This is a genomic window from Enterococcus sp. LJL90 (assembly GCF_056924355.1).
In genome coordinates, this window is sequence record NZ_JBXPBQ010000007.1 from 1 (window position 1) to 198459 (window position 198459).

General features: G+C 40.4%; 159 protein-coding genes, 2 pseudogenes and 1 other annotated feature. Of the genes and pseudogenes, 39 read left to right on the forward strand and 122 right to left on the reverse strand.

Annotated elements, in window-relative coordinates; all coding sequences use genetic code 11:
• Positions 1 to 143: 143 nt before the first annotated feature.
• Together AC1Z3S_RS14440 and AC1Z3S_RS14445 are read right to left on the reverse strand one after the other, a co-directional pair.
• Positions 144 to 548, reverse strand: coding sequence for an acetyl-CoA carboxylase biotin carboxyl carrier protein subunit (locus tag AC1Z3S_RS14440; RefSeq protein ID WP_461740942.1), 405 nt, complete (start codon positions 546 to 548; stop codon positions 144 to 146).
• Positions 549 to 564: 16 nt separating this feature from the next.
• Positions 565 to 921: a hypothetical protein gene (locus AC1Z3S_RS14445; RefSeq protein ID WP_461736743.1), complete on the reverse strand. Its 357-nt coding sequence runs from the start codon at positions 919 to 921 to the stop codon at positions 565 to 567.
• A 385-nt stretch (positions 922 to 1306) separates the two neighbouring features.
• Here AC1Z3S_RS14445 and AC1Z3S_RS14450 point away from each other — a divergent pair, with 385 nt between their 5' ends.
• The 3 genes from AC1Z3S_RS14450 (at position 1307) to citG (ending at position 4424) form a co-directional block, all read left to right on the forward strand.
• Positions 1307 to 2653: a CitMHS family transporter gene (locus tag AC1Z3S_RS14450; protein ID WP_461736744.1), complete on the forward strand. Its 1347-nt coding sequence runs from the start codon at positions 1307 to 1309 to the stop codon at positions 2651 to 2653.
• Positions 2654 to 2878: 225 nt separating this feature from the next.
• Positions 2879 to 3574 (forward strand): GntR family transcriptional regulator, encoded by a 696-nt coding sequence (locus AC1Z3S_RS14455; RefSeq protein ID WP_461740943.1) that lies wholly within the window; start codon positions 2879 to 2881, stop codon positions 3572 to 3574.
• The gene (citG, locus tag AC1Z3S_RS14460; protein WP_461740944.1) at positions 3567 to 4424 is read left to right on the forward strand and encodes a triphosphoribosyl-dephospho-CoA synthase CitG; all 858 of its coding nucleotides are present in this window, start codon (positions 3567 to 3569) and stop codon (positions 4422 to 4424) included. The genes AC1Z3S_RS14455 and citG overlap by 8 nt, the downstream gene beginning before the upstream one ends.
• Here citG and AC1Z3S_RS14465 read toward each other — a convergent pair.
• Entirely contained in the window at positions 4421 to 5125 is a 705-nt protein-coding gene (locus tag AC1Z3S_RS14465; RefSeq protein ID WP_461736747.1) for a response regulator transcription factor, read from the reverse strand. The genes citG and AC1Z3S_RS14465 overlap by 4 nt on opposite strands.
• Positions 5126 to 5171: 46 nt before the next feature.
• Between AC1Z3S_RS14465 and AC1Z3S_RS14470 the strand changes: the two genes are divergently transcribed.
• Together AC1Z3S_RS14470 and AC1Z3S_RS14475 are read left to right on the forward strand one after the other, a co-directional pair.
• Positions 5172 to 6962 (forward strand): sensor histidine kinase, encoded by a 1791-nt coding sequence (locus AC1Z3S_RS14470; protein ID WP_461740945.1) that lies wholly within the window; start codon positions 5172 to 5174, stop codon positions 6960 to 6962.
• Between the two features lie 57 nt (positions 6963 to 7019).
• Positions 7020 to 7895: a helix-turn-helix domain-containing protein gene (locus AC1Z3S_RS14475; protein ID WP_461740946.1), complete on the forward strand. Its 876-nt coding sequence runs from the start codon at positions 7020 to 7022 to the stop codon at positions 7893 to 7895.
• A 186-nt stretch (positions 7896 to 8081) separates the two neighbouring features.
• On the opposite strand, the gene AC1Z3S_RS14480 is transcribed toward AC1Z3S_RS14475, so the two are convergent.
• Together AC1Z3S_RS14480 and AC1Z3S_RS14485 are read right to left on the reverse strand one after the other, a co-directional pair.
• Positions 8082 to 9560 (reverse strand): alpha-amylase, encoded by a 1479-nt coding sequence (locus AC1Z3S_RS14480; protein WP_461740947.1) that lies wholly within the window; start codon positions 9558 to 9560, stop codon positions 8082 to 8084.
• Positions 9561 to 9661: 101 nt separating this feature from the next.
• Positions 9662 to 10210: a GNAT family N-acetyltransferase gene (locus AC1Z3S_RS14485; protein ID WP_461740948.1), complete on the reverse strand. Its 549-nt coding sequence runs from the start codon at positions 10208 to 10210 to the stop codon at positions 9662 to 9664.
• A 165-nt stretch (positions 10211 to 10375) separates the two neighbouring features.
• Here AC1Z3S_RS14485 and AC1Z3S_RS14490 point away from each other — a divergent pair, with 165 nt between their 5' ends.
• The 3 genes from AC1Z3S_RS14490 to AC1Z3S_RS14500 are packed head-to-tail and all read left to right on the forward strand — an operon-like array spanning position 10376 to position 13995.
• Entirely contained in the window at positions 10376 to 11128 is a 753-nt protein-coding gene (locus AC1Z3S_RS14490; protein WP_461740949.1) for a DeoR/GlpR family DNA-binding transcription regulator, read from the forward strand.
• Positions 11125 to 12042: a 1-phosphofructokinase gene (gene pfkB, locus AC1Z3S_RS14495; RefSeq protein WP_461736753.1), complete on the forward strand. Its 918-nt coding sequence runs from the start codon at positions 11125 to 11127 to the stop codon at positions 12040 to 12042. The genes AC1Z3S_RS14490 and pfkB overlap by 4 nt, the downstream gene beginning before the upstream one ends.
• A gap of 12 nt (positions 12043 to 12054) precedes the next feature.
• Entirely contained in the window at positions 12055 to 13995 is a 1941-nt protein-coding gene (locus AC1Z3S_RS14500; protein ID WP_461740950.1) for a PTS fructose transporter subunit IIABC, read from the forward strand.
• A 47-nt stretch (positions 13996 to 14042) separates the two neighbouring features.
• On the opposite strand, the gene AC1Z3S_RS14505 is transcribed toward AC1Z3S_RS14500, so the two are convergent.
• Together AC1Z3S_RS14505 and AC1Z3S_RS14510 are read right to left on the reverse strand one after the other, a co-directional pair.
• A complete protein-coding gene (locus AC1Z3S_RS14505) occupies positions 14043 to 14459 on the reverse strand; it encodes a hypothetical protein (RefSeq protein WP_461740951.1) in 417 nt (138 codons plus the stop codon).
• Positions 14460 to 14473: 14 nt separating this feature from the next.
• A complete protein-coding gene (locus AC1Z3S_RS14510) occupies positions 14474 to 15805 on the reverse strand; it encodes a hypothetical protein (RefSeq protein ID WP_461740952.1) in 1332 nt (443 codons plus the stop codon).
• A gap of 161 nt (positions 15806 to 15966) precedes the next feature.
• Between AC1Z3S_RS14510 and AC1Z3S_RS14515 the strand changes: the two genes are divergently transcribed.
• On the forward strand, positions 15967 to 16119 hold the full coding sequence (locus AC1Z3S_RS14515; protein ID WP_461736757.1) for an SPJ_0845 family protein: 153 nt from the start codon (positions 15967 to 15969) through the stop codon (positions 16117 to 16119).
• Between the two features lie 87 nt (positions 16120 to 16206).
• Here the strand turns inward: AC1Z3S_RS14515 and yihA are convergent, their stop codons facing one another.
• The 5 genes from yihA to AC1Z3S_RS14540 all read right to left on the reverse strand — a co-directional run bounded on the left by yihA (position 16207) and on the right by AC1Z3S_RS14540 (position 21262).
• On the reverse strand, positions 16207 to 16797 hold the full coding sequence (gene yihA, locus AC1Z3S_RS14520; RefSeq protein ID WP_265459209.1) for a ribosome biogenesis GTP-binding protein YihA/YsxC: 591 nt from the start codon (positions 16795 to 16797) through the stop codon (positions 16207 to 16209).
• Positions 16798 to 16925: 128 nt separating this feature from the next.
• On the reverse strand, positions 16926 to 18173 hold the full coding sequence (gene clpX / locus AC1Z3S_RS14525) for an ATP-dependent Clp protease ATP-binding subunit ClpX (RefSeq protein ID WP_461740953.1): 1248 nt from the start codon (positions 18171 to 18173) through the stop codon (positions 16926 to 16928).
• A gap of 205 nt (positions 18174 to 18378) precedes the next feature.
• Complete coding sequence (gene tig, locus AC1Z3S_RS14530) at positions 18379 to 19665, reverse strand: trigger factor (protein ID WP_265459207.1); 1287 nt, start codon at positions 19663 to 19665, stop codon at positions 18379 to 18381.
• Between the two features lie 269 nt (positions 19666 to 19934).
• Positions 19935 to 20897 carry a hypothetical protein gene (locus AC1Z3S_RS14535; RefSeq protein WP_461740954.1) on the reverse strand — a complete coding sequence of 321 codons (963 nt, stop codon included), beginning with the start codon at positions 20895 to 20897 and terminating at the stop codon, positions 19935 to 19937.
• A 71-nt stretch (positions 20898 to 20968) separates the two neighbouring features.
• Complete coding sequence (locus AC1Z3S_RS14540; protein WP_461740955.1) at positions 20969 to 21262, reverse strand: hypothetical protein; 294 nt, start codon at positions 21260 to 21262, stop codon at positions 20969 to 20971.
• A 449-nt stretch (positions 21263 to 21711) separates the two neighbouring features.
• Between AC1Z3S_RS14540 and glmS the strand changes: the two genes are divergently transcribed.
• From glmS to AC1Z3S_RS14570, 6 genes are all read left to right on the forward strand, one after another.
• Complete coding sequence (gene glmS, locus AC1Z3S_RS14545) at positions 21712 to 23520, forward strand: glutamine--fructose-6-phosphate transaminase (isomerizing) (protein WP_461740956.1); 1809 nt, start codon at positions 21712 to 21714, stop codon at positions 23518 to 23520.
• Between the two features lie 137 nt (positions 23521 to 23657).
• A complete protein-coding gene (locus AC1Z3S_RS14550; RefSeq protein WP_461740957.1) occupies positions 23658 to 24413 on the forward strand; it encodes an IclR family transcriptional regulator in 756 nt (251 codons plus the stop codon).
• Between the two features lie 99 nt (positions 24414 to 24512).
• Positions 24513 to 25163, forward strand: coding sequence for a bifunctional 4-hydroxy-2-oxoglutarate aldolase/2-dehydro-3-deoxy-phosphogluconate aldolase (locus AC1Z3S_RS14555; RefSeq protein WP_461740958.1), 651 nt, complete (start codon positions 24513 to 24515; stop codon positions 25161 to 25163).
• The gene (locus tag AC1Z3S_RS14560; protein WP_461740959.1) at positions 25163 to 26170 is read left to right on the forward strand and encodes a PfkB family carbohydrate kinase; all 1008 of its coding nucleotides are present in this window, start codon (positions 25163 to 25165) and stop codon (positions 26168 to 26170) included. The genes AC1Z3S_RS14555 and AC1Z3S_RS14560 overlap by 1 nt, the downstream gene beginning before the upstream one ends.
• A gap of 25 nt (positions 26171 to 26195) precedes the next feature.
• Positions 26196 to 27038 carry a 5-dehydro-4-deoxy-D-glucuronate isomerase gene (gene kduI, locus AC1Z3S_RS14565; RefSeq protein ID WP_461740960.1) on the forward strand — a complete coding sequence of 281 codons (843 nt, stop codon included), beginning with the start codon at positions 26196 to 26198 and terminating at the stop codon, positions 27036 to 27038.
• Positions 27039 to 27065: 27 nt separating this feature from the next.
• Positions 27066 to 27869, forward strand: coding sequence for a gluconate 5-dehydrogenase (locus tag AC1Z3S_RS14570; RefSeq protein ID WP_461740961.1), 804 nt, complete (start codon positions 27066 to 27068; stop codon positions 27867 to 27869).
• 45 nt (positions 27870 to 27914) lie between these two features.
• On the opposite strand, the gene AC1Z3S_RS14575 is transcribed toward AC1Z3S_RS14570, so the two are convergent.
• The 9 genes from AC1Z3S_RS14575 to AC1Z3S_RS14615 form a co-directional block, all read right to left on the reverse strand.
• Positions 27915 to 29717, reverse strand: a complete 1803-nt coding sequence (locus tag AC1Z3S_RS14575) for a DUF2264 domain-containing protein (protein WP_461740962.1) — start codon at positions 29715 to 29717, stop codon at positions 27915 to 27917.
• Entirely contained in the window at positions 29711 to 30850 is a 1140-nt protein-coding gene (locus AC1Z3S_RS14580; RefSeq protein WP_461740963.1) for a glycoside hydrolase family 88 protein, read from the reverse strand. Before AC1Z3S_RS14580 ends, AC1Z3S_RS14575 begins: the two co-directional genes overlap by 7 nt.
• 109 nt (positions 30851 to 30959) lie before the next feature.
• On the reverse strand, positions 30960 to 31637 hold the full coding sequence (locus tag AC1Z3S_RS14585) for a DUF624 domain-containing protein (protein WP_461740964.1): 678 nt from the start codon (positions 31635 to 31637) through the stop codon (positions 30960 to 30962).
• 24 nt (positions 31638 to 31661) lie between these two features.
• Positions 31662 to 32402, reverse strand: a complete 741-nt coding sequence (locus AC1Z3S_RS14590) for a carbohydrate ABC transporter permease (RefSeq protein ID WP_461741066.1) — start codon at positions 32400 to 32402, stop codon at positions 31662 to 31664.
• Positions 32403 to 32541: 139 nt separating this feature from the next.
• Positions 32542 to 33438 carry a carbohydrate ABC transporter permease gene (locus tag AC1Z3S_RS14595; protein WP_461740965.1) on the reverse strand — a complete coding sequence of 299 codons (897 nt, stop codon included), beginning with the start codon at positions 33436 to 33438 and terminating at the stop codon, positions 32542 to 32544.
• A 172-nt stretch (positions 33439 to 33610) separates the two neighbouring features.
• A complete protein-coding gene (locus AC1Z3S_RS14600) occupies positions 33611 to 34900 on the reverse strand; it encodes an ABC transporter substrate-binding protein (RefSeq protein ID WP_461740966.1) in 1290 nt (429 codons plus the stop codon).
• Positions 34901 to 34951: 51 nt separating this feature from the next.
• Positions 34952 to 36103: a glycoside hydrolase family 88 protein gene (locus AC1Z3S_RS14605; RefSeq protein ID WP_461740967.1), complete on the reverse strand. Its 1152-nt coding sequence runs from the start codon at positions 36101 to 36103 to the stop codon at positions 34952 to 34954.
• Positions 36104 to 36119: 16 nt separating this feature from the next.
• The gene (locus tag AC1Z3S_RS14610; protein WP_461740968.1) at positions 36120 to 37922 is read right to left on the reverse strand and encodes a DUF2264 domain-containing protein; all 1803 of its coding nucleotides are present in this window, start codon (positions 37920 to 37922) and stop codon (positions 36120 to 36122) included.
• A 3-nt stretch (positions 37923 to 37925) separates the two neighbouring features.
• Positions 37926 to 38324 carry a hypothetical protein gene (locus AC1Z3S_RS14615; protein WP_461740969.1) on the reverse strand — a complete coding sequence of 133 codons (399 nt, stop codon included), beginning with the start codon at positions 38322 to 38324 and terminating at the stop codon, positions 37926 to 37928.
• A 209-nt stretch (positions 38325 to 38533) separates the two neighbouring features.
• Between AC1Z3S_RS14615 and AC1Z3S_RS14620 the strand changes: the two genes are divergently transcribed.
• Positions 38534 to 39601, forward strand: coding sequence for a LacI family DNA-binding transcriptional regulator (locus tag AC1Z3S_RS14620; RefSeq protein WP_461740970.1), 1068 nt, complete (start codon positions 38534 to 38536; stop codon positions 39599 to 39601).
• 120 nt (positions 39602 to 39721) lie between these two features.
• Here AC1Z3S_RS14620 and AC1Z3S_RS14625 read toward each other — a convergent pair whose 3' ends face one another.
• From AC1Z3S_RS14625 to nifJ, 6 genes and pseudogenes are all read right to left on the reverse strand, one after another.
• Complete coding sequence (locus tag AC1Z3S_RS14625; RefSeq protein ID WP_461740971.1) at positions 39722 to 41383, reverse strand: hypothetical protein; 1662 nt, start codon at positions 41381 to 41383, stop codon at positions 39722 to 39724.
• Between the two features lie 3 nt (positions 41384 to 41386).
• Entirely contained in the window at positions 41387 to 42238 is an 852-nt protein-coding gene (locus AC1Z3S_RS14630; RefSeq protein WP_461740972.1) for a hypothetical protein, read from the reverse strand.
• Between the two features lie 196 nt (positions 42239 to 42434).
• Positions 42435 to 43793 (reverse strand): phosphoglucosamine mutase, encoded by a 1359-nt coding sequence (glmM, locus tag AC1Z3S_RS14635; protein WP_461740973.1) that lies wholly within the window; start codon positions 43791 to 43793, stop codon positions 42435 to 42437.
• 30 nt (positions 43794 to 43823) lie between these two features.
• Positions 43824 to 44957: a CdaR family protein gene (locus AC1Z3S_RS14640; protein WP_461740974.1), complete on the reverse strand. Its 1134-nt coding sequence runs from the start codon at positions 44955 to 44957 to the stop codon at positions 43824 to 43826.
• On the reverse strand, positions 44954 to 45841 hold the full coding sequence (gene cdaA, locus AC1Z3S_RS14645) for a diadenylate cyclase CdaA (protein ID WP_461736767.1): 888 nt from the start codon (positions 45839 to 45841) through the stop codon (positions 44954 to 44956). Before cdaA ends, AC1Z3S_RS14640 begins: the two co-directional genes overlap by 4 nt.
• A 390-nt stretch (positions 45842 to 46231) precedes the next feature.
• Positions 46232 to 49771 (reverse strand): annotated as a pseudogene (gene nifJ, locus AC1Z3S_RS14650) (pyruvate:ferredoxin (flavodoxin) oxidoreductase); the annotation flags it as partial.
• 267 nt (positions 49772 to 50038) lie between these two features.
• On the opposite strand from nifJ, the gene AC1Z3S_RS14655 reads away from it, so the two are divergent.
• Positions 50039 to 50560 carry a thioredoxin domain-containing protein gene (locus AC1Z3S_RS14655; RefSeq protein ID WP_461740975.1) on the forward strand — a complete coding sequence of 174 codons (522 nt, stop codon included), beginning with the start codon at positions 50039 to 50041 and terminating at the stop codon, positions 50558 to 50560.
• Between the two features lie 85 nt (positions 50561 to 50645).
• On the opposite strand, the gene whiA is transcribed toward AC1Z3S_RS14655, so the two are convergent.
• From whiA to rapZ, 3 genes are read right to left on the reverse strand one after another with little or no spacing between them, the layout of a single operon-like run.
• Positions 50646 to 51578: a DNA-binding protein WhiA gene (gene whiA, locus AC1Z3S_RS14660; RefSeq protein ID WP_461740976.1), complete on the reverse strand. Its 933-nt coding sequence runs from the start codon at positions 51576 to 51578 to the stop codon at positions 50646 to 50648.
• 13 nt (positions 51579 to 51591) lie between these two features.
• On the reverse strand, positions 51592 to 52602 hold the full coding sequence (locus AC1Z3S_RS14665) for a gluconeogenesis factor YvcK family protein (RefSeq protein ID WP_461740977.1): 1011 nt from the start codon (positions 52600 to 52602) through the stop codon (positions 51592 to 51594).
• Positions 52599 to 53483: an RNase adapter RapZ gene (rapZ, locus tag AC1Z3S_RS14670; protein WP_461740978.1), complete on the reverse strand. Its 885-nt coding sequence runs from the start codon at positions 53481 to 53483 to the stop codon at positions 52599 to 52601. Before rapZ ends, AC1Z3S_RS14665 begins: the two co-directional genes overlap by 4 nt.
• A 905-nt stretch (positions 53484 to 54388) precedes the next feature.
• Here rapZ and AC1Z3S_RS14675 point away from each other — a divergent pair.
• Positions 54389 to 55906 (forward strand): AcpB/EbpR/MafR family transcriptional regulator, encoded by a 1518-nt coding sequence (locus AC1Z3S_RS14675; RefSeq protein WP_461740979.1) that lies wholly within the window; start codon positions 54389 to 54391, stop codon positions 55904 to 55906.
• Positions 55907 to 55997: 91 nt separating this feature from the next.
• Here AC1Z3S_RS14675 and uvrA read toward each other — a convergent pair whose 3' ends face one another.
• Together uvrA and uvrB are read right to left on the reverse strand one after the other, a co-directional pair.
• Entirely contained in the window at positions 55998 to 58820 is a 2823-nt protein-coding gene (gene uvrA / locus AC1Z3S_RS14680; protein ID WP_461740980.1) for an excinuclease ABC subunit UvrA, read from the reverse strand.
• A gap of 171 nt (positions 58821 to 58991) precedes the next feature.
• Positions 58992 to 60986 carry an excinuclease ABC subunit UvrB gene (gene uvrB, locus AC1Z3S_RS14685; RefSeq protein WP_461740981.1) on the reverse strand — a complete coding sequence of 665 codons (1995 nt, stop codon included), beginning with the start codon at positions 60984 to 60986 and terminating at the stop codon, positions 58992 to 58994.
• Between the two features lie 208 nt (positions 60987 to 61194).
• Between uvrB and AC1Z3S_RS14690 the strand changes: the two genes are divergently transcribed.
• Positions 61195 to 62637 (forward strand): amino acid ABC transporter substrate-binding protein/permease, encoded by a 1443-nt coding sequence (locus AC1Z3S_RS14690; RefSeq protein WP_461740982.1) that lies wholly within the window; start codon positions 61195 to 61197, stop codon positions 62635 to 62637.
• A 3-nt stretch (positions 62638 to 62640) separates the two neighbouring features.
• Positions 62641 to 63378: an amino acid ABC transporter ATP-binding protein gene (locus tag AC1Z3S_RS14695; RefSeq protein ID WP_461740983.1), complete on the forward strand. Its 738-nt coding sequence runs from the start codon at positions 62641 to 62643 to the stop codon at positions 63376 to 63378.
• 128 nt (positions 63379 to 63506) lie between these two features.
• Here AC1Z3S_RS14695 and AC1Z3S_RS14700 read toward each other — a convergent pair whose 3' ends face one another.
• The 5 genes from AC1Z3S_RS14700 to hrcA all read right to left on the reverse strand — a co-directional run bounded on the left by AC1Z3S_RS14700 (position 63507) and on the right by hrcA (position 71521).
• A complete protein-coding gene (locus tag AC1Z3S_RS14700; protein WP_461740984.1) occupies positions 63507 to 66185 on the reverse strand; it encodes a cation-translocating P-type ATPase in 2679 nt (892 codons plus the stop codon).
• Positions 66186 to 66591: 406 nt separating this feature from the next.
• Complete coding sequence (gene dnaJ / locus AC1Z3S_RS14705) at positions 66592 to 67779, reverse strand: molecular chaperone DnaJ (RefSeq protein WP_461740985.1); 1188 nt, start codon at positions 67777 to 67779, stop codon at positions 66592 to 66594.
• A gap of 253 nt (positions 67780 to 68032) precedes the next feature.
• A complete protein-coding gene (dnaK, locus tag AC1Z3S_RS14710; RefSeq protein ID WP_461736783.1) occupies positions 68033 to 69862 on the reverse strand; it encodes a molecular chaperone DnaK in 1830 nt (609 codons plus the stop codon).
• Positions 69863 to 69916: 54 nt separating this feature from the next.
• The gene (gene grpE, locus AC1Z3S_RS14715) at positions 69917 to 70459 is read right to left on the reverse strand and encodes a nucleotide exchange factor GrpE (RefSeq protein ID WP_265459239.1); all 543 of its coding nucleotides are present in this window, start codon (positions 70457 to 70459) and stop codon (positions 69917 to 69919) included.
• Positions 70460 to 70486: 27 nt separating this feature from the next.
• Positions 70487 to 71521, reverse strand: coding sequence for a heat-inducible transcriptional repressor HrcA (gene hrcA / locus AC1Z3S_RS14720; RefSeq protein ID WP_461736787.1), 1035 nt, complete (start codon positions 71519 to 71521; stop codon positions 70487 to 70489).
• 237 nt (positions 71522 to 71758) lie between these two features.
• On the opposite strand from hrcA, the gene hemW reads away from it, so the two are divergent.
• A complete protein-coding gene (gene hemW / locus AC1Z3S_RS14725) occupies positions 71759 to 72922 on the forward strand; it encodes a radical SAM family heme chaperone HemW (RefSeq protein WP_461740986.1) in 1164 nt (387 codons plus the stop codon).
• Between the two features lie 80 nt (positions 72923 to 73002).
• Positions 73003 to 73818: an aldo/keto reductase family protein gene (locus AC1Z3S_RS14730; RefSeq protein WP_461740987.1), complete on the forward strand. Its 816-nt coding sequence runs from the start codon at positions 73003 to 73005 to the stop codon at positions 73816 to 73818.
• Positions 73819 to 73968: 150 nt separating this feature from the next.
• Here AC1Z3S_RS14730 and AC1Z3S_RS14735 read toward each other — a convergent pair whose 3' ends face one another.
• From AC1Z3S_RS14735 to AC1Z3S_RS14780, 10 genes are all read right to left on the reverse strand, one after another.
• A complete protein-coding gene (locus tag AC1Z3S_RS14735; RefSeq protein ID WP_461740988.1) occupies positions 73969 to 75738 on the reverse strand; it encodes an ABC transporter ATP-binding protein in 1770 nt (589 codons plus the stop codon).
• A 241-nt stretch (positions 75739 to 75979) separates the two neighbouring features.
• A complete protein-coding gene (locus AC1Z3S_RS14740; RefSeq protein ID WP_461740989.1) occupies positions 75980 to 76723 on the reverse strand; it encodes a MarR family winged helix-turn-helix transcriptional regulator in 744 nt (247 codons plus the stop codon).
• An 81-nt stretch (positions 76724 to 76804) separates the two neighbouring features.
• Positions 76805 to 78508, reverse strand: a complete 1704-nt coding sequence (locus tag AC1Z3S_RS14745; protein ID WP_461740990.1) for a hypothetical protein — start codon at positions 78506 to 78508, stop codon at positions 76805 to 76807.
• 267 nt (positions 78509 to 78775) lie between these two features.
• Entirely contained in the window at positions 78776 to 79090 is a 315-nt protein-coding gene (locus AC1Z3S_RS14750; RefSeq protein ID WP_461740991.1) for a carboxymuconolactone decarboxylase family protein, read from the reverse strand.
• A gap of 33 nt (positions 79091 to 79123) precedes the next feature.
• Entirely contained in the window at positions 79124 to 79528 is a 405-nt protein-coding gene (locus tag AC1Z3S_RS14755; RefSeq protein ID WP_461740992.1) for a cupin domain-containing protein, read from the reverse strand.
• Between the two features lie 21 nt (positions 79529 to 79549).
• On the reverse strand, positions 79550 to 80035 hold the full coding sequence (locus tag AC1Z3S_RS14760; RefSeq protein ID WP_461740993.1) for a flavodoxin: 486 nt from the start codon (positions 80033 to 80035) through the stop codon (positions 79550 to 79552).
• An 84-nt stretch (positions 80036 to 80119) separates the two neighbouring features.
• The gene (locus tag AC1Z3S_RS14765; RefSeq protein ID WP_461740994.1) at positions 80120 to 81004 is read right to left on the reverse strand and encodes a LysR family transcriptional regulator; all 885 of its coding nucleotides are present in this window, start codon (positions 81002 to 81004) and stop codon (positions 80120 to 80122) included.
• A gap of 13 nt (positions 81005 to 81017) precedes the next feature.
• Positions 81018 to 83189: a DUF4129 domain-containing transglutaminase family protein gene (locus AC1Z3S_RS14770; protein ID WP_461740995.1), complete on the reverse strand. Its 2172-nt coding sequence runs from the start codon at positions 83187 to 83189 to the stop codon at positions 81018 to 81020.
• Complete coding sequence (locus AC1Z3S_RS14775; protein ID WP_461740996.1) at positions 83182 to 84228, reverse strand: DUF58 domain-containing protein; 1047 nt, start codon at positions 84226 to 84228, stop codon at positions 83182 to 83184. The genes AC1Z3S_RS14770 and AC1Z3S_RS14775 overlap by 8 nt, the downstream gene beginning before the upstream one ends.
• Position 84229: 1 nt before the next feature.
• Complete coding sequence (locus AC1Z3S_RS14780; protein ID WP_461740997.1) at positions 84230 to 85171, reverse strand: AAA family ATPase; 942 nt, start codon at positions 85169 to 85171, stop codon at positions 84230 to 84232.
• Positions 85172 to 85414: 243 nt separating this feature from the next.
• Between AC1Z3S_RS14780 and AC1Z3S_RS14785 the strand changes: the two genes are divergently transcribed.
• A complete protein-coding gene (locus AC1Z3S_RS14785) occupies positions 85415 to 85735 on the forward strand; it encodes a hypothetical protein (protein ID WP_461740998.1) in 321 nt (106 codons plus the stop codon).
• A 211-nt stretch (positions 85736 to 85946) separates the two neighbouring features.
• Here AC1Z3S_RS14785 and AC1Z3S_RS14790 read toward each other — a convergent pair whose 3' ends face one another.
• The 18 genes from AC1Z3S_RS14790 to rseP all read right to left on the reverse strand — a co-directional run bounded on the left by AC1Z3S_RS14790 (position 85947) and on the right by rseP (position 109409).
• Positions 85947 to 87146, reverse strand: coding sequence for an ABC transporter permease (locus tag AC1Z3S_RS14790; protein WP_461740999.1), 1200 nt, complete (start codon positions 87144 to 87146; stop codon positions 85947 to 85949).
• On the reverse strand, positions 87143 to 87826 hold the full coding sequence (locus tag AC1Z3S_RS14795; RefSeq protein ID WP_461741000.1) for an ABC transporter ATP-binding protein: 684 nt from the start codon (positions 87824 to 87826) through the stop codon (positions 87143 to 87145). The genes AC1Z3S_RS14790 and AC1Z3S_RS14795 overlap by 4 nt, the downstream gene beginning before the upstream one ends.
• Positions 87827 to 89779, reverse strand: a complete 1953-nt coding sequence (locus tag AC1Z3S_RS14800) for an efflux RND transporter periplasmic adaptor subunit (RefSeq protein WP_461741001.1) — start codon at positions 89777 to 89779, stop codon at positions 87827 to 87829.
• A gap of 307 nt (positions 89780 to 90086) precedes the next feature.
• On the reverse strand, positions 90087 to 90959 hold the full coding sequence (locus tag AC1Z3S_RS14805; protein ID WP_461741002.1) for a cation diffusion facilitator family transporter: 873 nt from the start codon (positions 90957 to 90959) through the stop codon (positions 90087 to 90089).
• A gap of 141 nt (positions 90960 to 91100) precedes the next feature.
• Positions 91101 to 92159 (reverse strand): S66 family peptidase, encoded by a 1059-nt coding sequence (locus tag AC1Z3S_RS14810; protein ID WP_461741003.1) that lies wholly within the window; start codon positions 92157 to 92159, stop codon positions 91101 to 91103.
• Entirely contained in the window at positions 92146 to 92703 is a 558-nt protein-coding gene (locus AC1Z3S_RS14815) for a GNAT family N-acetyltransferase (RefSeq protein ID WP_461741004.1), read from the reverse strand. The genes AC1Z3S_RS14810 and AC1Z3S_RS14815 overlap by 14 nt, the downstream gene beginning before the upstream one ends.
• Before the next feature lie 151 nt (positions 92704 to 92854).
• Positions 92855 to 93790: a riboflavin biosynthesis protein RibF gene (ribF, locus tag AC1Z3S_RS14820; RefSeq protein ID WP_461741005.1), complete on the reverse strand. Its 936-nt coding sequence runs from the start codon at positions 93788 to 93790 to the stop codon at positions 92855 to 92857.
• 13 nt (positions 93791 to 93803) lie between these two features.
• Positions 93804 to 94742, reverse strand: a complete 939-nt coding sequence (gene truB, locus AC1Z3S_RS14825; protein WP_461741006.1) for a tRNA pseudouridine(55) synthase TruB — start codon at positions 94740 to 94742, stop codon at positions 93804 to 93806.
• Positions 94743 to 94863: 121 nt separating this feature from the next.
• Positions 94864 to 95814 carry a cation diffusion facilitator family transporter gene (locus tag AC1Z3S_RS14830; RefSeq protein WP_461741007.1) on the reverse strand — a complete coding sequence of 317 codons (951 nt, stop codon included), beginning with the start codon at positions 95812 to 95814 and terminating at the stop codon, positions 94864 to 94866.
• A 106-nt stretch (positions 95815 to 95920) separates the two neighbouring features.
• Positions 95921 to 96271, reverse strand: coding sequence for a 30S ribosome-binding factor RbfA (rbfA, locus tag AC1Z3S_RS14835; protein WP_461741008.1), 351 nt, complete (start codon positions 96269 to 96271; stop codon positions 95921 to 95923).
• 28 nt (positions 96272 to 96299) lie between these two features.
• Positions 96300 to 99200, reverse strand: a complete 2901-nt coding sequence (infB, locus tag AC1Z3S_RS14840) for a translation initiation factor IF-2 (RefSeq protein WP_461741009.1) — start codon at positions 99198 to 99200, stop codon at positions 96300 to 96302.
• 13 nt (positions 99201 to 99213) lie between these two features.
• The gene (locus AC1Z3S_RS14845; RefSeq protein WP_461736822.1) at positions 99214 to 99522 is read right to left on the reverse strand and encodes a YlxQ-related RNA-binding protein; all 309 of its coding nucleotides are present in this window, start codon (positions 99520 to 99522) and stop codon (positions 99214 to 99216) included.
• Positions 99512 to 99805, reverse strand: coding sequence for an RNase P modulator RnpM (rnpM, locus tag AC1Z3S_RS14850; RefSeq protein ID WP_265459161.1), 294 nt, complete (start codon positions 99803 to 99805; stop codon positions 99512 to 99514). Before rnpM ends, AC1Z3S_RS14845 begins: the two co-directional genes overlap by 11 nt.
• A gap of 27 nt (positions 99806 to 99832) precedes the next feature.
• Positions 99833 to 101062 carry a transcription termination factor NusA gene (gene nusA, locus AC1Z3S_RS14855; RefSeq protein WP_461741010.1) on the reverse strand — a complete coding sequence of 410 codons (1230 nt, stop codon included), beginning with the start codon at positions 101060 to 101062 and terminating at the stop codon, positions 99833 to 99835.
• Between the two features lie 20 nt (positions 101063 to 101082).
• Positions 101083 to 101556, reverse strand: coding sequence for a ribosome maturation factor RimP (gene rimP / locus AC1Z3S_RS14860; protein ID WP_461741011.1), 474 nt, complete (start codon positions 101554 to 101556; stop codon positions 101083 to 101085).
• Positions 101557 to 101903: 347 nt separating this feature from the next.
• Positions 101904 to 106256 (reverse strand): PolC-type DNA polymerase III, encoded by a 4353-nt coding sequence (locus AC1Z3S_RS14865; RefSeq protein ID WP_461741012.1) that lies wholly within the window; start codon positions 106254 to 106256, stop codon positions 101904 to 101906.
• A 132-nt stretch (positions 106257 to 106388) separates the two neighbouring features.
• A complete protein-coding gene (locus tag AC1Z3S_RS14870; protein WP_461741013.1) occupies positions 106389 to 108098 on the reverse strand; it encodes a proline--tRNA ligase in 1710 nt (569 codons plus the stop codon).
• A 39-nt stretch (positions 108099 to 108137) separates the two neighbouring features.
• Positions 108138 to 109409: an RIP metalloprotease RseP gene (rseP, locus tag AC1Z3S_RS14875; RefSeq protein ID WP_461741014.1), complete on the reverse strand. Its 1272-nt coding sequence runs from the start codon at positions 109407 to 109409 to the stop codon at positions 108138 to 108140.
• A 697-nt stretch (positions 109410 to 110106) separates the two neighbouring features.
• Between rseP and AC1Z3S_RS14880 the strand changes: the two genes are divergently transcribed.
• The gene (locus tag AC1Z3S_RS14880) at positions 110107 to 111840 is read left to right on the forward strand and encodes an adenine deaminase C-terminal domain-containing protein (protein ID WP_461741015.1); all 1734 of its coding nucleotides are present in this window, start codon (positions 110107 to 110109) and stop codon (positions 111838 to 111840) included.
• 60 nt (positions 111841 to 111900) lie between these two features.
• Here AC1Z3S_RS14880 and AC1Z3S_RS14885 read toward each other — a convergent pair whose 3' ends face one another.
• From AC1Z3S_RS14885 to AC1Z3S_RS14950, 14 genes are all read right to left on the reverse strand, one after another.
• On the reverse strand, positions 111901 to 112701 hold the full coding sequence (locus AC1Z3S_RS14885; RefSeq protein ID WP_265459154.1) for a phosphatidate cytidylyltransferase: 801 nt from the start codon (positions 112699 to 112701) through the stop codon (positions 111901 to 111903).
• Positions 112698 to 113507: an isoprenyl transferase gene (locus AC1Z3S_RS14890; RefSeq protein ID WP_461741016.1), complete on the reverse strand. Its 810-nt coding sequence runs from the start codon at positions 113505 to 113507 to the stop codon at positions 112698 to 112700. The genes AC1Z3S_RS14885 and AC1Z3S_RS14890 overlap by 4 nt, the downstream gene beginning before the upstream one ends.
• A 1163-nt stretch (positions 113508 to 114670) precedes the next feature.
• Positions 114671 to 115228, reverse strand: coding sequence for a ribosome recycling factor (frr, locus tag AC1Z3S_RS14895; RefSeq protein ID WP_265459152.1), 558 nt, complete (start codon positions 115226 to 115228; stop codon positions 114671 to 114673).
• A 2-nt stretch (positions 115229 to 115230) separates the two neighbouring features.
• Positions 115231 to 115950 carry a UMP kinase gene (pyrH, locus tag AC1Z3S_RS14900; RefSeq protein WP_265459151.1) on the reverse strand — a complete coding sequence of 240 codons (720 nt, stop codon included), beginning with the start codon at positions 115948 to 115950 and terminating at the stop codon, positions 115231 to 115233.
• 201 nt (positions 115951 to 116151) lie between these two features.
• A complete protein-coding gene (gene tsf, locus AC1Z3S_RS14905) occupies positions 116152 to 117033 on the reverse strand; it encodes a translation elongation factor Ts (RefSeq protein WP_461741017.1) in 882 nt (293 codons plus the stop codon).
• A gap of 117 nt (positions 117034 to 117150) precedes the next feature.
• Entirely contained in the window at positions 117151 to 117948 is a 798-nt protein-coding gene (gene rpsB, locus AC1Z3S_RS14910) for a 30S ribosomal protein S2 (protein WP_265459149.1), read from the reverse strand.
• Between the two features lie 363 nt (positions 117949 to 118311).
• Positions 118312 to 119826, reverse strand: a complete 1515-nt coding sequence (gene abc-f, locus AC1Z3S_RS14915) for a ribosomal protection-like ABC-F family protein (RefSeq protein ID WP_461741018.1) — start codon at positions 119824 to 119826, stop codon at positions 118312 to 118314.
• Positions 119827 to 120417: 591 nt separating this feature from the next.
• Positions 120418 to 121251 (reverse strand): alpha/beta fold hydrolase, encoded by an 834-nt coding sequence (locus AC1Z3S_RS14920; protein ID WP_461736836.1) that lies wholly within the window; start codon positions 121249 to 121251, stop codon positions 120418 to 120420.
• A gap of 139 nt (positions 121252 to 121390) precedes the next feature.
• Positions 121391 to 122389: a VOC family protein gene (locus AC1Z3S_RS14925; RefSeq protein WP_461736838.1), complete on the reverse strand. Its 999-nt coding sequence runs from the start codon at positions 122387 to 122389 to the stop codon at positions 121391 to 121393.
• Between the two features lie 17 nt (positions 122390 to 122406).
• Positions 122407 to 122598: a 4-oxalocrotonate tautomerase gene (locus tag AC1Z3S_RS14930; protein WP_461741019.1), complete on the reverse strand. Its 192-nt coding sequence runs from the start codon at positions 122596 to 122598 to the stop codon at positions 122407 to 122409.
• Positions 122599 to 122607: 9 nt separating this feature from the next.
• Complete coding sequence (locus AC1Z3S_RS14935; RefSeq protein ID WP_461741020.1) at positions 122608 to 123396, reverse strand: 2-keto-4-pentenoate hydratase; 789 nt, start codon at positions 123394 to 123396, stop codon at positions 122608 to 122610.
• Entirely contained in the window at positions 123393 to 124418 is a 1026-nt protein-coding gene (gene dmpG / locus AC1Z3S_RS14940; RefSeq protein ID WP_461741021.1) for a 4-hydroxy-2-oxovalerate aldolase, read from the reverse strand. Before dmpG ends, AC1Z3S_RS14935 begins: the two co-directional genes overlap by 4 nt.
• Positions 124418 to 125299, reverse strand: coding sequence for an acetaldehyde dehydrogenase (acetylating) (locus AC1Z3S_RS14945; RefSeq protein WP_461736843.1), 882 nt, complete (start codon positions 125297 to 125299; stop codon positions 124418 to 124420). Before AC1Z3S_RS14945 ends, dmpG begins: the two co-directional genes overlap by 1 nt.
• 15 nt (positions 125300 to 125314) lie before the next feature.
• Entirely contained in the window at positions 125315 to 126088 is a 774-nt protein-coding gene (locus tag AC1Z3S_RS14950; RefSeq protein ID WP_461741022.1) for a 2-keto-4-pentenoate hydratase, read from the reverse strand.
• 213 nt (positions 126089 to 126301) lie between these two features.
• Between AC1Z3S_RS14950 and AC1Z3S_RS14955 the strand changes: the two genes are divergently transcribed.
• A complete protein-coding gene (locus AC1Z3S_RS14955) occupies positions 126302 to 127060 on the forward strand; it encodes an IclR family transcriptional regulator (RefSeq protein WP_461736846.1) in 759 nt (252 codons plus the stop codon).
• A 106-nt stretch (positions 127061 to 127166) separates the two neighbouring features.
• Here AC1Z3S_RS14955 and argS read toward each other — a convergent pair whose 3' ends face one another.
• From argS to tsaB, 5 genes are all read right to left on the reverse strand, one after another.
• Positions 127167 to 128858: an arginine--tRNA ligase gene (gene argS, locus AC1Z3S_RS14960; protein ID WP_461741023.1), complete on the reverse strand. Its 1692-nt coding sequence runs from the start codon at positions 128856 to 128858 to the stop codon at positions 127167 to 127169.
• Positions 128859 to 128933: 75 nt separating this feature from the next.
• Positions 128934 to 129130, reverse strand: a binding site (T-box leader).
• A gap of 61 nt (positions 129131 to 129191) precedes the next feature.
• Positions 129192 to 130208: a tRNA (adenosine(37)-N6)-threonylcarbamoyltransferase complex transferase subunit TsaD gene (gene tsaD / locus AC1Z3S_RS14965; protein ID WP_461741024.1), complete on the reverse strand. Its 1017-nt coding sequence runs from the start codon at positions 130206 to 130208 to the stop codon at positions 129192 to 129194.
• Positions 130187 to 130666 carry a ribosomal protein S18-alanine N-acetyltransferase gene (gene rimI / locus AC1Z3S_RS14970; protein ID WP_461736850.1) on the reverse strand — a complete coding sequence of 160 codons (480 nt, stop codon included), beginning with the start codon at positions 130664 to 130666 and terminating at the stop codon, positions 130187 to 130189. The genes tsaD and rimI (AC1Z3S_RS14970) overlap by 22 nt, the downstream gene beginning before the upstream one ends.
• 14 nt (positions 130667 to 130680) lie before the next feature.
• Positions 130681 to 131220 (reverse strand): ribosomal protein S18-alanine N-acetyltransferase, encoded by a 540-nt coding sequence (gene rimI / locus AC1Z3S_RS14975; RefSeq protein WP_461741025.1) that lies wholly within the window; start codon positions 131218 to 131220, stop codon positions 130681 to 130683.
• On the reverse strand, positions 131204 to 131920 hold the full coding sequence (gene tsaB, locus AC1Z3S_RS14980; protein ID WP_461741026.1) for a tRNA (adenosine(37)-N6)-threonylcarbamoyltransferase complex dimerization subunit type 1 TsaB: 717 nt from the start codon (positions 131918 to 131920) through the stop codon (positions 131204 to 131206). The genes rimI (AC1Z3S_RS14975) and tsaB overlap by 17 nt, the downstream gene beginning before the upstream one ends.
• Before the next feature lie 158 nt (positions 131921 to 132078).
• Here tsaB and AC1Z3S_RS14985 point away from each other — a divergent pair, with 158 nt between their 5' ends.
• Positions 132079 to 132246: a DUF3042 family protein gene (locus AC1Z3S_RS14985; protein ID WP_461736854.1), complete on the forward strand. Its 168-nt coding sequence runs from the start codon at positions 132079 to 132081 to the stop codon at positions 132244 to 132246.
• A 59-nt stretch (positions 132247 to 132305) separates the two neighbouring features.
• Here the strand turns inward: AC1Z3S_RS14985 and asnS are convergent, their stop codons facing one another.
• The 4 genes from asnS to AC1Z3S_RS15005 form a co-directional block, all read right to left on the reverse strand.
• Entirely contained in the window at positions 132306 to 133604 is a 1299-nt protein-coding gene (gene asnS, locus AC1Z3S_RS14990) for an asparagine--tRNA ligase (protein ID WP_461736855.1), read from the reverse strand.
• A gap of 88 nt (positions 133605 to 133692) precedes the next feature.
• Positions 133693 to 134877, reverse strand: a complete 1185-nt coding sequence (locus AC1Z3S_RS14995) for a pyridoxal phosphate-dependent aminotransferase (protein WP_461741027.1) — start codon at positions 134875 to 134877, stop codon at positions 133693 to 133695.
• Positions 134878 to 134909: 32 nt separating this feature from the next.
• Entirely contained in the window at positions 134910 to 135413 is a 504-nt protein-coding gene (locus AC1Z3S_RS15000) for a cell wall elongation regulator TseB-like domain-containing protein (RefSeq protein ID WP_265459139.1), read from the reverse strand.
• Between the two features lie 64 nt (positions 135414 to 135477).
• A complete protein-coding gene (locus AC1Z3S_RS15005) occupies positions 135478 to 138273 on the reverse strand; it encodes a helicase C-terminal domain-containing protein (protein WP_461741028.1) in 2796 nt (931 codons plus the stop codon).
• Between the two features lie 227 nt (positions 138274 to 138500).
• On the opposite strand from AC1Z3S_RS15005, the gene AC1Z3S_RS15010 reads away from it, so the two are divergent.
• Positions 138501 to 139532 (forward strand): hypothetical protein, encoded by a 1032-nt coding sequence (locus tag AC1Z3S_RS15010; protein WP_461741029.1) that lies wholly within the window; start codon positions 138501 to 138503, stop codon positions 139530 to 139532.
• A 230-nt stretch (positions 139533 to 139762) separates the two neighbouring features.
• Here the strand turns inward: AC1Z3S_RS15010 and AC1Z3S_RS15015 are convergent, their stop codons facing one another.
• Positions 139763 to 139963 carry a cold-shock protein gene (locus tag AC1Z3S_RS15015; RefSeq protein ID WP_265459133.1) on the reverse strand — a complete coding sequence of 67 codons (201 nt, stop codon included), beginning with the start codon at positions 139961 to 139963 and terminating at the stop codon, positions 139763 to 139765.
• A 246-nt stretch (positions 139964 to 140209) separates the two neighbouring features.
• Positions 140210 to 141304: a baeRF6 domain-containing protein gene (locus AC1Z3S_RS15020; protein WP_461741030.1), complete on the reverse strand. Its 1095-nt coding sequence runs from the start codon at positions 141302 to 141304 to the stop codon at positions 140210 to 140212.
• A gap of 734 nt (positions 141305 to 142038) precedes the next feature.
• Here AC1Z3S_RS15020 and AC1Z3S_RS15025 point away from each other — a divergent pair.
• Positions 142039 to 142218 carry a hypothetical protein gene (locus AC1Z3S_RS15025; protein WP_461736863.1) on the forward strand — a complete coding sequence of 60 codons (180 nt, stop codon included), beginning with the start codon at positions 142039 to 142041 and terminating at the stop codon, positions 142216 to 142218.
• A 103-nt stretch (positions 142219 to 142321) separates the two neighbouring features.
• Here the strand turns inward: AC1Z3S_RS15025 and AC1Z3S_RS15030 are convergent, their stop codons facing one another.
• From AC1Z3S_RS15030 to AC1Z3S_RS15050, 5 genes are all read right to left on the reverse strand, one after another.
• Positions 142322 to 144445 carry a heavy metal translocating P-type ATPase gene (locus AC1Z3S_RS15030; RefSeq protein ID WP_461741067.1) on the reverse strand — a complete coding sequence of 708 codons (2124 nt, stop codon included), beginning with the start codon at positions 144443 to 144445 and terminating at the stop codon, positions 142322 to 142324.
• Between the two features lie 428 nt (positions 144446 to 144873).
• Positions 144874 to 145614 carry a 2-dehydro-3-deoxy-phosphogluconate aldolase gene (gene dagF, locus AC1Z3S_RS15035; RefSeq protein WP_461741031.1) on the reverse strand — a complete coding sequence of 247 codons (741 nt, stop codon included), beginning with the start codon at positions 145612 to 145614 and terminating at the stop codon, positions 144874 to 144876.
• 40 nt (positions 145615 to 145654) lie between these two features.
• Complete coding sequence (locus tag AC1Z3S_RS15040) at positions 145655 to 146749, reverse strand: DgaE family pyridoxal phosphate-dependent ammonia lyase (RefSeq protein WP_461741032.1); 1095 nt, start codon at positions 146747 to 146749, stop codon at positions 145655 to 145657.
• Positions 146724 to 147845, reverse strand: a complete 1122-nt coding sequence (locus AC1Z3S_RS15045) for an amidohydrolase/deacetylase family metallohydrolase (protein ID WP_461741033.1) — start codon at positions 147843 to 147845, stop codon at positions 146724 to 146726. Before AC1Z3S_RS15045 ends, AC1Z3S_RS15040 begins: the two co-directional genes overlap by 26 nt.
• A gap of 197 nt (positions 147846 to 148042) precedes the next feature.
• Positions 148043 to 148744, reverse strand: coding sequence for a GntR family transcriptional regulator (locus AC1Z3S_RS15050; protein ID WP_461741034.1), 702 nt, complete (start codon positions 148742 to 148744; stop codon positions 148043 to 148045).
• A 175-nt stretch (positions 148745 to 148919) separates the two neighbouring features.
• On the opposite strand from AC1Z3S_RS15050, the gene AC1Z3S_RS15055 reads away from it, so the two are divergent.
• Both AC1Z3S_RS15055 and glpO read left to right on the forward strand, forming a co-directional pair.
• Complete coding sequence (locus tag AC1Z3S_RS15055; protein ID WP_461741068.1) at positions 148920 to 150635, forward strand: oleate hydratase; 1716 nt, start codon at positions 148920 to 148922, stop codon at positions 150633 to 150635.
• 335 nt (positions 150636 to 150970) lie between these two features.
• Positions 150971 to 152803, forward strand: coding sequence for a type 1 glycerol-3-phosphate oxidase (gene glpO, locus AC1Z3S_RS15060; RefSeq protein ID WP_461741035.1), 1833 nt, complete (start codon positions 150971 to 150973; stop codon positions 152801 to 152803).
• Between the two features lie 121 nt (positions 152804 to 152924).
• Here the strand turns inward: glpO and AC1Z3S_RS15065 are convergent, their stop codons facing one another.
• The 6 genes from AC1Z3S_RS15065 to AC1Z3S_RS15090 form a co-directional block, all read right to left on the reverse strand.
• On the reverse strand, positions 152925 to 154940 hold the full coding sequence (locus AC1Z3S_RS15065; protein WP_461741036.1) for a class C sortase: 2016 nt from the start codon (positions 154938 to 154940) through the stop codon (positions 152925 to 152927).
• A 210-nt stretch (positions 154941 to 155150) separates the two neighbouring features.
• The gene (locus AC1Z3S_RS15070; RefSeq protein WP_461741037.1) at positions 155151 to 156902 is read right to left on the reverse strand and encodes a SpaH/EbpB family LPXTG-anchored major pilin; all 1752 of its coding nucleotides are present in this window, start codon (positions 156900 to 156902) and stop codon (positions 155151 to 155153) included.
• A gap of 33 nt (positions 156903 to 156935) precedes the next feature.
• Positions 156936 to 158177 (reverse strand): pilin N-terminal domain-containing protein, encoded by a 1242-nt coding sequence (locus AC1Z3S_RS15075; protein WP_461741038.1) that lies wholly within the window; start codon positions 158175 to 158177, stop codon positions 156936 to 156938.
• A complete protein-coding gene (locus AC1Z3S_RS15080; RefSeq protein WP_461741039.1) occupies positions 158174 to 162673 on the reverse strand; it encodes a SpaA isopeptide-forming pilin-related protein in 4500 nt (1499 codons plus the stop codon). Before AC1Z3S_RS15080 ends, AC1Z3S_RS15075 begins: the two co-directional genes overlap by 4 nt.
• A 989-nt stretch (positions 162674 to 163662) precedes the next feature.
• Positions 163663 to 164772: an ABC transporter ATP-binding protein gene (locus AC1Z3S_RS15085; RefSeq protein WP_265459121.1), complete on the reverse strand. Its 1110-nt coding sequence runs from the start codon at positions 164770 to 164772 to the stop codon at positions 163663 to 163665.
• A gap of 186 nt (positions 164773 to 164958) precedes the next feature.
• Positions 164959 to 165837 (reverse strand): helix-turn-helix domain-containing protein, encoded by an 879-nt coding sequence (locus tag AC1Z3S_RS15090; protein ID WP_461741040.1) that lies wholly within the window; start codon positions 165835 to 165837, stop codon positions 164959 to 164961.
• 175 nt (positions 165838 to 166012) lie between these two features.
• Here AC1Z3S_RS15090 and AC1Z3S_RS15095 point away from each other — a divergent pair, with 175 nt between their 5' ends.
• Entirely contained in the window at positions 166013 to 167536 is a 1524-nt protein-coding gene (locus AC1Z3S_RS15095; protein ID WP_461741041.1) for an AMP-binding protein, read from the forward strand.
• Positions 167537 to 167612: 76 nt separating this feature from the next.
• On the opposite strand, the gene menC is transcribed toward AC1Z3S_RS15095, so the two are convergent.
• From menC to menB, 6 genes are read right to left on the reverse strand one after another with little or no spacing between them, the layout of a single operon-like run.
• Positions 167613 to 168725 carry an o-succinylbenzoate synthase gene (gene menC / locus AC1Z3S_RS15100; protein WP_461741042.1) on the reverse strand — a complete coding sequence of 371 codons (1113 nt, stop codon included), beginning with the start codon at positions 168723 to 168725 and terminating at the stop codon, positions 167613 to 167615.
• A gap of 10 nt (positions 168726 to 168735) precedes the next feature.
• The gene (gene menH, locus AC1Z3S_RS15105) at positions 168736 to 169560 is read right to left on the reverse strand and encodes a 2-succinyl-6-hydroxy-2,4-cyclohexadiene-1-carboxylate synthase (RefSeq protein ID WP_461741043.1); all 825 of its coding nucleotides are present in this window, start codon (positions 169558 to 169560) and stop codon (positions 168736 to 168738) included.
• Positions 169544 to 171268 (reverse strand): 2-succinyl-5-enolpyruvyl-6-hydroxy-3-cyclohexene-1-carboxylic-acid synthase, encoded by a 1725-nt coding sequence (menD, locus tag AC1Z3S_RS15110; RefSeq protein WP_461741044.1) that lies wholly within the window; start codon positions 171266 to 171268, stop codon positions 169544 to 169546. The genes menH and menD overlap by 17 nt, the downstream gene beginning before the upstream one ends.
• Positions 171265 to 172611: an isochorismate synthase gene (locus tag AC1Z3S_RS15115; RefSeq protein ID WP_461741045.1), complete on the reverse strand. Its 1347-nt coding sequence runs from the start codon at positions 172609 to 172611 to the stop codon at positions 171265 to 171267. The genes menD and AC1Z3S_RS15115 overlap by 4 nt, the downstream gene beginning before the upstream one ends.
• Complete coding sequence (gene menE, locus AC1Z3S_RS15120; protein WP_461741046.1) at positions 172589 to 174064, reverse strand: o-succinylbenzoate--CoA ligase; 1476 nt, start codon at positions 174062 to 174064, stop codon at positions 172589 to 172591. The genes AC1Z3S_RS15115 and menE overlap by 23 nt, the downstream gene beginning before the upstream one ends.
• Entirely contained in the window at positions 174064 to 174879 is an 816-nt protein-coding gene (gene menB, locus AC1Z3S_RS15125; protein ID WP_461741047.1) for a 1,4-dihydroxy-2-naphthoyl-CoA synthase, read from the reverse strand. Before menB ends, menE begins: the two co-directional genes overlap by 1 nt.
• A gap of 217 nt (positions 174880 to 175096) precedes the next feature.
• Here menB and AC1Z3S_RS15130 point away from each other — a divergent pair, with 217 nt between their 5' ends.
• Positions 175097 to 175453 carry a PaaI family thioesterase gene (locus AC1Z3S_RS15130; RefSeq protein WP_461741048.1) on the forward strand — a complete coding sequence of 119 codons (357 nt, stop codon included), beginning with the start codon at positions 175097 to 175099 and terminating at the stop codon, positions 175451 to 175453.
• 19 nt (positions 175454 to 175472) lie between these two features.
• Positions 175473 to 176189 (forward strand): DUF554 domain-containing protein, encoded by a 717-nt coding sequence (locus AC1Z3S_RS15135; RefSeq protein WP_461741049.1) that lies wholly within the window; start codon positions 175473 to 175475, stop codon positions 176187 to 176189.
• A 71-nt stretch (positions 176190 to 176260) separates the two neighbouring features.
• On the opposite strand, the gene AC1Z3S_RS15140 is transcribed toward AC1Z3S_RS15135, so the two are convergent.
• Positions 176261 to 176614, reverse strand: a complete 354-nt coding sequence (locus AC1Z3S_RS15140) for a Spx/MgsR family RNA polymerase-binding regulatory protein (protein WP_461741050.1) — start codon at positions 176612 to 176614, stop codon at positions 176261 to 176263.
• 245 nt (positions 176615 to 176859) lie between these two features.
• Between AC1Z3S_RS15140 and AC1Z3S_RS15145 the strand changes: the two genes are divergently transcribed.
• Positions 176860 to 177228, forward strand: a complete 369-nt coding sequence (locus AC1Z3S_RS15145; RefSeq protein WP_461741051.1) for a YxeA family protein — start codon at positions 176860 to 176862, stop codon at positions 177226 to 177228.
• 59 nt (positions 177229 to 177287) lie between these two features.
• Here AC1Z3S_RS15145 and AC1Z3S_RS15150 read toward each other — a convergent pair whose 3' ends face one another.
• The 10 genes from AC1Z3S_RS15150 to AC1Z3S_RS15195 all read right to left on the reverse strand — a co-directional run bounded on the left by AC1Z3S_RS15150 (position 177288) and on the right by AC1Z3S_RS15195 (position 191089).
• A complete protein-coding gene (locus AC1Z3S_RS15150; RefSeq protein WP_461741052.1) occupies positions 177288 to 178493 on the reverse strand; it encodes a class C sortase in 1206 nt (401 codons plus the stop codon).
• 222 nt (positions 178494 to 178715) lie between these two features.
• Entirely contained in the window at positions 178716 to 180284 is a 1569-nt protein-coding gene (locus AC1Z3S_RS15155) for a SpaH/EbpB family LPXTG-anchored major pilin (protein ID WP_461741053.1), read from the reverse strand.
• A 5-nt stretch (positions 180285 to 180289) separates the two neighbouring features.
• Positions 180290 to 181801, reverse strand: coding sequence for a SpaH/EbpB family LPXTG-anchored major pilin (locus AC1Z3S_RS15160; protein ID WP_461741054.1), 1512 nt, complete (start codon positions 181799 to 181801; stop codon positions 180290 to 180292).
• Complete coding sequence (locus AC1Z3S_RS15165; RefSeq protein ID WP_461741055.1) at positions 181785 to 185195, reverse strand: SpaA isopeptide-forming pilin-related protein; 3411 nt, start codon at positions 185193 to 185195, stop codon at positions 181785 to 181787. Before AC1Z3S_RS15165 ends, AC1Z3S_RS15160 begins: the two co-directional genes overlap by 17 nt.
• A 926-nt stretch (positions 185196 to 186121) precedes the next feature.
• Positions 186122 to 187480, reverse strand: coding sequence for a C40 family peptidase (locus tag AC1Z3S_RS15170; protein ID WP_461741056.1), 1359 nt, complete (start codon positions 187478 to 187480; stop codon positions 186122 to 186124).
• Between the two features lie 310 nt (positions 187481 to 187790).
• Complete coding sequence (locus AC1Z3S_RS15175) at positions 187791 to 188621, reverse strand: RnfABCDGE type electron transport complex subunit B (protein ID WP_461741057.1); 831 nt, start codon at positions 188619 to 188621, stop codon at positions 187791 to 187793.
• 13 nt (positions 188622 to 188634) lie between these two features.
• Positions 188635 to 189225, reverse strand: a complete 591-nt coding sequence (locus AC1Z3S_RS15180) for an electron transport complex protein RnfA (RefSeq protein ID WP_461736907.1) — start codon at positions 189223 to 189225, stop codon at positions 188635 to 188637.
• Positions 189210 to 189911 carry an electron transport complex subunit RsxE gene (gene rsxE, locus AC1Z3S_RS15185; protein ID WP_461741058.1) on the reverse strand — a complete coding sequence of 234 codons (702 nt, stop codon included), beginning with the start codon at positions 189909 to 189911 and terminating at the stop codon, positions 189210 to 189212. Before rsxE ends, AC1Z3S_RS15180 begins: the two co-directional genes overlap by 16 nt.
• The gene (locus tag AC1Z3S_RS15190; RefSeq protein WP_461741059.1) at positions 189880 to 190479 is read right to left on the reverse strand and encodes an RnfABCDGE type electron transport complex subunit G; all 600 of its coding nucleotides are present in this window, start codon (positions 190477 to 190479) and stop codon (positions 189880 to 189882) included. The genes rsxE and AC1Z3S_RS15190 overlap by 32 nt, the downstream gene beginning before the upstream one ends.
• Entirely contained in the window at positions 190469 to 191089 is a 621-nt protein-coding gene (locus AC1Z3S_RS15195) for an RnfABCDGE type electron transport complex subunit D (protein ID WP_461741069.1), read from the reverse strand. Before AC1Z3S_RS15195 ends, AC1Z3S_RS15190 begins: the two co-directional genes overlap by 11 nt.
• Before the next feature lie 346 nt (positions 191090 to 191435).
• Between AC1Z3S_RS15195 and AC1Z3S_RS15200 the strand changes: the two genes are divergently transcribed.
• From AC1Z3S_RS15200 to AC1Z3S_RS15220, 5 genes are read left to right on the forward strand one after another with little or no spacing between them, the layout of a single operon-like run.
• Complete coding sequence (locus AC1Z3S_RS15200) at positions 191436 to 191747, forward strand: hypothetical protein (protein ID WP_461741060.1); 312 nt, start codon at positions 191436 to 191438, stop codon at positions 191745 to 191747.
• A gap of 15 nt (positions 191748 to 191762) precedes the next feature.
• Complete coding sequence (locus tag AC1Z3S_RS15205) at positions 191763 to 193139, forward strand: Y-family DNA polymerase (RefSeq protein WP_461741061.1); 1377 nt, start codon at positions 191763 to 191765, stop codon at positions 193137 to 193139.
• The gene (locus tag AC1Z3S_RS15210) at positions 193114 to 193650 is read left to right on the forward strand and encodes a hypothetical protein (RefSeq protein ID WP_461741070.1); all 537 of its coding nucleotides are present in this window, start codon (positions 193114 to 193116) and stop codon (positions 193648 to 193650) included. The genes AC1Z3S_RS15205 and AC1Z3S_RS15210 overlap by 26 nt, the downstream gene beginning before the upstream one ends.
• Complete coding sequence (locus tag AC1Z3S_RS15215) at positions 193637 to 193894, forward strand: hypothetical protein (protein WP_461741062.1); 258 nt, start codon at positions 193637 to 193639, stop codon at positions 193892 to 193894. Before AC1Z3S_RS15210 ends, AC1Z3S_RS15215 begins: the two co-directional genes overlap by 14 nt.
• The gene (locus tag AC1Z3S_RS15220) at positions 193815 to 194075 is read left to right on the forward strand and encodes a hypothetical protein (RefSeq protein WP_461741063.1); all 261 of its coding nucleotides are present in this window, start codon (positions 193815 to 193817) and stop codon (positions 194073 to 194075) included. The genes AC1Z3S_RS15215 and AC1Z3S_RS15220 overlap by 80 nt, the downstream gene beginning before the upstream one ends.
• A 194-nt stretch (positions 194076 to 194269) precedes the next feature.
• On the opposite strand, the gene AC1Z3S_RS15225 is transcribed toward AC1Z3S_RS15220, so the two are convergent.
• The 4 genes and pseudogenes from AC1Z3S_RS15225 to AC1Z3S_RS15240 form a co-directional block, all read right to left on the reverse strand.
• Positions 194270 to 195196 carry a LysM peptidoglycan-binding domain-containing protein gene (locus tag AC1Z3S_RS15225; RefSeq protein ID WP_461741064.1) on the reverse strand — a complete coding sequence of 309 codons (927 nt, stop codon included), beginning with the start codon at positions 195194 to 195196 and terminating at the stop codon, positions 194270 to 194272.
• Positions 195197 to 195291: 95 nt separating this feature from the next.
• Entirely contained in the window at positions 195292 to 195612 is a 321-nt protein-coding gene (locus AC1Z3S_RS15230; RefSeq protein ID WP_461741065.1) for a phage holin, read from the reverse strand.
• Positions 195613 to 195626: 14 nt separating this feature from the next.
• The gene (locus tag AC1Z3S_RS15235; RefSeq protein WP_461741071.1) at positions 195627 to 196016 is read right to left on the reverse strand and encodes a phage holin family protein; all 390 of its coding nucleotides are present in this window, start codon (positions 196014 to 196016) and stop codon (positions 195627 to 195629) included.
• Between the two features lie 83 nt (positions 196017 to 196099).
• A pseudogene (locus AC1Z3S_RS15240) lies at positions 196100 to 198459 on the reverse strand (hypothetical protein); the annotation flags it as partial.

The window sequence follows — 198459 nt, forward strand, 5'->3', positions numbered from 1 at the left end:
ATGACAATCCGGCCGGGCTCTTGTCCCATGCCGATAAACCCTTCAATCAATGTTTCCACAAATTTCACTTCCTCAACTTAATTTCACTTCTACATAGCTTCACTTTTAAATTTCTATATAAATAGAATTTTTTTCAAATTTATTTAGGCAATGGTAATCAATGGATCACCAGGATTCACATTGTCACCAGGTGCTGCATGAATACCCATAACGGTGCCTGCATGTTGTGCCACAATTTCATTTTCCATCTTCATCGCTTCTAAAATCATGACTGGTTGGTTTTCTGCAACCGTATCGCCAACGTTTACTAAGACCTTTAAGATAGCGCCAGGCATCGGGGCGGTAATCGCATCGGCACCGGCTGGAGTTGAAGCAACTGGTGTTGGTGCTGGCGCAGCTGCAGCAGGTGCGGCCTCTGGAGCAGGAGCTGCGGGCGCAACAGGTGCAGCCGGAGCAACAGGTGCGGCTGGTTGTGGCACGCCACCGATTTCTTCCATTTCTACTAAGTATTCTTGGCCATCGATTGAAATTTTAAATTTACGTAACATTGTGTAACCCTCCGTTTTATTTTTTCTTTTGAATGGACGTGACGACAAGCTGACTGTCTTCTGCGGTGCCTGCGGCAAGACTGGCGGCAACTAAAGCGACCGTGCGAGCTTCTGGATTGCGTTTTAAAATCGTTTTAACCACAAATTGACTGTCGCTGTTTTCGCCAGCCGCAATTGCGGTGGCAATCACACTCACCAACTGATATTCTTTGGGACTTGTTGGAATAAAAGCTGGCAAGCTTTCATAACCGTCATCTAATGAGGCAACTTTTTTTTCAGTTGCCGGGACAACTGTTTGAGAGGCTGCCGGTTCTTCCTTCTTAAATAATCGACTAAAAATGCCCAAGGCGATTCTCCTTTCTCCGTATTTCATGCTTCCCTTTTATTATAGAGGCAATCGAAAAACGAAAACACTGAAATCTTAAGATAAATTGTTTTTTCAATGTTTTTAAAATGCTGATTTCTGCTGTTTTTTTGAAAAACCTTGATAAATCAACGTTTTCAGGCGTTAAGAATTTATTAATATCTTGTTAAGCATTTAATAAGTACGCTTACATAAATTGTTTTTTTGGTGTCCTTTTTCCCTCCAAGGTCTACCCAAATTTTTGAAAATTGCTTATTCTAGGGTTACAGAAACGACGGACATTTTAATTTATAGGTTTTGTGAAAAATTATTCATAAAATGTTCAGCGTTTTATTTCGGGAAAGTCTTGGTAACGCTTTCTTAGAAAAGAAATACAAAATTAGGAGGGAAATTGATGTTACTAACTATCTTATCTTACGGTATGATCATCGTCTTCATGTTTGTAATCATGAAAAAGAAACTGTCTCCGCTAACTGCGTTGATTATGATTCCTTTACTGTTTACACTCGTGGCTATGATCGCTGGCGTAGCAGCAGACGGAAATATTGGGGACTTCGTGACAGAGGGGATTGCAACAACCGCTAATACCGGGATCATGCTATTATTCGCTATCCTATACTTCTCTATCATGTTGGATGCTGGTTTGTTCGATCCAATTACTAGAAAAATGATTCACTTTGCAAAGGGAGACCCAATGCGCGTACTGATCGCAACTGCAGTTGTTGCAGCGGCGGTATCACTAAATGGTGATGGTACAACGACAACTTTGATTTGTTGTTCAGCTTTTATTCCTATCTATAAAAAATTGGATATGAAAATGATGAACTTAGGTGTTTTGATTATTTTGCAAAACACTATCATGAACTTGCTTCCTTGGGGCGGACCGACTGCTCGGGCAATGTCAGTTTTAGATGTTGGTGGTGAAATTTTATCTTACTTAGCACCTGGTATGGTTCTTTCATTAGCATTTGTTATTTTCTTCGTAGCACCACGGATGGGTCGTCAAGAACGGGCTCGTTTAGGTGTCAAGGAATTATCCGACGCTGAAATTGATGAAATGACTACCGTAACGGATCCAGAAACTTTAGCGATTCGTCGTCCAAATCGTTGGGCCTTTAACGGTATCTTGACAATCATCTTAATTGCTTGGTTGGTTGCTGGCTCATTCTACTCACCAATTGAAGTACCAGCTTTACTCTTATTCGCTGTTGGTACATGTATCGCTTTAATCGTTAACTACCCTGTCTTAAAAGATCAATCAGCACGGATTGGTGCAAACGGCGGTGACGCAGTTCAAGTAGTTATCTTAGTCTTTGCTGCTGGAGTCTTCATGGGATTATTCCAAGGTTCAGGAATGGCCGAAGCATTAGCAAACAGCTTCACACAAATTATTCCTAGACAATTGGCTGGTTTCTGGGGCTTAGTAATTGCCTTGATTTCTGCACCAGGTACTTTCTTCATCAGTAATGATGGTTTCTACTTTGGTGTCTTGCCAGTCTTAGCTGAAGCTGGTCGTCAATACGGCTTTACAAACATGCAGATGGCATTAGCTTCATTAATGGGACAAGCGTTCCACTTATTGAGTCCATTAGTTGCCTTTATCTACCTACTATTACGTTTAACTGGTTTGGATATGGGCCAATGGCAAAGAGCCGCTGGTAAATATGCATTAGGTATTTTCGTTATCTTTGTAATTACAATTATCGCATTCGGCCATATGCCACTTTACATTCCACAATAATTTTTTCAAAAGAGACTGTCTAAACAGCTGACTCTGCAAATCAAATCCCTAATGGCAACATCCTGTTGACCAGTAATCATTTCGGGATAAATTTGTTGACAATCCGCTGAAGGACAGTCTCTTTTTTTATTAAAAAGATAACTAATAATCCTTTTTGCTTTTTGCCGCAGATTTGTTTAGAATTGGTTTCAACAAGACAATTTAAATATAGGAAGGAACATGACTGTGAATCCGATTATTGAAGCCGTTCGAAAAAATTTGGATTTTTCTCAAAATAAGACATTGAAAATTTTACTTTACGAGGCCTTCCGCAAAACCATTATTTTAAGTGATATTCCGGCTGGCTCAAGAATCAATGAAAAAGAATTTTCTGAGGTTCTCAATATTTCCCGCACGCCGATTCGTTACGCCATGCAGCGTTTAGTGGAAGAACGTTTGGTCGAACATGTCCCCCGTGTGGGTATTGTCGTCAAAGGTATCAGCATTCAAGATGCTTATGAAATTTATGATATTCGGAAAGCCTTGGATACCTTGGCAACCATCAAGGCGATGGAATTAATGAATGAAGCCGATTTTGAAGAGCTGCGGCTTCTTTTAGAACATAGTAACCAACTTAATGATGAGGATCGGGTCGACGATCTCCTTGTGAGTTTTTCGGATTTCAATGCTTTCATCTATGAAAAAAGCCGCATGCTGCGTTTGAAATCAATTGTGACCAACCTGCAGGCCTATCTCGTTTATTTTCGTGATATCGCCATCCGTTCTTCGGACCGCCGAGATAAAGCTTTGGAGGAACACTGGCTGATTTATCGTGGCATGAAAACTAAAAATCGCGAACAAATTCAAATGATTACCCATGAGCATTTAGATCGCTCACTCAACTTTATTCTAGTGGAAATGGAGCGAAGAAAAATTGGATAATTCCCTTTCAACTGTGGCTGACTTTGCGGAAAAAGCTTTATTCTACGAAGTTTCTTTAACACCAAAACCAGGTTTGGTGGACCGTTTTTCCAACGGGGCCCATCAAGATATGGATTTTTTTACCTTTGTTGATAGTATCATCAGTCTGCGCCCTTTCTTTTCAGATTATCTGGAAGCTGGTTTTCAGCACGAGGGCTCCTTTTCTGAACTCTTTCAAAAATTGCGGCTGATTGGCATTGACGCAGAAAAAGCGATGCTCAAGGCGACTAAGGGCATCAATACTCACAAAGGTGCAAATTTTTCTTTTGCGTTATTACTGGGTGCCACCGGTTTTTATTTACAAAAAAAAACTGACCTCCCCTTTACTGCAGAAGATACCAATGAAGTGTTGGCAATTGTTGCAGCCATCGCTGAAATAGTGCAAGAGGACTTTACTGATTTAGCTACCAAAACTGATCTTTCTTACGGGGAAAAGCTTTATTTAGAAAAAGGCTTGATGGGAATTCGTGGTGAAGCGATTGCTGGTTATCCGATTTTAAACAATCAGCTGCTGCCCTTTCTTCGCAGTCAAAAAGGCGAAGACACTGAAATTATTTTACTAAGAGCTTTAGTTTTCTTAATGAGTTTTGTTGAAGATGGCAACTTGTTACACCGGGGAGGCTTGACTGCTTGGGAGCAGGTTAAAGGGGAAAATTTAAGCCTCCATCAAGCTAACCTGCCTGCTGAGGACTTGATTTTAAGCCTAAAAAAATACGACCAACAGATGATTGATCGTAATTTAAGCCCTGGCGGCTCCGCCGATTTAATTGCATTAGGTATTTATTTGGCGTTTTTAGAAGATTTATTTTAGTCTACCGGATTAAACGTATAGCCAATACCCCAGACAGTCCTCAAGAACTTGGCTTCTTTAGGATTGTCTTCTATTTTGTTGCGAAGATGATTGATAAAGACCATAATTGTATTAGCATCATAATTGCCATCTTCCCAGACATTGTGATAAATCTGTTCTTTGGAAAAAACCTGATCCGGATTTTCCATAAAAAATTGCATCAGCTTAATCTCTTTTGAAGACATTTTTATCGGCTCGGCCCCTTTGAACAGCTCATAACGGGCTTTGTCAAACCGGAAAGGCCCTTGAATGATTTCATTGGTTACCCTTTGTTCTTGATTTTTAATAATTTTTCGCCGCTCCAATGTCGCCAGCACCTGGGCTTTTAAAATATTGGGCAAGAAGGGTTTGGTTAAATAAAAATCAGCACCGTTTTCTAAAGCAGTCACAATATCTTCTTCGTTGGTCTTGCCGCTTAAAAAGACAATCGGCACAAATGGATCTGCCTCGCGAATTACTTGAGCGAGATGATAGCCGTCATTTTCATGTTCCAAGCCGACGTCTAAGATAAATAAGTCAAACTTAATTCGTGAAACGATGTCAATCGTCGCCTCTACTGAATCACTTTGATAGACTAAAATACCAGTAGATTGCAGCGATTTCCAGATTAGTCTGCGGATTGCTGGGTCATCGTCAACAATAAGTATTTTTTCGTTACGCATGTTTTTCCCCCTGTACTATTTAGATGTTCATTTGAAAGGACAAACTATGAGAAAACCATCAAACAAGTGGATTTACGTTGGCTTTATCAGCGTTTTAATCATTACGGCCGTTGGCTTAGCCCTGTCGATATTCACCTATTCATCGGTCCAGCGCCATAGCATGAAGCTTGCCGAAGAGCATCTAACTACTATAAACAATGATGCCATTAAAATTTTAACATTGCAAATAGAAAATTACCGAGAGGATCTGGAAAATCTTTCCCGCAGTGATGAACTGACAGCCTCTTTTGATAATTTGACAGCCGATTTACTCAATCAAGAGCTCTCTCATGCCGTCACCAGCATGGCTACCCTCAGCTTAGTCACAGATAACGGCCTTTTAATTAAAGGCTGGCAGACAAAAGGCCAGCAGTTGGAAGCTCTAGAAACTTTTCCCCGTTATGTGATGACTGATCCTAATTATCCGACTGGTGTTAAAACCAGTGGGCAGGAAAACGGTCAAGTTTTTTATGATTACACTAGCTCTTATTTGAATTTTTATCAAAAAGTTACTGATAGTAATCAAAATCAGGCAATTTTAATTTTAACAATTGATTTGGAAAAATTTTATCAAGAAAACTTTGACCCGCTACAAAATGGTTTTCAAGGCTATACGATGATTAAAGACCAAGACATGAAGGTTGTCATGCATCCCTCCACTGAACAAGTCGGGCTGACGATTGTCGAAGATCGTCAGCGGGAATTTCCCGATTTAGATTACACAGATTTACAACGCCTTGAAGAAGAACAGCTGGCCAATCAAAAGGGTACCCTCAGTTATTATTCTTATTGGTGGACGGAGGAAAACCCGACCCGCGTGTTAAAAATCGGCGCCTATCAATGGATTACGATTGGCGCTACCCGTCTGGTGGTTGCGAGTAACTCAGATTTTAATGAGTGGAATGGCCTAGTGATTGAGGGTAGTATGATGAGTCTAGGCTTATTGATTATTCTCTTTGTCGTGTTAGTTTTATTGGGTTTTATCTATATTAATAACACCCGCAAAAATCGCAATTATCAAGAAAATCTACGCTTAAAGGAACGCCAGCGCTCTCTAGAAGAAAAACATGCGATGGAAAAAACCATTTTCCAAGAATCAAAATTGGAGACAATTGGCCTGTTAACCACAACAATTGTCCATGACATGAATAATTTTTTGACTCCGATGATTGGTAATCTGCAGCTTTTAATTGAAGAACACCAGGAAGATGAATTATTGGTGGATGATTTAAAAGAAGTCTATCATGCAGCTGAAAAAGGTCAGCAGCTTTCCAGCAATGTGTTGCGTTTTTCGCGTGTTAGCCACGGTCAGAAAAAAAATCAACAGATAAAGGAAGTTGTGAAAGAAGCTTTGGATACCCTCAAGCTGCTGATTCCCAAAACAGTTAGCTTCACCTATGAGCTAGAGACAGACCAAAGCGCTTATTTTGAAAAAGATGATGTCCAAGTGATTTTATACAATCTGATTACCAATGCTTATCAGGCGATTGATGGGACCGGAACAATCAGCGTAAAACTCAGTCTCGCCGATGCTGCCCAAAATGCGGCCTACCAAGAGACCGGACACGTCTTTGAGAAAAAAAGTTTTGCCCTGTTGGAAATAAGCGATGACGGTCCTGGTATTCCAAAAGACATTGAAGAACATATCTTCACACCTTTTTTTACAACGAAATCTACAGATGGTGGTACGGGCCTTGGACTGTTTACAGTCTCTTCAATCGTGAAAAAAAATGACTGGTTTTTAAAGGTTGAAAGCAGTCCAGCCGGCACCACATTTATCTTAGCAATCCCTTTTTAAAGGACATAAGCAAACAGTAGCAGACTAAGATTTGCTGCTGTTACTCAGGAGGACAATATGAATCAATTTGGAGCACTCTTTCGCAAATTTCGCCTGCAAAAAGGCTATCAGTTAAATCAGACTGCCGCAGATATTGTCAGTCCGCAGTTTTTAAGACGCTTTGAAAAGGATCAAAATGATATCACGATTACCAAACTCTTTGCCCTTTTACAGCGAATCAATGTTTCAGTGGAAGAATTTATGTTTGAGTACAACGAAGCTGTCCAGTTAGTTTCGGTTCGCCGCTTAGAGGAAATTATCGATGAAATTATTATAAAAAAAGATGAAGAGAGCTGGCAGAATTGGCTGACACAAACTCAAAGTGCGGCTGGCATTTTAGGTGATGCCCGAAAAGAAGCCAATCACTTTATTGCCTTAATTTTGATGGATTATGGCAACCGTTTGTTTCATAAAAATTTCGACTTCGATATGACACCTCTTTGGCAGTATTTGGAAAGTGTCGAAACTTGGGGAGAATTTGAGTTTCTCTTGGCAACTTACAGCTGCCACTCCATGTCAAAAGAAGTTCGCTCTTTTTTGTGGCAACAGTCGGCGAAGAAAAAAATCAAATCTTTGACAACTAGACGCTACAGTCAGGACTTTTACCTACATATTTGTCTCCATGCCCTTTTAGATCACGAGGTTCAGCAGGCTAAAGAAATCATTGCTACCTACGAAAATTATCAACAGCCAGAAAAAATTATGCAAAATCTCAGTCATGCGACAATGAATCGGATTATTAACGGCTTAGTTATGGCCCTTGAAAATAATGCTGAAGGCGAAGAAATCTGCCGTGAAATGGTTTATTTTTTTAGGCATCAGCTGGGCTATGAACAATATGCCCAAGGAACAGAAAGATATATAAACCTAATTTTGGAAACTAGTCGCCAATAAGTTTTTGTCAAAATCAGGTTTTGAGAGCTATTTTTCTTCACGCAAAAAAAGATGCCAATTCAGTATTTGAACAACTGAATTGGCACCTTTTTTATTGCTGTCTAAAATTGTGGTTTAATAGATTTAATGATTCTTATTTTAAGTACAGTGGTAGAAATTTTTCAATATTTAACCGCTGAAAAAGACTTAATTTTCCAGCATAGCCCAGATTTTTTCTGCAACTTCTTCATTTACGTACACTGAAATGCTGCCGTCATTTACCGGGAATATACCTTTACCGTTATCATCTAACTGGATTTTAGCCTGATTATTTTTCAAAAGATCCACGAAAACTTTTTCTCCATGGGTGGCACTGACCGTCATTTCTAATTCGCCGCCGGTGTGATTCGTTAGCACCACCGCCAAACCAGAATTTTCGTGCTCATAGTCACCGGTTCTCACCCAGCCGACGACATCTGGACCGTTGAAATAATCGACTTGACTGCCGTGGGCCAATTGCTCTCTAATTTTCAAGAGAGCTGTTAAATCTTCGCCGACTGGATCGACATTTTGTGAAGGAATTCCATATAAATCTCCCCAAAAAACAACTGGTGTGCCCGCCTCCCGTAATAATATTAACGCATAGGCTTGAGCTTTGAACCAGCCTTCGACCCATGACTCAAGACTTTGACCTTTTTGAGTATCATGATTGTCGACAAATGTAACTGCCCAATCGCCTCTTTCTTCTGCCAACGTACCTTTAAAAATATCCCGCATATCATAAGCTCCCATTGAATTAGAAGCCTGCTGCAAATTAAAATGCAGCGGCACATCGAAGAGATTGATTAAATTTCCCGAAGAGTCAATGTAATCGACTAATTTATCTAACTCATCACTCCAATATTCACCAACGACAAACATATCCGCCTGTTTTTCCTCTTGGCGGTGTAAAAGCCAATCGACAAAATAATCAAATTGAATATGTTTGACGGCGTCTAAACGAAAGCCATCGACATCAGTTGTTTCTTGATACCATTTACCCCACTTGTCAAGCTGCTCAACGGTCTGTTGATTTTCCATGTCTAAATTACAGCCCATCAAATAATCGTAATTTCCGTTTTCATCATCGACTTCAGGATCCCAGCCCTTGTCAGCAAAATTAAAAATGGCATGGTCATGGCGTCGGGCATCGTAATCGACACCGGAAAAATTTTGCCATGTCCAAACGTAATCGTTATAAGTACCACCTCGTCCAGGAAAGGTAAATTTAGTCCATGCCGAAATTTCCTGTTCGTCACTGATGGGTTGATTGCGGTTATCTCCGCTGTATTTGACAGCAGACACCGTTTCTTCTTCGTCAGCTCCCATAAAATGGTCGACAACAATATCAGCATAGACTTCAATTTCTTGGGCATGTAAGTCTCTAATCGCCTGTAGATATTCTTCTTTTGTTCCGTATTTTGTCGGCACTGTATCTTTTTGGTCGAACTCCCCTAAGTCGTAAAGGTCGTAGGTGCCATAGCCGACATCATTGACTCCTTGCGCTGCTTTATAAGCTGGCGGCAGCCAAACACCTGAGAATCCGAATCTTTTTAGTTCCTCCGCTTTTTGACTGATAGTTTTCCAATGGGTACTATCAGCCGGTAAATACCATTCAAAACCTTGTAAAATTGTTGGATTTGTCATAAGCTTGCTCCTTTTTATCTCCGTTTTTTAAAATATGAAAGAATTACTATGAAAAATTTCGATATAATTATTTTACTCTTTAACTTAGGAAAACTCTGATTTTAAAGCTTTTGAAACTCTTCTTTTAATAAACGATATTGCAAACGATCTTTAAAAGCTTCTTGATGCCATTGAAACTTTTTAAAGTCCCCTTCTTTTATTAGTCCGCATTTTTGCATAACTTTTTCAGAGGCAATATTCTCCTTTAAACACCCGCAAAAAATTCGATAGACATCGTCTTCAAAAAAAGCAAACCGTAAAACTTCCTTGAAGGCCTCCGTCATATAGCCAAAGCCTTCAAACTCTTTTAGTAAAAAATAACCGACCTCAACATGTTTTCCTACCGGCGAATCTGCTATCAGACTGTAGCCAATTTCACCGACTCGTTCTTTAGCATGGGTAAAGATACCAAAGAAATAATTTTTTCGCGGTTCTTTTTTACTCTCTTCGATGGCCTGCTGCAAATTTGCTTGTGATGCAGCGAAAGAAAATGTTTGTATTTCCGGCAAATAATACATCACCTGCGGATTGCTCAATAATTGATGATGGGAAGCTAAATCCTCTGGCCGATGGTCTCTAATGATTAACCTTTTTGTCTGCAACTCAATCATTTTCGTAACCTCCTTGAGACTGCTTTCATTTATTTTAAAACAAGTTGTCTAAATAGTAAAAAATTTTCAATAAAAAGAAGTGAATGTTTTTGATTGTTTATGACGGTTTTTGATTGAACTGTTAAAAAGATTGTGTTACACTACATGTTGAAGAGAGGGATGAAAATGCTTACAGATGAACGCCGACAAAAAATTCTCGAAGCATTAGACCGTCAACAGCTAATCAAATCACAGGACTTAATGGATCAGCTAAACGCTTCTGAATCAACTATTCGCCGAGATTTACAAGAATTAGAAGACGCTGGCTTATTAACCAGAATTCACGGCGGCGCAAAAATAATTGAACCATTAGGCTTAGAACCAAATCTGAATGAAAAAACATTCAAGAACCTTCACGAAAAACAAGCAATCGTTCAAATGGCGCTTGCAGAAATCCGTGAAAACGATATCATTTACTTGGATGCTGGCTCCACCACACTAGAATTTATTCCCTTTTTAAAAGATAAACGAATTGTGGTGGTGACAAATTCAGTCCGCCATGCAAATGAGCTTGTGGATTTAAACATTGAAACGATTATTCTCGGTGGCAGTATTAAACTGACCACCAATGCGGTTTTGGGAAATTTTGCAATTGCTCAGCTGCAACAAATGCGTTTCAACTGTGCTTTTATGGGGATGAATGGCATTCATGAAACATTTGGGTTGACTACACCTGATCCAGAAGAAGGCGCTCTAAAGCAGATGGCGATGGCTCAAGCAGAAAAAGTCTTCGTACTGGCAGACGATTCCAAATTTAATAAAACGTCCTTCTTTAAAGTGGCGGACGTCAGCAGTGCCACTATTATAACCAACTACTGCCCTGCTGAATATTTACCAGCCTTAAAAAAGCAGACTACCATCAAGGAGGCAATAAAATGATTTATACGGTAACGCTAAATCCTTCCATTGATTACATTGTTCATGTGGATCAATTGAAATTGGGGGATTTAAATCGAATTTCTCAAGATTTCAAACTTCCCGGCGGCAAAGGCATTAATGTCTCAAGAATTTTGAAACGGATTGACAGTCACTCCACTGCACTTGGCTTTCTCGGTGGTTTCACTGGCGGTTTTATCAATGACTGGCTTAAAGAAGAAGGCATCACCAGTCATTTTACAAAGATTGCCGATGACACCCGGATCAATATTAAACTGAAATCCGATTCTGAAACTGAAATTAACGGAGCGGGACCAGCTTTAACTAATGAAGAAATTCAAGAATTGAAACAAGCCTTGAGTCAAGTTGAAAAAAATGATGTCGTGGTCCTTTCCGGCAGTGCACCAGCCAGCCTGCGTAAAGGCTTTTATCAAGAGTTGATTCAAATAGTCAATGATAAAGAGGCTGAATTTGTGATTGATACGACTGGAGAAGATTTATTGGATGCCTTAGCTCATCAACCTTTGTTGGTGAAGCCAAACAATCATGAGCTTGCTGAACTTTATCATACTAGCTTTGATTCTGTCGCCGCAATTTTACCTTACGGAAAAAAATTGCTAACAGCCGGAGCCAAAAATGTGATTATCTCAATGGCTGGCGATGGTGCCTTGCTCTTTAGTGGCGATAAGGTCTATCAATCAAATGTCTTAAAACGGCCATTAAAAAATTCTGTTGGTGCTGGCGACTCGATGATTGCCGGCTTTGTTGGAACCTTTGCCAAAACTCAAGATGCTGTAGAAGCCTTCCGTTGGGGCGTGGCTTGTGGCAGTGCCACCGCCTTCTCTGACGACTTGGCTTCTCAAGAATTTATTGAATTGTTGCTACCGGAAGTAAAAATTACAGAAGTGGAAAAATAGGGGGATTTTTTTATGAATATCAAAGACTTGTTAATCAAAGATGCAATGATTATGGATTTACAAGCTACCGATAAAAAAGGTGCCATTGATGAAATGGTGGCAAAGATGTATGTAGCCGGCCGTATTTCGGATATTGATACCTATAAAGAAGGTATTTTAGCGCGGGAAGCACAAACTTCCACTGGCCTTGGGGACGGCATTGCAATGCCCCATGCCAAAAACAAAGCAGTCAAAGAAGCGACTGTTTTATTTGCGAAAAGTAACAAAGGTGTCGATTACGAAGCTTTAGATGGTCAGCCTACTTATTTATTCTTTATGATTGCTGCTCCAGAAGGCGCCAACGATACGCATTTACAAGCCTTGGCTGCTTTGTCTCGCTTGTTAATTGACCCAGATTTCGTCGCAAAATTAAAAACAGCTCAAACGCCTGACGATGTTCAAAATCTTTTCCAAGCGGCCGAAGATGCTAAAGAAGCGGAAGAAAAAGCCGAACAAGCGGAAGCTGCCAACAAAGAGGAGTTAAAAGATTTTAATCGCCGTTATATTGTTGCAGTCACCGCCTGCCCAACTGGGATTGCCCATACTTATATGGCAGAAGATGCTTTAAAGAAAAAAGCTAAAGAAATGGGCGTTGAGATTAAAGTTGAAACAAACGGTTCAGAAGGTATAAAAAATAAATTGACTGCTGAAGATATTGCCCGGGCGGATGCCGTTATCGTAGCGGCTGATAAAAAAGTTGAAATGAATCGTTTCAGCGGCAAAGAATTAGTCAATCGTCCTGTAAGTGATGGGATTCGTAAAACAGAAGAATTAATTAATATCGCATTAAGTGGTGACGCACCCGTGTTCCACGGAAATAGCAGCGAAGCAAAAAGTGATGAAGCTTCTGCCGATGGTTCAATCGGCCAAAGAATTTATAAAGATTTAATGAATGGTGTCTCCCACATGCTACCATTTGTTATCGGCGGCGGCATTGCGATTGCCCTTTCCTTTATGATTGACCAATTTATCGGCGTGCCAACAGATCAACTTGCTAGTCTGGGTAATTATAATGAAGTAGCTAGCTGGTTCAACCAAATTGGTAGTGCTGCTTTTGGCTTTATGTTACCAGTTTTAGCTGGGTTCATCGCTTCTAGTATTAGTGATCGTCCTGGTTTGGTGGCTGGTTTTGCAGCCGGTGCTCTAGCAAATGCCGGAGGTGCTGGATTCTTAGGCGCTTTAGTGGGTGGTTTCATCGCTGGTTATGTGATTGTTGCTCTGAGAAAAATTTTCGCCGGTCTGCCAAAATCGTTGGAGGGAATTAAAGCCATTTTATTCTATCCAGTCTTTGGTGTTTTAATCACTGGTTTCTTAATGCTCTTAGTCAACGTGCCAATGAGTGCCATTAACACTGCTTTGAATAATTTTCTAACTAGTCTTGATGGAACAAATGCTCTTCTATTAGGTGCATTATTGGCCGGCATGATGGCGGTTGACTTAGGCGGACCTGTTAATAAAGCGGCCTATGTCTTTGGGACTGCTACCTTGGCTACCACATTAACTGAAGGTGGCTCTGTCGTAATGGCTTCTGTTATGGCCGGTGGTATGGTACCGCCATTAGCAATTTTTATTGCGACTCGTTTATTTAAAAATAAATTTACCAAAGAAGAAAGAGATTCAGGCTTAACTAATATCGTGATGGGCTTGTCCTTCGTAACAGAAGGTGCCATTCCTTTTGCAGCTGCTGACCCATTGAGAGCTATTCCAAGTTTTGTTGTCGGCTCAGCAATCACCGGCGCTTTAGTTGGTGAATTCGGTATTCGTTTAATGGCTCCTCATGGCGGCATCTTCGTTGTGATGCTATTGAACCGTCCAGTGCTTTACTTATTATTTATCGCTTTAGGTGCGGTAATCTCTGGAGTGCTCTTCGGAATCATGAAAAAAAGCAAAGTTGAAACAGCAGAATTAGCTTAAATTAAAAAGAATCACCAGCCTTGTCAATAAAAAGGTTGGTGATTCTTTTATTTTGTTTCTGAACTTGTCTCTTCTTTTGAATGAACTTGCGTCTCGTCTTCCGGCTGCTCTTTTTCCTTTTGCACTTCTGTTGATTCAGCAGCTCGAGCATCAATCTCGTTGTCTGCAACCGTCACCTCTACTGCATTTTTTTCGGCTGACTCAGTGGCAGCTGTCGTCTCTTTTTCAGGAGTCCCACTCGCTTCGTCTGATTCCTCAGTTGGAGACTGTTGTTGGGGCTGTTCTTTCCGCCCCTTTCCTTCAAAATAATTTAAGACAAACAGGCTGACTAAGCTGACCCCCACGATAAAGAATGCAAATTGCGCTTTATACTCAAAGCCCGGTGACAAAAAAGCCACAATAATCACCAAGACAGCCGGAATAATAATTAAGTAATATGTTTTTAAATCAACGGAATCCTTCATTGAATCAAACCCTTCTAAGACAACGCTCTATTTGATTTTTGTTCCTCTAACTTTTGTTGGCTAGCAAAGACCACCCGCAAATGATTGGTCCCTTTTTTTAAGTCCACTCTAAGGTCCCCTTTATTTTTGCGGACACGGCCAATTTTTATGTCCTTCATCTGATGACGCAGCTCAGCCACGGGAACGTGCTGCAGCGCCTCATTGGGAATATAAAATTTTAAGACTGCCAAATAATTTTGGTAATTCTCATCCTTGACATTGATTTCCAAGTAATTGCGAATATAAAATTCATAAGCCGCCAGACCTTCATCCATCGTCAATAACGGATTTAAAATTTTATAATTCATCATCGTCGACTTCATTTCATCCGTCAGGGGAAAATAAGCCTGAGAATTTAAGAGTCCTCTGACCCGCCGCTCTTTATAGGTTTGCTTCAGTAAATCATAATAGCGGGTGACGAAATGAGTGGCCCGCTTCTTTTCTGTTGGCTGCAGCCGATTATTCTGGTACTGCACCGTTTGAATCGTGTGCTTGTAATAGGAATATTCGATAAACGGGTCCTTCAACACCCCGACTCCATTTGTCCAAACCAATTGATCAACTCCCAGCTGGTCGCGAAAAAGCTGTTGGTAATTAAGATTAGCCGGCAAATCCCAATTCAGGGGCTTTTTGAAAAGCGTGATCTCAATCAAGTCATTGGCATGCTCTTGAATTGCCTCCACCTGCTGAATATCTAATAGGATTTGCTTTAGGATAATCCGAAAATAATATTTTGAAAAAAACATGCGCCAACAGGCAGTTAAACAGAGCCCGTCATAAAATAAATCACAGCCGGGTAATTGATTAGTATCAATTTGGGTAACTCCTTGGTCATTTAACATTTTCGGAAGTTGCTGAATTTCTTCTGTTGTCTCAAAGAGTTTGCGCTTTTCGATATTTTCAGTATTGTTATATAAATATTCATCATAGGAGCGGGCATACCCGTAAATGCCCCATTCCTCCAAACGTCGCACCTGATAATCATCAATCACCTGCTGATGATTTTGATAAATATCTTTATCAATAATAATTTTTTCCAAAAGGTTGGCTTTCGAGCGTTGCAGCATCAAAACATTATTGGGATTACCGACTGTTAAGGTAAAATATTGATTGTCTGCTACATCGGCAAAGAATTCTTGAATAATATCCGGATGATAATCCATCATATCTTTAAAGTCAATTTGGATAAAAGTCGCGTCAATCAGTAAGCGACTGAGAAGTGCCCAGTCGTTAACCACCGCCGCAAAATCCTGCTGATCGGTTATCCGTAATTGATTGACCAAATAAATCTGCTCTTCTTTTTGCATATTCTCAAGCCTCCCTATTGTTTTTTTATCTGCTTTTTCTTCGTATTTTTCTATCTATAATTATTATAACGAATAATTTACAATTCAGCCAACCTCAAACACAAGTATTTTATTTTGCCGCTAATCATGCTAAAATAATCATGAAGCTGGAGGTGTTCACAATGGGACTTAAATTTGAAAAAACCGACGATTTAGATACTTTGTTTGAAAATTTCGCAATTGATCCTGAAAAGAAGGTTGCGCCTAAAGAAGATATTGACCGTTTTTTGAAACCAAAAAACGAAAAAGAAGACGAAAAGAAAACTAAAAAATAAGTTTTAGACTGGTTAGCTTGTCAGTCGGCTTTTAACAAAAAAATTTGCACCAGCAAGTCTAGCGCTAGACCTGCTGGTGCAAATTTTTTATTTTCCTTTTAAATAACTTTCAATCGCATTCCAGGCTTGCTGCTTTCCTTCTTTCGTAACAGAAGAGAACAAGACAAAGTCATCATTCTTGTCAAAGTCCAGCGCCTTTTTAATCATGCTTTCGTGTTTGTTCCACTTGCCTCGAGGGATTTTATCAATTTTTGTCGCCACCACAATCACTGGAAGCTCATAATATTTTAAAAATTGATACATCTGCACATCCTCTTTTGAAGGCTCATGACGGGCATCAACTAACGAGACCACAGCCCGCAAATTATCGCGATTTGTCAGATAAGTTTCAATCATCTGACCCCACTTGGCCCGCTCGGTTTTAGAAACCTTCGCATAACCATAGCCAGGCACATCCACAAAGTGGAGAGCATTTTCAATCAAATAAAAATTTAGCGTTTGAGTTTTTCCGGGCTTGCCAGAGGTCCGGGCCAAATTTTTCCGATTGATTAACGTATTAATAAACGAAGATTTCCCAACGTTAGACCGCCCTGCCAGTGCAATTTCCGGCAGACCGCCTTCTGGATATTGCTTGGGCTCTACCGCACTAATGACAATCTCTGCATTATGTACATCCATTCTTTTTCTCCTTTATTTCTATTGTGTAAATTTTTCTTTTCAAATTTTTCAAGTGCTACATTTCAAAAAAACGGAAGTTTAGGGATTCAGGCTTGTCTCCGCAAACTTCCGTTTTATTTCAATTGATATTAGCCAGCTTTTTTAGAATCACTACTGTAAATCACAATTGGTTCTGCTTCACCGTTAGCTGCAGCTTTGGTAATCACAACTTTTTCAATCGATTCATCTGAGGGAATATCAAACATAATGTCCATCATAATGTCTTCAATGATTGAGCGTAAGCCACGGGCACCAGTGTTTCGTTCAATCGCTTTATTAGCAATGGAACGCAGCGCTTCCGGTTCAAATTCTAAATCAGTATCATCTAGCGCCAATAATTTTTGATATTGTTTTACTAGAGCATTTTTCGGCTCGGTCAAAATGTGCACCAGGTCCTCGGTGGATAATTTTTCCAAGGCAGCTGTCACAGGCAAGCGGCCGATAAATTCAGGAATCAAACCAAATTTCAACAAATCTTCTGGGATGATGTGCTGCATCACACTTTCATTTTCTCCAAGACGTTTGTTGTCTGCGCCAAAGCCGATTGTTTTTTCACCGAGACGATTGCGGACAATCGTTTCAATGCCATCGAAGGCACCACCTACGATGAATAGAATATTGGTGGTATCAATTTGGATAAATTCTTGATGAGGATGCTTACGACCGCCTTGCGGTGGTACACTGGCAACGGTCCCTTCAAGAATTTTCAAGAGGGCTTGTTGAACCCCTTCGCCGGAAACATCCCGAGTAATTGAGACATTTTCGCTCTTGCGGGCAATTTTATCGATTTCATCGATATAAATAATCCCTTTTTCTGCCCGTTCGACATTGTAATCAGCAGATTGTAATAGTTTTAATAAGATGTTTTCAACATCTTCACCGACATAACCAGCTTCTGTTAAGCTGGTCGCATCCGCAATCGCAAAAGGTACATTTAACGTACGCGCTAAGGTCTGCGCTAAGAAAGTTTTCCCAGAGCCGGTTGGTCCGATTAAGCAAATATTACTTTTTTGTAATTCAACTTCATCAGCGTTTTCAACGCCGTGATTAATCCGTTTATAATGGTTATATACAGCGACGGACAGGGCGCGTTTCGCCCGTTCTTGGCCAATTACATATTCGTCTAAAACATTTAAGATTTCACGAGGTTTTGGCACGTCAAGAACATCACGAATAGCTTCATCATAAAACTCTTCATCAATAATTTCTTTGCACAACTCGATACACTCGTTACAAATATAAACACCTGGGCCAGCTACGATTTTGCGTACTTCTTCTTGGGTCTTCCCGCAAAAAGAACAACGAACTGTATCTGTACTATCTGTGTTATCGTACATCTTTTCACCTCATTTATTTCTCGTACATACTTTTAGTTAGAGGTTTCCCCAAACTAAAGGTATCATATCACAAATATCCTAAATTAAAAAGAGTGGCAAGCTAAACTAAAACTTATCTTCATCATTCTGCAATCATAACGAAATAAAAACGTGGCACATCCGTAAAGAATGCCCCACGTTCATCTTTTATGATGTGAATAAAAAATTATGCTTCTTCTTTAGCTGTGCCAGTGATTAAATCAACAGCTTTTTTCATCACGATATCATGTTTTAGCATGTCTTCAGACAACAAGTTTTTAACTTGGTCTAGCGGCATTTGATAAGTATCTGCTAAGTCTTGCAATTCTTTTTCAATTTCTTCGTCAGTCGCTTCAAATTTTTCAGCTTCTGCAATTGCTTCAATAACTAGATTTGTTTTAGTCCGGGTTTCAGCTTCGCCTTCAAATTGAGTGTGCAAGTCAGCTTCAGTTGAACCCGTCAATTGGTAGTACATTTCAGGTGAGATGCCTTGGCGTTGCATATTGCCTAAGAATTCATCCATCGCCCGATGTACTTCATCATGAACCATTACATGGGGTAAATCTAGGATTTCTGCATTGTCGACAGCTTTTTTAATTGCTGCTTCTTCTTTAGCATCCACTGCTGCTTGTTCTTTGGTTTCAGTTAATTCTTTGCGATATTTTTCTTTTAATTCTGCCAACGTTTCAACTTCTTCGTCAACATCTTTAGCAAATTCATCATCTAATTCTGGTAATTCTTTCGCTTTCACTTCATGGATTTTCACTTTGAAGATTGCTTCTTTACCAGCTAAATCTTCCGCTTGATAATCTTCAGGGAAAGTTACGTTAACATCTAATTCTTCCTCTGCTTTATGACCAACTAATTGATCTTCAAAGCCTGGAATAAATGAGTTTGAACCTAATTCAAGCGAATAGTTTTCGCCTTTACCGCCTTCAAACGCAACATCGTCAACAAAGCCTTCAAAGTCGATGACAACTGTGTCGCCATTTTCAGCAGCAGCGTCTTCTTTAACGACTAATTCTGCTTGTGCTTCTTGTTCCCGTTGAATCCGTGCATCAACGTCTTCTTCACTAACTTCCCGGTCTTGTTTTTCCACAACTAAATCTTTGTATTCACCTAATTTAACTTCTGGTTTCACTGTTACTTCAGCTGTGATTACCCAGTCTTGGCCTTCTTCCATGCTTTCAACATCAATTTTAGGTTGTGACACTGGGTCGATTGCCGCTTCTTTTACAGCAGCTTCATATGCTTCTGGTAAAACTGCGTTCAAAGCATCTTCATACAAAGCTGCTTCGCCGTACATGCGGTTAAATACTTGGCGTGATACTTTTCCTTTACGGAAGCCAGGAACATTTAAATTACCTTTCACTTTATTAAAAGCGATGGTTAAGCCTTTTTCGATTTGAGCACGTTCAATAGAGAAGGTTAACACACCATCATTGGTGCCTTTTTTTTCCCATTTTGCTGTCATTTGATTCCCTCCGAAATATCTATTATTACTGGGTTTGCAGTCTAAGAAACGGCAATGAAATAGCCGAATTACAGCTGCGGTTTTCTCCTGAGATCGCATAAATTAGCGCCTCAAACAAAAACTTTTTTAGCAATAATTCGGGTAGTTCCTACAAGCCTTTTCCAGCTATCTACTGCCCCACATACCTTTTAAATATTACACTAAGCACCAAGGATTGTAAACATATTCGCAAAAGAAGATAGCCGAATTTTACAACTTTTGTCTAAATATTAACTTCCCTCCATCAATTGCCAAATAAACTGCCGCAGATTTTGCTTTAATTCTTGAATACGGCTGAATTCTGGAGACTCGTCAAACTGTTCTGAGTAGCCTTCGCTGTATTCTGCTAAATAGCTTTCAGCAAACAGTTGCACGCCCCCCAACGCTGTAATAGTCTCCGTTTCAAATGGAAATAAAATCGTCAGATGCAGCTGAACCTCTTCTAAAAGGGCCTGTAAAAGATCCGGCTGTTGATGTTCCAATTGTTGGGTTAAAAATAATTCTACTTTGGCTAAATCAGCTGAATTTTCTACCAATTCCAGCTGACTGGGAATAACCTGTCGTTCTTTTTCGTTAAACCAACGGAAAGTGAAGGATTCTTTTCTCTTGAGCTTGATTAATTCCTCCAAAACTTTTAAACGGCTGAAATAATTTACCTGAACATCAGTTAAAATAGTAGCCGCCATTTCTAAAAAGAAATTTAGCGGGGTGGCTATCAGTGTTTCAATAAAGCGAGCCTGCTGTTGCATTGTTAGCTGATTGATGGTCGTCAAGCCTTTGCGTAAATCCGCAAGTTTTTGCTGCTCTAATTGACTCAGATAGTCCTCTAATTGAATTAGCTGTTGCTGCAATAAATCTAGCCAGGCTTGATCTTGGTGGCCAGCAAATTGTGCTAAATACTCGTGAGCTTTTAGAAATTGTTGATTTAAAAGCAACAATTGGAAAAACAAATCAAAGTATTGCCGCTCCTGCAAATAATCCGACAAGTAATCTTGCGCCAAGCGCAATGCTTGGTGATGTTCACCAGTTTCCATCATTAAATGAACAAGCAAAAGATTTAAAGAAAAATCAGTCTCAATTTCATAGGCCTCTTGAAATAATTTTAATCCCTTTTGCTGTTCTCCCTGCTCGATGGCCTCTTTTCCCAGGCGGATAAAGTCTTCTCGGGAATTTGGAAAATTAAAAATTGCCATTGTCTTCTCTCCAGACGTTGTTTTCTTATGAAAAAAACTTGAGACAACTAAAAATAGCTGCTACTCAAGTTTTAGTAAATATTATTGATAATAATCGCCGTTTCAATTTTACCCTGGGCCTTCATTGCTTCCGCTTTATTTAAAAGCGAATGTCCACCAAACTCTTCTCCAGATAAGGGATCTTCAACAGTAAAAGCTTGGATCTTGGCAACTTTTAAGGCGTCTGGTGCAATTTCCTGCACGCTGTCCCAGCCAGTATTCAAAAAAACTTTGGTATCTTCTGCAAGCTGATGCTCTTTTTCCAAGTGAGCAATCGCTGCCTTTAATTCTTTTAATGTAATTACCGGTACTTCCTGCACCTGCATCCCCTCGACTTTCTACAGCTAGTATACCTAAAAATAACTGAGAAAAAAATATTTAAATAAGATTTTTCTCGCTTTTTTTATTTTTTCTTCTATAAAAGTATCTTCCATCTTGTTGATTAATAAAAAGGAGAAGAAATATTTCAGTATGTTAAACTTTTGTTACAAGTAGACCATTTATAAAAAAATAATTGACAATGATTTAACAAACCTATAGAATCATTAGTGTTTCCGAAAATAATAACAAGGAGGATTGGTTAGACCAATTATGGATAGCGCCAGACCTGTTATCAGGTGACGAGGAAAGAGCTTATCGAAGTTTTCGGCGGGTGGCTCTAGGGACTGCACTCTACAGATAAAGATCAAAACCTTTTCGTGAGAAAAAAACAAAGACTTTATCCGCAGCGGAAACCAAATACAATGAATAGAACAGTCGAAAGTAGGATTTGATTATGTGTGGAATCGTAGGAATTGTTGGCAACCCCAACACAACTGAAATTTTATTAAAAGGTTTGGAGAAATTAGAATACCGCGGTTATGATTCAGCCGGTATTTTTGTCGCAGATACAAACAGCAACCAATTAGTTAAAACTAAAGGCCGCATCAAAGATTTAAGAGAAAAAGTTGGAACTGAGTTAACAGGAACCCTCGGGATTGGCCATACTCGCTGGGCAACTCACGGACCCGCTACTGAAATTAACGCTCACCCTCATACCTCTAGTAATCAAGAATTTGTTTTAGTGCATAACGGTGTGATTGAAAATTATCAAGAATTAAAAGATACCTATTTAGCTGGTATTGCTTTAGAAAGTGAAACAGATACAGAAATTGTTGTGCAATTAATTGCCCGCTTCGCTGAAGACGGTTTGTCAGTTAAAGAAGCCTTCAAAAAGGCTTTGGCTGTCATCGAAGGCTCTTATGCCTTTGCTTTAGTCGATAAAGCTGATTCAGAAACCTTGTATGTAGCAAAAAATAAAAGTCCTTTACTGATTGGTTTAGGGACGGATTTCAATGTGATTTGTAGCGATGCAATGGCGATGATTGACCAAACGAAACAATTTTTAGAAATTGCAGATGGCGAACTAGTAACCCTAACAGCTGACAGTGTTGGCATTGAAAAAGCCACTGGCGAAAAAGTGGAACGCAGCGCCTTTACTGCTGAAATCGATTTGGCTGATATCGAAAAAGGAACTTATCCTTTTTATATGCTGAAAGAAATTGACGAACAACCTGCTGTTATGCGCCGTATTGCAAAAGAATACGTCACTGATTCTGGTGAATTTGTTATTGATGCTGACTTACTGGCAACAATGCAAGCAAGCGATCGAATTTACATCGTCGCTTGTGGTACCAGCGCCAACGCCGGTTGGGTCAGCAAACAAATTTTTGAAAGCTTAGCCAAAGTGCCAACGGAAATTCATTTATCCAGTGAATTTGGCTACAATCTGCCGTTACTTTCAGAAAAACCATTTTTCATCTTTTTGAGTCAAAGTGGTGAAACTGCTGATAGTCGCCAAGTTTTAGTAAAGATTAATGAACTAGGCTATCCAAGCCTGACAATTACCAATGTAGCGGGCTCTACTCTCTCCAGAGAAGCACAATATACTTTATTGCTCCACGCTGGTCCTGAGATTGCTGTAGCCTCAACTAAGGCTTACACAGCTCAAATTGCTGTGATGACAGTTTTAGCTAAAGCCCTTGGCGAGAAAAAAGAAATTCCTGAAGCCTTTGCTTTCAATTTATTACACGAACTGAGTTTAGTGGCAACTGGCATGGAAACGATGATTTCTGAAAAACATTTAATCGATGAGCTAGCTCAAGTTTATTTGAAAGAAACCCGCAACGCCTTTTACATTGGTCGCAGTGTGGATTATTACGTGTCTATGGAAGCCGCTTTGAAATTAAAAGAAATTTCTTACGTCCAGACTGAAGGCTTTGCAGCTGGTGAATTAAAACATGGCACAATTGCTTTGATTGAAGAAGGTACTCCTGTGATGGCGATTATCACCGATGCTGCGACAGCGGCCCATACAAGAGGAAATGTTCGGGAAGTTGAAAGCCGCGGTGCAAACGTCTTAGTGATTGCCAGTGAATCTGTCAGCAAAGTTGACGACCAAATTATTTTACCAAACGTTCATCCGTTATTGACACCATTGGTCAGCGTTGTACCGGCACAATTAATTGCTTACTATGCAACCTTGCAAAGAGGTTATGATGTTGATAAACCAAGAAATTTGGCAAAATCTGTAACAGTTGAATAGTATTAATAAGTCTGAGGAGTAAATTCTCTCTTCAGGCTTTTTTATTTGAGCTTTTTTAGATCTTTGTCCTTGCTCACTCTTTTCTTTTTTACCAAAATCAGCTATTATTTTCTCATAAAGAAAACGGAGTGATTAATATGGAAAACAATAAACCTTATGGCACAGTCTTAATCAAAGCTTCTTTTATATTAGATTTCTTAGTAGACAATAGTGACGCAAACTTACAAGAAATTGCTAAAGGAACAACCTTAACTAATTCCACAGCCCTTAAAATTTTAGAAACTTTAGGGAAAATTGGTTACGTTCAGAAAACCCCCGATAAAACTTATCGTTTGGGTACAAAATTAGCCCGTTATGCGAACAAAAGTTTAGAGCAGACTAATTTGATTGAACTGACACAACCTTTTTTAGAGGCCTTACAAGAACAAATTGACGAAACCATCCACTTGGGTATCCTTAGCAATCAAGAAATTGTTTACATTAATAAGTTGGAACCAAAAAATCAAGCCATCACAATGTCTTCCAGAGTCGGGATAGCACGACCTCTTTATAGTTCAGCGATGGGCAAAGCAGTCTTAGCAGAATTTTCTCACGAACAATACGAAGACTATTTGGCTAGCCACCCCTTAGTGCCTTTTACTGAAAATACCATTACCAATTCTATCAAGTTGGCCAATGAAATTGCCGAAGCTCATCATTTAAAAATTGCTTTTGATAACGAAGAAATGGAGAAAGAAATTTTTTGCATTGGAGCTTCAATAGTTCAAGATCAAAAAGTTATTGGGGCCTTTAGTGTTAGCATGCCTAAGTATCGTACTACCCCAAAACTAATTGATAAATTAATCAAAGATGTGAAGCAAACAAAAGAACAAATTGAGAATATTATGCAATAAAAGCCTTTTCACTCTTGATATTTTTTGAAAATATCGTATAATCAATTTATAGTTTCCTATAAATAAATATGAATTTCCAAATAAGAAAAGAGGGATTAGATGAAACGGGTTACTATTTTGTCGAATTTAGCGGCGGCTGGAGTTATTGCAGTTGTCCGAGAGAAAAGTCAGGATGAAGCTCTTCAAGCCAGCCGGGCGATTATTGATGGTGGCATTAAAGGCATTGAACTGACTTATACGGTCCCACAAGCTGACCAAGCGATTTCTGATTTAGTTTCCTCATATGGCGATAATCCAGAGATTGTGATTGGTGCTGGAACAGTTTTGGATGCGATTACCGCACGTCAAGCTATTTTAGCGGGCGCGCAATATATTGTTAGTCCGGCTTTTGATCAAGCAACTGCAGAAATTTGTAACTTGTATCAAATTCCTTACTTACCAGGTTGCATGACAATTACCGAAATGCAAGCTGCCTTGAAGTCAGGAGCCGATATTGTAAAACTTTTCCCAGGCAGTGCTTATGGACCAAGCATTATTTCAGCTTTCAAAGCGCCTATGCCGCAATTAAATATCATGCCGACTGGCGGAGTTAGTTTAGAAAATATGGCCGATTGGTTTAAAGCGGGTGTTGTAGCCGTTGGTGTTGGCGGTAATTTATTGGCACCTGCAGCCCTTGGAAACTTTGAAAAGGTCACAGAAATTGCTAAACAGTATGCTGCAAAACTAGCAGAAATCAGGGGAGCAAATTAATGGCAAAAATTGTTACCCTAGGTGAAATTATGTTGCGCTTGTCTTCCACAGAAGGAATTCGTTTAACAGACAGCAAACAGCTAGCAGCCCATTATGGTGGTGGTGAAGCAAATGTGGCGATTTCTTTAGCGAATTATGGGCACCAAGTGGCTTATGCCAGTAAAGTTCCAGACAATAGTTTAGGTACAGCCGTGAGTCAGCATTTGCGAAAATTTGGCGTCAATACCGCCTTTTTACTAAAAGGCGGCCCACGTTTGGGCACTTATTATATGGAGACCGGCATCGGTGAACGAGCTGCTGCGGTCATTTATGATCGAGTTGGTTCAAGTTTTGCTGAAATGAAAGCGATTGAGTGGGATACTGATGCTTTGTTCGATGGAGTAGAAATTTTTCACATTTCCGGCATTACACCTGCGCTTTCCCCTACCTGGCAATTGTTGACGCTATCACTAATTAAGGAGGCCCGAGAAAAAGGTTGTAAAATCAGCTTTGATATTAATTACCGGGGGAAATTGTGGACACAAGCTCAAGCTAGCATTGTCCTTCAGCAAATTTTACCTTATGTCGATTATTTATCAGCCGGTAAACTAGACGCATTGCATCTGCTTGGAATTCCTGCCAGCCCTGAAAACACAGAAAACGATTTATTGTATTATTACCAAGAAATCAAAAAAATGTACCCGAATATTCACCTAATATATTCAACAAAAAGAACTGTCCAATCGGCAAGTACCAATTTATTGATTGGGACCCTCTTTATTGAAAATAAATATTATGAATCACAACTCCATGAAATAAGTCCAATTGTTGACCGGGTCGGTGGTGGTGATGCCTTTGCCGGTGGTGTGATTCACGGTCTATTAAGTAACTGGCAACCGCAAAATATTATCAGTTTTGCAACCGCAGCATCAGCTTTAAAGCACACAATTCATGGAGACTGCAATCAATTTACTGAAACAGAAGTCAGCAACTTCCTAGCCGCTGGTTCCGGAAAAATAGTCCGCTGACAAAAAAAGAATGGAGAGATTACACATGCAAAACATGGAAACCCGCTACACCCACAGCCCCTCTGATATTCGTCACTTTTCGACTGAGCAATTAAGAGATGAATTTTTAGTTGAGAGAGTTTTTGTGCCAGGAGAAATCAGCTTAACCTATACCCACAATGATCGAATGATTTTTGGTGGTGTTGTCCCTACCGAAACACCTCTTGAAATTGTTTTGGATAAAGAATTAGGTGTTGATTATTTCTTAGAGCGTCGCGAATTGGGTGTTATCAATATTGGTGGCCCTGGATTTATTGAAATTGATGGCAACAAAGAACCGATGAAAAAACAAGATGGTTACTATATCGGTAAAGAAAGTCGACATGTCATTTTTTCATCAGAAAATCCTGCAAATCCAGCCAAATTTTACATTAGCAGCACACCTGCTCATCACAAATATCCAAATGTAAAAATTTCGATTGATCAAGTGGTCCCAATGGAAACTGGCGAAGGTAAGACCTTGAATGAAAGAAAAATTTATCAATACATTCATCCAAATGTTTGTGACAGCTGTCAACTGCAAATGGGTTACACGATTTTAGCAGAAGGTAGTTCATGGAACACCATGCCTTGCCATACTCATGAACGTCGGATGGAAGCTTATGTTTATTTTGATTTTAATAATGAAGATACCCGGATTTTCCACATGATGGGTAAGCCAGATGAAACTAAGCATTTAGTGGTGGATGAAGGACAAGCCATCATTTCACCTAGCTGGTCAATTCACACAGGTGTCGGCACAAGTAATTATAGCTTTATCTGGGCAATGTGTGGTGAAAACATCACCTATACCGATATGGATATGGTACCGATGGCCGAATTAAAATAAATAATCGAAAAGAAATGAGGAGAAAAAATGGATTTTAATATGGATATGTTCCGTTTAGACGGGAAAGTAGCGTTAATTACTGGTGCAGTCTACGGTATTGGCTTTGAAATTGCTCGCTCGTTAGCGGCAGCCGGCGCAACAATTGTCTTTAACAATTTAACTCAAGAATCTGTGGATCAAGGTTTAGCAGCTTATCAAGAAATTGGAATTGACGCTAAAGGTTATGTTTGTGATGTAACAGATGAACCTGCTGTTCAAGAGATGGTTTTACAAATCAAAGAAGAAGTCGGTTCGATTGATATTTTAGTTAATAACGCCGGCATCATCAAGCGCATCCCGATGACTGAGATGTCTGCAGAAGATTTTCGACAAGTTATTGACGTTGACTTAAATGCACCTTTCATCATGTCAAAAGCAGTTATTCCTGATATGATTGAAAAAGGCGGCGGTAAAATCATCAATATTTGCTCTATGATGAGTGAGTTAGGACGCGAAACTGTCAGTGCCTATGCAGCAGCAAAAGGCGGTTTGAAGATGCTAACTAAAAATATTGCATCTGAATACGGCCAATACAATATCCAATGTAATGGCATTGGACCTGGTTATATTGCCACACCGCAAACTGCTCCTTTAAGAGAAAAACAAGCTAATGGTGATCGCCACCCCTTTGATCAATTTATCATTGGGCGGACACCGGCTGCTCGCTGGGGTGAACCTGTTGACTTGGCCGGGCCAGCTGTCTTCTTAGCCTCAGCTGCCTCTGATTTTGTGAATGGACATATTTTATATGTTGACGGTGGGATTTTAGCCTACATCGGAAAACAGCCTTAGACAAACAATAAAAAGTGATGCGCCAGTTCAAAGCGCATCACTTTTTTATATTGGCAAAAATATTTTCTGGTTTTGATACTGAATCATTAGCTCACGACTTGACTCTACTGCTGATACTTGCGGCACATCAGTAATTGGAGTTAAGCCCCCGTAATGACCGCTTAGTAAAGAGTGCGTCCCCTCTGATACTTCTCCTTGGCAACTGAAGAAAAAGCTATTGGGAAATAAAACATTGGTATTTGGTTCTGGAAATACAGCAACAATTTTTTCGTACCCAAAATAAAATAGACTGGCTGTCCAACCGATTTCTGATTGGAAAGCTAACCCTTTGTCGAAAGTTTCAAAATGATAGTCCGCTGGATGTCCATTATGAATTTTATTACTAAAGCCGTTATCGGCAACTTTGAGCTTTCGCTCCGTTGTAATCTTATGATAACGAAGGTGCCAATCACTTAACGGAATCACAAAAGTGTCGATCTTAACTCCAGGCAGCGGCTGCCAGCTCTGTTGAAGAAACTTTTCATTAACTTGATAACTTTCTGTTCGCTGTTTGCTGACAAAAAAATCTGTTCCGGCTTCGGCTACCGCTAAGCAGCTATCACTAGCCGTTTGTTCGAGCCCAACACTTCCCTTTCCAACACTAAATCCAAAAAGGCTGCTGTAGGCTAGCTTACTATATTTATCACTTCCGTGAGTTTGTTTGGAAAACTGGTCAACAGGAAATAGCTGTAAGTTTTGCCCTTGTTGATTTGTCAGAACCATTTTAGCTGGCGAAATCAAGATTTTTTTTGCCAACTCCGGTTTTTTTGCTCTCGTCTGCCAAAAAGGATGCGTGTCAGGAACTGCTAAAAGCAGAAACGCTTTGAAGGACCAAAAGGGTGATCCGGGGCTATTGTAACGTTCTGCCATATAAAAATTTTCATAGGTATAACCAATGCTTAAAATTCCATCTTTTTTTTGAATTGTTTGCTCCTGCCAGAAGGAAAAATGCTCAAGAAGTATTTTCCTGATTTGATTCCATGGCAAGACCTCCGTGTTTGTATAAACGCAAGCTGACCAAAAGGCACCTTGAGCAAAACGATAAATCAAGCTGCGGCCAAAGGGAATAGCTGAGCCATCTTCGGAAAACCAGTACTTAAAGGTTTGCGCAAAGAGAGTAGCCCGCTGACGGTATTTTTGACTGAACTCAGGGTCCTCCTCCTTCATATAATGGGCGTACAACAGGCCATAATAATGAAAAGCCCAAGGAATGTAATAGTCCATTTGCTGTGGTGTACCGTCAAAATACCAACCTTCAGACAAGTAAAATTCGTCTAAAAGCTCCTTGTCTTCCCTTACCCATTCTTTAGAAAACGGTTGATCCAACTTAAAAAAGGCGACATTGACTAACAGCCGAAAAAAACGCCAATTATTAGGATGGACTTGGACTTGGTTCACTTGATTAAGCCAATTGTAAAGTTGCTGTTGTTCCGTTGAGGTTAGCGTGTCCCAAAAGATATTTTTGGTTTCAATCAGAGTAACTGCTAGTGCGGCCATCTCAACAATCAGTTGATCATAATCTTGAACTTCTCCCCAATAAGCAGGATTTTTTGGATCAACGCTATGCAAAATAGCCTCTCGATAATAGGCAAAGTCCCCCTCAGATAGAACACCTGCACCAGCAAGTGGCCCCACACCCCAAAGCAGTCTTAAAAAGCCTTCCGCCTCAATCTGGTTTTGGTCATAGTGAGTTCCTGAACTACCAAAATTCAAACGGCCGTTTCCCGGCTGCCGATATTGATGGGTTGGTTTCTCTAAACTATGAAAAAAATCTAGCAGTGTGGTGTGGGAAAAAATTTTCGCTACCATAAAAGTGCCTCTCTCTTTAAAAGACGTAATATTCCTTCAACAAAAAAATAATCTCCATAAATAATAGGTACTTGCGTTTCAGCAACTTGATGAAACGAATGGCTTGTTCCTGTGATGATGCCATCAGTCTCCGGTTGAAAGTCCGCCCATTTTTCAGTAGTAGCAAGTAAGATTTTTTCTGCCGCTTGTTGATAAAGCCTACCTTCATATTCCGGCAGCCAATTTACAAGCTCTAACATTCCACAAGCAGCGCAGAGTCCTGCACTAGCATCATACTTTAATTTTTCATAAGGTGCTTTGAAGTCGACCAGAGTCAAATAGTTACTTTGGCTCACATTGGCAATAAAGAAGTTGGCAATTTTTTTGGCAGCGGCTAAGTATCTGATTTCTTTTGTGTGATGATAACTCAAGGCATAGCCATAGAGGGCCCACGCTTGTCCACGACTCCATGCGGAATCGGCGGCAAAGCCTTGACCACCGATTTGTTCGATGAAGGCACCCGTTTCAGGATCAAAACTGGCAATATGCCCTACGGAACCATCTGCTCGGACTAGATTTTCCAATAAATTATCTCCATGAGCCATGGCAATCTGACAAAAACGAGGGTCTCCTGTTTCCTCAGAAGCCCAGTAAAGAATTGGGATATTCATTAGACTATCGATAATCGCCCAGCCGTAACTCTCCCCATTCCAAGCCCTTAAAAATTTGCCATTTAAATTGAAGCGTGCCATTAAAAGACTGGCAGCATGCAGACCACGCCGCCAAGCTACTGGATTGCCGGTCATCTTATAATTTGCTACGGCGGTATGCAACCACATAAAGCCAACATCATGGTGCAGCCCATCAAATTCAACAAAAGCCCGATCTAACAGCAGCTCACTCTCCTCAGCTGCTTCCTTGTAAGAGGGATTTTTTGTAGCTTGAAACAGCTGCCACAATTCTCCGGCATAAAACCCATTGGTCCACCAGGCAATATTTTTTTTGTTCATATCATCATACTGACCATCTTCTGCAACATAAGGAATTTTTCCCGCATTCCGCTGAAGAGCCGCTGATAATTTTAAATCAATTTTCGCAAGAGTAGCTTCAGCCCACTCTTGAATTGGTTTAGGTCGGAGAAATTCTTCCGTCATTCTATTTTCCTCATTTCCGACTTTCATATTTTACAAAAAAAGATGGTAGAATGATCGCCACTCTTCCATCTTTCAATTTCCATCCCATTTCTATGTCAGTCTAAATGCTTTAATTATTTGATGTAGCATTCTTAACTTTGTGAAGCTGTGTTGCATTCAGATAGATAATTCCCATAAAAAGAGCGGGAGTCAAAATAAAACCAAATTGCGGCTTTAACAACATTAAAACAAAAATCAGCGCAAACAAAATGACATTGACGATACTGACGTACCATTTTCTCAGAGCAAAATAGCTGGCCATCCGTAATACATCTTTAAAGGGGGAGTTGGGATTGCGAACTTGAAAATACCAGCTGTTAATCGTGATGGCTAATGCCACTGTCACCAAAAGGATGAAAAAAGGTATCAACCATTGCCCCTGAGGAATTTCAGCAAAGAAAATCATATCCGTCACGCCGATAATTATCCCAAACCAACCAATTAGCCAAAAGATTAAGCCCTTTATTCCCAATTTGCGAAAACCTTTAAAAAATTCTTTGACTGGTTCAACGTCCTTCTCTTCTTTAAAGCGATCAATCAGATGCAACAAAGCAATGGTAGCCGGACCAACAAACAAAAGACTCAAAGCAAAGAGAGGAATATTGCGAACATCTAAGGCTAGACAAACGGCAGCAAAGAAGAACGGAATATTCACCAGTGAAAACAAGAGATTGCCAATCAGCAGGATGTACACCCAGCGAAAGATTTTCATATAGATATTATTTTCAAAGGATTGCTTTTTAAACATTCCAATTCCTCCTTTAAGTTAAAGCTAATTTTTCATACCTGAAGTGGCAATACCTTCAACAAAGTATTTTTGCATCGCTAAAAAGACGATGGCAACTGGCAATATTGAGATTACAGAAGCCGCCATAATCAAAGCGTATTCTGTATCAAAGAGCCCAACAAACATTTTTAACCCTAACTGAATGGTTTTATTTTCCGTTTTGCTTAAATAGATAAACGGCCCCATATAATCATTCCAGGTATTAACAAAAGTGATAATCGTTAGAGAGGCCAAGGCTGGCTTAGTCAATGGTAAGATAATCTTACGATATATTCCCCACTCGCTCAGACCGTCAATACGGGCACTTTCACTAAGTGAATCTGGAATGCTTGAATAATATTGTTTTAATAAGAAAACACCAAAAGCATTAAAGGCTTGCAATAAGACAAGCGCCCACAGCGTGTCCGTTAAATGTAGCTGCCGCATCATAATAAATTGCGGAATCATATAAGACTGCCAAGGTACTGCAATTGTGGCAATATATGCTAAGAATAACGTATCACGGCCTTTAAAATTCATTTTCGAAAAGCCGTATGCTGCAAAACTTGAGGTGAATAACTGAATCAAGGTAATCACTATACTCAAAAATGCAGTATTTTTAAAAAAGGTTAAAAGCGGAATACGCTCCCAAATGGCCAAGTAGTTCTCCGGATGCCACTCCTTTGGAATCCATTCCATCGGCACTGAAAAAACGGCAGCATTGGTTTTAAAGGATGCTGACAACATCCAAATAAATGGAATTAGCGTAATCAAGGCCAACAAGGTCAGCAGAACTATAAGAAGGATGCTTTTAACTGTTAATTTTTCTTTTTTCTTTTTGGTCTTGCTTTTTTTATCGTGAATCGAAGCTTCCATGTCATCCCTCCTATACTCTTTCTTGACGTTGGTTCCACTTAAACTGAATTACCGTAATCGACAATACAATGACAAAAAGAATCATTGCAATAGCTGATGCATAACCAAAATTATATTTCACAAAGGCTTCGTTATAAATCTCATAAACTAAAACGTTGGTTGCACGCCCTGGGCCACCTTCTGTCATTACTTGAACTAAGTCAAAGACTTTGAAACAGTTGATGACTAACATGATAGTGACAAAGAAGGTCGTTGGTCGTAAAGATGGTAGTGTAACATTTAAAAATTGCTTCCATTTGCTTGCACCATCGATGGAGGCAGCTTCGTATAATTCCCGCGGTACACTTTGCAGCCCAGCTAAATAAAGTATCATATAATACCCCATAAAGCGCCATACACTCACAATCACGATGGAGAAGAGTGCCCAGTCAGAACTGGATGTCCAGCCGGGAGGGTTTTCAATGAACAATCTTAAAAATTGATTGATTGGTCCCATCGTCGGATGAAAGAGCATGTTCCAAACAACCGCAATAGCAACTAATGAAGTGACATAAGGAAAGAAGAAGGCAGTTCTAAAAATCTTCATTCCCCGCACTTTCTTATTCAATAAAAGTGCTAACCCCAACGAACAGACTAGGGTCAACGGTACTACACCAATCGTGTATAAAAAAGTATTTTTAAGGGAAATCCAAAAGGTATCATCGCCAACCATCTTGACAAAGTTATCAATACCGTTAAATTCCGGTGTAGAAAATGAATCCCATTCAGTAAACGCTAAAATTAAAGAAAAAATAACTGGAATCAAATTAAATATAAAAAATCCAATGAAGTTCGGTCCGATGAAAGACCAGGCAGTCAACGTTTGCTTTATTTGCAGTTTGTTTGCCTTCTTTTTTTTAATCTCCATAATTCCCAGACTGTGATTAAAAAGTTCTTGACTGAGTTTCCAATCACAACCTGCCCCCTTCCTCTATGTACAGTTCGATGACAAAAAGAACCGCAACGAAGCTAAACTATTTAGTTCATTGCGGCTCTTTATTGTCTGTCATCGTTCCGACAATTTTTACCTCTGATTGTACCTATTCCAATTCGTTGCTAACACGACTTTCCATATTGCCGATACCATCTTCAACAGATTCATCGCCAACCATGATTAATTCATGTTCTTCAGTCAAGATTTTATCTACGGCAGCACCATCTTCAGCCACTGGAAATTCAATGCCGATTGTTCCTGGATTGTAAGCCTTTTGTGCTTCGTCATCCGTTGGCATGCCATCAAGACCAAAATAAATGTCATTGATTGCATCTGTCCGGTAAGAAGGAACGACTCCGATACCAGCTAAGACTTTCGCACCTTCTTCTCCAGTTGCAAAGTCGATAAATTTTTGGGCAGCATCGGCATGATCGGCATTTTTATTGATAGCAAAGGCCGTTGGTGAACCGAAAGTAGTAGTATCATCGCCTTTTTCTAATTGAGGCATTTGGGCAATTCCCCATTGAACATCTGTTTCACCTGAAGCTACTCGGCTTAATAAACCAGCGGTATACCAAGTTCCCATATACATCATTGCTGCTTTACTTTCTTCAAATTGAGAAGAGTAAGTAACCTTTGTCGTTTTAGCAGTACCATAGTCCATTTGTGAACCAGCTTCTTGCATTGCTAACGCCCGATCATAATAAGGCGCCATATAGCTGTAATCAGATGGATCCATCAAGTCACCGTCATTTTGCACTTGAGCAATCGCTTGAATTGTTGAACGCCAAGTATGTTGATACGCTCCGTAAACACCTGCATCGCTATTGGTTAATTGTGCCGCTAAATCTTGGTATTCATCCCAGGTAATGTTTTCTGGATAATCAATACCAGCCTCATCAAACAAAGTTTTATTGTAATACAATACCCAGAAGTCAGTCCGGTAAGGTTGAGCGTAAGTTTTACCATTCACTTCATACATGTCATAGGATTCTTGAGCAGGCTCTATATCTAAAGAAGAAATATGATCTGTCAAGTCCATCAATTGGTCTCGGTAAGCATAATTTCCATAAGACAACAGATTTTTCATAGTCAAAATATCTGTGGTGTCACCAGATGAAAGCATTGTGGTTAATTTTGTATCATAATCGCTTGAGGCAATATCGACTGGTTCAATCGTAATATCTGGATTTTCTGCTTCAAAAGCTTCAAATAAAGCTTTAAATTCAGGCGTCGTTTCATAATCCCAAGTTGTAATCTTTAATGTAGTCTGTCCATCCCCACCAGAACTGTCAGAGCTGCTACTACCAGAATCTCCTGAATTACCGCAGGCCGTCATTATTGCTGCAGCAGCGACAATACTAGCTGCCGTCAAACCTAATTTCCACAATTTCATTTGTAATACCTCCAAAATTTTATTTTATTTTTTAAGGGTTGACTCCCTTAATTACCAATAAGAATACCAGCTTTGATTCAAACGCATCAGGGCTTCTAAATAGTAGTAGTCCCCCCAAATCATGCATTCATCTACACCATAATCTGTTTTTTTATCATACACTCCATGCAATAAAATCCCATTAGACTGGGGAGTAGCTGCTGTTGTATAATGCTCGGCTAAGGAAGCTAGAATTTCCAAGGCCACCATTTCGTACTCGCTATGTTTTTCGTCACTTAACGGCAATTGCCGCGATAACTCTAATAGTCCGCAGGCTGCAATTGCTGCTGCCGAGCTATCTCGTTCCTCACCACTGCCATCATTAAAAATCAAATCCCAGTAGCTGATTTTATCGGCCGGTAGCTCCTTGATAAAGTAATCTGCCACATCCTTCGCCGTCTCAAGAAAACTAGTATCACCGGTATGTATAAAACTTAAGGTGAAACCATAAATCCCCCAAGCTTGCCCGCGAGCCCAGCAAGAATCATCTGAATAGCCCTGCTGTGTTTTGCCACCAATCGGCTGACCTGTTTCAACATCAAAATAATAAGTATGAAAGGTTGTATGATTTGGCCTAACGATATACTTTTGCGTCTGCTTGGCATGAGCATAGGCGGCTTGTCGATAGCGATCATCACCAGTCATATTCGAAGCAAAATAGAGTAAAGGTAAATTCATTAAGCAGTCAATAATCATCCTCCCCCGCTGCTGAGGATCATCTAAATCACCCCAGGCTTGGATAATTTGAGCCTTAGGTGAATAGCGTTTCATCAGTAAATCAGCCGCTTGAATCGCCATTTCTTTAGATTGTTGATTCCCGTTCACTCGGTAATCCGCAACCGCCGTCAAAGAATATAGAAAACCGATATCATGTGTTTCTAAACCAATTTGTTTTTCTAAACGGTTGGCGAAGGAGGCCATCTGACTGAAAATCACCTCATCAAAATCATTTGAAGCGGTTAGCTCCTTACTTAAAAAAAGCATCCCTGGCCAGAAACTTGCTGTCCAATCAGTGTTTTCCTCAGGCTGATAAATTAAATTCTGACTGGCGGCAGGCGGTACCAGCTCTTTAAAATCCAATAAATTCTTTCTAACTTTTCCCAAAACAAACGCCGTCTGCTCCGGAAGCCAAGTTAATTGTTGTAGTTCCTTGATGACTTCCATATTATTCAAAATCCCCCTATATTTTTACTGTTAGTTCAGTCTCTCCTTGAGAAACTTGAATAGTTGTTTGATTTACAGTAACGCTTGTTTCTGGAATTTCTTCCCCAGATAATCTACCAGAAACCAATGAAACTAAAAGATGTGTTCCGGGAGCCAATTGAGTTTTTAAATATGGCAAAACTGTTAATGGATAAAGAAGATTCGTGTTTGGTTCACATCTAACTACAGCTGCTTCTTCAAAGCCATAAATACTTTCAATTTCAGAAGTGCCAATAGAGTTTTCAACTATAATTTTTTTAGCTGTTCCTTGAGGTAGCTCAGGGTCTTCCATCGGCGTTGAAAAACCTCCTTCGTAAGCGTATAACTTGCGAGCATTCTCGATTTCATGAATTCTGAGATGGCAATTTTCCAATGGAATAATGGTCGACTTTATCTGAACATCCTCCCAGGGTTGCCACTGATGAATAATCCGATCAGATAAAATTTCATAAGAGACATCCAAACTTTTCGTTCTGAAATAGTGATCATCTTCTGCGAGGGCCAAAATACTATCAAAGCCACCTTCGTAATACCAATAATTGCTTTTCGGCGTGCTGAATCCAAATTTGCTTGAATAGACAAACTTGCTATATTTCGCTTGTGGATGTACTTGATAATTGACGAATTGACCAGCCGGAAAGGCTAAAAGATGATTTCCTGCTTGATTATGTTGGTAAAAATTACGGCTTTCCTCAACAGCCAATTGACGGTCTTGAAGATTTAATGGTAAAACCTCCACCTGCCAATAAGGATGGCTTTGCGGCACCGCCAGTATAAGAAAAGTTTTAAACGCCCAGTAGGGTGAACCTGGCCCATTATATCCTTCGGCAAAGACTAAATTTTGATAATGATAACCAACAGATAATAGACCTTCCGGGGTAAATATTTCCTTAGTCAGCCAATTGTGCATATGCCGACTAATCAGCCCTTTGATTTCTCCCCATGGTAGCGCCTCAACATTCGCGAAAACTAAAGCGCTGAAAAACGAAACTTGCGAGAAACGATAGGTGAGGCTTCGGCCAAAGGGTAAGGCCTCACCATCAGAATCAAACCAGTGTTTAAAGGATTGAGCAAACTCGATAGCCCGTTCCTTGAAAATTTCATTGCGAGAATCTTCTGGTTCATACACGGTATACAATAAACTGTAATAATGAATCGCAAAGGAGATATAGTAGTCATATTGGGTATTTACCCCGTCATAATACCAACCCTTGCCCACATAAAAGGAATCGCAATAGGCTAAATCCGCTTCAATCTGTTGTTGCGAAAAACTCATACCGAATTTTTTCATTGCAACATTGACTAAAACACGGAAAAAATACCAATTATTTTTAGGAATTGAGTGGTCGTTGACTTGAATCAGCCAAGCATGTAAATTATTTTGTTGCTGTTGCGTTAGGCAGTCCCAAGTTTTAGCCTTATTTAATAGTAGAAAACTGCTTAAAGAGGCCATCTCAACAATAAGTTGATCATAGTCACGAATCTGGCCCCAGTAATTCGGATTATCGGGATCAGTACCGGCCGCAATCCCTGTCATAAATTTCGCTAAATACGGACTGTCATTTTGCGTCAAATAAGGTCCTAGCCCCCACAATGGCCTTAGAAAAGCCTCCGCATTTCGCGTCTTTTCAAAATAGACTGTGCCATGACTGCCAAGTGGCAACTGGCCAGCCAGATTATCATCAAAAAAAGTATCAAGTGGTTGCATCAAATCTTTAAAGCCTTCTGCAACATTTTGATAAGTTTCAAAAGGATTATTTCTTATTCGAGGGTTAATCATGCTTTATTCTCCTTCAATTTCGATTAAAGTACCTTTAATGAAGCCGTAATATTCACCGTATACTGTAATGGTATCGCCAATTTTTAATGGTGTCGCCTGCTGGTTAAATACTTGATATTGAACGCCATCATTTTCAATCATCAACCGATCACCATTTTGAATCTCGTCAGGATTCCCATCCGTCTTTGTGATGACGCCATTCATTTTTATATACTCGTTCAAAGGGACGTCCCCTGCTTGATAGTCTTCATTAGAAAAAAATTTAGCGGTTTCTTTCAGACCTGATACCGCATTATTACTAAAATTCTCAATAGTTTCAGATTCGGCTGCGTTCCCAGCTTGACAGGCAGCTAAGAAAAACACACCAGATAAAAAAAGTAAAAATAACAATTTATTTTTCATTTTAACCAGCCCTCCTCAACGAGTAACCGCTTTCTATGACACTATGATATATTTTTTTAGGAAAAAAATCAATAGTTTTTTGGTAAAAAAATAAAAATTTTTCTCAATCACGTTTAATCTTGATTTTTTTACTAAAAAGAAGCTATACTAGTAGCTAAGATGATGCTGACGAATCACTATCAGCAAAAACTGGATGAGGAGGGATTATTTTGGCTACAATTACTGATATTGCCAAAGCAGCTGATGTTTCAATTTCAACAGTCTCAAGGGTTCTGAACTATGATACGACTTTATCTGTTACAGAAGAAACCAAACGCAAAATTTTTGAAGCGGCTGAGAATCTGAATTATACAAAATACAAAAACAAACAAAAAATGAAAATTAAACCGCCGACACCTAAGGTTTCTGTAGCTGTTAAAATTCCTGAAAAAAAAGAGCAGTCGCTTGCGATTATCCAATGGCGAGCTGATCATGAAGAGTTAGATGATATCTACTATATGGCGATTCGTTTTGGAGTTGAAAAACGCGCCGCAGAATTAGGTTATAATGTTGTCAAAGTTTCTAACCTAGAAGAACAGAGCCTCCAGGGGATTGATGGGCTTTTAGCAATTGGCAAATTCACTCAGGAATCTGTCAAAAAGATTAATGCACTCCATGCTAATCTATGTGTTATTGGTAGCAATTTCCCTCTCGAGGACTATGATTCAATTAATACTGACTTTGCTCAAGCAACTGAGTTGGCATTGAATCATCTGTTTTCGTTGGGCCATCAGGAGATTGCTTTTATCGGGGCGGAAGAAAGCAAAAATCTTTACGGCTATCGACCTTATAAAACCCCGACGACAAACACTTATTTAGACATGATGCATCATTACAGCTTATATAAAGAGAAATATTTTATTATTGAAGAAGAAAGTGTATTAGATGTGAAAACGGGGGAAGCTTTAACGGAAGAAGCTTTACAACGATGGCAAGCTGATTTACCAACTGCTATTTTGGCAGCGAATGACGCCTTTGCTATCGGAGTCATCCATACTTTAAACCGGCACAATATCAAAGTGCCAGAAGACATCAGCGTAATGGGAATTAACGATTTATCCATCTCCCAATACGTTAGTCCACCACTTTCAACAGTTCATGCCTTCACAGAGGAGATGGGGGCTGCTGGAGTCGACTTGTTAAATCAGCGAATAACGAATCCAACTGTGGCTCAAAGGGTCTTTTTAAGTACTGAATTAGTTGTCCGTCAATCAACGAGCTATCCTAGAAAAAAATGAAATTTAGTAAAATTTATAGAATTACCTTAAAAGTTCAGTCAGACTAAAAAAAGAGCTTGTAATAAAGGAAGGTTAAACTACTTCCTTAATTACAAGCTTTTTACTTTCAAAAAAATTTTTTCATGGTCTTTTAATCGTTACAAAATGTTTGAGTGAAACCTTTGCGGGCAACTGCTGATAATTAACAGAGATTCGGTAAAATATTGATGCTTCCCCATTATGATTGAGAAAGCTTTCTTCATGGATAGTGATGTCATCAGATTCAACTTCAATTAAACAGTAAGTCTGCTCGCCGCAAAGTTGAATTTTTCGCCCTGAGACATGTGGATAATACAGCGTAATAAAATTTTCTTTGACAGTATTTTTGTTAGACTCATTGGCAAACACAAAGGAATCTGACAGCAATAATTGTCGACCTTTTTGTGAATACTGTCGCTGAAAACTGACTAGCTCAGGGTCTTGATACGTCTCTGCTAGTTCAAAGCAAAGATCCTCTGAGTTTTCAATAAGTTCAGCCGTAAACTTCCCAGCCTTTTGAACCTCGCCGTTAATTATCGGCAACGAATGGGATAAAGCATCATTAGGTTTGATTTGATAGCGAGTTGCCTCATCGAAGTAGGCCTGGGTATACTCACCGGCCCCTAAATCCGTTAAGAACATTTCAGCCACGGACCCAAAAACAAAGTGACCAATATCTAGTTGATTATGACTTTCATCATTTCTGCCACCTTTTACAGCAAAAAAAACAGCTTCTTCCAAATTTTTACTAATAAACCATTGGGAATCTGAAAAATAACACGTAAAACTTTTTTCCTCCATCAGTTCAGAGCCCCTTTTCCAGGACAAGCTTCGGGAAAGATGAGCGTAACGGTAGCAGTGGTCATCGTCTAAATGATTCCTTTGGCTTAACTTAGGAATCGCTACTTTAAAATAGTTTTGGCAAAAAGCCAATAAACCATCAGGCAAGAATGACGTGGTGTAATCGGAAAAAGGAATAAAATTATTTTCATTTACGTGGGTGAAATAAGGAAACTCAGCAATCCTTCTGACTTTCTTTGGCGTCAGTAAATGTTGATCCCCTAGTTGTTCTGCCAGTTGCACTGCATAATAAAGATAGTAGCCAAAACCATAGCCCCAGTAGCCGACACCTTCTTGACAGACCCCATCTTCTCCAAAGCCAGCTAAATAGCTAAGCATCGACTGTTCCAAGCGGCTGACTATTCGCTTGAGCTGGGGAGAATCAGGTGGCAGCATACTTAAAGCTGCCATTCCAATAGAACCACCAACTACACTACTCCAATTGTTTTCCTTAACTTCCCATTCCCATGGACGAGCCAAAAAGGGCTGAAAAATTCGGCGTTGCATTTCAGACTCGATGCGTTTTTTTATCATTGGAGATAAGACCGAATAATTTCTTTCGTAGATTTCTGCCAATGCCTGGCCAGTCTTTGCAGCGAATAAATCAAGACATTGCGGCGCATCTTCAGTAAACTGCTGATTGGCAATCGAAAGATGCGCCGGTAATGCCCAAGAATACTCGTTGCATACTTCCCAAATGATTTGCTCCAAAAAATTCAAAGCTTCTGCTTGTGGCGCAAGAGTACAGGCTAGACCCATCACAGCGAGTTGGCGTCTGCGGGCAAAATAAAGCTTCTCAAAATTTAGACGATTCCCCTTCTCTAAATAAGCTTGATATCCTGAAAATGGTAAAAAAGGAATCTCTTTGATTGCCAAATATTCTTGAGCAGCCTGTAGGATTTCCTCAGCTAAATAATTTTTCATAGCTTATTCCTCAAAATTCACTTCGGAATTTTGACCAAAGACTTCAATTTGTGTTAGTGCAGGAAATGGTGACGGATCTGTATCTTGAATCATATTCTCCATCACAATTTTATCGACAATTCTTTTAGATATCGTAAAATTTTGTGGTCTAGCAGTCTTCTTCAGCTGAATAATTTCCTTCGAGCCATCAGAAAAAGCTAAAGTAACCTGTTGCCAATAACTATCGTGGGGAAAATCAGCTCTCAAAGTCAAGGTGATTTGGTCGATTTCAACTGGACGGCCAAAATCAATCGTCAGAGCGGCATCCAGTTGTTGGTTAATTCCCCATGATTGATATGGATACGAGCCATGGGAATGATTCGCAAACACGCCATCAATTGCATTGCAAGCAAAAAAAGTTGCATCATTTCGAGTTTCAACATTTGCTGAGGCGTGAGGAAAGGATCCGTTAAACTGATGCTGATCATGAGTATTTAAAGCCCAATTTCGATAGCTGGCAATCTCAGCTGGTGTAGCCTTACGAACGCTTAAATAATGGCGTTTGTTTAAAAAGCGGGCCTCGCTCCGTGACTCGATTGCATTTTCAGTCAAATGAATCGGATAAACAATTTTTTTATCCTTCACAAATACCAGCGAAGATTCTAATGTCTCATCAAATTTTATTACTAGAAAAGTATTTGCTTGGTCAACAGTTACCTCCAAGTAATCCCCGTCATGATAGATAAAATCACTGGAGGCTAGGTACACAAAATCCTGATTGCTTACTAATAAATCAGTAAAATCCCTTGTTGGATCCAACCTGCCCTGTTTTAAACTGCCGTCTTTTTGATGAATGGATAAACTAATTTGCGTCATTTCCAATTCCCCTTTACTTTTTAAGTTACCCTTATTATAACGAGAAATAAAAAAAACGAAAGCCCTTCCGCGTTTTTTTACTAAAAAATTTTTTTCTGTTCACAAAAAAAGCCCACTTTTTCAGATTGAATTCAGCCGTTTTCATTATAAAATGAAAAGCTGCAAGTCAACCCGATAAAGCGAGCCACCGATATTTTTAGTTTTCTAAGCCAATCTCTTCTCTGACAACTTTAGCAATTTTTTCAACATAATAGTCAACTTGCTCATGGGTCGGAGCCTCAGCCATCACTCTTAGTAATGGTTCGGTTCCTGAAGGCCGAACTAGGATACGTCCTTCGCCATTCATCTCAGCTTCTGCTTCTTCAATCACAGCTTTAATAGCTGGTACTTCCATAGCGCCGTCTTTATTCGAGACGCGAATATTTACTAATTCCTGCGGATAGATGGTGACCTCACTAGCCAACTCGGATAATTTTTTGCCGGTTTCCTTCATCACATTTAACAATTGAATGCCTGAAAGCATACCATCACCGGTGGTATTATAATCTAAGAAAATCATATGGCCGGATTGTTCGCCACCAAAATTATAATCATTTTTGCGCATTTCTTCGACAACATAACGGTCACCGACTTGCGTGATAACATCATGCATTCCAGCAGCTTCCACTGCTTTATGGAAACCTAAGTTGCTCATGACTGTTGTAACAATCGTATCTTTTTTCAAGGCATTGTTGGCTTTTAGATACTTGGCACAGATATACATAATTTTATCGCCATCAACGATATTCCCTAACTCGTCAACAGCAATAATCCGGTCGCCATCGCCATCAAAGGCTAACCCGACATCGGCTTTTTTCTCTAGAACAAAGGCTGCTAAAGCCTCTGGATGAGTTGAGCCAACGCCGTCGTTAATATTTAATCCGTCAGGCTTGGTACCCATCGTATAAAAATCAGTTTCCAAGTCAGCAAAGACCCGATTAACTGCTGAATAAGTGGCGCCGTTCGCTGCGTCAATACAAATCCGCATAGCTTCTAAATCACCAGGAATACTTTGCACTAAAAATTGTGAATACTTCAATAAGCCCTCTGGAAATTCATCAACGGTACCTAAACCAGCAGCTGATGGTCGAGGCAAGGTGTCTTCCTTTGCGTCAAGCAATGCTTCAATTTCCAATTCTTGTTCATCTACTAATTTGAAGCCATCAGCTCCAAAAAATTTAATGCCATTGTCTTCAGCAGGATTGTGGGAAGCTGAAATCATAACGCCTGCAGAAGCTTTTTGAACTCTTGTTAAATAAGCTACCCCTGGTGTCGAAATAACGCCTAATTGGAAAACTTCGATTCCCACAGACAGTAAACCTGCGACTAAAGCCTGCTCTAACATTTGACCAGAAATTCTTGTGTCACGACCAACTAGTACCCGCGGACGTTTTTCAGAATCTTCGTGCTGACTTAAAACATAACCGCCAAAGCGACCTAATTTAAATGCTAATTCAGGGGTTAACTCCTTGTTGGCAATCCCTCTAACTCCATCTGTACCAAAATATTTACCCATTTAATTTGAATCTCCTTACTTGTCTTCTTTTTACGAACCAACGCTGTCTAATGTTGCAACTTCATCACTACTAGTTTCCGCTGAGCTGAGTGTACTGCTAGTTTGCGTACTGCTGGAGCTGGATGAACTAGATGAAGAACTGCTGGAGGAACCATTGCTCGTTCCTCCATTATTTGTTGCTCCACTAGAACTTGAACTAGAAGTTGTGGTACTAAAATTTGGTGTGATTGTTACCCGGACATTTTCTGGATTAGATGTGTAATCATCCGTTCCAAGGGCAACCGTCTGTACTGTTTCAGAGGTAATATTGGAAATGTCAATCGGCAAGGAAATGACATCAATATTATTGATTACTGATTGGGGTCCACTAATAGTCGCCGTCTCAGTTGAAAGACTAATTGTATAACTTTCAACATTATCTGGCAAATCCCCCTCTTGAGTGGCTTCAATGGTCACGTCCTTGGTTGGTGCTGTGACTTCGATTGCAATGGAAACCGTGTCAGGATTAGCTGAAATACTTAACGTTTCTCCTGAACTATCCAAGGCTGTCACAACCGCATCTTGAGAAAAATTCTCCATTTGGGCTGTCGTCGGGCTCACTAAAGCAATCACTCGATCAATTCTGGCAAGAGTATCCGCTCCTGTCGTAATTTCAACGGAGCTCGGTGAAGCGGTTTGTGTTGACGTGTACCCTTCTGCTAAGGCCGAACTGGAAAGTGTTGGCGTGACATCAAAGGTTTGAGTGACTTTTTCTTCAATGGTCACGGTAATACTAGTGGTCTCTAAAGTTGCCGACACCGCACTGCTGAGATTTTGAGTCCGCAGATTGACCTCATGGGTCCCTACGCCTAAATCAGATAAATCAGCGACGACTTGAAAGTTCCGAGTATCTTCGTTGTATTCGGCATCTAATTGGACTCGATTGAAACTGGATAAGGTAACACTCACAGTATTTTGATAGCCATAAACATAATACTCATCACTATCATAAATCAGTTCCACCGGCACACTGCTAGCCGTTTCGGTATAGGTATCGGTTTGAGAATAAAAAATACTTTGTAGAGAATCATTGTTTGCATTAACAAATAAAATCAGGGCAAAAACTAAGGCCAACAAACGATAGGTTAAGTTTTTATCCTGCCAGAAATTCACTAATCTTTTCATTTGCGCTTCCCTCCTGACTTAAAGAAGTCATTGAAGAAGCCCCGCAAGCCTTGAATATTTGTCGTTTCCTCTTCAGTAGTCAAATACTGATGTAACACGACCAGATATTCCTCTTGGCTTAAATCGGTTAAAAATTCATTGTTAACCGCCATGCTGACATGGCCGGTTTCTTCTGAAACAATGATCGTCAATGCATCGCTGACCTCACTCAAGCCAATTGCAGCTCGATGTCGTGTGCCATACTCTTTTGGAATTAGCATACTTTCAGAGAGCGGCAAATAGGCTGAGGCGACTGCGATTTTATTCTTTTTAACAATGACAGCCCCGTCATGCAAAGGAGTGTTCGGAATAAAAATATTAATCAACAGCTCACCGCTAATATCGGCATCTAAGGGAATGCCGGTTTCGATGTATTCATCTAAGCCGGTATTGCGCTCAATACTAATTAAGGCCCCGATTTTTCGTCGACCCATATATTGAATAGCTTTATCATAGGCCGATATAACTCGTTCTTCTTCCCGCTCACTTTTTTTAGTTTGCGTGAAAAATGTTTGCCGGCCTAAATGCTCTAAGCCTCGGCGAACTTCCGGTTGGAAAATCACGACAGCCGCAATCACTCCATATGTGATGACATGGTTCATCAGCCATGACAAAGTATGCAGACCAATAAACTCCGCAAGAATTCTGATTAAAATAAAAAGGGCTACTCCGCGAATCAACTGTACCGCTTTTGTCCCTCGTACTAGCTCAATTAATTTGTAAGCTAGAAACCAGACAACTAAAATATCTAATATATTTATCCAAAAGCTTAACGTAAGGATATTGCCACTAAAAAGATCCTGCCAATAAGTTAAGCTGAGAAGGTCACTGATTTGAAATGACATTACACGCCTCTTCTCCATTTCATTTTGAGATTTCTTTGTGATTATAACATAATTTTAAAGCTTCATGGAAAACTTAGGGAAGTTTAAAAAGTTCTGAATAAAATTTTGCAGAGTTCTAAAGTAAAAAAGAGACTCTGACATTAGTCTTTTAACAGATGTAAACCCGAACTAGATTATATCTGCGACTGTAATCCAGCAGGCCCTCGCCGCAAATTGACAATATTTAGTGTTTCCCACAAGATATTGTCCGTTAAGTTCATCTCTGTTTTAACTAATGTCAGAACCTCTTCAAAATTTTTTTAATCTAAACAACTAAAATGTTGCAAATTATTTCAGTTTTTTTTAATTATAGAAGTTAGCTAAGAACTGGCTATCAATCTTCGGCTAGTCTTCCAGTTTTGCGCGAATTTTTTCTTCCTGACCGGCAAGCCGAGCATAGCTGTAAAACCGATTTTTAGCGTCTGTAACAGTTTTAGCAAATAATTTTTCTGCTACCTCCGGCTGCCCCTGTTTTAAAGAAGCAAAGCGAACTTGTTTTCCCATGAAAGCTGGCATTGCGGCAAAATCCGGCTTTTTATAATCTAAGCTCAGGGGATTTTTATTTTTTTCCCGCTGTTCTGGATTATAGCGATATAAGCTCCAATAACCGGAGGCAACTGCCTCTTTGGCTTCTTTCAGGGTTTGACTCATGCCACCCAATAAGCCGTGGGTGATGCACGGCGTATACGCGATAATTAGAGAGGGTCCTGGAAACCGTTCTGCTTCTTCAAAAGCTTTAATCGTCTGCATTTGATTGGCACCAGAGGCGATTTGCGCCACGTAAACATTGCCATAGGTCATCGCCATCATACCCAAATCTTTTTTCGAAACATATTTACCACTAGCAGAAAATTTAGCGATTGCTGACGCTGGGGTGGCCTTTGAGGTTTGGCCGCCGGTATTGGAATAGACTTCATTATCCATAACCAAAATATTTACATCCGCTCCGCTAGCCAAAATGTGATCAATGCCGCCAAAGCCGATATCATACGCCCAGCCGTCGCCGCCAATCATCCATTGGCTGCGTTTAACAAATAAATCTTTGTCTGCATAAAGCTTTTTCAAACTTTCTTGACTATCCATTTCTGCAGCCAGAGCCGCTGTTAGTTTTGCCGCTCTTTGCTGCGTGCCTTCGCCCTCATTTAAATGATTCAACCAGTCCTCCATTAAAGCTCTCAGCTCTGGGGAAACACTGGACAAAGTTTCCGCCATTTTTAAAGCTAAACGCTCACGGCGGGTTTGATTGGCTAAAAACATGCCGTAGCCAAATTCCGCATTATCTTCAAATAAAGAATTCGACCAAGCGGGCCCTTGTCCTTGTTCGTTCGTGGTAAAAGGCGAGACCGGAGCCGCTCCGCCCCAAATAGAAGAACAGCCGGTTGCATTGGCAATCATCATCCGGTCCCCGAACATTTGCGTCAATAATTTTACATAAGGAGTTTCGCCACAGCCAGAGCAAGCGCCGGAAAATTCTAATAACGGCTGATTAAATTGCGAGCCAATCACGGTATTACTTTTGGCAGGATTTGCCTTTTGTTTCAACGTCATAGCAAAGGCCCAATTAAGCGCCTGCTCTTTTTGACTTTGATAGGGCTGCATCACCAATGCCTTTTCTTTCGCGGGACAAACATCCACGCACAATCCGCAGCCGGTACAATCTTCAACAGAAACTTGAATGCGATACATTTGGCCATCAGCTCCCCGCATCTCCCGCACAATAAAGCCAGCCGGTGCTTCAGCCAATTCTTTTTCATCGGCTAAGAAAGGTCGAATTGCGGCATGGGGACAGACGAAGGCGCACTGATTGCACATGGTACAATGGTCACTTAACCACTCTGGAACCTCTAACGCAATACCGCGTTTTTCAATCGCGGTAGTTCCCACCGGCATCGTGCCATCGGTCATCCCATTTGCTACTAAGGTTCCGACTGATAACTCATTGCCGGCTTGTGCATTGACAGGTTCAACGATTTCTCTAATATATTTTGTGGCTGCTGTTGATGGCTGACTTTTTACCTCAAGCTTTTTCCATTCCTTCGGTACTGTTACCTTATGCAGTAGCTCAGCCGTTTTATCAATAGCTGCCAGATTTTTTTCGACAATTTTCATAGATTTTTTACCATAACTTTTAACAGCTTCTTCTTTTAAAATGGGTAAAACCTCTTCAAAGGGCATCACCTTAGCCAATTTAAAGAAAGCCGTTTCCATCGCGGTGTTAATCCGCCTTCCCAAACCAACCTCTTGAGCCAGCTGCATCGCATTAAGGGTATAAAACTGAATATTATTTTCAGCCAGATATTTTTTTATTCGTGTCGGCAGATGGCTCTCCAGTTGACTGTCAGTCCAAATAGTATTAAGCAAAAAGGTGCCACCGGGTTTTAGCCCCTTCAACAAATCATAATTGTGGAGATAAGCCGGTGTATGACAGGCGATAAAATCAGCATTTTCCACGAGATAGGTCGATTGAATCGGCTCGCCGCCAAAACGCAGATGAGAAATGGTCAGGCCGCCAGATTTTTTGGAATCATAATAAAAATATCCTTGCACAAATTTGTCAGTGTGATCACCGATGATTTTGATAGCCGATTTATTGGCTCCTACTGTGCCGTCAGAGCCAAAGCCCCAAAATTTTGCCTGAAAGGTTTGCGAATTGGTGAGGTCCAGCAGCTCACCGCTGTCCAATGATAAATTAGTTACCTCATCAACAATTCCGATTGTAAAACGAGTCTTCATCTCTTGGCGAGGTTTTTGCAATTCATTGTAGATGGCTAAAATCTGATCTGGCGTAACATCTTTTGAACCTAAGCCGTAACGACCGCCGATAACGACTGGTCTTATTTCTGAATCATATAGTGCACTTTGGACATCTAGCAATAACGATTCGCCACCAGAGCCGGCTTCTTTACTTCGATCGAGTACAGCAACACTTTTAACTGTCGCAGGCAATTTTTCCAATAAATTTTCTACAGGAAAAGGCCGGTACAAATGAATATTTAAAAAGCCGACTTTGCGCCCCTGTTGATTCAAATAATCAACAGTTTGTTGAATCGTGCCTGCAACTGAGCCCATTGAAATAATAAGCTCTTCAGCATCCAGAGCTCCATAATAATTCACTAAATCGTAATCAGTACCCCGCAGGCGATTAATTTTTTGCATATATTTTTGAACAAGGGCCGGCAGCTTTTGATAATAAGCATTGACAGTTTCCCGCTGTTGAAAATGCAAATCGGGATTTTGATTGGTCCCGCTAATGGTAGGATGATTAGGAGACATCGCCTTTCCTCTAAACTTGGCTAATTTTTCCTGATTAATCAACGGCGCTAGCTCTTGATACTCTAATACTTCAACTTTTTGAATTTCGTGGCTGGTTCTAAAGCCATCAAAAAAGTTTAAAAAAGGCAATTCCCCTTCAATCGCCGCCAGATGAGCAACTGGCGCTAAATCCATCACTTCTTGGACGCTGCTTTCAGCCAACATAGCAAAACCCGTTTGGCGAGCGGCCATAACATCACTGTGGTCGCCAAAAATATTGAGGGCATTAGTGGTTACCGCCCTTGAAGCGACATGAAAGACTCCCGGCAATAATTCACCGGCAATTTTATACATATTGGGAATCATTAACAGTAAGCCTTGAGAAGCTGTGTAGGTACTGGTGAGGGCGCCGGTTTTTAAAGAGCCGTGGACCACACCGGCTGCCCCTGCTTCTGATTGCATTTCAACAACTTTAACTGGTTGCCCAAAAAGATTTTTCTTGCCATCGGCTGACCATTGATCCACCAGTTCAGCCATTGTTGAACTGGGGGTGATTGGATAAATCGCAGCTAATTCGGTAAAGGCATAGGAAATATAAGCTGCGGCGGTATTCCCGTCCATCGTTTTCATTTTCCGCATAAAAATTCTTCCTTCTTTCAAATTTTGCACCTCATGATTATACCGGATTGCCGCTGCTTTTGAAATAAAGAATAAGAAATTTTTCACAGACTTTTCTGAGGAATTTTATTATTCTAAGCTACTTTGTGAAAAAAACTCGTTATGCCTAGCGAGACTTTTAAAGTGAGCAAACAAATCAATGTGAAATTTTTTCAAAATACGCTATCATGAGGATAATCAAGCAAATTTTGTCGCTAATTCGCTGCGGCAAAAAAATTGGAGGCTATTATGGATATTTCAGTTATTGATGCAAAAAAAGTGACCACTGAGAACGGGATTAAAATCGGTTTAGACAGTGCACCAAAAAAAATTGTGGAATTTATGAATCTACGCTGTCCCTATTCTAAACAATGGTTTGAAGAATCAAAGGAACTGTTAGTCGAAGCTGTCGCTCAAGGTAAAGTTCAACGAATTATTAAACTATTTGACAAGGAAAAAGAAAGTTTGCAACGGGGCAATGTGATGCACCATTATGTCAGCTGGAGCGAACCGGAAAAAGCGCTAGGAGAAATTCAAAAGATTTATGATACCCAAGAAGATTGGGGCCATTTATCCTTAGCTGAGGTTGCGGTTTTTGCCGAAGAAAAATTAGGCTTAAAGGAACAATTAAACCAAGTTTTAGTCGACCAAATTATTACTGAAGCTAACAGTGCCAATATTAAGTTCGTACCGACTTGTGTCGTAGAAAAGGCCATCTTCGATGAAAATATTCAGCCTGAAGAATTAAGAGACGTTTTAGATTTGATGTAAACAAAAAAATCCGCTAGCTATTTTTGACAAAAAGCTGGGCAGTACTGCCCAACTGGTCAAGATAACTAACGGATTTTTTATTTGATTAGCCGCTTTTACGGAGATGGTCCGCAAACTCATTAATTTTGCGGATGCGGTGGTTAATTCCCGATTTAGAAATAACACCAGAGGGAATCATCTCGCCTAATTCTTTTAAGCTGACTTCTGGGTGTTCTAAGCGCAGCTCAGCAATTTCCTGCAATTTTTCTGGTAGAGATTGCAGGCCCACGGTATTTTCAATAAAATGGATATTTTCGATTTGCTTAGAGGCGGCGTCAATTGTTTTATTCATATTCGCCGTTTCGCAATTGACCAGCCGATTAACAGAATTACGCATATCCCGCACGATGCGGACGTCCTCAAATTTTAACATTGAATTGGTCGCCCCGATTAAAATCAAAAAATCAGCAATTTTTTCAGCCCCTTTTAAGTAGCAGATATAGCTGTTTTTTCGCTCTAAGGTGCGGGCATTCAAATCAAAATAATTAATCATCTTGCAGACGTCTTCATTGTGTTCTTCGTAGGTCGAAGAAATTTCCAGATGATAGCGGCTGGTTTCTGGATTATTAACAGAACCGGAAGCTAGAAAAGCCCCCCGTAAATAAGAGCGCATCTTCTGGGAATTTCCCATAATTTCATCAGAGACATGACCATTAAACATCATGCCGTCCATAATATCTAAATCAATTAAAATCGCTTTGGTTTGTTCTTTTAAGCGTACGATATAAACATTATTTTTTTTCAATTTCATTTTTTTGCGAACTAACAGCTCACTTTTGACTTGATAGTGATCTTTTAACAGGCTGAAAATCCGGCGTGCGATAGCGGCATTTTCGGTTTGAACATTTAAAACAAACTGCTGATTTGTCAAACTCAAAGAGCCGTTCATGCGAATCAGGGCAGCCAATTCTGCTTTGGCGTGTTCCCGATGGACCTCAAGGCCGGTCAGTTCTTTTTTTACATCTGCTGCAAAGGACATTGAATTCCCTCCTTTACATTTTTACGCCATATAATAGGCGCATCAATTCCTCCACGACCTTATCGCCGTCGTGAAAAACGCCGCCATTCCGTAATTTTAAAAAGTCTGCTGAAATAACTCGGCAGCCCTCTTCCCGCAGTCCTTTAAAATCATGGGTCACTTGAACCAGATACTCATCGTACAATTCAAAATCCATGTATCCCTCTGGCACGGATTCAACATTTACTAAAACGGTGTCGACAAATTTTTGCTGCAAATGATTGTGGAGCACACGGATATGATCAGCATCACTGAAATGTTCCGTCTCACCCTTTTGCGTCATAATATTACAAATATAGACAGTTTCTGCTTTGGTTTTTAAAAGGGCATCGCCAATTTCTTGAATCACTAAATTTGGCAAAATACTAGTGAATAAACTTCCGGGACCTAAGACCACCATATCCGCCGCTAAAATACTATTGACCACTTTGCGGGCAGCTTTGGGCACCTCATCGTTATCGACATTAGTCACGTAGACGTGATCAATTGTTTTGCGGTCTAAAGCGATTTTAGATTCGCCGGCCTGCGACGAGCCATCTTTATAGACCGCATGCAAGACCAGCGGCTGCTCTGATGAGGGATAAATATGCCCGTCAACGTGAAGCATCTTCGATAATAATTGAATGGCTTCATAGGTGCTGCCCCGCATTTCTGAAACGGCGGCAATAATTAAATTGCCGATGGAATGATTCGCTAAAAATTTATCATCTTTTTTAAAACGATATTGAAAAATATCTTCATATAGCTGTGGCATATCCGATAAGGAGACCAAAATATTGCGCATGTCCCCCGGTGGCACCATCGCCACCGAATTGCGAATTTCACCGCTGGAACCGCCATCATCAGCAACAGTTACCACTGCGGTGATATCGGCCCCTTGATTTCGCAAACTTTTCAGAATTACCGGTAGGCCGGTACCACCACCAATCACGACAATTTTAGGCTTGCGGATGCGGTAGGTTTTCATTTGATTATCATTACTCATGAGCGATTCACCGTCTCTTTGCGTTTATCTTTGTCCCGGTGAGTGATGTTAACTTTATAATCAGCTTTCAATGCGCGGCCGATCCGCTCAGTCAAAGCGACTGAACGATGTTGTCCGCCGGTACAGCCGATGGCAACCGTTAAGCTGCTTTTGCCCTCTTTGATATATCCCGGCATAATGGTCGCCAACAAATCATAAAACTTTTCATAAAAAGTTTCTGTTTCAGGAAACGACATTACATAATCATAAACCGGCTTGTCCATGCCGGTTAACGGCCGCAATTCTGGAATATAATGGGGATTTGGTAAAAAGCGCACGTCCATCACAATATCAGCATCAATTGGCAGACCATATTTAAAACCAAAGGAAATCATTTCCACCCGAAAACCGCTTGTTTCCGACGTTTTAAACTCTTGGATAATTTTTTCCCGCAGTTGCCGTGGCGTTAAGGTAGTCGTATCAATCACAATATTTGCTTTAGGTTTTAAATCTTCTAAAATGGCCCGCTCTTTGCGAATGCCCTCAGTCACCAAGCCATCCATTGCTAAAGGATGGGCCCGACGTGTTTCTTTATAGCGGGAAACTAGCTCCTCATCAGAAGCATCTAAAAATAAGACTTTTGTTTCAATAAAATCAGTATTTTCTATTTCAACCAGCATGCTTTGAATTTCATCAAAGAAACTGCGGGAGCGCAAGTCAACAACTAACGCAATTTTATGAACCTTGCCGCTTTCCTTGAGGAGTTCCCAAAATTTAGGAATCAAACTTGGCGGCATATTATCGACACAAAAATAACCCATGTCTTCAAAACTTTGAATTGCTACTGTTTTACCGGCACCGCTCATTCCTGTAATTATTACTAATTGTAAATTTTCTGCCATAATGGAGACCCCTTTCTCTTCAACTTTCCTATTATATCATTCCTGGCGTGTCACTACCATCTTTTTACTTCAAGAATTTTTTGCAGCCTGACTTTCTTATCAAGCGAAATAAATTAGTTTTTAGCTCCCCTCGGTCAATTACATCTTTTAAAAAACTAATATTGATAATTATAATTTTATCATGTAACACGCAGGACAATTTAAGTGATTCTTCGACAAATTATAATTATAGTTTTATTTTCAAACTTGAATTTATCTTATAAATCAATCAATTTCCTTGATAAATAAAGCTTCCCTTTTCCAAGGTTTTCCCACAATTTTTAGTTACATTTACTCGGCAAAATTATCTGCTAGATAAATTTTATTGGATATGTCAAAAAATACGCTTGTCATGTTTTAATAATTTGACGGAAGCTATTTCCTCGTTTATCCTCCAAAAAAAAGTTATTTTTTTGATTTATTGAATTTTTGAAAAGTTAGCAGGTAATTTCAGTTTGAACTGTAAAAAAAGAAGTGTTTATTATCAATAAAAGCGAAAAAATCAAACATTCGTATTCCCTTTAATTTTTATTTTTTCGGCAAGGGTTTTTACCTACTCCACATGGTCTATGTACCAATAGACCACTTTCTCACAAATACTCAGCAGAGTCAAAGCCACTCGAGCGAACCATAAAGCCCAAAAATCAATCTGACAAAATAGCCAAAAAAATTTTGCAGATTTGTATTTTATAAAAGCTATTACTTAAGAAAAATTACATATTATTTTCGTACTATAGCTATTGAAAATCAAGGAGGCAGGTAAAAAATAAATTGCAGTTGTCGGTATAAAATTAAACAGTTGAATTTTTTCAGCAGCTTAATTTGGTAAATGTTGTTGCCCTTGGTTAGGGAAAGGAATTTTTCATATGAAAGAAATGTTAAGCAGTACGACAAGACGGCGGATTACGCTGTTAAATCTTCTATTTGTTATGTTAGATAAAATTGACTTAGAAAGTTTGGCTCAACGGTTGAAGACCTCAAAAAAAACCGTCCTGACAGATATTGAATACTTTCAGGAAAACTGGCCAGAAATTGTGTCAATTGATTACAATACCACCACAGGAATCAGTTTAACAGAGGCTAAAAATCAAACAGTCCAGACTATCTACACAGATTTTCTACAGGAGTCTCTAGAGTTTCAACTACTGGAGGGGATTTTTTTCAATCCAAATCAAAGCGGCAAATATTGGGAGGAGCAGCTCTTTATCAGCACCTCCAGTTTATACCGCATGAGTCTACGGATGGAAAAAGTTTTAAAAGCCCATGGGATTCGCTTGCAAAAAAATCCCTATACCCTAGTTGCCACCGATGAAAGTCAGTTTCGTAATTTTTTTAAAGTTTATTTTTCAGAAGCCTATGGTGTCAAAAAATGGCCCTTTGAATTTATGCAAAGTCAGCTTCTCAAGCTCGTCCGCCAAATCTCCGCAGATTTTGGTGTCGAGGTCAATGAAATTCAAGTTTATGATTATAGTTTTCGCTTAGCTATTCTGTTGGTGAGATCCCAACAAGGTCACACAGCTACCCATAAGTACACGCCTGAGAATCTCGGTTTAACCGACTATCAAAAACTTTTCGACTTTTATATTCAACAGTTACCTAGCGATTATCGGCAATTTTTTGCTAGAGATACTTTTGGAAGAAACGATTTTATTCAAACCATTTTGTGGTGGAAATTTGCTTGGGATAATCAAGAAGAAGCGAATCGGATGCGGCGAGCTGCTAATCAGTTAATCGATCAAGTTTCATTGGAAAATGATATTCCGATTGATGACTACAGTCGCAATCGCGTGAAAAATAGTTTTCTCAGTGCCTACCTCAGTCATAAAATTTATCAAGGGCCAAAATTTATGCTCTACAACCGAGCGTACTTTTCAAGATTATCAATTGAGTCCGCTTATCCGTTTTTCTCTTCTGTTTTTAAAAATTGTTTGCAGGAGCTACAGCGAAGTCATCGAATTTCTTGGATTTCAGATTATCATGATGAGATTTTAGCGAAGATGATGATTCAATGGGAGAATTTGCCGATGCTGATTGAAGGGCAGCGGGATACTGTCAAAATCGGGATTTTTAGCGATCTTGGAAAAGTCCACGCCCATTCTTTAGCAAATTTCTTGGGCCGCCTCTTTCTCAATCGAGCCAATTTGGAGGTCATGAACAGCGATTATTTTTCGGCGAAAGCCTGTGATGTGCCGGCCTGTGATATTTATGCCGCCAATTATCAAATGTCTAACGTTCCTCCTGAAAAGTTGATTATCTTAGAAGACATTCCCACCTATCGCAGCATTGCTAGTTTGCGGATTGAAATTGAAAAACAGCGAAAGGCCAATGTTCAAGAATTGCTACTGAATTATACGACTAATCAAAACACCCGCTACTCGGCTTAAAAAAATCCGAACTGTAATCAGCAAAAGGCTTGCCTTTATAGGAAAGCCTCCGCTAAAAAGCAGTTCGGTTTTTTTTATTTAAAAGCAACAGCTATTTTTCCATCACTTTTTTTAAATAGTAGCCGGTGTAGCTATCTTTCGACTTGGCGATTTTTTCTGGAGTGCCGGTGGCTAAAATTGTGCCGCCGCCATCGCCGCCTTCTGGACCTAAGTCAATGATGTAATCGGCTGATTTGATAACATCAAGATTATGTTCAATCACTAAGACTGTATTGCCAGCATCCACTAGTCTTTGTAAAACCTGTAGCAGGCGGGCAATATCGTCGGTATGCAAGCCAGTGGTCGGTTCGTCTAGAATATAAAAGTTCTTGCCGTTTGAAATTCGGTGTAGCTCACTGGCCAATTTCATCCGTTGGGCTTCCCCGCCGGATAAAGTTGTGGCCGGCTGTCCCAATGTCACATAGCCTAGACCGACATCCAAAATGGTTTGCAGCTTCCGGTGAATTTTAGGAATATGTTGGAAGAATTCAACCGCCTCTTCAACAGTCATCTCTAAAATTTCAGCAATATTTTTTCCCTTGTAATGCACTTCTAACGTTTCAGAATTATAACGTTTGCCATGGCAGACTTCACAAGGGACGTAAACATCTGGTAGAAAATGCATTTCAATTTTAATAATTCCATCGCCACGACAAGCTTCACAGCGGCCACCTTTGACATTAAAGGAGAAGCGGCCCTTTTTATAACCCCGGACTTTGGCTTCATTGGTTTTCGCAAATAAATCCCGGATATCATCAAAGACACTGGTATAAGTCGCCGGATTACTCCGAGGCGTGCGACCAATTGGACTTTGGTCGATGTCGACAATTTTTTCAATCGTTTCATAGCCGGAAATCGTTTTGTATTTTCCGGGTTTATTAGTATTGCGGTTAATTTTTTGGGCCAAGGCCTTTTTCAAAATTTGATTGACTAAGGTCGATTTGCCTGAGCCTGAAACCCCAGTCACTGCTGTAAATGTTGCTAGTGGAAAGTCCACGCTTAAGTTCTTCAAATTATTTTCAGCGGCACCGGTAATCCGGATTTTGCCGCCGTTACCTTTACGGCGATTCTTCGGTACGGCAATTTCTTTGTCGCCGGATAAATACTGTCCAGTGATAGACTCATGATTTTTAGCAACCTCCGCCGGTGTACCCGCGGCGACAATTTGCCCACCTTGTTCCCCAGCTCCGGGACCGACATCAATTAAATAGTCGGCTGCCATCATCGTATCTTCATCATGTTCAACGACAATTAAGGTATTGCCTAAATCTCGCATTTTTTTAAGAGAATCAATCAGGCGATTGTTGTCCCGCTGATGCAAGCCGATGGAAGGCTCATCTAAAATATAAAGCACTCCGGACAAATTGGAGCCGATTTGCGTCGCCAAACGAATCCGTTGCGCTTCCCCACCGGATAAGGTGCCGGCAGCCCGACTTAAGGTTAAATAATCCAAGCCGACATTTTTTAAGAAGGTCAGCCGATCGTCGACTTCCTTTAAAATCGGTTTGGCAATCATCACCTCTTGCTCACTGAGGGTTAAGCTTTGAGCAAAATCTAAAATTTTTGTCACCGACAGTTCACTGATTTCACCAATATTTTTTTGATTAACCTTCACCGAAAGCGCCTGTGGATTTAAGCGATAGCCTTTACAAGATTGACAAGCTAATTCTGTCATATACAGACGCATTTGATTGCGGGTGAAATCACTGGCAGTTTGTTCATAACGTCGAGAAATATTCCGCAGAATGCCTTCAAAAGGCATTTCTACATCCCGCACGCCGCCAAACTCATTTTCATAATGAAAATGGAACATGTCATCACCAGAGCCGTTTAAAATAATATCCCGGTGTTCCTCTGGTAAATCTTTGTAGGGCATGTCTAAGTCAATGCCAAAGCCCTCTGCTGCTTGGGCTAGCATTTCCGGATAGTACTGCGAGCTGATTGGATTCCACGGTAAAATGGCCCCCTCCCGTAAAGTCTTGTCTTGGTCAGGAATCACTAAGTCAATATCGACTTCCAATTTCATTCCTAGTCCGTCACATTCAGGGCAGGCTCCAAAAGGCGCATTAAATGAAAACAAGCGAGGTTCCAATTCGCCAACTGTAAAGCCACAGTAAGGACAAGAATAATGTTCGCTGAAGAGAATTTCTTTTTCGCCAATCACATCCACCACCGCGTAGCCATCTGCTAAACGCAACGCTGCTTCAAAGGAATCAAACAGCCGGGAACGAATCCCTTCTTTGATGACAATCCGGTCAATTACGATTTCAATATTGTGTTTCTTATTTTTTTCTAATTCGGGAACTTCGCTGACATCATAGTTTTCGCCGTTAACACGAACCCGCACATAGCCTTCTCTTTGAATCATTTCGAAAACTTTTTTATGCTGGCCTTTTTTGCCATGCACAACTGGCGCCAAAATTTGAATCCGCGACCGTTCCGGCAGTTCCAACACTTGATCAACCATCTGTTCAACTGATTGGCTGGTGATTTCCGTTCCATCATTAGGACAAATCGGATGACCAATTCGGGCATATAAGAGCCGTAAATAGTCATTAATTTCTGTGACCGTGCCGACTGTTGAACGAGGATTCTTGCTGGTGGTTTTTTGGTCAATCGAAATTGAAGGACTCAAGCCATCAATGCTATCGACATCCGGTTTATCCATCTGACCTAAAAACTGCCGTGCGTAAGAAGATAGACTTTCGACATAGCGGCGCTGCCCCTCAGCATAAAGAGTATCAAAGGCTAAGGAACTCTTCCCTGAACCAGAAAGACCGGTGACCACCACCAATTTATCTCGGGGAATCGTTACGTCGATATTTTTTAAATTATGGGCGCGGGCGCCGTGGATGACAATTTTATCATTTGCCATAGTATCACTTCTCCATTTCCAAAAATTCCTGCAAAGCATCTCATCATTGTAGCACTCATCAGAAAAAAATTTTAATTTCTGAACTTAACTAGTTGCGACTGTTTGACACGCAAAAAACGATCCGACACAGAAGGCAGGTGCAACGTTTTCTCCTATGTCGGCGGCGCGTATTTATTCGCCAGCTTTAATCTCCAGAATCGTATCCCGCAGATTGGCGGCTGTTTCAAAATCAAGGGCCTTAGCAGCATCCTTCATTTCTTTTTCGAGTTTCAATAAGAACATTTCCCGTTCTTCTTTATTCATATCTGCTAGAGAAACTGACGTATCATAACCCGTCACCTCTTCAGCGACCTTCGTGATAGCAATTAAATCACGAATTTCTTTGATAATTGTTTTTGGTTCAATTCCGTGCTCGACATTATAAGCCTCTTGAATACTACGACGGCGAGCCGTTTCATCAATCGCCCGCTGCATGGAATCTGTCATCTTATCGGCGTACATAATCACTTTACCTTCAGAGTTACGGGCAGCTCGGCCAATCGTTTGCACCAATGACCGCTCACTCCGCAGGAAGCCTTCCTTATCCGCATCTAAAATGGCAACTAAGGAGACCTCTGGGACATCCAGTCCTTCTCTTAGTAAGTTGATTCCCACCAGCACGTCAAACTCTCCTAAGCGCAAATCACGAATGATCTCTGTTCGTTCCAATGTTTTAATATCGCTGTGAAGATATTTCACCTTGATACCCATTTCTTTTAAGTAGTCGGTTAAGTCCTCAGACATTTTTTTCGTCAGTGTCGTGACAAAGACCCGTTCGTTTTTCTCAACTCGTTCATTGATTTCACCCACTAAGTCATCAATCTGCCCCATAATCGGCCGCACTTCAATTACTGGATCTAATAAACCAGTTGGCCGAATAATTTGCTGGATTACTGTATCGGTTTGTTCCGCTTCATAAGGTCCCGGCGTCGCCGAAACATAAACGATTTGATTGACATGTTCTTCAAATTCTTCTAAACGTAACGGCCGATTATCTAAAGCTGAAGGTAAACGGAAGCCGTAGTCCACTAACATTTGTTTGCGGGCCCGGTCGCCGTTGTACATACCGCGAATCTGCGGCATCGTCACATGAGACTCGTCAATCACGATTAGAAAATCATCCGGAAAGAAGTCGATTAAAGTATAAGGCGGTTCTCCTTTTTTACGACCGTCCATATGGCGGGAATAATTTTCAATTCCCGAAGTGTAGCCCATCTCCAACATCATTTCGATATCATAATTAGTTCGCTGTTCTAAGCGTTGGGCTTCTAATAACTTATTTTCACTCCGTAAAATCGCTAAGCGGTCCGCCAATTCATCTTTAATTTGGTTGACTGCTACCTGCATATGTTCTTCATTGGTAACGAAGTGAGTTGCTGGGAAGATTGCCACGTGTTCTGTATCAGCTAAAATTTCGCCGGTTAATGCATCGACTTCGCGAATCCGTTCAATCTCATCACCGAAAAATTCAATCCGTAACGCTCGTTCATCTCTTGAGGCTGGGAAAATTTCCACAACATCTCCTCTAACTCGAAAACGACCCCGCTGAAAATCAATATCGTTGCGTTCAAATTGAATATCCACCAAGTTCGTCAAAAGCTGATTGCGCTCCAGCTCCATTCCAACTCTTAAAGAAACAACCTGTTGGCTATATTCAATCGGTGAACCTAAACCAAAAATACAAGAAACTGACGCAACAACAATCACATCATTTCTTTCCAGTAAAGAGCTGGTGGCCGAATGCCGCAACTTATCTATTTCATCATTGATGCTGGCATCTTTTTCAATATAAGTGTCACTTGAGGGCACATAGGCTTCCGGTTGATAATAATCATAGTAGCTGACAAAATATTCCACGGCATTGTCAGGGAAAAACTCTTTAAACTCGCCGTATAATTGGCCCGCCAAAGTTTTATTGTGGGCAATAATTAAGGTGGGCTTATTGGTTTCCTTGATTAAATTAGAAATTGTGTAGGTCTTGCCGGTCCCGGTCGCCCCTAAAAGAACTTGGGCTTTCTTTCCATCAATAATGCCTTCAGTTAATTGGCTAATCGCTTCAGGCTGATCGCCAGCCGGTTGATATTTTGACACCAAATTAAACTGACGGGAGGTATCTCGCTCCAACATTTTTCTGCCTCCTCAAAATAGAAATTTTCACTGGAAATAGTATATCATAGCGAACATACTTTCGCCATTTTTAAGCTATGATTTTTAAGAAAAAAACCTCAGTCTTACGAAAAAATTTCAAGTTTGAAAATTTTCTGGAATCAGCGACTTTTTTTTTTGTTAAAAATAGCATATAATTTTTCAGATGTAGAAATTTTGGAGGTTAGACATGAAAAGAAAAAAATATTTATTGAGTTTCGTTATGTTGCTGTTGGCGTTGGGAGCTTTTTTTGGCGGAACAACGGCTAAAGCTGCCAGCAATCATTATCAAATCGGCACAGATATCACCTTCCCGCCCTTTGAATTTCAAAATGACTCAGGCGATTATGTCGGTATTGATATTGAACTACTGGCAGCCATTGCCGAAGAAGAAGATTTCACTTATGACTTGAGACCGATGGGGTTTGACCCTTCTGTTCAAGGTGTGCAAGCCGGTCAGTTGGATGGCATGATCGCTGGTATGAGCGTTACCGAAGAACGTCAGCAGGTTTTTGATTTTTCCGATACATATTTTGACAGTGGTATTCAAATGGCCGTTTTAGGGGATGATGACGAGATTACCGGTTACGAAGATTTAAACGGGAAAGTCGTCGGTGCTAAAATTGGAACTCAAAGCGCAACTTTCTTGGAAAATAATGCCGATGAATATGGCTATTCAATCAAGCTCTATGATGCCTCTGATGCTTTATACGGAGCAATCAACAATGGCACGCTACAGGCAATTTTTGATGATTATCCAGTGTTAGGCTATGCTATTGCAAACGGGCAAGATTTTAAACTTGTCGGTGATCGTCAAGAAAGTAATTCCTACGCTTTCGCCGTGAAAAAAGGCGAAAATCAAGAATTGCTAACAATGTTCAATGAAGGCTTAGCAAAATTAAAAGCTAGCGGAGAATACGATGACATTGTTGCCAACTATATCTCAACTGGTGAAGATGGCGAAGTAAATGTTGCAACCTCAGGTACAACGGCGGATGAGTCTACTTTATGGGGTTTAATTCAAAATAATTATCCGGCCCTTTTAAAGGGCTTGGGACAAACAATTTGGTTAGCAATTGTTTCCTTCGCCTTAGCGATGATTGTCGGCATTATTATCGGCTTGTTCAGTGTTTCGCCGGTTAAACCTTTAAGAATGTTTGCCGGGGTCTATGTTGATATTATTCGCGGTATTCCAATGATGGTTTTGGCTTACTTTATTTTCTTCGGCCTACCCTTCACCATTCCAGATTTTATCGCCGGCATTATCACCCTGACTTTAAATGCCAGTGCTTATATAGCGGAAATTGTTCGGGGCGGAATTAATGCGGTGCCGATTGGTCAAATGGAGGCCTCTCGCAGTCTAGGTTTACCTTATACGCGAACCATGCAAAAAATTATTTTACCGCAGGCGATTCGGATTATGATTCCTTCCTTCGTCAATCAGTTTGTCATCTCATTAAAGGATACGACGATTATTTCTGTTATCGGCGTCATCGAATTGCTACAAACTGGTAAAATTATCGTGGCCCGCAACGGTCAAGGTGGTCCAGTTTACTTTATCATCGCTGTGATGTACTTGATTGTGATTACCGCCTTAACCAAATTGGCAAAACGTCTAGAAAAGAAGGTGTAAACAATGGCAGAAAAAATTCTAGTAAAAAATTTAATCAAAAAATACGGTGAAAATACTGTTCTTAATGATATTAATGTTGCGATTGCAGAAGGCGACGTGGTCTGCGTCATCGGTCCTTCAGGCTCAGGAAAGAGTACCTTCCTCCGCTGCTTGAATCGCCTTGAAGAAGCAACGAGTGGCGATATCGTGATTGACGGCACCCATCTGTTGGATAAGGATACCAATATCAATTTAGTGCGCCAGCATATCGGTATGGTTTTTCAGCATTTTAATTTATTTCCCCATTTGACGGTGCTGCAAAATATTATTTTAGCTCCAACTGATGTCAAAAAAGAAACCAAAGCAGAGGCAGAAAAACGGGCCTTAAAATTATTGGAAACAGTCGGCTTGTCTGATAAAAAAGACGTGTATCCCGACAGTCTGTCCGGTGGTCAAAAACAACGGGTGGCGATTGCCCGGGCCTTAGCCATGAAGCCAGACATTATGCTCTTCGATGAACCGACCTCAGCACTTGATCCGGAAATGGTCGGTGATGTTTTAAATGTTATGAAGAAATTAGCCAAGCAGGGAATGACTATGGTGATTGTTACCCACGAAATGGGCTTTGCCAAAGAGGTAGCGAATCGCGTGATGTTTATCGACGACGGCAACTTTTTAGAAGACGGTACACCGCAACAAATCTTCGAAAATCCGCAAAATGAACGGACTAAAGATTTCTTGGATAAAGTTTTAAATATTTAATTTATAAGGGTGAGCTTTTGTAAAAAAGTTACGCACCGAACAACAGTAAAAAGCGCCTGAGGTCCTGTCGGTCCTCGGGCGCTTTTTTTTATAAAACAATTTATACGATAGTCTTACTTTGCAATCTGTTAAGCTTTTGAATATTTCTTGACGCCAGCTTCTTGACGGCGGTTAAGATAGCCCAACACCAGCTTGGTAATCTCCATTGAAAAGGTAGCAACGACTGCTAACGCAATACAGAAACCAACCTGTAGCAAACTGAAATCAGTTGGAATATCAAAAACTTCCCGAATTCCTGGCAATAAAGTTACGCTATATAAAACAGCACAGAGGCTCATCGCCAGTACGACCATTTTATTGGTGAAGAAGCCAACCTGCCAAGAGGTTTGAATATTGGAACGGGCCGCTAAAGTTTGGAAAGTCCGGCTCCAGATTAGCGTTGAAAAGGCCATTGCCACACCGACCCCTTCAGAATATTGCATTCCGATATATTGAGCAATAATCACAGCCAATCCAATTAAAATCCCTCGATAGGCCACTGAGACAAAAGTCTTGCCGCTTAAAATGCCGGCATTAGGATCTCTGGGTGCCCGCTGCATAACATCCGGCTCCGCTTTTTCCGTTCCTAATGCAATCGCCGGCAGAGAATCATTAATTAAGTTAATAAAAAGCAGCTGAATAGCTGTAAAAGGATTACTCCAATCCATAATCAAAGCAAAGAGAATGGCAATAATTGCCCCCAAATTGCCGGCAAACAGATAAGCAATCGCCTTTTTTAAATTGTCAAAGACGTTGCGCCCAACTTTGACCGCTTTAATAATGGAGGCAAAATTATCATCCGCTAAAACCATGGCTGCTGCATCTTTTGCAACATCTGTGCCAGTTCCCATGGCAATACCAATGTCCGCCTGCTTTAAAGCCGGTGCATCATTGACACCGTCACCGGTCATCGCCGAAATATTTCCTTTAGACTGCCACGCTTTGATAATTCGAATTTTATTTTCTGGTGACACCCGGCCATAAACAGTCACCGTATCTAAAATTTCCATCAAAGCATCCTCGGATAACTCATCCAATTCAGTCCCCGTTAAGGCAGTGTCATTCTCTGAGAAAATGCCGATTTCTTTAGCAATTGCCACGGCTGTCGTCTTGTGGTCGCCAGTAATCATAATTGTTTTCAAACCAGCAGACTTGGCGTCTTTGACCGCTTGATAGACTTCCTTTCGTGGTGGATCAATCATCGCCAGCAGTCCCACCAAAATCAATTCATTTTCATCTTCTAAGGTGATTTCGGTATGAGTAATTGGTTTATAGGCGAAGGCTAACACCCGCAATGCTCGTTTAGAAAATTTTTCGTTTTGCTGCTGTAATTGTTTTTGCAAATCAGCAGTTAAAGGCTGCACCTGACCGTTCAATAAAATTTTACTTGAGCGGCCGAAAACAATATCTGGTCCACCCTTGACTAAAAGTAAATCCTGACCGTCAATCTGATGGAGTGTCGACATTAATTTTCTTGCAGAATCAAAAGGTATTTCACCTTTGCGGGGATATTTTTTTCGCAAATCAGCAGCCGGTAATGCTAGCTTCTGACTAAAATCTACTAGTGCAATCTCTGTTGGATCACCTAATTTTTGGCCAGCCTCGGTAATAATGGCATCATTGGTCAAAGTAGAAATTTGCAATAAGCGTTCTTCATCGTCTGTCCAGTTTTGCGAATCCTTGGTAAATTCACCAGTTTTGCCGACGGGTAAATAAAAATCGACCACTGTCATTTTGTTTTGGGTTAAGGTTCCGGTTTTATCCGTGGCAATAATACTTGTGGAACCTAATGTTTCTACGGCTGCCAGCTTGCGGATAATTGCATTTTCCTTGGCCATCTTTTTTGTGCCCAAAGACAAGACAATCGTGACAATCGATTGTAACGCCTCGGGAATGGCGGCTACTGCCACCGCCACCGCGAACATAAAAGCATTGACAATATCTTCTGTGGCAACCCCAGCGTTATCGCCGAAAAATAACCGAGCTAATTGAATTCCTAAAATTGTCAGCGATAAAACTAAAATCCAGATACTTAATTTTTTACTGAAGCGATCTAAGCCTCGTTGTAAAGGCGTCTTACTTTCCGTCGTATTTTCCAATAGGGCTGCTACTTGACCAATCTCAGTGGCCCCAGCGGTCGCTGTTACTAAAAATTTTCCTCGACCATTCGTGATAATTGTGCCACTGAAAACCATATTATCTTGATCGCCGATAGCAACTTTATCAGCTAAAGTTCCCACCATTTTTTCGGCTGGCACGGATTCTCCCGTTAGCATCCCTTCGTCGACTTTTAAACTGTTTTCCTCAATCAAACGGCCGTCCGCCGGAATATAATCACCGGCCTCTAGATTAACAATGTCACCGACAACAATTTTATTGGCGGGAACTTGTTCTTCTTTACCATCTCGTAACACACTGGCCACTGGTGCTGAAAGTTTTTTCAGAGCCTCCAGTGAACCTTCCGCTTTTTTTGCTTGAATGACACTGACTAAAGAATTCAGCATTAAGACAGCGAAGATAACAATCGCTTCGATATGGGCGCCCATCAAGACCTGCACGAAGGAAACAATCAGTAAAACAATCACCATCGCATCTTTAAAGGTTTCTAAAAATAACTTGATAACCGATTTTTTCGGCGCCTCCGGTAGTTGGTTCAAGCCATCTTTGGCGAGCCGTTCTGCCGCCTCTTGATTGGTTAAGCCAGTGGGATTCGTCGCTAATGTCTCATATAAATTTGTTATTTCCTCTTGATAAGCTGTTTTTTTCAATTGTTTCCTCCAAATTTTTTATTGAAATAGCTCCTTAGAGACAAAAAGAGACTTAAGACAAACCAAATAGGTTTATCTTAAGTCTCATCGTTTCAGGTTAATACCAGCCAAAAAATTTTGACTAACTGTTGATATTACCGCGGCCTTTACCGACCACCGATTACTCCCCTAAGGACGTATTTCTATATTCGTTATCATAACGAAGTTAGTGGCCAAAAGCAACAGATGCAACCTGTCAACTTTTTTTCAAACACAGAATTTTTGAAGGAATTGCTTCAAAAGCTGTTGTGCCGCCAGTTTAATAACGATTCGTGCAAATCAACAGAAATTTCAGCTAGAGAAAACAATTTTAAACTTTCTCTCTAACAAAACTTCTTTAAACATTTACTAGAAATTCTCAACAAAATTATTTTTTCTTTTTGCCGCCGCCAAAAGCGTCCTTCATTTTATCGAAGAAGCCCTCTTCCTGCTGTTCGCTGACTTGGGAATCGCCACCAGCATCTGCAAATGCTCGTAACGCTTCTTTTTGCTTGTCATTTAAGTTTTTCGGCGTAATAATCCGCACTGTCACATGTTGATCACCATTGGCATTGCCCCGTAATCTCGGCGCGCCTTTGCCTCTTAAACGAAATTCTTTACCAGTTTGAGTGCCGGCCGGAATTTTCATTTTTACATCTCCGTGAACAGTCGGTACTTGGACTTCATCTCCTAGGGCTGCTTGAACAAAGCTCAAAGGCAAATCATAGAAAATTTCGCCGCCGTCTCGATCGAAAATATCACTTTCTTCGACACGGAAGACCACATATAAATCACCATAAGGTCCGCCATTGCTACCGGCTTCCCCTTGGTTTTGCAGGCGCATTTGTTGTCCGTCTTCTACACCGGCAGGTACGTTCACTTTAACGGAATGGGCTTGTTTTTCATGACCGGAACCATGACAAGTTGGGCATGGTTCTTTAATTTCTTTACCAGTTCCGTGGCAGACATCACAGGTTTGACGACTCATGACCCGGCCTAGTGGTGTTTGGCGTTCAACATTAATTGAACCGGAACCATGACACTTATGACAAGTCACAGGTTGCGTACCTGGCTTAGCACCATTTCCGTTACAGGTGTGACACACTTCTTCACGATTGTATTTGATTTCTTTTTCAGTCCCAAAAATCGCATCTTCAAAAGCTAAATCAACCGTGTATTGTAAATCCGCTCCTTGTCTTGGGGCATTGGGATCAACGCTGCGACCACCGCCGCCAAAGAATGAATCAAAAATATCTTCAAAACCGCCGAAGCCGCCACTGCTGTAGCTGCCGCCACCGCCGCCGAAACCGCCAAAGCCACCGAAACCGCCAGCGCCGCCGCCATAATTTGGATCAGTTCCTGCGTGACCGTATTGATCATAGGCTGCTTTTTTCTGAGGATCGCTTAAAATTTCATAGGCTTCAGAAATTTCTTTAAATTTGTCTTCAGCATCCGCTTCTTTATTAATGTCGGGATGGTATTGTTTAGAAAGTTTTCGGTAGGCTTTTTTGATCTCATCATCTGTTGCCCCTTTGGTCAGTCCGAGCACTTCATAATAATCTCTTTTCGTTGCCATCGGCTTCCTCCTTGACGTAAATCTGCTTACAAATCCTTGATTTACGCTTCACTCATTATTTTTCCTGATTGTCTCAATTAAATCCGTCTTACGAATCCAAATTATCATACCATATTTATTAGAGAATCTGAACAGTTTCACAGCATTCTCCTAAAAATATTGGTGGCTCTTAAATAGACGAATACCAATCAAAAAGCCAAAGCAGAAGCTTTGGCTTTTCAAACAACTTAGCAGACTAGCTGCTGGTTAAACATTATTTATTGTCACCGTCAACTTCTTCAAAATCTGCATCGACAACATCATCAGCGCCGCCTTGAGCTGCTTCTGGGTCAGCTTCTGCTTGTTGTTGTGCTGCTTGTTCATAAAGTTTTACTGATAGGTTTTGCACGATTTCGTTTAGCGCGTCCCGTTTAGTCTTCATTTCTTCAATGTTGTTCGCTTCAACGGCTGCTTTCAATTCATCACGGGCATCTTCCGCTTTTTTGACTTCGTCAGCATCGACTTTGCCTTCAAGCTCCTTCAATGTTTTATCGACTGTGAATAACAAAGCATCGACATCGTTACGTAAATCAACTTCTTCTTTACGGGCTTTATCAGCATCAGCATTTGCTTCAGCATCTTTAACCATCCGTTCGATTTCATCATCAGATAAGCCCGAAGAAGATTTAATCGTGATTGTTTGTTCTTTTTGCGTGCCTAAGTCCTTCGCAGAAACATTTACGATACCATTTTTATCGATATCAAATGAAACTTCGATTTGTGGAATACCACGAGGTGCTGGTGGAATATCCGTTAATTGGAAGCGTCCTAAAGTTTTGTTGTCTGCTGCCATTGGCCGTTCACCTTGCAGGACATGAATATCAACTGCTGGTTGGTTGTCAGCCGCTGTTGAGAAGACTTGTGATTTACTTGTTGGAATCGTTGTATTTCTGTCAATTAATTTTGTGAAGACGCCACCCATAGTTTCAATACCTAATGATAATGGGGTTACGTCTAGTAAAACGACATCTTTCACATCACCAGTGATGACACCACCTTGAATGGCAGCCCCCATTGCAACTACTTCATCAGGGTTCACTGATTTATTTGGTTCTTTATTCGTTTCTTTGCGAACTGCTTCAACCACTGCTGGAATCCGAGTTGAACCACCGACTAAAATTACTTCATCAATTTCAGATTGAGACAAGCCAGCATCTTTTAAAGCTTGGCGTACTGGAACTTTGGTTCTTTCAACTAAATCTAAAGTTAGTTCATCAAATTTTGCGCGGGTTAACGTCATTTCCAAGTGCAAAGGTCCAGCGTCGCCAGCTGTGATAAATGGCAAGCTGATTTGTGTGCTAGTCACACCAGATAAATCTTTTTTAGCTTTTTCAGCAGCGTCTTTTAACCGTTGTAAAGCCATTTTATCTTTGCCTAAGTCAATACCGTTTTCTTTTTTGAATTCTGCAACCATGTGGTCGATAATTTTGTTATCAAAGTCATCCCCACCAAGATGGTTATCGCCGGCAGTTGATAATACATCAAAGACGCCATCGCCTAATTCAAGGATGGAAACGTCAAAGGTACCGCCACCAAGGTCAAAGACTAAGATTTTTTCATCTTTATCTGTTTTATCTAAACCATAAGCTAAAGCAGCTGCTGTTGGTTCATTGACAATCCGTTCAACTTCTAAACCGGCAATTTTACCAGCATCTTTCGTTGCTTGACGTTGGGCATCGTTGAAGTATGCAGGAACTGTAATAACAGCTTTTTCTACTTTTTCCCCTAAGTAATCTTCAGCAAAACCTTTGATATATTGTAAAATCATTGCTGAAATTTCTTGTGGTGTATAAGATTTGCCTTCTGCTTCGACCTTGTAGCCAGCTTCGCCCATATGGCGTTTGATAGAAGCAATTGTGTTGGGATTAGTCACTGCTTGACGTTTTGCTACTTCACCCACTTGAATTTCACCATTTTTAAATGAAACAACAGATGGTGTTGTACGGTTGCCTTCTGGGTTGGCGATAATTTTTGCTTCGCCGCCTTCAAGAACTGCAACTGCTGAGTTTGTTGTACCTAAGTCAATACCGATAATTTTACTCATAATTAATTTCTCCTCACTGTAACTTTTTTATCTTTTATTTTTAGAATAGCTTTTTTATTGAGCCACGATAACCATCGCTGGTCTTAATACGCGGTCATGTAATTTATAGCCCTTTTGCAAAACTTCAACAACCGTTTCGCTTGGAGCGTCATCATTGGCTGGAATCGTTTGGACAGCTTGATGTAAATTAGGATCAAAGGTTTCTCCCATTGCAGAAATTTCTTCGATGCCTTCTTCTTTCAACGCAACTTGTAAACTTTCCAAAACCATCATAATGCCTTTTTTCAAACTGGCACCCTGTTCATCATCCACTTCAATTGCCAAAGCCCGCTCTAAATTATCTAGAGATGGCAAGACTTTTTTAGCTAAGTCTTGGGAACGATATTTTTGCATCGTTTCTCTTTCGCTGCGATTGCGGTTGGTGATATTGGCGATTTCCGCCCGAGCTCTTAAAAACTTATCCTCCATATCAGAAAGATCAGCATTTAATTTTTCCAGCTCTGTTAAAACTTCGACTTCTTCGACTAATTCTTGATTGGCATCCGCTTCTTCAAGATTTTCAGGTTGCTCTTTTAATTCTTCGTCTTTTTCTGCCATCGTATAAACTTCCCTTCTATTCATTGGTTAACCGTCTAACTCCCGGTAGTAATCCTCCAAACGATCGGCAAGTTCTTGGCGGAAGACATCCACTAAGCCGAACATTTTCGAATAAGGCATGCTCGTCGGTCCTAATAATGCAATCATGCCCCGACCGTGACCTTGAATATCATAGGTCGCTTGAATCAGACTTAGATTGTCTAATAAATTATTCCCGATTTCAGAACCAATTTTTATTGAAATCCCACCCTCTGCTGGTACAAAGAGCTGACTCAATTCATCCGAATCCTTCATAAATGAATAGGCTGATTTAAATTCTGTCAAATCTTGACTAGGATTAAAATCTAACAAATTCATTCGACCGCTCACGTAAACTTTTTCTTCAAAGGCTTGGCCCAGCATACTATTAAATAAACTGACCAATCCGTCCGTCGTTTGGAAATACTTGTGAAGAATCATCGGAATTTCTGTCCGCAACCGATGGTAAACTGTCAACAAAGGTTCGCCGACTAATTTATCATTGATAATTCGAACAATTTTTTCTAAATCCTCACCGGTAACTCCTTCAGGAATTTTGAAAATTTGGTTTTCGACATTGCCTTTGTCCGTCACAATCAAAGCAATGACTTGGCGATCATTTAAAGGGACAATCCGAAAACCGGTCAATTTCCTTTCCTTGACTTCAGGACCTAAAGAAAATGCCGTGTAGCTGGTCAATTGGGCTAGAACCTCAGCAGAGCCTTCAATGATTTCATTGATTTCGTGAAATTCCTTTTTAAAGGATTGACGAATTTTCAAGACATCATTGTTGGCAATTTGAGTCGGTTCCAACAAATAATCCACATAATAACGATAACCAGCTAAGGAAGGAATTCTTCCTGAAGATGAATGGGTCTTTTGTAATAACCCATGTTCCTCCAACGCCTTCATATCATTGCGAATTGTTGCAGAACTGGCTGAGATGCCCTCCTCCATCAACTTTTTCGAGCCAACGGGTAATCCAGTTTCGGTATAATTCTGAATGATGAGCCGTAAGATATTTTTTTGTCTGTCTGTTAACATCTCAATCACCTTCATCATTTGTTTTAGCACTCTTAACTATCAAGTGCTAACACAAGTATTAATATACCATATTCTCCAGAGAAGTCAAGGAAAACGATGCAAAAATTAGCACTTGTTTTATCCGAGTGCTAATTACTTTTTTTCGGATAATTTCTATCATTGGAAAAGTTTCTTCTATATTAAGTCTAAATAAAGTATGATACTATTTACAAAGAAATTGAACCACGAGGAGTCCAAATGATGGAAACAAAAAAAATTTTACAACCGGTCTCGGCTTATTTACACATTCCTTTTTGCGAGCATATTTGCTATTACTGTGACTTTAATAAAGTTTTTCTAGAAGGCCAGCCAGTTGATGAATATATTGAAGCATTACTAAAAGAAATTCAATTGACGAAAGCGCGCTTTCCGGTTGAAGAAATGGCTACGCTCTATATTGGTGGTGGAACGCCTACCTCCCTCTCTGCAAAACAATTGGATCGTTTATTAGCCGGCGTGCGGGAGCTGCTGCCCTTCAATGATCAAAATGAATTTACTGTTGAAGCTAATCCCGGTGATTTAACTCAAGAAAAATTACAGGTGATGAAAAATTACGGAGTAAACCGTTTATCAATGGGTGTGCAAACCTTTGATGATAAATTACTGAAAAAAATTGGGCGCAAACACACTGCTGCTGATGTCTATGAAACGATGGCCTTTTTAGAAAAGGAAAATTTTGAAAATGTCAGCATCGATTTGATTTATGCGCTGCCGGGACAAACCTTGGCAAGTTTTCGTGATACCTTACAGCGGGCAATTGAATTGGATTTGCCCCATTACTCGTTGTATTCTTTAATTTTAGAAAATAAAACCATGTTTATGAATTGGGTGCGGCAAGGTCGGTTGGAATTACCAGATCAAGATATTGAAAGTCAGATGTTTGCTGAAACGATTGAACTGATGGCAAGTGGCAATCGGCAACAATACGAGGTCAGTAATTTTGCAATTCCCGGCAAGGAAAGCCAGCATAACTTAGTTTATTGGAACAACGAACATTATTTCGGTCTGGGGGCAGGTGCTAGTGGTTATCTCGGCAATATCCGCTATAAAAATCACGGCCCGATTCAGCATTATTTAGCGCCTTTACGAGACAATCAGCTACCGATTCGTGAGGAAGAAAAATTGAGCCACAATAACCAAATGGAAGAAGAAATGTTTTTAGGTTTGCGAAAACGCCAAGGTATTTCGCCTGATCATTTTGCTGAAAAATTTCAAGTGTCTTTAGATTCAGTTTATGGACTGGTGATTGAAGAATTAATTCAAGAAAATCTATTAGTGCAACAAGAGGATTATCTGGCTTTAACCGAGGAAGGCTTGTTTTTGGGAAATGATGTCTTTGAGCGGTTCCTATTAGATGATTAAATACAATCAAAACAATTGACTTATAGCCCACTCTAAGTTTTATACTTAATTTGTAACTAAAATTGAAAGTAGGGATTTATATGACAGTCTTAACAGAAAATTTTCGTTTAGCCAATGGAAACCTAATTCCGAAACTGGCTTTAGGCACTTGGCAATCCAGTGTAGCGGAAGCCTATGAAGCTTCTAAAATTGCCTTAGCAAACGGTTATCGCCACATTGATACAGCGGCGGCTTACCACAATGAAGCTAGCGTTGGCAAAGCAGTGAAAGAATCCGGCCTACCAAGAGAAGAAGTTTACATCACTACTAAAGTACCAGCTGAATTAAAAACCTATCAAGAAGCTGTGAAAAGCATTGATAATTCTTTGAAGGAATTGGACCTTGGTTATATTGACTTGATTTTGATTCATGCCCCTCGCCCTTGGTCCTTGATGCGGGACAGCGGCGGCAATGATTTTAAAAAAGAAAATTTGGAGGTCTGGCGGGCTTTAGAAGAAGCTTACACAGATGGTAAAGTCAAAGCAATCGGCGTTTCTAACTTTAGCATTGATGATTTGCAAAATATTTTTGACCACGGCACGATGAAGCCAATGGCCAATCAATTTATCTATCACATTGGTCGAACCGATGACGAGCTGGTCGCTTTTTGCCAAGACAATGATGTCTTAGTTGAAGGCTACTCACCGATTGGCACTGGCCGTTTGTTAGGCAATACAGAATTACAAGCTATTGCTGATAAGTATGACAAGAGTATTCCTCAGTTAGCGATCCGTTACCTACTGGAAAAAAATATCTTACCATTACCAAAATCAGTCCACGAAAAATATATTATCGACAATGCCAAAGTCGATTTTGAAATCACCTCTGAAGATATGGCAACATTAGATAAATTTTAAAAAAAGGTTACAACATAATTAGTTTGACAAAAATTTTTCGACTTCGCTTATAAATTTGCGGTTAGCAATTCTTTACCGCAAATTTACGAGTGAAGCAGCCTTGACTGGACTACCTCGAAAAATTCTTGCTTACTTTATGTTGTAACCTTTTTATGCATTAACAATTTGTTCTTGTACGTATGTGCTATATAGGGGATGGCTAGCTATTAATTCTGCATGAGTGCCATGTCCCGTGACTTGGCCTTTTTCAATGAAATAAATTTGGTCAGCATCCACAATGGTAGACAAGCGATGGGCAATTACTAAAGTGGTGCGCCCTTCCATCAAGGAATCTAAAGCGCGTTGAACTTTTTCTTCAGACTGAGAATCTAAACTGGCAGTTGCTTCATCCAACATCAATATTTTGGGATTTCGCAAAAAGGCTCGGGCGATGGCAATCCGTTGTTTTTGACCACCGGATAATTTAACGCCCCGTTCGCCAATTTCTGTTTCCAATTGGTCAGGAAAATCTTTGACAAATTGATCGGCATAGGCTAACTCTAAGCCCCGCCATAATTCCTCTTCTGGCAATTCCTTGTCTAAGCCATATTGTAAATTATCGCGAATACTGCCGGCAAAAACCGCACTGTCTTGAGAAACATAGCCAATTTGCGAGCGCCAATCCGCTAAGTCTAGGGTCGCCACATTTTCATTACCGATTAAGATTGCACCACTGGTGGGTTGATAAAAACGTTCCAATAAAGCAAAAATCGTCGACTTACCACCGCCACTCGGTCCTGCAAAAGCTACCACTGTATTGGGCTTGGCTTCAAAGGAAATATTTTCTAAAACCGGATGCAGTGCATCATATGAAAAGGATAAATCTTTAACTTGTAATTTTTGACCAACCACATCAAAATCTTCACCCGCGCCGACTGGTTCTAAAGGTGTGTGTAAAATTTGTTCAATTCTTTGCGTAGCCCCCATAGCTTTTTGCAATTGCGAAAAGAATAAGGCAAAACTAGTGGCTGGCGCGATAATATTAAAGAGATACAGTAAAAATGCCACCAGTTCACCACTGGTTAATGTGCCGGCCTGTACTCTGACCGCTCCATAACCAAGAATTCCGACAAATAGCCCCAACATCACAGTCATCATAATCGGTTGCAAAACGGCTTCTATCTTGGCATCTTTAATTCCTAATTTAAAAATTTTATCAATAAAACGACGACCACTATGTTCTTCATAAGTTTCGCCGTTACTGGATTTAATTAGACGAATTTCCGATAATTTTTCACTGGCCTCGCCATTAAACTCAGCTGTGGCTGCCTGTAATTGCCGGCCGATTTTTGACATCATCCGGCCAATCGGCAACATAATTAAAGCAATTAGTGGAACTGCGGTAAAAATTAAAGCCGCCATTTTCCAATCCATCCAGACTAAAATAATTAACGAGCCCACCAATTGAATGCTTCCGGTGATAAAATTGGGAAATTGGGAGGTCACTAAATCTTTGATCACGGAAGTGTCATTAACTAAGCGAGAGCTACTCTCACCGGATTTATTTTCATCGAAATAACCTACGGGTAAGCGCAACAGGTGGTCCCACAAATTTTCCCGCAATTTTTTGACGGATTCTTCCCCGACATAACGGAGGAAAAAGCCACCTAAAGTCCCAAAGCCCAATTGAGCAACAAAGGCCAGCAAAAGTGTCACCAACATTTTCGTATCAATTCTGGTTAAGACACTGGTATCGACCAAACCTTTTGTTAGCTGGGGTACGATTAGACTGGCACCGGAAGTCACCAAACTCAAGAGCATCCCCAGCAGAAATAAAGATTTTCGTGGGTTGACACTGTTAATAAATTTTAAAAAATCACCAATTTTAATGACTTTTTCCTTTGGTATTTCTTCATTTACGACGGTTCCTCTGTCTGCCATTTTACTTATCCTCCTAGTCAGTCAAGCGGATAGCCGCTTGACTTGAAACTGCACATTAAAGCCTAAAAATAATTTTTCAATCGTGAGATATTCATACCAAAATGAATTTTGAATCAGCTGATAGACTTCCTAATTTCAATCATCGAAGTAATTTCCGTTACAACAATTACCCAGTCTTAAACTAATCTCCAATAGCCGAAAATTTTTCTTAAGGATTCAATCACAGTTTTAGTTCAAATTCTTAAAAATCTTGCCACTCGTCTTCGGAATCTTTTTCCGCAGGTTTCTTTTTATCAGACAAATCGGCATATTCTTGCCAATCCTCTGGGTTGCCCCAGAAATTACCTGGGAATTGACGACCAAAGTTGCGGCCGAAGTCTTTCATTTCCCGACGATGCTGGAAGGCCTGTTGCTTCATCTCCCGGCGCATATTTTTTCGTAATTTTCGAAATTCCTCTGGGCTCAGCTGGTCCCAATCTTGTCCCCACTGATCTTCAAACTGCTGACGGAAATTTTGCATCATCTGCAAACGATCCAGCGGGTCCATAAAACGAGGTGCATCCCTTTGAAATTCTTCTTCCCAGCCTTCTGGAATTTTTTCCAGCAGCTCTTGAAATTCCAACTGTTCCGCTTCGTTCAAGCCTTTGAAAAAAGCTTCACTACGATTTTTTCCATTGGTCAAGGCGGTTGCTTTTTTGCGACCCACCTCAGATAAATAGACCCGCTTGATTCGCTTATCCTGTTCATCTTCTTGGCGGTAAATATCGCCGGCGGTTTCCATTTTCTTTAAGACCTCGGCTAAAGAACTCGGACGAATATCTAAAATCTCGGCTAACTGGCTTTGAACTAAACCATCTTCTTCGGATAGTATCTGCAGCACCCGTTTTTGTCCGGAAAGATTTTCTTCCTTTAGACTGACAAATTGATTACTAGCTAAGCCAACAAAGCGCAGCTGTTTCATTAGTTGATTGGTTAATTTACTCATCAAAAATTCCTTCTTTCAATTTAAATAAGTTCGGTACCTAACTTAAATCTAAAATGATTATAGTTAGGTGCCGAACTTTTGTCAAGAATTTTCTTTTGGCCTTTTTCGTACAAGATAAAAACTGTAGCCAACTAAAGTAAAAGCTGTGATGGCTTCACTTGCTTTATGAAGCCAAGGCTTTTGATAGCTGACTTGCAGCTGATATTGTCCAGCTGGTAAATCAAAGCTAATTGTTTTTCCGTCAGAGACAACCGTCTTGACCTTCTGCTGATGCTGGTCAATAACTACTAAGCCGCTGTAGGCAATCACCGGTGTAACCACCCGATTTTCAGAAGCAGTCAAAGTTAAATCTAATTCAATTCCGCTTGCGTTCCCTTGATAATCCATCACGGTTTCCTGCTGATTAATAAAACCAACTTTATTTAAAATATTCTTTTTTTCGGTTTGATTTAAACCCTTCGGCAGATAATCACGATTTTGATATTCTTGATAATGCTGCGACTCCTCGACTTGCTTTTGTGACAGCATTAAATTAGCCGGATCGCGAATTTGAATCAAATTTTCGACACTGACAATCGCCAGCACCGCTAAAAGCGTCGCCAGTAAAACTGGCAGGCGTCGCTTTGCAGAGTGTCGTTTTACTAGCCAATCTGACAATAAAACCGCTCCTAAATAATAACTAAAAATTCCTAAAAATGGCATCAGACGGAACGGAAACTGCATTAAAATCATTGGCGTATTTTGAAAAAACTGCCACGGAAATAAGGTCGTCAAACTGATAAGAAAAACTAGCGACCAACCAAAACAGTTTTTAAGAAAACTGGATTGCCGCAAAATATTAGTCGGGCTCTTAAAATAACTCCATAGGCAGCCGCCTAGAATTACGGAAATCACTAGACCAAAACTCATATAACCAAGATAATTATCCAAAGAATTGGCTAGTATTGTCCATATATTATAGGCTTGCTGCTGCAAATCATAAGTCTTAACGGAATTAATTCCAATGGTCAGCATTTGATAAACCATCGGAACTAGACTGGCTAAAGATAATAATCCCGCCAGCAATGCCGCTTGGATAAAATTGCTGATGATTTTTTTATTGACTTGTTTTTTACATCCGTAAAAAATTAACATTAAGCCTAAGACTAACGAAACCAAAATTAACGATAGGATGTGGGTATATGCCAAGAGCGCCATCCCTAGCACGAGCCAATGCTTTTTACGACCGTTATCTTTTAAAATACTATAAAAACCAGCAAAGATCAGCGGATAAAAACTAAGCGCCACAAATTCACCCAGCGCCATCCTTTCATAAAAACAAATCAAACGATAATGGGAAAAACCATATAGCAATGAGAATATATAGGGCACAAAAAGTCTAGCCTGCCGATTCAAATTGGGTAATGCCTGCTTGGTCAAATAGCAGGCGGTGTAATAGGCGATTAAAAAAGTGATAAAAGTCAAAAGAATGACATACAGGTATAACCCCGTGACAACTGAATGAAATAAGGCTGATAAAATTGCAATCGGCACAACTGAAGTCAGCGGTGGGTAAAAAAGATTCACACCATAAAAAAGCTGACTATGGCCAAAAACCGCCACTTCCTGCTGCCAGCCACTCGCTTTTAATTGCTCCAGCAAACTAAAAATCCGCCCGAAATGAAAAGCGTAATCATCTCCCCGCAAAATCACCAGTTGAAGATGCTGCCAGTCAAAAGCCGGTAAAACATACAATACTGAAAAAATGAAAAAAACTAAGAAAATTTTTCGCCGTCCCTTTTGCATTTGCCCACCTCTTTTTACCAAGCTATGGAATACTACAGCTTAACTGATAGTCCATTATTAGTCTAACAAGAGAGGTTAAATAAAAAGATGGGGAAAAGTAAACAATTGATAAACTATTTTCCGAAAAAAAGAAGCCGACTGATAGCCGGCTTCTAATAGTTTTAAAAAGTCTACTGGCGCCATAAAACTGCCAGTGTCTGTAAATTTATTTTTTTTACAGACGACTCTTCAATTCTGTTTATTGTATCTTGTTGCGGAAATTTTAATCTAGTCTTGATAAATTTCTTTTGCCAAATTGAAGGCAGACCAAGCTTTAGGCCAGCCAGTATAAAAGGCTAAATGGGTAATCAATTCGATGATTTCTTCTTTGGTTACACCATTTTTCTTCGCAATATTTAAATGGGCTTCTAATTGGGGGACACCTTGGGTCATCAAGCTAGCCACGGTAATTAAACTGCGGTCATGGGGGGACATTTGACTTTCCCTTGCCCAGACTTCACCAAATAGTACATCGTCGTTTAAGGCTGCAAATTGCGGTGCGAATTCACCTAAATTATCTCTACCTGCTGTTTGTTTTTCCATAATCAATCATCCTCTCTTAATTGAACTATCTACTTAAAGTGCGTCGTAAATTTGATCTGTAACTGGTTCTAACCATTCTGCTTGACCAGCAGTGATAGCTAAGTGTTCAAACCAACTATCCTTAGCGGCGCCATGCCAATGTTTAACCCCATCATGGGTAACGACAACATCCCCCGGCACTAATTTTCTCGCCGGCTGGCCATCTTCTTGGTACCAGCCTTCGCCACCAGTCACTAATAAAATTTGAAAACCATTTTTATGAATATGCCAATTATTGCGGCAGCCGGGTTCAAACGTAACATTGCCGGCGCCGACACTAACATCGGGATCTGTAACTAAATTATTTAAATAACTTTGGCCAATAAAATATTGGGCATAAGCATCATTGGGTTCTCCTGCTGAAAAAATAATACCGTCTTTGACTTCTTCGTTTTTCATTACTATAACCTCCGAAATTTTTTATTTCTTAAAACAATCTGAATGATACTGCTGTAGCCAATTGGCAATTGCTCGATCTGAGCGACTGACATTACTGCCGCGAATAGCGAGACCCGTTTTGATTTGACTGGCGGCAAGCAATTGCTGCAGATTTTCAATGCTGGCACCTAAACCACTGCCCTCATGAGTGGCAAAGGGATAAATAATCTGATTAGCGGAAACCATTTTTTCTAAAAAAGTCGTCACCACCATCGGAAAGGTGCCCCACCAAATGGGGTAACCGAGAAAAATTTCCTGATGCTCGGCTAAATCAATCGGCAAAGGTTGAAATGCCGGCCGTAAATTTTGCTTCTTTTCGGCTTCAGCGATTGTCGTTGTCGCTGAATAACTTTCAGGATAAGGCTTAACCGGTTTCAATTCGGCAATTTCGGCTGACAATTGCTGGCTAATCTTTTCGGCCAACTCAGCTGTATGGCCGCTCTTAGAAAAATAAATGACCACACTCATGACAACATCACCTCCCACTGTCCTTGCTACTCCTTTATGATAGTCTCCTATCTTCATTTGGTCTAATACTTCATAAAAAAAGAACTATGCTTTGAAAGCATAGTTCATCCGTTGAATAAATTCTTTGACGACTGGCGCCTGCACCTTATGCTTGCGCCAGACGAAGACACATTCCGTTTCAATTTTTGGTGACAAGGGAATAAATTTCACCTCATTGGAATGGTGATAGCTAGTGGCACCTTTAATCACCAACGCAGAGGCCACTCGGTTTTCAACAAGGGCAATCACATTAAAAATTAAATTGTAGACACCTTTAATGTTTAATTGATCAATCTTAGTATGTGCCCAATTGGCTAACATTTCCTGAACTTCGCTGCGGCGACTGATTAGCAGCGGCACCCCGATTAAATCTTCTGGGGTGATTGTCTCTTTGCTAGCTAGAAAACTTGTTCCTTCCACCAATAGTCCCCAAACTTCTTTTCTAGGTAAAGGGGTGCTGTGATATTTTTCCGTTGCAATCGGGTTGATTAAGATGGCGACATCCAGTAAACCTAAATCCAACTTCTCGATAATTTCTTCACTGGTACTGCTAAAGATTTCAAAGCTGACTTGCGGATAATCTTCCACAAATTCCTCCAACATCAACGCCAAGGTATCGGAGTTATCCGCCTCAACACAGCCAATGGAAATTTTACCACTAAAGAGGGTTTGCCGCTGGTCCAAAAATTCCTGTTGCGTTTTATCCGCCAACTGGATAATTTCTTGAGCCCGTTCCCGTAAAAAAATCCCCGCTTCAGTCAATACAAGCTGCTTATGCTCCCTTTGAAACAATTCAACACCTAGTTCCTCCTCCAGCTCTTTTAGCTGGCGGCTCAAGGTCGGTTGGGTAATATTTAAATTTTTTGCCGCTTTAGAGATATTCCCCTGCTCAGCGATGGCTAAAAAATACCGATAACTTCTCAACTCCATTATACTTTACCTGCTATTCTTTATTTTTTCTTGGGGAGGTTAACTTCTTGGCAACTTGCCATAATAATTGCCGCACCTCTGGCGAAGTTTTTTCTACCCCGCTACCATATAAGGCTGCTTCGTATGCTTCAGTTACAACGGCGAAGTCTGCTAATTGCGTTTCTTCAGCAAAACGCTGTGCATAAGCCATTAGTGTTTCTGATGGCTCACGGGGAACTTTTTTCTCAGCCTTTTTCAAAATTAATGGATACCCTTCAAGTAGCGCCTGCGGTTTACTCAAAACAAAACGCAGTCGAATTAACAACCAATTAAAACTGATAATCAAAGCTGCAAGTGACGCCAAAAGTAAAGCTGCTGCCAGATAAACCAAATCAGTATAATTTCTTTGGCTTGCCGCTGCTGTCTCTTCCGTTGACTCTTCTGAACTGACTTGACTACTTGTTGAAGAAGTTGTTGCTTGCGTGCTACTAGAACTAGCTGAAGGTGTTGCTTCAGCGGAACTTTCTGGTGTCTCTGCTTCTTCTGTTATTGTTGGCCGATCCGGATTACTAAAACTCGGCGTCGGTTCAAAAGGCAGCCAACCAAAACCGGAAAAATAAACCTCCACCCAAGAATGGGCATTATTATTCGTTACCGTATAAAGATAATCTTCACCATCACGACTGCGGCTGCCGGGAGCAAAGCCCTTGGTCCAACGGGCGGGAATCCCTAATGTCCGCAGCATTACAACCATCGAACTGGAAAAATTATCACAGTAGCCCACCTGTGTTTCAAAAAGAAATTGGTCGACATAATCCTGACCTTCTTCAATGACTGCCGCATCGACCTTTGAATAGCGGAAGGTGGAGGAATTTTTTAAATAATCCTCCACAGCAAGCACTTGATTGTATAAACCATAGACATCAGTCGTCACTTGAGTGGCTAACTCGCCAACACGACTCGGCAAATTTTCCGGTAACTGCAGATAATCAACTGCAGTATCTGTTGGCGTTTGAATATAAACATTTTCTAAATCACTGGCATCATAAGAAAAATCTTGCCAGTTGATTGTTGCGGCAATCGGTGCTGCTAAATTTTGAACATCCACCCGCCGAATTTCTTCTTGAACATAAGCCGCCGCCCCTGGATTAGATATTGCAATAGTATTGGCACCATAGGGTAGAGCAAGATAACTGGCTTGGCTTGTATACGAAAGCTCGATCGTTTCCGCTTCAGCATATGTCTGCTGGTACTCATAATCGAATACCGATAAATTGGTGGGATCAACATATGTCGCATTTTCAGCCTCGGTGGCAAACCAACCGGCTCCTGAGTAGAAATCTTTGCTTTCCACCCGCCAATAATGACTGCTAGCTTGGCGAGCTTTAAAAATTTCTGCATTGTCATCTAATAACGGCCCACCCAGTGAGCTGTCATCTTCACTAAAGCCCATGCGGGAGATACTGGCAGTTCCTTGGCTGCCGACAAAATCATAAAAGCCCGTAGCATTCAGCTGCGTCCGAAAATTTGCAGTCGTCAGCATTAATGAATTGCGGATGCCCGTTGAAGGCAGGTACTCAGCAACCGCAAAGATAACCAAAGTCAGACCAATGCCGGTCAACAGCAGCGTTAATTTGTATTTCCCTTGCCAATAATTATTCTTTAAAAAAACGGAAAGAATGCCGCAGCTGGCAATAATCAAAGCCTGGAGTGTAAAATTCAAGCCGGGATGATAGAGACTGGTCATTAAAAGATACCCAATCATCAGACTGTAGCCAAAGAAAAAGATTTTAAAATGAATGAACAATACTAAAAGTAAAATAGAAAGCAATAACAATAACAGCATCGCTAAAATTTCACCAATGTAAGCTCCAGAGTTTATCAGCTGTTCAACGCCTTGGTCAAGGCCATCTTTAAAACGAATCAGCCAAGTAATGCCAAGGGGCAGATTATAGGGAAAAAAATGATGATAGCCAAACAAAAGGGCTGCCAACACCAGTAAAGATTTCAACCAGACTTTATTCAGCAGCAATAGCATGGCGGCAACTACTGCAAAAAAAGTAAAGGCGAAAAAATTATCTGATAAGGAATAAGCCTGCAAAAAAACCGTGAAGGCAGTAGCGACACTTAAATAGGCTAAAAATGCCAAGAAGCCATCTGCTTTTAGTTTTTCGCCGTTGACAAAGATGGAACGGGATTTAACCACGGGCCTCGCCCCCTTTTTCTGGTAATTCTGCGGTCATTTGCTGAATTTGCTTAATATCTAAAACTTGGATTTTTTTCCGCCGTTGATTCTCCTGAAGAAACGCATTTAATTCAGGCGTCTGAACCGACGTGATGACTAAGACCTGGCTACCTTTAAATTTTGGCAGCACTGGTGTTTCAGTGAAGGGCTTGATAGTCGCAAATGTTTCCGTCTCAATTAAGGTACCAGTTTTTAATTGCTGACCGACGATAATCTGATAGAAATTGGTATTTTGCGCTAATAATTTTTGCAACGAATAATACCAGCTGAGGCTTTCTTCAAAGTCAGCGGCTGCTTGGCCCCAAAAAACTAAGACCACCTCACTGGGTCGCTCCATTTCCTGTTCCCGATAAATCAAGGTCCGTTCTTTACTGGAAAGTTTCCAATCAATATTTTTTAAAGGATCCCCGGGACGATAATCCCGATAACTTTTTATGGAAAAATTATTTTCACCAATCAGACTTAGCTTCTGGCTAGTTTTAAAATTGCGTAATAATAAGTACGCCTCTGCTTTGACCTCCGGCAGTACAATCAACTCTTGCTTCATTTGAATACGTCGTGTTTTGCTGAACAATTCAACTAAATCGGTCGCTGTTACTTTCACGGGTAGCTCATGATAAACTCCCCGTTCTTTGGCTTGAATGGTGACTTCAATCTGTTGTCTTTTGCCTCGATAGCCGATTATCCGCCAGGTTTGATTACTCCACTCAGGAAAATTGATAAACAATTTTCCAAAAGGTAGCAAACTACTGCCCGTCTTTTCGACGAGCACTTCCATTTTTAAAGGCTGAAGTCGGTAACTGTAAACTGAATCATGGCTAGTCAAAGTAATTTTTCTGAGTAAGGGTAAAATCGTCGAAAGGTTAATCAAAAACAATAGCCCAAAGAAAAAGAGCAGGCTCCAGCCGATTTGAGTATTGAAGGCGGCTGCGTAAAAAATCAAGAAAACAAAAAGCAGCAGCGTCAAAATCAGTTTGAAGAAAAACCTGAGCCACTTCATACTAGCGCCTCACTGGAACGGCTGTCTGCTGTAAAATTTGCTCCATCACCTCAGCATTTTTTTCAGAGCTGGCTGCTAGCCCGCCTTTTAGTAAAAGGCGATGACCGAAGACCGCTGGCATAATTTTTTGCAAATCTGCTGGTGTCACAAACATTCTACTTTGGGTCAGGGCAAAGGCTTTGGCACCTTGAATAAAAGCAATTGCCCCACGGGGACTAATCCCGAGTTCCACTGCATTGTGGCGCCGACTATTGCGAACTAAATCAAGAGCATAACGAGCAACCTGCTCATCAATATAGACTTGCTTAACGGTTTCTTTTAATTGTGACAACGCTCGATTAGATAAAATCGGGCGGATATCCTCGACAGACTGCTGCTTTTCCCCTAACAATAGCTGCAGCTCATTCTCATAATCAGGATAGCCAATATGTAAACGAAATAAAAAGCGATCCAATTGCGCTTCTGGCAAAGGAAAGGTGCCTTCATATTCAATTGGATTTTGCGTTGCTAAAACAAAAAAGTGGGGACTTAACGGATAGGTTTGATTGTCAATTGTGACATGGCCTTCAGACATGGCTTCTAAGAGAGCCGCCTGTGTCCGAGGAGTGGTGCGGTTGATTTCATCGGCTAATAAAATCGAAGTAAAAATGGCGCCTTTACGAAATTCAAACTGATGGGTTTCTGAATTAAAAATCGAAACCCCTAAAATATCATTCGGCAATAAATCCGGAGTAAACTGAATTCTGGCATAATCACTTTCAACGGCCTTGGCCAACGCCTTCACCAACTGCGTTTTCCCAACACCAGGTATATCTTCAAATAGTACATGGCCGCCAGCTAGCAAGGCCGCTACCGTCATTTGAATAATTTCCCGCTTGCCAAAGACCACCTTCTCTACTTCGTTCATCAATTGCTGAATTTTATCAAAAATCTGTTCATCCATTTGATTGCCCCCTATTTTCCCAGAATTAATTCTTCTCTTCTATTTTACTTGATGAACCTCACTCTAAGTCAACTAATAAACTAAAAATCGGCGATAATTTTTGATTAAATTAGCGATAACGGTTTAATTTTAAAAAAACTTAAGGCAGCTTCATAGAAAAAACCAGGCGGACCATTATTTTCTTCATGGAAGTTCTGTATTATTTTTTTAAGCTACAAACCAACTTAGCGAGGAGGAATGCAAATGATTACCGCCCTTCAATGTCAGCCCCATAGTCAAGAATTTTTTGCCGCTATTGCTTTAAGAAAGCAGCTCCTCCACCAGCCGATAAACTTTTATCGGGAAGCTAAGTATCAGACCTTTGCCCTTATAGAAGAGCAAAAGGTGATTGCAGCGGTGACACTTCAGCTCTATGCCGGTAATTTTGTCCATATCCGCCAAGTGGTTTTTCTGCCGGAATATCAGAATGCGGCGAACGAGCGCCTGTTGAAAAATTTTATTTACAGCTATTTTCAAAACCATCCAGGCAGCATCAGCGTCAAAACTTTAGCTAAGATAAATTAAAAAACTATAACAAAGGACAAACAAACGGCTAGACAACGAAGCTGCCTAGCCGTTTGCATGATTCTATTGATTTTATACCTCAATAATTTTTTGACAGAGAGCTCTTAAGTCAGCTCTGCTAGCATGGTTTTGTAATGATTTTCATTACTAACAAAAATTATTATCCGGCGCGTGTCAAAGTTTGTTTAAATTGTTTGTTATAGTTTTTGAATTAACGCAAGATATCAATCAAATCTTTGCGGGCCGCTTCTGATGCCGGCATCACAGAGAAAATTAAACCGATGGCACTGGAGACGCCCACTGCTAAAGTGACGGTAAATAAATCAACCGAAACCGAAACCCCCACCAATGAGCCGATTAGATAAGCTAAAAGAATTCCGATAATATAACCGATAATCCCGCCGACTAAGGTTAGCGACATCCCCTCCAGTAAAAATTGCATCCGGATGGATTTTTTGGTGGCCCCTAAAGCCCGGCGAATCCCAATTTCTTTGGTCCGTTCTGAGACGGAAATATACATCATATTCATCACACCGACACCGGCGATAAACAGAGAAATACCAGCGACAGCCGAAATAAATAATGTGATTGTGCCTAAGACTTGGCCAACGCCATCGGTCAATAAGGCGGTGTCAAAAACTTGATAGTCGCCGTATTGTCGCATCGTGCCGCTGTCTTCCAAACGCTTGATAACATCTGTCGTGACAGTCCCCGGAGTTGCCCCGTCTTCTAAGATGACATTTACCGCATAAGCATCAGTATTTTCTGGAAAATAATACAAATAGCTGCTTTGGGGAATTTCTAAATTGGTTTCCATCATTGAAAACATGCTTTCAGTTTCCGCCGCTTGAAAGACCCCGACAATTGTAAAGACTTGTCCGTTAATCGTAACCCCACCTTTTACGGCATTTTCAGCACTGCCGTATAAATCCTCAGCCGTTTGCGAATCAACAACCAACACCTTATTACGAATCTGATTATCTTCGCTTGTTAAGCTGCGGCCAAATTCGACTGGCCGGCTGTTGTCTTCCGTTAAAGAAATCATTTTATATTGGCTTTCATTTTGAATCATTAAATTTTGCTGCATCATTGAATAATCCGGCTCAGGAAATTTTGCCGACGCGACCCCCTCCACACTATCAATCAAAGAGAGATCTTGGTCGTTAAAAAAGCTCAGATTGCTGTTGTAAATACTTTCATCCGTCGCAGTAAAATTGACTTGAATCATCACCTGATCGGAATCATTCCCTTGCAAGCTGCGAATCGTGTCCCGTTCAAAGCCCCGACCAATTGCTAAAATAGCAATAACGGCTGCAATCCCGATAATAATTCCGAACATCGTCAAAATACTGCGTTTGCGATTTTTAAAAATCGCTTTGGTGGCAGTCCGCCAATTCACGTAAAATTTCATCGAATCAGCTCCTTATCCTCGATAATCGCACCATCACGAATGCTGATTAATCGATTGCAATAAGGCACCAGTTCCGGATCGTGGGTAACTAAAATAATCGTGGAACCTTCTTGTTTATTTAATTCTACAAATAAATTCATAATATCCGCTGAGGTGTGGGTATCTAAAGCCCCCGTCGGTTCATCGGCAATAATAAACTTCGGCTGATTAATCAGCGCCCGCGCAATTGCTACCCGCTGTTGTTGCCCACCAGAAAGTTGTTTGGGATGCTTGTCGGCTTTATTTTTTAAGCCGACTTTATCTAAAGCCGCCAAAACTTTTTCCTTTGTCTGATGCAACCCGTAGCCGTTGTATAAAAGCGGCAACTCGACATTTTCAAAAACGGTATTATTTTCAATTAAGCTAAAATTTTGGAAAACAAAGCCGACTGTCTGATTACGAACTTTTGACAAAACATCATCAGAAGATGAGAGCAACGATTGCCCTTCAAACAAATATTCCCCTTCAAATTTCCGGTCAATAAAACCTAATAAATTAATTAGCGTCGATTTTCCAGAACCAGAAGGCCCCATAATCGCCATCATCTCACCGGCGTTAACATGTAGATTAATATCTTTTAAAACGTGGAGCGTTTCCTCGTCAGTTTTATAATATTTATTTACATTGATCAAATCAATCATTTAATTCACCATCACTTCCAGACCATCCGTTAGCTGGTCATCTGGATTGGTGATAATTTCGGCACCCTGCTCTAGTCCTTCCCGAACCACAGTCACACCAGATTGATCTTCTGCCGTGATGGCTGTTTTGACTGCCTGACCGTCTACAACTTGATAAGCAAATTGCATTTCGCCTTCTGTGACAACTGCTGAAGCGGGAATGCGTAATTCTTCTAACGGTAACGTCACTTGACAGCTGTAGCCATATTGTAAATCACTTTCTGGTTTCACGGTGAAAGTATAATTGGCTGTCGTCGTAGTTGTTCCCGTCGCTGCGGCTACCGCTGCTGCATCCGGTAATAAATTAACTTGGGTAATTGTGCCATTAACCGATTGGTCGCTGCTGACAGCGCGAGCAGTCACTGTTCTGCCGACAACAATTCGATGATAATCATATTCTGAAACGGTTGTCTTAATCACCGTTGCTTTGCTGACAACTTGAATCACGGGCACGGTGGCACTGATTTGGCCTTCTTCATTGACAATCGCAATGCCGTCAATATCAGCAGTGACTTGTGTTGCTACACGACTGCGCAAATCTTCGACGTTACTGTTAGCATTGCTGACTTCTAAATTGGCAGCGTCAACTGCTTGTTGCGCTTGTTGAATAACATCATCTTGAGCGGTTATCGATTGTGTGTATTGATCGATCAAAGCCTGTTGTTCTTGGCGAGTCGCCTGACCTTCAAGGGAATTTGCATCAGCCCCATTGAAACGATTGCGGGCTGTTGTTAAATCAGCTTGGATTTCATTTTTTCGTGTTTGGGCACTCTGCAGACTAGCAGAAGCATTTGTTGCTTGTAAATTTAAAGTGCTTAATTGCTGTTCAGCCGTTTTTACTTGCTCTGCCACTTCGTCACTTTGATAAGAAAGGATTGGTGTTCCCGCAGCAACTTCTTGACCATTCGCCACTAAAATTTCACTGATCCGGCCTTTCGTTGCATCTAAATAAACATCGCTAGTTTGCTCAGCTTCGACAGTTCCATTAAAGGTTAACGGGTCCGCCATTGTCACCTCGGCCGTAGTATAACTTGGTAATGCTGAAGCTTCGTTATTTTGGGAGGCCAGAAAAGCCATCATTCCGCCGACAAGTAACACAACAGCAGCTACTCCCCCCAAAACACCAAAAATTATTTTTTGCTTTTTCGAAAAACGGGGCTCTTTTTTGCGAGTTCCGCTAGTTTCAGTTAAAGAGTTCACGCCTTCAGCCTTGGCTGCTAGTTCTGGCGCTTTCTCGTCAGCTTTAACATCAGCCTTTGCCTCTGCTACAATTTCTGTTTCATTGGCGTCTGCTTTCAATTCTCCATTTATTTTTTCTGCTGTGACAGCTGCCGCTGGTTCCTCTACAATTTTTTCAGCCTCCAGCTCAGCTCGAGAGATATCTGCTTCTAAAATTGCCCCTTTGACTTTGCGCAAATTTAATAAGGCCATCAAGGCAGGGACAATCACAAATAAAGACCCAATGACAACACCGATTGCTGAAAAAACACTCAACACACTGCTGACTCCACTCAAGCTAGGATCTCCCAAATCAATTTGCGGAGTTAAAACCAATGTATAGATGACATTTACCACTACCAACGCAAACTGCAAATAATAAGGAATGGTATTTGGCAGTTTTTCTTGATTTAAATTACGATTATTTTTAAACAGCAGCACAACAACTGCAATATCGATTAATAAAGTTATGATGGCATAAGCTTTCACCACAAGACTATCTTGAAAAGCAAATAATTGCTCACTAATAGCTATAGTTTCCTCCGGCAGATTGCTTATATCTGCCATTTGGGGATTTAAAGTTGTTGGTATATTGGCAATTCCCATGATTACACCAAGGCCAACAATAATTAACAGCACCATATTCCAAGTTTTAGTCTTCTTAAAAAATCTTTCTACCTTTTCTGAATGATTCATTTTTCTCCTCCAATAAACGCTTTTTCCAAACCCTCTCCTATAGCCTATCATTTTATTCTAAAAAAACAATCTTTCCTGAAAAATTTCAACAAAATAAAGCAGCCACAAACATTTTTTTGAAAGAATGCCGGCTGCTTTTTATAAAAAATTTATCTTCATAAAATAAATTCAATTTCTTCTTTGCTTCATTTGATCGTTGCTAGACTTTTTCAAAAAAACTTGCAAGAGCAGTGGGCTGTCAAGAAAAATCAAAGCCAATTTCTAATAGTCTCCCCGCAATCCAGCATGTTCAACGATACATATTTTTTTATTCTGAAGGCTCCACATGAATGTCCGTATCAAAAACACCACAGTTTAGCCGCAGCATCTCTTCAATTTCATCCGTGATTTGATGACTGCAGGCCACTGTCATCTGCGGGTCCATCGCCACGACAATATCTAAGAAAATATTGGCTCCATAAGACCGGCCACGAATATTTAAAACTTCTTCAATCCCAGGAATATTTTCAATTCGCTCGGTATAATCGGTCAGCAATGTTTGATCAAAACCATCAGATAAGGAAAAGACACTATCTTTAAAGATATCAAAGGCTGTTTTTAAAATTAAGACAGCTACCCCAACGGCCGCTAAGCTATCAATCCAGCCTAAATTAAACGTTGCGGCTAACACGGCCACAGCTGTTGCAATACTTGTCCAAGCATCACTGCGATTATCCTTAGCCGCTGCCAAAAGTGCTGAGCTATTAACTTTTTGCGAGAGCTTTTTATTGTAAAAATAAACTCCGTACATAAAGGCAGCCGAGACGACGCCGACAATTGCCGCCACCAAGTCTGGCGCTTGCGTGTTTCCAGAAATTAAATTAGTGATGGAAGAATAAAAAACCTCAAGACCGACCATCAGCATAATGAACGAGGTGACTAGACTAGCAACATTTTCCGCCTTCCAATGACCATAGCGATGTTCCTCATCCGCTGGTTTTTGGGCTAAGCGCAAACCGATTAAAACCGCCACCGAGGCAATAATATCCGTCACATTGTTTAAACCATCAGCTCGTAAGGCCTCCGAATTTGCTAAATTTCCAACTGCCAGTTTGACAATCGAGACCAAAATATAAGCGATAATACTGATAATCGCACCCTTCTCAGCTTGTCTCAATTCCCGTGAGCGTTCTTCAATCATCTAATCCCTCCAAAAAAGTAACTTTCACGAGTGTATTACTTTTTTGGAAACAAATGTTGAAAATTTGAAAAATATAATCATTTTGGCTTTCAGAAAAATTTTTTTGGGCATCCTAAAATTAAAGTTTTGGGAAACCTGTTTTTATTGAAACATCTCTTCTAAAAAACTAATTTTCTGCGTTTCTGTGTCGACAGTTACCGCTAATCCGTACGGCAAAACACATCGCGGTGCGCAATGACCAAAGTTGACATTGGTCACAATCGGTAGCTTCGGATTTGCGACAATTTTTTTCAAACTTGCGTGATACTCTTCGTAAAAAATTTCATTTGCCGGCTTACCGACAATCACCCCCGCAATTACTTGAAACAGACCGTAATCCTTAAGTACCTGCAATTTCTCGGCAAACATTTGGGGATTCGGCTGACCCGCAGCAGTCTCGATAAATAAAATTTTCCCCTGCCACTCACTCAACTTTGGAAAAAGCTGATAAGTTTGATTAACAGCCGCTTCTTCGGCATGATTGGCGCCTGTGATTAAATCGGCTAAGCTGTCCAAACAGCCGCCTAACAGCTCACCAGAAAAACTTTTTGCCCCTTGTAACAACTCAAAGCCTTTTGCGTCAGCTTGCTCTATCAATTGAGAATCGGTCTCCTGATACCAGACTGGGCTTGGCTCAATCATTTTGATTTCAGGAAAATCGGCTAAAAAGTTTTTAAAATACCTTTTTGTATAAGACAACATTTCATTCGTCTCTTCGCCTAAGTCATTTAGAAAACTCGGACCATAAAACGTCTGTAGACCTAATTTGTAAAACATCAAATGATTAATTGTAGTATCTGAATAGCCGCAAAAAATCTTAGGTTGCTTGGCAACAAACTCTTTAAATTCAGAATCCGCCAGCAGATAAGGAATCGTTCGAAAGGTATCTTCACCCCCGATGGCACAAATTATCCCTTTAATAGAAGAATCTGCAAAGGCTGCCTTTAAATCGGCAGCCCGCTTTTCAGGATGAGCTTGAATAAAGTCAATTCCTTTGAGGGCATACTCCATAAAAACCGGTTTTAAACCAAATTGTTTTAAACGCTCAGTCGCAATCGCAACCCGCTGAGCTGCTTCTGGTTCACCCAAAATACCAAAGGACAAGCTGACAATCGCAACTTTGTCTCCTTGCTTTAAGCGCTGAGATTTAAGCATCCGCATCTACCATCACTGCTAAAGAATTTATTTTTGAAAACAATTGAGCATCGACAAAGCCTGTTTCGTTTTTTATAAATCCTCTCAGAGTTCCTTCCAATTCAAAGCCATTTTTTTCAGCGACCCTTTGACTTTTCAAATTGCCAGCTTCTGTGATAAGCCCTAAACGATGTAACTGCAACTCTGTAAAAGCAATCTCGCAGACCTTATTTAAAGCTCGGCTGACGATGCCGCGATTTTGCTCTTTTTGACTAAGCCAGTAGCCAATTTCCCCTTGGCGATTGACCAAATCAATTCCGTGGATATCAATAGTCCCCACTGGTTGATTATTCACTAAAATAATCGCCAGCCACAGTTCGCCATCAATCATTTTTTTTGCAGACATTTTCAAATAATCTTCCTCATCGGCTGCTGTTTTAGTTTCAGCAACCCATGGCATCCAGCGGCCCAACTCTTGCCGGTCTTCTTCAACCACGGCAAACAAAGCGGCAGCGTCACTTTTATCAGGAAACTTTAAAGCAAGTTCGTTATCAATTTTTATCGTAAACATGGGGGTTCTCCTTTTTTCTATTAAGCGTACCATTCCCGGCCTCAAAAACAAACAAAAAATCAGCAGAAGGAGGTAATTGACAAAGCTGTTTTGCAGGTAAGCCAAGGCTAAATTGCAAAACAACCCCCATCACCTCGGCTCTGCTGATTGTCTATTTAAAATAATTGGCAGTGGTTAATTCGTCCTGCTTTAATTGTGTGATTAAAGCGTCAGCTCCATTAAAAGCCACTTGGTCGCGAATAAAATGATTCCAACGGACGGAAACTTGTTCGCCGTAAATATCTTGATGGAAATCTAAAATATAAATTTCCACTGTCAAGCCCCGGCCAGCGCCAAAGGTATCGTTATGGCCGATTGAACCCATAGCTGGATACCAGGTATCACCGATCCGTAGCTCGCAGACATAAACACCTTCTTTAGGTAAACGGACCGAACTGCGCAATTTAATATTGGCAGTTGGAAAGCCCAGCTCACGGCCACGAGCATCCCCGTGCATCACAGTGCCATCAATTTCATAGATATATCCTAAGAGGCGAGTAACTTCCTCCATATCCCCTTGGTCCAGCATTTCCCGAATCCGAGTTGAGCTGACTTTCGCACCATCTTTTTCCTGCTTGCCGATAGTCACAACTTCAAAGCGACCTTTTGCATACAGCGGCAAATGTTGCACATCGGCAATATCTTTTGGCCCATAGGTATAATCAAAGCCGGAAACCGCATATTTTGCGTGGAGGCCAACAATATATTGATCGATAAAGTCTTGTGGCTTCAAGCTGGCAAAGGCTGAAGTAAATTCAATTTCATAAAGATAATCGACGCCTAAGTCCTCCATCAATCTTTCTTTTTGTTCGCTACTGGTCAAGTATTTCATTGACTCGGCTTCAATTTTTTGAAAAACAATTGACGGATGCTGATTGAATGTCATGAGAGCCAATTTCAATTTGTGTTGATCAGCCAATCTGCGGCCTTCATTGATAACAGCTTGGTGCCCTAGATGGACACCGTCAAAAAAACCTAAGACTAAGACAACATCAGCTTGAGGAATTTGTTCCGGCTGATAGGGGTGACGAATTTTAATAATTTCCATGATTGACAGTCCTTTATTCAATAATTTCGCTGAGTTGATTGCGAATCACTTTACTTGGTTTTAATAAAAATGCTTTGCTGGGATGCTCTTTATAAATACTGACTAATTTTTCTCGATAGAAAATAGCGACTTCCTCATGGTACTCTGATGGAATGTGAAAGTCTCTTTTTGTTTGCGGGACACCATTTTTTACTTGTTCCCACAATTCATCCGATAAATCGACACGGGGAAACTGGCTGACTGCAGCTTCGATTGGTAAAAAAATCGCTGCAAGCTGATTTTCGCTGACTAACTCTTGCACCTGTGCTAAAGTTAAAGCTTGCTCCTTCGTAAAGCCGCCGCTAGCTGTACGGGTTAAATCTGACATGTGGGCGGGTACACCTATTTTTTTTCCCGTATCAACAGCTAAAGTTCTAATATAAGTGCCTTTACCGCAAACCACTTTAAAGCGCCAAGTTTGCGTCCCAGCAACCTCATCAAACAAAGGTTCGCTAGTTCGCTCAAAGCTTTCAATCAGTGCTTTGCGTTCAGGTCGTTCGACAGTTTCTCCACTGCGGGCATACTCATATAAGCGTTTGCCATTGACTTTGACTGCCGAATACATTGGCGGAATTTGGGTAATTTCACCTACAAAGGCTGCCATTGCTTGATCAATTTCTGTTTCAGAAAAAGGTTGACCTAATTTTTCAACGGCCACCATTTCACCACTAGCATCTTCAGTCGTCGTCGAAAAACCTAACGTGATGGCTCCTTCATAGGTTTTGCCGGAATCTGTCAGGTATTCAATAACCTTAGTACCTTTCCCAACACAAATCGGCAGAACACCATCTACATCAGGATCTAAGGTGCCACCGTGACCGACTTTTTTTGTCTGTAAAATTTTGCGCAATTTAAAAACGCAGTCATGACTCGTCATGCCCCGTTCCTTCCACAAAGGTAAAATCCCTTCCATGAAGTTCCTCCGCTATTTAAAAATTTCTCATTTTTTAGATTGTTTATTGTAAACCAACCTAAACATTATAACACAAAATCCATTGGTCCGGCAGTTTCTGCTGTCGAATCAATGGATGCTTTTAATGCTTTTGATAATTCGGATCAAACTCATCAGTTTCAATATAGATATAGCATTTTTTATCTGGTAAGGCTTCCCGGATGGTTCTTTCAATCTCATTGATAATTAAGTAGCCTTCTCCCTCTAAATCGTGAATAATATCAATTTTAGCAGCAATCATAATTTCATCTGCACTCAGGTGAACGGTTTTAATATCCAAAAGATGAGCAATTTCCGGCCGTTGAAAGGCTTGCCGGATTTTGGCTAAATCCTGTTCTGTAACACTTTCGCCAATTAATAAACTATAAAATTCTTTAGCTAAGAAAATTGCCGCACCCATCAACAATAAGCCAATCAATAATCCGCTAACTGCATCAAAAATTGCATTGCCGGTGATTGCCGTTAACACGGTGCCGACAAAAGCTAAGCAGAGACCGATTATCGCACAAAAATCTTCAGTGAAAATAATTAAAACTTCACTGTGGCGGGATTCGTGCAGGTACTTAAACAATGGCAACTTTTCAGTGTTTAACTCATTAATTTCTTTAATAGCGACCCGCAGTGAACTGCCCTCAACTAACATCCCAAAGATTAAAATTCCCATCACTAGCCAAAGACTCTCAACTTCATGACTGGGATGAAAAATCTTTTCCAGAGCCTCCATCACACCGAGAGCACCACCACCAAAAAAGAGCATCGTCGCAACTAAGGTGCTGAAAAAATATTTTGCGCGACCTTCTCCAAATTGGTGCAAGGTGCTTTGACCTCGCTTGGCTATTTTGTCGCCAAAGAGCAATAAAATTTGATTGGCGCAGTCCACCACACTGTGAATACTTTCGTTTAACATCGCAGCACTGCCACTGAAAATATAGCCGACAAATTTACTGATGGCCACTAAAATATTAGCAGCTAAAGCGGCTAAGACCGCCGTCATCCCCTGTGATTTTGCTTCCAAATAGATTCCTTCTTTCATCAACAATTTATTATAGAAAAGTTTGCTGGGAAAAGCAAAGCTGAGCCTCCTTTATAAAAGAAAAAGCCGGCTGGAAATTAATTTCCCAGCCGGCTTTGTATCAATCTTAATCTTCTTTATTCAAGTTGCGTAATAATTCATCAATGTGGTTGCCGTATTTTACCGACTGATCCACTTCGAAAATTAATTCGGGCGTTTTATACAAACTTAAGGCATGGCCAAGCTCCCGGCGAATTAAGCCCTTCGCTTTTTCCAAGCCTTCAGCAGCTTTTTCTTGGTCTGAAGCTAAGTCAGACAAGACGCTGTAAAAAATTGTCGCCTGCTGTAAATCACCGGTAACGTGAACATCTGTAATGTTCACGTCTTGCACCCGGGGATCACGCACTTTTTTGCGTAAAATTTGATTGACTTCTTTTAAAATTTCTTGACCGACTCTGCGATCACGATAGTTAGCCATCAGAACGGCCTCCTTTAAATTTTTTCATTTAGTCTTTTTTGATTTCTTCCATAACAAAGCCTTCGATGATGTCATCAACTTTCAAGTCGTTGAAGCTTTCAATCATCGCACCGCATTCATAACCCATGCGGACTTCTTTAACGTCATCTTTAAAGCGTTTCAAGCTGGCTAACTTACCTTCTAGAATAACGATACCGTCACGGATTACCCGGACACCACTATCCCGTTGAATCAAGCCTTCTGTTACGTAACAGCCGGCAATCGTTCCAACTTTTGAAACTTTGTATAATTCTCGGACAATCATTTGACCGGTAATTTTTTCTTCAAATTCAGGGTCTAACATACCCTTCATCGCTGTTTCAATTTCTTCGATTGCTTTATAGATAATCCGATGTAAACGAATATCCACTTCTTCTGCTTCCGCTTGTTGACGAGCTTGCGGTGTCGGCCGGACATTAAAGCCGATAATAATCGCATTACTTGCTGCAGCTAACGTAACATCACTTTCGTTGATGGCACCAACTGCCGAGTGAACGATTTTAACACGAACGCCTTCGACATCAATTTTTTGTAATGAAGCCGCTAAAGCTTCTGCAGAACCTTGCACGTCAGCTTTGATGATGACGTTCACTTCTTTCAGTTCGCCTTCCTTCAAGCTTTCAAACAAGTTATCTAAAGTAACCCGGGAAGTAATCGCCCGTTGTTCTAGCAATGCTCGTTTGGCTCTTTCTTCACCGGCTGCTCTGGCAGATTTTTCGTCTTCAAAGACTACGAAGCGATCGCCGGCCTGCGGTACATCACTAAGACCAGTGATTTCAACTGGTGTTGCTGGTCCCGCTGTTTTATCGCGGCGGCCTAAATCATTGGCCATCACCCGCACACGACCAAAGGTATTGCCGACAACGATTGGGTCGCCGACGTTTAAAGTTCCGTTTTGCACTAATAATGTTGCAACCGGCCCTTTACCTTTATCTAAACGAGCTTCAATAACTGTTCCGATTGCTCTTTGTGTTGGATCAGCTTTCAAATCTTCAACTTCAGCAACTAGTAAAATCATTTCTAACAATTCTTCAATGTTTTGGCCAAACTTCGCTGAAATTTCAACAAAGATAGTGTCGCCACCCCAAGCTTCTGGAATTAATTCATGTTCACTTAATTCCTGCATTACATGTTGTGGGTTCGCTCCTGGTTTATCAATTTTATTGACAGCAACGATAATTGGCACCTTAGCAGCTTTGGCATGGTTGATTGCTTCAACAGTTTGCGGCATCACACCGTCATCAGCCGCGACAACTAAAATCGTAATGTCGGTGATGCTGGCACCACGAGCCCGCATGCTAGTGAAGGCCGCGTGTCCTGGTGTATCCAAGAAAGTGATTGGTTTGCCGTCAATTTCAATTTGATAGGCCCCGATATGTTGGGTAATCCCGCCGGCTTCACCACTAGTTACTCGAGAATGACGCAAGGTATCTAGTAACGTTGTTTTACCATGGTCAACGTGACCCATGATTGTGACAACTGGTGGTCGTGGCACTAATTTTTCTTCGTTGACTTCTTCTGGTTCAAAGAATTTATCAATGTCAGCGATATCGACAGTAATTTTTTCTTCTGATTCCATACCGTAATCAGTCGCTAATAATTCAATCGTATCTTTATCTAAGCTTTGGTTTTGATTGACCATCACACCCAGCAGGAATAATTTTTTGATAATTTCCGCTGGCTCCCGATGGATTTTCTTAGCGATGTCGGCTACATTCATGCCTTCAGTGTATTCCAACACTTCTGGTAATTCTCTGAACTTACGTTGTGGCATTGGTGCTTTAGGCGTCGTATTTTGTTGCTGTCTGCCCTTCTTGCCCTTTTTATTGCGATTGCGATTTTGGTTGTTGCCAAAGCCGCCGTCACGATAATTATTGCCTTTGCCGCGATTTCTTTGATTAGCCGGAGCCGCATCAGCCTTAGTAAACACTTTGGTCCGTTCCGGTTTTTTATTTTCTTGCCGTGTTGCATCAGCAGCTGGTTGTTGCGCAGCCGGACGAGTATTGGTCGGGCGGTTTTGATTGCTGTTTTGATTTTGTGGACGTTGTTGCGTTTGTCCTCCTTGGGCATTGCCGGTTGGGCGATTGCCACCAGTATTATTACCAGCTGGCCGATTAGGATTAGTAGGCCGGTTGCCGCCTTGTTGATTACGGTTTTGACTTTGATTGCGATTTTGATTATTTTGACGCATTTGTGGTTTTTCATTGGCGATTTCATTCATCGCTGCTTTGGTTGCCGCTAATTTATCTTGACCAATTCTTGAGGCACTTGCGCCGCCGCCATGCAATACTTTAGGATTGCGATCTTGTTGGCGGGGATTATTACCTTGGCCACGATTTTGGTTGTTGCGGTTTTGATTTGGATTTTGACCGCGGTTTTGGTTGTTGCGATTTTGATTCGCATCCGTCCGGTTTTGATTATTTTGCGGGCGTTGTCCTTGATTTTGACGCTGACCGCCTTGATTATTATTGGTATTGCCTTGACCAGAGCGTTGATCATTGCCGCGGTTGCCTTGATTGCGGTTTTGATTGCCTTGTTGTCCAGCTGCTCCTGGTTTTGGTTGGTTGCGATTAACAAAATTTGGATTATTCAGAGAACTACGACCTCTCATTTTTTTCTTTTCGCCTTGACTTTGCGGGTTTGTGGGATTCGCTGGTTTTGCATCTTGATTAGTAGTTGCTTGGGCTGGTGCTTTTGGTGCGGTTGCTGCTTTCGGTGCAGCTGGCGCTTTTGTTGTGCTCAAAGCTGATTTCAGTTTTCCTTCATCACCTTCTGAGATTGAACTCATGTGGTTTTGCACATCCATCCCTAAGCTCTTGGCCTTATCAACTATTTCCTTACTGCTTTTGTCTATTTCTTTTGCAAGTTCATAAATTCTTTTTTTCCCCATGCAATCACCTTCCCTAACCTTTGATTAGCTCTGTAAATTTTTTGGCAAACCCCTCGTCAGCCACGACAATTACTGACCGCTTACGGCCAATTGCGCTGCTGAGAGTCAGCATGTCAAATGTATCATTCACAAGAACTTGGTAGTATAGACTTTTGTCTTTAATTTTCTTCATGGTATTTTGACTGGCATCGGCCGCTACAAAAACAAATTTTGCTTGGCCTTTTTGAATGGCTTTGACCGCCAATTCTTCACCTGTCACCAGTTTTCCCGCACGCATCGCAATGCCCAGGAGGTTTAAAATCGCTTGTTGATTAGTTGCCAAACAATTCTCTCCTTGCTTTTTGATGACTCACATAATCTAATAGTTCTTGATAAAAGGCATCGTCGAGAGTCGTCTCTAAGACGCGATCAAGAATATGTTTATCCCAAGCCTGTTGAACTTCTGCGGGCTCAATCGCCACATAAGCGCCACGGCCGGGTAATTTTCCACTAGGATCAATTGAAACTTGTCCTTCTTTGGAACGGGTAATGCGAATCAGTTCCTTCTTCGGTTTCATTTCACCGGAGACGACTGATTTTCTTAAAGGAATTTTCCGTTGTTTCATCTGGCTCGCCTCCTTTTTTAAGTAAAGCTATTCGTCTTCTTCGTTAATAATTTCTTCAACAACTTCGACTGCATCATCCTCAGTTGCCGCTTCTGTTTCCACAAAGGTTTCTTCTGAATCAATTTCTAATTGATCCGCGCCAGAAAGAACTTCATCGTCATAAATTTCTTCAGCAACAGCTTCATCGGCATATTCTTCTGCATCTAGTTCTGCATAGAAATCTGCCATATCCGTTTCAGATTTAATATCAATTTTGTGGCTTGTCAATTTAGCAGCTAAACGAGCATTTTGGCCCCGTTTACCAATTGCCAAAGACAATTGATGGTCCGGCACAACAACTGTACAAGCTTTCGGATTTTCTTCATCGAAAATCACGTCAATGACTTGCGCTGGATTTAAAGAGTTGGCAATAAAGACTGCCGCATCCTCGTCCCACTCAACAATATCCATGTTTTCGCCTTTTAACTCGTTGACAATCGCTTGAACCCGTTGACCTTTTGGCCCTACACAGGTACCAACCGGATCGATGTTGGGATCATTTGAGCGCACCGCAATTTTTGAACGGTCGCCGGCTTCTCTAGCAATGCTGACAATTTCGACAGTTCCATCATAAACCTCTGGTACTTCTTGTTCAAACAAGCGACGCAATAAATCTGGATGACTGCGGCTGACAAAGACTTGCGGGCCTTTTGAAGTATTTTCCACTTTAGAAACGTAGACTTTAATCCGATCATGGGCTTGATAAAATTCATTCGGCATTTGATCTTGCTTAGACAAAACAGCTTCAATCTTACCTAAATTGACATAGATATAACGATGGTCTTGCCGTTCAACAATCCCCTGCATAATATCTTTTTCATAGGCACTGAATTCATTATAAATAATCGTCCGTTCTGCTTCTCTCACCCGTTGCAAAATAACTTGCTTTGCCGTTTGAGCAGCAATCCGACCGAAATCCTTTGGCGTGACTTCAAAACGGATTTTATCGCCTAATTCATAAGCGGCGTTAATCTTGATGGCTTCTTCTAAAGAAACTTCTAATTGCGAGTCCATCACTTCTTCTGTCACTTCTTTAACAGAATAAACATGAATATCGCCTTTTTTCATGTTGAATTCGACTTCAACATTTTGCGATTGACCGTAGTGGCGTTTGTAGGCAGAAACTAACGCTGCTTCCAAGGCTTCCACGACAATCTCTTTGCTGATTCCTTTTTCTGCTTCTAAAGCATCTAAGGCATTTAACATTTCTTTGCTCATTTTATTTTTCCTCCACCGATCTAAAATTGAATTGCTAAACGAGCTTTGGCAATATTCTTTCGATCAATTGTCAATTCTTTTTTGCGGGTTTTAATTGGCACACTCAAAATCAGCTGGCCTTCATCAAGGGACACTAAAGTTCCTTCTATTTGTTTGTTGCCATCGATTGCTTGATAGAGATTCACATGGATAAAATTCCCAACAGCTTTTTGATAGTCAGCTTCTTTTTTCAATGGACGTTCCGCACCGGGAGATGATACTTCTAAATAATAGGCTTGGGGGATTGGATCGGGATCCAAGGCGTCTAATTTTTCACTTAACTGCTCACTGACAAAGACACATTCCTCGATATCAATGCCGCCTTCTTTGTCAATATAGACCCTTAAAAACCAATTTTTTCCTTCTTTTACAAATTCAACTTCAACTAATTCAAAATGTTGTTCGTCAACAATTGGTAACACTAAATCAGTTACTGTTTCCACAACGCTACTCAACTGCACAGCCTCCTTCAACTTGGGTTACTCAATCCATTAAAAAGAGTGAGGGAAAAAATCCCTCACTCGACTAAGTATCATTACCACGAATAATATAACATGGTTTTCATGTATTTTCAAGTTTTTACCGTAATTACACCCTTTTTCATTAGAAAAACCTCAAAATTAATGAAAGCTGCTTTGCTAAGTGCTTGCAGGATTAAAAAAATCTGCCATTAAATAAGGTAAAAATGGTGCAGAGCTTCATAATAAGTAGCCTCAAATCAGTAGCCTCAAGACTTAGACTAAGCAGCTAAAGCTTGAGGCCACAGTTAAACATTTTATTTCACATTTTTCAAAAACCAGACTTACAACATATCAAACAAGGACAATTGATTTTCATCCGGTAAATCTTTTAAAACTCCATTATCGTTCATGTACTCGATTAAAGTTTTGGAAACTTTTCCGCGATTGGCCAAATCTTCTTTAGATAAGAAGGCTTGCTCCTCACGAGCGGCAACAATTTGCTTCGCCACGTTGGCGCCTAAACTTGGCACAGCTCTAAATGGCGCAATCAAGGTATCACCATCAATTACAAAATTTTCAGCGTCTGATTTATACAAATCAATCATACCGAACTGATAGCCCCGCTCCAGCATTTCATTACAGATTTCTAAAACCGTTAACAGATTTTTTTCTTTTGTGGAGGCATCTAAACCTTTTTCGTTAATTTCCTTCATGCGGGCCTTAACAGCCTCTTTGCCTTTAGCCATCGCTACTAAATCAAAATCATCTGCCCGCACAGAAAAATACGCACAATAATAAAGAATTGGGAAATAAACTTTGTAATACGCCACCCGCAACGCCATCAATACATAAGCCGCCGCATGGGCTTTCGGGAACATGTATTTAATTTTTGAACAAGAATCAATGTACCATTCCGGAACATTATTTTCCCGCATTGCTTTAAGATAAGTGTCACGCACGTCATCATCAATTTTATTCCAGAGACCTTTACGCACGGTTTCCATAATTTTGAAGGCCATGCCGTCATCCAAACCAGCGTGAATCAAATAGACCATAATATCATCCCGACAGCCAATCACTTCGGCCAGTGTGGCATCTCCTCGGCGAATTAATTCTTCTGCATTCCCCAACCAAACATCGGTACCGTGGGAAAGTCCAGAAATTTGTAACAGCTCAGCAAATGTTGACGGATGGGTTTCCTCTAACATGCCACGAACAAAACGGGTCCCGAATTCAGGAATTCCCAACGTACCAGTTTTTGAAAAAATCTGTTCACTGGCTACATTCAAAACATCCGGTCCAGCAAAAATCCGCATAACCTCAGGATCGTCGGTTGGAATAGTTTTCGGATCGATGCCGGATAAATCTTGGAGCATCCGAATCACTGTCGGATCATCGTGTCCGAGAATATCCAACTTCAAAACATTATCGTGAATTGAATGGAAATCAAAATGGGTCGTTTTCCATTCGGCATTTTGGTCATCGGCTGGAAATTGAATCGGCGTAAAATCGTAGACATCCATATAATCGGGGATAACAATAATCCCCCCTGGATGCTGCCCAGTTGTCCGCTTGACTCCGGTTGCGCCTTTTGATAAGCGGTCAATCTCAGCATTGCGCAAATGTAAATTATTGTCCCGCTCATAACCTCGGACAAATCCGTAAGCTGTTTTATCCGCAACCGTGCCGATGGTTCCTGCCCGGAAAACATATTCTTCACCAAACAAAACCTTCGTATAGTTATGAGCCTCAGCTTGATATTCACCAGAAAAGTTCAAATCGATATCGGGAACTTTATCCCCGTGGAAACCTAAAAATGTTTCAAAGGGAATATCGTGACCGTCTTTAAAGAGACGGTGTCCGCAATTCGGACAATTTTTCTCTGGCATATCAAAACCGGAACCGTATGTTCCATCTTCAAAAAATTCTGAATACTGACAATTTGGACAATGATAGTGAGGGGCTAATGGATTAACCTCTGTAATTCCAGTCATCGTTGCCACAAAACTTGACCCAACTGAGCCCCGAGACCCAACTAAGTAACCATCCTCCATACTTTTGTGCACCAATTTTTGCGAAATTAGATAAATTACCGAAAAGCCATTGCCGATAATTGAATCCAATTCTTTTTTCAAACGCTTTTCAACAATCTCCGGCAGGGGATCGCCATAAAGTTCCTTCGCTCGGTTATAACTTAAATTCGTAATTTCCTCTTCTGAGCCGGGAATTTTCGGTGTATACAAATCATCTTTAACCGGAATTACTTCGTCACACATCTCAGCAATCTGATTTGGAGTCTCCACGACAACTTTTTTCGCTAATTCAGCTCCTAAAAATTGAAATTCGGACAACATCTCATCCGTCGTTCTAAAATGAACTTGCGGTAGACTGTGGCGATTCAATGGATTGGCGCCCCCCATTGAATTTATTAAGACCTTGCGATAAATGGCATCCTCTGGATCGAGATAATGGACATTCCCGGTAGCCACCACGGGTTTATCCAGCTCATCAGCAATTCTAATCAGATTGCTGAGAATTTCTTCTAAATCTTTTTCCGACTTAATCATTTCTTGTTCTAGTAATGGTGCGTAGACCGGCTTTGGCATAATTTCAATATAATCATAAAATTTTGCCCGGCTCTTGGCCTCTTCAATCCCTTTTTGCATCATCGCTTCAAAAATTTCACCTTTGTCACAGGCGGAGCCAACTAATAAACCTTCTCGTAATTTATTTAATTGGGAGCGGGGAATCCGGGGGACCCGTTCAAAATAATTGACGTTTGACATCGAAATCAATTTAAAAAGATTTTTTAAACCATCTTGTGTTTGAGCGAGAATTGTCGCATGGAAAGGTCGCGCCCGTTTATAAGAATCACCTTCGCCGATATGTTCGTTTAATTGGTCGTGGAAAAACATTTCATGATTTTCCATCGCTTCTTTAACAAAAATCCACGCTAGATGTCCGGTTGCCTCCGCATCATAGACAGCACGGTGATGCTGTTCTAAATTAACCCCGAATTTTTTTGATAGGACGCCAAGGCCAAAACGTTTAAAATCAGGATACAAATAGCGGGCCAGTTCCAGCGTATCAATAACCGGATTTTCAGCTTCAGCGATCTCGTATTTGCCATAGCTCGTATTTAAAAAGCCCATATCAAAGGAGGCGTTGTGGGCCACTAAAATCGTATCCTTGGAAAATTCCATAAAGAGCCGCAGCACTTCTTCTTCTGATTTTGACCCTCTTACCATTTCATCGGTGATTCCGGTTAGATTAATCGTCGTTTGGGAAAGAGGATGACCGGGATCAATAAATTGCTCAAAGGTTTCTAAAACATTACCCTTGTGCATTTTTACTGCGGCTAGCTCAATAATCGTATCATAAACCGCAGAAAGTCCCGTGGTTTCCACGTCAAAGACAACATAAGTAGCATCGCTTAAATTTACATGAGCATCGTTGTAGGCAATTGGCACACCGTCATCAACAACATTGGCTTCCACTCCATATAAAATTTTAACGCCCGCTTTTTTACCAGCGGCGTGGGCATCAGGAAAAGCCTGTGCTCCAGCATGGTCAGTGATGGCAATTGCTTTATGACCCCATTTTCCAGCCTGCGCAACTAAGTCCTTGACACTATTGGTAGCATCCATCGTACTCATGTTACTGTGTAAATGCAGCTCCACTCTTTTTTCGCCTTCAGGGGCATAATCTTTTCGAGGAGCGTGTTTGACTTCAATTAAATCTTGGCCGTTCATCACCAAGTCCTTCATAAAGCTATCTTCTTGAATACTCCCCCGCACTTTGACCCAACTGCCGACACTGATAGCGTCAAAAACTTGTTCATCTTTTTCGTTGTTGGAAAACTTTTTAATACTAAAGGAAGAAGTATAATCGGTCACTTTAATTAACAGCATTTTCCGTTTTGACCGCAGCTCGCGAACTTCTTTATTGAAGATTAAGCCTTCGACAGTCACTCGTCGTTCTTCTTCTTGGATATTCACCATCGGCGTCACAACTTCATCACTTGGAATATTACGACCCAATTGGATTGGTCCAGACAACTCGGAAACCTTAGATTTTTGTTCTTTACGTTTTTCTTCGTGATTAGCTAAGCTCTCAGCTGCTTGCTGTTGGAAAATTTCCTGTTGTTCCCGTTGGCGTTCTTCAAATAAACTCTGCACTCTTTGAGCTTGTTCCTCGTCAATCTGAGGAATGATTTGGAATTTCTGAAAGCCGAAATTCTCATATTGTTGTTGAACTTTAGGGAAATATTGCTGTTTCAAATAATCAACAACCGCCACAGCTTCAATCGGCAAAATAATTTTTTTGTCTTGAATGACCGGCAGCTGATTACAGACAACTTTTTTGGCCAGTTGGCTGTCAATTTCTTGGGCCGCCAATGCCAAAGGCCAATAAGCCTGCAGTAGTTCTTCTGTATAATTGGCATCATCAGCAACAATTGTAAAAGTTGTTGCTGCAATATCTTGAAAAGCTAAAGCTAAATTGGTTTGCAGGTTTTGATAGAGGGCCACCGGCAAAATGGCAGGAAAGCGGAGGGTAAATTCCCACAGGCGGGATTTTTTATGGACAACAACACTTTCAATTTCACCAGCAGCGATTAGTGGCTCCGCTAACGTTGCAGCATCCAATTGCATTTGTCCTAATAATTTTTCAAATAATTCACGTTTTTCTGACAAAATAATCCCTCTCTCATCTGAAATTCAGTACTTATCAGTATACCCTTTTTAGTTGTTTTTTTCATTAAAAACTCTTGGGGATTTTTGAGACAAGAGAAAAACACCAGCCGGCAGCTGATGTTCTCTCAAAACTTATTCGCTAGGATTTAATAAAATATTTAAAGTTGAAGCCAACTCATCTTTTCTGACTTCAATCATTTCCCCAGTTTTTTGAATTTTTACTTCAACGACACCGTCGACTGCTTTTTTACCAACAGTAATTCGAATCGGGCAACCGATTAAATCAGAGTCGGTGAATTTCACGCCAGCCCGTTCATTGCGATCATCCACTAAAACTTCATAGCCGACTTGCTTCATCGCTTCTTCGACTTCAGCGGTTAGACGTGTTTGATACTCATCTTTGACATTCATTTGAATGATATGCACATCAAACGGTGCGATTCCCGCCGGCCAGTGGATACTTTTTTCATCGGCGTTTTGCTCGACGATGGCCGCCAATAACCGGCTGACACCAATGCCATAGCAACCCATTGTCACGGTTTTTTCCCGACCATTTTCATCTAAAACTTTTGCATCCATCGCTTCACTATAGCGGGTGCCAAGTTTAAAAATATGGCCGATTTCAATTCCTTTGGTAAAGGCTAATACACCAGAACCATCTGGTGAAGGATCGCCTTCTTTTACGTACCGCAAATCAGCATACTCACTGACAGAAAAATCTCGACCAGAATTAACATTCTTGTAATGGAAATCTGTCTCATTGGCGCCAGCAATCCCATTGGAGATATCCTGTACAAATAAATCAGCGTAGACTTTCACGTTCTCAGCAATACCCACTGGCCCAATCGAACCAAAGTCAGCGTTAAAGTTTTCTTTGACGTCTGCTTCTGCAGCTTCTTCTAAGTAATCGACCTTTAAAAAGTTTTTTAATTTAACTTCGTTAACTTCGTGATCTCCCCGGACTAAAACTAAGACTGGTTGACCATCTGCCATAAACAAAACAGATTTGATAATTTTCTTTGGCGAAATTTCAAAAAAGTCTGTAACTTCTTGAATCGTCTTAACATTTGGTGTCGCAATTTTTTCAAGTTCGCCTAAAGACTCTCTTGAGATACTTGGCGAGTATTCACTGGTAGCCATTTCTAAATTGGCTGCGTAATCACTCTCCGTAGAATAGCAAATGGTATCTTCACCGATGTCAGCAATCGCCATAAATTCCTTGGAGTCTTTACCCCCCATCGCTCCGCCATCGCCGATAATCGCTCGAAACTCTAAGCCGCAGCGCTCAAAAATTTTATGATAGGCAGCCTCATAACTTTTGTAGCCTTCGTTTAAACTTTCCTCAGAATCGTGAAAAGAATAACCGTCTTTCATAATGAATTCCCGTCCCCGCAATAATCCAAAACGTGGTCGCTTTTCATCCCGAAACTTTGTTTGGATTTGATACAGGGAAAGAGGCAAACGTTTATAGGAATTGATTTCATTCCTGATTAATTCCGTAAAGGCTTCCTCATGGGTGGGACCTAAAATCATATCCCGCTGATTGCGATCGCTTAATCGATATAAACTTGGCCCGTAGGTTTCATAACGGCCTGATTCCTTCCACAACTCTGCCGGTAATAAAGCCGGCATCAGCATTTCAATCGCATCGATTTTCGCAAATTCTTCCCGCATAATGCCCTTTAATTTCTCCAAGACCCGATTGGCTAAAGGCAAGTAGGAATAAATCCCCGCTGACACTTGGCGAATAAAACCACCCCGCAAGAGCATTTGATGACTCAGTGCTTCAGCATCTGCTGGAACTTCCCGCAGGGTTGGAATCAACATTTTTGACTGTTTCATTTTTAAATCTCCTCGTCTTACGATTGGTTCATCAACTAGCTAAAATAAAAAGCGTTGAATATCGTTCCAGGTTACAAAAATCATTAAAAGCATTAAGCAACCAAAACCAATCAAAGTTAAAATTCCTTCTTTTTCAGGACTAATTGGCTTGCCTCGTATTCCTTCAATTAGATTTAAGACAATTTTCCCGCCATCCAAAGCCGGAATCGGCAATAGATTCATGATGCCCAGATTAACTGACAGCATCGCCATAAAGCTAATGACTGTGATTAAACCAGAGCTGGCTGCCTCAGAAGACATTTGGAAAATGGCCACTGGTCCGCCTAATTGATTTAAACTAAAGTTGGTTACCAGACGACCCAGTGCTTGAAAGATACCTAGCGAGTTGGCAATTGTCGCAGAAAAACCACTAGCAATTTTATCGAAGACACTAGTCTCAATTAAAGCTGGACTCACCCCAATCATGCCGTAAGTTTCATCGCCAGAGACTGTCGCTGCTGGTGTTAAATCAATTGTCAGCTCTTCACCAGCACGTTCAACTTCAAGCGTTATTTCTTCATCTGGACTAGCTTGAATATCGGTCTGCATTTCTGTCCAAGTCGTTACAGCTTCTCCGTCTACTGATAAAACCGTATCGCCGGATTGCAAACCGGCACTGGCGGCAACACTATCAGCTTGAATGTCTCCAAGGGTTGTCGAATTAGAATCATAGACACCACCCCGCATAAAAGCAACCACAATAAATAAAATTACCGCTAAAATAAAATTATTCATCGGACCGGCAAAGTTTGTTAATAAACGCTGCCATAATTTTGCAGATTGAAATTGCACATCCCGCGGAGCAATCCGAATTTCAATGCCGTCAGGTTCAATAATTGTGGCGTCGTGGTCGACATTGTAAGTCACCACTTCAGACTCATCACCATTGACATAACCAGAAATCGTTAAAGCATCCACTAAATCATGTTCAGTCAATTCTAAAGGAATGCCGTGGGTTAATTGAACTTTTTTACTGGTGTTGATTTTGACAACTTTATTGTGTTGATCTAGCTCAACTGAAATCGGCATGCCGGGAGTCATCTCAACTTCCTCTTCGCCGTTGCCAGCCATCCGCACATAACCACCAATTGGTAGCAAGCGCAATGTATAGGTAGTTCCGGTTTTATCCCGGTACCCCCAAATCTTTGGTCCCATGCCAATCGCAAATTCTCTGACTAAAATTCCCGAGCGCTTTGCGAAAAAGAAATGACCAAACTCATGAACTAAGACGATTACGCCAAAGACAATAATAAAGGTTATAACTGTTCTCATTTGAAATCCTTCCTTTGTTTTCATTTTCTAACAAAGTTTTCTCAACCTTGTAAGGAGTTTACACTAAGTTTGTTCTATAAAACAAGCTTAATTTTAGCATACTAGCGGGCTTCTGACCATTTTCTCTCAAAAATCAACAGTTTTTTATTGATCTATCAGTCTTTTAAATTTTTTGTGAAATTTTAAAATTTTTAAAAAAACTGCCAGGTTTACCTAGAGTCATTTACCAAGGCTTAGTATCAGCCTTGCCCCTATGCAAAAACCCTGCAGCTAGCACCTGCATTTTACAAAAAGACTAAAAGTTTTCCAGTCTCCAGTAAAAGAAGTTTAAAAGACTTAATCTGGGAGCTGAATCTAAAAACTTTTTTGGAAAAATCTTTTTGACTGCTTGAGTTATCATTGCAGAATGGAATAGTTTTATTGATTTAAATCGGATTAATTTCTTCTCTACAACTCTGAACTCATTTTTTTAGCTTGTTAATCTGAGCAACAATTTTTTAGTTGCCTCTAACAATACAGAATTAATTCAAATAAGCATTTTAGTTTAAAACGATTTTTTCAACATCCGCCTCTAACAAATTCTGATAGTAGCCATAATAGGAACTGATAAACAGAATGAATCCGCTATGACTTGTTCCATAAGGAAATATGCTAAAATAAAATTAATGAAAGCGCTATTTCAAAAGGAGGCAATACTGTGAAAAATCGTTGGTCAATTGATGAATTAAGGCAGCAAGTTGCGCTATTAGATGGGCAAGGCTCACCAAATTTGGTGTTGAAAAATGCGACTTACTTAAATGTTTACTTGAGACGGTGGAACCAAGGTAATCTCTGGATTTATCAGGATAGAATTATTTATGTCGGTGAGGAAATGCCAGAGGAATTAACGGATGTCGAAATCATGGACTGTACAGAGCTTTTTTTAGTCCCAGGCTATATTGAACCGCATATCCACCCAAGTCAATTTTATAACCCCGTTTCGCTAGCAGAATATGCAGCCAAGCTTGGGACCACAATGCTGATTAATGACAATTTATTTTTCTTGATGACACAGCCAACAAAAAACTTGTTTGCGATGATGGAGGCGATTAGTCAGCTACCAACGACTACCTTTTGGTGGGCCCGTCTAGACAGCCAGACCGAATTTTTACCAAGCGACAATTTGTTTAACACTGAAATGATTCTAGATTGGTTGGATAATGAACACGTTATTCAAGCAGGAGAATTAACTGCTTGGCCCCGCCTATTAAAAGGCGACGATGAATTACTTAGTTGGATGTTGGAAACCAAAAAGCGAAACAAAAAAATTGAAGGCCATTTCCCCGGCTCCTCTGCAAAAACTTTAGCCAAACTTAAATTGCTGGGAGCTGATGCTGACCATGAGGCGATGACGGGAGCTGAAGTCATGGCGAGAATTCAAAATGGCTATATGGTGACTTTGCGGGATTCTTCGATTCGTCCGGATTTAGATGTGCTATTAGACGATTTACTGGCAGCGGGCGTCAACGAATTTAGCCGCTTTATGCTGACAACAGACGGTGGTCATCCATATTTTTATGAAAATGGCATCACTGATCGTTTAATCAAAATGGTTTTGGCTAAAGGCATTCCTGAAACACATGCTTATAACATGGCGGCGTTTAACGTAGCCAGCTATTATGATATCGAAGATCAATACGGCTCACTGGCAACTGGCCGGATTGCCAATATCAATTTCTTGCAGGATAAAAAAAATCCTACACCTGTCCATGTCTTAGCAAAAGGCCAGTGGGTTAAAAAAAGTACTGAGACAACCACCGCTTATCAGAATTTCAATTGGGCTGAATTTGGCTTCGAGCCAGCGAAAATTGATTGGGATTTAACTGCAAATGATTTTGACATTGAGACAACTGTCGGTATTCATGTCATCAACAATGTCATTACTCGGCCTTATGAAAAAAATTTTTCAGGCACCTTGAGTCAAGCGAAATTAGATGCTGACGAAGCGCTGATTGTGAAACTAGACAAACAAGGAAAATGGCGGGTCAGCACCTTTATTAAAGGCTTTGTCAATTCCTTGGGCGGCATGGCCACCACTTATTCTGGCACGATGGACCTTTTATTAATCGGTAAAAATCAACCGGACATGACACTGGCCTTTGAGCGTTTAAAAACAATTGGCGGTGGCCTTGTCTTGGTTGATAACGGTGAAATTATTTTCGAGTTACCTTTAGAATTAGACGGCCGCATGTCTTTATTGCCGATGGAACAATTGATTCAAAAGGATAAAGAGCTCAAAAAAATAATGGCAGCCCACGGATTTGCTTTTGCTGACATTGGTTTTGCTCTGATGTTTTTAGCGGCGACACACCTGCCGTTTATTCGGATTACACCAACGGGAATTTTCGATGTGAAAGCAAATCAGCTATTAATTCCTTCTATTCCTCGTTAATAAAAAAACTGCAGCCGACAAGAATAGTTCTTGTTAGCTGTAGTTTTTTGTGATGACCTTTTAAAATAATCCAAATAAGTGCATGATTGGAAAAACGAATAGCAGGCTGTCAAAGCGATCTAGAATACCGCCATGTCCAGGTAAAATTTTTCCAGAATCCTTCACATCATAATGACGCTTGATGGCCGATTCGACTAAATCGCCAAATTGACCAAAGACTGAGAAGAAAGCCGCAAAAATAATCATTGCTAATAAGCCGTGGTTAAAATATTGCTGTGCTGGATACAATAACGTAAAGATTAACGTGATAAACATTGCACAGCCGATGCCGCCTAACGCACCTTCAACCGTTTTATTCGGCGAAATGCTTGGTAAAAGTTTGCGCTTGCCATATTGACGACCAATCATATAGGCACCGATATCTGTCGCCCAAACAATAAATAAGGCCAAAATAACCATTTGAACACTGTGGGAACGGGCTGCAACCAAATTTTGGAAGCCGACACCAACATACAATGAAACAATTACGGGAAAACCGGCTTCGTCAATCGTGTAAGAATTATTGGAGATTACCCCAATTCCTAAAAGAACCATAACAATTAAATAATATAAAGTAAAATTGCTGATGCCGCTTGGCAAAAAGAAGAACCAACGCTCCACCGGTAAGACTAATAAAATTGCGCCTAGTGCTGACAGTCCACCCTCTAAACTTAGCAGTGTCAGCCCCCGCATTCTAAATAATTCATAAACCCCAACAACCGCTAACGCTGCCGCAACTATATCTAAGGGATACCCCCCATAGGCTATAATTGGAATAAAAAATATCAGGGCAATTACAGCAGTGATCACTCTTTGTCTCAATGCTCATCCTCCTCGTCTGCTGCTTCATCCAAACCGCCAAAACGTCGATTGCGATTTTGATATGAAGCGAGTGCATGTTCTAATAATTCATCGTTAAAATCAGGCCACAAAGCCTCAGTAAAAAATAATTCGCTATAGGCAATTTGCCACAGCAGAAAATTGCTGATTCTCTCCTCACCGCTAGTTCGAATCACTAATTCAGGATCGCGGTAGTCCGCTGGTAAAACGCCCGTCATCAAATGATCTGCAATGGCTGCATCGGTAATTTCCGTCACTAAGCGCTCACCGCTGGCAATTTCTTCGCCAATCGCTTGAACTGCCGATAAAATTTCAGCACGACCGCCATAGTTTAAAGCAAAATTCAAAATCATGCCCGTATTATTTTTCGTCTGCTCGATAGCATCAGCAACGGCTTTTTTGGTATGCTCTGGTAAAGCATCTCGATAGCCCATCACCTCAACCTTAACGTTTTCTTCAATTAATTCCGGTACGAATTTATCAAAAAAATCAACCGGCAGCTGCATCAAAAAATTAACCTCCGAGTCCGGCCGTTTCCAATTTTCCGTCGAAAAGGCATAAAGCGTCAACACCTTGACACCAATTCGTGAAGCGTGCTTGGTAATTCGTTTCACATTTTCCATGCCTTCTTTATGACCAGCCACCCGCGGCAGCCGGCGGTTTTGCGCCCAACGGCCATTGCCGTCCATGATAATCGCCACATGATTAGGAATCAATCCGGCTTTATCAAAAACCAGCTCACTTTCCGGCTGAACAAATTTATTTTTTTGTGGAAAAAAGCGTAACATGATTTTTCCTCCTACTTCGTACTAAGGTAATAAATTTCTCTGGAGAAATTTAGTTTGATTCTCATTCGTATATCATTCTGCTAAACGCTAGCGTCGCTAATTTTGTTAACAATCTGAAAAAGCTATTTCTTCGTTGTAATACTGCGAAAAGCAGAACTGACATCCTACTTCATATTAAGGAATTAATTTTTTTCGAAAATTAGTTTGATTTGCGAGTTCGACTTAACCAAACAAATCCAATTAGTCGAATCGTATGCGTACTGACAAACTTAGATTTCGAATAAGGACCTCCAAGGAAATCTTCCTTTCTCTGTCAGTAGCCTTATTCGTATATCATTCTGCTAAACGCTAGTGTCGCTAAATTTGTTAACAATCTGAAAGAGCTATTTCTAAATTGTATACTGCGAAAAGCAGAACTGACATCCTACTTCGTACTAAGGTAATAAATTTCTCTGGAGAAATTTAGTTTGATTTGCGAGTTCGACTTAACCAAACAAACCCAATTAGTCGAATCGTATGCGTACTGACAAACTTAGATTTCAAATAAGGACCTCCAAGGAAATCTTCCTTTTTCTGTCAGTAGCCTCATCCGTATATCATTCTGCTAAACATCAGTGTCGTTAAATTTGTTAACAATCTGAAAGAGCCATTTCTTCGTTGTAATACTGCGAAAAGCAGAACTGACATCCTACTTCATATTAAGGAATTAATTTTTTCAAAAATTAGTTTGATTTGCCAGTTCGACTTAACCAAACAAATCCAATTAGTCGAATCGTATGTGTACTGACAAACTTAGATTTCAAATAAAGACCTCCAGAGAAATCTTTCTTTCTCTGTCAGTAGCCTCATCCGTATATCATTCTGCTAAACGCTAGTGTCGTTAAATTTGTTAACACATAGAAAAAAACTTTTTCTTTATTATTACTGCAAAAAGCAAAACCGAAAAGCTGATTCATTTCAAAATCAAACAAATAATCCTTCTAAAAATGCAGTACTAACCTTCTACCCTACCAACCCTAGATTCCCAAACATTATATCAATAACTAGCGGCCTTGCCTATGAATATTCGTGAGTTTTGCCAGTCCTTAACTGCTTTTTAAAAAATTTACGGCAAAAAAAGAGCAGACCAGCGCCACAGCGCTTGCCTGCTCGTCTGCTTAAAATTAAACTTCTAGTAATTCTTTTTCTTTGTCAGCAGTGATTTGATCAATTTGTTTGATGCTGTTGTCTGTCAAAGTTTGGACTTGCTTTTCCATATCCCGCAAGTCATCTTCTGTTAAGTCGCCGCTCTTTTGTTGTTTCTTGTAATCGTCAAGGGCATCACGACGGACGTTGCGGACTACGATTTTTGCTGATTCAGCAACTTTTTTTACTTCTTTAGCTAATTCTTTCCGACGTTCTTCTGTTAATTGCGGAATCACCAACCGAATCACATTACCATCATTGGTTGGGCTGATGCCGATGTCGCTAGCCATGATCGCTTTTTCGATATCACCAAGAGTGGTTTTGTCAAAAGGCGTAATCATTAAGACCCGTGCTTCAGGAATGTTGATTGAAGCCATTTGATTGACTGGCGTTGGTGCACCATAATAATTTACTTGAATACGATCCAAGAGGCTGGCATTGGCCCGGCCTGCTCTGATTTGTCCAAGTTCTCTTTGTAAAGCTTCCTCAGCTTTTTTCATTTTTTCTTTGGCACTGTCCATAATTGCATCTGCCATGATTATTTCCCCCTCACAGTTGTTCCAATATTTTCTCCTAAAATCGCCCGGCGAATATTACCAGTCTCGTTTAGGTTAAAGACGACTAATGGAATATCATTGTCCATACTCAATGAACTTGCAGTTGAATCCATTACTTGTAAGCCTTTAGAAATAACTTCTAAATGTGTTAACTCTTCAAATTTGACAGCATTTGCATCGACTTTAGGATCAGCCGAGTAAACACCATCGACATTATTTTTGGCCATTAAAATGACATCTGCGCCAATTTCAGCCGCTCTTAATGCTGCTGTTGTGTCCGTTGAAAAATATGGATTACCGGTTCCGCCGGCAAAAATCACAATCCGACCTTTTTCTAAATGGCGTTCCGCCCGACGACGAATATACGGTTCAGCAATTTGTCGCATTTCAATTGAAGTTTGCACTCTGGTTGGTACGCCGACATTTTCTAACGTGTCTTGTAAAGCTAGTGCGTTCATCACCGTTGCTAACATACCCATGTAATCCGCTTGGGCTCTTTCCATCCCCATTTGAGCACCAATCTGCCCCCGCCAAATATTTCCGCCACCAACGACGATGGCCATTTCAACACCTAATTCATGGACTTCTTTAATCTCGTTGATAATTTCTTTGATGACCGGCGGCTTAATACCAAAACCTTCGTTGCCAGCTAAAGCTTCTCCGCTAAGTTTCAATACGACTCGTTGATATTTCGGTTTCATGTGTATTCCTCCAACTCTTTCTAACAGATATTTTATCATAGTCTTGGACCAACTGCCAAAGTATCTCTTAGTTTCAGTTATTTTTTAATATAAAAAAAATTGTCTGTTTAAAGCAATTATAATTTTTGCTGTCATGGGGCTGTTTGACTGCAAAAAAAGGGAGCCCATTTTCATGGGTTCCCATCTGTTGTCATAAACAGATTATTTTTTCACTTGGCTCATAACTTCTTCAACAAAGTTATCTTCACGTTTTTCAATACCTTCGCCGACTTCAAAACGAGTGAATGATTTAACAGTTGCGCCTTTAGAAGCAACATATTGTTCCACTGTCATGTCAGGGTCTTTAACGAAAAATTGGTCAACTAAAGCAATTTCCGCTTTGAATTTCTTCAAGCGGCCTTCTACCATTTTTTCAACGATTTGAGCTGGTTTGCCTTCATTTAAAGCTTGTTCAGTTAAGATTGCTTTTTCATGATCTAATTCTTCTTGAGGAATTTGAGTTTCATTCACATAACGAGGGTTGATAGCCGCAACGTGCATTGCAACGTCTTTGGCTACGTTTTCGTCAGTTGTGCCTTCTAATAAAGCTAATACAGCAATCCGGCCACCCATGTGTAGGTATGCGCCAAATGCAGCATCGTCAGTTTTTTCAACGATTTCAAAACGACGGAAACTGATTTTTTCACCGATAACTTGTGTTGCTTCGATTAAAGCAGCGTCCATTTTGCCTTTAGAAGTTTCTAAAGTCATTGCTGCATCCATGTCAGCAGGTTTGTTTGCTGCAATTACTTCAGCGATTTCTTTAACTAAGTCTTGGAACATTTCATTTTTAGAAACGAAGTCAGTTTCAGAGTTCACTTCAACAATCGCTGCAACGTTACCGTTCACCGCGACAGAAGCTAAACCTTCTGCTGCAATCCGGTCATTTTTCTTAGCCGCTTTAGCCATCCCTTTTTCACGTAATAAGTCGATTGCTTGATTCATATCGCCTTCTACTTCAACTAATGCTTTTTTAGCGTCCATCATGCCAACGCCAGTTCTTTCCCGTAATTCTTTTACCATTTTAGCTGTTACATCTGCCATCTTAGTAATTCCTCCTGATGATAAATTTTATTGGATATCATTTTCTCTAAAAAAAGCTGCTTCAAAGGAGAGTGCGGCCTGTAGCCTAGCCTTTGAAACAGCTCCGATTTTTAAAAATTATTCAGCTGATTCAGCAGCGTTGTCGCCTTCTACTACATCAACGATTTCTTCGATTGAAGTTGCGCCGTCTGCATCTGTTTCAACGACAAAATCTTCTTCAATCACTTGGTCTTCCCCTTGGTTACCTTCGATAAAGGCATCAGCCATTTTCGCAGTAATCAATTTAACGGCGCGAATTGCGTCATCATTTGAAGGAATCACTACATCGATTTCATCTGGATCACAGTTTGTATCAACCATTGCCACGATTGGAATGTTTAATTTGTGAGCTTCTTGAACAGCGATGCGTTCTTTACGAGGGTCTACGATGTACATTACATCAGGAATTCTCGGCATATCAGCGATACCGCCTAAGAATTTTTGTAGACGTTCCCGTTCTTTATTCAAACCAACAACTTCTTTTTTAGGCAACACTTCAAAAGTGCCATCTTCTTCCATTGTATTGATTTGTTTCAAACGAGAAATACGTTTTTGGATTGTATCCCAGTTAGTTAAAGTTCCCCCTAACCAACGGTGGTTTACATAGTATTGACCTGAACGAATAGCTTCGTCTTTGATTGCTTCTTGTGCTTGTTTTTTAGTTCCGACAAATAAAGCAACGCCGCCTTCTTCAGCAACAGCTTTCATGTAGTCGTATGCTGCATCTACTAATTTGACTGTTTTTTGCAAGTCAATGATGTAGATACCATTTCTTTCTGTGAAGATGTATTTCTTCATTTTCGGGTTCCAGCGACGAGTTTGGTGACCAAAGTGAACGCCGGCTTCTAGCAATTGTTTCATTGAAATTACTGCCATGTTGTGTTTCCTCCAATTTTTGGTTTTTTGTTTCCCTCTCCAAACACTTAACTTTTTAAAGAACTCTCTAGTAAAGAAAGCACCACTTTAAAAAACATGTTTGAATGTGAGATAGTTGTGTCTACCTGACACACTCTGAATAGTTTATAGTACAACAGGTAATTAGTCAATAGAAAATCACTGATTCCCATGTATTTACTGTGATTGTTTTACAATCTAAGTGTAAAATTTCTAAAAAAGTAATTTTTCAATGAAATAACTGCCATTTACGCTGCGAAAAACAGTCTTCATGGCAGTTATTTCACTTGTTAATGCTCAACCATATGTTGTTATTTTCAAAATTTAGCTTCAATCCGAAAAATCCTATTTAGCTGATTTCAAGACTCTTTTTAATTTTATTTGGTGGTCCACTTGAATATCATCAATAAAACGCTGATCGTGATCGACTAAAATCAAAGTCGGCTCAACACTTAAAATCAGTTCCTCCAATTGTTTATGATTGAAGACATCCAAATAATTTAGAGGCTCATCCCAAACATATAAAGCCGCCGGTTGAGAAAAGGATTTGGCCACCTCAACTTTTTTCTTTTGCCCCATACTCATTGTCTCAATTTTTTGGGTGAAGACATCACGTTCCATCCCTAATTTTTTTAAATTACTCAGGAAACTTTCGTAATCTAAGCCCTCCGTCTCAGCGAAATCCTTCAAGTATCCTTGATTTGCTTCGTAATTTTGTTTGATATAAGAAATTTTAATTCCCTGCCTCAAACTGATTTTTCCATTGATTTCACCAGTGAAGGTTCCTAAAATCGCTTTTAATAGAGCGGATTTACCGGAACCATTTTCACCCGTAATCGCTAACTTCTGGCCCTTTAACAAATCGACATTGACCGCCTCAAAAAGGGGCTCAGCGCCAAAATTTAAGCTGACGTTTTCTAAGGTCAGAAAACGCTGATGATAATCCGGTTGATAATTTAAGGTCAACGGATCAATATATTCGATATTTTTTAACAGTTGTTCCTTGTCAGCGATGTTTTTATCCATCCGCCGTTCTAAATTCTTGGACTTCTTCATCACCCGAGCAGCCCGTGCACCGATAAAGCCAGTATCTCCAATGGCGCCGCTGCCTTTTTGATTCGGCTTGCCATATTTATCTGTCTCACGACTTTGTGACCATTGAGCTTTTTCTTTAGCCGTTTTTTTCAAACGGGAAATTTCTCCCTTGAGCTTTTGATTTTGCTGCTGCTCAAAATTATCTTCCCGTTCTTTTTCGGCATCATAGGTCGAATAATTTCCTTGATACAAAACCAAACGATTTTTATCAATCGAAATAATATGGTCCACCGTCTCATCGACAAATTGTCGGTCATGGCTGATTAGGATAAAGCCATTTTTCTTTTTCTTCAAATAACCGGCGACTTGCTCTCTAGCAGCCAAATCCAAATGATTGGTCGGCTCATCGATTAACGGAAAATAGCCTTCTTCTAAAAACAGCAGACTTAGCAAAATCTTTGTCTGCTCGCCACCACTTAAGGTATCAAAAGGCCGCCAAAAGATAGAGTCGTCCAAACCTAATTGATGCAGCTCCCGCAAAACCTGCCAATCTTCAAAATCAGATAACTCCTGTAAAACGTAATAGGTCAATTGAGTCGGATCATTGACTGTTTGAGGAAAATACACGAATTGCTGTTGATGGATAATTTGCCCGTTATATTCCTCTTGACCTAACAAGAGCTTCATTAAAGTGGTTTTCCCTCGACCATTACGACCGATAATTCCTAATTTCCAATGACTATCAATTGTCAAATTGACATCTTCAAATAATGGTTCCTTGCCGTCATAGGCAAAATTTAATTCTTTTATTTCAATTGTCGCCATAAAAAAACTCCTCCTTGTGCCCCAGCTCAAGTAAGAGTTTTATATAAGACGTGAAAAAACCGCCTATTCAAGACGGTTGAGGGGTTGATTAAAAAACTGCTCAAAAAAATTAAGCGATGTCTTCATCCCATCTTTAGACCAATCCTGAAAAAGAACAAACTCCTCCTATAAAGGGAGCAATTATTTTCTGTTCTCTTCTAAAAAATTGGCTTAAAATTTCAATGGCTGAAGACCTCCTTTGTTGATTACTTAAATTCTAGCGGATTTTCCTTAAAAAAGCAATGCAAAACATCGCTAACGGTCTTTTTCAAAAAAATTACTTAAAAAGGCTGACAGCTGTTTAATTTTTAAAATAATCCCACCAGCTAATAAAACCGCCACTGTTAATTGCAGAATTTCTAATTTGGTCATTTTCACCACTCCCGGTAGCTTCGTTCTTCTTAAAAATAATTTAAACAAAATTTTTGAAAAACTTATGAAGATTCTACGCAGGAATTTTGAAAACGCTAAAAAGAGCTTCAATACAGACTTGCCTTAGTTAATTCGAATTAAGGACAACGTTTCTTGAAGCTCTTTTATTTCATAAATTGTTTACCAATCTTTTTTTAGAAAATCACTGACAGTATCTGCGAACCGCTGAGTCTTTTCAATTTGTGTCCAATGTCCGCATTTGCCAAAGATATGCAGTTCCGAATTCTTAATCAGTTTTGAGAGTTTTAAAGAAGTTTCGACAGGAATGACGCGATCTTCTCTACCATGGATAATCAAAGTTTCATGGGGAATATCGCGAATGTAATGTTGATTGCCTGCCATCCCTTCAACGCCATTTTGCCGAGGAGCTGGAAACATTGATGAGAAGCTCTCATGAAACTCTGGTTTTTTACTAGATTCATAACGGGTTTTAACCAGCTCTGGCGTAACAAAGGAATGATCATACGTGAAAATTTCTAACAATTCCTCCATGTTTGCCAAAGAAGGCTGATACCCCCAAACCCGATCCAGTCCGTAAGTTAATTTAAAACTGACACCCATACTGCCCATCAAAATAATTTTATTAACTCTTTCCGGATATTTAATGGCCATTGACAAGGCGAGAGCCCCACCAAAAGAATTTCCAACTAAGTTTGCTTTTTCAATGCCCAGAGCATCAAAAAAGTCAATCGTTTGCTGCACCCAAACATTCATGTTGTAGCTGATGCCAGCTGGCCGTTCAGTATAGCCGAAACCGACCATATCTGGTGCCAACAAATGAAAATCATCCTGCCAAATCGGAAAAACTTTATTCCAATTGGCCCAAGCTGTTACCCCGGGGCCTGATCCGTGCAGCATCACAATTGTTTCACCATCGGCATTCCCTAAGTCATGATAATTGGTTTTAAAATTTCCAGTTTGAATTGAATTCGCAATTTCCGGTCTTTTTTCCATAGTAATTCTCCTCTTTTTTTAATTTTATTTACAACAATTGAAAAAGGCAGTTGCCCTCCAAAAAAATGGAGGGCGCATGCTTTATTTAAGAGCTTCAAAATGATCAACCATTTTAGCAAGTTCTAACTAACTTCTTTGGCTAGAAAAATGGCGTAATTTCTTTGTCTTCAATGACTGGCGTACCATAACGGAAATAGCTGTGGGGCAGCTCAGCACCGTACCAGATAATGGCTTTATCGGCATCATGGATGTTCCATTCAACTGGCTTCCAAGTTGGATCAAAGATTAAGTAACCTGTGTCGCCGAATAATTCGATACGATTACCGCCAGGCTCGATTACATACATACATTTCGCTTGCGATACGCCATGTTTTAATGGGCCAGCTTCAATTGGAATCCCCAATTCAGTTAAGGCATCTGAAAGATATTCTAAATCTTGAGGGTCACCGAACCAGTAGGCCACATGATGAAGCCGTCCAGGTTCAGCCTTTTCAAACATGCCATCAGTCATAAAGGCAATTTCGTGTACCAAAGCAGAGACTGATAACCAAGCAGCTCCCTTTGAGCCATCTTCTTTTGCCAAATATTCCCGCACGTTAAAGCCAAGAACTTCTGTAAAGAAATCAACATTTTTATCAACGTCTTTTGCTAAACAGTTCATATGATCAAGACGACGAACAGGCACGCCGGTTAACGGACGTCTTTGCGGCCGATTATTTAGTTTTGATTTTAATTCTTCTGGCGCTTCATAGTATTCCACATCAAAGAATAATTCAAAACGATGTTGGTCTGGGCTAGTAAATTCGTAAGCTTTGCCTCGTCCATATGCTGGTTCAACCCAACCTTGTCCCTGCGGCATTTTTTCCAAGACCGCAACTCGACGATCTAAAGCCGCTTGACTTGTCACCCGCCAGCTAGCTTTTGCCAAGCCAGCTTCATGATGGGGCGTTAATTTCATGGAGTATTTGTAAGGGTCTTCATAAGCCCGCATATAAACACTGCCTTCTTTGTCCTCATGAACAACAATCATTCCCATCACTTCAAAAAACTTGATGGACTCATGGAGTTTAGGCGTGTAAAGATTAATCATAGCTAATTGGGCAACTTCAAATAACGGCTCTACGGTTTGGTTTGACATGTTGGTTCTCTCCTTTTCTATTTTACAAATTTATTTGCTGAAACACCAGCAATACCCCAATGGCTAGCCGGTACTTCATTGATCACAACGCGAATTTTTTCCGGTGGCGACTCCAACGTTTGACTGACAGTTGCTATTACTTCAGCAATTAATTTTTCAATCACTTCTGGAGTTCTGCCTGCTATTAAATCAATATGAACAAAGGGCATCTTTATTCCTCACTTTACAAATAGACGTACACTGCCTAAGTCTTCACCAAAAGTGGCAGTCACATAATCACCAGCCTGCAAAGTAACAGCTTGGGTGATGCTGCCGGTCAAAATCGGTAAACCAGCTGGCAAAATTTGTTTTTCTTTGGCTAATAATTCCGCAAGTTCAATAATGGCCTGTACCGGATGCTCCAAGACCGCCGCTCCAGCTCCCGTTTCTCTGACTTGTCCATTAATTTCTAAAACGACACCAATCGTTGCTAAATCCTGCGTCGTCAATTTTCGAGAATTGTTACTAAAAATGACACCGGCAGCCGAAGTATTATCAGCGATTACATCTGGAATCGTAAAATTAAAATCTTTATAGCGGCTATCAATAATTTCTAGCGCCGGAAAAATATAATCCGTGGCTGCCATTACTTCGGAAATGGTTAAATCTCCTCCGAATAAATCATGTTTAAAAACAAAACCAATTTCTGCCTCCACTTTTGGATGAAGAAAATTAGATAAGGCGATACTGCCGCCATCTGAGCTGACCATTGAATCTAAAAGCTTTCCGTAAACCGGTTGATCAACCTGCATCTGTTGCATTTTGGCACGACTCGTCAGGCCCATTTTTAAGCCTTTGACTTTTTCCCCTTTAGAAATCCTTTTTTCTAACACAGCTTTTTGAATCTGATATGCTTCAGCCACCGTTAAATCAACAGCTAGGCTTTCTGTTAGCTTAGGAATTTCTTGGGGAATTAACTGGGCAGCTAAAATTTCTGCGACGATTTTTGCAAATCGTTCTTCATTCAACTAGTTTGCGCCTCCCTTTCCTCACTCATCCTTTTGGCAACATCAAGAATCATATCTTCTTGCCCACCTACAACCTTTTCTTTGCCTAATTCAATTAAAATATCACGGGGATCAATGCCGAATTTTTCGCCAGCCCTTTGAGCATGTAAACGGAAGCTAGAATAAACGCCAGCATAGCCCATTGTCAAACTATCTTTGGTAATAATTTGCGGCGTTTGTAAAATTGGTGCCACCACATCCTCTGCTGCATCGATAATTTTATACAAATCAATTCCGGTTTTTATTTTTAATTTATCTAAGACCGCTACTAAAACTTCGGTCTGAGTGTTACCAGCTCCGGCACCTAATGCTCGGATGCTGCCATCTATCCGAGTTGCACCTGCTTTAACTGCTGCCAAAGTATTGCCCATCGCTAGTCCAAGATTATTATGGGCATGAAAGCCAACTTCAATTGACAGAGCTTTTTTCAAAGCGGTAATTCGTTCAAAGACTTCATCAGGCAAGAGAGCGCCGGCGGAATCTGTCATATAGACGGCTTGGGCACCATAACTTTCCATTAGCTGCGCCTGCTTGACTAGCACATCGATGGGAGCCATATGGGCCATCATTAAAAAACCAAAGGTGGTTAGACCCATTTCTCTAGCAGCTTTTATATGTTGAGCTGATACATCGGCTTCAGTAACATGGGTTGCCACGCGAACTAAAGATACTCCTAAATCTCGGGCGTGCTGCAAGTCGTGAACTGTGCCAATCCCCGGCAAAAGTAAAACAGCAATTTTAGAATACTTCGCAGTCGCTACGGCCGTTTCAATTAATTTAAATTCGTTGACCCGCGATAAACCGTATTGCAATGTGCTGCCGCCTAAGCCATCACCGTGGGCCACTTCAATATAAGGCACCCTTGCGTCATCTAAAGCTTTAACCACATCACGGACTTGTTCTTCGGTGAAGCTGTGACTGACGGCGTGACTGCCATCCCGCAGGGCAACCTCGGTAATGACCACATCTAAATCTTTTTCCATTACGCTTCCTCCTGACTACGGTGTTTTGCAATTTCTTCCGCCACTTTGGTCGCCGCCGAAGTCATAATATCTAAGTTACCGGCATAGCTTGGTAGAAAATCGCCAGCGCCTTCAACTTCAATAAAAACAGTAATTTCATTTTTATCAATGATTGGTTCACTCCGCAGATGGTAACCAGGAACATATTGCTGAACTTCAGCCACTTTTTTATCAATGGCTGCTAAAATTTCCGCCGTTTTAGGTTTGCCATCAACCAACACGCGAACAGTGTCCCGCATAAAAATCGGTGGCTCCGCCGGATTTAAAATAATAATTGCCCGACCAGTTTCGGCACTGCCGATTTCTTCGATGGCTTTACTTGTCGTCTCAGTGAACTCATCAATATTTGCCCGCGTACCCGGACCAGCGCTCTTACTGGAAATCGTAGCCACAATCTCGCCATATTCCACCGGTTGCACTTCAGCAATCGCCGCAATAAGCGGCACGGTTGCTTGGCCTCCGCAGGTCACCATATTAATATTTTTTTCTTGAATGTACTCCGCCAAATTTACCGAAGGAATCACAAAGGGACCGACTGCGGCTGGCGTTAAATCCAACATAACTTTGCCTAAGCTTTGGGCGATTTCATTGTTGTGGAGATGAGCAGTAGCAGATGTCGCATCGAATAAAATATCAACTGACTCAGGAGCTTTTTCGGCCCATTCATCAATGCCGCCTGCAAAAGTCTGTAACCCATTTTCACGGGCTTTAATCATTCCCTGCGACTGATCGTCAATACCAATCATCACAGTGGGTTCAATCAGCTCAGATTTTTTTAATTTAAACATTAAATCGCTGCCGATATTTCCCGAGCCGATAATTCCAGCCTTTAATTTTTCCAAAATAGACGCCTCCTTTTAAAAGTAAACTGACACCGTGCCCATTTGATTAAATTTCATTTCAAAATAATCGCCGGGTGCTGCCGGTACCGCTGCTGATAATGCTCCCGAAAGAATGACCTCACCTTTTTCTAAAGCAATATCATAGTCTGCCAATTTATTTGCTAACCAAGCAACTGCATTAATCGGATTGTCCAAACAAGCGGCACCGGTTCCGGTATTAATTAATTCATTGTTTTTATAAAGGGCCATGCCCACTAATCGCAAATCAAAATCATGAATTGAAAACTTGGCCGGGCTCAGTACATATAATCCCGAAGAAGCGTTATCGCCAACGGTATCCGGCAAAGTCAGCCGCCAATCTTTAATGCGACTGTCGACAATTTCGATGGCCGGCGTAATATAATCGGTGGCCGCCACGACTTCATCTGCTGTCACGTTTGGGCCCATCAATCGCTCTTTAAGAACAAAGGCGATTTCTCCTTCAACCCGCGGCTGCAAAACTAACTCCTCAGGAACTTTTTTGCCATCGGAAATTTCCATGGCATCTAATAAATGACCATAATCAGGTTCATTGACTCCTAAAGATTCCTGCATGGCGACAGAAGTTAATCCGATTTTTTTACCGGTAATCTTTTGTCCTTTAGCTAAAGCCCGCCGGATTGTTTCCAATTGCACTCGATAGGCTTGATCCACCGTTAAGCCCGGAACTATTTCTGTTAGTGGCTGCACACCTTTACTTTGGAAGGCCGCTGCCAAAAAATCTGCTAACTTTTCTGCATCAAACTTCATTCCGCTCCTCCTTTATAGTCTTGTTAACCGTCATTTCTCGCTTATCTATGCCCTTATGATACGAAGCTTTGTCAAAATGCAAAAGCCCTGCTTCCCTTTATAAGCAACAAGATTTATTTTTTTGTTTTTTTAGTTTAAAATACTCCTATGGTAAGCGATTACATTTTAAAGAATTTCCTATCGTGTTGCACATAGAGAAACAGGAGGGTTCTGATGACACAAGAACTGCAATCTGTAAAAAATGCATTATTGATTTTAAAATGTTTTACCGTTGAAAAAAGTAAATGGCGGGTGACTGAATTAAGCAAGCAGACTGGCTTATCGAAAAGTGCCGTCAGCCGAACTTTAAACACCTTGGCCAATGAAGGCTTCGTCCGCAAAGCTAAAGATCAACAGTCTTATCTTTTAGGCTTGTCTTTACTAACCTTGGCGGGCGTTGCACTAAGCTCCATTACCATCCAGCAGGAATTGTCACCAATCCTTAGCCAATTAGTCGTCAAAACAAATGAGAGCGGCCACATAGCTGTTTTAGATGACTGGGAGATTATTTATATTTTTAAAGAAGAATCCGCCAGCCACACGAAAATGAAAACTCATCTCGGTCGGCGCAATCCGGCCCACGCAACTAGCTCAGGAAAACTTTTATTAGCCTTTCAAGATCCTTCACCTTTAGATAAATTAAGTGAACGAACCTTGACAGCTTATACGCCCTCAACAATTGTTAATCCTTTACAATTTGCCGAAGAATTGGGAAAAATCCGTCAAGCCGGTTTTGCTTACAGTAAAGACGAGTTAACCGTCGGCGTTTCTTCTTTAGCTGTTCCCGTTAGAGATTATACTGAAACGGTTGTCGCTTCCATTTCTTTAGTCGGAGATTCCCAACGCTTGAATCCACAAAAAGTTCAGCAACTGGTGCCGCTGTTAAAAAAAGCCGCTAAAGATTCCTCGCGACGCATTGGCTTTTGGAATTAACGGATAAAAAAAGCTTAACGCCTAGATTTATGAAGAGCCTCTAACAGTCTAGAAAAAACTGTTAGAGGAGTTCGTATGTCAAAGGCATTAAGCTTTTAAGTTTGTCCTACATTTCCTGCGGTGCATGAACACCTAGCAAGCGTAAATCTTCTTTTAATAAGGTTGTCAGTGCATAAACTAGTGCTAGACGAGCTTCTTTTTCATTGTCATCGACTAAGATTTTAGTTTGGGCGTAGTATTTATTAAAGGCCTGCGCTAATTTAATCGCATGCTTAGCAATCACTGACGGTTCAAAATTGTTAGCCGCCTGTAAAACTGTTTCCGGATATTTTTGTAATAATTTTACGACTTCCCAGCTTTCAGGGTCAGCCAAAGTATATGACTTCTCGGCATCTGCGACAAAGTCAGCCTTCCGTAAAATGCTCATTGCCCGAGCATAGGTGTATTGCACGTAAGGACCGGTTTCCCCTTCAAAGCGGACAACCTCTTCTAAATTAAAATCAAAATTATTTAAGCGATCATTTTTCAAATCGTGGAAAACTACCGCTCCAACCCCAACTTGTTTGGCCACTTCATCCTTGTTGGCGAGGTCAGGATTTTTTTCGGTAATTTGTTCATTGGCAGATGCAATTGCTTCGTTTAAAACTTCTTCTAATAAAACAATTTTACCTTTACGGGTGGATAGTTTCTTACCACCTTGAGTAATTAAACCAAAGGGCACGTGAACCATCTCATCTGACCAATCAAAGCCTAGCTCTTTGAGAACGGCTTTTAATTGTTTAAAGTGATTGCTTTGTTCGTTTCCTACAATATACAACGATTTGGCAAAATCATAGGTCCGTTTACGATAAATAGCCGCCGCTAAATCTCGGGTAATATATAAAGTTGCCCCATCAGATTTACGGATTAAGGCTGGGTTTAAGTCATAGGCAGACAAATCAACAATTTCTGCCCCTTGATTTTCTTTTAATAGATGTTTTTCCTCTAACAGAGTAACAACTTCAGCCATTTTATCATTGTAGAAGGCTTCTCCGTTTAAAGAATCAAAAGAAATTTCCAACATATCGTAAATTTTATTGAATTCTTTTAGCGACTCTTCTCTGAACCATTGCCATAGACGCAACGCTTCTTCGTCGTTTTCTTCTAAGCGTTTAAACCAAGCCCGCGCTTCATCTTCCAAAGCTTTATCTGTTTCAGCTTCTTCGTGGAATTGTACATAAAGACGCAGCAACTCAGTAATCGGTGTCGCCCGCACTGCTTCTTCACTGCCCCATTTTTTATAAGCCACAATCAATTTACCAAATTGCGTGCCCCAGTCCCCCAAATGATTAATCCGAATCGGGTTGTAGCCGATTTTTTTCATGATTAAGGCAATCGAGTTGCCGATAACTGTTGAGCGCAAATGGCCCATTGAGATTGGTTTTGCAATATTGGGCGAAGACATGTCAATCGTGACATTGCCATTTTCCCCAATTGTGCTGTCGCCGAAATGTTCGCCAGCTTCAATCACGGCCTTCAACGTTTTTTCAGTGACTTGGCCTTTATCCATAAAGAAATTTAAATAAGGTCCCACGACTTCAATTTTTTCAAAGGCTTCCCCGTTAATCTGCTCTTTTAAGTCAGCCGCAATTTGCTGCGGCGCTTTGCGAAAAGCCTTGGCTAGAGCAAAGGCTGGAAAGGCCACATCGCCATGGTCAACTGACTTGGGTGTTTCCAATAATTTTTGGACTTCGGCTAATGACAAATGTTCTTTGACAACATCAAAGATGACCTTTGCCACGATTTCTTGATTGTTCATAAAATTTCTCCCCTTAACAAAATAAATAAGTAAATAAAAAACGCCTCTAAGACTGTCAGCCCTAAAACTGACAGAACTAGAGACGAGAATTTCCCGCGGTACCACTCTGATTGCCACAATTGCGGCCAACTTTATGCTGATAACGGTAGCTGCCGTCTGTAAACAGGATCTGACAAGGGCGTTTCACCATTACATTTTTGTTTAGCTCCCACCAAATCTAAACTCGCTGTGAAAATCTGTAATCGCTACTCTTTTGTCGTAACAGACATTTTTTAACTGCCAAAATTATAGCAGACTCCTGCGTAAATTTCTAGAAAAACCACAGGATTCAATTTAAAATGTCAAACTTGGCTTGGCATTCAAAGCCATATTGGCTAGATGCTGCTTTTTAAATTCAATATAACCGGCGGCACCAATCATAGCCGCATTATCACCGCATAAACGCAATGGCGGAATTAACAGTTCAATTTCCGGATAATTTTCAGCCATCATTTCAGTCATGCCTGCTCTTAAAGCTTGGTTGGCAGCAACACCGCCGGCAATAATTAATTGCTTAACAGGATAGCTAGCCAAGGCTTTTTTAGTTTTGCCGACTAAGACATCGACCACACTGGCTTGAAAGCTGGCTGCTAAATCTTCAGGAACTAACATTTCTTCCCGTTGTTGCGCATTATGAACTAAATTAATAAAAGCGCTCTTTAAACCGCTAAAACTAAAATCTAAATTATCTTCTTGTAGCATTGCCCGTGGAAAATGATAAGTATCTTTTCCTTGATGAGCCAATTCATCCAAAGCTTTTCCGCTGGGATAAGGCAGGTCTAAAATGCGGCCGACTTTATCATAGGCTTCACCAGCTGCATCATCACGAGTCTCGCCGATGATTTCATAAGAACCATCTTCAACCATATAAACTAATTCGGTATGCCCGCCGCTGACTAATAAAGCTAAAAGCGGGAACTTTAACGGCTGCACATATTTTGCCGCATAGATATGTCCTGCCATATGATTGACAGGAATTAACGGCAAATCATATGCCCAAGCAAAAGCTTTAGCCGCTGATACGCCAATTAACAAGGCTCCCACCAAACCGGGGCCATAAGTTACGGCGACTGCTGATAAATCTTGTGGTTCAATTTCTGCCTCCGCCAACGCATCATCAATGCACAAAGTAATCTGTTCCACATGATGACGACTGGCAACTTCTGGCACGACGCCGCCAAAACGACGATGACTTTTTATTTGCGATGCGACAATGTTGGCTAAAATTTTTTCGCCGTTTTCGACAACAGCGACGCTGGTTTCATCACAGCTGCTTTCAATCGCCAAAATTAAGCTCTTAACTTCTGACATTTTTCAATGCGCACCTTTCCTGACATCACAATTCCATCTTCCTGAGGGTTTTGATAATAGTGTTTCCGTTTGCCCACAGCAACAAATTTGTTTTTCTTATATAATTTCTGGGCGGCTTCATTGGAGGCCCGCACTTCTAAATAGACATGCTCGACGCCTTTACTGCCTACTTGATCCATCAGCTCACAAATTAAGCGATTGCCGACACCCTGATGCTTTTCTGCTTGATTGACGACCAGATTAGTAATCTCCGCTTCATCAACGACCCAATGATAACCAAGAAAACCTAAAATCAAATCGTCCTCCACAAAAATTACGTACTCACTGTGACCTAAACTTAAATCAGCTAGAAATTCATTTTCCTGCCACGGCGCTCCAAATTGATAGCTGGCTTCTGCCATTTGCCATAACTTAGGAGCTAATTTTTCTGCCGGCAGAAAATGTTTGTTGACTAACACTGCCAATCCCTCACTTAAAGATATTTCACCATGTCCAGTGCATCTTCAGCACTGTCATCATAGTAATTGTATTTAACTTTTCTTGATACAAACCCTTTGCGACGATACAACCGCTGAGCGCTGAGATTGCTAACTCTAACTTCCAAACTCATACTCTCACATTGCCACATTATAGCAAATTTTTCGACTTCGTCAATCAGCCATGAGCCCAAGCCGCTACTTTGCAAAGCTGGCTTGACTGCAACGTTAGTAATATGGCAATCACCGCTGGCCACCCGACAACCGACAAAGCCTAATAGCTGGCTGTCTAAAAATAAACCTAAATACAGTTTACTCTTGCTTTGGCGTAGCTCATGGATATAAGTCCCCCGTGTCCAGGGATGCTCATTAAAATAAACTTCCCCCTCCAAGGCAAAAACTTGATCCACATCTAAAACCTCAAGCTGACGAGCTAAATAAAGTTCCCCATGTATGGTTACCTGCTGCTGAGGGTAAGTAAGTGGCTCTCGTTTGGAAAAAAAGAGTTGAAGAAATTCTTTAAATTTTTTCAACATAACTTTCCCCGTTCTCATGATGGGTTTTCAACCAGTTTTCTTCGGCCTCTACCCGTTTCAAATAATCGGGTAAAAAGCCGTGGATATCTGTTACTGGCTCCCCCGCGGCTGCCAAGGCGGCAGCTACGGTTCCTCTTGGCAAATCCCATTCTGCAATGGGATTTATAGTCCACAAGGGATTGCCCTGAAGCATGTCTAAAAATTTTTCGGTATCGATTCCAACAAAATAAACCTCCTGCTCTGGTGGAATTTTTTCTAAAAGTTCCGCTAAAGCAATGTGTTGGTCAGCTAAAACTTCAATTAATTCTCCCTGCTGCCATTGATAGATTCCCGCATAGACATTTTCCCGACGAGCATCAAATAGCGGTACTAGCCAACCCTTCACATTGTGGCAGTTGGCGGCAATTATTTTTAAGCTGGAGATGCCAACTAATTCTTTTTTTAAGGTATAAGCTAACGTTTTGGCAATTGTGACACCAATTCTTAATCCTGTATATGAGCCAGGCCCTTGCGCCACACCAATCCGGTCAATCTCTGCGGGTTTCAAACCGACCGCAGCTGTCAATTCTTCAATTGCAGGCATTAAAGTCAGGCTGTGATTTTTTTTGACTGCTGTTTGAGTTTCTCCCAAAATTTTCCCGTCTTGAATCAGCCCAACTGCTAAGGGCTGATTGGCTGTATCAATCCCTAAAGTAATCATAAATGACCCCTTCTTCTTGTTATTCAGCTAATTGTAGCACATCTGCTTTTTTTAAAGAAGCTCTCAGAATTTTTTTCTCAAGAATTGCCTTTCACTAGTAATTTTTTAAGATTTCCTTCATAATAAAGAGGTCTAGAATAATTGAAAGGGTGATAACTATGAAAAAATTTGTAACTGGCGTTGTCCTTGGCAGCTTAACTACTGTTGCTGTCGCAGCTGGCTTTTTAGCTAGTGTGAAAAAAACAGTCATTGATCCAATCACTGAAAAAGAAGCGATGATTGAAGAAAATCGTCGGAAAGCCCGCCGTAAAAGTTCAGCTCGTTAATTTTTCTTAAAATAAAAAAGTGGAAACCCTCAAAGGTGAGAGTTTCCACTTTTTTTCTGTTATGGATAAATCCGATTTAATAAACGAGGGAACGGAATCGCTTCTCTGACATGTTCAATGCCGGCAATCCAAGTTACCGCCCGTTCTAAGCCTAAGCCGAAACCAGCATGAGGCACACTACCGTATCTTCTTAAATCTAAATACCATTGATATTCTTCTTCATCCAAACCATGAGCTTTAATTTGTTCTAACAAATATTCAAAGTCGGTTGCCCGCTCGGAGCCGCCGATTACCTCGCCATAGCCTTCTGGAGCAATCATATCCGCACAAATCACAACATCATCCCTTGTTGGGTGCGGCTTCATGTAAAACGGCTTAATTGCTTTTGGATAATTTAAAATAAAGACAGGTTGTTCAAAGGAGTTGGCGATAAATGTTTCATGAGGTGAGCCAAAATCATCTCCCCATTGGATATCTTCAAAGCCATTTTTCTGCAATAATTCAACGGCTTCATCGTAGCTGATTCGTGGGAATGGCAGCTGGGTATATTTTTTCAAGACTTCTTTGTCCCGTTCTAAAACATCTAAAGCATAATCACAGTTGTCCAATACACTTTGGACTAAAAAGGCGACGTATTGTTCTTGGACTTCTAAACTATCTTCTTGATGCATAAAGGCCATTTCTGGTTCAATCATCCAAAATTCAATCAGATGGCGACGCGTTTTAGATTTTTCTGCTCTAAAGGTTGGTCCAAATGAAAAAACTTTGCCAAAGGCCATAGCAGCTGCTTCCATATACAATTGGCCGCTTTGAGACAAATAGGCCTTTTGATCGAAATAATTAGTTTCAAACAAATCCGTCGTGCCCTCAGCTGCTGAACCAGTTAAGATTGGCGGATCAATTTTAGTAAAACCGTTGCTGTTGAAAAATTCGTAAGTCGCCCGAATTAATTCATTTCTAATTTGCATGATGGCATGCTGTCTTGATGAACGCAGCCATAAGTGGCGATGATCCATCAAAAAATCAGTGCCGTGTTCCTTCGGTGTAATTGGATAATCATGACTTTCGCCGACGACTTCAATAGCAGAAATCCCAATTTCATAGCCAAATTTTGAACGGGTATCTTCCCGCACTTCTCCAGTTAGTAAAATGGCAGTTTCTTGATTCAGATTTTTTGCCAGTTGGAAAACTTCTTCCGGCACTTCACTCTTCACAACAATTCCTTGGAAATAAGCTGTGCCATCCCGCAATTGCAAGAAAGCAATTTTCCCGCTGGAACGTTTATTGGCGACCCAGGCTCCGATTTGGACTGTTTCTCCTACGTGATCTTTTGAATCAATAATTGATATTTGTTTCACGATTGTCTCTCCTCTTCAAAGTCGAATGAATTCAACTTTTCAACTAGTCTACAATTATCCCGAATTGTTTTTAGCTAAAATTAAAAACTTACTTTTGTCGTTTACTTTCAATGAAGGCTGCCATTCGTTCAACAGCTTTTTTCAAGGTCTCTAAATCAGCTGCGTAACTCATTCGCACATTTTCCGGTGCGCCAAAGCCTTCGCCGGTTACTAAGGCAACATAGCCCTCCGCTAATAAATCATCAACCCATTTTGTGACATTATCATAGCCGCAGATTGCTAAAGTTTCCTTCACATTTGGAAAAAGATAAAAGGCGCCTTGAGGTTTTTCTAGTTTCACTCCAGGTAAAGCCGCCACCAATGGATAAATTTCATTTAAGCGGGCTTCAAAGGCCTCCCGCATCACTTCAACCGTTTCCTGTGGTCCAGTCAAAGCTTCTAAGGCAGCATACTGACTGATTGCGGTTGGATTACTGGTGGATTGCGATGCGATATCAATCATCGCCGCAATAATTTCTTGATTACCTACTGCATAACCAATGCGCCAGCCGGTCATCGCATATGTTTTTGAAACACCATTAATAATAATAGTTTGTTTGCGGATAGCTTCGCCTAAAGTGGCAATCGGTGTAAATTGATTGCCGTTATAAACTAAGCGGCCGTAAATATCATCTGCGATAATCAAGACATTATTTTCAACAGCCCATAATCCGATAGCTGTCAATTCTTCTTTCGTGTAAATCATTCCCGTTGGATTTGATGGTGAATTTAAAATCAGCGCTTTGGTTTCTTCAGTCTTAGCAGACTCCAGCTGTTCAACAGTCACTTTAAAACAATTTTCATGGAGGCCTTCAACAAAAACTGGTTTGCCGGCTGCCAATTTCACCTGCTCACCGTAGCTCACCCAATAAGGTGCTGGGATGATCACTTCATCGCCATCATTGAGGATGGCTTGAAAAAGAGCGTACAACGCAAACTTTGCGCCATCGGTTACGATAACTTCCTTTGTCTGATAATCCAAACCATAATAAGTTTTTACATGGTCAACGATTGCTTGGCGCAATTCTGGAATTCCCGCTGATGGTGTGTAATGCGTTTTCCCATCTTTAATTGCTTGAATCGCTGCTGCTTTAATATTTTCCGGTGTTTGAAAATCTGGCTCTCCCACAGTCAGACTCAATACATCCTTCCCTTCGGCTTTCAGCGCTTTAGCCTTAGCTGAAGCCGCAAAAGTCACGGATGGTTCTAATTGCTCCGCACGTTTTGATAACATAACTCATGTCCCCTTCAATTTTTTATTCGAAATTAAACGTCAGCGACAACACTGACTTCACTTCCCGTAGTAAAATCTAGCAGATAATAAGTTAACTGCTGTGAACTGTCGCGGGTAATAACCTCCCAAACGACTTGGTCTTGATACATGCCTAAATTGGCCTTTAAAATGGTTGGATTATTGTAATCCTGCTGGACAATCGACCGGATTTCCATCTCTGAGTAGCCGTCGCTTTGATTGACGACTTTCACGTTGCCGCCGTCTTGCGAAATAATGACGGCCACCGCTTGGCTATCCGCATCTTCTCCTAGCACGGTGAAATAACTTTCACCCCAAGTAAACCAGTAAAAGGTATCGACTGTACTGACATTGGCATAGGTTTGAGCGATGGCTGCCGCCTCCGCTTTTGCTTGACGCTGAGGTCTGGTTGCCCGAATGAAAAAAATCGCTCCTAAAACTAAAAATAAAATTAAGAGCAGAATCAGGCTAAAGACGATGCCGTTAATTTTTCGATCACGTTTAATTTTTGCTTCCAAAAGAAAACTCCTCAATGCTTAATTGTGTTTCATTATACCAGAAAAATTCTGGAGTTTTAGCGCTTTAGAAATTTTTACTCTTTTTTTCTAGAAAATCCTTGGTTGCACTTAATAAATCCGTCAAAGCCAACTCTTCAATTGGCAAGTCCTCCGGCAAAACTTTGATAATCCGTTTCCCGTAGCTGGCAGAAACCAAGCGGCGATCCAGCACAATCATCACGCCGTAATCTTTTTTAGAACGAATCAACCGCCCTAAGGCCTGCTTCAATTTTAAAGCGGTTTTCGGCAGCGATTCCTGATAAAAAGGATTAATCCCCTGACTCTCTAAATACTGATTGCGGGCCTTGGTCAAAGGCCGCCGTGGGTTATCAAAGGGCAGCCGAGTGACGATTAATAATTTCAAGGTGTCTCCCGGTAAATCAATGCCCTCCCAAAAACTATCTGCCCCTAAGAGAATTCCAGAATCAGATAAAAAGAAACGCTTCAATAATTTTTCCCGGGTGCCGTTAATATTTTGGGCAAATAATTCCCGCCCCTTATCTAATAAGCGCCCTTGAATTCGGAAATAGACCTGTTGCAAGACCTCATGGGAGGTAAACAAGACTAAAATCCGTTCCTGCTGATTGTCGGCAATTTCCAATAACGTTTCAGCTAGAAAATTAATAAAATCAACCTGTTCAATTTGATTGGCAAAAACAGCTTCCTTAGGCACAAACAAGCGGGCCTGTTGACTGTAATCATAAGGACTTTTAATAATTTTAACTTTCGCATCGTTTAAGCCCCAGCGCTTGGGAAAGTATTGACGATCACTACCGACGCGAATTGTTCCGCCAATATAAAGAATTTTTTGATAGCGTTCGTACCATTTGGTTTCTTTTAAAACCGCCGCTTGATAATCATAGAGCATTAAACTCAAACTATTATTTTTTTCACGAATCAGCCAGTGGACATAACGCCCTTGCCAATTTTCCGTCCAAAGGGTAAAAAAATCAGTCTGCTGTTTAATCCGCTGAAAAAAATTAGCAAGTGTGCTAAAAAGTTTCCGTTGATAGAGAGTCCAATTTTCAAGATTGTCCTGCAAAATGGTTTCTAAACGCTGCTGCAAAAGCAAAATATCTTGATAAAGGGCCTTTAGCGACTTCAACTTACTAAAGCCAAAATCAGACAGCAACTCAAAATCCTCTTCGGTTATGACCTCTTCAACCGCAAAGCGCTGCTGCGGCCGTTTAATGAGGCGCAGCAATTCCTTAGCAAAATCCTGCTGTTCCTCCAACAAATCTTCAACACTTTGACGATATAACTGAAAAGCATCCCGATCGGCCTCAGTAAAGCTTTGACTTTTGGCAATCAGCTTTTGCAGCTCATCAAAAAATTGGCCTTCTGCTAGTTGATGATGGGCTTTTTTCTGAAAAGCGCCCAGCGATAACCGTTGCTGACTGGCCTTTTCTAAATCATCACCTAAATGATGGGCCTCATCGATTAAGAGATAGGAACTTTTTGGTAGTTGGAAATAATTTCTTAAAGACTCATAGGACAAATAAGCATGATTGACAATTAAAAAATTACTTTGGGCCATTTTGCGATGCAGATGCAAAAGAAAATCCTCTTGATACAGCTCTTGGCTTTCGGCTAAATAATTGAGTCCTTGATGGGCCACGTCTTCCCAGAAAGCATGATTTAAATTGGTCATCTGTAGCTCTTCAAAGTCCCCAGTCTCCGTTTCCGTCAGCCAAACCAACACCGCCATCTGATAAAGGGCATATTGCTTTTGCGAAACCGGATATGCCAAAGTTGCCTGAAAACTTTGCAGATTTAAAAAATGGCGGGGACTTTTTACCAAAGTGCCCTGAATTTCTTGTGGCAAAACTTGATTCAGCAAAGGAATATCCTTATCCAAAATCTGTTGTTGCAAGACAATGGAAGCCGTACTGATAATTGCTGGATTTTCCGGCGTTGCCAGAAAACTCAATGGCAATAAATAGCCAATCGTCTTGCCCATACCTAGAGCGGCTTCCACCAATAAATTTTTCTCGCTGTCTTTATCTGTGAAATGACGATAGACCTGATTCATCAAAACGCCTTGATCTTTGCGCAATTCTAAATCCTGATTAAATAATTTTCGTTTTGCGGCATTGGATTTAGGATACTCCTGCTGGCCAAAAAGATTATAGGAAAATAAATTCACCGTCTTTTTCCGCAGAGCAATGCCGTCAACAATTTCCAAATTTTCTGCTAACTCAGGTTTCTGCTTTGCTACATCAGCTGCTAACTCACTAATATATTGACTAGTCTCCATCCCAGTCAATGAGCTTAATTCGGAAATTTTTTGCAAAGTGACAACCGGTAGCGAACGAATTTTTTCAGTAATCTTTAACAATAATTGGGCGGTCACCTCCGCATCACTGTCAGCTTGATGGGGATTTTCATGGACCAAGCCGAGAGAGTCGGATAAATCCTTTAGTCGAAAGCTTGCTTCGGTCGGTAAAAAAATCTGCGCCAGCTCCACGGTATCGATGCCGGGAATTGCCAATTCCGGCACACCGCAGCGGACTAATTCCGCATTTAAAAAGTTATAATCAAAATAAATATTGTGGGCGACAAAAGTAGTATCCACCAACAAGTTATAAATTGTTAAGGCAACATCTTCAAAATAAGGCGCTTTTTGCACCTGGCTATTTGTAATGCCAGTCAAACTTTGGATTTGCTTGGAAATTTTTTGGTCAGGATTAATATCCGTGGCAAAACGGGAGACAATTTTCCCATCTTCAACTAAGACACAGCCAAATTGAATGATGCGATCTGTTTTGTGATCTGTGCCGGTTGTTTCAATATCCACAACCGCATATGTTTTTGACTTCATCAGAAACCTCCCTAGTTATCCTCAAAAATTATACTATAAAAATCAAAAATTGTAAGAGGGAGACGACTAGAGTTTTTTCTTAGTTAAGTTACGCAACTCATCACTTTAAGACTTTTTATTTTAGTTTATTGTGCAAACGTTTACTTCTAAATGATATAATTATTACAGAACTATTTATCAACACTAAAAAAAGTTAAATGGTAAATTTTAACAAAGGAGGAACTGTCATGAAAAAGATTTTGGGGAAGAAAAGTTTTTGGTTGGGTCTGATTGTCTTTTTAGCTTTACTCACTGGCTGTAATGCTGAAGAAGCTTTTTTGACGATAGAAAAAGCTTCCATCACAACGAGTGAAGCCGGTACTGCCACGATTAGCGGGGAAACTAATCCTGACAGCACTGTAAAAATTGATGGGAAAACAATTGAGACAGAAGACGGAAGTTTCAACCATGAAATTAGTTTAACAAGTTTAACTGATAAAAATGTTGTCGTGACCATCGACTTTAACGGTGATGAAATAAAAAAAGAGGTGCTGATTCGCCCTTCTTCGACCTTCATTGAGACTACTGAACGAGCCGATGCCGAAACAGTGCTTGCCTTAGCGGAGAAAAATCCGAATCAAAAAAATTACGATCAAGCCTTTACTTTAATTGCGAGTCTTAGTAAAGAATACTCAGATATTAGTGAGCGACTTGCGATTATTGAAGAGCACTTACCAATACTTACAGCGATTGAAGCAGCTGAAGCAGAGCCGAACAGAACAAATCTGTCCGTTGCTCAAGAAAAACTTGAATTGGCGACCCTCAACAAAACAGCCCTTGCAGATCGTGTATCTAGCATCGAACAAACCGTAGTCTTAAAAGAAGAAACCGAAAGAAAAGTCAACGAAGCCATCGCTGCTGTTGAAAAGGCTGAGCAGTCTTTATCCGACGAGGATTATCAACAAGCCGTAACCTTATTGGCTGCTTTACCAACAACTAACGCAGATTTATCAACTCGAGTCGAACAAGTCAATCAGTCGATTGCGAATAAAAAGGCTGAAGAGCAAAGATTAGCTGAAGAAGCTGTTGCCGCCGCCGAAGCTGCAGCGGCTGCAGAGGAAAATGCAAATGCCCAAACGCCTACTGCTCAAATGGTAATGGTGACACCCACTGGTAAAAAATATCATACCCATAAGTGTGGAAATGGCAATTATTCAGAGGCAACCTTAGATGAGGCTTTAGCCCGTGGTCTGACTCCGTGCGCAAAGTGCTATCCATAAAATAAATTCTTTTAGAAGCTATTTACCAAATTTATTTAACTGAAAATCTGTTGGCTAGTACTTGTTAGCATTATCGCTAATTGGTACTGGCCTCTTTACTTGTCCTCCAAGATAAATAATTTGGTCTGGAACAGAAAAATAAGTTACAAATTTTATTTCTTTAAATAAAATTTCCCGCACAAAAAAACCGGCGATAAAAAAAATCTCGCCGGTTGAAAGGTTTACTTGAATTAAGCTTTAGTAACGTTAGCTGCTTGAGGTCCACGTTGTCCTTCTTCGATGTCGAAGTTAACAGTTTGGCCTTCTTCTAAAGTTTTGAAGCCATCAGTTTGGATAGCTGAAAAGTGAACGAATACGTCGCTACCGTTTTCTGCTGTAATAAATCCAAACCCTTTATCTGCGTTAAACCATTTTACTGTACCTGTTTCCATGAAAAAAATTCCTCCTAAAAGATGTTTTTGCAATTCCATGCTGAGTCAATATAGGAGATGTTTTAAAGGAAACAAACTACCATAATTACCTAACACAAACTACGACTTAAATTGTAACACAGCTACCCTGCAAAGGCTAGGCAAAATCTAAAGGCTTACAGAAATTATGTGGAAAGTCTCATTTAATTAACTTTCTTAAAAATTACAGTTCAGAAATAATAAAAAACAAACTTTTCCTTAAAAAAATTAATAACGGAGGATTGCTACCAGACTCTTTTCATCCGGTGCATCCTGTTGGTCTAAAATGAAAACTTCGCCGCCACCGCTGATTGTGTTGTAAGCAATATCATTTAAAACTTGACGCCGATCATATTCAGTATCGGGATCTTCGCCAAAGCCATCAATCAAATTACTGGTAGAAATAAATAGATGGGAAATTTTCCCTTGAGTCGAGGCTTGGTCGATGTCCACCAATTGATCAATAAATTTCCGGTCTAATAGTTTATTGTAGGCTGCAACTTCTTTTTCTTTTAAAGCAGCCGTAATTTTTTCTGTTTCAACAGCCAAGTCTTTCGTATTTACCTGCACTGGTGAGCCAGTAATAGCCACAGAGGGGTCATAAAAACTCAACTTGCTGATTTTTTTAAACATCGCTTGATTTTCTGGTAAGCCATACACAAATAACGGCGTTTTATCGTCAACCAAAAAGCCCTTCAAGAAATCATCCACCGCTTGGTAATAATTTACCCAATCAATTTCAACTTCTTCATCCTTTGTTGAAACCCCATGGAAGACGCCTGATGCAGTGCTGTAATTAATACTGCCACCCGTCAATTCATCACCTAAAGCTGTGACTACATCAACTGGCGCACCTGTTGGCAGAGCTACTTCAGAGATAACTTTATTGTTAACATCATACAGTTTCATCGTGTCACGGGTTAAAGCTAATAATTTGTAATTATAATTAAACTGAGCATTTTTGATAATCGCCAATAAGTAAGCCCGGTCGCCTACATAATATTGGTCGTCGACTCTGATTGATAAGCGATAGACAAAATCTTCTGTTTCAGTTAAAACGACAGCAACACTTGTAGTGGCACTACGCCAAAAAGAGCTGTCAGCAAGAATTTTATCAATCTTATCTTGGAAGATACCCCAATCTTTTTCAGGGTATTTCTTCAAGAATTTCTTTTTTGCATCTTTTGCAAAATTTTTAAACTTCAATTGATCCTTCTCTACATCTTGATGAGACACATGGGTGTTTAACATGATGGTCACAAAAGGACCCGCCACTGCACCAGAAGTCAATTGAGCCAGTAATTCTTTTCCAACTTTTGTCATAAACAAAAACCTCCTCATGAATATTCTCTTACAACCTCAATTTTAGCACAGTCTCGGAAATCCTTAAAACGTTTTGGTTGTTATTTTGGAGGAAATTCTCAAATCCATAAAATCGTTTTCATTTTTTTCTAATAAAAAATTTAGGAAAACAAAACTATTCATTAATGTTTCCTAAGCTGTTCTATTGTATAGTTATGTTAACCAATTATCCCGAATTGGTTTTTCATACTTACTCCTACAAGAGTAAATAACAACCTTCATTTCCACCACACTCCCATGTGGTGGTTTTTTTGTATTTTCTTTTCCAAGATTTCCTTTTGACAAGAAACTCGCTGAAATTGATACAGCTTTTTTTAACTGGTAAATTTGGTACTTGTCTAAAAATCAGTTTGGTCTGAGTCTAGTAGCGAAAAAAATCATAATCAATCTCAAATTGTGAGACTCCATTTATTGAAAATAATGCTGAGCTGTTTTCACTGGTTCTACTGATTGCCAAACCTTAAATTTTAGCCTCTGAAGAATTTCACGGCAACTTTTTTTAGAATAAAAAAGTCCACGATGAATTAAGAATTTGATTTTTATCTTAAAAAAGCTTGTTACATCAACCATTATCCGATGTTGCTCTTTTTCTTTTTTAATCTATTCAAAAAAATATTAATTTCTAACTTTTTTGAAAATTGGGCAGATTGAGTCTTTTAAGCTTAGGCCTTAAACTAATAATTGAGGTGAGCCCTATGGAAGAAGTTCAAGAATTTCAAACTGATGAAGAAGCTGTCTTTTTGCTTCGCTTACAAAATTTAGTCGTACATTTTTCTGATGAAGAGTATTGTTGCTATAAGTTTTTAACCTTTGATGAAGCTGAAGAATATTTTTTTAAAACTGTTGCGAAAATCCGTTTGAAACACCCTGAATAATTTCGTGGGCTTACAACGTGCTTAACCATTCTCTTTCCTTGCCTAAACAAAAAAAGCTGGAGACTACCCTCTCAAGAGTTAGCCGCAGCTTTTTTTGCTTTTTTTATAATTTTAACAACAAGGCATTGATAGCTACAACGACGGTGCTTAAGGACATAATAATTGCCCCTACCGCTGGACTAAGTAAGAATCCAATTGGTGCCAAAATACCAGCAGCTAAAGGAATCGCTACAATATTATAGCCGGCACCCCACCAAAGGTTTTGCACCATTTTCCGATGGGTATTCTTTGATAAATCCAAAAGCCGTAAAATATCATCCGGATTACTAGCAGTCAAAACCACATCAGCGGAATCAATCGCTACATCAGTTCCGGCACCAATCGCGACCCCGATAGTTGCTCTAGTTAAGCTCGGCGCATCGTTGATACCATCCCCTACCATCATCACTTTTTTACCTTCTTTGACATAGTCAGCGACAATTTTTTCTTTGTCATTTGGCAGCAGTTCACTGTGGTAAACATCAATCCCTAAATAAGTTGCCACAGCAGCTGCCGCTTTTTGATTATCACCAGTCAACATCACTGGCGTAATATTTTTTGCTTTTAGTTGTTGAATGAAGTTTTTAGCAGTCGGTTTAATCGTATCGCCTAAAGCAATCGCTGCAATCAATTGATCATCAATTAACAGAAAGCTTAAAGTATTGCCTTGATTCAAATAACTTGTCAAAGCTGTTTCATCAACACTTAAAGCTCGTTTTGCTAATTCTTTTTGATTCACAATAGCGGCATTTTTATTATTGATGACCCCTTTTAGCCCGACACCTGCTATAACTTGAGCTGTCCCACCGCTATAAACATCAATATTTTGACTTTTAATGTAAGCCATAATCCCTTCTGCTAGCGGATGGTTCGATTGCGCTTCTAAGCCACCAACATACTTCAATACTTCTTCTTTTGAATAATTTTCAGCAAAAATTTCGACTCCTGTTACCGAAAAATTGCCTTCGGTTAAAGTGCCGGTTTTATCTAATAAAACCATATCAATTGAACTGGCTTGTTCTAAGGCATTCCGATTTTTAATTAGCAAACCATTTTTAGCGGCAATTGACGTCGAACGGGCAATGACTAAAGGAATCGCTAAGCCAAGAGCATGGGGACAAGCGATAATAAAGGTCGTCACCATTCGTTCTAATGCTGTACTAAAATCACTGACAATCCACCAAATAATCAAGGCTAAAATACCGGCAGCCAGCGCAACATAAAACAACCATTTTGCGACTTTATCTGAAATACTTTCCAAGCGGGATTTTTCGCTTTGGGCTTTTTTGACCATTTCCATTACCTGCGACAGATAACTATCTTGGCCGATTCCTGCAACTTTCATTTGGAAAACGCCATTGCCGTTGACAGAACCACCGATTACCTTAGAGCCAACTTTCTTTTCGACGGCTAATGATTCACCAGTTAAAGCCGATTCATTAATGCTGGTGGAGCCAGAGGTAATTTCTCCGTCAGCCGGCACTTTGTCGCCAGCACTAACTAATAAAATATCGCCATTGTGGACAGCCGTTAACGGAACTTCTTCAGTTTGACCATTACTCAGTAATCGTTTTACCGAATTTGGCAACAGCTCAGCTAATTTTTGCAAGGCATTGCCGGCATTGCTGACGGCACTCATTTCAATCCAATGGCCTAACAGCATGATGACAATTAAGGTTGCCAACTCCCAGAAAAAGTCCATATACATTTGACCCGTCAGCAATTCAACAACAAAAGCATACATGCTATAAAAATAAGCAACAGAAATCCCCATAGCAATCAAGGTCATCATGCCGGGACTTTTCATTTGCAATTCCATTTTGGCGCCACTTAAAAACGGTTGGCCGCCATAGAAAAATAAAATAGTGGCTAAAATCATGACAACCCAATTGGAACCAGGAAAAGTAAATTGAAACGGCAGTGTTACTCCCATCATTGGAGACAAAATAAGAATAGGAATGGCAATAATCAGAGAGAGCCAAAACTTTTGTTTAAAATTTCCCATGTGCATCGAATGATCCATGCCCCCCATATCATCCATCGCCATTTCCCCATGATGCATATGGTTCATTTTATGACCGGAATGATCCATTGCCTTCATATCGTGATGATGAGCACTGTGATTCATTTCTGAATTTTCTTTTGCTGCAGAGATGCCAGCATTTTTTTCTGTTGAGTCTTGATGCATGTGATGATGCATGGACATGCTAGTATCTTCATGATTATCTTTAGACAGCTCACTGGAATGATAATCGTGATTCATTCCCTGCATGTTTTGCATGTCTTTTTGCATTTCGACATCAAGATTATTTTTAGAATTATTTTTCTGCAGCTGAGTATCAGTTTGAGATTGCTCAGTGCTGGACATTTTTTTCGCTTCATCCACTTTATTCATCATTTTTCCTCTTTTCGTTTACAAATGTAATCTTTACATTTTTTAGTGTACCGAAGCAGATTTTTTCTGTCAAATAAAAGCCACTGAGAAACTGCTAAAATTTTTTACAACGCAAAAACACCTTCATGACTAAGGGTCTTTTAGCCTGTCATAAAGGTGTTTAGCTATTATTTTTTACAACAAAATTTATAAGAGTTATAAAACTTAATTCTGTGAAAAATTTACTGCAATGTTTTTTTCATCATTGCTAATAAAGCTTTGACATCTTCTGGCTTGGTGTCGCCAGTTTCTTTGTCAATAATCGAACTATAAACATGCGGGATAATCTTTTTGACACCGGCATCTACGGCAATTTGAACAATTTCGGCAAAGTTTTCCAAATCAATTCCGCCAGTTGGCTCTAAATAAAAATCATAGGCCGCACAAGCTTCAGCAACCGCAATGTATTCTTCTTTGTGGGCCAAGCCCTTCATCGGAAAATATTTTACCGAGCTGCCTCCCATATCCTTCAATAATTTGATTGCTGTTTCAATGGGAACAATCCCCTCTGGAGCTGCCGAACTTAAAGGGCCTGTTGCAATATTGACAAAGCCAACTTTACCTGTTGGCGAAACCAAGCCGTTGACGATAGTTTCCTCTTGGTTTAAGAGCGCTCGAGAAGTGCCGACACCAGTAAAAACTTGATTGACGTGTTGAGGCTGCAAAACAGCAGAAATTCTTGAAACCATTTGGCTTTGATTAGGATCACCGGCGCCTAAGCCGACCGACAAAGCGTTATTTGTAGCAGCTTGATATTTTTTCATATCTTCAATGGCCAATTCATCACTAGCATAATTTTTCGAGAGCACACCTAAAACTACGTGGCCTTCCGCTGCTTCATAACAAGCCTGGGCATTTTCAACTGAGTTAGCTAAAACATTTAAGCACAAACGATTTTCTAAATAATTGGGTTGTAATGACATTTTTTTCGTTCCTTTCAAGGATAAACTTTTTAAAGCTTTATTAAGCCATAATTTCCTGCAGACGCTGAATTATTTTCTTCATTTCAAGGGCATTAACGGAGCGAATATCAAATTCGATAATACCGTTATTGGCCTGATACTCCCGGGTATAAATCGCCGGACTTTGACTTTTTAATTCGCTGATTACTTCTTTAGCGTTCTTTGGTCCAGTTATTTTTACACTCGCCCGATAAATTTCTCGGCCAGCGCTGTCCTGCACACTTTTTGCGTCGATATTTTGAATCTGATTTAATTCGTCAACAAAAGGCGTTAAACGCGCCTGCATTGAAGTACCATCTTCAGAACCGACTGTCAAATAATCCTCAACCGCTTGAGTAAAGCCTAAAATATTATCTTTACCGATTTTCATCGCCCGGCCAATTCCTTTACCCTGCAGGCGGACCCATTCAATCAATTGCTTTTCACCGATGACTAAACCAGCACTCGGCCCTTCGATTGCTTTGGCGCCTGAGTAGATAACTAAATCAGCCCCTGCTTCGCTGTATTTAAACAAATCTTCCTCAGCAGCAGCGTCAACAATCAATGGCAGTTGATGTCTCTTGGCAACTTCTGCAGCTTCAGCAACTGTCAGCATACTTTTTTGAACCGTATGATGGCTTTTAATATATAAAATGGCCGCAGTATTCTCTGTAATCATCATTTCCAGATGTTCTGGCGTACACATATTAGCATAACCGGCTTCAATAACTTGACCGCCGCCTTGGGCAACCATCACTTCAACTGGTGTACCGTAATCAACATTGTGGCCTTTGGGTAAAATGATTTCTCTTTTCGTAATTTTTTCTGTATAAGGATGATAAACATGGTACAAACTACCTTGACCAATCACAGCAGCGACACTTTGGGCAATGCCCGCAGAAGCGGAGGAAACAATTTGAGCATCTGCCACTTTTAACAAGTTGGCTAAGTAAGCACCGGTTTTTTCACTGAGGTCGGCCATTTCAAAAAAATGTTCACCGCCAAATTTCTGAGCTGCTAACACATTTTCAGAAACTTTTGAGACGCCGAGGATTGTCATCCGCCCGGAGGCATTGATTACTTCCTTTAAATTAAATTTTTGATAACTCGTTGTCATACACCAGACCTCCTATTACTGTCTTGACCGGCACGATTTGTTCATTGGCTATTTCTTGATTGCCATTAGAATCAATTAATTCTTTCTCAGCTTCGACAAATTTAAAAATCGTAAAATCAGCATCCAAACCTTCAGCGATAGCGCCTTTACTGTTCAAATTAAAATTTTTAGCCGGGGCAACGGTAACCTTTTCTAAAATTTCTGGCCAGCTATAGCCGACTACTCGCAATTTTTCCATTGTCGTCGCCAGATTAAAGACCGGCCCTTTTTTACGATTGCGAATATAGATATCCGTACTAATCGACGTCGCCTTCAACCCTTCTTGAAAGGCTTCTTTGGCCACCGTGAAATTAAAGCTATCTGTCCCGTGACCGATATCAAAAATAATTCCCCGCTTAAAGGTCTCCCAAGCAAAAGCTTTAATTTTACCTGTTTGCCAGTCATAAATCCCATTTGCTTTTCCGTTAAAGCAATGGGTCACTACATCGCCTTGGTCCAATAAAGCAAAAATCTCATCTAATTTCGGCGGCGCTGAACCAATATGAACCATCAATGGCAGAGGAGCATGGCTTTTTTGAATTTTTTTAGCCATCTGCAAAGGGGTCAAGCCATTATCACCAATTACGGTTTTACTCATACGAGCCTTAATCCCAACAATAAATTCCGGATAATTTCCCAGCGCTTCGTCGATTAAAGCTCCTTGGACTTTACTTAAATCAGCCAATTCATCTTGTTCGACAATGCCCCATTTGGATATATTTAACAAGGCTAAAACATTTGTTTTGCTGCGCTTGGCAAGCTCCGCAAAATCACCGATATTTTCTGCTCCGGTTGTACCGGCATCAATTACCGTCGTCACACCTTGAGTCACACCGATTTCATCGGGATAATCATAGTAGAGCTGCATTTTTTCATAGCAGTGAACATGGTCATCTATCCAGCCGGCAGAAATATATTCATTTTCTGACAGATGCAGTTCTTGAAGCGCCGGCTCTGTAATTTCTTTGGCAACAGTTGTAATTTTTCCTGCTTGAACACCAATTTCAACTATTTCTCCCTGAATATTCCGCGCATTTTTTATAATTAAATCTAGCAAGGGTCACTTACTCCTTTCAGCTTTCCCAGAAAATAAAATTCTATAACATTATAATCTTTCAACGCTATTAGCTTAGCATATTTTTTTGTGGTTGTAAACGTTTTGCAATCTGAAAAAATTTTAATTATTACTTAAAATTGTGGAAATCTTAGCGAGAAAAAACTATCCCAAAAAAATATTATTGGGATAGTGTCTGATTAAGTTTCGTATTCTATTTCATAAGGATAGGCTGTCGTATCGTAAATTGCTAAAGAGTATTCTACAATTTTGCCGTCAAAATCAATTGATTGACGGTTACGCTGCAGAGCGATTTGGCTGTCGGTTTGCAAAATCTTTTTTTGCTCCTCCGTCAAAACAATTGCAGAAAAACTATCTTTAAAGCGTTCAATTTCAAAGCCATTGCTGTGGAGCAAACGGTACAAAGAAAAATCTGCAAAATTTTTCTGATCAATTTTTTTGACATTGCCCGGTAAAAAATGCTGAATGTAGATAAACGGCTGCTGATTAATAGCATAAGTCCGACTCAGATAAAGAGCCTTAGCGCCAAAATATTGAAACATTGGATTATCTTTCGTCAATTTTAAAGTTTGAAAGTCCAGTGTCTTCTTTTCAACATTTTTATCCGAACGCTCTAAAATATCGGTAAAACTCGCCGCCCGGGACAATTTATTATAGGGGCGATTATTGATGACGGTCGTGCCTTTACCGCTTTTCTTTTCGACATATTCATCGGCGGCCAACAGTTCAATCGCCTTACGAATGGTAATCTTACTGACTTGATATTTTTTTTCCAGCTCAGTTTCAGTCGGCAACATACTATTTAAAGGATAGACTCCGGCATAGATGGCCTCTCGCAGCTCATCTGCTATTTCTAAATATAAAACACGATTGCGCTTCATCGGCTTACCTCCAGCTTTTTTTCTTTATAAAAGATTATAACAATATCTTCCTTAACTTGCACAAAATTTTTCTCTAAATTTGTTTTTTTGACAGATTGGTCTATCTGTCAAAATCAATAAGGGTATCATTTGCCATAATAGGCCCACAGGACTACTCTTAACTTAGCAAAAGAAAATTGCTGACAATGATCTAAGTGAATCAGAGAAAGAAGGATGCTTTATGCAAAAAGCTTTGATGATTGGAACAGGTATCGGAAATTTAGCAGCTGGCATTTATTTAATTCGTGACGGTGGCTTTCAAGGCAGCCAAATTACAATGTACGGGTTGGAAACCCATGGCGCTAACGATGGCAACACAGTGGCGGCTTATGAAGATGAATACAGCAATTCAGCGTTAAGCAACAATCGTGGTTATTTAGCTAAGGGTGGCCGCATGTTAAACGAAGAAACATATGAAAATCTCTGGGATATTTTGCGCTCCGTCCCTTCTTTAGACCATCCCGGTCAAAGTGTCACAGATGATATTTTGAATTTTGATCACGCTCATCCAACCCATGATGTGGCCCGTTTGATTGACCAGTTTGGTCCGCGAACTAAACCAAATAAAGATAATTATGAACACATGCAATTTAATAATAAGGACCGGGCATTGCTGACAAAACTGATGTTAATGCCTGAAAGCAATGAACAAACCTTAAATAATATCAGTATCAGTGAATGGTTTAAAAATTCTCCCCATTTTTTTGAAACAAATTTTTGGTATATGTGGCAAACCACGTTTGCTTTTAAACGGGCCAGCTCAGCCATGGAACTGCGGCGTTATATGAACCGAATGATTTTAGAATTCAGCCGCATCAATACATTAGCCGGCGTCACCCGCACGCCTTACAATCAATATGAAAGTATTATTTTGCCAATGCGCAGCTACTTGGCAGACCGGGGCGTTACCTTTGTCAATAATATTAAAATTACTGATTGGGATTTCAAGGATACCCCACTGCAGGATGATATCATTGTAACCGGTCTACATTATCAAAAAGTTGACGATGGCGAAACAGGAATAATTCCGGTAGCTGAAACTGACTTGGTTTTTGATACAAACGGTTCAATCACTGATAGTTCTTCAATTGGTGATTTAGAGACTCCCGTAAAAGAAAATTTTGAATATGCACCAAGCGCTATGCTTTGGAAAAAAGCCACAGAGAAATTTTATTCTTTAGGACAACCGGATAAATTTTTCAATGACCGCAGCCAAAGTGAATGGATGAGTTTCACCGTAACCACCGATAATCATTTTCTTGTTGATCAAATTTCTCGGATTACCCAACAAGAACCCGGCAATGCTCTGAATACGTTTATTCATAGTACGCCGCTCCTTTCAATCGTCGTCCATCATCAACCCCATTTTAAAGCGCAAAAGCCAAATGAAACAGTTTTTTGGGGTTACTTTATGTATCCTCGTCGCAATGGTGATTATGTGCAAAAACCTGTCATTGAAATGACTGGTCGGGAAATGCTGACGGAATTATTAGGCCATTTAGCCGCAGTGGACCCCAGCAATGATAATCTGCGCAACCATCAAGAAGAAATTTGGAACTCAGTCGTCAATGTGATTCCTGTGATGATGCCTTATGCCAGTGCCCTCTTCAACCAACGGGCCGTCGGTGATCGTCCGGCTGTCGTACCGACTCATTCGAAAAACTTGGCCTTTATCAGTCAATTTGCGGAAATGCCCTTTGACATGGTCTTTACTGAACAATATTCTATCCGAGCAGCACAAATTGCCGTTTATACTTTTTTAGGTATTCCTTTAAGTCAATTGACGCCGCTCCATCACTACGAAAAAGATCCAAAAATTTTGGCCCGGGCCACAAAAACAATGTTCCGCTAAACTTTTTCTCAGAAAGTAGGTGTCCAAATGAAAAAATTGGCAATCGTTTCAAAGGCGCTAGTCATTGGTTCTGCCATGACCATCACCATCGCCGTCTTGACAAAAAAATTTTTTGATTCGTTAAATGAATAAACTTGCTTTTGCTAGTCAAGTATCAGTTTTTCAACGATAAGCTGTCGCTAAACAGTTTCAAAAAACTTTTCAGCGCAGTTTCTCTTGATTAGCTGATACTTTTTTTATGAAAACTTTCTCAGACCAAAGCCGATTAGTTGTCCCAATCCTTTGCAAGTATTACACTATAGAAAACGATTTCATTTTAGAAAGGCGGAATAGTAATGGCTTTTTCAAAGAAGACCCGAACAGATTCAATCGCTTATTTAAAAGAACATCCCGTTGACTTATTAATTATCGGTGGCGGCATTACCGGTGCTGGTGTCGCAATTCAGGCAGCGGCGGCGGGAATCAATACCGCTTTAGTCGAAATGCAGGATTTTGCTGAAGGCACCTCTTCCCGCTCTACCAAACTTGTTCATGGCGGCATACGCTATCTGAAAACCTTTGATGTAGAAGTTGTCGCAGATACTGTAAAAGAACGGGCAATTGTCCAACAAATTGCCCCGCATATTCCAAAACCTGACCCGATGATTTTACCGATTTATGATGAACCCAACGCAACATTTTCGATGTTTTCTGTCAAAATTGCGATGGATTTATATGATCGTCTGGCCAATGTAACCGGCACAAAGTATGAAAATTATATGATTGACAAAGCTGAAGTGTTAAAACGTGAACCACAATTAAATGACAAAAATCTTTTGGGGGCTGGCGTCTATTTGGATTATCGCAACAATGACGCACGCTTAGTGATTGAAAATATTAAACAGGCCGCAGCAGACGGTGCCCATCTGCTCAGTAAAGTCAAAGTTCTCAGCATTACTCATGATGCTAACGGTCAAGTAGATGGCGCGCTTGTTCAAGATATTTTGACGAAAGAAGAATTTAAGATTACCGCCAAAATTGTCATCAACACAGCGGGACCGTGGTCAGATTTGGTACGGCACTTGGATGACAAGGCTGAAAAAATCAGTCACCTGCGACCAACTAAAGGTGTGCATTTAGTTGTTGATAGAGAAAAATTAAATGTGCCTCAGCCAACTTATTTTGATACTGGTAAAAATGATGGCCGGATGGTTTTCGTAATTCCCCGGGAAGAAAAAACTTACTTTGGGACAACCGATACAGATTATCACGGAGACTTTGCCCATCCGACAGTCACCCAAGAAGATGTTGACTATCTATTGGAAATAGTCAACCAGCGTTATCCCCATGCGGATTTAACCATTCATGATATTGAAAGTAGTTGGGCGGGCTTGCGGCCGCTAATTTCAGCCAATGGAAGTTCTGATTATAACGGCGGCACTAAAAATCATTTGTCCGACGAAAGTTTAACAGCCGTTGTCTCAGCCGTCGAAGCTTATTTAAAAGATCAACAAAAACGTGATTTAGTTGAAAAAGCCGTGGAAGATGCCCACGGAAAAGAAAGTGAAGCCGCAGCCGGCGATAATCCTTCTGCGGTATCCAGAGGCAGTGACTTGACAGAAGCCGATGATGGTTTGGTGACCTTATCCGGTGGCAAAATTACTGATTACCGACTGATGGCTGAAGGCGCCATGAAATTAATTCAAAAAATTCTGCAGGAAAAATATCAACAAACGGTTGAATTAATTGATTCCACTCATTATCCAGTGTCTGGCGGTCAGCTTGATCCGGCAAATGTTGACGAGGATTTAGAAAAATTAGCTGAATTAGGTGAAAAAATTGGCCTTTCTTCAGCTGATGCGAATTACTTAGCTAATTTGTACGGCTCTAATCTGGAAACTGTCCTCAGCTATGACGGCGAACTGTTTTCTGGTTTAAATCGCAGAGAAAGTATCAGCCTGCGCTATGCACTAGCGGAAGAAGCCGTCTTAACTCCAGTTGATTTTCTCTTGCGGCGCACTAACCACATCCTCTTTATGCGAGACAGCTTAGATGGGTTAATTGAGCCAGTAGTAAATGCACTAGCTGACTACTTTAACTGGACTGAAAAAGAAAAAACTTTTTATCAGGATGAACTTTCCGCAGTGATTGCTGAATCCGATTTACAGGAACTAAAAGCCAATAATTAAAAATTAAATGAACCAAAAATAAAACCCAAGTGCTTTATATAGAAGATAATCCTTACTACGATTTTCTTCTATATAAAGCACTTGGTTTTTTTTGTGTCTTTGAAATTTTTTTGTCGGCTGACTACTTCAAATTTTTAGTTCGAAGCAGATAATTGCGCCATGTTCGCCAAATAAAATACAAGAATACAACTGTCACTACAATTAAGAAGCCAACTACCAGATAATTTTTAGCCTGTCTGAATTGGGTAGCATTATCAACAGTGGTGGCCACATCTTCAGTATAAGGTACACGATGCCCACGGACTAAAAGGCGGTGGGAATTTATCATGTAAGGAGTACAAGTAACTAACGTAATTAAATCTTCTCCCGGAACAATCAAGAGGCTTTCAGTTTCATTTGGCAAAACCGTTTCAATCCGATCGACTTGATAGGCCAATTTTTCACCTAAAACAGTTAAGACAAAGAGATCCCCTTCAACCAACTCCGGCAAATCGGTAAACAATTTTTTCTGCGGCAATCCCCGATGAGCCGAGATGACTGCATGAGTATTGATTCCCCCAATCGGCTGAGAGGTGCCGCCCAAAACCGTTGCACCAATGTCTAATAAAGAATCACTAGTTGTGTCAAAGAGCGGAATTTCCACAGCGATTTTAGGAATCGAAATGGTGCCTAATAAATGTTTTTGATAAGCAGTTTGACTGACACTTTCAGCGGCTGTAAATGGATCGCTATCTGGATTATTGCCCTCTTCAGCTAAATGTTGATTCGCTTTCGCTAATTCATTCAGCTGTTCTTGTTCATTTGAAAGCTGGCTGTGGTAGCGGGCCAAACGTTGCTGATCAATCAGATTATTAACAGCATCTGAATAAAAAGGATAGCAAGCCACCAATAAGCCGATAAAAAATATTAGCCCAATTCCTAATTGTTTCAGAAAATTGAATCTAACAGAGCTGGCCTTTTCCTGTTTGAAGGCAGCCTGCTGTAAAAGATATTTAGGTGGTGAGCCTTTTTTTATTTCAAGATACTTTCTAGGTTTGCCTTTTAAAGTAAATTCTTGATTGGCTAACTTATTTATTTTTGCTTTTAAGATGAGTCGAGTTTCCTTTTTCCCTTGCAGCGCTACCCAATACTTACCGCCGGGAATACCAGCAAACAATACCTCCCCTTGGGAATTGACCCGTTGCTGAGCCGCTGGGATTGGTAGAACACGGCCTTTACGATCAGTCAGTAAAAAAATGGCTTTGCGCTTATTTTTGACAAAAAAGCGCAGATTATAACGGCGGCTTGTGAACCGGTAAAAAACAATTTTGCGCCAGAGCCACCAGCCAAACAGACTAAGAAACGCCAAAATTGATAAAAGAATTAAAATCAAGCGATAACGATGATAATTTTGCGTCTGTTGAATCGCTTGGTTCATTTCCGCTTGATAAGGGATGCGAGAGCCAGTGACTAATAAGCGATGACTATTTATTCCATAAGGTGTGCAGGTTAACAAGGTTACCAAATCTTTATTTTCAACAATCTCTAAATCCGAAAACTCTGTAGGCACAACTTTTTTGACGTTCATTACCTCATAAGCGAGGCGTTCACCTAACACATCGATGTAAAATAAATCCCCCTGTTTTAGCTCCTCTAAATCCGTAAATAATTTTTTTTCCGCCAAGCCAGTATGCCCGGTAATCACCGAATGGCTACCCACCCCACCGATGGGATACGAAGTTCCCTGCAGCAAAGTAGCACCTTGTTGCAATAATGTTTCATTGGTTTCATCAAAAATCGGCAGACTGACCTTAATTGCCGGAATATAAACGGCCCCTAAAGAGTGTTCTTCTAAATAACTTTTATCAGGATTTTCTATCTTGCTGACGACTTCCTCAAAAGGATCTTCTACCAAACCGAGTCCCGGTACGGCGGTCTTGGCATTCTCAACATTTTTTTGCTGTAGCTCAGCTAATTTGGCGGCCTGTTCTTCCCGATTTGTTTCAGCTTCTTTTTGATATTGAGTAATCCGCTGCTGATCAATAAAATTGTTCAAGGAATCCACCACAAAGGGGTAAGCAAAGATAGCAGCTCCTGATAAAAATAGCCCTGGCATCAATAATTTTAGAATGAAATTTACCGAAGCGTCTTTTTTCATTAGCTTACCTCCCTCGTTTTAAACTTTTAGCTATCGATTCATATTTTTAGCCAAGATTTAAATAATTTTTTTAATATGTGTCTCACTTATTCTATGTACGACTTCCGTTTGCTCATTTGTCATTTAAAAATAACCGGTCCAAGCTCTGCTTTGCGCCTTTGGACCGGTTATCGGTTTTCATTCAATTTTTATTTATCTTAAAATTTATTTTTAAGCTTTGACGGTTCTTTTAGAATTTTTAAACCAAAGATAAGCGCCAATCATCATACCTGTTCCAATTACTAAAAAGGCTACAATTCCTGCGCCACCAGTAGATGGCAAAGTCCCTTTTCTGGTATTAGAAATAGTCACGTTCTCAGCCATTTCAACGCTGACAGCTTCCTTATCATAGGTTCCCCAAGCAACGTTGAAGTTTGTATAAGCACTCTCGCCATTTGGTAAAGCATAGCCTTCAGGAGCAACAACTTCTTGCATTTGATAGTTGCCATATTCTAGGCCGACTACATCAAAGGACCAGTCCTTACCATTAGCTGTATCAAAAGCCGTCGCCATAAAACGAGTAGCATTCGGAGCTGGATCTTCATCTGTCCCTCTGTCATTCCAAATAATATTTGTCGCAGCAGAAGAATAATTTTCCATTGTGTCAGTGCCATTATAGAACACAGCATATTTGCTTCTATCAGCATTCCACAAAATAAATTCTGCCCCTACTAAATTGTCTTGACTAGAACCGTCAATTTTTTGGAACTTACGGCCGCCAGTTAAAACTTTTTCATCTGGAATAATATCTTTTTGATAGCCAGTTTCGCCTTCACGACCAATGGTGATGGTTGCTTTGTTATCATGGAGTATATCTGCTTGAACTGTTGCAGTCAAAACCATGTTATAGTTCAAGGTTAAGGTACTACCCGGAGTTAATTTTGCTAGTGTGTCAGTATTCGCAAATCCAGTCTCAGCATTTTTAGTTATGATTTCTAAATGAAACCCGCCATCTTCTTCTGTGATGGTGTAATCAGTATTTAACACTAATTTGGTATTACTAGTCGTATCAACGACTTCTAATGAATCTGTCACGTACTTCAAGTTTTCTGTTGGCACATCGACAATTGTAAAATTAGTGATGACTGGCGACTGGTCGTTATTTACATCTCGAATGAAATACGGAATCGGCGAAGTAATTTCATAAGGAAGTACCACACCTTTTTCTAAATCAACGACTTTGACTGTTGTTGTCCCCTCTCCTTCTTTCACTTGAATCTCAGTAATTTCACTAGGGTCAACAGCAATTGTTTTGGTTGGTGTTTGCTGTTGGTTTTTCGCATAAAGATGAACATCATCATTGAAGGTATCTAAAAATGAACCGTCCCAAGCGCTACCTTCAGTAATATTTGGCATCATCACTGGTAACAAAATGACCATTGGCGTAGCAATAATTGAAATATCTGCCGGAGAATAGGTTTCGACAAACATTAATACTTTGTCCCGATTCAGGCCATCAGTTGTTCTAACATTGGTAAACTCAACCAGACCATCTTCGCCATTGATATTAGCTGTCGTTTTAGTTTCTAATACAGTGGCACCGCTGACTACCCATGAAGCATTCCAATTATCTTGAATAGCTTGAAGTGCATCTGCTGAACTTAAGCCATCACCAGCTGCTTCGGTTTGTGGATTGTCCTGCAAAGCATTATAGTAAATATTGGTAACATCGTATAAAGTAAAATCAACTCCGTTTAAGCCGGCACCACTAAAATCCATTTCTAAACCGGTGTTTAATGTTGCATCTGGAATTCCTGTCTCAGCATCCCAAACTTTTTTATGCAGTGTAAAGGAAATTTCACTTGGCTTTTCCGTCACTGCTGCCGCTTCGGCTGTCGTTGCCCCTGCCCCGATAATTCCCGCCATTAGCGGAGCTGCCATTAAAAAGGCAGCGATTGATCCCAATAATTTTCTTCTTTTCATCTCTTTTCCCCCTCATGGATAAAACAATCTATTTTATTTTGAATCTCTGATACCAGTTGTTCTTTTCTTCAAAAACCAAGCAACGCCAAGTAAGATTATCCCCAAGATACTTACTAGTGATTTAGCCGCCCCAGTATCTGGCAGCTTACCGCCATCATCTGTTGGTGAAGTCACTGTTTTTTCGTTATAGACTCGTGGCTCTTGCTTTTGATACGCACTTTCGGGAACTTTTCCCGAAGCCAATTCATCCATTGAATAACCATTGACAGTGACAAATAAGGGATTTCCTTCTTCATCCTGCCAACTTTCAGGAATGACGACTTCTATTTCTTTATCAGCAGGCGTTATCTCGTAACCGGCAGCCGTTGCCAGCTCTTCAAAATAATAAGTACCTGAAGGCAGATAACGTTCGTTAGTTGTCACCACCCCGTCTTCATCTGAGATAAATTTTGTCACTTCAGAATCCGTCAACGGATTACTCGAGGCAATCCATTGATTATGCAAATCATGGACCTCGCTTTGCTGGAGATAAAGCTTGTTGCCATCCACCAGTTGATACAGCGCAAAAGTAACTCCCTCTAATGGGGTTAAGACGTCACTACCAGCAGTCCGTCCTAATTTAAAAAAGTAAGGATCTCGCACATAGCCGACATTTTTAGGATAAATGTGAATCTCCTGAAGCTCCGTTAATGGATCACGGGGATCCATAATTGGCAAAACAACTGCAATCGGAATTGCCCTAGCTTCAATGTCAACATTAAAACCCACACTGGCATCAACTTTCGTTTCGACAACGAGGTACACACAATCTAAATCACCGCTTTTTCTGGGCAAAAAGATTCTACCAGTGCCTCGACCATACTCATCATCATTAACTGTCGTCACTGGACTACCGGTAACTTGCTGCAGATTTTCAGTTTCAACCAACTCTTGAATTTGATTGTGATTGAAGCCACTGATTTTTTCGACAAAATCAGCTCCGGAATCAACATCTCGATAATAATAATCGGTTAAATCGTAGACTAAAAAATTAGCACCATTTAAAGGGGTGGCTTTAGTCACCACGTCAACCGTTTCCCAGTCTTCTTCACTAATCGGCAGTCCGTCATTTTGATAATCGGCAATTTCGTCAGAAACAATGTCTCTAGCAATATACTTATGCAAAATCAGTTCTACTTGATCGTAATTGGTGGTTGTTTGAGCTGCGGCTTCTTTAACACCCAAGACAGTCAAACTCAGTAGTAGAACCAAAAGAAAGCGAAGAATTTTTTTCATGAGCGTCTCCTCCTTTGGTTCCGATACACATAATACAGTCCTATCAGCAGCATTGCGCCAAACAAACCAGCAGCTATCAAGGTAAATAGTATCCTACCGCTTCCGCCAGTCGCCGGTAGTGGGAATGTCGGATCATTTTCCACATCGAAGCTAACAAGGAGCTTGGTTAGATTACCGGTTTCATCAGTAACCTCAGTCAAATTAGCAAGTTGCTGGCTATTTTCAACTTCCAGACCAGCGTCATCAAAATAGGTTAGCTTGCCAATAATTTGACCTTTTTCAACCAGTTCACCGTCAATTATTTCATTACTTTCCTGTTGACTCACTTCTAAAACGATGTAACCCGGAACACTACGGTAGCCTTCTGGTGTCGCCACTTCGTAAATTTTGTATTTGCCAAGTTCTAGCGGCTCTAACTGGTGCAAGGCTGAATTTTCTGGCGGATTAGTTAAACGAGCTGGATCACCTAAATCTTCATTATTGTCTGACAGTCTGACATATTCAAAGGTCGCTCCCTCTAAAGGTCGTTGGGTGTGACTATCAATTTTTTGAAATTCAAGGGCTAGCTGAAGCTCATTTTTGACAGAGAGGGTTAAGATTCTTTCCTCCTCGACTGTCGCTAATTCATACTGATAACCCTCTGTCTCAAGCGTCGCATTTTTGTCAAAAGTAAACGTGCCGTCTGCATTTAAAGTAAATTCAAATTCGGTTTGGGCTACCGTATAGCCCAAGAGACCATCAACTTCTGTGACTGTATAAGTTCCAGGCATTAGTTGAAGCCTTCTATCAAAATTTAAATCTCGATATTTTTCGCTGGTTTCGCGATTTTTAGCATAGAAAAATCCCGTCCCTGTTTCATTGAGCATTAAGTCGCCGCTAGCATCAATGCCGTCAATTCCGCTATAAGCTTTGAAATATTCTTGATTAACATCATCTTTGCGTACCAGCTCAAAGCCGACTCCTGTAATTGCTGTACCATTTTGATCAACTTTACGAATTTTAAAATCCCGATTAGTCATTTGATTGGAGATGTTAAAATTAAGTTGAATCAATGACTCGTCTTCATTAAGCAAATCTGCGTATTTTGATCTTTCCCACTCGTCTTCACCGGCACCATTTTGTTGATATTCAATTTGTTTATCCTGATAATTCAAGCGGACATTCCAATAATCCTCCGCTTCCGGTTGGGCATAACCATCAGGTGCTTTAGTTTCTACAATTCTGAAATTCGTATATTTTTCATTCAGGGCTTCCTTAAGATAAACTGGCTGCTCCGCATTTAAAAATGTCACTTTGCCCAAATCATCTGAAGTCCCTTGGCCGATTACCTCGTATTCGCCGGTTTCTGTATTTTCCTTCAATAGCTCAAACTCAGCACCCGGTAAACCTGTATTAGTTCCTTCGATCACTTTGTTTATTTCAATTTGTATCGGTTTCATTTGATTGACTAAATCCAAATTGACATACAGTTGATCAAAATCTTGATAGCCGCCTTCAGCGGGATCCGTCAAGGTTTGAACAATTGTAAAGGTATGATTTTCACCTTGGTAGTAGCCTTTCCAGACATTTTCTGAGTTTGCGTCGACACCATATTCTCCAGAGGTGGGCTCAACTAGCTCATAATGATTTAAGACTTCACCTTCGTTTGCTAGTTCCTTGCGAATAGTAAAGGCTAAGTAATCATTCATTAGTTGATAGTATGCCGGATCAGAAATTTCCTTCACGTAATAAGTCGGATAAGTTTGATTGTCCTCCGAGCTAAATTGCTTTTTCGAGCTGGCCAAACCGTCAGTGTCTGTCAGCATATATTCTATTAATTCATATTCGCCGCTATCATTTTTCTCATAAAGACCTAAAGTGATTCCGGAAATACCATTGCCGTGTTCATCAGTTTTTGTCAGGTGTAAATTTCGCTCTTTACCAATAAAGCGGATTGACGGAGCTGGAATATACATTCGGTTGGTCTTTTGCGTTTCTTCATTTTGGTAATCTTTTTCATTTATCAAATAGGCTTCATCGTTGACCGTATAAAAATTCCCATTTTGGGCACTGGCATCAAGCTTAGCTTGGTACCTGATTCGCACCATATCGCCTTCGCCTAAAGAAATGCCATCAAAACGATAAGCATGATTTTTTTCAATCGAGCCTTCCGGTTCATAAGAAGTCGGATGGGCAACGACATCCGGCTGAACGCCGTGCTGACTTTCATCCCATTCGACTGGTTCCTTGTATTTTGTCGTTTCGCTGGCATTATCATTCTCATCGAGATGCCAATAGGTTATATCAGAAGCATTGCCGGGATTGTATAAAGAAACATTTAATCCCGTGGCATCATATAAAGAAGCGTTGGTGATAGTCGTTTCAAATTTTGAAACAATTTGCGTCAGTGCATTAACTAACTCCTCTTGGGAATCAGCCCCATAATAATAAGAATCCTCATTAGCATTGGTGACTTCAGATTCAGGTTTTAAATCAGCAATGTTTTTCAAAACATTGCGTCCCAGAGCATCCTGCACGCCGCTGTCCCCTGTTTGATTGCCATTCAAGCCGACTCCAATACTGTAAACCCTTGGAGTAATCCCGTACTCATCAGCCATTTTATCTCTTTTCCAATGGTGGTAAGCAATGGTTTGGATGGCATTTGCTTTATTATAGGAATTAGTAGTGGCATTACCACTTCCATACCAGTAACCGGAGACCGTAGTATTTGTTTCTTCGCCATAGCGATAATACCGACGATTGGTATTACTAGGTCTTTCTGAGGTAGCAAACTCTGTTGGATAAAGTTCATTTGCTGCAAAACTTGAGGTTAAGCTATTATTAGCTTGGGTTTCATAATTTCTGATGAAACTATTACCAGTATCATTGGTCCAATAGTTTGCCGCTTGTGCAGCTACAGTCCATCTATCAAAATTAGCTGAACTACTGGTATTTGTTCGAAACCCGCTGTAAGAAAAAGTTGGTGTACCATCGCCAACGACTATCAGAACTTTTTCAGGATTTCGACCAGCTGCGCCATTATCCCGATACAAAACTTCATAGCCTTTATTTATTCCTAGTGATAAAGGTGTTCCTGAATTGTCATAGGCTTGATCTGTTAAAACAGGAGACTTCAAAACAGTTTCGCCATTACTAGTTAAAGCAAGCTCTGATGACTTGACCCTGTCGACTCCTTCACTGCCAAAGTCGACTAACCCCACGCGAATATCTAAACCCGCTGTGTTAAAAAGTTTTGTGATTGTAGAAGTGAGAGCCGTTGTCATGGCAGTATCTTTTCTCACGCCGTTAATCGTTGTCGCCATACTAGAGGAACGGTCTAACACAAAAACAACATCAATTGGCAGCTGCTCCTTGATGGTACCACCAATAATATCAATATAAACATTGTAAATAGTAGTATCGTCTTGATCACCAGCGACATGTTCAGTAATCGGTTCTACCCATTTTTTCATGTAAGCTCCGCCGTAATCTAAATAGCTGTTAGAAAATGTCTGCTCACTGCCCCACAATTGAATATTGTTGGCAAAATCATTAGCTGAGCCAGCCTCTTGGCTAGCTGTGTAATCATAGTTGCGCCAATTCGCTCCGCCGGCGACAATCACATTATCAGTGATGCTGTCTGTATCGTTGACAATTTCTCCTGAAATGCTGTACAGCTCCCCTTGAATACCCGAGTATAATCCATCGCTGCTAAAATCATTTGCTGTGTCATAATTATTTGTCGCAATCAAGGGATAGCGCCGTTGCGTGTTGCTCTCTCCTTCGGCATATTCATATGGAAAAGGGTCACTCTCAGAAAATGGGGCCAAGTTGATTGGTGCAATTAAATTTTGTTGTAAATCTCGCAGAATGTTTTGATTACTGCTAGATTCTGTGTTAGCCTCCGCTTGACTTTCGACCTGGTTTCCCTCTGCTTTTGTATCAGTAGTTGTCTCAGTTGTAGCTGTGTTTGCTGTTTTAGTTTCTTTTTCAGTCTGGCTACTTTCTTGATCTACTGCCACTACTAAAGGTAATTCACCTTCTGCCACCGTTTTACTCAAGGTAAAAAATAACTTTCCTTTTTTGCTTCTCGTTGAATACCCCTCACCGTAGTACCAATCCAAATCTTTTTCATCATTAGCTGCTTTAATCGTTGCCAACTGCTCTTCATCAGCTTGACTTGTCATCAGCCCTTCACCGCGAATATCTGATACTGTGCCAAAGCCGCTGTCTGCTAAAGCATCATTATCAATTGCTAGCCGCAGACGACTTGCAGTTTTTGAAGCCTTTTTTTCAAACTCGACTGTCCATTGATAGCTAGTCTTTGTCTCAATAAAAGAAGCCGTCACAGTCGTGTAATCCTCATCCAAAACGATTTGTTTCTCTGACGAATCTGCTTGAATTGTCAGCTCTTTTTCGGCAACCATACTCTCATAAGTAACTACTGAAGCAAGCCCTCGGCTATAAGGTAGCAAGACACCTAAAATCAAAAGAAAAGCCGTTATCCGTTTTTTCATTCCCTCACCCCTTTGTTTCTAAAACGTCTCCCCAGACAATTTTCCATACTATAAAAAAACAAAACTTTAAAAACCAAACACAAATTAAGTTATAATTAAAAATAATTCGCTACATTTAATTTGCTCACTAATATACAATACGCAAAAACAGCTTCACAAAAATTATTCATTTTCATTTTTCTTCATTTTCATGAATTAGAAAATTATTCAATCAGAAATATCTCTTTGTAAAAAGTACAAATTGGAAAACATTCTTAATAAATTTTATTTATTAATTTGTAATTTTTGCATAAAAATATCCTTTTTCTATATTTATGAAGTTAATAAGGATATTTTATATGTAATTATTAAGTTATTTTTATAAAATCATTATAAGCCAGCGATACATAATAATCAACATTTTTCATCAAAAACAAGGAATTTATTTTCCTGAAGTAGACAAAATAAAAAAACGTTCGTATTTTTATCAAGACACAAAAAGAAGGAAATGCTTTAACTAGTGATGATTTCGACTATTATAATTAAATATTTCACAAATTATCTCCTCAAATATTTCTCGAAAAAATCTTTTAAAATGAAAAAACAAAGTGAAAACCGAATTTTAAATTAGGTTTTGATTAAACAGAAAAAATATAAAATAACATATAATAATTTTGCAAGCGAAATTAACTCCATTGCTTTATTTTGGACAAATATAATTTTTTTTATAAAATAAGGTAGGTTATAAAAAAGAACTTGTCATTTGATTAAGTGTCATCAGCATTTTGCTACCTTAAAAAGAAACTTAAAAAAGTGAAGGCAACATAGCGATTTTTTTACGAGGGACTTAGGGAAACGAGATCAATTTTTAACGACCTGTTGAAGATTAGGGGACGATTGACAGACAAGTTTTTTAACTGAAAGTTTTAACAAACCGAAAAAGAGCCTCTCCAAAAGGAAAGACTCTTTTCCGGTTTGTTATTTAGAGGTAAAACGAAGAAGAAACAAGTTTAAAAGGTGATACGTTGTTCCGTTTCTTTGTCAAAGTAATGGCTCTTATTCATATCAAAGGCCATCTCAACAACTTCACCAGGACGGTGGAAGTCACGGGCGTCAACTTTTGAAATAAATTCATGCGCGCCAACTTTAACATAAAGCATACTTTCAGCACCAAGTAATTCAGATACGACAACTTCTGCTCTTACTTTTGCTTCAGGGTTAGAATCTAAAATAATTTGTTCTGTGTGAACATCTTCTGGACGAATACCAAAGGTCATATCTTTGCCTTCGTAGCCCATATCCTTCAAGACTGCATAGCGGCCTTCTGGAATTTTCAGAGAGAACTGGCCATTTTTATCAACAGCATAGCCGTCTTTAATTTGAACATTGAAGAAGTTCATCGCAGGTGATCCGATAAAGCCGGCAACGAAAACATTGACTGGCTCATCATATAATTCTGACGGTGAACCAATTTGTTGAATGAAACCAGCGTTCATAATAACAATCCGGTCAGCCATCGTCATCGCTTCTGTTTGGTCATGGGTTACATAAATTGAAGTTGTACCGATTGATTGATGCAATTTAGCAATTTCAGCCCGCATTGCAACCCGCAATTTGGCATCCAAGTTTGATAAAGGCTCATCCATTAAGAAGACTTTTGCATCCCGCACGATGGCCCGTCCCAACGCAACCCGTTGACGTTGTCCACCAGATAAAGCTGCTGGTTTCCGTTGTAAATATTCGGTTAAGCCTAAAATTTCAGCGGCATTTTCAACCCGCTTTTTAATGTCGGCTTTGTCATATTTACGTAATTTTAAACCAAAAGCCATGTTATCATAAACAGTCATGTGAGGATACAAGGCATAGTTCTGGAACACCATCGCAATATCACGATCTTTTGGTGCTACATCATTCATGACCGTACCATCAATCACCAAGTCGCCTTCTGTAATATCTTCAAGGCCGGCAATCATCCGTAAGGTTGTTGATTTACCACAACCGGAAGGCCCTACGAAAACGATAAATTCTTTGTCCTTAATATCTAAATTAAAATCTGTTACTGAATAATTTTCAGCATTATCATATTTCTTGTAGACGTGTTTTAAATTAATATCGACCATTTCACTTCATCCTTTTCTATAGCAGTTCATTTTTTAAAGAAAACTTTTTGTTGTTTTATTAGCTTTCTTCTTGATGAATTCAGTTTATGATAAAATCGCTTTCAATTCTATGTGAAGGTGCACAAAAAAAACTCCCCTTTTTTTGTGCACTTTACATAAAAGCGCTTTTACGGGAAGTTTCCTTAGCTATTTTTGATTTTTTAAAGTTAGTAAATACATAAAAGCCAAGTCATCCGGCTTCTTTAAATTAATGCCACTTTGCTCAGCAATCTTTTCCACCCGATAGTTGATCGTATTGCGGTGGGTGAACATTTCTTTTGCGACGGAGGAAATATTGCCAGAGAAGCGCCACATCATTTCAACTAATTGGGTAAATGAATCGTCGGCTAGCAGCATCTGCTTCGAAAAATAATTGGCAAGCTTACTAACTGCCAGCTTATCTTTAGTGTAGTAATGCAACGCGACATCAGCAAAATGAAAAATACGCTGATCGTGTTTTGTCTGGACCTCTTCTAGAAACATTTGCCGTTCTTCGTTAAAAAGCCCGGGAATGTCCTCTTGATCTTGATAGAATTCACCGACAAAAACCGTCGACTCCAATGAAAAATCATCATCTAAAGTTGTGAAAACTCCTTCAATCTCCTCCATTGTAAAACTGTTTTTGGTTTTTTCTTCTACTAAGATAAACTCTTGGTCTGTTATAAAAAAACCATCAACAAGCTTCGGGAAAAATTCCTTTAAACTATCCTGCCACAATTTTTGATAATCATTCAGTTCCTCTAGATAGGCCACACGAATTTGTAAAATCCGATACTGCTGTTCCTTTTGCACCAAGGAACTGCCTTCAAATAAAATACCGTACCATCGATGAGGAGTCTGTCTAGTAACCAATTGATTTTGCGGTAGGAATGCCTCTAATAAAAGCAATTCTCGTTCACTCAGCTCACTGCGTTTTAGCCAAAGATACTGATCTTGATAAGGCACTCCAACAAAGCTCAAATCCTGCGGTGGAAAATCGATGAGTTGTGCTGTGGGAAAGATTGTTTTCAAATCTGTCTGTGTCATGTTTTGACCTCCATTACCTCTTCATCATAACTAAAAACGGCCAAATTGCCAATCTTTAATTTCCTTAAAAAACTTAGAAAATATCTTTTTTTCTTTGTGAAAAGTTCATCTATATTTTTTGAAATATGTTATTATATCCAAGTAACTTATCTTGACAAAGGAAGTGTATTTTATTTTGGAAGTATTAGTTTATCAGCCTTTAAATCTTTATTCAAATTATCGTGATGCCGAACAAGCAACACCTGACGTAGCCATTTATCACGATGAAATTTTACCGGCTTTTCCAGAATTAGGTTATGAAAGCAATTATCAAAAGAGTCACGATGCCATTTTACAGCGGGCCTATCAGTTGGCGGCCTTAGGAGTCAGTGCCGGCGATAAAGTGATTATCTTTAAGAGTCCCAAATTCGATACTTATCTTTTAGCTGTGGCAGCTTCCTTTTTAGGTGCTGTGCCGGTGATGATTTCTTATCATTTCCCAACAGCTACGATGGAAGTCTTCGTTGAACGCTTAGACAATCCCTTCATTGTATTTGATGAAGTCACTGAAGGTCGCGTGAAGGAAATTAAAAACAGTAGCACGGAAAAACAAATTACCGTGCGGGATTTAGTTTTGCAGGCAGCTACGCCGGTTCCACAAGTTGAGCTCGACAATGATGAGATTGCCTATATGACCCATACCTCAGGCACCACTGGCATTCCTAAGTTAATCTGCCATTCTTATCATTCAATGGGTTGGCGCACGCTTTATCAGCGGACAGTCTTTACAAAATTGCCCGCCAAGGAATTGATTGCTTTTCATATTTCCCCCGTTCATTCTCGGTTTAATATCGGTATTTCTTCATTAATGGCAATGGGCTTTCCGATGATGCCATTGGCGAACGCTTCTGGCAGCCATGTTGCGAAAATGCTGCAACAATATCCACCGATTGCTCTAGAAACGCATCCAAATAATTTTGTGCAATGGGCTTTTGTCGCCGAAGAACACCCAGAAGCCTTTGCCAGCATTCGCTATTTGCATTCAACCTTTGATGCAATTAATAATAAAACAATGGCGACTTTTTTGAAGGCCTCCCAGCAGGAAAGCCCCGTCTTTTTACAAATTTACGGGCAAAGTGAATGCGGTCCGATGATTTATAAGGCCCACACCTTAGAAAGTTTGAAGACAAATGATGCTAGAGACATGGGCATTGGTCTTGAAGGGCTGACTCAAGCCCGCATTGCCGATGCTGAAGGTAATGTATTAGGCAATAATGTTGATGGGCACATTCATTTTCTTTCTAAGGGCCGAGCGTTAACTTATTATAAAGAAGATGCTCGCTTTGAAGAAAATGTTTATGGTCCGTGGTGGGATACTGGTGATTGGGGCATGATTAATGATGAAGGGCATTTATTCTTAAAGGATCGCCAAGTCGATTTGATTGAAAATATCAATAGCAATTTGGCCCTTGAAGATTATTTGCTGGATACTCTGGATTTTTTAGCGGAAGTCGTAATTGTTCGGGACAAAGAGGACATGCCACAACCCATCTTGGCCTTAGCACCGAATAGAGAAATGAATTGGGATGCTTGGTGGCAAAAAGTTGCTGACCTACCTCATCTGAATTCTCCAGAGATTTGGGACTACGATGCCATTCCCCGTACAGCAACTATGAAAGTTCAACGCCTGCAAATTGAAAAAGATTATAAAAATAAATAAAAATTAACTGGCGGTCATCTAGTAGTTCTTTGCCCAATAAAAATTGAGCATTGTCGACTAGATAGCCGCCAGTTTTTTATGCTTCGTAATAAAGTTGATAGCCTGTTGACCATTTTTTCAAACAGTCCCAATCCAATTCAACTCCAAGTCCGACACCTTTAGGAACTGGTAGGCTGCCAGCAATCATTTTTGCTGGTTCTTTGACAATGTCTTCAGCAAAATAACGGTCAGAAGCTGAGATGTCGCCAGGAAAATTAAAGCCTACTTGACTGGCAAATTGCAGATTTAAACTGCGGCCAATTCCAGATTCAAACATGCCCCCCAGCCAAATAAGCACATCTTCCTTGAGGCAAAATTCGTAAATTTTTAAGGCTTCTTGCAAACCGCCCACCCGTGGAATTTTTAAATTAATTGCCCGACAGCTGTTAAGGCCCACAGCAGATTTGACATCTGTCACGCTGCGAATATTTTCATCTAAGCAGATTGCCGTTTGCATTTCTTTTTGCAAAATAGCGTGCTCAGTAAAATCCCTTTGATTAAAGGGCTGCTCTAGCATAGCCAGATTCAGCTCGTCTAATTGTTTTAATTGATCTAAGTCCTGAAGCGTATAGGCTGAATTAGCATCCGCCATCAAAGTTAATTCAGGAAATTTTTGCCGAAGAGCAGCTAATGGCTGATAATCATAGCCCGGCTGAATTTTTAATTTCACCCGCTGATAACCCGCTTCCACATAATCAGCAACTACCGCCAACAATTGCTCGGTCGATGGCTGCATGCCGACACTGACACCGACAGGCAGCATTGGGCGGCTGCCGTGTAAATAAAAACTGAGATTCCGTTGATTTTCTTTGGCGTATAAATCCCAATAGGCAGTTTCTAAAGCCGACTTGGCCATATAATTTCCTTGGACTACTTTAAAAATTTCAGTGATAGTCTGAGGTTGAAAAATTTCCTGCTGAACTAGTAAAGGAAGCAAATTATTTTTAATAATTTGTCGAGAATTCATCAGTGTTTCTTCAATATAATCTGGGTTTTCAAAGGAAACCAGTTCGCCAATCCCCTGCTGGCCCTGTTCATTTGTGATGACAAAAATATCAAAGGCCTTCTCCCGCAAAAGCCCGTAACTGGTTTTGAAGGGTTGTTTCAAAGGCAGACGAACTTGATAAGCCTCAATTTTTTTGATTTTCATCTGTTTTCCTCTATTCCTTCTGGTCAGCTAACCACGACAAGACAGCTTGCTGAAATTTTTCCGGCTGCTCCAAATGAATACAATGCCCAGCAGCTGGAATCACTTGATAAGCGAAATTTTTGGCTTGTTGAGCCATTTGTAAGCCAATTTGACTAAATTTCAAATCCAATTGTCCCGCTAAAAACAAAATGGGTAAGTCGGCCTTTTTCAATGCCGGCCAATAACTGGCTTGGCTGCCAGTACCCATGAAAAGCAAGCTCATGGCAAGACCAAAAGGGGCTTGTCGCAGCCGTTCTTGTCTAACTGCCGCTTGAGTTTCCGGAGCTAAATTCTTTTGGGAAGCAAACAGCGGCAACTCCTGCCAAAAATCAACGAAATTTTCAATGCCGAATTGTTGCAGGCGGATTGCTAGCTTGCGGTCACTCTTTTTTCTGGCAATTCTCTCTGGTAATGTCTTTAATCCTGGCGAGGCATTTTCTAAAATAATTCCCAGTTTATTTTCAGGAAACGTCAAAGCCCATGCTAAAGCAACCCTTCCTCCCATGGAATAACCTAAAAGAAAATAAACTGGAATTGCCAATTCCTTCATTAAAGTCTCTAAATCACGAATCAAAGTTGGCAGCTGATAACGGTAAGGGTGTACATAGACAGCTGAACTGCCATGTCCGATTAAATCAATAGTTAAAAAATTTACCTTGTCACCAGTCTTCAGGCTTTGGTTAAAAGTCGCTGAAGTGCCGGTAAAACCATGGAGACAGACGACTGTTGGCCAAGACGCTTGATACGGTTTGAGCCAATGATAGGCATACTCAACACCCTTAATTGTCTTTTTCATTTGCAGCCACCATCTCGTGATAAGTTTTTAGAACTTTCTGCCAAAGCTGATAGCCCTCTGCTTGCTGACCTTGAACTTCAATCAGCTGTAATCCTCGCTGGCGACCCTTTTGAAGGGCCGCTTTAAATTCTGTAGCTGTAGCAACCGCTTGATAGCCGGCCTCGTAAAGGGCTGCGGCCTTTTTAAAATCCAGATTCAATGGTGTGCCAAAAAGAGCATCAAATTCAGTTGGCGGCAATTGATTTTGCGAAAGATGCGAAAAAATTCCGCCGCCATTATTATTCAATAAAATAATGGTCACTGACTGCTTAAGTTGACGCATCGCCTGCAAACCATTCATATCGTGGAACAATGCCAAGTCACCAATCAATAAATAAGTTTGTTTTGAATTGGTGGCAAGACCAGCAGTCGTTGAAACCAAACCATCAATTCCGTTGACACCCCGATTGCCATAAACTGTATATTTTTTCTCAGACACCTGACTAAAGCGGTCAAAATAGCGAATTGCATTGCTATTGGCGACTAGCAGCTGCTCTCCTTGTTCAAGTTGATTGGATAATTCTCTGGCCGCGTGGCTTTCGCTAAAAGCAGCGTTTAAAAAAGTCTGCTGTTGAGCTTTAACGGCTAGCTTCTCCCGCTGATAAAAAGCCTCAGACCATGCTTCATTTACTGTTTGAAGAGACAGCTTCAATACTGCATCACAAAATTCCCCAGCAGTCGCCGCTATCAACAAATTGGTCAACTGCAGCTGGTCTTTTTTCTCATGACTTTCATCTATGAAAAGCCAAGAAATATCTTCAGCAGCTAAGTTTTTTAAATAGAGCATTACGTTTTTCGTCACGGGTAAAGTGCCAAAGCGCAAAACAACCTCTGGTACAAATGTTGCTTCCAGCTGATCAAAAACTAGCTCAGCATGCTTCAAATATTGGCGGCTGATTTTTCCGCAATTACCTAAACTTGTCAGCGGGTCACCGACAATCGGCCATTGCAGTTTTTCTGCTAAAGCCAAGAGCTTTTGTGCCGTTTCAATCGATTGACTACCACCAACCACAATCAAGCCTTTTTTCTCAAAAAGTTTTTCAAAACTCGTGCCCGTTAATTCAAAATTTACAGAAGTCTTTTTAAAGACTTCTGTAGAAAACTGATTGACATCTAATTCAACTTCCACCGGTAACAGTGGTTCTCTTAGGGGTAGATTAATCTGGACTGGTCCTTTTGGTACTTCTTGAGCAACTAAACTATTGGTAAAACCTTGCCAATAACTATATCGTAGCAAATTGTCACCGGCTTCCGGAACATTCAACTCACTAAATTGTTTAACCTGGTTACCGTATAAATTTTGTTGATCCATGGCTTGCGGAGCCCCTACGTTTCTCAGTTCCGGCGGCCGGTCAGTAGTTAAAACCACTAAAGGCAGATTGCTGGCTTTAGCTTCACAAATTGCTGGATAATAATTAGCGGCCGCCGTTCCTGAAGTGCAAACTAAAGCAATCGCTTCACCGCTACTTTTTGCAAGACCGACGGCAAAAAATCCCGCCGACCGTTCGTCAACCAGAATATGCGTTTGAATTGTTGGATCTCGATACAATAAAAGAGCCAGCGGAGTTGAACGGGAGCCCGGACTAATCACAGCTTGAGTTACCCCGGCTTGTCTCAAGCCATGAATAAATGCTAATAAATAGCGGCTCATTACTTCTTGTTCCTTCATTTTCCACGAATCCCCCTTAACAGCGGCTGAAATTTATTCCACGTCTCTTGTCTTTCTTCCTCGGCCACCGATTTTGCGACAATCCCACAACCGGCATATAACAAGCCCTGTTTCCTAGTAAAAATTCCTGAACGAATCGCTACAGCGAACTCCCCTTCATCAGCGGCCAAACTTTGCCAACCGATTGGCGCACCATACAAGCCGCGTCCTGGCTTTTCATTTTTTTCCAGCCAGTCTAGCGCAAGAGTTTTTGGTTGTCCACCTAAAGCGGGAGTTGGATGCAGTTTTTTGACAGCCGCTAAAAAAGAAATCGATGCTTGCCGTTGCCCAGCTAAAGGCAAATAAATATGCTGCAGATCACGATTTTTTAAAATCTCTCGCTCGCCTAATTGTAAAGCTCCTTCGATTAAGTCTGCCAATTGTTCCTGAATACCCGCTACAACCAAGCCATGCTCGTGACTGTTCTTTGGATCAGCCAGCAGCTTTTGACCAAGCTGCCTATCGGTATTTGGATTTTTGTCTCTTGGAGCCGTTCCCGCAATACTTGCAGTGTAAAATTTTGTGGCATCTGCTTTTAACAAGCGTTCGGGAGTAGCTCCAACAAAAAAGTGCTCGCCTTTTTCGAGTAAAAATAAATAGGTATTCGGTTGTTCGGCTGCCAAATTTGCAACAATTTCAGCAGCGATAAACTCCTCAGAAGCTGTCACTGCTAACTGACGGGCGGCCACAATTTTTTGTAGAGCTGAGTCTTCACTGTTAATTTCTGCCACTGCGGTTTCAACCATCGACAACCATTGCGGTAATTGCAATTCTTGATAACTCACCGTATTTTCAAAGCTCGTCTTATCATTTTCAGCAGGCTTATTCGTTACAGACAAAAGTTCTTCCACTTGATTAGCCAGTTCTTTCAAAAGTTTTTCTGCAGTTTTTTTAACTGTTAAAGTTACAGTCAACTGATTATCCAGTTGCTGAAATAAAATCTGCGGCAAAACGAAATACCCGGCTTCCATACTGTTCCAAAAACTTTCCTTGCTGCCTTTTAAATCAAAAGGAAAGCCGCCAAATAAAATTGGCGCTGAACTCTGGTCATCAACTAGTTGAATCTGTTCGGTTAAAACCTTTTTAAAGGCTGTCACTTTTGCAAAATCTGTTTCGGTGATACTTAATACTGTGCCTAAGCCTAAAAAACTTTCCTTTAAATCTGCGGAGCGCCAAAAAAAGCGCGTCCCCTGATAGATTTCGGTCTTTGCTAAAAGCTCTAGCAAATCTATAGGCTGTTCAAGTGAATAAGACCAGCTAAGTAATGGTTCGCTTGGCGTCTTATAATTCCAATTGGTACTCAATGTAGTTCACTCTTTCCTCTGTCAAAAAAATTCTTTTTAAGGGTTTGCCGCTGCCGGTTTTGGGAATCTCTGAAACGACGAAAAAGGCGGCCGGTCTTTTAAAACGGGCTAAATCTTTTTCGATAAGTTTTTTTAAAACAGCTTCATCAAAATCTGGCGCGACTTTTAAATAGGCCACTGGCACTTGACCCCAACGGCAATCCGTTTGACCAACTACCGCAGCCTCTAAAATCTGCGGACTGCTTAAAAGCAGCGTTTCAATCTCTGCCGGATAAATATTTTCCCCACCAGAAATGATTAACTCACTTAGGCGACTCACCACAAATAAATAATTTTCCTCATCTAAATAACCCAAGTCGCCGGTATGAAACCAGCCTTGAGAATCCCAGCTGCTACTTGCCTGCTGTTTCAAGTAGCCCTCAACAACGCTAGCACCCTTCAGTAAAATTTCCCCGACAGCTTTGTTATCCTCGTTTGATAAAATTTTCAACTGGGTATCTCCGAGAGGCTTTCCGGCAGAGCCGCTTTTTCTAAAAGCTTCCTCTGGTGGCAGAGCAATCACTTGGGAACAGGTTTCAGTCATTCCATAGGATTGAATGACTGAAATTTTTTTAGCAGCCGCCTCTTGCAAAACTGTTGCCGTCACCGGTCCACCGCCTAATAAAAAGTAGCGAAAACTTTTAGGGAATCCTTCAACTGGTATTAATGGCAACAAATCAGTTAAGGTTTTTGTTACCACAGATGCCACAGTTCCTCGACCGTTTACAATATCGGTCGTCAATTCGGTTGGACTGAATTTAGGATAGAGCCTTAGACTATTTCCTAACACCAAGCTCCGCAGTAAAATGGATAAGCCGCTGATATGATACAACGGCAACGGACACAGCCAGCAATCATCAGCTGTTACCTGCATATTTTGGGCAGTCGCTTGGGCACTGGCAAAATGGTTTTTAAACCGCTGTGGTACGCCTTTAGGAAAACCAGTCGTCCCGGAAGTATACATAATAGAAGCAATTTGTTCTGGCTGATAATGAACTTTTGGCTCTTTTACAGAAGTTTCCTCTAGCGGATTTTGTTTAATCTCTGTTGCCAGAGGTATTGGCAACAGCTTGTCATGCTTCATTTTTAAAAATCCTGCAGGTTGACTTAATAAAACTTCTGCTTGACCGTCTGCCAATTGATAAGCCAGTTCACTTTTTGATAAACGGGTATTTAAAAATTGGATTTCTAAACCCATTTCCCACAAGGCCAGAATGGTAAAAATCATTTCCGGCGTATTTTCGGAAAAGAGGGCGACTCGTGTGACTCGATAATTTTGAAATTGTTTTTGGTACTCATTTTGATAGGCGGTCACTTCAGCAAGAAGCAGCTCAAAGGACCAGCTTTGTTTTTGCCAATACAAAGCCGGTGCTTGAGGATGTAAAGCCGCTTGTTTTTTTAACCAGCTAGTCATTATGGGAATTTAGGGAATTGGTCGAAGTCAGGTTCCCGTTTTTCTTTAAAGGCATCGCGGCCTTCCTGCGCCTCATCCATCGTGTAATACAATAAAGTCGCATCGCCGGCTAATTGTTGAATGCCGGCTAAGCCATCGGTATCAGCATTCATCGCCGCTTTAATCATACGCAACGCAATCGGACTCTTCTTCAACATTTCTTCAGCCCATTCCATCGTCACATCTTCCACTTCAGCTAAAGGCACGACCGTATTAATCCAATTCATCGCATAGGCTTCTTCGGCTGAATATTGTTTGGTCATAAACCAAACTTCCTTGGCCCGCTTATGACCAATCACTCGAGCTAAATAACCTGAGCCATAGCCGCCATCAAAGCTGCCGACATTCGGACCTGTCTGACCAAATTTAGCATTGTCTGCGGCAATCGTTAAATCACACACTAGTTGCAGCACATTGCCGCCGCCGATTGACCAGCCTTTGACCATTGCAATCACCGGTTTAGGAATCACTCGAATTAAACGTTGCAAATCTAAAACATTTAAGCGGGGAACCTGATCATCGCCGACATAACCGCCGGTGCCTCGAACTTTTTGGTCTCCGCCGGAACAAAAGGCTTGATCGCCAGCTCCGGTTAAGATGATAACACCGACGTCTTGTTTTTCCCGACTAATAGAAAAAGCATCCATCATTTCAAAAACCGTTTTAGGGGTAAAAGCATTGTGGCGCTCTGGACGATTAATTGTAATCTTTGCCACCTTGCCGTGTTGTTCAAATAAAATTTCATCGTATTCTTTAATTGTTTGCCACTCTCTCATTAAGAGACCTCCTCATATTAAAAAGCCTTGCCAGAATTTATCCGGCATAAGGTTACTCCAAGTCAGCATAACTCTGCTAGCATTTTAAACTAAGCAGCTGCTGTCACTGAAGTACAATCCTCAACAATTATACACAAAACTTCTTAAAAAAGAACCCGTTTTGTTTTTCAGAAATTAATTGCTATACTAGCTCTAGCAAAAGAAATGAGGAAGCCAAATGAACTTAATAGAACAGTTAGGAATCAAGGTTATAACCGCTAATCTTGATAAAGTTATTTTAGAAATGCCCATTACAGACCAAGTCATGCAGCCTTTTGGAGTAGTTCATGGCGGCATCAACGGCGTTTTAATTGAAACAGCTGCCGGTGTTGGTGCCAATCTAAGTTTGACTGAAGGCAAAGCTGCTCTCGGTGTTGACTTGCAGGTGAATCATTTAGCGACAGCCAAAAGCGGCAGTCTGATTGTCACCGCTACCCCAGACAAAATTGGCCGGCGTATTCAAGTTTGGCAAGGGGAAATTTTTAATGGTGAGAAAAAAACAGCAGTAGGCCGCTGTACAGTGATTGTGGCTTAAGTATTGAAGGAGTGATTAGGTGGCATCTGGTATTTTTATAAATGTCGCAAGTGTTTTTTTAGGTGGCCTGTGCGGCGGTTTTTTAGGTAATAAATTATCGGCTAATTTCAAACGGGAAATCACGATGATTTTCGGCGTGTGTTCTTTGACGATGGGTGTCAACGCCATTATTTTAATGGAGAATATGGCGGCGGTGATTTTTGCGGTGGTCTTGGGAACTTCTTTGGGGCTAGTGCTACACTTAGGTGAATGGATTAATAAAGGTGCCGGCTTGATGCAAAAACCGATTGCCAAATTAGTTTCAGCTGAGCATTTGGGAATGTCTCACGATGAGTTTTTAAGTCAGCTGGTAACCATCATCGTCTTATTTTGCGCCAGTGGAACGGGAATTTACGGTAGTCTTGATGCTGGTATGACCGGCGACAGTTCTGTTTTGATTGCCAAATCCATTCTGGATTTTTTTACAGCGGCAATTTTTGCCTGTAATCTTGGCTATGTGGTCTCTGTGATTGCTCTACCGCAATTTATTATTTTTATGACGCTATTTTTATTAGCCGGCATTATTTTCCCCTTGACTACCCCCACCATGATTAATGATTTCCGAGCCTGTGGCGGTGTTTTGATGTTGGCTACTGGTTTTCGCATGCTACGGTTGAAAATGTTTGCGACAGCAGACATGATCCCGGCAATGGCCCTCGTGATGCCCATTAGTTGGCTCTGGGAAACGATATTTTAAAAAAAGGCTGTCACAATTGCTCATACATTTAGTAGAGCAGCTGTGACAGCCGTTTTAAATTTGATTATGTTTTATTGAATCCCACAAAAGGCCTTGCAGCTAATTTCTTCAAAACCAATCAGCAATTGTTGACCTTTAACAATCAGAGGTCGTCTTAATAATCGGGGATTTTCAGCAAGCACCGCCGCTAAATCCTCGGTGCTCATCCCTTCATAGTCTAAATAAAGATTATCATGAATCTTTGTGTAAATTAAAAGTAAATCCTCCACACCGTTTTCCGTCAGCGCAATCAAGTCTTCTAATTCTTGAGACGTCAGGGGCTGTGAAAAAAAGTCCCGTTCCACATAAGGGATGTCGGCTTCACTTAATAAAGTTTTCACTTTGCGACAGGGATTACAGGTTGGTTTGGTATATAAAGTAATCATAATTGACCTCTTTCTTGTTATTGAATGCATCATGACATTCAAGGGCTTTTTTTGCAACATTTTTGACTAATTTTTTATAAAAATTTCACAGAATTTCTGTTTTTCAGAGAGCCGTGTCAGCTCATTACTGTTTTTTAATTAACCTTACAAGGAACTTACAAAACTGTTATTTTTATCTAGGACTAAAGTTTGATTTCTAGAGAACTCTTTTGCGTTATGATAGCTGTGTTGAAAGGATGAGTGCTATGAAAAAAATTATAATCGGAGTTCTAGCTTTTCTTGCTATTATTTTAGCTGTTGGTTTTGGTGCCAAATACGCCATGGATAAATTTTGGGAAACGAATTATGGCGGTCCAAGTTATTATACAAAGATTACCGGCGATGCCGTGAATACTGGTGTGGAAAGCGGCTCAACTTTTTTTGAATACGACCAAGTTTCCTACGATGAAAACGGTGTTGAAGAAAACGTCCACTTAAAGGAATATCGTGACAGCCCGTTAAGAATCGGTGCCTATTTGAAAATGGTAGTCAATGATGAAAAAGGCGTCACCTCTTGGGAGGAAGTTCAAGAAAGTGATTTACCTAGCGCCGTCGCTGATAAATTAGTAGAATAGAAAAAAAGAGCGGTCCATGCTCACCAGCGGAATCCTCCGCTGACAAGCATGGATCGTTTTTATTTGCTATTTAATTTAATGATTACAGGCTCAACATCATTTTTAATGAAATAAAATCTTTTTTTGGAGAAAAGGGCAAAATCAGTTCCTTGAGCTTTTTTTATCTTAGCAATCAGCGGTTGATTCCCATCGGCTCCTTTAAGCAAATAAGTACCACCTTTAACGTCTTCAATGAGGAAAGTTCCTGTCTCATCGGTTTGAGCGCTGATTGCAACCCCCTCCCGGGTAATTGGATGCTTACCATTTTTGGTATACACTTCAAATCTTGCATTGGCAATTGGTTTTTCATCACCAGTTAATAAAACAAAATGAAGACGATATTTGCGGCCGCTCACTATAAGATTTCGCAGCCACTTGTAAAAAAGATAGGTAGCTAATAGCGCAACCAGTACTGCTCCTCCAAGAACTGCCGCAATTTTCAGCCAGCGTTGTGTGCTGCCACTAGCAACCGCTTGATCATCACGTTCAGGAACATAGTCTACTCGATGCCCCCGCTCCAACAAGCGATGGTCATTAATCATATAAGGAGTACAGGTTAGCAGAGTAACCAAATCCTCTCCTTCAACAATCTGCAAGTCGGCAGTTTCTGTCGGCTCAACTACCTTGGTCTGATCGACTTCATAGGCGTGGGTCTCGCCATTTATTTCAATATAAAAGACATCTCCAATTGCCAATTCCGGCAAATTCGTAAATAATTCTGCCTCCGGCAAGCCCCGGTGACCCGCAATTACGGTATGGGTTGAAGGTCCCCCAATCGGAAAAGAAGTTCCATTGACAAGGGTCGTCCCTTTTTCCAACAATAAATCATTGGTAGTATCAAAAAGCGGCAGTTCCAGATTTAAACTAGGAATTTTTAAGACAGCAATCGTATGCTCTTGAAAATAGTTGGAATCAACATTAGTCGGAGTTTGACTATCACCTTCTGACCAAGGATCTCCTCCAATTTGGCTGCCGGTTTCGGCCAATTCTTGATTGCTGGCTGACATTTCGGCTTGTGCCTTTTCAATAGCTGCTTGATTTTCCTGATTGGCCTGCTCTTGATAATAATTTATCAGCTGTTGATCTAATAAATTATTTAAAGAATCACTGACAAACGGATAGGCGAGGGAAATTAAACCAACTGCTAAAAGAAGCATCATCAAAATATCTAGGAAAATTCGCTTTTGTCTTTCCTTCTTAAAAGAGGGCTGCTTTTTTTCCGCCATCTCCTCGCCTCCTTTGTTAATCTTCTCAAGTCAAAATTAAACATAAAAAGTAAATCTAGTTTTTAAACTATTTTATATTTTACGGTATAACCACCCTGAGTGACTTGAATTCTTAACACGAATGTTCTGTCCCACAGTAAAAATCCATCGTATTTCAATTTATGAAATCAATCTCTGTAAAAATTTTTTTTACTGTTAGTGTTTTTTCAACAGAGCATAAGTTTAGGCTTCAAACTTGCGACGGCCTTTCGTAAAGTAAAAGGCTCCACCAGCAATCGCGATAACGCCAACTGCTAGGAATAAATAAATACCGCTACCACCAGTTGATGGCAAAATACCTTTAGGTGTGTTGGCAATTTCCATAATTTGGCCAGCATCCGTGTAACTATTTTCTACAATTTTAAAATTGACAGCATCTTTTGCTAACGCATAGCCTTCTGGTGCAACTGTTTCTTGAATTTTATACTCACCGTATTTCAGACCTTTGATAACTAAGCTGCTATTATCTGTACTTGTTGAGACTAAAGTTGTCGCTTCAGCAAGCGTATCTTTCCAATCAGTCAAGAGATATTCGCCATTAGTTAAAGTAAAGACACCGTATTGACCAGCGTCATTTGTCACTACAAAGGAAGCATCAGCTAAAGATTTGCCTGTTTGAGAATCAACTTTGTGGAATTTATAGCCACCGGTTTCGACAACAATTTCTCCACCAGGTGTTAGAGGTGTGTTGGGTACAACTGTATTGTCAAAGCTAACGTATGCTGTATTGTTGATAGTCAGGTCCGGCACGATTGAGCTATCAATTTGCATTTGATAGCTGATAACTAAAGTTTTTCCAGCCAAAGCTTGAATCGCCGCAGAATCTTTATTGTTAAATTCGATATAGAAGCCATTTTCAAAACCATCTTGATGCAAAGTCTGATAATTTTCTGGTAAGTTAGCTGCCAATTGATCTCTGGCATAAATTGTATAATCTGTGCCTTCAGTTAAACCAGCAATCTCCAAGCTTTTTTCAACATACTTTAGACCTTCTGTGGGTACATCAATCACATCAAAACGATCCTTTAGTTCGACATCCGCCGGTACATTAACGGTGATACTGTAATTAATTTTACTGGTACCATCAACGCTATAATGATTTCCTTGACCGTCGACAGCCGTTAAATTACTTGGATCAATTTCTTTTTTATCAGTAGCCACAATATTTTTGGGATATAAATGAATATCATAGTTAATCGCTGTATTGCTATCGTTTTGATAAACAGGCATTGAAACAACTAACGGAACTGATTTGACGGTAACCGTTGGTGAATTGGGTGTCTTTGTTTCTAAAATTAAATACACTTTATCTCGCCCTGTGTCATCCTTCAATGCTAAACTGTTGAAGGTGGTTGTTCCTTCACCAGCAGTCACCTGCGGAGCGCCTACTACTTTATCTGTAGTGGCATAAGTAGCAGACTTGTCTTCCAAAGTTTGAATAGCGGTTTTTTCCTTATTTTTTGAATCCGTTGTGCTATCAGCCAGCAAGCTATAATAATCGGCTGTCACATCATAGACAGTAAATTCGGCACCGTTTAACGGTGTGCTGTTGGCAAATTCCATAAGACCACCAGTGTTTTGAACTGACTCTTGTTGACTGCTGTATTGTAATTTGTGCAAGGTGATATTTGCGGTGCCGTCAGCCTCATCAGCCTTCACAACCGAACCATTACTAAATGCTAAAAACACTGTAAAAAATGCTGTCAATAAACTAATTACTGCTAATTTTTTTCCCTGAATGCTGTTTTTCATATCCTTCATCCCTTATGCGAGTTATTTTTTGCCGATTTGCGGCGATATAAGATAAATCCAAATGTTAAAAGAAAAATCCCGCCAATCACAATCAAGCTTTTTTGAGTCAGCTCATTAGTCTGCGGCAATGGTGACTTGCCGCTTGTGTCAGGCGTCTTAGTTGTAGTTGTCGAATTTTTAATATTGACAACCTTTAAAGGCGTCTGCTGCGCTTGGTCCTCTGAATAGCTTGAAGCATCCACTGTAAATTGCACCAGCTCACTATTTATTTGGTAGCCGGTGGGGGCGGTGATTTCCTTCAGATAATAATTGCCATAGGCTAAGCCTGTGATTTCAAAGGCTCCATTAACACCGGATGTTAAAGTTACAATGCCAGTATCAGCAGCATCCTTTGTCCAAGCATAGCCTGTCTCAGTTTGTTTTAAATATTCTGATTGCTGGTTCAGCACCTCAAACTGCGCATTCGCCAAAGGAATACTTTGATCACTGGCATCCACCTTAACAAAAGCTTTGCCGCCGGTGACTGCGTCTACTTCTTTTTGCAGATTTTCATGATCGGTTTTTAGATACACGACATTTGCTAAATTTTCTGGAACAAATTGATTGCTATTGACAACCATCTGATAGGAAATAGTCAGCTCCTTACCAACATCAGCTCCTAAAAATTTTAACGCCGCATTACTGGCCAAAGTCAAACTAAAGCCGTGTTGATTTTTGGTCAGCGTAAACTGTGGTAAAACATCCTGACCATCAATCGTGACCTTTAAAGAAGCTTCATCTAAGTCTAAAAAATCACCGGCTTGATCACTAATCTGATAGCTTTGATAATCTAAAATATCAGCCGGAATGCTCGTGGTTGCCGTGTATTCAATCGCATCGCCATACTGATAATCTTTTTTTCCTGTAATGGTCTTGGTTAAATCAGGTGTGATGTGAGCAGTTTCTTCATTTTTTGGATATAGATGAATCGTTGTCAAAGCCTGGTTCTGCTCATCGTAAACCGGCAGCACAACCACCAAGTTAGTAGCCGCTGTCTTAACTCCAGTCGGCTTGGCACTTTCATTAAATAAATAGACTTTATCCGTGCCATCAGAAGCTTTGGCTGGTAATGAAAATTCAACGAGTCCATCTTGGCCGTCCTCAGTCGCTGTAACACCTGAGCTAATTTTTTGAGCAGTTATTTCAGTTGGCTCTAATTGCGCTAGCCGATTTTGGGTTTCAGCTACGCTTAGATTTTCCTCTGAACGCAGTTGATAATACTGCTGACTGACATCGTAAACATCAAAGGTCACCCCATTTAATCCGCGATAGCTTTCCAAAAGATTCGCCAGCTGGCCATCTTCAGTCCCTGAATTCAAAATTTCAGACTCTGGAGCTGCCCCATCAGGAAAAACAATTTTATGAAGAATAAAATTCACCTGTTGGTTGGCATCTTCAGCAGCATAGACGGCTGATTTGTCAAAGAAGAAAAAGAATCCGACTGTCAAAATCAGCAAGAGCCTAACTAATTTTTTCATCTGAGCCACCCCCTCGCCGATAAAAATATATTCCTGCTGCCAGCGTACCGATTATTCCAAGGGTTAGATACATGGCAATTCCGCTGCCGCCAGTTGCCGGTAACGGTACCTTCTTTTGATTTTTAATCGTAAAAGCAATTGTGTTTGTAGCCGTCTCACTATCAGCCAAACTTACAGAGGTTTGGGCTTCAGAAAAGCCAGCCGGATAATCTTCACCGACATAGCTCACCGAAACAGACCCATCGGCAGAAATAACTAATTCAAAATATCCCTGTAATTGCCGATAATCAGCAGGCGCCCCAGTTTCCTTTAGATAGTAAATCGTCCCTTTTTGTTCGGCTAGCTCTGTGTTGTAACTCAAGGTAAAAGGCTGTTGCGTTTGCGAATCAATAAACGCTAGTGACCCATCGCTTTCCGAGCTAGTCGCCGTCGCCAAAATATTGCTCACTATTCCTTGGCTGTCGACTGCTGTGCCGAGTTCAAAATCGGCCCCGCCAAGAGAACTTGTTTCCTGATTGGCATCAACCTTTGTCAAGTTTAATTGGTAGACTTTCAATTGATTCGTCAACGTGTCATCTTCATTTTCCCCGGCTGAAATTGTGATAACACCTTGATCATCACTGGCCGAAAAATTACTCAATGTTTTTGTTTCGCCAGTAAGATTGTTAGTTAAAAGAGCCCCATCGGCTGTAATTTCTAGCTTCCAAGTCGCAGATTCCAAAGCAAAACCTGTCGGTGCCTCAATTTCTTTAAGGGTATAGCTTTGGCCCATTTCCAAGAGACCGCCGCTAAAAATTAAACTGCCTTGTTCATTTGAGCTTGCGGTAATTAGTGGATCGGTTGCATCCGTTGTTCCTTGATAGATAGCAAAAGTCGCACCCGCTAAAGGATTGCCGGCTTGATTAACTTTTGTCAAAGCAAGATTGAAGGCACCCTTCGTTTGAATTTCAACTTGATTAGAGCTCAAGGTACTTGTTGTGCCACTGGCAAAGGTAAAGGCGGAAGTTGCTGTATTGGTAATCGGTGTCAAGCTCGGTGCATCACTAGTTAAATGAGCCCTGATTTGAACAGACACTTCACCGCCATAAATCGGATTTGCATCGTCACTGCCAGTACCTTTGGCACCGCTTTGGGCATTTAATAATGCCACGCCTGCAGTTGTAAAAGTAATTGTCAATTGTCGATTATTATTTTCAGTAGGTAAGCTAACTGAATAATACTTGGAAGCTAAAACTGCCCCGTGCAAATCATAAACAATAATATCCTCGCTGCTAGGAAGAGCAACTTCAGCGGGCCAAGTGTCACTCAGACTGATTCCTGTCGGTGTGATAAAACTTTGTCCGGTTAAATCAATCATTTTTTGATTGATATAATAATAAAAACTGTCCCCTTGATTTAGATAACGTTCCGCTTGTGGAACAATTCCAGCATCAGCGGCCTCGCTAGTTGGAAAATGTCCAGCAACCCAATCGTTAGTCCCATAAGCCGCATCCCAAGCGCGATCTAAATCGTTATAATGACTGGCATTCTTGGCGGTTTGGCTATTTTCAGAGTAGGTTTTCGTTGCTGAATCATAGGTATAACTCGTTAAACTCTCGACTGTTTTTGTAGGGGCCGATTGAATGACTGATTGCTGCGAAGAAATCGCACTTGTTGAAAAAGTGCTCCATGCTTCGCCATACTCAGAACCTAAGATAAAAGAATAACCGCTGGTGCTGCTGCCAACTTTATTTAATTCAAAAGAGACAGCGTTTTTGGCGGCAGTCTCTCCACCGAGGTAATCGGTGAAAGCTGCATTAATTGTTGCAGCGTAAACACCCTTCACACCAGTGTTGAAAGAAGTTTTACCTTCAGGGACAATTCCGTTGGCATAATAATTCATATTAGTTCCGACACCGGCTGCGTCACTGACAATTCCTTGGGCACCATTTCCAGCAGCGACATATTCCAGCTGACCGGTAGCGTGATTCATAGAAGCAAAGGTCATGTAAGCAGCCGAGCTACTGTCGCTGATTGCCATCTGTTGAGGCAAAACTTGCTTGATGGCTGCTGCCAGTGAAGAGCTATTGGCTGCTGTAATATCCGCTAAAGAAATAAAACTGCCGTTATTGGCTGTGTCGTTCATATCATAAAAGCTAAAGGTTACGGACATCTGTGAGATATTATAGTATTCAATCCCAGAATAAAAATTATTGGAGACTTGAATCCGCGGTTGGCTGCCCTTAGTTTGAATGTTTGATAAAGTTAGCATAATCCCTAAACGATGGGTTACTTGTCTAGTTTGAGTTGCCCCACTCGCATCCACATAGGTTTCGCTACCAATAAAACTGCCGGCATTGTCATAAAATACTTGAACCGTTTGATTCGTCAACTTGCTTGAACCAAAGATAATTGAAATACCGTTGCTCGGATTTGTTCCGTTTCTGCCCATATAAACACTGCGAAGTTTTGAAGTGAACTCGTTAGGATTGTTATACAGACTGCCGTTTGGGACAGTCGTTGCTAAAGGAATAATTTTAGTGCTCTGACTGCTGCTGCCAGTTGCAAAACTATCTGAGTCATCATTATCGATGCCTCCGGCTAGGCCATCTGAGGTATAGACCCGCAAGTTACTTCTGGCGTCAGCAGTTGTGACCAATTGTTCCCCCATCAAGCTTCCCATGTCGATGGCGCCGGCGTCTCCTAAACTCAATTCGTTAGAAGAATCAGTTTCAGAAATAGCTGTCGAACTTTCAGTCGCTTCATCAGTTGAATCCATATTGCTTTCTGATGTGGTGCTAGTTGTTGAACTATCTGAAGTAGTCAACTCTGAAGATTGGTTTTCGCCACTAGTTTCTTCGCTAGATTCTGTTGCTGATGTAGCTGCTTCAATATGCAAAGTTATCGGTGTTGCAGATTCTCGTATGTTTGTTTGTCCGCCTTGAGTATCAGTTTGATACAAGGCACTGACTACCTGAACATCTGACACAAAATCCGTTGTAAATTTTAAGACAGCATCTTTTGTTTCAATGGTACTTGTAGCCGTTTGAAGCAGCTCACCAGTTTGTTGGCCATCTGTTAATAATTGATAGGAAAAATTATCCGTCATCCCTTCTGCCAATGTCGGTTGAATTGAATTGCCTTGCCTATCAAGCAAGTTAAAGCCCACAAACCGCTGTTCAGTTGATGCTGTTGTTGTGTAATTAATTGTCCAATTAATTTTATTATCAGCTGTTATTTCATAAGAAATTGTTCCATTGCCATCACTATCATTGTATAACTCCGTTTGTTCGTTATCCGGAATTTCTTCTGCTAAGGCCTGCAAACCAAAAATCATTGAAATTCCGATAGGCAACAGGATGATCATCACAGAAAATAAATTTAAATACCTAGATTGTAGCAACTTCTTAAACATTCATTCCCCTCCAAACTACCAAAAACTAAAACGCAAAACCCTTAACTAGTTATGAATTCGTGGATCATTTTACTGATCACAAAAAAAATATTCAACTGTACCAATTTTTATTTTTAATTTTCCTGACTCTTTACCAGCATAACTCATCTGTTTTTTTATCAGACTTTGTTAGCAGCTAGAAATCTTGAACATTCGTTATTTAATATCGAATTTTCTTTCTTCACTAAATTTAAAAAGCTAGTTTTTTTACCGAATCCAACTTTTTAAATTTTTATTTGTAGAAAAAAATTATCTAATCTCTTATCAACTTACGAAACTCTGAAAAGTAATTTAATTTGATTATCAAATTATAATTATTTAAAATAGTTATTCTCAGATTTGGAAAATTGCCGAATTTTCGTCAGTTATGCCGTTATCTGACATCAAAGTTAACGCAAAAGAAACTTATTTTCCGCTAAATCCCTTTAAAAAAATCTTCTTTACGAATGAATGAAAGGGATATTCTAGCAAAAAACCAGCCGTCTTCTTAAGAAATTCTTAATAATTAATATCATAAATTTCATAAATTTGATTCTTTTTAATTGAAAAGCGAATAAACAGAGACTTTTTTATTCTTTTAATCAGCAGGAGGAATCCTTTATTTGTTAAAAAGCAAAAAAAGCGAGATTTCTCTCACTTTCCAAAACAACATAATAAATATCCCAGAAATATTTTTTCATTGATTTTATTTTGAAGGAGTTGCTAGCAGCAGGATAAATAATTGCTAGCTGTTTAGAGAGGACGAAAAAAAATTCATTTTAGCTGTTTTTCCAAAATAAAAAGAACAGCTTAATCTCTAGCGCCTTTACTAATAGAGGCTCCTTGAAGAGATTAAACTGTTCAAATGTAATTGCAATATAAGCTTGGCTAAATGATTAGCTGATGGTTTAACCTAAAACATTCACGGCAAAACTTGGTGTGTAGTAAGCTGTGCTAGTAATTTTTACAACATCACCTGTTTGTGGTGCGTGAATAAATTGGCCGTTGCCTAAATAAATTCCTACGTGATACGTACCGCCACGAGAACCAAAGAAGACTAGGTCGCCAGGTTGTGCTTCAGAGACAGAAATCATTGTACCCGCGTATTCTTGGGTAGTCGTCACACGACCGATACTAATACCGGCAGCATTTGAATAGACATAAGAAGTTAATCCAGAGCAATCAAAACCACTAGGAGTTGAGCCGCCCCATACATAAGGAATTCCTAAGAATGTTTGGGCGTAGGCAACAATTGCACTCCGCGCGTCTGAAGTTGAAGCAGAGCTAGTACTGCTAGAGCTTGTTGATGAACTGCTGGATGAACTAGAAGAGCTTGTTGAGCTCGATGAATTGCTAGTCGAGCTACTAGTGGATGATCCACCATTGCTGGCAGTTGAACTGTCAGTAGTTGAACTGTTAGACTCAGTTGATGTTCCTGATGACTGAGTAGTTGAATCAGTCGCGGCAGTTGAGCTGGTTGTATCTTCTGTTGCAGTTACATCAGTAGCCGCAGCAGATTCGATGGCAGCTTGTTCTTCAGCAGCGGCAGCTTGAGCAGCAGCTTCTTGTTCAGCTGCTAATTCAGCAGCGGCTGCTTCTGCAGCAGCTTGTTCAGCTTCCAAGGCAGCTTTGTCCTGTTCAGCAGTTGCTTGTTGAGCTGCTAAGGTTGTTGTTAAAACATCTAATTCAGCTTGTTTGCTTAAAAGATTCCCTTTTTGGGTTTCTAAATCAGCCTGTGTTTCATTTAATTCAGTTTGCTTTGCTGTAACTTCCGCTTGTTTTTCTTCAACAGCGTCTTTGTCAGCTTTTTGCTGGTTGACTAAATCGTTATTAGCACTCATCAAAGTTGTCATGGCAGTTACTTTTGATACTGCATCTGAGATTGAATCAGCATCCAACACCGCATCGATTAAGCTGGTGCTTTGATTACTAACTTGAGCATCTCTAGCTTGCTCTTCAATAGTACTTTGGCGCTTTTCAATCCGTGTTTCTAAATCAGCAATTTGATTTTGTAAATCTTCAGCTTCTTGGGTTAAAGCGGTTTGTTGTTCTTGTAAATCTGCCGCTTGGCTATTAATATCATCCACTTCAGATTGTACTGTTGAAATTTGCGATTGAATATCTGTTTGTTGGTCAGATAAACTGTCAATCAAATCTTGTTGATTTTGAATTTGCGTATCATAGTCTGCTGCAGAGGCCGCAAGTGGTGCAGCGACTGATAAAGCAACGGCGCATACCATAACAGTTGACAAAACTTTTTTGTTCAAAATCCTACCTCCATTTATGTACTGTATTTTTGCATTCTCTCGAACACACTTAACCCTATCACAGCATTATGTCATGAAAGTAAAACTAGTATTACATTCATATTTCATAACAAATCTTACCAATTCTGTCATGAAAATTTCTTAAAAAATTCACAAATAAATTTTAATAAATCGACCTTCATAAGACAATTCCCTCCGAAAAAAATAAAATTTCTCTTCAAATTGATGAGGATTTTCATTTGCGGAAAAAATGCCAAAAAAATAAGCTCAATTTCTTCACAAAGAAATTGAGCAAAAAATGACCTTCAAATTATTCAGCTAAAATTTCTTTTGCGACGGCAGTAGTCCCCTGCATTTGCAAAATACAATTTTGCGGGCAAGCGGTCACACACTCTCCGCAATTTGTACATAAATCAGGGGTAATCACCGCTAGATTATCGACGATTTCAATTGCGTTTTCAGGACATACTTTGATGCATTTGCTGCAGGTAATGCAGCCGACACTGCAAATTTTCTTGACGCCCCCGCCCCGCTCAGTATTCGAGCAAGCGACAATTGCCGTATTTTCGGCTGGCAGCATTTTGATTAATAGCTTTGGACAAGCGCTGATACATTTCAAACAGCCGACACATTTATTCGGCTTAATTTTAGCCACACCGTCAATCATTTCAATGGCGTCATAATCACAACTAACAAGACAATCGCCATAACCTAGACAGCCTTGTTGGCAGGCCCCTTGACCGCCGAAAACCTGATTGGCAGCGTAACAGGTTTTCGCCCCTTGATAATCCATCTTGGTTTGGGTAAATTGACACAGCCCATTGCAGCGAACAAAGGCAGCAGTCTTTTGAAAACTGCCGGCCGTTTCGCCTAAAATTGCCGCCAATTTTTCTTGCGTATCTGCTCCGCCTGGGGTGCATAAACCGCCACCAGCTTCATCTGCCGCCATTGCTTTGGCATAACCATCACAACCAGAAAAACCACAGGCACCGCAGTTGATTCCCGGAAGAGCTGCTCGCAATTCAGTTTCTTTTGGATCCTCCGGTGTGCGAAACACAATCGTGGCAATCGACAAGCCAATCCCAGCAATTAATCCAAGAAGGCCGACTAATAAGACAGGATAAAAAATACTTTCAAACATTGACAAGCCTCCTCTATTGGAATAATCCTTCCGCCAAACCAGCAAAACCTAAAAATGATAGGGATACTAAAGCAGCTGAAACCAAAGTGATTGGTAACCCCTTCAGGTTTTCAGGAATATCATTGGCTTCTAAGCGTTGCCGTACACCGGCAAAAATTACCATCGCCACTAAAAAACCAAGACCTGCACTGAAGGCGTTAAAAATAGATTCAAGATAGCTATAACTCTTGGAAAAGTTTAAAATCGTTACCCCTAATACAGCACAGTTAGTCGTAATCAATGGCAAATAAATTCCTAAAGCATTATATAAAGAAGGCATGTATTTTTTTAAGATGACCTCTACCAGTTGAACTAAAGCTGCTATCAATAAAATAAAGACGATTGTCTGCAAATAATCTAAACCGGCCGGTACTAAAATCATTGTGTAAATCGGATAGGTTGCGAGTGTAGCAATCACCATGACAAAAGTCACTGCAATCGACATTCCGACTGCCGTATTTAATTTCTTGGAAACTCCTAAGAAGGGACAAATCCCCAAAAATTGCGATAAGACAAAATTATCTGTGAGCACACCGGCTACTAAAATCGTTACGAAGGCTTGCATGAGTCATCCCCTCCAGTCTGTTTTGCTTGAAGTGCGTTTGGATCGCAGACTTCTGCAATCGGACAACTTGCACATTCTAATTTGTGGGCTTGATATTTGCTGTATTTATTAACGAGCATCACCAACATCCCGAAAACAAAAAATCCTCCTGGTGGCAACAATAAGATAGTCATTGGCGTAATCCAATTGGCGGTAATCGTTAGGCCAAGCAAGATGCCGCTGCCGATTAATTCTCTAATGCCTCCCATCAAAAAGAGCGCTGCAGTAAAACCAACCCCCATGCCAAGACCATCTAAAGCCGAATACAAAACTGGATTGTCTTTGGCATACGCTTCTGCTCGTCCTAAAATGATGCAGTTAACCACAATCAATGGCAGATAAATCCCCAAGGTAGCGTCCAAAGCAGGCGCTAAAGCCTTCACTAAAAATTGAACCACTGTCACAAAGCCTGCAATAATTGTGATGAAGGCGGGAATTCTAACCTGCGGCGGAATAACTTTCCGCAATAGTGAAATTACCACATTGGAACCTAATAGAACAACGGTTGCCGCCACTCCCATTCCCAAGCCATTAAAAGCAGAGGTGGTCACGGCTAAGGCAGGACAAGTACCTAAAACTAATTTTAAAACAGGATTTTCTTTAATAATTCCTTTACTAAAAATCGGGAATAATTTTTGTTTTTCCAATACCTTTCCTCCTCCCTTTTAGGGAATTAAATTCAGATAAATCGAGGGCTTCGTTGACAGCAGCGACCACTGCATTTGAAGTTTTTGTAGCGCCGGTGACGGCCACAATCTCCCCAGCGGTGCCGGTGGCTGTCTTGGTGACGACTGGTCGGGTGCTCAATTGGTTAAACTGTTCTAAAAAACTTTGGTTTGTGACGTTTTGACCGAGCCCAGGGGTTTCATTGCTGGCATCTAAGACTGCAACCCCTAAGACTTCACCTTGATAAATTGCCGTCATCACAGAGACATCACTACCGTATCCATAAGCGGCAGTTTCAAAAAGATAGCCGCTAACCTCAGAACCATTTTTGGCTTCATAGGCAACTTCGCCATCTGCTAAAGTAATTTCTTCATAGCTAGATGCTGTAATTAATTCTGCCATCACCGCCTGTTTTTGCTGCCACTCCTGTTCGGCAATGCGCTCTGCAAAAACATAGCGGGTACCAGCGACACAAAGAGTCACCACTAAACAAATGGTAACCAGACAGATTGTGGCAGTTAAAATTGATTTACTGTCTTTAGTTTTCACGCTGCTTCACCTCCCGGCCAAAGGTCTTAGGAATCGTCAAACTTTCAATCAGAGGCACTAAAATATTCATTAATAAAATGGCGTATGAAACCCCTTCTGGCAAAGCGGCAAAAAAGCGAATCGCTACAGTGATCACGCCACAGCCGACAGCGAAGACAATTTTGCCATTTCTAGTGACCGGCGATGTGGTGTAATCAGTCGCCATAAAAATGGCCCCCAACAATAAACCTCCCGCCAGTACATGATATAAAGGATTACCTCCTAATAAAAAACTCAAGAGAGCAACTGTTCCAATAAAAACCGTGGGAATCAGTGGTGAAATTACTTTGCGGAAAATCAGGTAGGCCCCGCCGAGAAGTAAAGCAAGTCCACAGGTTTCTCCCAAACTGCCGCTGCGGACACCTAAGAACATGTCCAGTAACGAAGGCAACGAACTTTCTGCACCAGAGAGAAAAGTCGCCGTAGTCGTGACATCGATTCGTTGAGAATATTCAAAGGGAACAACCCAAGCGCTCATCTGAGAGGCAAAAGACATCAAGAGAATGATGCGGGCAGCAATGGCAGGATTGACAAAATTTTGACCGATGCCCCCGAAAAATTGTTTAACAATAACAACTTCTACATATACTTTGTTATAACAATCTAATTAAAGTTCCGATATAATAGGCTTTTACTCTCTTTTTTATTTTTTAGAAAATCTTCAATATACAAAATTTGGTATTCAAATGGTATTCATTTTATCCCTATTCACCCACCCCGCCACTTTTCTTAAAATAGGGAGTTTTAAAATCATTTCTCACACAAGATTAGTTCGATGCAAAGAAAATTGAATTATTAAGAAGATAGAAATTAGCTTTGGCCAAAAATGGTCAAAGCATTTTTATTTGTTCCCCTTTACAAAAACGAACATTTGTTCGTATAATGATATTACTAAATAGGATAAAGGAGTGGTATTCGTGAAATACAGAGACTTCAAAAATCTTCTTGAAGAAAACCTAAAATCATATTCTCTAGCTCTTGAGAAAGTCAGTGACTATGAAGAAGCTAAGAATAAAAAAAGAACTGGCAAAAATAAGTGGCCACAAAAGAAAGTAGACAAAGCTAAAGAAACAACTTGGGATAATATATGTAAAAATCTTTATGAGTCTGTAAAGTCAAAAGTAAATAGCAAACCTCTATACCCTGAAAAGGAATGGCTTGACTATATAGAAAAACACAATTTTTATGAGAATGTAGACGACATGCTCGCTGAACTAGAATTCGAGTAAGTAGGAGGTTTTTGTATGAATCCATTTGGCGCAAACCCTGTCTTTGATTATTCAAAAGAACCTCGGAGAGATATACTCTGCATCGACTGCAAGTCGTTTTACGCCAGCGTTGAGTGTGTCGAGAGAGGCCTCCACCCTCTTAAAACGGAATTAGTTGTTATGAGTTATCCTTCTGACAATCCTGACGAGCGAGGGAGCGGATTGATTCTCGCAAGCTCGCCAGCTGCTAAGCGCAAGTATGGCATTAGCAATGTCAGTCGCGCAAGGGACCTGCCCTTCCCTTATCCAGACAGCCTAATTATTGCTCCCCCTCGCATGGCTTATTATATGAAGAAAAACATGGAAATTAACAACATCTACAAGAAATATGCTGATGAGAAAAATCATCATGTCTACTCTGTTGATGAATCGTTCGTAGATGTTACGGAGGGCATGAAGCTTTGGGGTGCCAGAGACGCCAATGAAATGGCCCGAATTATCCAAACTGATGTCTATAACCGAACAGGGATATTCACAACAGTTGGCATCGGTGATAATCCCCTTCTCGCTAAACTCGCTTTAGATAATGAAAGTAAGAAAGCTCCTGACTTTAGAGCAGAATGGCGTTATGAAGATATACCAGAAAAGCTCTGGCCAATCGACAACATAACCGATATTTGGGGAATCGGACGCAAAACCGGTAAGAAACTAAATGACCGGGGTATTCAGACAATGTATGACTTAGCTCATTACGATTATTACCAACTTAAGGCCGCTATGGGTGTCTTGGGGACTCAATTATTTGCGCACGCTTGGGGAATTGACCGCACTTTTCTAGGCCAATCCTATAAACCAAAGAGCAAAAGTGTTGGTAATTCTCAGGTTCTTAATAAAGACTATATCAAACGAAGTGAAATCGAGGTTGTTGTAAAGGAAATGGCGGATCAAGTCGCTACCCGCCTCCGCAGGATGGGAGCGAAAGCCCAAACAATTAGTCTTTGGATTGGATATTCCCTCGCTTATATTTCTCCAGATGGTAAAACTGGATTTCATCAACAGCTTAGAATACCGCAGACAAACAGCACAAGAGAAATTTCCAGCTACCTTCTGAAAATATTTGATAAGCACTACACATCTCAAGAAGTGAGAAATATCGGTGTGAATGCTTCAAATTTAGTTTCAACTAATTCTCTTCAGCTCAATCTTTTTGAAGAGCCTGACGAACAGGTTCACGATATGAAAGTGGACTATGTAGTCGATACAATCAGAAAAAAATATGGGTTTAAAGCGATTGTTCATGCTACAAGTCTTATGGATGGCGGCCGTGCGATTGACCGAAGCTCTTTGGTCGGAGGACACGCCGGAGGAATGAGCGGGATTGAAGGTGATCCTGGTGGAAAAGCGAAGAAGTAAAAAGTTCTTTATTGATTACAACGAATATCGGGACCGGCCCTTTGGCTTAAAATGGGGTACAGCTTACGCAATGGATGAGCTGGTTAAAGGGATTGATGAGAATAAGCTGCAGGCTTTAAAAGATAATGTAGCACTCCAATCAATGACTCAAGAAGAAATTGATGCTGTTTTGTCAGAGTCATTTCTCTACCATAAAGAAGTTGAAATACAGTTGCATTTAAAAGATGAGTTTGGAAGATTGTTAGACAATGTGACTGGCTGGTTTTCTGGTGAAGCTTACGAGGACTATTTTGTAATTGATGATAAACCGATTATGTGGGAAGATGTTCGCCATATCGAGATTAAACAGGAAAAGAAGTGGTTTGACATAGATATTTTTGAATCTAAGAATGAGCCAGTAACTCAACTTACTTCCCTTCCCCCAGAGATTGAAACTATTGAGGATTTTGATTATCAAGACTTCTATGATGACATTCCAGATTTTGCGGAGGATTCAAATGAACATAATTGAGCGTTATGAAGCTGGTCTATGTAGTCTTGAAGAATTAACAGATAGAATTCATGGATTAGTGGATGAATCAATGGAGGATGTGTTGGGATATGACAAACTAGCTTTTTATGTTGAATTGGCAAATGGATGTCACGATGAGCCTTTTTATACAGGAGGACAAGATAATGGAAACTTTGAAAGGAACAGTTACAAAGATAAAAGTATTGCAGATGTCGAATCGTCCGCTAATCCGTTTCTCTGTTGACGGTCAGTCCGCAATTATGGCTAAACACTCACTGAATTTCTTGGCTGATGTTGATGAAGGAATGACTATTGCTGTAGCTGGTTACTACAATCCACGAAAGCAATTTGTTGTTCAGAAATATTCTGTCATTGGTAAAACTAAGTTGATGCTTGAGTTCGAGCTACTTAAAGCTAGAATGTAAAAAGTAAACAAGATTACACCTCATCTATTTTTTACAACTATCGTACAATTTGAGCTTGATTTTAACAACCGCAGCTTTTCTACCGTGTATGAACTTTTATACAATTTTCTTCCAGAAACATCAACTATCGCTTTAAACTAACTCGAATGTCAAACAAAAAAGCCGCTACTCAATTAAGAGTAGCGGTTATTAATTTAGAATGTATTTTGATTTAATCTAGTTTGCATAGCTTTGACCATCAAGGATGGCTCACTGATGATTCCATCTTGAACAGTACCAAAATATTTTTGCATTGCTCGGATTGTGTTTGGTCCAATAATGCCATCGGCAGTAGTGCCGACTTTCCACTGAATTGCTTTGTAAGTTTCAGGACCTTTGATACCATCGACTGTAACTCCTAAAACTTGTTGAATCCGGCGTGTTGTCGCAGAACCCCAGTAACCATCTACGGCAATTTGATGACTGCTAGGCGTTGAGGAGCTACCCGACGTCTTCAATGTTTGGCCGATAAAAATCAAGTCAGAACTAAGGTTATTTAGCTGCTTCAAAGAAGCCACTGTTGTGTTGAATTTTTGAGAAATCTTCCACAAGCTATCACCGGCTATGACTGTGTAAGTACCAGTAGAAGGGGTTGAACCGCTATTGCCACCAGAGGAACCAGAAGCCCCGTAGGCTGGGCGACCAAAGCCAACGATAAATTGCATTGTGCGGCGCATCTTCATTACTTGATTGGAGACATTACCCTCAACAGTATTTACAGAACCGTCCGCATTAACTGATACCACAATTCCGACGTGATCGATTGCTGAAATATTTTTACTTCCGCCCCAGTCAAAAAACACCATGTCGCCGGGTTGAGGATTGCTTCGGAAGAATCTGCCTTGTTGATTAAAAGCAGATGCCACAAAAACGGTGTAAGCTGACTTAGTTCCATACAGATTAGAAATACCTAGCTCTTGGAAACAACACCAAATCATAGCCTGACACCAAGCATAGGCAGAGCCAGATACATCTCTACCATAATACTTGGTATTAAACTCAACGTTATTCGACCCCATAGGGTTTTCTTTAATGCCAACCTTAGATAACATCCAGTTGACTACATCATTTGCTGTTGCCATTGTCTAGCACCTCGTCTCCCGGTCTTGGACCATTGTCATTGGACATTGTAGCTGTTAGTTCTTCTTCAGGAACCGCTAATTGTTTGTCGTCCATATTATTCAAATCCTTTCCGTTCTTCTTGTGGCTGAACGTTTTTTTCTTTTGGTGCTTCGTACGTTAACGCCTGAACACTATCCCCTACTCCCTTAGTTGTTGGGTCAGGAATTAAGTTAATAGCATTTAAAACGGTCAGACCAACTAAATAAGGATTAGAGATTGCTGACACAAACACATCTCCTAGCGCTGACCAAGATGTAAGGTCAGTTACTTCTAATCCCATATAAACTAAAATCGGTACCAATAAGGCACCGATAAACCGAATGACAAACGTTAAATTATGTTTGTTAAAGCGTACTTTCCAGTTAATTTTTTTCATTTTATTTTTCCTTTCTATTTTGGCCATATCTTTTTTATAAATTCTAGAAATACTGTAATTTCATTCCCCATCTTCTTGTGATTTTCAAGAATTGATTTGATTTCCATCACAAGATAACCGAGATATAAAACATATATCAATCCTATTCCAGCGCCTCCCGGTACTAAAGGCGCTAAAGGAATAAAGAAAAATAGTAAAGAAATACTTGCCACTTTTCTTATGATGCCGTTAATACCGACTTTAGATGTAAATTCAATTTCCGGATTAATTTTCGCTGCTAATGTTCCTGTCGCAAAATCAATAATCATTGCAATACAAATTAACATCAGGACGTACATCACTTTGTCATCCGCATCGTGAGTTATCTTTTCTAAAAAATCGAAAATTTCTCCGTTATTACCCATGATAGGTAGTTCTTCGCCGTTCATATCTCACCAACTTTCCTCAAAATAAAAAGACCTGCCGTAGCACGTCTGTTTTGCTGTAGCTATAATCTTGCTTGGTTTATAAATGTCACCGTGATAGTAAATTTTAAAGTTGCTGTGTTTCCGAAAAATGATTTTATTGTAAAACCAATTCGTTTATTTCTAGCTTCAAATGCCGCCCCGAAAAACATCACATCATTAAACCCATTCAATGAGTCAACATCACAACTAAGATAGCTATACCCAGTTGGAATCGTTATATTAATCGTACGATATAACATTGCGTTCGCTGCTATAGTAACTTCCAGCGAAACAACTTGTTGTTTAAAAACGGGACCCGCTAATTGTTTAGCGTCTAACCAACCTGAATTTCCTTCGCTGTCTTGTAAAAATAATTGTCCCTGAGTTAATTGTTGTCTAGAACGTACAGTTCCATTCTCATTCAAAACTACTTGGTCTAATCCAACAGGATTGTATATTGTCTGAATAGGAAAAGTATTGTCAACCAAACCAGTAGAATTCAACTCGCCATTGACTAGCGTTGTCGTACCAGTTGCCGTACTACCAGAATTGTTAGGTAATGGAACCTTCGTAAAGGTGTTAACAAATCTAGATGCGTTAATCTCCACTCCAGACAAAGTCTTAAACACGCCATTTTCAATGGCCACATTCTCGACAATTAGATTATCAATGGACATTCCCCACGTATCCCATTCGCTGCCTGTCCAACGTTTTATCATGATAGGTTCCGTTGACGTGTCTTGCCATAGTTGATTGACTTCCGGTGACTGTGGGGCTGTTTGAGACACGATGATTCCACTAGTACCGTCTTTACCGGCCATACCCACAGTGTAATTGCTTTTCTTAGTACCGTCGGTAAACGTGAACGTTGTTCTAGTCCATAAATATTGCCCTGCCTTCATTTGAGGAATGGCAGTCGTCCACGTACCAGTTGGCGGCGTTGTGCCGGAACTTGAGACTTGGTAGTCAACGATTGTAGACCCGGGAACAATCCCTACACCGTCTTTTCCATTTGTGCCGTCCTTACCGTTTGAACCATCAGCGCCATCTTCTCCTAAGATACGTACCCATACATAATCAGCAGGATTAGTAGAGGCTTCTTGCTTATTATCTGAATAAACACCTTGATATTTTAAGTGTGATTGCCGAATTTCATAATTGGTAATATTTGCAGTATAAGGTCTATTATATATACCTCTATTTGGTTGTATGAATAAACCAGGATTTTCAGAAGTCGGCTTAGTATCTTTAACAGACATTACTAATCGAATATGGTAGGTTTGGTTAAGGTTAAAATTAGTTACAACTCCGTTTAACCACATCTTATTTGATTGCAATACTCCATCCAAATATATTAGCACCGTATCCTTAAATGTGTCCTGATAATGTCCAGCTATCATTGTTACTACCCCCGATGTAACTGTAAAATCAAATTCCACATCGTATATATAACCATTTTTAAATATGTTCTCTCGAACAACAATACCAAAATAACCACTATTTTTACTAGTCAATCCAATATTATGGTCAACAGGGTCAATGCTTACCACATTATTTGCATCAGCATTTCTTCTAATAATATCATTTGGAGTACTAATATCTGTCCGAGAGTAGCTAGTAGCGAAACCCTCCTTCCCATCTGCTGAATTTGCCCATGCAATGTGTGTGTATGCATCATCTCCCTTAACCTTTGTCCAACTATATTTCGTAGGATCGGTCGAATCTGCCGATGTATAATCTGTGTATGTTCCCATATACAATTTATTTACAGAAACTGAGGTACTAAAATCTGTCTTACCATCTGCTGAGTTTGCCCATGCTGTATGGAAATAAGGTGTTTTGCCATCAGTTCCAGCCGCACCGGGAATTCCTTTTTCACCCGGGTCCCCAACATATTTCGACCAAAGATATTTACTAGGGTCTGTTGAGTCTTCCGCTGTAAAATCAACATACATCCCGATAAACGTTTTACCTGTTGGCGATTGAGAGAATCCACCACCTGAGATATTGTCTGCGTATGCTATGTGAGTGTATTGAGTTTTCCCATCAGCACCCGTAGGACCACGGACTCCTTGCGTTCCTTGAGGACCCTGCAACCCCTGAACACCTTGGTCGCCTCGGTCTCCCTTATCCCCTTTTTCTCCATCCTTCCCATCGGAAATGTTGCTGACAGTGACTTCTGCACTACCTACGACTTTTCCATCGGTATTGACTGCGTCGAAACGATACACAGCCTTATCGGCGACACTCGTTGCAAGAATCGTCATTTCCTTGCCTGTGGCCACTACTGCGCCATCTTTAAACCAATTAATGACAAACTGGTCTGTTTTGTCAGCCCCGACATCACGCACACTGGCTTCTAACGTCGTTGCCCCTTCGTTATTTTTGAAGACTACGCCGT

Coding starts and splice junctions, on each gene's coding strand:
- AC1Z3S_RS14515 (WP_461736757.1), top strand. CDS start 15,967: ATGGGACTTAAATTTGAAAAAACCGACGATTTAGATACTTTGTTTGAA.
- hemW (WP_461740986.1), top strand. CDS start 71,759: ATGATGGAAACAAAAAAAATTTTACAACCGGTCTCGGCTTATTTACAC.
- AC1Z3S_RS14925 (WP_461736838.1), bottom strand. CDS start 122,389: ATGTCAAACCAAACCGTAGAGCCGTTATTTGAAGTTGCCCAATTAGCT.
- AC1Z3S_RS15005 (WP_461741028.1), bottom strand. CDS start 138,273: ATGAAGTCAAAAACATATGCGGTTGTGGATATTGAAACAACCGGCACA.
- AC1Z3S_RS14505 (WP_461740951.1), bottom strand. CDS start 14,459: ATGAAGGATTCCGTTGATTTAAAAACATATTACTTAATTATTATTCCG.
- AC1Z3S_RS14555 (WP_461740958.1), top strand. CDS start 24,513: ATGAAACGGGTTACTATTTTGTCGAATTTAGCGGCGGCTGGAGTTATT.
- AC1Z3S_RS15175 (WP_461741057.1), bottom strand. CDS start 188,621: ATGTTTGAAAGTATTTTTTATCCTGTCTTATTAGTCGGCCTTCTTGGA.
- AC1Z3S_RS14485 (WP_461740948.1), bottom strand. CDS start 10,210: ATGATTGAGTTGCAGACAAAAAGGTTAATCATTAGAGACCATCGGCCA.
- AC1Z3S_RS15010 (WP_461741029.1), top strand. CDS start 138,501: ATGAAAAAGATTTTGGGGAAGAAAAGTTTTTGGTTGGGTCTGATTGTC.
- AC1Z3S_RS14735 (WP_461740988.1), bottom strand. CDS start 75,738: ATGGCAGACAGAGGAACCGTCGTAAATGAAGAAATACCAAAGGAAAAA.
- frr (WP_265459152.1), bottom strand. CDS start 115,228: ATGGCAGATGCAATTATGGACAGTGCCAAAGAAAAAATGAAAAAAGCT.
- AC1Z3S_RS15160 (WP_461741054.1), bottom strand. CDS start 181,801: ATGAAAAAATTAGTTAGGCTCTTGCTGATTTTGACAGTCGGATTCTTT.
- AC1Z3S_RS15215 (WP_461741062.1), top strand. CDS start 193,637: ATGAACATAATTGAGCGTTATGAAGCTGGTCTATGTAGTCTTGAAGAA.
- AC1Z3S_RS14805 (WP_461741002.1), bottom strand. CDS start 90,959: ATGATTGAAGAACGCTCACGGGAATTGAGACAAGCTGAGAAGGGTGCG.
- hrcA (WP_461736787.1), bottom strand. CDS start 71,521: ATGTTAACAGACAGACAAAAAAATATCTTACGGCTCATCATTCAGAAT.
- AC1Z3S_RS15030 (WP_461741067.1), bottom strand. CDS start 144,445: ATGCATCAAGACTCAACAGAAAAAAATGCTGGCATCTCTGCAGCAAAA.
- AC1Z3S_RS14675 (WP_461740979.1), top strand. CDS start 54,389: ATGAAAGAAATGTTAAGCAGTACGACAAGACGGCGGATTACGCTGTTA.
- AC1Z3S_RS14625 (WP_461740971.1), bottom strand. CDS start 41,383: ATGAAAAATTATTTAGCTGAGGAAATCCTACAGGCTGCTCAAGAATAT.
- AC1Z3S_RS14610 (WP_461740968.1), bottom strand. CDS start 37,922: ATGATTAACCCTCGAATAAGAAATAATCCTTTTGAAACTTATCAAAAT.
- glpO (WP_461741035.1), top strand. CDS start 150,971: ATGGCTTTTTCAAAGAAGACCCGAACAGATTCAATCGCTTATTTAAAA.
- AC1Z3S_RS15165 (WP_461741055.1), bottom strand. CDS start 185,195: ATGTTTAAGAAGTTGCTACAATCTAGGTATTTAAATTTATTTTCTGTG.
- nusA (WP_461741010.1), bottom strand. CDS start 101,062: ATGAGCAAAGAAATGTTAAATGCCTTAGATGCTTTAGAAGCAGAAAAA.
- AC1Z3S_RS14585 (WP_461740964.1), bottom strand. CDS start 31,637: ATGTTTAAAAAGCAATCCTTTGAAAATAATATCTATATGAAAATCTTT.
- dagF (WP_461741031.1), bottom strand. CDS start 145,614: ATGTCATTACAACCCAATTATTTAGAAAATCGTTTGTGCTTAAATGTT.
- AC1Z3S_RS15090 (WP_461741040.1), bottom strand. CDS start 165,837: ATGACACAGACAGATTTGAAAACAATCTTTCCCACAGCACAACTCATC.
- menB (WP_461741047.1), bottom strand. CDS start 174,879: ATGAGAGAGTGGCAAACAATTAAAGAATACGATGAAATTTTATTTGAA.
- AC1Z3S_RS15065 (WP_461741036.1), bottom strand. CDS start 154,940: ATGAAAAAAGACGCTTCGGTAAATTTCATTCTAAAATTATTGATGCCA.
- AC1Z3S_RS14785 (WP_461740998.1), top strand. CDS start 85,415: ATGATTACCGCCCTTCAATGTCAGCCCCATAGTCAAGAATTTTTTGCC.
- AC1Z3S_RS14950 (WP_461741022.1), bottom strand. CDS start 126,088: ATGAAGTTTGATGCAGAAAAGTTAGCAGATTTTTTGGCAGCGGCCTTC.
- AC1Z3S_RS14540 (WP_461740955.1), bottom strand. CDS start 21,262: ATGCAGGTGCAGGAAGTACCGGTAATTACATTAAAAGAATTAAAGGCA.
- cdaA (WP_461736767.1), bottom strand. CDS start 45,841: ATGTCATTTCAAATCAGTGACCTTCTCAGCTTAACTTATTGGCAGGAT.
- AC1Z3S_RS14755 (WP_461740992.1), bottom strand. CDS start 79,528: ATGAAAAACGAAGAAGTCAAAGACGGTATTATTTTTTCAGCAGGAGAA.
- AC1Z3S_RS14470 (WP_461740945.1), top strand. CDS start 5,172: ATGAGAAAACCATCAAACAAGTGGATTTACGTTGGCTTTATCAGCGTT.
- rpsB (WP_265459149.1), bottom strand. CDS start 117,948: ATGGCAGTAATTTCAATGAAACAATTGCTAGAAGCCGGCGTTCACTTT.
- AC1Z3S_RS15145 (WP_461741051.1), top strand. CDS start 176,860: ATGAAAAAAATTATAATCGGAGTTCTAGCTTTTCTTGCTATTATTTTA.
- AC1Z3S_RS15085 (WP_265459121.1), bottom strand. CDS start 164,772: ATGGTCGATATTAATTTAAAACACGTCTACAAGAAATATGATAATGCT.
- menD (WP_461741044.1), bottom strand. CDS start 171,268: ATGAAGGAACAAGAAGTAATGAGCCGCTATTTATTAGCATTTATTCAT.
- AC1Z3S_RS15130 (WP_461741048.1), top strand. CDS start 175,097: ATGAACTTAATAGAACAGTTAGGAATCAAGGTTATAACCGCTAATCTT.
- AC1Z3S_RS14665 (WP_461740977.1), bottom strand. CDS start 52,602: ATGAGTAATGATAATCAAATGAAAACCTACCGCATCCGCAAGCCTAAA.
- AC1Z3S_RS14630 (WP_461740972.1), bottom strand. CDS start 42,238: ATGACGCAAATTAGTTTATCCATTCATCAAAAAGACGGCAGTTTAAAA.
- rseP (WP_461741014.1), bottom strand. CDS start 109,409: ATGAGAACAGTTATAACCTTTATTATTGTCTTTGGCGTAATCGTCTTA.
- AC1Z3S_RS14605 (WP_461740967.1), bottom strand. CDS start 36,103: ATGGAAGTCATCAAGGAACTACAACAATTAACTTGGCTTCCGGAGCAG.
- rnpM (WP_265459161.1), bottom strand. CDS start 99,805: ATGAAACAACGGAAAATTCCTTTAAGAAAATCAGTCGTCTCCGGTGAA.
- AC1Z3S_RS14440 (WP_461740942.1), bottom strand. CDS start 548: ATGTTACGTAAATTTAAAATTTCAATCGATGGCCAAGAATACTTAGTA.
- AC1Z3S_RS14575 (WP_461740962.1), bottom strand. CDS start 29,717: ATGGTAGCGAAAATTTTTTCCCACACCACACTGCTAGATTTTTTTCAT.
- AC1Z3S_RS15155 (WP_461741053.1), bottom strand. CDS start 180,284: ATGAAAAACAGCATTCAGGGAAAAAAATTAGCAGTAATTAGTTTATTG.
- AC1Z3S_RS14560 (WP_461740959.1), top strand. CDS start 25,163: ATGGCAAAAATTGTTACCCTAGGTGAAATTATGTTGCGCTTGTCTTCC.
- AC1Z3S_RS15235 (WP_461741071.1), bottom strand. CDS start 196,016: ATGGGTAATAACGGAGAAATTTTCGATTTTTTAGAAAAGATAACTCAC.
- AC1Z3S_RS14695 (WP_461740983.1), top strand. CDS start 62,641: ATGGCAGAAAAAATTCTAGTAAAAAATTTAATCAAAAAATACGGTGAA.
- clpX (WP_461740953.1), bottom strand. CDS start 18,173: ATGTACGATAACACAGATAGTACAGATACAGTTCGTTGTTCTTTTTGC.
- menH (WP_461741043.1), bottom strand. CDS start 169,560: ATGAAAAAGACAATTAAGGGTGTTGAGTATGCCTATCATTGGCTCAAA.
- AC1Z3S_RS15080 (WP_461741039.1), bottom strand. CDS start 162,673: ATGAAAAAACGGATAACGGCTTTTCTTTTGATTTTAGGTGTCTTGCTA.
- tsaB (WP_461741026.1), bottom strand. CDS start 131,920: ATGATTACTTTAGGGATTGATACAGCCAATCAGCCCTTAGCAGTTGGG.
- AC1Z3S_RS14995 (WP_461741027.1), bottom strand. CDS start 134,877: ATGTTATCAAAACGTGCGGAGCAATTAGAACCATCCGTGACTTTTGCG.
- AC1Z3S_RS14870 (WP_461741013.1), bottom strand. CDS start 108,098: ATGAAACAGTCAAAAATGTTGATTCCAACCCTGCGGGAAGTTCCAGCA.
- AC1Z3S_RS15205 (WP_461741061.1), top strand. CDS start 191,763: ATGAATCCATTTGGCGCAAACCCTGTCTTTGATTATTCAAAAGAACCT.
- AC1Z3S_RS14465 (WP_461736747.1), bottom strand. CDS start 5,125: ATGCGTAACGAAAAAATACTTATTGTTGACGATGACCCAGCAATCCGC.
- AC1Z3S_RS15070 (WP_461741037.1), bottom strand. CDS start 156,902: ATGAAAAGAAGAAAATTATTGGGATCAATCGCTGCCTTTTTAATGGCA.
- uvrB (WP_461740981.1), bottom strand. CDS start 60,986: ATGTTGGAGCGAGATACCTCCCGTCAGTTTAATTTGGTGTCAAAATAT.
- infB (WP_461741009.1), bottom strand. CDS start 99,200: ATGGGGAAAAAAAGAATTTATGAACTTGCAAAAGAAATAGACAAAAGC.
- AC1Z3S_RS15220 (WP_461741063.1), top strand. CDS start 193,815: ATGGAAACTTTGAAAGGAACAGTTACAAAGATAAAAGTATTGCAGATG.
- AC1Z3S_RS14550 (WP_461740957.1), top strand. CDS start 23,658: ATGGAAAACAATAAACCTTATGGCACAGTCTTAATCAAAGCTTCTTTT.
- AC1Z3S_RS15040 (WP_461741032.1), bottom strand. CDS start 146,749: ATGACAACGAGTTATCAAAAATTTAATTTAAAGGAAGTAATCAATGCC.
- AC1Z3S_RS14890 (WP_461741016.1), bottom strand. CDS start 113,507: ATGTTACGCTTTTTTCCACAAAAAAATAAATTTGTTCAGCCGGAAAGT.
- abc-f (WP_461741018.1), bottom strand. CDS start 119,826: ATGGCGACAATTGAAATAAAAGAATTAAATTTTGCCTATGACGGCAAG.
- AC1Z3S_RS15230 (WP_461741065.1), bottom strand. CDS start 195,612: ATGAAAAAAATTAACTGGAAAGTACGCTTTAACAAACATAATTTAACG.
- whiA (WP_461740976.1), bottom strand. CDS start 51,578: ATGTCCTTTGCAGCAGATGTAAAAAAAGAACTGACCGGCCTTGAGGTC.
- pyrH (WP_265459151.1), bottom strand. CDS start 115,950: ATGAAACCGAAATATCAACGAGTCGTATTGAAACTTAGCGGAGAAGCT.
- AC1Z3S_RS14730 (WP_461740987.1), top strand. CDS start 73,003: ATGACAGTCTTAACAGAAAATTTTCGTTTAGCCAATGGAAACCTAATT.
- AC1Z3S_RS15020 (WP_461741030.1), bottom strand. CDS start 141,304: ATGACAAAAGTTGGAAAAGAATTACTGGCTCAATTGACTTCTGGTGCA.
- rbfA (WP_461741008.1), bottom strand. CDS start 96,271: ATGGCTAACTATCGTGATCGCAGAGTCGGTCAAGAAATTTTAAAAGAA.
- yihA (WP_265459209.1), bottom strand. CDS start 16,797: ATGGATGTACATAATGCAGAGATTGTCATTAGTGCGGTAGAGCCCAAG.
- AC1Z3S_RS14800 (WP_461741001.1), bottom strand. CDS start 89,779: ATGAATCATTCAGAAAAGGTAGAAAGATTTTTTAAGAAGACTAAAACT.
- AC1Z3S_RS14655 (WP_461740975.1), top strand. CDS start 50,039: ATGGATATTTCAGTTATTGATGCAAAAAAAGTGACCACTGAGAACGGG.
- AC1Z3S_RS15225 (WP_461741064.1), bottom strand. CDS start 195,196: ATGGCAACAGCAAATGATGTAGTCAACTGGATGTTATCTAAGGTTGGC.
- rapZ (WP_461740978.1), bottom strand. CDS start 53,483: ATGGCAGAAAATTTACAATTAGTAATAATTACAGGAATGAGCGGTGCC.
- AC1Z3S_RS14600 (WP_461740966.1), bottom strand. CDS start 34,900: ATGAAATTGTGGAAATTAGGTTTGACGGCAGCTAGTATTGTCGCTGCT.
- AC1Z3S_RS14570 (WP_461740961.1), top strand. CDS start 27,066: ATGGATTTTAATATGGATATGTTCCGTTTAGACGGGAAAGTAGCGTTA.
- AC1Z3S_RS14590 (WP_461741066.1), bottom strand. CDS start 32,402: ATGTTGTCAGCATCCTTTAAAACCAATGCTGCCGTTTTTTCAGTGCCG.
- AC1Z3S_RS15075 (WP_461741038.1), bottom strand. CDS start 158,177: ATGAAAAAAATTCTTCGCTTTCTTTTGGTTCTACTACTGAGTTTGACT.
- AC1Z3S_RS14475 (WP_461740946.1), top strand. CDS start 7,020: ATGAATCAATTTGGAGCACTCTTTCGCAAATTTCGCCTGCAAAAAGGC.
- AC1Z3S_RS14920 (WP_461736836.1), bottom strand. CDS start 121,251: ATGGAAAAAAGACCGGAAATTGCGAATTCAATTCAAACTGGAAATTTT.
- pfkB (WP_461736753.1), top strand. CDS start 11,125: ATGATTTATACGGTAACGCTAAATCCTTCCATTGATTACATTGTTCAT.
- AC1Z3S_RS14445 (WP_461736743.1), bottom strand. CDS start 921: ATGAAATACGGAGAAAGGAGAATCGCCTTGGGCATTTTTAGTCGATTA.
- menC (WP_461741042.1), bottom strand. CDS start 168,725: ATGAAAATCAAAAAAATTGAGGCTTATCAAGTTCGTCTGCCTTTGAAA.
- uvrA (WP_461740980.1), bottom strand. CDS start 58,820: ATGGCAAATGATAAAATTGTCATCCACGGCGCCCGCGCCCATAATTTA.
- AC1Z3S_RS15140 (WP_461741050.1), bottom strand. CDS start 176,614: ATGATTACTTTATATACCAAACCAACCTGTAATCCCTGTCGCAAAGTG.
- argS (WP_461741023.1), bottom strand. CDS start 128,858: ATGAACAATCAAGAAATCGTGGCAAAGGTCATCTTTGATGTTGTCAAA.
- truB (WP_461741006.1), bottom strand. CDS start 94,742: ATGGAAGGGATTTTACCTTTGTGGAAGGAACGGGGCATGACGAGTCAT.
- AC1Z3S_RS14780 (WP_461740997.1), bottom strand. CDS start 85,171: ATGGATGAACAGATTTTTGATAAAATTCAGCAATTGATGAACGAAGTA.
- glmS (WP_461740956.1), top strand. CDS start 21,712: ATGTGTGGAATCGTAGGAATTGTTGGCAACCCCAACACAACTGAAATT.
- AC1Z3S_RS14690 (WP_461740982.1), top strand. CDS start 61,195: ATGAAAAGAAAAAAATATTTATTGAGTTTCGTTATGTTGCTGTTGGCG.
- AC1Z3S_RS14490 (WP_461740949.1), top strand. CDS start 10,376: ATGCTTACAGATGAACGCCGACAAAAAATTCTCGAAGCATTAGACCGT.
- AC1Z3S_RS14450 (WP_461736744.1), top strand. CDS start 1,307: ATGTTACTAACTATCTTATCTTACGGTATGATCATCGTCTTCATGTTT.
- AC1Z3S_RS14480 (WP_461740947.1), bottom strand. CDS start 9,560: ATGACAAATCCAACAATTTTACAAGGTTTTGAATGGTATTTACCGGCT.
- AC1Z3S_RS14500 (WP_461740950.1), top strand. CDS start 12,055: ATGAATATCAAAGACTTGTTAATCAAAGATGCAATGATTATGGATTTA.
- ribF (WP_461741005.1), bottom strand. CDS start 93,790: ATGGAAATTATTAAAATTCGTCACCCCTATCAGCCGGAACAAATTCCT.
- AC1Z3S_RS14830 (WP_461741007.1), bottom strand. CDS start 95,814: ATGAAAGAAGGAATCTATTTGGAAGCAAAATCACAGGGGATGACGGCG.
- dmpG (WP_461741021.1), bottom strand. CDS start 124,418: ATGGAAAAAGATTTAGATGTGGTCATTACCGAGGTTGCCCTGCGGGAT.
- tsf (WP_461741017.1), bottom strand. CDS start 117,033: ATGGCAGATGTAACAGCTAAAATGGTAAAAGAATTACGGGAAAGAACT.
- AC1Z3S_RS14740 (WP_461740989.1), bottom strand. CDS start 76,723: ATGAGTAAATTAACCAATCAACTAATGAAACAGCTGCGCTTTGTTGGC.
- tig (WP_265459207.1), bottom strand. CDS start 19,665: ATGACAGCAAAATGGGAAAAAAAAGGCACCAATGATGGTGTGTTAACC.
- AC1Z3S_RS14955 (WP_461736846.1), top strand. CDS start 126,302: ATGACACAAGAACTGCAATCTGTAAAAAATGCATTATTGATTTTAAAA.
- AC1Z3S_RS15050 (WP_461741034.1), bottom strand. CDS start 148,744: ATGAAGCGCAATCGTGTTTTATATTTAGAAATAGCAGATGAGCTGCGA.
- AC1Z3S_RS15180 (WP_461736907.1), bottom strand. CDS start 189,225: ATGCAAGCCTTCGTAACGATTTTAGTAGCCGGTGTGCTCACAGATAAT.
- kduI (WP_461740960.1), top strand. CDS start 26,196: ATGCAAAACATGGAAACCCGCTACACCCACAGCCCCTCTGATATTCGT.
- glmM (WP_461740973.1), bottom strand. CDS start 43,793: ATGGGTAAATATTTTGGTACAGATGGAGTTAGAGGGATTGCCAACAAG.
- AC1Z3S_RS15015 (WP_265459133.1), bottom strand. CDS start 139,963: ATGGAAACAGGTACAGTAAAATGGTTTAACGCAGATAAAGGGTTTGGA.
- menE (WP_461741046.1), bottom strand. CDS start 174,064: ATGACTAGCTGGTTAAAAAAACAAGCGGCTTTACATCCTCAAGCACCG.
- AC1Z3S_RS15150 (WP_461741052.1), bottom strand. CDS start 178,493: ATGGCGGAAAAAAAGCAGCCCTCTTTTAAGAAGGAAAGACAAAAGCGA.
- AC1Z3S_RS14640 (WP_461740974.1), bottom strand. CDS start 44,957: ATGAAAAGATTAGTGAATTTCTGGCAGGATAAAAACTTAACCTATCGT.
- AC1Z3S_RS14930 (WP_461741019.1), bottom strand. CDS start 122,598: ATGCCCTTTGTTCATATTGATTTAATAGCAGGCAGAACTCCAGAAGTG.
- AC1Z3S_RS14745 (WP_461740990.1), bottom strand. CDS start 78,508: ATGCAAAAGGGACGGCGAAAAATTTTCTTAGTTTTTTTCATTTTTTCA.
- rimI (WP_461741025.1), bottom strand. CDS start 131,220: ATGTTGAAAAAATTTAAAGAATTTCTTCAACTCTTTTTTTCCAAACGA.
- AC1Z3S_RS14595 (WP_461740965.1), bottom strand. CDS start 33,438: ATGGAGATTAAAAAAAAGAAGGCAAACAAACTGCAAATAAAGCAAACG.
- AC1Z3S_RS14985 (WP_461736854.1), top strand. CDS start 132,079: ATGAAAAAATTTGTAACTGGCGTTGTCCTTGGCAGCTTAACTACTGTT.
- AC1Z3S_RS14760 (WP_461740993.1), bottom strand. CDS start 80,035: ATGAGTGTGGTCATTTATTTTTCTAAGAGCGGCCATACAGCTGAGTTG.
- dnaJ (WP_461740985.1), bottom strand. CDS start 67,779: ATGGCAACGAAAAGAGATTATTATGAAGTGCTCGGACTGACCAAAGGG.
- AC1Z3S_RS14615 (WP_461740969.1), bottom strand. CDS start 38,324: ATGAAAAATAAATTGTTATTTTTACTTTTTTTATCTGGTGTGTTTTTC.
- tsaD (WP_461741024.1), bottom strand. CDS start 130,208: ATGTCAGAAGTTAAGAGCTTAATTTTGGCGATTGAAAGCAGCTGTGAT.
- AC1Z3S_RS14815 (WP_461741004.1), bottom strand. CDS start 92,703: ATGTTTACGATAAAAATTGATAACGAACTTGCTTTAAAGTTTCCTGAT.
- AC1Z3S_RS14535 (WP_461740954.1), bottom strand. CDS start 20,897: ATGGCAATTTTTAATTTTCCAAATTCCCGAGAAGACTTTATCCGCCTG.
- AC1Z3S_RS14790 (WP_461740999.1), bottom strand. CDS start 87,146: ATGAAATTTTACGTGAATTGGCGGACTGCCACCAAAGCGATTTTTAAA.
- AC1Z3S_RS14510 (WP_461740952.1), bottom strand. CDS start 15,805: ATGCAAAAAGAAGAGCAGATTTATTTGGTCAATCAATTACGGATAACC.
- grpE (WP_265459239.1), bottom strand. CDS start 70,459: ATGGCAGAAAAAGACGAAGAATTAAAAGAGCAACCTGAAAATCTTGAA.
- AC1Z3S_RS14580 (WP_461740963.1), bottom strand. CDS start 30,850: ATGACGGAAGAATTTCTCCGACCTAAACCAATTCAAGAGTGGGCTGAA.
- AC1Z3S_RS14765 (WP_461740994.1), bottom strand. CDS start 81,004: ATGGAGTTGAGAAGTTATCGGTATTTTTTAGCCATCGCTGAGCAGGGG.
- AC1Z3S_RS14750 (WP_461740991.1), bottom strand. CDS start 79,090: ATGGAAAAACAAACAGCAGGTAGAGATAATTTAGGTGAATTCGCACCG.
- AC1Z3S_RS14795 (WP_461741000.1), bottom strand. CDS start 87,826: ATGATTGATTTGATCAATGTAAATAAATATTATAAAACTGACGAGGAA.
- AC1Z3S_RS15025 (WP_461736863.1), top strand. CDS start 142,039: ATGGAAGAAGTTCAAGAATTTCAAACTGATGAAGAAGCTGTCTTTTTG.
- AC1Z3S_RS14810 (WP_461741003.1), bottom strand. CDS start 92,159: ATGCGGATGCTTAAATCTCAGCGCTTAAAGCAAGGAGACAAAGTTGCG.
- dnaK (WP_461736783.1), bottom strand. CDS start 69,862: ATGAGTAAAATTATCGGTATTGACTTAGGTACAACAAACTCAGCAGTT.
- AC1Z3S_RS14775 (WP_461740996.1), bottom strand. CDS start 84,228: ATGAAGTGGCTCAGGTTTTTCTTCAAACTGATTTTGACGCTGCTGCTT.